This window comes from Anaerolineales bacterium (assembly GCA_030583885.1).
Taxonomy (GTDB): domain Bacteria; phylum Chloroflexota; class Anaerolineae; order Anaerolineales; family Villigracilaceae; genus Villigracilis.
Genome location: CP129480.1, coordinates 1,147,352 through 1,378,037, shown reverse-complemented (window position 1 = coordinate 1,378,037; position 230,686 = coordinate 1,147,352). Strand labels below are relative to the sequence as shown.

The 230,686-nt window shown below is 53.5% G+C and carries 229 protein-coding genes, 2 tRNA genes and 1 pseudogene (2 of these 232 cut by a window edge); 87 read left to right on the top strand and 145 right to left on the bottom strand.

Annotated features, from left to right (window positions below; translation table 11 throughout):
• On the top strand, positions 1–67 hold the end of the coding sequence (locus QY332_06900; GenBank protein WKZ37659.1) for an NBR1-Ig-like domain-containing protein. The gene continues 905 nt to the left of window position 1, outside the view; 67 of the gene's 972 nt are visible here — the last part of the coding sequence; its start codon lies off the left edge, out of view; it ends in the stop codon at positions 65–67.
• Between the two features lie 45 nt (positions 68–112).
• Here QY332_06900 and QY332_06895 read toward each other — a convergent pair whose 3' ends face one another.
• The 8 genes from QY332_06895 to QY332_06860 all read right to left on the bottom strand — a co-directional run bounded on the left by QY332_06895 (position 113) and on the right by QY332_06860 (position 7,450).
• Positions 113–1,324: a DUF1501 domain-containing protein gene (locus tag QY332_06895; protein ID WKZ37658.1), complete on the bottom strand. Its 1,212-nt coding sequence runs from the start codon at positions 1,322–1,324 to the stop codon at positions 113–115.
• A 102-nt stretch (positions 1,325–1,426) separates the two neighbouring features.
• Positions 1,427–2,908, bottom strand: coding sequence for a DUF1800 family protein (locus tag QY332_06890; GenBank protein WKZ37657.1), 1,482 nt, complete (start codon positions 2,906–2,908; stop codon positions 1,427–1,429).
• A 26-nt stretch (positions 2,909–2,934) separates the two neighbouring features.
• Positions 2,935–3,465, bottom strand: a complete 531-nt coding sequence (locus QY332_06885; GenBank protein WKZ37656.1) for a hypothetical protein — start codon at positions 3,463–3,465, stop codon at positions 2,935–2,937.
• Positions 3,466–3,620: 155 nt separating this feature from the next.
• On the bottom strand, positions 3,621–4,112 hold the full coding sequence (locus tag QY332_06880) for a hypothetical protein (protein ID WKZ37655.1): 492 nt from the start codon (positions 4,110–4,112) through the stop codon (positions 3,621–3,623).
• A gap of 53 nt (positions 4,113–4,165) precedes the next feature.
• Entirely contained in the window at positions 4,166–4,687 is a 522-nt protein-coding gene (locus tag QY332_06875) for a zf-HC2 domain-containing protein (protein ID WKZ37654.1), read from the bottom strand.
• Positions 4,674–5,210 (bottom strand): sigma-70 family RNA polymerase sigma factor, encoded by a 537-nt coding sequence (locus tag QY332_06870; GenBank protein WKZ37653.1) that lies wholly within the window; start codon positions 5,208–5,210, stop codon positions 4,674–4,676. The genes QY332_06875 and QY332_06870 overlap by 14 nt, the downstream gene beginning before the upstream one ends.
• Before the next feature lie 84 nt (positions 5,211–5,294).
• Positions 5,295–6,353 (bottom strand): DPP IV N-terminal domain-containing protein, encoded by a 1,059-nt coding sequence (locus tag QY332_06865; protein ID WKZ37652.1) that lies wholly within the window; start codon positions 6,351–6,353, stop codon positions 5,295–5,297.
• Positions 6,354–6,436: 83 nt separating this feature from the next.
• Complete coding sequence (locus QY332_06860; GenBank protein ID WKZ37651.1) at positions 6,437–7,450, bottom strand: hypothetical protein; 1,014 nt, start codon at positions 7,448–7,450, stop codon at positions 6,437–6,439.
• A 104-nt stretch (positions 7,451–7,554) separates the two neighbouring features.
• Here QY332_06860 and QY332_06855 point away from each other — a divergent pair, with 104 nt between their 5' ends.
• From QY332_06855 to folK, 3 genes are all read left to right on the top strand, one after another.
• Positions 7,555–8,334: an SDR family oxidoreductase gene (locus QY332_06855; protein ID WKZ37650.1), complete on the top strand. Its 780-nt coding sequence runs from the start codon at positions 7,555–7,557 to the stop codon at positions 8,332–8,334.
• Positions 8,335–8,408: 74 nt separating this feature from the next.
• A complete protein-coding gene (gene folB, locus QY332_06850) occupies positions 8,409–8,765 on the top strand; it encodes a dihydroneopterin aldolase (protein WKZ37649.1) in 357 nt (118 codons plus the stop codon).
• On the top strand, positions 8,758–9,237 hold the full coding sequence (gene folK, locus QY332_06845; protein WKZ37648.1) for a 2-amino-4-hydroxy-6-hydroxymethyldihydropteridine diphosphokinase: 480 nt from the start codon (positions 8,758–8,760) through the stop codon (positions 9,235–9,237). The genes folB and folK overlap by 8 nt, the downstream gene beginning before the upstream one ends.
• Here the strand turns inward: folK and folE are convergent.
• Positions 9,227–9,862, bottom strand: a complete 636-nt coding sequence (gene folE / locus QY332_06840; protein ID WKZ37647.1) for a GTP cyclohydrolase I FolE — start codon at positions 9,860–9,862, stop codon at positions 9,227–9,229. The genes folK and folE overlap by 11 nt on opposite strands.
• Before the next feature lie 161 nt (positions 9,863–10,023).
• Here folE and QY332_06835 point away from each other — a divergent pair, with 161 nt between their 5' ends.
• Positions 10,024–10,554 carry an isoprenylcysteine carboxylmethyltransferase family protein gene (locus QY332_06835; protein ID WKZ37646.1) on the top strand — a complete coding sequence of 177 codons (531 nt, stop codon included), beginning with the start codon at positions 10,024–10,026 and terminating at the stop codon, positions 10,552–10,554.
• Between the two features lie 30 nt (positions 10,555–10,584).
• Here QY332_06835 and leuS read toward each other — a convergent pair whose 3' ends face one another.
• From leuS to QY332_06820, 3 genes are all read right to left on the bottom strand, one after another.
• Positions 10,585–13,419, bottom strand: coding sequence for a leucine--tRNA ligase (gene leuS, locus QY332_06830; protein ID WKZ37645.1), 2,835 nt, complete (start codon positions 13,417–13,419; stop codon positions 10,585–10,587).
• A 594-nt stretch (positions 13,420–14,013) separates the two neighbouring features.
• A tRNA-Ala gene (locus tag QY332_06825) sits at positions 14,014–14,086 on the bottom strand.
• 22 nt (positions 14,087–14,108) lie between these two features.
• A tRNA-Ala gene (locus QY332_06820) sits at positions 14,109–14,181 on the bottom strand.
• Positions 14,182–14,333: 152 nt separating this feature from the next.
• Here QY332_06820 and coaBC point away from each other — a divergent pair.
• The 5 genes from coaBC to QY332_06795 all read left to right on the top strand — a co-directional run bounded on the left by coaBC (position 14,334) and on the right by QY332_06795 (position 18,871).
• Positions 14,334–15,563 carry a bifunctional phosphopantothenoylcysteine decarboxylase/phosphopantothenate--cysteine ligase CoaBC gene (gene coaBC, locus QY332_06815; protein WKZ37644.1) on the top strand — a complete coding sequence of 410 codons (1,230 nt, stop codon included), beginning with the start codon at positions 14,334–14,336 and terminating at the stop codon, positions 15,561–15,563.
• Positions 15,564–15,565: 2 nt separating this feature from the next.
• Positions 15,566–16,297: a metallophosphoesterase family protein gene (locus QY332_06810; GenBank protein WKZ37643.1), complete on the top strand. Its 732-nt coding sequence runs from the start codon at positions 15,566–15,568 to the stop codon at positions 16,295–16,297.
• A 72-nt stretch (positions 16,298–16,369) separates the two neighbouring features.
• Complete coding sequence (locus QY332_06805; GenBank protein WKZ37642.1) at positions 16,370–17,341, top strand: DUF4349 domain-containing protein; 972 nt, start codon at positions 16,370–16,372, stop codon at positions 17,339–17,341.
• A 72-nt stretch (positions 17,342–17,413) separates the two neighbouring features.
• Complete coding sequence (gene rsmG / locus QY332_06800; GenBank protein WKZ37641.1) at positions 17,414–18,124, top strand: 16S rRNA (guanine(527)-N(7))-methyltransferase RsmG; 711 nt, start codon at positions 17,414–17,416, stop codon at positions 18,122–18,124.
• Positions 18,125–18,505: 381 nt separating this feature from the next.
• A complete protein-coding gene (locus tag QY332_06795) occupies positions 18,506–18,871 on the top strand; it encodes a hypothetical protein (GenBank protein WKZ37640.1) in 366 nt (121 codons plus the stop codon).
• Between the two features lie 262 nt (positions 18,872–19,133).
• Here the strand turns inward: QY332_06795 and QY332_06790 are convergent, their stop codons facing one another.
• From QY332_06790 to QY332_06770, 5 genes are read right to left on the bottom strand one after another with little or no spacing between them, the layout of a single operon-like run.
• Positions 19,134–19,454: a hypothetical protein gene (locus tag QY332_06790; protein ID WKZ37639.1), complete on the bottom strand. Its 321-nt coding sequence runs from the start codon at positions 19,452–19,454 to the stop codon at positions 19,134–19,136.
• Complete coding sequence (locus tag QY332_06785) at positions 19,441–19,692, bottom strand: DUF4160 domain-containing protein (GenBank protein ID WKZ37638.1); 252 nt, start codon at positions 19,690–19,692, stop codon at positions 19,441–19,443. The genes QY332_06790 and QY332_06785 overlap by 14 nt, the downstream gene beginning before the upstream one ends.
• 54 nt (positions 19,693–19,746) lie before the next feature.
• Positions 19,747–20,109 carry a cupin domain-containing protein gene (locus tag QY332_06780; protein ID WKZ37637.1) on the bottom strand — a complete coding sequence of 121 codons (363 nt, stop codon included), beginning with the start codon at positions 20,107–20,109 and terminating at the stop codon, positions 19,747–19,749.
• 51 nt (positions 20,110–20,160) lie between these two features.
• Entirely contained in the window at positions 20,161–21,873 is a 1,713-nt protein-coding gene (locus QY332_06775) for a glycosyltransferase family 39 protein (GenBank protein WKZ37636.1), read from the bottom strand.
• An 8-nt stretch (positions 21,874–21,881) separates the two neighbouring features.
• Positions 21,882–23,597, bottom strand: coding sequence for a glycosyltransferase family 39 protein (locus QY332_06770; GenBank protein ID WKZ37635.1), 1,716 nt, complete (start codon positions 23,595–23,597; stop codon positions 21,882–21,884).
• Positions 23,598–23,674: 77 nt separating this feature from the next.
• Here QY332_06770 and QY332_06765 point away from each other — a divergent pair, with 77 nt between their 5' ends.
• From QY332_06765 to QY332_06740, 6 genes are all read left to right on the top strand, one after another.
• Complete coding sequence (locus QY332_06765) at positions 23,675–25,702, top strand: hypothetical protein (GenBank protein WKZ37634.1); 2,028 nt, start codon at positions 23,675–23,677, stop codon at positions 25,700–25,702.
• Between the two features lie 335 nt (positions 25,703–26,037).
• Positions 26,038–26,892, top strand: a complete 855-nt coding sequence (locus tag QY332_06760; protein WKZ37633.1) for a Flp family type IVb pilin — start codon at positions 26,038–26,040, stop codon at positions 26,890–26,892.
• Positions 26,893–27,272: 380 nt separating this feature from the next.
• Positions 27,273–28,610 (top strand): tRNA (N6-isopentenyl adenosine(37)-C2)-methylthiotransferase MiaB, encoded by a 1,338-nt coding sequence (miaB, locus tag QY332_06755; protein ID WKZ37632.1) that lies wholly within the window; start codon positions 27,273–27,275, stop codon positions 28,608–28,610.
• Between the two features lie 59 nt (positions 28,611–28,669).
• Complete coding sequence (locus QY332_06750) at positions 28,670–29,587, top strand: AEC family transporter (protein WKZ37631.1); 918 nt, start codon at positions 28,670–28,672, stop codon at positions 29,585–29,587.
• A gap of 4 nt (positions 29,588–29,591) precedes the next feature.
• Complete coding sequence (locus QY332_06745) at positions 29,592–30,824, top strand: peptidase MA family metallohydrolase (GenBank protein WKZ37630.1); 1,233 nt, start codon at positions 29,592–29,594, stop codon at positions 30,822–30,824.
• The gene (locus tag QY332_06740; protein ID WKZ37629.1) at positions 30,805–31,104 is read left to right on the top strand and encodes an acylphosphatase; all 300 of its coding nucleotides are present in this window, start codon (positions 30,805–30,807) and stop codon (positions 31,102–31,104) included. The genes QY332_06745 and QY332_06740 overlap by 20 nt, the downstream gene beginning before the upstream one ends.
• Before the next feature lie 20 nt (positions 31,105–31,124).
• On the opposite strand, the gene radC is transcribed toward QY332_06740, so the two are convergent.
• Positions 31,125–31,832 carry a DNA repair protein RadC gene (gene radC / locus QY332_06735; GenBank protein ID WKZ37628.1) on the bottom strand — a complete coding sequence of 236 codons (708 nt, stop codon included), beginning with the start codon at positions 31,830–31,832 and terminating at the stop codon, positions 31,125–31,127.
• A gap of 104 nt (positions 31,833–31,936) precedes the next feature.
• On the opposite strand from radC, the gene QY332_06730 reads away from it, so the two are divergent.
• Positions 31,937–33,664 (top strand): hypothetical protein, encoded by a 1,728-nt coding sequence (locus QY332_06730; GenBank protein WKZ37627.1) that lies wholly within the window; start codon positions 31,937–31,939, stop codon positions 33,662–33,664.
• A 55-nt stretch (positions 33,665–33,719) separates the two neighbouring features.
• On the opposite strand, the gene QY332_06725 is transcribed toward QY332_06730, so the two are convergent.
• The 6 genes from QY332_06725 to QY332_06700 form a co-directional block, all read right to left on the bottom strand.
• The gene (locus QY332_06725; protein WKZ37626.1) at positions 33,720–34,736 is read right to left on the bottom strand and encodes a hypothetical protein; all 1,017 of its coding nucleotides are present in this window, start codon (positions 34,734–34,736) and stop codon (positions 33,720–33,722) included.
• Entirely contained in the window at positions 34,733–36,616 is a 1,884-nt protein-coding gene (locus QY332_06720; GenBank protein ID WKZ37625.1) for an ATP-binding protein, read from the bottom strand. The genes QY332_06725 and QY332_06720 overlap by 4 nt, the downstream gene beginning before the upstream one ends.
• Before the next feature lie 176 nt (positions 36,617–36,792).
• The gene (locus QY332_06715; GenBank protein ID WKZ37624.1) at positions 36,793–37,233 is read right to left on the bottom strand and encodes a GNAT family N-acetyltransferase; all 441 of its coding nucleotides are present in this window, start codon (positions 37,231–37,233) and stop codon (positions 36,793–36,795) included.
• Between the two features lie 21 nt (positions 37,234–37,254).
• Positions 37,255–37,476, bottom strand: coding sequence for a hypothetical protein (locus QY332_06710; protein ID WKZ37623.1), 222 nt, complete (start codon positions 37,474–37,476; stop codon positions 37,255–37,257).
• A 2-nt stretch (positions 37,477–37,478) separates the two neighbouring features.
• On the bottom strand, positions 37,479–39,206 hold the full coding sequence (polX, locus tag QY332_06705; GenBank protein ID WKZ37622.1) for a DNA polymerase/3'-5' exonuclease PolX: 1,728 nt from the start codon (positions 39,204–39,206) through the stop codon (positions 37,479–37,481).
• A gap of 37 nt (positions 39,207–39,243) precedes the next feature.
• Entirely contained in the window at positions 39,244–39,678 is a 435-nt protein-coding gene (locus QY332_06700) for a DMT family transporter (GenBank protein ID WKZ37621.1), read from the bottom strand.
• 88 nt (positions 39,679–39,766) lie between these two features.
• Between QY332_06700 and QY332_06695 the strand changes: the two genes are divergently transcribed.
• Genes QY332_06695 through QY332_06680 form a run of 4 tightly spaced genes read left to right on the top strand, consistent with a single transcriptional unit; the run spans position 39,767 to position 44,911 of the window.
• Positions 39,767–40,303 carry a class I SAM-dependent methyltransferase gene (locus tag QY332_06695; GenBank protein ID WKZ37620.1) on the top strand — a complete coding sequence of 179 codons (537 nt, stop codon included), beginning with the start codon at positions 39,767–39,769 and terminating at the stop codon, positions 40,301–40,303.
• Between the two features lie 5 nt (positions 40,304–40,308).
• The gene (locus tag QY332_06690) at positions 40,309–41,811 is read left to right on the top strand and encodes a hypothetical protein (protein ID WKZ37619.1); all 1,503 of its coding nucleotides are present in this window, start codon (positions 40,309–40,311) and stop codon (positions 41,809–41,811) included.
• 52 nt (positions 41,812–41,863) lie between these two features.
• On the top strand, positions 41,864–43,021 hold the full coding sequence (locus QY332_06685) for a hypothetical protein (protein WKZ37618.1): 1,158 nt from the start codon (positions 41,864–41,866) through the stop codon (positions 43,019–43,021).
• A gap of 12 nt (positions 43,022–43,033) precedes the next feature.
• On the top strand, positions 43,034–44,911 hold the full coding sequence (locus tag QY332_06680; protein WKZ37617.1) for an ATP-binding protein: 1,878 nt from the start codon (positions 43,034–43,036) through the stop codon (positions 44,909–44,911).
• Between the two features lie 159 nt (positions 44,912–45,070).
• Here the strand turns inward: QY332_06680 and QY332_06675 are convergent, their stop codons facing one another.
• Entirely contained in the window at positions 45,071–45,736 is a 666-nt protein-coding gene (locus tag QY332_06675) for a lysoplasmalogenase (GenBank protein WKZ37616.1), read from the bottom strand.
• Positions 45,737–45,890: 154 nt separating this feature from the next.
• Here QY332_06675 and QY332_06670 point away from each other — a divergent pair, with 154 nt between their 5' ends.
• Positions 45,891–46,295, top strand: a complete 405-nt coding sequence (locus tag QY332_06670) for an OsmC family protein (GenBank protein ID WKZ37615.1) — start codon at positions 45,891–45,893, stop codon at positions 46,293–46,295.
• 30 nt (positions 46,296–46,325) lie between these two features.
• On the opposite strand, the gene QY332_06665 is transcribed toward QY332_06670, so the two are convergent.
• From QY332_06665 to QY332_06640, 6 genes are all read right to left on the bottom strand, one after another.
• Positions 46,326–46,634 carry a hypothetical protein gene (locus QY332_06665; protein WKZ37614.1) on the bottom strand — a complete coding sequence of 103 codons (309 nt, stop codon included), beginning with the start codon at positions 46,632–46,634 and terminating at the stop codon, positions 46,326–46,328.
• Positions 46,635–46,815: 181 nt separating this feature from the next.
• Positions 46,816–47,427 (bottom strand): hypothetical protein, encoded by a 612-nt coding sequence (locus QY332_06660; GenBank protein WKZ37613.1) that lies wholly within the window; start codon positions 47,425–47,427, stop codon positions 46,816–46,818.
• A 98-nt stretch (positions 47,428–47,525) separates the two neighbouring features.
• Complete coding sequence (locus QY332_06655; GenBank protein ID WKZ37612.1) at positions 47,526–47,741, bottom strand: type II toxin-antitoxin system HicA family toxin; 216 nt, start codon at positions 47,739–47,741, stop codon at positions 47,526–47,528.
• Positions 47,738–47,941 carry a type II toxin-antitoxin system HicB family antitoxin gene (locus QY332_06650; protein WKZ37611.1) on the bottom strand — a complete coding sequence of 68 codons (204 nt, stop codon included), beginning with the start codon at positions 47,939–47,941 and terminating at the stop codon, positions 47,738–47,740. The genes QY332_06655 and QY332_06650 overlap by 4 nt, the downstream gene beginning before the upstream one ends.
• A gap of 98 nt (positions 47,942–48,039) precedes the next feature.
• Complete coding sequence (locus QY332_06645; GenBank protein WKZ37610.1) at positions 48,040–48,462, bottom strand: type II toxin-antitoxin system VapC family toxin; 423 nt, start codon at positions 48,460–48,462, stop codon at positions 48,040–48,042.
• Entirely contained in the window at positions 48,434–48,733 is a 300-nt protein-coding gene (locus QY332_06640; GenBank protein ID WKZ37609.1) for a type II toxin-antitoxin system prevent-host-death family antitoxin, read from the bottom strand. Before QY332_06640 ends, QY332_06645 begins: the two co-directional genes overlap by 29 nt.
• Positions 48,734–48,921: 188 nt before the next feature.
• Between QY332_06640 and QY332_06635 the strand changes: the two genes are divergently transcribed.
• Both QY332_06635 and QY332_06630 read left to right on the top strand, forming a co-directional pair.
• Entirely contained in the window at positions 48,922–49,182 is a 261-nt protein-coding gene (locus QY332_06635; GenBank protein ID WKZ37608.1) for a hypothetical protein, read from the top strand.
• The gene (locus QY332_06630) at positions 49,169–49,504 is read left to right on the top strand and encodes a type II toxin-antitoxin system HicB family antitoxin (protein ID WKZ37607.1); all 336 of its coding nucleotides are present in this window, start codon (positions 49,169–49,171) and stop codon (positions 49,502–49,504) included. The genes QY332_06635 and QY332_06630 overlap by 14 nt, the downstream gene beginning before the upstream one ends.
• A 54-nt stretch (positions 49,505–49,558) precedes the next feature.
• On the opposite strand, the gene QY332_06625 is transcribed toward QY332_06630, so the two are convergent.
• From QY332_06625 to QY332_06615, 3 genes are read right to left on the bottom strand one after another with little or no spacing between them, the layout of a single operon-like run.
• The gene (locus tag QY332_06625) at positions 49,559–49,699 is read right to left on the bottom strand and encodes a hypothetical protein (GenBank protein WKZ37606.1); all 141 of its coding nucleotides are present in this window, start codon (positions 49,697–49,699) and stop codon (positions 49,559–49,561) included.
• Complete coding sequence (locus tag QY332_06620) at positions 49,692–49,946, bottom strand: HEPN domain-containing protein (protein WKZ37605.1); 255 nt, start codon at positions 49,944–49,946, stop codon at positions 49,692–49,694. The genes QY332_06625 and QY332_06620 overlap by 8 nt, the downstream gene beginning before the upstream one ends.
• Positions 49,943–50,281, bottom strand: a complete 339-nt coding sequence (locus QY332_06615) for a nucleotidyltransferase domain-containing protein (protein WKZ37604.1) — start codon at positions 50,279–50,281, stop codon at positions 49,943–49,945. Before QY332_06615 ends, QY332_06620 begins: the two co-directional genes overlap by 4 nt.
• Before the next feature lie 133 nt (positions 50,282–50,414).
• On the opposite strand from QY332_06615, the gene QY332_06610 reads away from it, so the two are divergent.
• Positions 50,415–50,630, top strand: coding sequence for a hypothetical protein (locus tag QY332_06610; GenBank protein WKZ37603.1), 216 nt, complete (start codon positions 50,415–50,417; stop codon positions 50,628–50,630).
• Positions 50,627–51,199, top strand: a complete 573-nt coding sequence (locus QY332_06605) for a nucleotidyltransferase (GenBank protein ID WKZ37602.1) — start codon at positions 50,627–50,629, stop codon at positions 51,197–51,199. Before QY332_06610 ends, QY332_06605 begins: the two co-directional genes overlap by 4 nt.
• A gap of 125 nt (positions 51,200–51,324) precedes the next feature.
• Here the strand turns inward: QY332_06605 and QY332_06600 are convergent, their stop codons facing one another.
• Positions 51,325–51,489, bottom strand: coding sequence for a hypothetical protein (locus QY332_06600; protein ID WKZ37601.1), 165 nt, complete (start codon positions 51,487–51,489; stop codon positions 51,325–51,327).
• Positions 51,490–51,492: 3 nt separating this feature from the next.
• Complete coding sequence (locus QY332_06595) at positions 51,493–52,260, bottom strand: DpnI domain-containing protein (protein ID WKZ37600.1); 768 nt, start codon at positions 52,258–52,260, stop codon at positions 51,493–51,495.
• A gap of 131 nt (positions 52,261–52,391) precedes the next feature.
• Between QY332_06595 and QY332_06590 the strand changes: the two genes are divergently transcribed.
• Positions 52,392–53,480, top strand: coding sequence for a hypothetical protein (locus tag QY332_06590; protein ID WKZ37599.1), 1,089 nt, complete (start codon positions 52,392–52,394; stop codon positions 53,478–53,480).
• Positions 53,481–53,485: 5 nt separating this feature from the next.
• Here QY332_06590 and QY332_06585 read toward each other — a convergent pair whose 3' ends face one another.
• The 7 genes from QY332_06585 to QY332_06555 all read right to left on the bottom strand — a co-directional run bounded on the left by QY332_06585 (position 53,486) and on the right by QY332_06555 (position 61,589).
• The gene (locus QY332_06585) at positions 53,486–54,568 is read right to left on the bottom strand and encodes a DNA adenine methylase (protein ID WKZ37598.1); all 1,083 of its coding nucleotides are present in this window, start codon (positions 54,566–54,568) and stop codon (positions 53,486–53,488) included.
• The gene (locus tag QY332_06580; GenBank protein ID WKZ37597.1) at positions 54,558–56,366 is read right to left on the bottom strand and encodes a TaqI-like C-terminal specificity domain-containing protein; all 1,809 of its coding nucleotides are present in this window, start codon (positions 56,364–56,366) and stop codon (positions 54,558–54,560) included. Before QY332_06580 ends, QY332_06585 begins: the two co-directional genes overlap by 11 nt.
• Before the next feature lie 163 nt (positions 56,367–56,529).
• Positions 56,530–58,242, bottom strand: a complete 1,713-nt coding sequence (locus QY332_06575) for an ATP-binding protein (GenBank protein ID WKZ37596.1) — start codon at positions 58,240–58,242, stop codon at positions 56,530–56,532.
• Positions 58,243–58,320: 78 nt separating this feature from the next.
• On the bottom strand, positions 58,321–58,677 hold the full coding sequence (locus QY332_06570) for a four helix bundle protein (GenBank protein WKZ37595.1): 357 nt from the start codon (positions 58,675–58,677) through the stop codon (positions 58,321–58,323).
• A gap of 232 nt (positions 58,678–58,909) precedes the next feature.
• Positions 58,910–59,650, bottom strand: coding sequence for a class I SAM-dependent methyltransferase (locus tag QY332_06565; protein WKZ37594.1), 741 nt, complete (start codon positions 59,648–59,650; stop codon positions 58,910–58,912).
• Positions 59,651–59,742: 92 nt separating this feature from the next.
• Positions 59,743–60,336 (bottom strand): hypothetical protein, encoded by a 594-nt coding sequence (locus tag QY332_06560; GenBank protein WKZ37593.1) that lies wholly within the window; start codon positions 60,334–60,336, stop codon positions 59,743–59,745.
• 86 nt (positions 60,337–60,422) lie between these two features.
• Positions 60,423–61,589: a DNA double-strand break repair nuclease NurA gene (locus tag QY332_06555; GenBank protein ID WKZ37592.1), complete on the bottom strand. Its 1,167-nt coding sequence runs from the start codon at positions 61,587–61,589 to the stop codon at positions 60,423–60,425.
• A 110-nt stretch (positions 61,590–61,699) separates the two neighbouring features.
• Here QY332_06555 and QY332_06550 point away from each other — a divergent pair, with 110 nt between their 5' ends.
• From QY332_06550 to QY332_06480, 15 genes and pseudogenes are all read left to right on the top strand, one after another.
• Complete coding sequence (locus tag QY332_06550; GenBank protein ID WKZ37591.1) at positions 61,700–62,422, top strand: SIMPL domain-containing protein; 723 nt, start codon at positions 61,700–61,702, stop codon at positions 62,420–62,422.
• 120 nt (positions 62,423–62,542) lie between these two features.
• A pseudogene (locus QY332_06545) lies at positions 62,543–63,022 on the top strand (NAD(P)-binding domain-containing protein).
• Positions 63,008–63,433: an NAD-binding protein gene (locus QY332_06540; protein ID WKZ38463.1), complete on the top strand. Its 426-nt coding sequence runs from the start codon at positions 63,008–63,010 to the stop codon at positions 63,431–63,433. The pseudogene QY332_06545 and the gene QY332_06540 overlap by 15 nt, the downstream one beginning before the upstream one ends.
• 52 nt (positions 63,434–63,485) lie before the next feature.
• Positions 63,486–63,995: a redoxin domain-containing protein gene (locus QY332_06535; protein WKZ37590.1), complete on the top strand. Its 510-nt coding sequence runs from the start codon at positions 63,486–63,488 to the stop codon at positions 63,993–63,995.
• Between the two features lie 12 nt (positions 63,996–64,007).
• A complete protein-coding gene (locus QY332_06530) occupies positions 64,008–65,807 on the top strand; it encodes a cyclic nucleotide-binding domain-containing protein (GenBank protein ID WKZ37589.1) in 1,800 nt (599 codons plus the stop codon).
• Between the two features lie 60 nt (positions 65,808–65,867).
• Positions 65,868–66,404 (top strand): peptide deformylase, encoded by a 537-nt coding sequence (def, locus tag QY332_06525; protein WKZ37588.1) that lies wholly within the window; start codon positions 65,868–65,870, stop codon positions 66,402–66,404.
• A 54-nt stretch (positions 66,405–66,458) separates the two neighbouring features.
• Positions 66,459–67,664: a DNA replication/repair protein RecF gene (gene recF, locus QY332_06520; protein ID WKZ37587.1), complete on the top strand. Its 1,206-nt coding sequence runs from the start codon at positions 66,459–66,461 to the stop codon at positions 67,662–67,664.
• Between the two features lie 2 nt (positions 67,665–67,666).
• Positions 67,667–68,722: an alpha/beta hydrolase gene (locus QY332_06515; protein ID WKZ37586.1), complete on the top strand. Its 1,056-nt coding sequence runs from the start codon at positions 67,667–67,669 to the stop codon at positions 68,720–68,722.
• Between the two features lie 30 nt (positions 68,723–68,752).
• Positions 68,753–69,673 (top strand): ribokinase, encoded by a 921-nt coding sequence (gene rbsK, locus QY332_06510; GenBank protein ID WKZ37585.1) that lies wholly within the window; start codon positions 68,753–68,755, stop codon positions 69,671–69,673.
• 49 nt (positions 69,674–69,722) lie between these two features.
• The gene (locus QY332_06505) at positions 69,723–70,679 is read left to right on the top strand and encodes a nucleoside hydrolase (protein WKZ37584.1); all 957 of its coding nucleotides are present in this window, start codon (positions 69,723–69,725) and stop codon (positions 70,677–70,679) included.
• A gap of 2 nt (positions 70,680–70,681) precedes the next feature.
• Positions 70,682–71,629, top strand: coding sequence for a nucleoside hydrolase (locus tag QY332_06500; protein ID WKZ37583.1), 948 nt, complete (start codon positions 70,682–70,684; stop codon positions 71,627–71,629).
• A gap of 64 nt (positions 71,630–71,693) precedes the next feature.
• Positions 71,694–72,383 (top strand): hypothetical protein, encoded by a 690-nt coding sequence (locus tag QY332_06495; GenBank protein WKZ37582.1) that lies wholly within the window; start codon positions 71,694–71,696, stop codon positions 72,381–72,383.
• Positions 72,384–72,461: 78 nt separating this feature from the next.
• Positions 72,462–73,241, top strand: a complete 780-nt coding sequence (locus QY332_06490) for an energy-coupling factor transporter transmembrane component T (protein ID WKZ37581.1) — start codon at positions 72,462–72,464, stop codon at positions 73,239–73,241.
• Between the two features lie 7 nt (positions 73,242–73,248).
• Positions 73,249–74,139 carry an ABC transporter ATP-binding protein gene (locus tag QY332_06485; protein WKZ37580.1) on the top strand — a complete coding sequence of 297 codons (891 nt, stop codon included), beginning with the start codon at positions 73,249–73,251 and terminating at the stop codon, positions 74,137–74,139.
• Positions 74,136–74,930, top strand: coding sequence for an ABC transporter ATP-binding protein (locus QY332_06480; GenBank protein WKZ37579.1), 795 nt, complete (start codon positions 74,136–74,138; stop codon positions 74,928–74,930). Before QY332_06485 ends, QY332_06480 begins: the two co-directional genes overlap by 4 nt.
• A gap of 52 nt (positions 74,931–74,982) precedes the next feature.
• Here the strand turns inward: QY332_06480 and QY332_06475 are convergent, their stop codons facing one another.
• Genes QY332_06475 through QY332_06455 form a run of 5 tightly spaced genes read right to left on the bottom strand, consistent with a single transcriptional unit; the run spans position 74,983 to position 80,762 of the window.
• The gene (locus QY332_06475) at positions 74,983–75,381 is read right to left on the bottom strand and encodes a DNA-binding protein (GenBank protein ID WKZ37578.1); all 399 of its coding nucleotides are present in this window, start codon (positions 75,379–75,381) and stop codon (positions 74,983–74,985) included.
• A gap of 6 nt (positions 75,382–75,387) precedes the next feature.
• Positions 75,388–75,948, bottom strand: a complete 561-nt coding sequence (locus QY332_06470) for a phosphatase PAP2 family protein (GenBank protein ID WKZ37577.1) — start codon at positions 75,946–75,948, stop codon at positions 75,388–75,390.
• Positions 75,945–76,835 (bottom strand): NTP transferase domain-containing protein, encoded by an 891-nt coding sequence (locus QY332_06465; protein ID WKZ37576.1) that lies wholly within the window; start codon positions 76,833–76,835, stop codon positions 75,945–75,947. Before QY332_06465 ends, QY332_06470 begins: the two co-directional genes overlap by 4 nt.
• A 2-nt stretch (positions 76,836–76,837) precedes the next feature.
• On the bottom strand, positions 76,838–77,743 hold the full coding sequence (locus tag QY332_06460; GenBank protein WKZ37575.1) for a hypothetical protein: 906 nt from the start codon (positions 77,741–77,743) through the stop codon (positions 76,838–76,840).
• Positions 77,744–77,789: 46 nt separating this feature from the next.
• Positions 77,790–80,762 (bottom strand): PAS domain S-box protein, encoded by a 2,973-nt coding sequence (locus tag QY332_06455; protein WKZ37574.1) that lies wholly within the window; start codon positions 80,760–80,762, stop codon positions 77,790–77,792.
• A gap of 167 nt (positions 80,763–80,929) precedes the next feature.
• On the opposite strand from QY332_06455, the gene QY332_06450 reads away from it, so the two are divergent.
• On the top strand, positions 80,930–82,414 hold the full coding sequence (locus QY332_06450) for an aspartate ammonia-lyase (GenBank protein ID WKZ37573.1): 1,485 nt from the start codon (positions 80,930–80,932) through the stop codon (positions 82,412–82,414).
• A 46-nt stretch (positions 82,415–82,460) separates the two neighbouring features.
• Here QY332_06450 and QY332_06445 read toward each other — a convergent pair whose 3' ends face one another.
• Positions 82,461–83,471 (bottom strand): GNAT family N-acetyltransferase, encoded by a 1,011-nt coding sequence (locus QY332_06445; GenBank protein WKZ37572.1) that lies wholly within the window; start codon positions 83,469–83,471, stop codon positions 82,461–82,463.
• Between the two features lie 66 nt (positions 83,472–83,537).
• Here QY332_06445 and QY332_06440 point away from each other — a divergent pair, with 66 nt between their 5' ends.
• From QY332_06440 to QY332_06430, 3 genes are read left to right on the top strand one after another with little or no spacing between them, the layout of a single operon-like run.
• Positions 83,538–85,937 (top strand): hypothetical protein, encoded by a 2,400-nt coding sequence (locus QY332_06440; protein WKZ37571.1) that lies wholly within the window; start codon positions 83,538–83,540, stop codon positions 85,935–85,937.
• Between the two features lie 15 nt (positions 85,938–85,952).
• Positions 85,953–86,942 (top strand): hypothetical protein, encoded by a 990-nt coding sequence (locus QY332_06435; GenBank protein WKZ37570.1) that lies wholly within the window; start codon positions 85,953–85,955, stop codon positions 86,940–86,942.
• Positions 86,943–86,996: 54 nt separating this feature from the next.
• Positions 86,997–90,098, top strand: a complete 3,102-nt coding sequence (locus QY332_06430) for a histidine kinase N-terminal 7TM domain-containing protein (GenBank protein ID WKZ37569.1) — start codon at positions 86,997–86,999, stop codon at positions 90,096–90,098.
• Here QY332_06430 and QY332_06425 read toward each other — a convergent pair.
• Positions 90,095–90,811 (bottom strand): class I SAM-dependent methyltransferase, encoded by a 717-nt coding sequence (locus QY332_06425; GenBank protein WKZ37568.1) that lies wholly within the window; start codon positions 90,809–90,811, stop codon positions 90,095–90,097. The genes QY332_06430 and QY332_06425 overlap by 4 nt on opposite strands.
• Positions 90,812–90,880: 69 nt before the next feature.
• Between QY332_06425 and QY332_06420 the strand changes: the two genes are divergently transcribed.
• The 3 genes from QY332_06420 (at position 90,881) to era (ending at position 94,405) form a co-directional block, all read left to right on the top strand.
• Positions 90,881–92,527, top strand: a complete 1,647-nt coding sequence (locus QY332_06420) for a tRNA uridine(34) 5-carboxymethylaminomethyl modification radical SAM/GNAT enzyme Elp3 (protein ID WKZ37567.1) — start codon at positions 90,881–90,883, stop codon at positions 92,525–92,527.
• A gap of 103 nt (positions 92,528–92,630) precedes the next feature.
• Positions 92,631–93,509, top strand: coding sequence for a DMT family transporter (locus tag QY332_06415; GenBank protein ID WKZ37566.1), 879 nt, complete (start codon positions 92,631–92,633; stop codon positions 93,507–93,509).
• On the top strand, positions 93,506–94,405 hold the full coding sequence (gene era, locus QY332_06410; GenBank protein WKZ37565.1) for a GTPase Era: 900 nt from the start codon (positions 93,506–93,508) through the stop codon (positions 94,403–94,405). Before QY332_06415 ends, era begins: the two co-directional genes overlap by 4 nt.
• A 75-nt stretch (positions 94,406–94,480) precedes the next feature.
• Here era and QY332_06405 read toward each other — a convergent pair whose 3' ends face one another.
• On the bottom strand, positions 94,481–95,371 hold the full coding sequence (locus QY332_06405) for a YitT family protein (GenBank protein ID WKZ37564.1): 891 nt from the start codon (positions 95,369–95,371) through the stop codon (positions 94,481–94,483).
• 71 nt (positions 95,372–95,442) lie between these two features.
• Here QY332_06405 and QY332_06400 point away from each other — a divergent pair, with 71 nt between their 5' ends.
• From QY332_06400 to QY332_06380, 5 genes are all read left to right on the top strand, one after another.
• Entirely contained in the window at positions 95,443–96,447 is a 1,005-nt protein-coding gene (locus tag QY332_06400; GenBank protein ID WKZ37563.1) for a lysylphosphatidylglycerol synthase transmembrane domain-containing protein, read from the top strand.
• A 47-nt stretch (positions 96,448–96,494) separates the two neighbouring features.
• A complete protein-coding gene (locus QY332_06395) occupies positions 96,495–97,772 on the top strand; it encodes an NAD(P)/FAD-dependent oxidoreductase (protein WKZ37562.1) in 1,278 nt (425 codons plus the stop codon).
• A 3-nt stretch (positions 97,773–97,775) separates the two neighbouring features.
• A complete protein-coding gene (locus tag QY332_06390; GenBank protein ID WKZ37561.1) occupies positions 97,776–99,248 on the top strand; it encodes a sulfatase in 1,473 nt (490 codons plus the stop codon).
• Positions 99,249–99,347: 99 nt separating this feature from the next.
• Positions 99,348–100,229: a hypothetical protein gene (locus QY332_06385; GenBank protein WKZ37560.1), complete on the top strand. Its 882-nt coding sequence runs from the start codon at positions 99,348–99,350 to the stop codon at positions 100,227–100,229.
• Positions 100,230–100,290: 61 nt separating this feature from the next.
• Complete coding sequence (locus tag QY332_06380) at positions 100,291–101,016, top strand: phage Gp37/Gp68 family protein (protein ID WKZ37559.1); 726 nt, start codon at positions 100,291–100,293, stop codon at positions 101,014–101,016.
• A 52-nt stretch (positions 101,017–101,068) separates the two neighbouring features.
• Here the strand turns inward: QY332_06380 and QY332_06375 are convergent, their stop codons facing one another.
• From QY332_06375 to QY332_06360, 4 genes are all read right to left on the bottom strand, one after another.
• Complete coding sequence (locus QY332_06375; protein WKZ37558.1) at positions 101,069–101,968, bottom strand: GNAT family N-acetyltransferase; 900 nt, start codon at positions 101,966–101,968, stop codon at positions 101,069–101,071.
• 184 nt (positions 101,969–102,152) lie between these two features.
• Positions 102,153–103,097, bottom strand: coding sequence for an NBR1-Ig-like domain-containing protein (locus tag QY332_06370; GenBank protein WKZ37557.1), 945 nt, complete (start codon positions 103,095–103,097; stop codon positions 102,153–102,155).
• Positions 103,098–103,245: 148 nt separating this feature from the next.
• Positions 103,246–103,611 carry a hypothetical protein gene (locus QY332_06365; GenBank protein WKZ37556.1) on the bottom strand — a complete coding sequence of 122 codons (366 nt, stop codon included), beginning with the start codon at positions 103,609–103,611 and terminating at the stop codon, positions 103,246–103,248.
• A gap of 70 nt (positions 103,612–103,681) precedes the next feature.
• Positions 103,682–104,215 (bottom strand): cytochrome b/b6 domain-containing protein, encoded by a 534-nt coding sequence (locus tag QY332_06360; protein ID WKZ37555.1) that lies wholly within the window; start codon positions 104,213–104,215, stop codon positions 103,682–103,684.
• A gap of 156 nt (positions 104,216–104,371) precedes the next feature.
• Here QY332_06360 and ssb point away from each other — a divergent pair, with 156 nt between their 5' ends.
• Genes ssb through QY332_06335 form a run of 5 tightly spaced genes read left to right on the top strand, consistent with a single transcriptional unit; the run spans position 104,372 to position 106,881 of the window.
• A complete protein-coding gene (gene ssb, locus QY332_06355) occupies positions 104,372–104,797 on the top strand; it encodes a single-stranded DNA-binding protein (GenBank protein WKZ37554.1) in 426 nt (141 codons plus the stop codon).
• Between the two features lie 26 nt (positions 104,798–104,823).
• Positions 104,824–105,159: a DUF3467 domain-containing protein gene (locus QY332_06350; protein ID WKZ37553.1), complete on the top strand. Its 336-nt coding sequence runs from the start codon at positions 104,824–104,826 to the stop codon at positions 105,157–105,159.
• 6 nt (positions 105,160–105,165) lie between these two features.
• Positions 105,166–105,849 carry a haloacid dehalogenase gene (locus QY332_06345; GenBank protein ID WKZ37552.1) on the top strand — a complete coding sequence of 228 codons (684 nt, stop codon included), beginning with the start codon at positions 105,166–105,168 and terminating at the stop codon, positions 105,847–105,849.
• 48 nt (positions 105,850–105,897) lie between these two features.
• Entirely contained in the window at positions 105,898–106,461 is a 564-nt protein-coding gene (locus tag QY332_06340; GenBank protein ID WKZ37551.1) for a hypothetical protein, read from the top strand.
• 3 nt (positions 106,462–106,464) lie between these two features.
• Positions 106,465–106,881 (top strand): nucleoside 2-deoxyribosyltransferase, encoded by a 417-nt coding sequence (locus QY332_06335; GenBank protein WKZ37550.1) that lies wholly within the window; start codon positions 106,465–106,467, stop codon positions 106,879–106,881.
• Between the two features lie 182 nt (positions 106,882–107,063).
• On the opposite strand, the gene QY332_06330 is transcribed toward QY332_06335, so the two are convergent.
• Together QY332_06330 and QY332_06325 are read right to left on the bottom strand one after the other, a co-directional pair.
• Complete coding sequence (locus QY332_06330) at positions 107,064–108,512, bottom strand: ATP-binding protein (GenBank protein ID WKZ37549.1); 1,449 nt, start codon at positions 108,510–108,512, stop codon at positions 107,064–107,066.
• Between the two features lie 17 nt (positions 108,513–108,529).
• A complete protein-coding gene (locus QY332_06325; protein ID WKZ37548.1) occupies positions 108,530–109,681 on the bottom strand; it encodes a response regulator in 1,152 nt (383 codons plus the stop codon).
• A gap of 55 nt (positions 109,682–109,736) precedes the next feature.
• Between QY332_06325 and QY332_06320 the strand changes: the two genes are divergently transcribed.
• The 4 genes from QY332_06320 to QY332_06305 are packed head-to-tail and all read left to right on the top strand — an operon-like array spanning position 109,737 to position 115,527.
• The gene (locus QY332_06320) at positions 109,737–110,705 is read left to right on the top strand and encodes a glycosyltransferase family 2 protein (protein WKZ37547.1); all 969 of its coding nucleotides are present in this window, start codon (positions 109,737–109,739) and stop codon (positions 110,703–110,705) included.
• A gap of 16 nt (positions 110,706–110,721) precedes the next feature.
• A complete protein-coding gene (locus QY332_06315) occupies positions 110,722–112,953 on the top strand; it encodes a hypothetical protein (protein ID WKZ37546.1) in 2,232 nt (743 codons plus the stop codon).
• A gap of 42 nt (positions 112,954–112,995) precedes the next feature.
• The gene (locus tag QY332_06310; protein ID WKZ37545.1) at positions 112,996–114,015 is read left to right on the top strand and encodes an NBR1-Ig-like domain-containing protein; all 1,020 of its coding nucleotides are present in this window, start codon (positions 112,996–112,998) and stop codon (positions 114,013–114,015) included.
• 42 nt (positions 114,016–114,057) lie between these two features.
• Positions 114,058–115,527 (top strand): aldehyde dehydrogenase family protein, encoded by a 1,470-nt coding sequence (locus QY332_06305; GenBank protein WKZ37544.1) that lies wholly within the window; start codon positions 114,058–114,060, stop codon positions 115,525–115,527.
• Positions 115,528–115,668: 141 nt separating this feature from the next.
• Here QY332_06305 and QY332_06300 read toward each other — a convergent pair whose 3' ends face one another.
• On the bottom strand, positions 115,669–116,067 hold the full coding sequence (locus QY332_06300) for a transposase (GenBank protein WKZ37543.1): 399 nt from the start codon (positions 116,065–116,067) through the stop codon (positions 115,669–115,671).
• Positions 116,068–116,199: 132 nt separating this feature from the next.
• Between QY332_06300 and QY332_06295 the strand changes: the two genes are divergently transcribed.
• The 5 genes from QY332_06295 (at position 116,200) to QY332_06275 (ending at position 120,835) form a co-directional block, all read left to right on the top strand.
• On the top strand, positions 116,200–117,378 hold the full coding sequence (locus tag QY332_06295) for a YibE/F family protein (GenBank protein ID WKZ37542.1): 1,179 nt from the start codon (positions 116,200–116,202) through the stop codon (positions 117,376–117,378).
• A gap of 98 nt (positions 117,379–117,476) precedes the next feature.
• On the top strand, positions 117,477–118,085 hold the full coding sequence (locus QY332_06290) for a sigma-70 family RNA polymerase sigma factor (GenBank protein WKZ37541.1): 609 nt from the start codon (positions 117,477–117,479) through the stop codon (positions 118,083–118,085).
• On the top strand, positions 118,066–118,596 hold the full coding sequence (locus tag QY332_06285) for a hypothetical protein (GenBank protein WKZ37540.1): 531 nt from the start codon (positions 118,066–118,068) through the stop codon (positions 118,594–118,596). Before QY332_06290 ends, QY332_06285 begins: the two co-directional genes overlap by 20 nt.
• Complete coding sequence (locus tag QY332_06280; protein ID WKZ37539.1) at positions 118,593–119,657, top strand: polymer-forming cytoskeletal protein; 1,065 nt, start codon at positions 118,593–118,595, stop codon at positions 119,655–119,657. Before QY332_06285 ends, QY332_06280 begins: the two co-directional genes overlap by 4 nt.
• A 68-nt stretch (positions 119,658–119,725) precedes the next feature.
• Positions 119,726–120,835 carry a C45 family autoproteolytic acyltransferase/hydrolase gene (locus tag QY332_06275; protein WKZ37538.1) on the top strand — a complete coding sequence of 370 codons (1,110 nt, stop codon included), beginning with the start codon at positions 119,726–119,728 and terminating at the stop codon, positions 120,833–120,835.
• A 45-nt stretch (positions 120,836–120,880) separates the two neighbouring features.
• Here QY332_06275 and QY332_06270 read toward each other — a convergent pair whose 3' ends face one another.
• On the bottom strand, positions 120,881–122,032 hold the full coding sequence (locus QY332_06270) for an MFS transporter (GenBank protein WKZ37537.1): 1,152 nt from the start codon (positions 122,030–122,032) through the stop codon (positions 120,881–120,883).
• Between the two features lie 40 nt (positions 122,033–122,072).
• On the bottom strand, positions 122,073–122,678 hold the full coding sequence (gene nadD, locus QY332_06265) for a nicotinate-nucleotide adenylyltransferase (GenBank protein WKZ37536.1): 606 nt from the start codon (positions 122,676–122,678) through the stop codon (positions 122,073–122,075).
• A gap of 72 nt (positions 122,679–122,750) precedes the next feature.
• Between nadD and QY332_06260 the strand changes: the two genes are divergently transcribed.
• The 4 genes from QY332_06260 to QY332_06245 all read left to right on the top strand — a co-directional run bounded on the left by QY332_06260 (position 122,751) and on the right by QY332_06245 (position 127,755).
• The gene (locus tag QY332_06260) at positions 122,751–123,641 is read left to right on the top strand and encodes a GAF domain-containing protein (GenBank protein ID WKZ37535.1); all 891 of its coding nucleotides are present in this window, start codon (positions 122,751–122,753) and stop codon (positions 123,639–123,641) included.
• 142 nt (positions 123,642–123,783) lie between these two features.
• The gene (locus tag QY332_06255; protein WKZ37534.1) at positions 123,784–124,962 is read left to right on the top strand and encodes an FAD-binding oxidoreductase; all 1,179 of its coding nucleotides are present in this window, start codon (positions 123,784–123,786) and stop codon (positions 124,960–124,962) included.
• Between the two features lie 22 nt (positions 124,963–124,984).
• Positions 124,985–126,115, top strand: coding sequence for a hypothetical protein (locus QY332_06250; protein WKZ37533.1), 1,131 nt, complete (start codon positions 124,985–124,987; stop codon positions 126,113–126,115).
• 89 nt (positions 126,116–126,204) lie between these two features.
• The gene (locus QY332_06245) at positions 126,205–127,755 is read left to right on the top strand and encodes an adenylate/guanylate cyclase domain-containing protein (GenBank protein WKZ37532.1); all 1,551 of its coding nucleotides are present in this window, start codon (positions 126,205–126,207) and stop codon (positions 127,753–127,755) included.
• A 33-nt stretch (positions 127,756–127,788) separates the two neighbouring features.
• On the opposite strand, the gene QY332_06240 is transcribed toward QY332_06245, so the two are convergent.
• From QY332_06240 to QY332_06215, 6 genes are all read right to left on the bottom strand, one after another.
• A complete protein-coding gene (locus QY332_06240; GenBank protein WKZ37531.1) occupies positions 127,789–128,163 on the bottom strand; it encodes a hypothetical protein in 375 nt (124 codons plus the stop codon).
• 17 nt (positions 128,164–128,180) lie between these two features.
• Positions 128,181–128,393 carry a hypothetical protein gene (locus tag QY332_06235; GenBank protein WKZ37530.1) on the bottom strand — a complete coding sequence of 71 codons (213 nt, stop codon included), beginning with the start codon at positions 128,391–128,393 and terminating at the stop codon, positions 128,181–128,183.
• Between the two features lie 10 nt (positions 128,394–128,403).
• On the bottom strand, positions 128,404–129,189 hold the full coding sequence (locus tag QY332_06230; GenBank protein ID WKZ37529.1) for a MinD/ParA family protein: 786 nt from the start codon (positions 129,187–129,189) through the stop codon (positions 128,404–128,406).
• Between the two features lie 23 nt (positions 129,190–129,212).
• Entirely contained in the window at positions 129,213–129,947 is a 735-nt protein-coding gene (locus QY332_06225) for a cyclic nucleotide-binding domain-containing protein (protein ID WKZ37528.1), read from the bottom strand.
• Positions 129,944–131,050 carry a PrsW family glutamic-type intramembrane protease gene (locus QY332_06220; protein ID WKZ37527.1) on the bottom strand — a complete coding sequence of 369 codons (1,107 nt, stop codon included), beginning with the start codon at positions 131,048–131,050 and terminating at the stop codon, positions 129,944–129,946. The genes QY332_06225 and QY332_06220 overlap by 4 nt, the downstream gene beginning before the upstream one ends.
• A 99-nt stretch (positions 131,051–131,149) precedes the next feature.
• On the bottom strand, positions 131,150–132,148 hold the full coding sequence (locus QY332_06215; protein WKZ37526.1) for a hypothetical protein: 999 nt from the start codon (positions 132,146–132,148) through the stop codon (positions 131,150–131,152).
• A gap of 225 nt (positions 132,149–132,373) precedes the next feature.
• Here QY332_06215 and QY332_06210 point away from each other — a divergent pair, with 225 nt between their 5' ends.
• Complete coding sequence (locus QY332_06210; protein ID WKZ37525.1) at positions 132,374–132,907, top strand: hypothetical protein; 534 nt, start codon at positions 132,374–132,376, stop codon at positions 132,905–132,907.
• 110 nt (positions 132,908–133,017) lie between these two features.
• Here QY332_06210 and QY332_06205 read toward each other — a convergent pair whose 3' ends face one another.
• Positions 133,018–133,485 (bottom strand): hypothetical protein, encoded by a 468-nt coding sequence (locus tag QY332_06205; protein WKZ37524.1) that lies wholly within the window; start codon positions 133,483–133,485, stop codon positions 133,018–133,020.
• Between the two features lies 1 nt (position 133,486).
• Entirely contained in the window at positions 133,487–134,041 is a 555-nt protein-coding gene (locus QY332_06200; GenBank protein WKZ37523.1) for an RNA polymerase sigma factor, read from the bottom strand.
• Positions 134,042–134,217: 176 nt separating this feature from the next.
• Here QY332_06200 and QY332_06195 point away from each other — a divergent pair, with 176 nt between their 5' ends.
• The 6 genes from QY332_06195 (at position 134,218) to QY332_06170 (ending at position 142,970) form a co-directional block, all read left to right on the top strand.
• Positions 134,218–134,973: a MinD/ParA family protein gene (locus QY332_06195; GenBank protein WKZ37522.1), complete on the top strand. Its 756-nt coding sequence runs from the start codon at positions 134,218–134,220 to the stop codon at positions 134,971–134,973.
• Between the two features lie 26 nt (positions 134,974–134,999).
• Positions 135,000–135,332 (top strand): hypothetical protein, encoded by a 333-nt coding sequence (locus QY332_06190; GenBank protein ID WKZ37521.1) that lies wholly within the window; start codon positions 135,000–135,002, stop codon positions 135,330–135,332.
• Positions 135,329–137,479, top strand: a complete 2,151-nt coding sequence (gene ligA / locus QY332_06185) for an NAD-dependent DNA ligase LigA (protein WKZ37520.1) — start codon at positions 135,329–135,331, stop codon at positions 137,477–137,479. The genes QY332_06190 and ligA overlap by 4 nt, the downstream gene beginning before the upstream one ends.
• Before the next feature lie 69 nt (positions 137,480–137,548).
• Positions 137,549–138,760, top strand: coding sequence for an aminotransferase class I/II-fold pyridoxal phosphate-dependent enzyme (locus QY332_06180; protein ID WKZ37519.1), 1,212 nt, complete (start codon positions 137,549–137,551; stop codon positions 138,758–138,760).
• A gap of 334 nt (positions 138,761–139,094) precedes the next feature.
• Positions 139,095–140,195, top strand: a complete 1,101-nt coding sequence (locus tag QY332_06175) for a site-2 protease family protein (protein WKZ37518.1) — start codon at positions 139,095–139,097, stop codon at positions 140,193–140,195.
• Positions 140,196–140,273: 78 nt separating this feature from the next.
• Positions 140,274–142,970 carry a cation-translocating P-type ATPase gene (locus QY332_06170; protein ID WKZ37517.1) on the top strand — a complete coding sequence of 899 codons (2,697 nt, stop codon included), beginning with the start codon at positions 140,274–140,276 and terminating at the stop codon, positions 142,968–142,970.
• Between the two features lie 37 nt (positions 142,971–143,007).
• Here QY332_06170 and QY332_06165 read toward each other — a convergent pair whose 3' ends face one another.
• Genes QY332_06165 through QY332_06150 form a run of 4 tightly spaced genes read right to left on the bottom strand, consistent with a single transcriptional unit; the run spans position 143,008 to position 147,579 of the window.
• Positions 143,008–143,613: a LysE family transporter gene (locus QY332_06165; protein ID WKZ37516.1), complete on the bottom strand. Its 606-nt coding sequence runs from the start codon at positions 143,611–143,613 to the stop codon at positions 143,008–143,010.
• Positions 143,614–143,622: 9 nt separating this feature from the next.
• Entirely contained in the window at positions 143,623–144,531 is a 909-nt protein-coding gene (locus QY332_06160) for an alpha/beta hydrolase (protein ID WKZ37515.1), read from the bottom strand.
• Between the two features lie 41 nt (positions 144,532–144,572).
• Positions 144,573–146,903, bottom strand: coding sequence for a S8 family serine peptidase (locus QY332_06155; protein ID WKZ37514.1), 2,331 nt, complete (start codon positions 146,901–146,903; stop codon positions 144,573–144,575).
• Between the two features lie 19 nt (positions 146,904–146,922).
• Entirely contained in the window at positions 146,923–147,579 is a 657-nt protein-coding gene (locus QY332_06150; GenBank protein ID WKZ37513.1) for a hypothetical protein, read from the bottom strand.
• A 59-nt stretch (positions 147,580–147,638) separates the two neighbouring features.
• On the opposite strand from QY332_06150, the gene QY332_06145 reads away from it, so the two are divergent.
• From QY332_06145 to QY332_06135, 3 genes are all read left to right on the top strand, one after another.
• Positions 147,639–148,085, top strand: a complete 447-nt coding sequence (locus QY332_06145; protein ID WKZ37512.1) for a GNAT family N-acetyltransferase — start codon at positions 147,639–147,641, stop codon at positions 148,083–148,085.
• Positions 148,082–149,263 carry a class I SAM-dependent methyltransferase gene (locus QY332_06140; GenBank protein ID WKZ37511.1) on the top strand — a complete coding sequence of 394 codons (1,182 nt, stop codon included), beginning with the start codon at positions 148,082–148,084 and terminating at the stop codon, positions 149,261–149,263. Before QY332_06145 ends, QY332_06140 begins: the two co-directional genes overlap by 4 nt.
• A gap of 203 nt (positions 149,264–149,466) precedes the next feature.
• The gene (locus tag QY332_06135) at positions 149,467–149,799 is read left to right on the top strand and encodes a DUF3597 family protein (GenBank protein ID WKZ37510.1); all 333 of its coding nucleotides are present in this window, start codon (positions 149,467–149,469) and stop codon (positions 149,797–149,799) included.
• Between the two features lie 112 nt (positions 149,800–149,911).
• Here the strand turns inward: QY332_06135 and QY332_06130 are convergent, their stop codons facing one another.
• The 22 genes from QY332_06130 to mraZ form a co-directional block, all read right to left on the bottom strand.
• Positions 149,912–150,910: a P1 family peptidase gene (locus QY332_06130; protein WKZ37509.1), complete on the bottom strand. Its 999-nt coding sequence runs from the start codon at positions 150,908–150,910 to the stop codon at positions 149,912–149,914.
• On the bottom strand, positions 150,907–152,187 hold the full coding sequence (locus QY332_06125; GenBank protein ID WKZ37508.1) for a crosslink repair DNA glycosylase YcaQ family protein: 1,281 nt from the start codon (positions 152,185–152,187) through the stop codon (positions 150,907–150,909). The genes QY332_06130 and QY332_06125 overlap by 4 nt, the downstream gene beginning before the upstream one ends.
• A 51-nt stretch (positions 152,188–152,238) precedes the next feature.
• Positions 152,239–155,829 (bottom strand): GAF domain-containing protein, encoded by a 3,591-nt coding sequence (locus QY332_06120; GenBank protein ID WKZ37507.1) that lies wholly within the window; start codon positions 155,827–155,829, stop codon positions 152,239–152,241.
• Between the two features lie 86 nt (positions 155,830–155,915).
• The gene (locus QY332_06115; protein ID WKZ37506.1) at positions 155,916–156,107 is read right to left on the bottom strand and encodes a hypothetical protein; all 192 of its coding nucleotides are present in this window, start codon (positions 156,105–156,107) and stop codon (positions 155,916–155,918) included.
• The gene (locus tag QY332_06110; GenBank protein WKZ37505.1) at positions 156,104–156,529 is read right to left on the bottom strand and encodes a hypothetical protein; all 426 of its coding nucleotides are present in this window, start codon (positions 156,527–156,529) and stop codon (positions 156,104–156,106) included. The genes QY332_06115 and QY332_06110 overlap by 4 nt, the downstream gene beginning before the upstream one ends.
• Positions 156,530–156,593: 64 nt before the next feature.
• A complete protein-coding gene (ftsZ, locus tag QY332_06105) occupies positions 156,594–157,751 on the bottom strand; it encodes a cell division protein FtsZ (protein WKZ37504.1) in 1,158 nt (385 codons plus the stop codon).
• A gap of 207 nt (positions 157,752–157,958) precedes the next feature.
• Positions 157,959–159,203: a cell division protein FtsA gene (gene ftsA / locus QY332_06100; protein WKZ37503.1), complete on the bottom strand. Its 1,245-nt coding sequence runs from the start codon at positions 159,201–159,203 to the stop codon at positions 157,959–157,961.
• Between the two features lies 1 nt (position 159,204).
• Positions 159,205–160,215, bottom strand: coding sequence for an FtsQ-type POTRA domain-containing protein (locus tag QY332_06095; protein ID WKZ37502.1), 1,011 nt, complete (start codon positions 160,213–160,215; stop codon positions 159,205–159,207).
• Positions 160,212–161,327: a D-alanine--D-alanine ligase family protein gene (locus tag QY332_06090; protein ID WKZ37501.1), complete on the bottom strand. Its 1,116-nt coding sequence runs from the start codon at positions 161,325–161,327 to the stop codon at positions 160,212–160,214. The genes QY332_06095 and QY332_06090 overlap by 4 nt, the downstream gene beginning before the upstream one ends.
• A 1-nt stretch (position 161,328) precedes the next feature.
• The gene (gene murB / locus QY332_06085; GenBank protein WKZ37500.1) at positions 161,329–162,246 is read right to left on the bottom strand and encodes a UDP-N-acetylmuramate dehydrogenase; all 918 of its coding nucleotides are present in this window, start codon (positions 162,244–162,246) and stop codon (positions 161,329–161,331) included.
• Between the two features lie 11 nt (positions 162,247–162,257).
• Positions 162,258–162,461, bottom strand: coding sequence for a hypothetical protein (locus QY332_06080; protein WKZ37499.1), 204 nt, complete (start codon positions 162,459–162,461; stop codon positions 162,258–162,260).
• A gap of 7 nt (positions 162,462–162,468) precedes the next feature.
• Positions 162,469–163,854, bottom strand: a complete 1,386-nt coding sequence (gene murC, locus QY332_06075) for a UDP-N-acetylmuramate--L-alanine ligase (GenBank protein ID WKZ37498.1) — start codon at positions 163,852–163,854, stop codon at positions 162,469–162,471.
• A gap of 6 nt (positions 163,855–163,860) precedes the next feature.
• Positions 163,861–164,388: a CvpA family protein gene (locus QY332_06070; protein ID WKZ37497.1), complete on the bottom strand. Its 528-nt coding sequence runs from the start codon at positions 164,386–164,388 to the stop codon at positions 163,861–163,863.
• The gene (gene murG, locus QY332_06065) at positions 164,385–165,482 is read right to left on the bottom strand and encodes an undecaprenyldiphospho-muramoylpentapeptide beta-N-acetylglucosaminyltransferase (protein ID WKZ37496.1); all 1,098 of its coding nucleotides are present in this window, start codon (positions 165,480–165,482) and stop codon (positions 164,385–164,387) included. The genes QY332_06070 and murG overlap by 4 nt, the downstream gene beginning before the upstream one ends.
• Complete coding sequence (locus QY332_06060; protein ID WKZ37495.1) at positions 165,400–166,632, bottom strand: putative peptidoglycan glycosyltransferase FtsW; 1,233 nt, start codon at positions 166,630–166,632, stop codon at positions 165,400–165,402. The genes murG and QY332_06060 overlap by 83 nt, the downstream gene beginning before the upstream one ends.
• Positions 166,629–168,023: a UDP-N-acetylmuramoyl-L-alanine--D-glutamate ligase gene (murD, locus tag QY332_06055; protein WKZ37494.1), complete on the bottom strand. Its 1,395-nt coding sequence runs from the start codon at positions 168,021–168,023 to the stop codon at positions 166,629–166,631. Before murD ends, QY332_06060 begins: the two co-directional genes overlap by 4 nt.
• A complete protein-coding gene (gene mraY / locus QY332_06050; protein WKZ37493.1) occupies positions 168,023–169,021 on the bottom strand; it encodes a phospho-N-acetylmuramoyl-pentapeptide-transferase in 999 nt (332 codons plus the stop codon). Before mraY ends, murD begins: the two co-directional genes overlap by 1 nt.
• Complete coding sequence (murF, locus tag QY332_06045) at positions 169,018–170,433, bottom strand: UDP-N-acetylmuramoyl-tripeptide--D-alanyl-D-alanine ligase (protein ID WKZ37492.1); 1,416 nt, start codon at positions 170,431–170,433, stop codon at positions 169,018–169,020. The genes mraY and murF overlap by 4 nt, the downstream gene beginning before the upstream one ends.
• A 1-nt stretch (position 170,434) precedes the next feature.
• Positions 170,435–172,183 (bottom strand): penicillin-binding protein 2, encoded by a 1,749-nt coding sequence (locus QY332_06040; protein ID WKZ37491.1) that lies wholly within the window; start codon positions 172,181–172,183, stop codon positions 170,435–170,437.
• Positions 172,180–172,647 carry a hypothetical protein gene (locus tag QY332_06035; protein ID WKZ37490.1) on the bottom strand — a complete coding sequence of 156 codons (468 nt, stop codon included), beginning with the start codon at positions 172,645–172,647 and terminating at the stop codon, positions 172,180–172,182. Before QY332_06035 ends, QY332_06040 begins: the two co-directional genes overlap by 4 nt.
• Entirely contained in the window at positions 172,644–173,567 is a 924-nt protein-coding gene (gene rsmH / locus QY332_06030) for a 16S rRNA (cytosine(1402)-N(4))-methyltransferase RsmH (protein WKZ37489.1), read from the bottom strand. The genes QY332_06035 and rsmH overlap by 4 nt, the downstream gene beginning before the upstream one ends.
• 37 nt (positions 173,568–173,604) lie before the next feature.
• Entirely contained in the window at positions 173,605–174,057 is a 453-nt protein-coding gene (gene mraZ, locus QY332_06025) for a division/cell wall cluster transcriptional repressor MraZ (protein ID WKZ37488.1), read from the bottom strand.
• A gap of 152 nt (positions 174,058–174,209) precedes the next feature.
• On the opposite strand from mraZ, the gene QY332_06020 reads away from it, so the two are divergent.
• Positions 174,210–175,094, top strand: coding sequence for a class I SAM-dependent methyltransferase (locus tag QY332_06020; GenBank protein ID WKZ37487.1), 885 nt, complete (start codon positions 174,210–174,212; stop codon positions 175,092–175,094).
• Positions 175,095–175,267: 173 nt separating this feature from the next.
• On the opposite strand, the gene QY332_06015 is transcribed toward QY332_06020, so the two are convergent.
• Positions 175,268–176,203: a hypothetical protein gene (locus QY332_06015; GenBank protein ID WKZ37486.1), complete on the bottom strand. Its 936-nt coding sequence runs from the start codon at positions 176,201–176,203 to the stop codon at positions 175,268–175,270.
• 24 nt (positions 176,204–176,227) lie between these two features.
• Positions 176,228–177,784 (bottom strand): hypothetical protein, encoded by a 1,557-nt coding sequence (locus QY332_06010; GenBank protein ID WKZ37485.1) that lies wholly within the window; start codon positions 177,782–177,784, stop codon positions 176,228–176,230.
• A 29-nt stretch (positions 177,785–177,813) separates the two neighbouring features.
• On the opposite strand from QY332_06010, the gene QY332_06005 reads away from it, so the two are divergent.
• Entirely contained in the window at positions 177,814–178,953 is a 1,140-nt protein-coding gene (locus QY332_06005; protein ID WKZ37484.1) for a galactokinase, read from the top strand.
• Between the two features lie 48 nt (positions 178,954–179,001).
• Here QY332_06005 and QY332_06000 read toward each other — a convergent pair whose 3' ends face one another.
• The 13 genes from QY332_06000 to QY332_05940 form a co-directional block, all read right to left on the bottom strand.
• The gene (locus QY332_06000; GenBank protein ID WKZ37483.1) at positions 179,002–180,024 is read right to left on the bottom strand and encodes an ATP-grasp domain-containing protein; all 1,023 of its coding nucleotides are present in this window, start codon (positions 180,022–180,024) and stop codon (positions 179,002–179,004) included.
• Between the two features lie 335 nt (positions 180,025–180,359).
• Positions 180,360–181,745 (bottom strand): hypothetical protein, encoded by a 1,386-nt coding sequence (locus tag QY332_05995; protein ID WKZ37482.1) that lies wholly within the window; start codon positions 181,743–181,745, stop codon positions 180,360–180,362.
• Positions 181,746–181,871: 126 nt separating this feature from the next.
• A complete protein-coding gene (locus tag QY332_05990) occupies positions 181,872–183,038 on the bottom strand; it encodes an efflux RND transporter periplasmic adaptor subunit (GenBank protein ID WKZ37481.1) in 1,167 nt (388 codons plus the stop codon).
• Between the two features lie 17 nt (positions 183,039–183,055).
• On the bottom strand, positions 183,056–183,748 hold the full coding sequence (locus QY332_05985; protein ID WKZ37480.1) for an ABC transporter ATP-binding protein: 693 nt from the start codon (positions 183,746–183,748) through the stop codon (positions 183,056–183,058).
• 12 nt (positions 183,749–183,760) lie between these two features.
• Positions 183,761–184,978 (bottom strand): ABC transporter permease, encoded by a 1,218-nt coding sequence (locus QY332_05980; protein WKZ37479.1) that lies wholly within the window; start codon positions 184,976–184,978, stop codon positions 183,761–183,763.
• Between the two features lie 10 nt (positions 184,979–184,988).
• The gene (locus QY332_05975) at positions 184,989–186,218 is read right to left on the bottom strand and encodes an FtsX-like permease family protein (GenBank protein ID WKZ37478.1); all 1,230 of its coding nucleotides are present in this window, start codon (positions 186,216–186,218) and stop codon (positions 184,989–184,991) included.
• Between the two features lie 16 nt (positions 186,219–186,234).
• Positions 186,235–186,894 carry a TetR/AcrR family transcriptional regulator gene (locus tag QY332_05970; protein WKZ37477.1) on the bottom strand — a complete coding sequence of 220 codons (660 nt, stop codon included), beginning with the start codon at positions 186,892–186,894 and terminating at the stop codon, positions 186,235–186,237.
• A 35-nt stretch (positions 186,895–186,929) separates the two neighbouring features.
• The gene (locus tag QY332_05965; GenBank protein WKZ37476.1) at positions 186,930–188,123 is read right to left on the bottom strand and encodes an alpha/beta hydrolase; all 1,194 of its coding nucleotides are present in this window, start codon (positions 188,121–188,123) and stop codon (positions 186,930–186,932) included.
• 5 nt (positions 188,124–188,128) lie between these two features.
• Positions 188,129–188,335, bottom strand: coding sequence for a hypothetical protein (locus QY332_05960; GenBank protein WKZ37475.1), 207 nt, complete (start codon positions 188,333–188,335; stop codon positions 188,129–188,131).
• A gap of 47 nt (positions 188,336–188,382) precedes the next feature.
• Entirely contained in the window at positions 188,383–189,123 is a 741-nt protein-coding gene (locus tag QY332_05955; protein WKZ37474.1) for a hypothetical protein, read from the bottom strand.
• Positions 189,120–189,830 (bottom strand): ABC transporter permease, encoded by a 711-nt coding sequence (locus QY332_05950; protein ID WKZ37473.1) that lies wholly within the window; start codon positions 189,828–189,830, stop codon positions 189,120–189,122. Before QY332_05950 ends, QY332_05955 begins: the two co-directional genes overlap by 4 nt.
• Positions 189,827–190,681 carry an ABC transporter ATP-binding protein gene (locus QY332_05945; protein WKZ37472.1) on the bottom strand — a complete coding sequence of 285 codons (855 nt, stop codon included), beginning with the start codon at positions 190,679–190,681 and terminating at the stop codon, positions 189,827–189,829. The genes QY332_05950 and QY332_05945 overlap by 4 nt, the downstream gene beginning before the upstream one ends.
• A gap of 156 nt (positions 190,682–190,837) precedes the next feature.
• Positions 190,838–191,695 (bottom strand): hypothetical protein, encoded by an 858-nt coding sequence (locus QY332_05940; protein ID WKZ37471.1) that lies wholly within the window; start codon positions 191,693–191,695, stop codon positions 190,838–190,840.
• A 173-nt stretch (positions 191,696–191,868) separates the two neighbouring features.
• On the opposite strand from QY332_05940, the gene QY332_05935 reads away from it, so the two are divergent.
• The 3 genes from QY332_05935 to QY332_05925 all read left to right on the top strand — a co-directional run bounded on the left by QY332_05935 (position 191,869) and on the right by QY332_05925 (position 197,758).
• The gene (locus QY332_05935; protein WKZ37470.1) at positions 191,869–192,297 is read left to right on the top strand and encodes a DUF3597 domain-containing protein; all 429 of its coding nucleotides are present in this window, start codon (positions 191,869–191,871) and stop codon (positions 192,295–192,297) included.
• 207 nt (positions 192,298–192,504) lie between these two features.
• Positions 192,505–196,140 (top strand): ExeM/NucH family extracellular endonuclease, encoded by a 3,636-nt coding sequence (locus QY332_05930; GenBank protein WKZ37469.1) that lies wholly within the window; start codon positions 192,505–192,507, stop codon positions 196,138–196,140.
• A gap of 85 nt (positions 196,141–196,225) precedes the next feature.
• Positions 196,226–197,758 (top strand): YifB family Mg chelatase-like AAA ATPase, encoded by a 1,533-nt coding sequence (locus QY332_05925; GenBank protein WKZ37468.1) that lies wholly within the window; start codon positions 196,226–196,228, stop codon positions 197,756–197,758.
• Between the two features lie 2 nt (positions 197,759–197,760).
• On the opposite strand, the gene QY332_05920 is transcribed toward QY332_05925, so the two are convergent.
• The 36 genes from QY332_05920 to QY332_05745 all read right to left on the bottom strand — a co-directional run.
• Positions 197,761–198,024: a hypothetical protein gene (locus tag QY332_05920; GenBank protein WKZ37467.1), complete on the bottom strand. Its 264-nt coding sequence runs from the start codon at positions 198,022–198,024 to the stop codon at positions 197,761–197,763.
• A gap of 80 nt (positions 198,025–198,104) precedes the next feature.
• Positions 198,105–198,572, bottom strand: coding sequence for a methylglyoxal synthase (locus QY332_05915; protein ID WKZ37466.1), 468 nt, complete (start codon positions 198,570–198,572; stop codon positions 198,105–198,107).
• Between the two features lie 73 nt (positions 198,573–198,645).
• Complete coding sequence (locus tag QY332_05910) at positions 198,646–200,124, bottom strand: B12-binding domain-containing radical SAM protein (GenBank protein ID WKZ37465.1); 1,479 nt, start codon at positions 200,122–200,124, stop codon at positions 198,646–198,648.
• A 50-nt stretch (positions 200,125–200,174) separates the two neighbouring features.
• Positions 200,175–200,495: a hypothetical protein gene (locus QY332_05905; protein ID WKZ37464.1), complete on the bottom strand. Its 321-nt coding sequence runs from the start codon at positions 200,493–200,495 to the stop codon at positions 200,175–200,177.
• A gap of 420 nt (positions 200,496–200,915) precedes the next feature.
• A complete protein-coding gene (locus QY332_05900) occupies positions 200,916–201,080 on the bottom strand; it encodes a hypothetical protein (protein WKZ37463.1) in 165 nt (54 codons plus the stop codon).
• 40 nt (positions 201,081–201,120) lie between these two features.
• Entirely contained in the window at positions 201,121–201,642 is a 522-nt protein-coding gene (locus QY332_05895; protein ID WKZ37462.1) for a hypothetical protein, read from the bottom strand.
• Between the two features lie 121 nt (positions 201,643–201,763).
• The gene (locus QY332_05890) at positions 201,764–202,720 is read right to left on the bottom strand and encodes a hypothetical protein (protein ID WKZ37461.1); all 957 of its coding nucleotides are present in this window, start codon (positions 202,718–202,720) and stop codon (positions 201,764–201,766) included.
• Between the two features lie 247 nt (positions 202,721–202,967).
• Complete coding sequence (locus tag QY332_05885) at positions 202,968–203,126, bottom strand: lmo0937 family membrane protein (protein ID WKZ37460.1); 159 nt, start codon at positions 203,124–203,126, stop codon at positions 202,968–202,970.
• 142 nt (positions 203,127–203,268) lie between these two features.
• Entirely contained in the window at positions 203,269–204,174 is a 906-nt protein-coding gene (locus QY332_05880; protein ID WKZ37459.1) for a YihY/virulence factor BrkB family protein, read from the bottom strand.
• Between the two features lie 26 nt (positions 204,175–204,200).
• Complete coding sequence (locus QY332_05875) at positions 204,201–205,451, bottom strand: AI-2E family transporter (protein ID WKZ37458.1); 1,251 nt, start codon at positions 205,449–205,451, stop codon at positions 204,201–204,203.
• Positions 205,448–206,728 (bottom strand): AI-2E family transporter, encoded by a 1,281-nt coding sequence (locus tag QY332_05870; protein ID WKZ37457.1) that lies wholly within the window; start codon positions 206,726–206,728, stop codon positions 205,448–205,450. The genes QY332_05875 and QY332_05870 overlap by 4 nt, the downstream gene beginning before the upstream one ends.
• 236 nt (positions 206,729–206,964) lie before the next feature.
• Positions 206,965–207,918 (bottom strand): hypothetical protein, encoded by a 954-nt coding sequence (locus QY332_05865; GenBank protein ID WKZ37456.1) that lies wholly within the window; start codon positions 207,916–207,918, stop codon positions 206,965–206,967.
• A 204-nt stretch (positions 207,919–208,122) separates the two neighbouring features.
• Positions 208,123–208,773: a rhomboid family intramembrane serine protease gene (locus QY332_05860; protein WKZ37455.1), complete on the bottom strand. Its 651-nt coding sequence runs from the start codon at positions 208,771–208,773 to the stop codon at positions 208,123–208,125.
• Positions 208,774–208,953: 180 nt separating this feature from the next.
• Complete coding sequence (locus tag QY332_05855) at positions 208,954–209,982, bottom strand: BON domain-containing protein (protein ID WKZ37454.1); 1,029 nt, start codon at positions 209,980–209,982, stop codon at positions 208,954–208,956.
• A gap of 355 nt (positions 209,983–210,337) precedes the next feature.
• Complete coding sequence (locus QY332_05850) at positions 210,338–210,490, bottom strand: hypothetical protein (protein ID WKZ37453.1); 153 nt, start codon at positions 210,488–210,490, stop codon at positions 210,338–210,340.
• A gap of 47 nt (positions 210,491–210,537) precedes the next feature.
• The gene (locus QY332_05845; GenBank protein WKZ37452.1) at positions 210,538–210,891 is read right to left on the bottom strand and encodes a YtxH domain-containing protein; all 354 of its coding nucleotides are present in this window, start codon (positions 210,889–210,891) and stop codon (positions 210,538–210,540) included.
• 72 nt (positions 210,892–210,963) lie between these two features.
• On the bottom strand, positions 210,964–211,110 hold the full coding sequence (locus tag QY332_05840) for a hypothetical protein (protein ID WKZ37451.1): 147 nt from the start codon (positions 211,108–211,110) through the stop codon (positions 210,964–210,966).
• Positions 211,111–211,125: 15 nt separating this feature from the next.
• The gene (locus QY332_05835; protein ID WKZ37450.1) at positions 211,126–211,539 is read right to left on the bottom strand and encodes a YggT family protein; all 414 of its coding nucleotides are present in this window, start codon (positions 211,537–211,539) and stop codon (positions 211,126–211,128) included.
• Between the two features lie 161 nt (positions 211,540–211,700).
• On the bottom strand, positions 211,701–211,955 hold the full coding sequence (locus QY332_05830) for a GlsB/YeaQ/YmgE family stress response membrane protein (protein WKZ37449.1): 255 nt from the start codon (positions 211,953–211,955) through the stop codon (positions 211,701–211,703).
• A gap of 87 nt (positions 211,956–212,042) precedes the next feature.
• Complete coding sequence (locus QY332_05825) at positions 212,043–212,282, bottom strand: CsbD family protein (protein ID WKZ37448.1); 240 nt, start codon at positions 212,280–212,282, stop codon at positions 212,043–212,045.
• Between the two features lie 88 nt (positions 212,283–212,370).
• Positions 212,371–212,742 carry a response regulator gene (locus QY332_05820; protein ID WKZ37447.1) on the bottom strand — a complete coding sequence of 124 codons (372 nt, stop codon included), beginning with the start codon at positions 212,740–212,742 and terminating at the stop codon, positions 212,371–212,373.
• Positions 212,743–212,819: 77 nt separating this feature from the next.
• On the bottom strand, positions 212,820–213,200 hold the full coding sequence (locus QY332_05815) for a GlsB/YeaQ/YmgE family stress response membrane protein (GenBank protein ID WKZ37446.1): 381 nt from the start codon (positions 213,198–213,200) through the stop codon (positions 212,820–212,822).
• A 48-nt stretch (positions 213,201–213,248) separates the two neighbouring features.
• Positions 213,249–213,683, bottom strand: coding sequence for a hypothetical protein (locus QY332_05810; protein ID WKZ37445.1), 435 nt, complete (start codon positions 213,681–213,683; stop codon positions 213,249–213,251).
• Entirely contained in the window at positions 213,680–214,243 is a 564-nt protein-coding gene (locus QY332_05805; GenBank protein WKZ37444.1) for a hypothetical protein, read from the bottom strand. Before QY332_05805 ends, QY332_05810 begins: the two co-directional genes overlap by 4 nt.
• Positions 214,244–214,388: 145 nt before the next feature.
• On the bottom strand, positions 214,389–214,595 hold the full coding sequence (locus QY332_05800; protein ID WKZ37443.1) for a dodecin family protein: 207 nt from the start codon (positions 214,593–214,595) through the stop codon (positions 214,389–214,391).
• Between the two features lie 45 nt (positions 214,596–214,640).
• Positions 214,641–214,973 carry a hypothetical protein gene (locus tag QY332_05795; protein ID WKZ37442.1) on the bottom strand — a complete coding sequence of 111 codons (333 nt, stop codon included), beginning with the start codon at positions 214,971–214,973 and terminating at the stop codon, positions 214,641–214,643.
• A 171-nt stretch (positions 214,974–215,144) separates the two neighbouring features.
• Positions 215,145–215,975, bottom strand: a complete 831-nt coding sequence (locus tag QY332_05790; protein ID WKZ37441.1) for a hypothetical protein — start codon at positions 215,973–215,975, stop codon at positions 215,145–215,147.
• Positions 215,944–216,273, bottom strand: a complete 330-nt coding sequence (locus QY332_05785) for an HPF/RaiA family ribosome-associated protein (protein ID WKZ37440.1) — start codon at positions 216,271–216,273, stop codon at positions 215,944–215,946. The genes QY332_05790 and QY332_05785 overlap by 32 nt, the downstream gene beginning before the upstream one ends.
• A gap of 230 nt (positions 216,274–216,503) precedes the next feature.
• A complete protein-coding gene (locus QY332_05780) occupies positions 216,504–217,661 on the bottom strand; it encodes a hypothetical protein (GenBank protein ID WKZ37439.1) in 1,158 nt (385 codons plus the stop codon).
• Positions 217,662–217,696: 35 nt separating this feature from the next.
• The gene (locus QY332_05775) at positions 217,697–218,656 is read right to left on the bottom strand and encodes a sensor domain-containing diguanylate cyclase (GenBank protein ID WKZ37438.1); all 960 of its coding nucleotides are present in this window, start codon (positions 218,654–218,656) and stop codon (positions 217,697–217,699) included.
• Positions 218,653–220,941 (bottom strand): PAS domain S-box protein, encoded by a 2,289-nt coding sequence (locus QY332_05770; protein ID WKZ37437.1) that lies wholly within the window; start codon positions 220,939–220,941, stop codon positions 218,653–218,655. The genes QY332_05775 and QY332_05770 overlap by 4 nt, the downstream gene beginning before the upstream one ends.
• 200 nt (positions 220,942–221,141) lie before the next feature.
• Positions 221,142–221,999 (bottom strand): ATP-binding protein, encoded by an 858-nt coding sequence (locus QY332_05765; GenBank protein WKZ37436.1) that lies wholly within the window; start codon positions 221,997–221,999, stop codon positions 221,142–221,144.
• Positions 222,000–222,216: 217 nt separating this feature from the next.
• On the bottom strand, positions 222,217–223,095 hold the full coding sequence (locus tag QY332_05760; protein ID WKZ37435.1) for a hypothetical protein: 879 nt from the start codon (positions 223,093–223,095) through the stop codon (positions 222,217–222,219).
• 149 nt (positions 223,096–223,244) lie between these two features.
• The gene (locus tag QY332_05755; GenBank protein ID WKZ37434.1) at positions 223,245–223,883 is read right to left on the bottom strand and encodes a response regulator transcription factor; all 639 of its coding nucleotides are present in this window, start codon (positions 223,881–223,883) and stop codon (positions 223,245–223,247) included.
• On the bottom strand, positions 223,873–225,447 hold the full coding sequence (locus QY332_05750) for a PAS domain S-box protein (GenBank protein WKZ37433.1): 1,575 nt from the start codon (positions 225,445–225,447) through the stop codon (positions 223,873–223,875). The genes QY332_05755 and QY332_05750 overlap by 11 nt, the downstream gene beginning before the upstream one ends.
• A gap of 131 nt (positions 225,448–225,578) precedes the next feature.
• Positions 225,579–230,686, bottom strand: the 3' portion of a protein-coding gene (locus QY332_05745; protein ID WKZ37432.1) for a glucoamylase family protein. 3,436 nt of this gene lie beyond the right edge of the window; only the last 5,108 of its 8,544 coding nucleotides appear in the window; the start codon falls outside the window, past its right edge — the gene reads right to left on this strand; the stop codon is at positions 225,579–225,581.

Below are 230,686 nucleotides of genomic sequence, written 5' to 3'. Positions count from 1 at the left end.
GATCGGTGTGGGGTATTCCTATTTCAACAACTTCGGCTACTACGTGGTTGTATTCGTAAGCCCATGAAAATTGAGTTACGGGATGGATAAAATTTATCCATCCCGTAACTGGCTAGCCTGCAATCAAATTGGGCATGACTGGCTGGTGTTGAGGGAAGATTTCATCCGTAGAGGGGTTATTTAATCGCTTTGTCAAAATTTCGGAGAGCACGTCGCGATAGTCGGTGGTGACGGCCAGATCGCCTGGTCCAATCAATTGACCTTCCGCCAGGCCCGGCCACTGTCCGTGGACTTTACCGCCATCCACATTCCCGCCCAGCACCATCATCATGCTTCCATGACCGTGATCTGTTCCAAAGCTTCCATTCTCGGAGGCTCGTCGTCCAAACTCGGACATGGTGACCATGGTAAGATGATCCATGTGGTCAAACATATCGGCGTGGAAAGCGGCAAGACCCCCAGCCAGGTCTCTCATCAGATTCGGCATGAGTCCGCTGGCTGAGCCTTGCGCGAAATGCGTATCCCAGCCGCCAAGGTCAATGGCAGAGACTTCGAGGCCCACTTCCGCTTTGATGAGCATGGCTGTTTGTTTGAGTGCCATGCCAAATTCAGAGTCGGGGTACATTGCATTACCTGAGGCGGTGTATTTCAATGGATCCAATGTTTCCAGCGTATCCATGATGGACAGGGTGTCCTGTCCCATCGCATCCTGCTGATAGACCGTGTTCAACGCGGCGCGCATTTGCTGCAAGGCACGCTGGTCACCGCCGAGGTGAAAGTCTGCAATCGAACGCAGGGCGGAGACTGGGACAGAACCGCTCAAACTTCTTTGCGGGCGTGTGCCCATTCCCACGGCGCGCAATGGGGAGGAATTGCCCGTGTTCAATGTGGCCAGATGACGTCCGATCCACCCGGAGGCCGGGCCGCGTTCATCGTCCACACCGCGCTCCATCAATTCCATCGCCTTGAAGTGACTGCGCGATTCGTCAGGTGCGCCGCAGGCATGAAGCATGGCAAGCTGTTCGCTTTGCCATGCTTCGAGCAAGGGCTGCATGTTCGGATGAAGGCCGAAGAATCCATCGAGGTCCACCACACGTTCCTCCCTTTTGGCGTTCGAGTCATCGGGGCGCGGAATGCCAAGCGTGGGGCGCAGCTGATAATACGCTTCTTCGCCGTGAGGGATGACCATGTTCAGCACATCCGCTGCGCCGCGCAGGAAGACGACGACCAGCGTATCGCCGCGCGGCGCGGTATTTTGCGGCGCGAATGCGAGGCGCGGCATCCAGGTCTTTTTTTGTTGAAACATCGGTAAAGTTTGTAACATCGTCATCTCCTAAAATTACACGTCATTGCGGGCCGCAAAGCGGCGAAGTAATCCCTGATTTAATTTGTGGCTTGCCTCGGGCTTCCCCTCGCAATGACATGTTCATCTCCATTGAAATGCCGGCGAAGCGAGCAAACTCGCGGCGGTGATCTGCAACGTCTCTTCCTCGGTGGCGCCCGCTCCTCGGACGGAATCAATCAACCCGTCGCGGAGGAGGCGCTCCAAAGGCGCACCCAATAATAAACACGCCAGCGCATCCACATCGTCCTGTAAAATGCCGGTGGATGAGACCTCCAATAAGGAATGGAGATCGTGTTTGGTGCCTGGCATTTCGTTGCGAATAAATTCAAACGCGAATTGCCAGCGCGGCATGAGGCTGCCCTGCCAGGCTTCGCTGAAATCGGGATAACCGTCTGGCGTGGGCCAGTTGAAATATAGTTGCCCCATGCGCAGCAGATGTTCATTGACCGCGATGGCATCGGTCTCGCCGTTGAGCATGCGCAGCGACGAGAGCACGAAATTTGCGGGGCGTTTATATTTTGGCTGCGCAAGCGGCAGGCCTTCAAAAAGGATGACGCGCAGGACGGATTGGATGTCGCCTTTTGTATCGAGGAAAGTTTGGGCGGCTTTTTCGATCACATCTTGAGGGGGGTCATCGGCGATGAAACGGCGCGCAAGTTTGGTGGAAATGAATCGCGCCGTAGCGGGATGGGCGACAAGCAGTTCGATGACCTGCTCCGCTTCTGCCTGCCCCGACGGCTGGATCAAATGGCCCAGAACATGTTTCACGCCCGTGTCATGCAGGTCCTCCTTGAAGACAAAATCGCCGAGCCAGAAATGGTCCTTCACATTCCAACCGGTGAGACAGCGGGCGAGTTCCATGACATCCTGTTGGGTGTAGCCCCCGTCCACGCCGAGGGTATGCAGCTCCATGAGCTCACGCGCATAATTTTCGTTGGGATGGCTTTTCTCGTTGGCTTGATTATCGAGATAGACCAGCATGGCAGGCGAATGCGCGGACGCCCAAACCAGGTCGCGGAAGTTGCCGAGCGCGTGTTTGCGGATCACTTCGCGGTCATCCACCGTTTTGAGATAAAAGTTGTTCCCCTTTTCGATGAAGATGTTGAAATGGTCGCTCCAAAACTCGACCATGATCTCGTAGAGCTGACGTTTGCTGTACAACTGGCGGATGAGCGCAGCCCGGCGAAGTTCATCCGGTACAGAGTCGCGGTCATAGCCATCGAAGAGCCGGTTGCTGATGCCTTCGAGTTCGTTGGCCTCCATCTTGAGGGTCTTGAACGGGTTGAGCAGCAGCCCGCAATCGAAATCGTTGATCGTTTCAAAATCGAGCTGTTCCTCGATCCAGGCCTGCAAACCGATCTCGATAAAACGGGCACGTTCCTCCACACGCGGACCGAAGGTGAGGCGGTTCAACGCAAGGAAGTCGCCGGCGTCGAGCGCAGTCCACGGGATAACGGGCAGGCCGCCTGCGAGTTTGCGGTAGACCGGGGCGCAGGAAGTCAGTGCCGCGCTGGCGGAGACAAGGGCGCCAAGCTTGAGGAAGTCGCGTCGGGAGAGGGTCATGTTGGTTAATGAGAATGGTGGCTGGGTCAGTGCGCAGGGGTGATGGGGGTTGGGACAGCCACAGAGGATGGGCCTGTTTGCTCTCTTGGATTCCAGTTAAGCAGAGCGAAGCCCGTGGCGCCGAAGGCGATGATCAGGGCGGGGATCCAGACGAAGAGCCAGCCAAGGATGGGAAAGAAGGCGGCAAGTTCGAGGATGACGGCACTGCGGATGAATCCGCTCAACGGGGTGACATTGCTGTGTTTGGAGAGTCGCGCGGCGAGGTGGGCGGCGATCCCAGCCGAGCCGATGGAGGAAATGGCAAGCGCTGCGCCGAGCAGGATCCAACCGATGAATTTGGCGGGTCCGAAGGGAAGCGCGAGCAGGATGATGATGGGGATGGTCAGGGCGATCACAACGATCAGTCCCAACCAGAAGGTGCCCCAGGGAGTTCTTTCCACACGCGTTTGCGCGCGCAAAATCAAAGCCGGGAACAACAGCCACCATGCAGTCAGCATGGCAGGGAAGGCGGTGCCGATGATCAACAGGATGAAGAAGAAGGCGGAGATGTCAGCCATGGGTGAAGTCCTTTCGTATTTGGTTGATGTAAGGGATACAGGAGGAAAGGCGGAAAAGTTGCAACTTAATCCATGAAGGACATGAAAAAGCACGAAGGTTTAAATAAAAAGACGCGGGTGAGCGCGTCTTGGATGAATATTCGGTGATTGGGGGTTTAACTTTTCTGAAAGAATCCCAGAATGGTCGCGCCAATTCCAACGAAGCCGACATAAGGCAGCAGCAAAAACCATCCAAGGAACGGGAGCGCGCAGGCAGTGCCCAGGATGAGCGCTCCAAGGGCCGTCTGCCTCCATGTGTCCTGTCCTGTGAAAATTCGTTCCCCGATGACCTGAGCCACCCCAGCCAGGCCAACGCTGAGCAGGATGCCAAGCAAAGCCAAAACCGCCATCGTCGGGAGGAACAAGACAACGCGCAGCAGATCCGGGACGCGGTTGCCGTCCAGCAAAGTCAGCAAAATAATGGCAAGCGTGCCAAAGAATGCAAAGTTGACCATGCCCACCCAAAAGGCGCGTGTTTGCATGGAGGTTGCCGCCGATTTTGTCCGCGCAAGGCGGTTGGGGAAGAGCACGGCGATGACAAGGAAACTGGCGGCGAGCGTGATGGTCAACAAGAGGATGATGAGGGTAATACGAAGGATGTCGGTCATGTGGGTCTCCTATTCAACGGGTGGTTTCGACGAAGTCTCAACCAGCGTGTATGTTATTTCGTTTGATTTCTCAACAACAATCCGTTTCCGAAAATCCAAAAGATGGCAACGACAGCCAGGACGAGGAGAAGAGTGGACATTTCCATCACGGGCAGAGGCAATGGTTGAATGGCTGGGAGTTGGAAAGTGGAAAGTCCGTCGAGCCAGGATGTCCAAAGGGATTGGAGTTCGAAGAGCACTGTCGTGAAGGACGGCGGTTCGATCCGCGGCAGCATGACCGAGACGAAGGGGATGGCGGCGGCCAATGCCGTCAGCGCGAAGGCGGCTTGCAGGGAGGCTGTCAGCGTGAGCCAGCGCGGGAGTTGGGGAGTCCGGCTCCGGTCAGGGATGAAGCGGGCGGCAATATTGCGCGTCAATGCCACTTCGGGCAGAGAATCCAGTTCGATGAAGAGCGCCTGGAGGGCGGCGAGCCTCGCCGCGCATTCGCCGCACGCGTCGAGATGCATTTCAATTTCCGCTCGGTCCGCGGTTTCATAGTCAAGATATTCGTTGAGCTGGTCTTCAGTCAGATGCATGGAGTTTCTCCGCGAGAAGTTTGCGGGCGCGGAAGAGATGGCTCTTCACGTCGCTGAGGGGGATATCCAGTTCGTGCGCAATCTCGTCGTAGGATAGTTCTTGATAATGCCGCAGTTCGACGACGATGCGATAATGCGGCGGCAGGGACGCGAGTGCGCTGCGGATCTGTTCGCTTCTTTCCTTGACCTCGGTCTGCTTCTCGGGTCGTTGACTTTCATCGGCATCCCGTTCCTCGTCCAATGCGGCGGCGGGCTTGAGTGACTCGATGAAATTCAGGCACAAGTTGGCGGCGACGCGGCGGATCCACGGGCTGAATTCGCGTTCGAGGTCGAAGGTGTGCAGGCGGTCGAGGGCGCGGATAAAGGTCTCCTGGGCGAGGTCTTCGGCGTCGCTGCGGTTGTGCAGGATACGGTAGCAGACGTTGAACACGCCCGTTTGGTGGCGTGCCACGAGGTCGCCGTAGGCATCCGCTTCGCCGCGACGGGCGCGCAGGATCAGGTCGCGGTCGGTGGGCGGAGTCATGGCTATAGTGTAATACAGGCGGGGAAGGGGAAAAGTTGCAGGATGGTTTATGAGAAACTGTAAAGGGCCGGACCGCTTTCGCGCTTACCGCCCCCACCTCGGCTGCCAATCGGAGATGGGACTGTTGGTCAGGCGGGTAACGCCCGAGCCGTCGGGGCGCATGACGTAGATCTCGTTGTTCTCGTCACGAAAGGATGTGAAGGCGATCCACTCCCCATCGGGCGACCAGGAGGGGGCGAGATTATCGCCGCCATTCGTCAGCTTGACCAGGCCTGTGCCGTCAATGTTGATGATGTAGATGTCCCGGTCGCCCTGCGATCCGCGGTAGAAGGCAAGCTGGGTGCCATCGGGGGACCAGGTGTTGCGTCCGCCCATGTTATTGAGGTCGGTCACCTGCTGAATGTTCGTCCCGTCCGCGTTCATGACAAATAACTGGCGCGCGCCGGCTCGTGAGGAGGCAAAGGCGATCATCGAACCGTCGGGCGACCAGGACGGGTCGATATCATCCCTTGTGGTCAACGCATGCGGGTTTTTGCCGTCCGGTCTCATCAGCCACAGTCCCTTGCCGTGGTTGGTAAAGACGATCCATTCGCCATTCGGGGACATTTCAGGCGCATACAGTGCGCCGATATCGTCCGTCAGTTTTTTTAGATCATTCCCGTTGATGTCAATCGAATAGATCTCAAATGTCCCGCTATCGCGTGAGGAGAAGTAGATAGTCTGCCCATCAGGGGATACAGACGGATAGAAAGCGGTGGCTTTGAGATTGGTGAGTTGTTTGCGGCCGCTGCCATCCGCGTTGAGCAGGCAGATCTGGTCGATCTGTTTGACATAACAGGCGAAGGCGATCTTTCCGGCCGGAGGCGGGGCGTCGTTGTAAATCGGCTGGGGTGCGGGGATCTGTTCGGAGGTTTGAATCAGTTCAAGTGTGGGGGGAGGCGTCGCAGAGTCGGTTGGGGAATCAGGGATTTGAAGCGTGGGAGTCTCCAAAACAAATAAGGCCATCGCAGGGGTCGGCGTTCCCACAGGTTCCTGTGCCACGATAAGAATTGCCCAGCCGATCAGCGCGCAAAGGCTGAGAAAGGCGAAGCCCAGGCCGGCGATGAGAAGTTTTTGGATGGAGGGGAGATTTCGGAATGTCATTACAGAATGGTGGTTGAGCAGGCGGCGGGTCCCGAAAAAAGGCAGACCACCGTCCGCCGCCGGCGGTCTGCTGGCTCTTGATGTTACGCTCGATCTGCGATCGGTTTCAGGTACGAATCGAGCAATTCGTCCATTCGATCGAGCGATTCACAAACGAAAAGCATGGGATTGAAGGCATAGACCGTTTTCGGGATGCGGGCGATGGTCTCGATATCGAACGGCGCAATGATGACTTCGCCGCCGAACATGCCCTCCTGCTTGATGTTCAAACTCTTATACAGCCCGAGGACGACATTCCAGCCTTCATCCGCGGAGGACATCTGTCCCTTTGTGTGAAGCGCGTTCACCCCGTCGATGATGCGGTGCAGGTTGGCCTTGCTGGCGAGGAAATGCGCCTGCAATTGCGCGAAGACCGGGCGTGAGAAATCGATCACATTGTCGCGCCCAAGGCGGTAGAACTCCATGATCGTGCGGGTAAGTTCCTTGCGCCCCGAAATAATGCCCGCGCCAAAGACCTTGAAGCGGTTGTCCTGCACGATCAGGCCGAACTCGGTGCTGTACCAGGCCAGACGCTTGATCACCTCCCGCTCTTCCGCGGTCGCCTTCATGTAGGCCGGCGCGAATTTGTCCTCGATGCGCGCATAGAACTCCTGCGTGAGAAACGGCAGGTGACCAAAGATGTCATGGAACATATCCGGTTCCGGCGTGAACTCCATCTGGTCGCGGGTGCGCAGATAATCGGTGATCAGGAACACGCGCTGGGCGAATTTCTTATACCAGTCATCTGCAAGCGTGTAGCGGACGACCGTCCGCTCGATGTGCCAGCCCGTGCGCGGTGTGATGCGTTCATTAAGATGCGCCACCGTCGAGATGCCCGACGGGTCGAGCTGCAGCAAATCCATCCCCGTATTCCATTCCTGGCAGATATGTTCCAGCAGGTAGGGTTGATAAACCCCGTCATACAAGTCCGCCCAGATCGCATGCTGCTCGCCGGAAAAAACGATCTCCTGGTTTTCAGCGGAATATTCCCGGGACGGGTCGATATGCTGTTCGGCGATATCACCCGTATAGATTGGCGGGGTTTGGCTTTTGGTCATACGATTGCACCTTTCTCTACAGAGGCTTGGGAAACGCAAAACATCGGTGAGGCCTGCAACGATGCAGGGGGATATTATCACCTCCAAAAAGGGAAGTCAAGAATATGATAAACACGGTCAAAATTGATAATGATACAATCAAAAAGATGAACGACCTGAATGGAAAAACCATCCTCATCACCGGCGCCGCCCGCCGTGTGGGACGTCTCTTCGCGCTTGCCTGCGCCCGCGCCGGCGCCGATCTCATCCTCCATTACGCTCATTCGGAGGAAGAGGCAAAACAAGTGCGGGATGAGATCCAATCCCTTGGGCGCAAGGCCCACATCCTCGCCTCAGACTTCGGGACACCTGATTCTGTTTCGAGACTCATTTCCCAGGCGAATGAATTTTCCCCGCTCTACGCGCTGGTCAACAGTGCCGCCATCTTCGAACCGCTCTCCTTCAACAGCACAACGCTCACAGACTGGCAGCATCACATGAACATCAACCTGACCGCGCCGTTTCTATTAAGCCGGGAATTTTCCAGGCATGCGAATGAGGGCCGCATCGTGAACATATTGGATTGGCGCGCCTTGCGCCCCGGCGCGGACCACTTCCCCTACACCGTCAGCAAAGCCGCACTCGCCGCAATGACCAAATCGCTCGCGGTTGCATTAGCCCCGCGCATCACCGTCAACGGACTTGCGCTTGGTGCGATCCTCCCTCCGGCAGATACCAACCCTGCAGGCAATCCCTCAGCGGGGGAAGGGATCATCGAACATGTCCCAGCCAAACGGTGGAGCGAGGCGGGCGAGGCCGGTCATGCATTAATCTTCCTGTTGGCCGGTCCCGCCTACATCACCGGCGAGATCATCCACGTGGATGGCGGAAGGCACTTGGTTTAATTCTGGAGTTCGTCAGCTTGTGGATGGATAACCGAGCAGCAAGCTGCCCAACCCAGAGCATTTCAGGAGAATCCATGGATAAAACCTTCATCAAAGACCTGCTCGTGCGCGGGATTATCGGCGTGAATGATTGGGAGCGCAAGAAGCCGCAGGATATTTTGATCAATGTCACCGTTTTTTCGGATACGGCCTGCGCCGCCGAAAGTGACGATATCAAAGACTGCGTGGATTACAGCACGCTGGCAAAAAAGATACAGGCACATGCAGAAACAGCCGCACGGCTGACCGTGGAGGCGCTGGCAAATGACCTGATAAAAATCTGCCTGGAACAAAACGGGGTGCGAAAAGCCATCGTGCGCGTGGAAAAACCCGGCGCGGTGCGCTTTGCCCGATCCGTCGGTGTGGAAATCGAACGCAAGCGGGATGACTGACCTGCATCGCGCCTATCTCAGCCTTGGCTCCAATATTCAAGCAGAAAGCAACCTTCCGAAGGCAATGCACCTGCTGCGGCAGGCCGGCCGGGTCGAATCTGTATCCAGCGTTTGGGAATCTGAGTCGGTTGGTTTCGACGGACCGAATTTCCTGAACGCCTGTGTATTATTCCTTACTGATCTAGGGCCTGTTGAATTGAAGGAACAGATCATCCGCCCGATCGAAGCCAAGCTGGCGCGCATCCGCAGTGCGGAGAAGAACGCCCCGCGCACCATTGACATCGATATCGAACTGTATGATGAAACGCCGCTCAACACGGATTTCTGGGAGTATGCCTTCGTGATCATACCACTGGCAGAATTGTTGCCGGACTTCCAGCACCCGGCTAGAGGCCTGTCTCTTGCCAAAGTGGCGCAACAGTTTCAAAGCCGCGTGTGGATCAAGAAGCGGGAAGATGTGGCTATATCTTAAGCGGACCCGCTCCACGCGAGATATTGTCCAAAAATTCCTCGCGCGTGGCAATCTTGGTGCGAAAACTCCCGAGCATGGTGGATGTGGTCATGCGCGCATCGTGTTTCTTCACGCCGCGCATCATGGAGCACAAATGCAGGGCTTCCACCACAACCGCAACGCCTTGCGGCTTTAGCAGGTTGTTGATGAAATCCGCGATCTGACGGGTCATGCGTTCCTGCACCTGCAGGCGGCGGGCGTACACATCCACGATGCGGGGAATCTTGGAAAGACCGATCACCTGTCCGCGGGGGATGTAGGCGACATGGGCGCGTCCGAGGAAAGGCAGCATGTGATGCTCGCACAGGCTGTAAAATTCAATGTCACGCACAATAACCATGTCATCATAATCAACAGTGAAAAGCGCACTATTGACCAGCTTTATCGGGTCTGCACGATAGCCGCTCAATAGTTCAGGATACATGCGGGCCACACGGTTGGGCGTATTTTTCAAGCCCTCCCGCTGCGGGTCTTCACCAAACGCGGTCAGCATGGAATGAACGGCTTTTTCAACAGCCTCGATGTCTATCTCCGTATCGAAGGACGGCGGCACATCGAAATCTGCGTTTGTTTCAGGATCACGCATAGCATCTCCAATCGACAATGAAATAACCCGATTGTATCTGAATTTGCATGAAGTGCATCAAGGAAAATGGAGAAAATTTAAAATCAGGCAGTTCAAAATCCTGCAAAAAACGCCCGGACGTATGAAGCGGGGAAGGTTCATTCCTGCTATACTTCTGCATCATGCTCAATACCCTGAGACACACCCTGTCTGTTCTATTACTGCCGTTCATGGTGGTGATCGTAATTCCTGCGTGGCTGTTTAATGGCTTTGCAGGGTATGATACCCGCTGGGTTGGGATGACATCCATGACCTGGACAGGTTTCATCGCGGGAGCCTTCTCCGTCTGGATCGGTCTACTGCTGCTCCTGTGGTGCACAAGTCTGTTCACTATTGTGGGACAGGGGACCCTGGCTCCCTGGGATCCGACGCAAAAACTTGTCATCGTCGGTCCGTACCGCCATGTCCGCAACCCAATGATCAGCGGGGTGGCGATGATGTTGATCGGCCAGGCGTTATTCTGGGGATCGTGGATCATGGCTCTCTGGGCGGGGGTTTTCCTGCTGGTCAACCACGTCTACTTTATATTTTCAGAGGAGCCGGGGTTGGAAAAACGATTTGGGGAAAGGTACCTCGAATACAAAGCCAGTGTTCCCAGATGGATACCACGCTTGAAGCCGTGGAGAGGATCGAACAAAAAGGAGCGGACATAAATGTCCGCTCCTGCTCATTACTTTCCACTCCTAAATCACAATACTCACCAATTTCCCCTTCGCCACAATCACTTTTCTCGGCTCTTTGCCCTCCAGATATTTCTGGATGACTTCGGAAGCCAGTGCAGAGGATTTGATCTCCTCTTCGCTCGCGTCAGCCGCGACGATGATGCGGTCGCGCACTTTGCCGTTGATCTGGATGGGGATTTCCATGGAGTCTTCCTTCGCAGCGGATTCCTCGAATTTGGGCCACGGTTGCTGATGGATCGAATATGGCTTGCCCAGCTGATTACTCCACAGTTCTTCGGCGATGTGCGGCGCGACAGGAGCCATCATCTTCAAATAGATTTCCCGGGCTTCCTTCCATTCCTCTGTGCCAGCCGCGCCTGATTCATGCGCCTTGTACATTTCGTTCATCAATTCCATCAATGACGAAATGATCGTATTGAACTCGAAGTTCTCGAAGTCGCCTGTTACTTTGCGCAGGGTCTGGTGAACGCGTCGGCGTAGATTCTTCCTCGTTTCGTCGGAAGCAGACCCGGGCGGAGTTGGATCGGTGAACAAGGTCCACACGCGGCGCATCCAGCGCGCTGTCCCTTCGATGCCCTGAGAATCCCACGGCGCGCCCATCTCCCAACGCGCGAAGAACATGATGTAGGCGCGCACCGTGTCCGCGCCGTACTTATTCACCAGCATGTCGGGTGCGACCACGTTGCCGCGGCTCTTGGACATCTTGCTATTGTCCTCGGCCAGCACCATGCCCTGGTTGCGCAGTTGCATCATCGGCTCGTTGCCCTCGGTGATGCCCATGTCGCGCAATGCCTTGTGGAAGAAACGTGTGTACAGCAGATGCATGGTGGCGTGTTCGATGCCGCCAGTGTAGGTATCGACGGGCATCCAGTAGTTGTATTCAGCTTCGTCGAACGGACCCTTATCGTAGTTCGGCGACAGGTAACGCAGGTGATACCACGACGAGCACATGAAGGTATCCATTGTGTCGGTTTCGCGCGTGGCGAGTCCGCCGCACACGGGACAGGTTGTATCCTTCCACGTCGGGTGTAATTTCAGCGGGCTTTCACCCGTCGGCTTCCAAGCCACATCTTCGGGCAGGGTCACAGGCAGTTGATCGTCGGGGACGGGGTTCCAGCCATGCACGTCACAATGGATCATCGGAATTGGCGCGCCCCAATAACGTTGGCGGCTGATCAACCAATCACGATAACGATAATTCACCGACTCTTTGCCGATGCCCTTTTCCTCCAGCCAGTCAATCACCGCGCTGATGCCAGGATTCTTCCGACCCTTTTCATTGTTGACTTTCGTGCCGTTGAATTGATCGGAGTTGACCATGACGCCCTCGCCGATGTATGCGGCTTGTAAGGGCGACTCATGAGTCGCCCCTTCGCCCTCGGGCTTGATCACCTCGACGATGGGCAGGTCATACTTTCGGGCAAATGCGAAATCGCGTTCATCGTGCGCAGGTACAGCCATGATCGCGCCCGTGCCATAACTCATCAAGACATAATCCGCGATCCAGATCGGGATACGTTCGTTATTGACGGGATTGATGGCATAGCCGCCTGTAAAGACACCCGTCTTTTCCCTGTCCACGGCTTCGCGCTCTATATCCGATTGACGCGCGGCCAGCACCTTGTATTCTTCGAGGGCGGCTTTATGCTCCGGCGTGGTGATCTTATCCACCAACGGATGCTCAGGCGAGAAGACCATGAAGGTCGCGCCCCACAGAGTGTCGGGACGGGTGGTGAATATTTCGATGTCTTCGCCGGCTTCAGTTTTGAAAATTACAGACGCGCCTTCGCTTCGTCCGATCCAATTCGTTTGCAGGGTCTTGACACGCTCGGGCCAGTCCAAACCATCAAAGTTTAACAGTTCATCGGCATATTTCGTGGCTTTGAAGAACCATTGCTCCAGCGCCTTTTTGATGACAGGCGTGCCGCAGCGTTCGCAGACGCGGTTCTCGCCCCAAACCTGCTCGCGTGCCAAAGTCGTATTGCAGTTTGGGCAAAAATCCACGGGCGACATCTTGCGGTACGCCAGCCCTGCCTTGTACAACTGGATGAAGAACCATTCCGTCCATTTGTAGTAACTGGGGTCGGCAGAGACCGCTTCGCGCCCCCAATCGAACATCGCACCCATGGATCTCATCTGTTTACGCATCCGTTCGATGTTCGCGAAGGTACGCTTCATCGGGTGGATGCCGTCCTTGATGGCGGCATTCTCCGCATTCAAACCGAACGCGTCGAATCCCATTGGGAATAGAACGTTGTATCCCTGCATCCGTTTGAAACGCGCGCGTGAATCGGACGGCGTTATTGCATACCAGTGGCCGATATGCAGGTCGCCGCTGGGATAAGGCAGCATGGTCAGCGCATAATGCTTGGGCTTGTTGTTGTCCACGACAGAGCGGTACAGCCCATCCGCCTCCCATTTCGTCTGCCATTTCTTCTCAAAGGCCTGCGGATTGAAGGATTTGTCCTTTGAGGTTTTTTCTGCCTTCACCACAGGCTGGATCGCGCTTGGCTTCTTTTCCAGCGGGACGACCGCTTTCGGCTTCTCGGTCACAGGCATGATGGCTCCGCTCGGCGCAGGGATGATCGCCTTCGAGATAACGGTTTTCCTCGTCGTCTTCTTTACCGCCTTTGATTTGGCGGGGGCACTCTTCTTCACTGCCTTTGATTTGACCGCCCTGCTCTTTTTCTCAATGGGCTTCTTGACAGTCTTCGCCTTCGGCGCGGATTTTTTCGTTGTCTTTGTCTTCGGAGCCGTCTTTGCCTTTGTCGTTTTCACAGCCTTTTTGGTCGCGGTTTTCGTTTTTGTTTCGGTTTTCTTTTTTGCAGCAGCCATTCTTGCCTCTCAATTCGTAGGGCGGGTTTTCAAGCCGCCATGTATTTGTTGTTGAAAATCTGTCAGGCTAAAAGCCTGACCTACAAGACAGCGGAATCAAAAAGAAGACCTGCAAGGAGCGGACCCTGCTTCCAGAAATTTCTTTTGATGTTCATGCGTGCCTCCTTCCAATTGACCATGGACCGAGGACAAGGGACCATCGCCCACAGTCTGTCGTCCTCCGTCCAAACAAAAAAACCCTTCATCCACATCAGGGACGAAGAGTTCTCCTTCGACATGCTCAGGACAGGTCTCCGCGGTACCACCCGGATTACGTTTTCAAGCTGGAACGTTCAAACGTTTCAACGTTCAAACCTGCTAACGTCACTTTGGTTGCTGTAACGGGCATTCCCGGCGCTGACTACTATGGTTCACCAGCGCAGTCCTCTTTCGAGATAACAGGCGAGTTCAGCCTTATCATCCCCTGTAGGGGAGATGCGTTCCCGTGGACACTGGCGTTGGGCTTTCACCTCACTCTCCCAACTCGCTGACGGGATGACCTACTACTCCTGTTGTGACCTTTAGCTATTCGCTTTTGGCTGTCAGCTAAGAAGGTGGACCCAGAGGGATTCGAACCCTCGACCTTCTCAATGCCATTGAGACGCGCTCCCAACTGCGCTATGGGCCCTGATTATTTTTCCGCCTTATAGTGGACCTGAGGGGATTCGAACCCCTGACCTCCTCAGTGCGATTGAGGCGCGCTCCCAACTGCGCTACAGGCCCAGATTTTTTATCCCGCGCCATGCGGGACAAGGCGAACCGTATTCTACCTGAGGGGATTTGGAATGTCAATGAAGAATACTGCAAAATTAACTCGATTGATCATCCCGTCCTTGTCTTCTTCTCCATCAGTCCAATTCCATGATGGATTCTGTATGTGGCAGTATAATCACCCCGATATGCCCATCCTTTCCGACAAACACATCCTTCTTGGCGTCACAGGGTCCATTGCCGCGTACAAGGCGGCAGACCTGGCTTCCAGGCTCGCCCAGGCGGGGACACGGGTGGATGTACTTCTGACAGGTGCGGGGGAAAAATTCGTCACACCACTCACCTTTCAATCCGTTACGGGGCGGCGTGCCTACACCGATCAAGACCTTTGGGGCAACGAAGCACATGTCCTGCATGTCAGTTTTGGCAAGACAGCAGATATGCTCGTCATCGCGCCCTGCACGGCGGATACGATGGCAAAACTCGCGCACGGCATTGCAGATAATCTATTAACCGTCACTGCACTCGCGGCGAGTTGTCCGATCCTGATCGCGCCTGCCATGGACGGCGGGATGTTCGAGCACCCCGCCACGCAGGAGAATCTCGCCACGCTTCGCTCCCGCGGCGTGCTGGTTGCTGGACCCGCGGCAGGGCACCTCGCTTCGGGGCTTTCAGGCGTGGGACGCATGATCGAACCTGCGGAAGTGCTCGGTCATATCCGGGCGGCCCTTGGGAAGAATGGAAAACTCGCAGGCAAAAAAATCATCGTCACCGCGGGTGGGACACAGGAAGCCATTGACCCGGTCCGCGTGATCACGAATCATTCCTCGGGAAAACAAGGCTACGCGCTCGCCCAGGCCGCCATGGATGCAGGCGCGGAGGTATGCCTGATCACCACGCCCACCGCGTTGACTCCGCCTGTCGGCACGCGCGTCGTCCGCGTGAAAAGCGTGCAGGAGATGTTGGATGCCCTGTTGAACGAATCCGCGGATGCGCTCATCATGACGGCGGCGGCGGCGGACTTCCGCCCGAAGACCATTGCCAAAGACAAACTAAAAAAACGGGATGGCATTCCGCGGATCGAACTTGAGGCGGCGCCGGATATTCTTAAAACAGTATCAGGTGTCGGGTCAGGCAAGAAGCGTTTCAAAGTCATGGTGGGGTTCGCGGCGGAGAGTCAAGCCCTGCTCGAAAACGCATCTGAAAAGTTACAATCCAAGGGTTTGGATCTCATCGCCGCCAACGACATCTCTGCAAACGACTCGGGCTTTGCCGTTGAAACAAACCGCATTACCCTGTTGTTTGCGGATGGGACGAAGGAAAGCCTGCCGTTGATGAGCAAGGCCGAAGCGGCTGAAAAAATCATCGAACATACAGCAAGGCTGTTGGAGTAAACATGCGCGTTTTGGTCATGTCGGATATTCATGCGAATTACACGGCGCTTCAAGCGGTCTTGAAGGAGGCCGGCGCCGTGGATGAAACCTGGTGTTTGGGCGATCTGGTCGGCTATGGTCCCGACCCGAATGCCGTTGTGGAGGAGGTGCGGGACATTCCAAACCTCACCTGCCTGCTTGGCAACCATGACGTGGCAGTGACCGGCAAGATGCCGCTTGAAACCTTCAATGGCGAGGCGCGCCGCTCGCTCGAATATCATGAAAAGGTTTTGACCGCCAGCAACATGGATTTCATGCGCGCGCTTCCCTCCAAAATAAAAGTCCGCGGTGAAGCGACCATGGCGCATGGAAGTCCGCGCGACCCGTTGTGGGAATATATTTTGAATTCACTATCCGCGCGGCTCAACTTCGATCATTTCGATACACCCTGGTGTTTTGTAGGACATTCACACATCCAGTGTATGTTTGCCAGGGATGAAAACAATGACCGTGTGACGTTGGAACATGTTAAACCCGATAAGACGATCACACTCCGCCCGAAGCTGATTCTGAACCCCGGTTCCGTGGGGCAGCCCCGCGACCGCGACCCGCGCGCTGCCTTCGCCATCTACGACAGCGAGGCTCAAACATGGACACCACGCCGCGCGGTATATAACATCGCCGAAGTACAGGAACGCATCCGCGAGGTGGGCCTGCCTGAAAAACACGCTGTCAGGATTGCCGAGGGATGGTAGTGGCGGAACTATTTCTCTAGTATGCTCGTCCTTTGGTAAGAGAAATCATCAAAGGTAAAAAAGGAGAAGAAGATGAAACACATTTTGCCATTCAGTTTGATCGTTATTGCCGCCGTCATCCTTGCCGCATGTGGAGCGGCGTCTGCGCCGCAACGCTCTGCGGAGGGCGGCGCCGAGCCGTATTACGACTACGCGCAGCCCGCTGCCGAGCCGATGTACGCAGAAGCCCCTGCCCAGGAATTTGCCGGTGACTCATCCAACATAGCCCCAGGCGGAGGCGTGGAAGCCGCAAGCGTCGAGCGGCTTATCATCCAAAACGCGGACATTGCCATTGTCGTTTCGGATGTGGAAGCCCGCATGAAGGATATCCAGGTCATGGCGGAGCAACTGGGCGGATTCGTGGTCTCATCCAACCTGTATCAGAGCTATACAAACAATTACACGCTCGTGCCCGAAGCCACAGTGACCATCCGTGTGCCTGCTGAAAAACTGGACCAGGCGCTTAACCAGATCAAGGAGGCTGTTGTGGAAGTGCAGAGCGAGACGCGCTCCGGGCAGGATGTCACCGCGCAATATGTCGACTTGAAATCACGCCTGAAAAACCTCGAAGCCGCCGAAGCCCAGTTGAATGAAATCCTGCAGACCGCCACCGAGACCGAGGATGTCGTCAACATCTTCAACCAACTGGTCTATTACCGCGAGCAGATCGAGTTGGTCAAGGGACAGATGAAATACTACGAGGAAGCCGCCGCGCTCTCCGCTGTCAGCATCCGCATCAAGGCGGAGGCGACCATCCAGCCGATCCAGATCGGCAAATGGGAACCACAGGGGGTTGCGCGGGATGCCATCCAGGACTTGATCTACTTCTTCCAGGATTTTGTTAACTTCCTGATCCGCTTCGTCATCTACACCCTGCCTGTTTGGATCATGGTTGGCGTACCGCTCTACCTGGTCTTCCTCGGCATCCGCGCCATCGTCCGCAAGGTACGCGGCAGCAGGAAGCCCGTGGAACCAAAGGTCGAAGTGGAAGTGAAGAAAAAATAATCAGTAAACAGTCACCAGCATCCAATGAGGATGGCAGCGCTGCCGTCCTCATTTGCTTTATAATGACCCCTCATGGATTCATTAATCAACGACGCGATTTCGCTCTTCCATGTTCACCTCACGGCGCGGCAGGTGATGGCGCTCATCAACTACGAGCGCGAACTGGTGGAGTGGAATCAAAAATTTAACCTGACCGCCATTCGGGATGTGGAATCCATCCGCACCAAGCACTTTCTGGATTCATATTCCTGCGTGCTGGCATGGAAGGGGACTCCCCCGCATCGCCTCGTGGACGTGGGAACCGGCGCCGGTTTCCCGGGCATTCCCCTGAAAATAATCTATCCCACCATGCGCGTCACGCTGGTGGAATCGGTCGGCAAGAAAGCCATGTTCTGCCAGCACATCGTCAGCAAGCTCGGCCTGGAGGATGTGGATGTCATCCACGCCCGCGCCGAAACCCTGGGACAGGACCCCAACCACCGCGAAACGTATGATTATGCCGTGGCCCGCGCGGTCGCCAACCTCAACATCCTGAGCGAGTACCTGCTCCCGCTCGTCAAGGTCGGCGGGAGCGTGCTCGCCCAAAAAGGCGAAAGCGGACCCGCGGAGGCGCAGTCCGCTGAAAAAGCGATGAAATTATTGGGGGGAAAATTGAAGCAGTTGATCCCCGTTCATTTGCCCGGTGTCGCCGATGACCGCTACCTTGTGCTGGTGGACAAGGTCGCCGCCACCCCGCCGAAATATCCACGCAAGGCGGGCATTCCGATGAAGACGCCGTTGTAGGAGCAGTGAACAGCAGCCAATTGCCGTCACCCCGCACTCACAACTACTATTTACCCGTTGATATCCCGCCAGGCAAGGCGCACCCCGCACGTCCCACCAACAGTATAAGAATTGCAATTCACCTCGTAGCTATCTGTAATGACACCAGGATCATTCCTTTGGACACAAGTATACATCCCACAGCACATTACTGCCTGCGCGCGCTCCTGCCATAATCTGTATTATCATATGAACAAATACCCGTCCACCAAGGATGGCGACGTGCATGGAACTATTTGCCAAAGGCGGCTACATGATCCGCACGATTGCCAGCGTGCTACGTGTATATTCAAAAAAATGACTATGTTTAAGCACCATGCCAAAAGGAAAGGAGCAGTCAGCATGGACAAGCTGATTGCATTGTTGAAGTTCATGTGGGTCTGGGTCGTAAGCGTGGCACTGGGTGCGTGGGTTTTCTTGAACTTGCCACTAGATGAGGTCACGTGGGTCGGAAAGACGGTCGGTTTTGTCATCTGCATTATTGTCCTGCCGATCGTGGCGCAGGAGCTTTATAGGAGCTTTCTTGAGGAGGTGGGAGTCAAACTCCAACCTGTGAAACATGGATGTATTACCTTCCTGCTAGGACTGGTATTGTGGAATAACTTGCCTCTTGAAGGGGCGGTTTGGTGGGCGAAGTTCCTGCTTGGAGTAATTCTGTTTGTAGCTTTCCCCCTTATGGTTCAGATGGCGGTTAAGCCTCCAGATTAGAAGATCGGTTAACGACAATTAGAAATGCCCACCAATAAGGCAAACGAGGCGATAGTCTCCCGCAGGGCAATAAACTCGGGATGCAGGGTCAGCGTGGGGATGGGGGTCTCCATAGGCGGCGGGGTCGAGGTGACGGTCACCTGCGGCTGGGCGGAATCGAGCAGGCAGTCAAAAAAATCAAGATGAGCAGGGCAACTTTCTTCATCACAACCTCCCAAATTATCAGACCTCGGAAGTCTTAAAGACTTCCGAGGTCTCTGAATCACTTAACAATCCCCCGGTCATCCAAAAACTCAGCGGGCTCTTTATCTTTGCCACCCTCCCACATCAATGAGAAGAACCAAATACCGCTTTCGCCGATCCAGAAATCGGCAGGGGTAAACGTCATGGCGGAGTCAAGGGGTTTCTCATCGCTTTGTGGCGTGTATTCCGCCTGCCAGCCAAAGAGTTCCCCCCGCCAGGGTTTGCCAATCGAATGCAGATGATTTGCAAACGCCTTGACTTCCTTCAATTCTGGCACCGCCAGCGGGAGGATGGGTTCATAATCCGCATGAGCGGGAATTTTTGCCTTAACCGTTAACATGCCTGCCTTTCTCCTTTTCCCATGCGCTCAAGAGGAAATCGAGATTCTCCTCGATGATCCGCTCGATATCCCGCAAGTCGCCTGCTCGAAATCTGCCTTCACGCGCAATCCTGACAGGGGTAAGCCAGAATTTGGCCTCTTTTCCTTCCTTTGTGACATGAACATGGGGCGGTTCATTTGCCACATCCGCCTGGTAGAAGAAAAACTTAAAGCCATGTACGCGAAGGACAACGGGCATGGGATTCTCCGATGACGAACAGCGAAAGCATTATAGCATCTTCCCAATGCCTTCTTAACAACCCTCTTCCACGATCTTGATCACATCCTCCTTGTTGGGGACAATGCACAGGAACTCGAACGGCTCCCCGCCCGTATTCTCATACGAATGGATCGCGCCGGCAGGGATGAAGACTGCATCCCCTGTTTTGACAAGATGCGTTTCATCGCCGATGGTGATGGCCGCTTCGCCGCGCAGGACGTACTGTTCATGCTCCACCTCGTTGGTGTGGCGCGGCATCCCGCCGCCGGGCAGCATCGAGAACTTCCGCAGGGCGAAGTTCGGTCCCTCCTGGGAAGAGATCAACACCTGAATGGTCGTATCCTTCCCCGCAGCGACGTTTTTGGCTTCGACTTCGTGCGTATGTTTGACGGTCATTTTTACCTCTCAACCTAACGACATCCGTGCGGGTGCGGCTTGCCCAATTCATTATTGCCCTTGTTTTTGCAGGGCTTCATACACTGCTTCGGGAATATCCGTGGTCCGATAGATGTAAATGTATTCAATGCCATTAATGAAAATTATTTTTTCAGGGACAATCCCCTGCAAGGGACCTAGGATCTTTTCCATCTCCGGTTGTCCTCCCCGCATCACCGGATAAAGGACCAAATAGTTGGATTTCCGCATTTCCTTTTCAATTGTAGCAAAGTCATCCTCGATCAGGTGTATTCTCTTTAAGACGATGGTCTCTCCGGGGAAGAAGAATGAAAACGTGCCCATGCCGTTGTACACATATGCCCGCATCTGCTCAGCATCCGGCTTGCCCGCCAGATAATCCGCCGCTTCCGCCAGCCCTTCACCATATCCAAGAGTAGCCGCCCTGCCAGAAAATGGATTTTTATATGTGAAATAATAAGGCGCATAGGGAAGCCCAAATGAAATCTGTGTCCCGATCAAAACGACAATAAACAAAATCGAGGCGTAAACGGTTTTCAACCCTGCCCAGCGGCGTTGCATCCACATCCACAAATACCCCCACCCGATGCCCGCCATTACATCAAAACAGACGTAACTGCTGAGAATATAGTGCTGGGAATCGCGTCCCTGTGCCACGCCGAACATGAGGATGAAGAGCCCGCTGGTTACAGCCAGGTATACAAGCGTGGATTTCAGCGGTGCAGGCACTCCTTCCTTATCTTTCGAGACCAGCGCAAACAGGGCCAAAATCAATCCAAGCCAGGTAACAGGTGTGGAAGAATTCGTCCAACTTCGCAAAAATTTAAAGATTTCACCAAAACCGGTTATAAGGCTGAAACTGGCGGGCTGTAATTCCTGGGTCACATCCAGACGCGCACCCTGAAAGGCGTAGCTAAACGCATTGCCATAGACTTCATAAAACATTTTTCCCGGCGCCACCCACATGCCAGGCCATAAAATCACATAGACAAGCACAGCCGCCACTAGCCAGACGGCTAGGACCTTCCCTGCATCCGCAAGCTTCGAGACAAACAATTGGCCATTTTTTTTAAAAAATCCGACAAACAGGATCAAACCCAATAATCCAACAAGGATTATTGACGATGATTTTGTCAATTGCGCAAGGCCAAACGCCGCGCCTGAAATGAGCAGGTAAATGAATTTACGGTCCTTGTTCAGATACACCTGCATCCCCAATAACGAAATCAAAACGAACATGGCAAGCATGCCTTCATGGTTAATCAAACGTGAATGCCCAAGGAAAAACGGTCCGCTCATCGCAAGCGCAATAGCCGCAAGGGCTGCCGTTTGGTCAACAAGTAATTGCAGAAGGAAAAACCCCAAAACCGCAACTGCAATCAACAACATGGATTGGATCAACCTGCTGTGGCGGACAAGGTCAATGGCATCTTTTCCGTTCTCGCGCATGAATTCTTCAAAATTTGGCTTGCGGACGTCAAAGTACCCCTGTCCAAACCCGCGATATTCAGGGAAATAACTAAGCATCCCCGCCGCCACGATCCATGTAGTGGTTACAGCCGGGTGATAATCGTAAATCGTGTTCGCAAAATCCCTATGCGTGAGCGCGTAATAGAAGTTGGATCCCGAAATCACCCACCACGGCTCATCAATAGTCACCACCCTGTCAATGCCAATGACATGAGAGGGAACAATCAGCATGAGCAGAACAAGGATTATAAGTATAAACTCCCATTTTTTATTCATGTCGGTTCTCATAGGTTTGCAAGCGCATCAAGGATTTCGACGGGAAGGGAGTCGACCTTGTATATTCGGACATATTCATAGCCGTCCAGCCATATCACATGGAGAGGCTCCACTCTGGCAAGAATCTCAAGATATTCCCGGTATTTTTCCAAGCCCCCCTGATTTGCATAATATATGACAATATAATCTGCAGTCCGGATGTGATGCATCAGGTCTTCATTGTGGTACCCATCCGTGTAATACGGCCGAAAGGCAGTTGTTGTGCCGGGATAAAAATAGGAGAAGCACCCGCGATGGTAATAGGAAAATGCGGTTTCTTTTTGAGCATCCGGCATTTCTGCAAGATATCGGGCGGCAAGTTCCAGCCCTTCACCATATGGAAATTGAGGAAAATCCCTGTTCCAGCCCAATGACTGCGTGATTGGATTGCGATAAGTGTAATAGTATGGAAAGAACGAAAAAGCGCTCCACACTTGTAAAATTAACACAATGGAAAGCCCTGCGTATTGCAAATACGCCCACGAAAACCTGCGCCCCAACCATTGAATGAGATTGATCCAGCCTAAACCTGCCAGCAGATTCAATGCAAGGTAACTGGAAAGGACGTAATGGGGCGAGTTACGCCCCTGCGCGATGCCGATCATGAAGATGAAAGCAAGAGCAGTGACCAGCAACAGCGTGAACAACCGCCGGTATGAGCGAACCAGCTCAGGATCCCGCGTGAACGGAATGGCAAACCCAAACAGGACGCCAAGCCAGGCCAGGGTAGTGATTCTAGAAATCAAAACTTTGACTATCCACAAAACCTCAGACAAATTATTATTGATGCTGAAAGTGGAAATATCCAATTCCTGGGTCACTTTTAATCTTGCACCCTGGAAGGCATAACTGAAAGCATTGCCGTACACTTCAAAGAGCATTTTTCCAGGTGCAACCCACATACCGGGCCAGAAGACAAAATACATGAGGACCAGAATCGCAAACCAGATGATAAGGATTTTTGAATTGCCCAGGAATGCCTTTATAAAACCTTGCCGGCGCTCATACACTATTTGCAGCAACAATAAAATACCGACGGGCGCAAGCATGGCAATGGAGGAGGATTTTGTCAGTTGGGCAAACCCTGCCGCAGTTCCAGAAATCAGAAGAAAGACCAGCTTGCGGTCTTTTGAAAGATAAACGACAAGGGATATCAGTGAAACCAAAACAAAAAGCGAAACCATCGCTTCATGATCCATCATGCGGGAATGACCCAAAGAAAATGGATCGAACGATGCAAAGCACACCAAAAATGCGGCGGTTAATTTGGGGAGGATGCGCTGAAACAGGAAATAGAGTAAAAGAAATAGAACGAGTAAAACAAAGGTCTGAATTACCCTCGAATACGTTAACAATACCAACGGATCGTAACCATGCTGATACATGAAGGGATCAAGCCGCCCTTTTTCATAATCAAGATAGCCCTGTCCAAAACCGCGGAATTCCGGGAAATACAGGTGCATGGCCGCAGCGATGATCCACATGGTGGTGACAGCCGGCTGGTATTCGTAGACCGTGTTTTCAAATTCCCTCTGCCCAAGCGCATAATAAAAATTCGCCCCCTGACTCAACCAGGCCGGCTCATCGAGTGTGACAAATGAGTCGATCTTTGGGAGGCGCGGCAGCAGGAATACAACGATCAGCGCAATGTAGATTGCAACATCCGTTACTTTATAACGAGACATGAATCGGATTATATCAGGCATTTTGCGCAGATTTTTCGGGTTACAGTGATGGTAAAATCATTTCCTGGGTTTCAAATATGAAAAATACATTCAACAAGCTGCTTCAAAAGGAGCACATCGTTGTTCCTGCCAGCCTGCTCCTGCTGGTCGTACTGGCGTACGGACTGCTTACCCCCAGGATGGGTTTCTATTGGGACGACCTGCCCTTTGCCTGGTTCCTGAATTTTTTTGGCCCCGTTGAATTTATTGAAGCGTTCCGTCCGTTTCGCCCCTTACTCGGACCCATCTTCACGGTAACAACAACCCTGTTCGGCGGACATCCCTTCACATGGCAGGTCATTGGATTAATAATCCGCTTCCTGCTCTCCCTCGAACTCTGGTTCGTGCTTCGGTTGATATGGCCCACCCAAAAACGGAACCTGATATGGGTGGTCTTTTTTTTCACCGTGTATCCAGGCTACGGACAACAATGGGTTTCATTGACCCATGTGAATCAGGAGCTGCTCCCGCTTCTCTTTCTGCTTTCATCCTTCCTCATAACCGCCTGGATTCTTCGGAATGGACGCCATGCCAAACGCCTGACCGCACTGGCAATCCTTCTGCAGGTATTGGGGCTTTTTTCCACTGAATATTTTTTTGGCCTCGAAATTTTACGTTTCTTCTTCCTGCTGGCAATCTTCACAGAAACCGCATCTCATCGAAAGGAATTGTTCCAAAAGGCGGGCAAACAATGGCTCCCATATTTTGTTGTATGGATACTGAACGCAGCATGGACCTATTCGTATCACCAATCCGCAGCATACACTTCGTATGATGTCAGTGTCCTGTCAAGTTCCACCCTTTCGCCGCTTGCGCTTGTCAACGAGTTCCTGACAACGCTTTCCCTTTCCGGGTTCGGCGCTTGGATCGGAGCGTTCGATATGTTTTCTGTAATTGACGGGTCTGTTGCACAGACGCTTGCCTTCGGTATTCTGATCGTTTCCGCCGGCATTGTCTTCCTTGTAACCAAGTCATGGACAAAAGACACAGAACACAGCGCACCTCCCGCCGCAGACTCTTGGGGCTGGTGGGCTGTGGGGACTGGGTTGGTTGCCATCTTCGCCGGCAGGCTCCCCTCGTGGGCAGCGGGCTTGCCTCTGAAACTCGAATTCGATTACGACCGCTTCTTTGTCTCGATCATGCTGGGGGCGAGTCTATTCATCATCGGGCTGGCAGATCTGACGTTAAGAGAAGGAATGCGCAAGTCCGTCATCCTGAGTCTCCTGATCGGGTTATGCGTCTCGCATCAATTCTCAGTCGCCAACACCTTCCGCCGTGATTGGGTGAATCAACAAAACCTGTTTTGGGAACTTGCCTGGCGCATGCCCGCCCTGCAGGAAAATACGGCGCTGCTGACGTATGAACTGCCCATCCAATATGCATCGGACTGGCAAATGACCGCGCCGCTTAACTGGGCTTATGCACCTTCCCTGGATAACCGCGACATTCCATTTTTTCTATTGTATATCAAAACCAGGCTCAACTCTTCCCTGCCTTCCCTGCAGGCAGATACACCGATTACGATCCAGTATCGAACCGTCAACTTTAATGGCAACACAGCGAACAGCATCGTGATCTACAAGGAGGCGGGTGGATGCCTGCGGGTGCTGGACCCGATTTACGGCAGCGCGGAAACGGTTCCAAATGCAAATCCCCTCCTGATCCATGCCATCCGCCTTTCCGATCCGGGCCAAATCAACGCAGATGCTCCCACACCTGCGCTGGATAAAACGTTGTTCGGCGCGGAGCCTGCACACGGCTGGTGCTATACCTACGCAAAGGCGGAACTTGCCCGCCAGCAGGGAGAGTGGGGAAAAATCGTAAGGTTATACCAGCAGGCGCAAAGGGAGGGATGGAGCGCATCCATGCCGGTGGAGAATTTGCCGTTCATCGAAGCCTTCGCTATAACAGGGGACATGGACATGGCGATCAAATTAACCGAGCGCACAATCAAGGTACAGCAAATATTGTGCCCCGCGCTCGAAACTCTTTGGGACCGCGTTTCGCAATTGGAGGACGGCGTTGCTAATATTGAACATGTTCTTCAGGATGGGTGCAAGCCATAGTTTTTGGCAAAGCAGACCAGTCTACGCCGGGCATAAAGTGCCCGATTCCCAACCCCCGAATCCCCCCTGTTCTTGCAGGAAAATATCCCCAGGTTCATAAAGAACCTGGGTCTGTTATTCCCCGCCTAACATCCCTGCAAAGAATTTGAAAGTCCGGACTTCCCCACCTTTCATTCCTGTAATGAGAATGAAAATCTAACCGTATTGTAAAGAATAAACATGGATTAATCCCTGTACGGATAGTAACATCAAATTAGATAATTTTTTCGGGCTAAACTGTCATGTAGGAAAAATAGTTATATATTCTCATTTCGTCAAACAAAAAGCAGGAGAAAATGAATCTGAAATATTCAACCAAAAAGAACGAAAAGGGGCAGGGGCTTGTGGAGTATGTACTTATCTTGGTTTTCGTTGGGATCGTACTCATAGGTGCATTGGCGGTCTTCGGTGATGAAGTTAAAAATACGACATCCATTTTCATGGGCTCGTTTGGGTACAGCCTTCATGAAGGGGTATTAATAATTCCAGGTCTAGGACCCTCACTCACTCCAATTGTCTCATCCACTCCGCTCGCCACATCCACTCCAACTCCGCTCCACGGATCCACCACAATTGCCACATCCACCCCGCTCGCCACATCCACTCCAACCGCCACGTCCACTCCAACTGTGATCCCGATCGGCACATGGATTACTTGCGCAAACGAAAATGGGTTCTGCAGCTTTAGCGGAACAGCTCAGGTTCGATATGGAGCGAACGACATTTGGGTCATCCAAACCCATACAGATGGTGTCGCTTGCACAAATGCGGTCTTTGGCGATCCTGTTTGGGGAGTTGTGAAAACCTGCCAGGTTTATCAAATCGCCACATCCACTCCAACTGCCACATCCACTCCAACTGCCTCACCCACTCCAACCGCCACATCCACTCCAACCGCCACGTCCACTCCAACTGCCACCCCAACTTCAACTGTGACCCCTGTCGGCACATGGATTACTTGCGCAAACGAAAATGGATTCTGCAGCTTTAGCGGAACAGCTCAGGTTCGATATGGAGCGAACGACATTTGGGTCACCCAAACCCGTACAGATGGTGTCGCTTGCACGAACGCGGTCTTTGGCGATCCTGTTGTTGGGGTTGTAAAAACCTGCCAGATTTATCAAATCGCCTCGCCCACTCCAACCCCTTAACCCTCTTCAAGTGCATTCGCCTGTACTTCAGGAAGCGCTATTGTTGAAAATCCGAACACATGCTCCACGTTAAGCGCAGGAAACAATTGCACAACGTTCACCTTCCACGCACCGAGCAAACTATGTACCTGGCCCTAGGGATAAATTTATAATTGCCTGCGCTCGGCACGGGACTCTTTTCCGGCCAGGATTAAACCGAAAATTCTGCCCACTGCTCAAGCCGCTGATTCGTCCAGCGGCTTGATTTTTATCTTCAAATCCCGATTCCTGCCAAAACACCCAGGGTGAAAACGAATCCCGACCACTCTTGGTATAATTCCCGCCTACCTCCCAGCCTGCTCCCCATGGAGAAGGCTGGGTGAAGGATTTTAGGAGTACGCATGAAATACCACATCTGGACCGAAGGCTGCCAAATGAACGTCGCCGACTCACAGCGGGTTGGCTCGTCACTCGAGCATCTTGGCTATACCCTTACCGAAACCATCGAAGAAGCCGATGTGATCGTTCTAAATACCTGTGTCGTGCGGCAGTCCGCCGAAGACAAGGCGATCGGGCGTGTCTCGTCGCTTGCACCTTTGAAGAAGAAAAACCCCAACCTTGTCATCAACTTGATGGGCTGTCTCGTCGGCGTGCGCGGTGCAGAAAAATTGAGGGAAAAACTCCCGTATGTGGATGTCTTCTCTCCGCCCTCCGACCCCTCGCCTTTGATCTCGCATCTCACCCAGGGCGAGATCCAATCCATGGAAGATGCTGAAACCACCCGCCGCTTCCTGATGATGGACGATGAGTTGATCCTCCCCGTGGCAGAGCAGGGCAGGCTGGTCAGCGCGCATGTGCCCATCGTGTACGGGTGCTCGCACGCCTGTACCTTCTGTATCATCCCCTACAAACGCGGCGGTGAGCGTTCACGTCCCGTCGGGGACATAGTCAGCGACATCCGCTCGCTGGCGCGGCAGGGCGTAAAGGAAATCACCCTGCTCGGTCAGATCGTGGACCGCTACGGCAAGGACATTCCGGATGGTCCAAATCTTGCGGCGCTCCTGCGCATCATTCATGATGTCGAGGGCATTGAACGCATCCGCTTCCTGACCTCGCATCCCAATTACTTCGACGACGACCTTATCCATGCCATTGCCGAATTACCACGCGTGATGCCGCACATCGAACTTCCCATTCAGGCCGGCGATGATGAAGTACTGCTCAATATGAAGCGTGGATACACCCAAGGACAATACCGCGACCTGATCGCAAAGATCCGCGCCCACATCCCAAACTGTTCCATCGCGACAGACATCATCGTCGGATTCCCCGGCGAGACCGACGAACAATTCATGGAAACCCACCGCGTCTTATCGGACCTGAAACTGGATGTTGCCCATCTGGCACGCTATTCCGTTCGAGGGGGTACCGTTGCCACCCGCCGCATGGAAGACAACATTACCGACGAGGAGAAGATGCGCCGCTTCCGCATGTTGGAGGATTTGCAGGAACAGATCGTTGCCGGGATTAACATGAAATACCTAGGCGAAACCGTGGACGTTTTGTTTGAAGAAAAAGTAAAGGGCCGCTGGCGCGGACGCACCCCCACCAACAAACTCGTCTTTGCAGAGTCGGACGAAGACCTGCGCGGCAAACTATGCTCCGTCACCGTCACCTGGACGGGACCGTGGTCGATGCAGGCCGTGTTGCAAAAGCAGCCGGAATTGATTTCAATCTAGCTTATCAGGGTGTCCCTTGCGGCCGCCCCTTTCATTCGCGGGGTTATAATTTCACCGTCATGCCCATCAACGAACTCATCACGACCTTTGCCGACAATCTGCTCCCCATCCTGCTTGTTGCCGGCTCGGGATTTGCGCTTGGAAAACTTCTGACCATAGATTCGCGTTCGCTTGGGCGCGTGGTGTTCTATGTCTTCAGCCCATTGCTGGTCTTTGACCTGATGATAAAAAGCGAACTCGACCTGCGGCAAGCCCTGACAACCGTCGGCTATACAACTTCCGTGATCCTTGCCATGGGACTGCTTGCCTTTTTGCTGGGGAAGTTATTCCGACTTGAAAGAACATATCTGCTGGCTGTCATCCTTACCGTTGCATTTGGAAACACAGGCAATTACGGTCTCCCTCTCGTCAAGTTCGCCTTTGGCACTGACGCACTGGCAGTGGCCTCCCTTTTCTATGTGACCACGACCATCCTATTCAACACGATTGGCGTGGTGATCGCATCCCTTGGCCACATGGATTTGAAATCATCGATCCTTGGCCTCTTTAAAGTACCGGTTGTATACGGCGTGGTATTGGCGCTTCTTATCAAGGGGATAGGCATGCAATTGCCGCTGCCCCTTTCGCGCACGATTGAGATTGCGGCACACGGGGCAATTCCGCTCATGCTTGTTTTGCTCGGTCTCGAATTGACCCGCATCGAATGGTCGCACAGTTTCCGCGCCGCAGGCCTGGGTGTTCTTGCAAAATTGGTGCTCGGGCCGCTCGTTGGCATCCTGTTGGCCGGCTGGTTCGGCTTGCAGGGACCTGCCCGGCAGGGCAGTGTGATCGAAGCCGCCATGCCGGCCGCAGTGGCAACGACCGTGATCGCAACCGAATACAAACTGGAGCCATCGCTTGTCACGGCAATCGTTTTTCTTGGCACGGCGCTCAGCCCGCTTACGTTGACACCATTGCTGGTTTATCTGGCGAGGTAGCGAAATGCCGTTTCCGCACAAGGGTATTCCAAAGATCATCATGGCCGTCATGCTGCTCGCGGCAGCCCTGCCCCTGAAACCCGAACAGGCAAAAGCCCAGACTGGAATCGAGGTGGAAGATCCCGACGTGACAGTCGACTTTGGGCGGACGATCACATTTCAGGCGAAGATAAAATCCCCGATCCCCATCCAGCAGGTGTCGCTTCTCTATCGCGCTGTCCACGAAGAGGTGACCCGTGTGGAGGCTTTGCAGGTTGCGGAGGATGGCTCGGTGAGTTTTACGTATGATGCTTCGCTGAACGCCTTTCCGCCGTTCAGCTGGGTCGTGTTTTGGTTTCAAGCCACATTGAACGACAATCAAACCTATACGAGTGACCCGATCCGGTTTCAATACCGGGATGACCGCTTTCCGTGGCGGGATACATCCCGTGCCAACGTAACCGTGTACTGGTATGCCGGCGATGATGCATTTGGCGCTGCCGCGCTGGATGCGGCCGCCGCGGGCATGATGGCCATGAACGAGTTCATCCCCATCTCCCTCAGCGACCCGATCGAGATCTATATTTACTCGAATATCTCCGACTTGCAGGATACATTATTTCTTGGCGGCGAGCCGTGGGCAGGCGGACATGCCAGCCCCAGTTTTGGCATGGTACTGGTTGCCATTGCGCCCGCTGCCGGGCAATCCATCGAAATGGAAACAAAGATCCCGCATGAACTCGCGCATATCCTGTTGTACCGCGCGCTTGGAGATACATACAACCGCCAGCCTGCGTGGCTGCTTGAAGGCATCGCCGCGATGGTCGAACTTTATCCAAATCCGGAATATGCCCGCGCATTGGATATTGCAGGCAAAAGCAACTCGTTGATTGCATTTGAGGACTTGTGCATCTCCTTCCCCGCGGACGCAGGTTCGGCGTTTCTGGCATATGCACAATCCCAGTCATTTGTCACCTACATCCGCAACTCATTCGGCACTTCCGGGTTGGCAAGGTTAACCAATTCATACGGCGAGGGCTTCAGTTGTGAGTTGGGCGCAACGAATGCACTCGGTGCGCCGCTCAGTCAACTGGATGCGCGCTGGCGGGAAACCGTGCTGGGACAAAATGTGACGGGCGTCGCGATGCGCAATCTCGCCCCGTTTTTATTGCTCCTGGCATTGGTGCTGGTTGTGCCGATATGGGGCGCAATCGATATGATCCGTCAAAGGAGAAAAAGTGGAAACCGACCCAAATAAGAAAATTCGTGTACACATCTGGGTAAAGGGACGCGTACAGGGCGTGGGCTTCCGCGCGCATGTGGAATATAACGCCCTGCAGATCGGCGTATTGGGTTGGGTGCGCAATCTGGGACAGGATACGGTGGAAACCGTCGCCGAGGGGACACGCGCGCAAATTGACGAATTCATCGAGATGGTAAAGCAGGGTTCGCTCGTTTCACGCGTGGATGAAGCCCGCGTGGAATATGAGCAACCGACCGGTCATTTGGAGGGATTCACTTCCAAAAGCAGCATGTAAACAGACGGGCTCCCATCTTTTTATCCAAACCCCAACCCTCTTTCCTTCATCGAAATCCAGCTCCCCTGCCCGATCACCAAATGATCGAGGATCTCCACATCCAGTAATTTCCCCGCCTGCACAATGGCGCGGGTCACTGCCACGTCATCGGGGCTGGGTGTTGGATCACCGCTTGGATGGTTATGCACCACGATCAGCCCCGAGGCGTTGGTGCGGATTGCATCCTTGAACAATTCCCCCACCCTGACCTGCGATGAATTGACAGACCCTTTATATACTTCCACCGTCTCAAGAACCCGGTTTCGTCTGTCCAGCAAAATTACCCGCAAATGCTCCTGCTCCAATGCCGACATTTCATACTGCACAAGCGAAGCCGCATCCGCCGGGCTGTTAATGGACGGACGCTCCTCGGGCGATTCGAGGGTAAGCCTTCTCCCAAGTTCAATCGCAGCTTTGATCTGTGCAGCCTTGGCTTCACCAATTCCATGCTGGTCGGTCAATTCATTTAACGGCGCGCGATGCAAACCACGCAACCCGCCAAACTTTTGCAGCAAACGCTGCCCGACTTCCACAGCGTTCTCTCCCTGCACACCCACACGCAATAGAATGGCAATCAACTCCGCGTTGGTCAACGCCTGCGGGCCAAGGGAGGACAGTCTCTCCCGCGGGCGGTCTGATTCGTGCAAATCCGAGATTCGATAGGTGGGTTTGGAGACAGGGTCGGTCATGGCTTTCTCCCTGATAAGAGATACATCCAATTTTACAGCCTTTTTATTCCATTCGGGCATCTGTTAGAATTGTTTGCAATTCCACAGTTGGAGTCCTTTCATCGATGAGAAAAGCATCACTTCCCAATCTTACCATCCCTGCCCTATTGCTTGCAGATGGGCTGATATGTGTCGTTACAGCCGTTTTCGCCCATACGATCGGTCTTGATCCTGACATCACTTGGGGACGCTTTCGCACCATTTTATTTTTCTCCGGGATATTACTGATCTTGATTTGCCTGCCTTTTTTATTTCCCAAAAGACCCAACCTTCCATTTGTAAACACCATCCAAAAAGCCGAAAACTTGAAAACCGTTTTCCTGCTCGGCCATCTCTGGGCGGTCATTTTTGTGATCTACGCATGGTTCATCACCTTTGGCAACTTCACAACGTGGAGGAACACCACCCGTTACTATACACAGCTGGCGGACGCGTTTCGTAACGGACAGCTTCACGTTGATGCAGATCCGGGCGAAGCCCTGCTGGCCGCAGAGGATCCGTACAGCACCACAAGCAGACCTGCATTCAACGATGAGATCTGGGACATGTCCCTTTACAAGGGAAAACTTTATTTATACTGGGGTCCTGTGCCTGCTCTTTTGATAACCCCCATCCAATTTATTACGAACGTCAAGATCACGGATATGTATCTGGTCTATTTCTTTTATTGTGGATTACTGGTCTTCAACTCACTCATCATCCTTAAGCTATGGCGGCTCTTCTTTGCAAACATCCCGATATGGAATGTGATCCTCAGTATTTTTGTCATTGGGTTTATCCTGCCGGTGCTGTGGTCACTCAACAGGCCCGAAGTGTATCAAGCTGCGATCGGGGCTGGTCAATTCTTTTTAATGGGGGGGATCTATTTCATTGTTTCAGCCTTTGAAGACAGCTCAACCATCAAGAAGGGAAATCTATTTTGGGCTGGATTATTCTGGGCATGTTCGGCGGGCTCAAGAGCGATGAATGTGCTGCCCATTGTTTTCATGGTGCTATTGATCATGCTTTGGATTCTCAAAAGAACGGCAAAGCCGATTAAATGGACAAGGCATGTTCAGACATTGACCGCCCTGTTTATTCCATTGGTTGCAGGCGCCTTCGCCATTGGATGGTACAACTGGGCCAGGTTCGATTCCCCATTTGAATTCGGCCTGCGGTATCAGATCACCATTCACAACCTCAACCAACTCATGGGCCAGACGTTTCAAGCGGATTATTTTCTGCCGAATTTATATGCTTATGTTTTCCAGCCGTTTGGGTTTATATCGAAGTTCCCGTTTATTCAGCCAACCACAATTGCAGTCTTCTTTGAAAAGCTGAATATGACCGCGCCCAAAATTTATTTTAGCGGCAGGATGACCGGATTTTTAATCTATGGCCCGTTTCTAGCCTTGGCACTCCTTCCCTTTTTCTCCAAGACTGAGAGCGCGATACACAAGGATAATACATCTCCCAAACCTCAATTAATCCTTTTTATGTATCTACTTGCCGTATCATTTACTGTTAATTTCATCAGCCTTTTATTCTTTTTTTTCGGGCAATTACGCTATTCTGTCGACATTATTTCCCAGCTGACGCTCCTGGCAATCCTTGGATATTGGGGGATCGTCTGCTTGTACAAAAGCAAAAAATGCCTGTGGTCAAAAATTTTCGTGCATCTGGCACACCTTCTTCTTGTTATTACCATTGCGGCAAGTATTCTGCTCGCTTTTTCCAGCGAAACGAACCGCATGGAAAAATTGAACCCCCTGCTCATGGAAAAGTTGGATTCATTTTTCACCTTAAAAAAATGAGGGTGGCATTCTCCTATAACAAAAGAGACCGATCTCTCGGTCTCTTTTCTCTGGACTATGGTGTTGGAATCGGCACTTCCGTCACGACGATCGCATCGATCTGGGCCGGATCCCCTCCGCTGCTGGGGGAAATGATGACAATATAATCGTATGTGTCCGCGGGAGGTTCGCTGGAGGCGGTATCCACATCGATCAGGATGCCGCCATGGATGGGTGCAGCCGGCGGATCCGGGTAGGGATGCAAGTCAGCGATTGGGATGGATGCATTGTCCACCTCCGGCACAGATGCCACGTTGGTATTTGTATCGGGTACGCCATCGCCCCAGTTAAATACTTCATAATACAGGCTACCATCGGCGTTCTTAGAAATGCCGATAATGATATAGTCCAGTAATATGCCGCTCCCAGTATAGTATTCGTAAAATACCATGTCATAATATTCGTCGGGAGTGGACAAAACAATGACAGGGTTATACAGGATTGTATAACTTCCACTTGGCAGGTCGGAATGAGCGCGATTCGGCGCATCCGTATTGATCTGGGCCGGGGCCGGGGAGATTAGCACCAAGGAAGGATCCAGTGTGGATGGATATCCGGTAGGGGTGGCAGTGGGTGTCGGCGCAGGCGGCGAAGGATCATCATCATCGTCTGCGGGTTTCTTTGTTGGAGTGGCGGATGGAGGAACAACAGGAATTGTTGAGGTCGGCGAGGGAACGGGTGTCTCTGTAACCGTCGCAGGCGGTTCTGTGCCGGTCGTTGGAAGGATGGGGGACTGCGTAGCGTTTGGGTTGATAACAACCAGAGGAGGATAGGATATACCATCGCCTGATGGCGTAAGGAAGGTGCCCAGCCACGGGAATGGAGTAAGGATTTGGGGATTAAATATGGGCAATGAGCCATTTCTGCCGCCCTCGGTTTCGGGATTCAAATTAGATCCCATGCCGGCATTCAAGCTCCATTGCGGTCTAATCTGCATGGCAACCTGCCCGGCAATGATCATCAACAAAATGCCGAGAGGCACAATAAAGATGAGCAGGCTCCAGTCCCAGCGGTCGCGTTTTGTCATTCTCATGATTCTGTCTCCGGTGCCTTTTCAACAGGCAGGGTAACTACAAATGTACTGCCCGGATTTGTCTCCTCATTGTACCCCGGACTCTCCGCCCGAATACGCCCTCCATGTGCCTCCACAATTCCACGCGCGATGGCAAGCCCCAGCCCCGGACCACCGCCTTTAAATTTCGTCTTTCCGGAGGAATGCAAAAGCACCTCGCCTGTTTGACTGAACCTTTCAAAGATCAATGGAAGCGAAGAGGCGTCGATCCCAATCCCTGTATCAGAAACGGTCATTTCGACCTGCGGCACTGCATCCCCGTTGAGATGCCTGCCCGAGACCGTAACCGAACCTCCATCCGGCGTGAATTTGATGGCGTTCATGACAAGGTGATAAAAAACCTTCTGGATCAGATCGGGGTCGGCAAAAACAGGAGGCAGTTCTTCCAGTCCATTTGTGTCGAGTTGGATATTTCGCTCATTAAGCGCTTCAGCAAACCCTTTGCTGACTTTCCCAATAATCAAATCCATGCGTACAGAGGTTTTCCTCAAGACAAGCGCCTTGTTGTCAATCCGTGAAACATCCAGCATGCTATCCACAATGCCGGACATGCGCTCCGAACCTTCCAGAATTCCGCGGACAAGTTTTAATAACCCGGGATTGTCCTGCGTATCCTGCTCCAGCATTTGTGAATACCCCATGATAACGGTCAGGGGAGTGCGCAATTCATGGGCGGAAATCTGAATAAAGTTCGTTTTTGTTTTGTCAATCCGCCGCAAACGTTCGTTGATCTGCTCCAACTCATGCGTGCGTTCCTGAAGTTTCCCGGTCATATTGTCGAACGTGGCGGCAAGTTCCCCGATCTCATCCTTCGCGCGGATGTTCGTCCGTTGTTCAAGATCGCCGCCTGCGATCGCCTGCGAAGTGGTTACAAGCGAATACAATGGCCTGGTGATCATACGGGAGACCAAAAACCCGATCGCGATCACAATCAGCATTACCGTTGCAAACAGGTTTATATAGGTGCTTCGGCTTTCCTCGCCGGACTGCAGCACATAGTCTGACGGCAAAACCACGGCGTACACACCGATACGATCATTCCCCACCTGTAAAGGGCCATAGGCCAGCGTATAGTTGCGCCCATCCAGTTCAAGATTTTTACCCGTCACAACATCTTCCGCAAGCAGGATCTCGCGGTAATCATCCTCTGAAATCGAAACCGCCTGCAAGGTTTCCGAACCTGTCGTCCCCAGCGTGGTTGCGATGGCCTGCCCATTGCCGCCATAAATAATAATATCTGCAAGCACAATGCTTTTTAGAAAAGATTGGAAACTACGCATGGATGTGCCCACTACAACCACGCCGGCAAACCGGTCTCCCGAGCGCAAGGGCAGGGAGGTATAGTAATAGGTCTCACCGTTCACCAGATTGATTCCCAGCGCACGCAGCGGTGGTTCATCAACATCCCTGCTGTTCAGGAGAGGAACAACGATGGGCAAATTTGCCGAACCGGCGTCCTGGCCCACCCGTTTCACTTCGCCATTTTCATCCACATAGATCTGGAGCATTTCAGTTCCGCGCGGCGAAATCAGGATTAAATTTTGCGCGCCCCCCTCACCCAACAAGGTGGAGCCTGCCAAAAGATACGCCTCGTCCCCATTTTCATCGATAACCGCCCGGGCAATCCCCTCATAGTAAACCACCCCTCTGGCTAAATTTATATGATTCGATTCAAGCCGCACAAAACTATCAGAGACCACACGCCCCGCCTCCAACAATTGATTTGTCAGGCGATCGCTCATGCTGTTGGCCACCAGGCGCGTGACAACATATACCCCAATCACAGCGACAACGACTGTCAACAACAAATAAGGCAGGATGACTTTTAAACGTATGCTCATAAAAGTCCTCCGCGCCGCGGCGCAAAGGTTAATAAAACCACTATCGAACAATCCTCCAGTTTTAACTGCTGCGAGACGAAAAATGCGGGTATTTCAGGTTGACTATACCCAATTTCACAATCAAACCGATGCACAGCAACCATTAATATGATACCTCCCTGCAGGGCCATCCTCACCTACAAACGCTTTACAAAATGGACCAGCCGCTCCGCCTCGTGATACCCCAGTTTTTTGTGCGCGCGAATGCTGACCTCGTTATCCAACCAGGTATCCGAAGCCATTTCGGTACAGCCGTTTTCCCGCGCCCAGTCCTCCGCCGCCCGGGTGAGAGCCCCTGCCGCACCCGTACCGCGGAATTCCGCATAGACAAACCAGCCCTCGATATATCCGACGGGACTGGTCTCACATCCCTCCGCATACTCCCGCAGGCGGACTTCGATCATGCCGGCCGGGCGGCTGTCCGCCACGGCAAAAAAGACCGCGTCCCTGCCGCTCGCAAGAATCTCATCCATGTCATAGTTCAAATCCTCAGCGGGCGCTTCAGGCCAGATACCTTTACGCATCCTAAACCACTCATGTCTGTCCTGCGCTGTGATACCGCGAATTTCAATATTCATAGTCTCCCGACCAAATTTCCTTTACCCGGATACATCTGTTTTTGAAAAATAATACGTGAAGATGGCAATTCCTGAAAAGAACAGCCCGGCGCCGACCAGTCCAAGCACCCAGCGCGGGATGCCCCAGCCTGCCATATCGAACGGCGGGACGTCAAAATAGATCAACAGCCCGATCGCGCCAAGCAGGCTGTCCATTGCGCCGGAGATCATCAATACAGTACGTTTTCCGCTTTGGTTCTCCATTCCTATCCTCTCTTCTTCAACCAATCCAATAACTTCCTTGCCGTCCACGTATTGATGACATCCTTCGGTTCCAGCCAGGCGCGGCGCGCAATCGCAACACCATAATGAAGCATATCCAGATCGCCTTCGGAGTGCGCATCGGTGTTAATGCTGATGCGTACGCCCAACTCCTTGGCGCGGCGGACAAACATATCGTCAAGGTCGAGGCGGGAGGGGTGGGCGTTGATCTCCATCGCCACACCGGATTCCGCCGCAGCCTTGAGAATCACTTCCATATCCAAATCCGCCCCTTCCCGGTCCGGGATTTCACGTCCCGTGGGATGACCGATAATGTCCACATGCGGGTTGCGAACAGCGTTCAACAACCGCTGTGTGATTCTCTCGCGCGGCTGGCGCAGGCTGGTGTGCAATGACGCGACTACGATATCGAGCGTGGCGAGAAATTCATCGGGATAATCAAGCGTGCCGTCGGCTTTGATCTCCACCTCGGTGGAATGCAAAACCAGAATTTCATCGCCGAGTTCTTTTTGAATTTTCTTGATCTCGGCAGCCTGCTTTTTATGGTCTTCCATTTTCATGCCGCCCGCAACGCCCAGCCCAACCGAATGATCGGTAAACGCAATCACCTTGATGCCGCGCTTTGCCGCCGCGCGTGCCATCTCCAGCATGCTCAACCTGCCGTCGCTCCATGTGGAGTGCGTTTGCAAATTGGACTTGATATCCTTCACCTGAATCAACTTCGGAAGTTTGTTCGCTTTCGCCGCTTCCACCTCGCCGCGGTCTTCGCGCAGTTCGGGCGGTATCCACGGCAAGCCCAGTGTTTTATAAACGTCCTCTTCGGTGGAACATAAAATTTCTCCCTGGCCTTTAACGTTCGTCAACGCGTGCTCTGATAACGACAAGCCCTTATCCAGTGCGATCTGCCGCAGCTTTACATTATGATCCTTCGAACCTGTTGCATATTGCAAGGCGGTGCCAAACTTCTGCGGCGGATGCACCCACACCTGCGCGCGCACGCCGTCTGTGAATTCGATGCTGGCTTTCGTTTCGCCTTTCCCCAGCACGCGGCTGACACCTTTCAGGTTGACAAAGGCTTCCATGACTGCGGCGGAATCGTTTGCCGCAACAAGAATATCCAGGTCACCGACGGTGGAACGCATCCTTCTTAAACTGCCGGCGGATTCTGCTGCGGTGACCCCCTTCACACCTTTGAGGACCTGGATGATCTCCTGCGCGAGCGGATAGGCCCGCCCCAATGGAATCCGCCCGGACCTGCGGGCGAGGGACGCGATGCCTTCCAGAATGGCGCTCTCGGACTTGGCGCCCATGCCCGGAATGTCGCGAAGCTGTCCATTTTTCGCGGCAGTTTCCAGTTCCGAAAGAGCCGTGATGTTCAACGTCTTCCAGATGAGCGCGATCTTCTTCGGTCCCAAGCCCGGCACCTGCAGCCATCCCGCCAATTCTTCAGGGATCTCCTTTTTCAGGTTTTCCAGAAATCCAAGTGTGCCGCGGGAAAGCAGCTCGTCAATCTTTTCGGCAATGGCTTTGCCCACGCCGGGGATCTCGCGCAGCTTCCCCTCCTTCCAATATTCGCCGGCTTCGCGGCCGAGCGACATTAGATTTTCAGACGCTTTGCGATAGGCAAGAATGACGTAGATCACCTCGCCCTTGATCTCCAGGAGATTGGCGATCAGCGTAAACGTATCCGCAAGTTGACGATTGTTCATCATACCGGTAATCCTTTCCATGGAGCAGAGGCTGGGCTTCTTATTTCACCGTCAGCCAGACGCCGGCCAGCACCACGGACAGTCCCAGCAAACGCGTCAGTTCGAACGGGCGTTGCACCGCGCCGAGCCAGCCAAAATGATCCATGACCGAGCCCATCAACAGCTGCCCGGCCAGCAGGATGATCAACGCGGGCGCCACCCCGACACGCGGGATCATATAACTCATGGCAAATATCACCACCAATCCAAACGCGCCCGCGCCAAAGGCATACCACGGCAGGCTGCGCCATTGGTTGAATTTACTTCCAAAGATCAGAAGCGGAACAAGCGCCACAAGCGCACCGCCAAGGTGAACAAGGAACACGCTTTCCAATACGCCCAACCGCTGGCTGATCATGCTGGCAAGCGGGCTTTGAATGCCGATCGCAACCCCGCCCATGACGCCGATAAGAATGATGATGATAAGTGCCTGCATTTTATATCCTTTTTGTTTTCGGCTGATTATAAATTGCATCCGCCCTTTGCGCCGCGGAGGTTTCCCCATCTATGATACGATTCGCCGCATGGACCACAACGAGCATGTCAATTTACTGCACCCCGCAAATCTTGGGCCAGGCGGTTCGTGGGCGGACCTTGGGGCCGGCTCCGGTGCCTTTACATGTGCCCTGCGCGAACTGATCGGGGCGACTGCGGACATCCATGCCGTGGACACAGACCGGACCAGCCTGCGTCAATTGGAACGGGAACATCAAGGCCGCTTCGGAAGCTCAAAACACCTTCATACAATTGAAGGGGATTTTTCACGGACATTAGATCTACCCCCGCTTGACGGCATCCTGACAGCAAACTCCCTGCATTATTTCGAGGATACCGGGAAAATATTAAAACATGTCAGGTCCCTGCTGAAAACAAACGGCATGCTGCTCGTGATCGAATACAACGTGGATTTGGGCAACCAATGGGTTCCGCATCCATTTTCATTCGACACATTCCGCACACTCGCCATGCAGACTGGCTTTGGCGAGCCGCGTCTGCTGGCCACCCATCCATCCAGATTTCTGCGCGAGTTCTACTCCGCATTGACAACGAAGACCGATTGAATAGTATGCAACTCCACCGCTCACATTATCTCCTCGCACTTTTCATCACCATCAGCGCCATTCTGGGACTGCTGCGCTTCAACTCGCTGCAGCTCGGCACATCCTACGACGACGCGCATTACATCATCCTGGCCGAAAGCCTCTCCAGCGGACAGGGGTACCAGTTGATCAACTTCCCGCGCCCGCAGATCGAACGCGCCTTCCCGCCGGGCTGGCCGCTTTTGCTCACGCCGTTGACCTTCGTGTTTCCGGGCAATTATGCCATCCTCAAATTCCTTTCCCTGCTCCTTTCGCTGGCATCCATTGTTTTGACGTACAACCTGTTCGCGAAGCGGCTTTCATCCCCATATCCTGAGATACTGACGGGCCTGGTGGCACTGAATCCGCTGCTGGTCGGCACCTCCGTGACGGTGATGTCGGAATCCGCATATCTGTTCTTCTCGCTCCTCGCGCTGTACCTGTTCGACAAATGGAGGGATGCGACGGACAGCCGCAGGAACTGGCTCATCCTTTTCGTCTGCATGCTTGCATTTTATACACAACTGATTCGCACCATCGGAATTTCATTGTTTGTCGCGCTGGTTCTCTATCTGCTTTTCACGCGGCGTTTCCGCGAAACGGTCATTGCAACCGCCGTCTTTGTTGCAGGCACGCTGCTGCAGGGCTGGCTGAGCGGTTCGTTGATCTCCAGCGGGTATCAAACACAAGTGTTCAACAGCGCCATTATTGAAAAAACAAGCCAGATGCTTGCGAATGCGCTCGGCTATTTCAATGAAACCGCGGCTGGGTCGCTCCTGCCCGTCTTTGGGGCAAGGCTGACTTCCATGCTGGGGAGTTACGGCCTGCAATGGCTTCCATTCATTCTCAATCTTGTTATTCTTCTCCCCGTCATGTTGGGGATGTTCCGCCGGCGCAACGATATTCAGTTGGCGGATGTTTATTTCATTATCTATATCATCGGCATGCTCGCATTCTGGAATCCCAGGGTGGGAAGCGTGAAGGCACGTTTTCTCATTCCCATTCTGCCCTTCCTTTATTTTTATTTTCTGCGGGGTTTGTCGCTGCTGACAAAGAACAATGCCCGCATTGCGTATGCCGTTTCCATCGTCATCGCCTGCACACTGCTGGCGCGCAACCTGCAGGACTGGCGCAGCCCTTTCATGAACCAGATGACCGATCTCTCCATGGGTGCGGCCTGGGTTGCGGAAAACGCGCCGCGCGATGCCATCGTCATGGTCAATGAACCCGTCCCCGCATATGTGCATGTGCGGCGCAAGACCATCAACTTCCCGAAGCAGGGACAGGAACTGAACAAATATCTCGATAATCAGGGCATTGATTTCATCATCATCGCGCCGCCGCTGCAATCCCCGCGCAGTACGGAACTGGAACCCGCCATCCGCAGCCGCATCCTGCCCATACTCGAAGCAGACCCCGATACATTCAGCATTGTCTACTCCAACCCCGAATATAATGTGATGGTATATCGATATAACGGCGGTCAATAAAACGACCTTGTTATAATGGAGCCATCACAATCCATGCGAAGGCAATACACTCATGACACCTGACGAATCTGCTGAACCGACCCTCATGCCCAACATCACACAGGAAATGTACGCCTCCCTCCCGACCGGGGAACTGGTCCTGTTCGCCGTTCAGCATCTCCACGCAGACGGCGTTCCCGCCACTTTGGAAGAGATCGTTTCCACCTGTTTCAAGTTATTCCCGCACCGCTTCTCGTTGAAGAATTATTTCTACTGGCCCGATTCAGCCCATGTGACCCAGGCGTTGAAGTACGCCAGGGAAAAAGGCCATGTGAAAGACACCCCTACGGAAGGGTTTATCCTGCGTCCCGCAGGCAGGCAGATGGCAAGGCAGGCGGCAAAAGCAATGGGAATTCGCTTCCCCATGCCGCCCAAAGTGGAAAAGAAGACCAGGGACGATGGACCGCAGAAGGTGGTCATTCCAGAACCGCCAAAGAAAGCCGCCGCACCTGCGAAAAAGAAAAAGCAGGCAAGGAAGGTCGGGAAGAAAGCCAAACCAAAGCAAAAACCGAAACAGACGAAACCTGCGAAGAAGACAGTCACCAAACAAAAACCGACGGTTGAAAAGGCAGGTACCCCTGCAAGGAAAAAATCAGCGTCGAAGGTCAAAGCACAATCGCAGAAACCCGTCTCCAAACCCGTGACGACAACGTCCCTGAAAGGGGAAAAGAAAGCACCCATTCGAAAAAAGGAAAAAGCCCCGGCAAAGCCGGCGGTGAAAAAGCCACAGGCGGCGAAACAACTTCCGTTGCCGGCTCCAGCCGTCCCGAAGAAAGAGGCGAAGCCCGTCGTCCGCAAGAAGCCGGCCAAGAAGAAAATCCAGCCGAAGGTCAAAAAGGAAGCGAAGGCCGCCGCCGCAAAAGCACCCGTTGTATCGAGGGAGGAAAAGGTGAAGGCGGGCAAGGTCGTGCGCTTGATGGAGCGGTCGGATGTTTATCGTCAATACAGGAGGAACGGAAAACATTCCAAGATCAGCGAGTTCGATTTCAGGAACATGCTCTTCGCCACCATGGAGTCTTCGGCGGAGACGCTCCGAAGAAACCTCGAACTGTTCAAACGGTATGCCGGCATCCACAACCGGGCAGACCTGATCGATTTTCTTGAATTTTGCGAAGGCAGGTCTGCGCATTTATTGAAACCGCAGGCAAAACCGGCGATGAAGAAGAGATAACGAAAGGTTTATATGGTAAGCAGTAGAAAGTTGCAATACGCCGACCGCGTGGCGATCCAGCAGGCGGACCAGGCGATTCGCAAGGACGTCATGCGCGCGCTGGTGGAGATCATCACCAACGCAAATGACAGTTACTCGCGTCTGGAACAGTCGGGCGGGATATCCAGCGGCGAGATGATCATCGAAGTACAAAGAAAGCGCAAGAATTCGGTCATCCGCGTGAGGGACTTTGCCGAAGGCATGACCGACAAACGCATGGACCGCGTGGTCGGCACGTACGGCGAGGCCACCAGTGGATTGAAGGAGGACCAGCATGTGCGCGGCATGTGGGGACGCGGCTTGAAGGATTCCGTTTTTGGGCTGGGCTACGGGCATGTACGCTCGTTCAAGGGGACGCGCTTTTATTCGTGTTCCCTGCTTTTGAAAAACGGAGTCCCCACCTTCGAGCTGGATGATCCCGTGCCCGCCACGCTGGCATTGCGGAAAAAATACGGCATTCCCGAAGGGAACGGAACATTGATCGAGATCGTCGTCTCGCGCGACGACGTGAAGATGCCGCAGTACAACAACCTGCGCAACTACCTGCAAAGGCATTTTGAACTGCGCCCGATCATGAGCAGTCCGGACCGCAGGATCGTTCTGCGGGATATGGCATCGGGTGTAAAAAGCCGTCAGGAATACGAACTCAGCTACAAGTCGCCGCGCGGCGAAAAAGTGCTGGAGGCAAGCCTGCCGATCGAAGGCTATCCAGCCGAGGCACAGTTGGAGGTCCATCGCTCAGGCATCCAGTTGTCCACACGCGGCGAGGAGGGCGATTATGCCGACGGCGGCCTGCTGGTCATCAGCAGGGACATCGTCATTTCGCTGACCATGCTCAAGTTCGAGAACGACCCGTATGCGGCGTATTTTTACGGCTCGATCCAGTGCGACTACCTGCACGACCTGTTGAAGAACGACGAACCCGTGTTGACCGCGACGCGCGACGGCATCAACTGGACGCATCCGTTCGCGAGGGCCCTGAAGCTGGCGGTGGAGGCAAAACTCGAGCCGTTGATCCAGGAGGAGCGCGAACACGCCATCCACGACGAGCAGACCAAACTGGATAAAAAACTGCGCCGCAAACTGGACCGCGCCCTGCATGAACTGAACACCATTGCCGTGACGGAACTGCGTGAGCAAAAGGACAGTGAAAAAAAGAAAATCGAACTGCCCGAATCGGGCATGGGATTTTTCCCCGAACGCATGTATGTGCAAACAGGTCAGACCGCCACACTGGTATTGCGCGCTGCAGTGAATGAACATGTGAAAATAAACAAAACCGCCACCATCATTTCAAGCAGTTCCGAAGTGATCGTGGCAACACCGCTGGTGCAGCTTAAGCCGCACAAGAACGACCCAACCATCCTCGAAGCGCGCGTGAAAGTGGAAGGCCGGCAGGTGGGCGGGGAAGGCATGGTGACGGCCTATCTCGGCCGGAACCGCGCACAGGCCATGGTGCAGGTGCATTCCAAAAAGGAGGCCATCCCCTCGCCGCCGACGCGCGGCAGCAACGCCCTGTTCACGGACATCCGCTTCGACGACCGCACCGACCCGCGCCAGCGCGTGTATTTCGACCGCGTCAACTCGAGCATCGTCATCGCCACCGCCGCCCCGTCGGTGAAAATCTACCTGGATATAAAAAACCGCCTCGACACGACCGTACAGGGGCAGGTGCTGCTGGCGGAACTCATCACGGAAGCCGTGTGCCGCGAGATCGCGCGCGAAGGCGTGGAAAAGGGGCGTTTCCTTGTGCTCGAAGGCTCCGAGGCGGATGCCATCCAGAACCATTTCATCCGCCTGCAGAACCGATACGCGCACCTGATCCATGAATATATCGTGACCATGGAATAGTTCATGTCATTGCGGGGGCTGGTGGTTGAGCAGGGCGGTTGTTCTTCCCGCCCGTACACTTGCACTGAACGCGAGTGCGGTGTCGAAACCACAGCCCGAAGCAATCACCCACTTAACCGGGAGATTGCTTCGTCGCCCGTCGGGCTCCTCGCAATGACATTAAGAATACTGCGCAATCACCCCTGCGATCAACGCGATCTGACCGAGGTGATAGGCGGCAATGTTGTAGATGCGTCCGTTCGGGATGGGGGCGACGAATTTATTCCAGGCAAGAATGACATCGGAGATATAGAAGAGGAATGCGCCCAGACTGACGAGGAGCGCGGCCCCTGCATCCCACGCGACGTCGGTCAGCTTCAACATGGCGGACAGGAGCATGATCGAGATGACGACCCCGTAGACGGCGATGGGCATGCGCATGCGCCCCCGTCCTTTTGACTCAAGGGGGGCGAGGATCCTGCGGATGACCCGCGCGCCGCCGATGCCGATCATGACCGCCAGCGCGATGCCCCACACCGACATCTGCGGCACAGGGATGTTGAACCCGATAATATAGGCGGCATGCGCCATCAGAAAAGCAACCAGCCCCGCGAGGAAGAGGCGGTCGAGCGAGATCATCAGGAGCACGTCCCCCGCAAGGGACAGAAGAATCCCCAGCCCGAACCAGAGCAGCGCCCCCTCCAACCCGGCGGAGGTGAACAGCCAGAGGAACAGGACGAGCATCACGCCGGGCTTGGCGATGACCTCGAGCCTGAACCAGTTGCGGTGCAGCGCCAGGGCTTCGAGCGCGGCAAGGACGAACGCGGCGATCAAAAAGATGTTCATGAGAGCCTCCCGCCGTTATCGTACCATAGACATTTCAGGATGAATAATGTCGCTGTGAGGCGCCAGCCAAAGCAGCCCCCCTCTTCTACAGGGAGATTGCTTCGCGACGCCAAAGCGCCGCTCGCAATGACATGGAAGATGCTATACTGCAATCATGGCAGCCAAACAGGTTCATCTACAGTGGGACCCCGTGGAACAGTTCATCCTTCAGGATAACGACGGGTACCAGATCATCATGAAGAAGCCGATGGGGGTCAGCCCCGCGGACTTATTGCCGATGGCGTTGATCGGTTGCACGTCGCATGACGTGGTGGAAATTCTTAAGAAACAGCGCCAGGAAGTGCAGCAGCTCAAGGTCACGGCGGAGGCGGTGCAGGACGAAGACCCGCCCTGGCGGTTTCGCAAAATCCACGTCCTGTATCGGGCGGTCGGCAGGGGCATTGAGTTGGAGAAATTAAAGAAGGCGATCGAGATCAGCGAGGAGAAGTATTGCGCGGTGTACGCCACGTTGAAGGATGCGGTCGAGATCACACATGAGGTCGAGGTGACGGAGGCGTGAATTGGGGGTATTTTTTCGCATCACCATCCTCTACCCTTCCAATAAATTCCTGCCTTTGAAATAATCCGAGACCGCCATGTCGAAGGGACGTTTGCCTTTTTTGGCGGCGATCTTTTGATATTTGGCGCGGACGGTTTCATCCGCCATGGCGGCGCGGGCGTATGCCACCGCCTTCTTGAAGCGCTGGCGATGCGCCTTCTGCGCCCTGCTCCATTTGACGTTGGACATGTCGGGGAGTTTGACGAGGGTCATTTCGCCCGTGTGCGAACGGCGAAAGACGGCGCCGCCCAGTTTTCCCTGTATCCTGCGCACCATGGGGTGAAGGGTGATCTTTGCCATGCCTGCTCCTGCCTTCCCGTTGTGTGGATGCGACAAACATCCTGTACTTATCCTGTACTGGTTCTGTATTGGACCTGGGGTTTTCGACCGTTTCCGCATCATTATAGCGCCGATCCAGGCGGGATGGAAGCCTGTATCCTCCAAAATGAGAAAACACTGGGATGGATGTCCCAGTGTTTTCTCATTTCTTCCTATTGACAAGGTTCTCGTCGTCTTCACCCCACAACAGCGGATTTGCCTCAATGTAATCGGTTTTGTTTTGCAGGTCTTTCCCGTCGCGGATGATGTGTTCGTAGTAATTACGCTGCCAGAATTTTGTAACCACCCCGGCATTCTCCACCTTGTTCATTTCCTTCGTGGATTGATATTTGAAATACGCAATTATTTGTCCCAATGTCGGCGTTCCATTGAATACCCGTAGCGGGGTTTTCCCGCCCAAGTTCTGACCAGACATATCGTTATTCTCTGAAATTGAATTTTCACCATCATCCTTGGGCACGGAGACCGTGCCCCTGCGTTCCCCAACAATAAAAATAATCCCATGAATATGATTCGGCATAATCACAAATGCCCCTGTTTCCACATTCGGAAAATGGGCAGGTATCTCCCCCCACCATTTCTGAACAATCTCCCCATACGGACTCAACATCATTTCGCCATTCACAATGTTTCCAAACAGAAATTCTCTCCGCCACGTCACAATGGTGACGAAATACGCGCCTTCTTGCGAATAATCGTATCCCTGTAAACGAATGGAACGACGATGGTGTTTTTGCGGGTCAAATTTGGTCATGGATAAATTTGTCGCAATGCGATTTCCACCATCCCCTCATCAGGCGGACATTCCCCACGCATCAAAAACACCGGGACATCCATCCCAGTGTTTTCTTGTTATTGCAAGTCCTCGGGCTTTAACCCAGTGACCTTGGCCATGCGCGCCAGCATTTGGGGGCCGATTTCTTCCTTGTCGTGAAACGCGAAAACAACATCCGCCCAACCAGCGCGTTCCAATATTTTATGCGAGCCTGCCTGCCGTTTGACCCGCCAGCCGATTCTCTCCAATGCCGCAAGCAGACGTTTCGCTTTGATACTTTTCCAGCCGCTCATGCCATCGAGAAGGAGAACATCAATGCAGGGACGGCCTCCCCGTTTTCAAGGCGATCTGCGACCACACGCAATGCCAATGCTTGAGCGCGCGCCACCGCATCATCAGGGTCTTTGCCATAGACCATCACCCCTGGCAATTCCTTGACCTCAGCCAGCCAGCGGCCATCTTCTTCCTGTTCATATTCAACAGTAAAATTCATTTCGACCTGCCTTTCATACCCTTATTCTACCTGTTTTCCCGACTCTCCATTCCACCACAAACCAAAAACACTGGGACATCCATCCCAGTGTTCTCGCGTTACTCAATCCCTTTGACCCATTTCACCTTGAAAGGTTTCAGCGAATTGACCAGCCTCATATCTGCTGTCCATAAATCGATTTCCATCCACTCTGCCAAAGCCAGGTAGTGGGCATCATACGTAGCAGGGAGGTTGTACCGCATGGCAATTTCCTTGGCACGTGGATGCAAATCAGAAACAGTGACCAGTTCAATGGGAAGCGCAAGAGCCGCTCTTAACGTCGTTTCAACAGCCTCGGGTGGGTAAATCCCCGCCTTGTAATATCGATACAGCCCATTGGTTACTTCGTAAAATAACAATGATGGCGCAACGATTTTTACTTCATCTGTCATCCAACTTTCCCAAAGATCGGTAGTTGCGTCCGAAGTGACAAGCCTTGTGACGACACTCGCATCAATGCAAAGCGCTGAGGAGTTGTTCATCTCTTTCCTCCCTGCCCTGGCGTATAATTTCTGCTGGATCTGGCAACTTGCGACCCTTCAGTGCCGCGCGGACTGTCTTACGGGACTCTTCCAGCAACCTGCGCCAGTCTGTTTGACTTTTTGCCGCGACCAATTGGTCGTATGCCTTCTTGGAAAGGACAACGACCTCTGCTTTGCCGCCGCGCTCCACAATGACAGGGGCGATCTTGGCTTGTTTCATCACATCGCCAAAGTTGATTCGGGCTTTTGTGGCGCTGATTGTCTTGAGCATGGTTACCTCTTGATTGATTAATCGATTAATCAATCGAAAATATACTCTCAGACTGACCTTTTGTCAATTCCACCTCAAATCAAAAACACTGGGACATTCATCCCAGTGTTCTCTCGTTATTTCTGAAACGCTCGCTTTGGATGCAATTTTCCCTTGCAGTGCAGTATCAATAGTGGTATCATCAGCGCATGCCCAAAATCGCAGACATCATTACGGAAATGAAGCGCAACCCGAAGGGAATCCGCTTTCAGGACCTCTGTAAAGTTTGCGACCATTATTTTGGAGAAGCGCGTCAGTCAGGGAGCAGTCATAGAGTGTACAAAACTCCCTGGCAGGGCGACCCGCGTGTGAACATTCAAAATGACAAAGGCGTGGCGAAGGCATACCAAGTGAAACAGGTATTAAAGACGATCGAACGACTGGAGGCAGAAGGATATGTTGAAAAATGACCGTTATACCTACCGCATTACCTGGTCGGAAGACGATCAGGAATATGTGGGACTGTGCATTGAATTCCCCAGCCTGAGTTGGTTGGACGAAAACCCCGAAGCCGCGCTATCTGGCATTCGTCAGGTCGTTGCGGATGTGGTGAAGGATATGAAATCAAACGGCGAGACTCCGCCTGAACCGCTTGCCAGCAAACACTTTAGCGGAAAGTTCATGGTGCGCATTCCGCCTGAATTACATCGTAAACTCGCCATTGAAGCGCAGGAGGAAGGCATCAGCCTCAACCGCCTTGCCGCGGATAAGCTTAGAAAGCAAGACGTATAACCAAAAACACTGGGACATTCATCCCAGTGTTCTCGCGTTATTTCGAAATTCAATCTATTCCTTCTCTTTCAAATACTTTTGTGCCGCCAACATGAACTCACGTGCTTGATGGATCATGGTGGCCACAATATCATCTTCGATGTCCGTATCCACACCATAATCACCTGTGATGCGCCTGTCGAACCCGTCACGCATCCAGCGGTGAAATTTTGGGTCGAGCGCTTTGGTTTTCGCAAAATTCTTTCCATACGCCGCAATGACCTGACCGTGCTCGGCTGAATTTCAAATCGAACTCGTTATACAGCAACGCCTCAGCGACATAAAACATTGCATAATAAGCGCGACCTGCCGCAAACTCTGCTTTGTTGATATTCAACAAGGCTTCAGCGGCTTCGATGGCATCCAACGCTTTACTGAACAGTTTACTGGAATAGTCCTTCATGCAGGCAGTCCCTCTTTGCGGATGTTGTAGATGAGCGGTCTTTCATCGCTGGCTGTATTCCATTGGATTTCTTTGACGAAGATACAGCTCACCGTGACGTCATACTCTAAAGAAACATCGCTTGCCAACTGGCTGATCTTGCTTTGCTCTTTCCAGTAATTTTTGTAGTTCTCCAGCAAAATCATCACGTCCACATCCGAACCCTCGCGGTAATCCCCGCGCGCATAGGACCCGTACAAGTAGACGGCTTTGAGCTTATCCCCATAAATGCGGACAAGCCCTTCCTTGAACTCTTTCATGAGTCTGCGTATCTTTGCAGGGACTTTGGCTTTCATGTCCCTATTTTACCTGTTTTCCCAACTCTTTATCCTAAGCGTGACAGCCCCCTTCCCTTTAGGGAAGGGCGGGGGGATAGATCCCTTCCCAGTGTTCGCTCGTTTATTCCTTTTCCAATGCTATAATTAACTTATGGACGCAGGATTTGACATCAAGTTCTACCGCGAACGCTGGAAAGCCGTCGAAGAAATCGAACGGCAGGAACTCCGCGCCATGACACCGGAACAACATTGGAAACAGATCAACAATCTTATTCGTTTCGCCCTTGAAAACAGTTTAACCCGCAATGACAACGATGGCGAAATGGAAGTCTTTCAGCGTTGGACAAAGTTGAGGGGAGCCGCATGAAGTTGGATAAAGGTATCGAGCCGTTTCGTGCAACAATCGAAGCCCTGCAAAGGCTTCTTGAAAAATTTGGCAATCGCGGCGTGATCATTGGCGGCATTGCTGTCGGCTTTTTGGGCAGACCCCGCCTCACCGAAGACGTGGATGCGATGTTTTTACTTTCCATTCAGGATATTTCCAAATTTCTTGAAGCGGCAAAGAATGAAAATATCGAGCCAAGAATCCAAAATGCAGATGAGTTTGCGCAAAAGAACCGCGTTCTTTTACTTCGGCACACTCCCACTGAAACGAACGTTGATATTTCTCTCGGCATCATGCCCTTTGAAGAAGAGATGGTCGAAAGAGGCGTCGTTCGATCAACCGCCACGCTTTCGGTGCGCCTTCCCACTCCCGAAGATTTGATTATCATGAAAGCCGTCGCACATCGACCTAAAGACCTGGAGGATATCCGCACGATCATTGATAAACATCCAACACTCGACGTTGACCGTATCGGCAAGTGGACAAAATCCTTTGCGGACATTCTCGACATGCCCGCCTTGTGGACCGACATCGAAGGGATGTTCAAATAGAAACTCGGAAGCCAAAACTTCCGAGTTTTCGTTTACCTGCTTTTCCGCATCCATTCCGCAAGCGGACCAGCCCCCTTCCCTTCAGGGAAGGGCGGGGGGATAGGTCCCGCCCCAGTGTTCTCTCGTTACTCTGAAACGCTCGCGTTGAGCAAAATCGCTATGTTCTCGGCTCGTTCTCTTGCATCTTCGCGCTCGTCATGTTCCGAGCAAACGCAGATTTCACGCTTTTCCGTCTGGTCAATGACCACAAATGTACTTCCATCAAACTGACTGACAATATACCTTTGCATGACTTATCTCCCTTTCAATTTCATCCGATATCGACCGCGCCCAACAAAATCAAGAATATTTTTGTCCCTCAAAAACTGCAATTGTTGACGTATCTTCGCTTTCACGTTGTTGTTTGCTGGATGTTTGGCTTTCAAATATCCTTCAAATGCATAAACATCATCGAGCGAAAATTCCTCTTTTCCGATTTTTTCAACACATACCAAAACATCCAAAAGCCAGCCTTTTGATTCGATGTTGTGTGTGGTTTTGACGAATTCGGTTTTGCTCCACTTTTCCAGAACTTCATCCTTGCTTTTCACAATGCCATTTTGAACAAAGAAGATTTTTCCCAATTCAGGGATATTGCTGACATCAATATTACAGCCAACCCAGCCAGCCCTTCGTGCAGTATGCGCGAGTGCCTTTCTTTTTTCGATAATTGAAGGAACAAAGAAGTACTTTGGAATGGTCAGGAAGTTCCGCACATCCAGCGTGGACTTGTCATATGTGAGAAAAAAGAAATTCGGGTTGTTGTCTGCTTGCAGACGTTGAATCATGGTGGCGTATGCCCCATCCACGATTTTCTTGCCCATTGCCCCGCTTTTTGATTTCAATTCGTATTCTTCCGAGCAGTGACCGCAATAAAAATCAGCGACGGGAGTATTATTCTCAAAGCGACTTAACCCGCCCCCGCAACACGGACAAAACGCAGACCGATTCACCCACCCTTCCGTCATCACGCGGATTTTCTGAACTGGACTCGAATACAGTTTTGTGACATTAATAAGCATATTCAATCTGAAACTCATAATCAACGCTTAATAGCCAAACCTTTCGAAGCAATTTTTGCATTTACAACCTGCGCTTTTTCTTTCAAACTGATAGTCAAATTTGATACAATTGGCTTACTTGGAGTATTTTTATGATAAAAGCTTCGTATGTAATATTTCGATATCTAACGTTTGCAGATTATTATAATATCTATAAGCCCTCTGGCTCTGAAGCAAGGGGTGGTGGGCAAACATATATTGATTTTGGAATCGGATCTGTTACACGGGAGAACTGGCAAGATTTTTTCAACAATGCAAGAAACGTTGTATCTAATCTTGAAGGCACAGCATTAAGGTGGGAATTTACCATAAAAAGTATCGGAATAAACAGGAATCAGACAATAACAATATATCAGCGGAGAGAGCAAACTTTTTCAATTGCAGCCCAAAGAATAGGTAGTGACCATTCGAATAGAGTATGGGCTTGGCATCCTGATTATGGTTTTCCATCACCAAGTAACCCTGCTGATAGACAATCAAGACCTGATGATTTAGCTGTTTATCTTGTTCGATGTAATAATGGAACAATTTGGGCAGGGTGGTTTCAAGGCAGGCTCCCCTGCCAAGATGCCAATACCAATGAAATTTTAAGCACCATGACAAATGCAGACTCCCGTAATGGATACTCGGGTTTTTTGGATTTGACTGAACAAAACATATTTATCAATGAACAAAATATCCAAACTACATTTGTCTCACAAACTACTGAAGTTTATAGACCCGCAATTAACAGGAATACTCGCAGACAAGTACAACTCGCTGAAGAGATTACTACTGACGAATTACTTGATAACGATTTTGAAACAGGCGGTCAGCAGAATCGAAGAGTTCAATTAGTTCTTCAAAGGAATAAAAGAGCCGTTAGAGATTTAAAAAGGCTATACAATGGGGAATGTCAAATATCTGGCAGTCAGTTTACATTTACGAAACTTGATGGGAGTCTGTACTCCGAAGCACATCACTTAATTCCCCTTGGTTTACAAGGCGCAGATTCTCCCTTTAATATCATCATAGTTAGCCCACTTATTCATAGAATGTTGCACTATGCTTCAGTAGAAGGGTTAGATCTTTCTAGGATTTCTGAAGATAACACTTTGGAATTCCAAATAAACGGGCAATCTTATGTACTGCGCTGGCATCCATCACACGCCGCTTTAGTCAGGAGACATCAACAAGAATAACAGCTCTATTTATGTCTTCGTAAATCAATTAGATATTCTGTAATTTCAGGACGGCTTTCTTCAGCGCGACTTTTAAATCTTTTGTACGCAAACTTAGAAAGAGTTACCCGACCAAATTTACTGAGATAATCAAATAACTCATCAATGGTCAGTAGCCCTTCATCACTATAACTTATCAAATAACGATCACAACGCATATTATTGATTATGGAAGAAAAAGCATCTCTAATCTTAACTTTTGAGCAAAAGTTAGAATACTGATCTCGCCAAGGACGCAAACCGCTTACACCAACTGCTTCTGGCTCATCTTCGCGAGCTAACGTCTCCAAAATATGATAATTTGCAGCGTACTGCCTTTTCATATAAGGAGGATCGATGTAACACAAATCACCTTGCAAATCAGGAGCAAGTTCTTCTGCGTATCCTTGGAGGACTTTATGATTTCCTTTATCAGGTAAAATCATCAATTGTGTGGTTGACAACTTAATGTCTGTTAGAGAGCGCCCTCGTAGAACAGAAAGAAAATGTCCATAAGTGCCCGCAATGTTTGCAACATCGTTTGCTGCCATTATTAAGTCGTGTAAAAGCAAAGAACGTTCAAGGTCATCAATAAGTCCGTTTAAGAAAAGGGTTTTTATTTCTTTACGAATAGCATCAATTCGTTTTGCATTACTTGGGGAAAAGTAATTTCGTGGACTACACCCATTAGTAGGACTTCCCTCGCTACTAAATTCTCTCCAAAAATACCCTTCAATTGGCTTAGTATTATTTAGGTGATCAATAACAGCCTCATAATTTGAAGTTTGAAAGAGGCTTAACTGCTTTGTAAAATTTTTTGACAAGATTTTTTTAGCTGACTGAAATTGGGGTTCTTGAGTAAATAATAGTGCAGTGCGACAATGATGATACGAGAAAGTCATAAGATCGCAGGCTGTTACAAAAAAACCATTTTTCCGAAACTCAGTACTTACAGCACCTGTACCTGCCATTAAATCAATAACTTGACCACCATTAGGCAATATTGAATTAGCCTTAGCTAGGATACGTGGAAGTATCTTCGTTTTTGCTCCTATATACCTATACCCCATTAGATTTCCTCATCTTTTGGTCAAATATGTCACTTTGACTTATATTCAATAACACTCGAACTGGGCGCAATTTTTCAATCGATGACAAAGTAGAATAAATCAAATTGTAATCAGACTTATGCAATCCATATAGTTTGGCGACCAAGTTTTCAACTTTCGCATCTAATGAATCGGAAATTTTTTTTCCTGCTTTTAGCGAATTGCGCAACTCACTAATTACAATTTTGCTGTTAGATATTTTATTCATTTTCTCATACAGATTGTCTGGAATAGGCAATTCTCTAATATGTTTGAGCGTCAAGTAAGGATGAGATCTCCATTCAATTTCGCCAAACCTTTTTATTATGTAGTAATACATTACTCTTGAATTTAATATTGCAAGGTACAGCTCAAGGGGTAATTGAGCAAAATCATTTTTGGGTCTTAATACAAAACTATAAACGACTTGATTTGTAAGCGCCCCAGAATAATCAATCGAAGCAGTAAGACCAACACCAGTCTTTCTAACAAGAATTTTTGGACAATTATATTTACTCAAGTTTTTATAATTAACCCCTTTTCTAGATGGATCTATGAAATAATACTTATCAATCTGATATCTAGAAATAGACTCTCCAACAACAATAGGTAAATACCCTTCCAGTTGCTCATGATTTATTATGCGAGTTGTTTTCGCAACATCAATATCAATTGAAGCTCCACATTTTTGGCATTTTTTTTCGATATGAGTTGGGGTAGGTGACCATCTTAAACAATTGGTGCACTGAGTTACAGAACCTCGTTTAGAAAGTTCGACACCGCGGGAAGAATCAAGAGCATCACTTATAGAATTCTTTGACTTACCAATGGTTTTTATAAGATTTTCTTCTTTAACCGTTGTGTCAATATCAAATAAATATTGCCCATCTTGAACAAAACGAGATTGGGGAACAAAATGATTGACTTGCTTCTCCACGTCCTTAAACGGAATACTGAAATTTAACAGATCACTTCTTAATTGAGGAGTTAAACGCATACATTCAACTTTTGAACCTTCAGACGGAAGCGCATTCTTAACAATTAGCAATGCACAACCTCTAAAAACATCTGGGAAGAATCCTTCTCCTAATCTTGCAAGATAAAGAATTTTCGTATGTGTCGATATTAGCTTTCGTAAAGAACGGCGTTCAATCGCAAAAAGCGAATCTGGAATGATGAAAGCCAAAACGCCACCAGGCTTAACTAGCTTCAATGAAAGTTCAAAAAACAAGTCAGATGTGTCGAACTGACCTTGTAAAAGAGAAAATACTGACGTTACAAGATTGTTTCGGAAAGACGATATATCAGCTCCCCAAGGCGGATTTGCAATCACAATATCAAACCCATCTGGCGCACCAAACCGCTTCTTAATAGAAGCCATAGATTTTTCTGAAGAAAGTAGAAGCGAATTGAATGTAAATGTCTTTGGTGGCTTTTGAATTTTTTCATAAGCCACCATTTTTTGAATCTCGGCACTAGAGTAAGAAACCGAATTTTTATCAATGTCGATTCCACATAGCATTTCTGTCGGGTCTAGTTTAGAAACGTCAATTGACCTTCCAACATTATTTTTATCACTAACTGCACGCCAAAAAGCAGTTAAAAGCTCCCCTTTTCCACAAGCTGGGTCAAGCACTCTTAACTGAGAAAGTGACCTTCTTTTGGATGCCTTTTCTTCAAGAAGGTAGTAGTGAAGCGTCTTGCGCGCCACATGATCAGCTAACAATCTCGGTGTATAAACAACACCATTGCGTTTAACAAGTATGTCTGATGTTTTCATTTTCTGTTATGTATTTGGCAAAATATATTCAGGTAAGTATGACGAGAATTATTTTATAAATATTTGCCTTTATGTATCTTGAATAGATTTTTTGAAGTAGTTATTATAACCACAAGCTAAAGCAAGAAGCATTGTTCGTTTTCAAATTAGTCATTATTCAGCTCTACCCACCAAACCCCAACTCCCTCAAATTCTCCTCGCGGGATTTCTTCCCACCGCCCCCCATCTCTTTCCAAAACGCCTCATCATACCTTCTCGACCGTACAGGCAAAGGCATCGGCACACCCCAGCCGAGCAGCAGCACCTCTTCCTTGGGCTGCAAACGCGCCAGCATCCCGCGCAGCGAGTCGCGCCCTGAAAGACCCGAAAGTACCGCCTGAATATCCAGGTCATCGCCCAGCCAGCCGCTGATGCGCGTGCCCAACTGACTCATCACCTCATCATAGATCTGCGACGGACGCTGGTCCACGATCAACAGCGTCACATAATATTTGCGCAGCTCGCGCGCGATGGTCGCAAAGGTCGTCTGCGCCGCCATCTCGCGGTTGAGCAGTTTATGCGCCTCCTCTACCACAATGATCAACGGCTTCGGCTCCGCTTTGCCGTGCGTGCGGAACTCATTCGTCTTCTTCTCCCACGCCGCGCGGATCTTTCTCGTCAACAAATTCGACACCAGCAGATAATCCAGGTCACTCTCATGCTCGCCGAACGACAGCACCACATGCTTGCCCGCCTCCAACGACTGGATGATCTGCGCCACCGAATCCGCCGCGGCTTGGTCCACGATATAGGGCTTGCCGAACAGTCTGCGCAGTTTGTCATGAAGCGCTTCCGCCGCCATCACATTCACGCCGTTCTCCATCGCCCACTTCGCCACGCTCCCCTCCGCTGGCACTTCCTTCGTCTTGCCCCTTTCATCTTCGATCATCACCGTCTCACGGCTCATCGCACGAAACGCCGCAAACCACTTATCCTTGAACGTGCCATACAACGCATTCAGGATCGTCGGCGTGGTCTCGCGCAGATTCAACTCGCGTGAAAGCGTCTCAATATCAGATGTGGAAATGTCTCCCGTGGAGATTTCCAAATTAAAGTCGACTTGATTGCCTCTGATAGTGCTTCCTGCTCCCAAGCCAACGCATCGGACTCCGCCCTTGAACAGGGTCTTCAATCCCTTCACGGCTTTTTTCGTGTCCGAAGCCACATCGTCAAACCCATACTCGTTGTGCATATCCAGCACCAGCACCGCCGCCTGATCCCGCTTCATCAAGCCCGCCAGCACCAAGCGCGTCAGGAACGACTTGCCCGTGCCCGTCGCCCCGAAGACTCCCGACGAGCGCTGCACAAACTTATCGAGATTCACGCAGACGGGATGTCCCTGCTCGCGGGTATACCCGATGACGAAGTTGCCGTCCTTGTTCGGGTCACCGAAAATCTCGGCGATATCGCCCTCATTCGCCAGCGACACAACCGCATGGTGCGGCGGGATATTTTTGACGGGCAAAATGCGCGGCGCATCTTTCAAGCCCGCATCGATTTTCGCCTGCCAATCTTTATACTCAGGCGTGCCCAATTCGGGACCCACCTCCAGCATCAAATTCGGCAGCACCTCAAGGTTCGCATACAATGTTTGTCCATGCAGCGCCTTGGCGATCTGCGCGGGGAAACGCACCTCCGTCTGCTCATCCGCAAAACGCGGGTCGGTTGCGCCGAGGTTGATGTCGGTCACGATGCCGTAGTAATTCCAATGTCCGCTCTGGATGACGACAAACGCCCCCTCCTGAATCTCCTGCGGAGAAACCGTGAGCCGCACGCGGAAATTCTCCTTCAATCCGCCACCGACCAGGTAGCCAATTTTTACGCGCTGATTTTGCATAAGAACTCCGTTCTTGAATTTTTGATTTTAGAAGTTTGATTTTAGATTACTGGTAAGTCGTGTCCGCTTTCCATGTTTTTATTTGAGGTTTGCTCTGGCTGTTTTAATGGAGGCGGTAAAGATGGCGACCAACTCGTCGGCTTCTTTCATCAGGTCTTTCAGTTTATCCGCAGGGATAATGCCTGCTTCTTGCAGCATTTCCATCCAATACAAACATTCATCGGCTTCTTCGAGTGAAATGCCAGCCTTGGCAACAAAATCCGCTTTGGAGCGCCCGCGGCACGCCGCCCGATAATTCGCTCCCACCGACATCCCTGAACGCAGCAACTGATTGCCAATTGTCCGCGCCGTTTGCGTGCTCGGCAAAGACTCCACCAATCGAATCACACGCAACCCAAACTGCTTTGTCCGCTTTTTCAAGTCACTCTCGTTCATTGCAAACTCCTGCGCCATTCACCAATCTAAAATCTACACTCAAAAATCAAAAATGCACCAACTCGTTTTCGTTCATCACCGACTCCAACGTCAACAATCAATCTAGAACTTGTCTCAAAAACACCTGAGCATGGAAAAAACCCTAATCTATGAAGGGAAATCGAAGATTTGGGACGCTTTTTTCATTTTTGAGATAACTTCTAAAATCATCAATCTCCAATCTAAAATCCAATCACCCCTTCTGCATCACATAAAACTCATACCCAAAATAATCCGAATACCTGTGAAAGAATTCCATCTCCAGATCCTGCTCATCCAGTACGCGCCGCGCTTCGGGGTCTTGCGGATACTTCCCACGCAGCATGGCGATCCGTTCCTTCAGCGGGTTGAAATAAGGGTCCCACCAACTTGAGTCAGGCAGAGAGAAATGTCCCACCGCACGATAACCCGCCCGCTCCACTGCAAGCAGGTTGCCCTCCACCGAGTCCATGCCGGGATACCCCTCCTGCCAAAAGCGCAAAACTTCCTCCGGCGGGTTCGGCTTGAACCATGAAAGTTCCGTCATTGCCGCATACCCACCCGCCTTCAACAACGGATGCACCTTCTTCAACCCCGCCTCGAAGCCCATGATGTAGATCGCACCTTCCGACCAGATGACATCGAAACTGTTTTCGGGGAATCCCAACTCAAACATCGATTCATTCTGGACGGTGATCTGCTCTGCCAGCCCGGCCCGTTCCGCCCGCCTTTGCAGTTCGTCGAGAAATGGCTGGTGCGTATCAACTGCCAGAATGCTTGCGCCAGTGTGTTTTGCCAGATCAATGGTTTGCATCCCCGGACCACAGCCCACATCCAACATGCGCGGATTGGACCGCAACCCCTCCATCATCCCAAACGCCTTAAGCGTCGAAGCCTCATCGCCAGGACCTTCACGCGGCAGGTCTTTGTGCAGTTCAAAGAAAATGTCGGTCATTGAGTTCCTTTCAAGATCACAAATTACTCTCATCCTTTGGAGTACTCGCTCAGCCGGGAACCAATCTAAAATCACCAATCACAAATCTAAAATCAAGAAACATCCGCCAAAGCGCCCAATACACTCACCAGCGTCGGGTAATCATCCCGCAATAACGTAATCACTTCCTGCGTCGCGGACTCGATCCATCGCGCACCCTCCGCACCCCTAGCTTTCCCTGCCTGCAAAATATGCGCCGCGAGCACTTCACCCACAGGCACATCCTTGCCATTCAAGATATGACGGAAATACCCGAACCGCTCTGTAAACCGTGCCAAATCCTTATCCTCGCACAAATAGATCACATCCAAACTCAGCGGCGGACGCGGCGGCAGCAGGTGATGGATTCTTCCATCCTGCTCATACCCCACCGCCAGCACGGACATCTCCACGGGCACAATGCGCCGTTCGCGGTTGTCCTTCATCACTTCCTCGCTGACGTTATCCGCCGTCACCAACTGGCGCACCAGCCCATCATCGTCGATGTGGATATCGTGGATCAGTCCATAGACCTGATACCCATCCCCCAACGGCGCGCGCACCAGCGCCCCGAACGAAGGCATGCTCAACTGGTTCACGCGGCAGCCCGCGATGAAGCCCGTTGTCCCTGCGCGAAGTAAGCGTCCGATCTCGATTGGTTGTGTCATGAATTACATTCTCCGTAGGGGCGGGGTTTCCCCGCCCAATGTGTGTGGCAATCATAAAAGGGCGCGGGGACCGCGCCCCTACGACATTATCTTCTTGTTCTGCCCTGCAAATCCTTTGCCGACTGCTTGCCGGACTTTTCGCCAAGCTCGCCGCCATTTGCAAGGATCTCCCTTGCAAGCATCCTGTCGATCTCCTCTTTTTCACGGTGGGTGACCACGGCAATTTCATGGGCGCGGTGCAATAAATATGGGAACGGCGCGTTGCCCATGATTCGTGATTGTTCGACCAGGACTGCATGCAAGCCATTCAACATGGACGGGTTTTCCGCCACCCAAAGCGGTATATCCACGCGCGCGATCTTGGGATGTTTTTTATCGCCAACGTTGAGATAAAAGAAATGAATGGCAAGCGCACCTTTGTATTTCTCGGCGGATTTGGCTTGCAGCGCAAAGACCGCCGACCGTTCATGCCCGCCGAGGATCTGGCTGAACAGCCACAGGTCGGTCACACCTGCCAATAAACGATTTTTTCGGACGTTCTTCAATTCATCGGGCGGGGTGCCTGCGATTTCAAGCAGTTTCACGAACCAGTTGGCCCCGGGTTTGTCCACATATCCGCCTGCGATGATCTTCTTTTTCTGCAATTGTTCGAGAACGTTCAAGTAGTCCTGCAAACTTTTCTCGAACTCCCTCGCATTTTCATGATCCACGGAACCCCATAATTCCAATTGACCTTCTGTCAACGCAATGATCGTACCTGAATAATTTTCCGCCATTTCCAGCAGTTTCCTGCGTTCGGCGACATCGCGCTGCAAGGCGATCTGTCCCTCGCTGAAAAAAGTATCGTCGAACTCATCCAGAATACGCAATTCGGTGTCGGTTTTTACCTCGGGCGTATTTCCAGAACCGATCTGCATGGCAATTGCGCCGACATTGATGACATAATATTGCAGCGCATCGTGACGGTTCGGGACGATCTGCGAGCCGTCCGCGGCGATGAGCGTGGCCGGGGACGATGCAGACACGGGGTGGGAGGATGCGAGCGCCTCATTCAGCGGCACCGCGCAGCGGATGTGGGAGTCCGCTCCCCTGGCGGCATCCGCTTTGGAGCGCAGGGCGTCCAATTCAGAACTGAAGCCGGCGAGCAAATTCCGCGCAAGGGCACGGCGCTCTTCGAGGGTCTTTTTCCGCTCGAGGGCGCCCCTGCCGATCTCCTGTATCGTTTCGTGGATCTGCTGATAATCTATGGGCATGGGATTAGAACATTTGTGCAAAATTTTACCCCAAAGGGGATAAAATGGTAAGGAACTTTTTGGAACCTGCAGCGTCTTGAAATGGACAAACACTACTCAAGGAGATTAAAATGCGTACCAAATTTATTGCCTTTGTAATTCTGGCCCTGGCCCTCGTCCTGAGCGCCTGCGGGCCCACCACCATCAACCAGGCCGCCCCTGAAAACCTGCGCACGTTGAACGTAAGCGGACTCGGTGTGGTGTACCTGACCCCCGATATCGCCTACATCAACGTCGGTGTGAACACCCAGCGCGACAATGCCGCCGAGGCGGTCGATGTCAACAAGACGCAGACCACTGCGGTGATCGAAGCCATCAAGGACTTCGGCGTGGACGCGAAGGACATCCGCACCACCAACTTCAGCATCTGGTCGAACCAGCAGTATGACCCAATGGGTCAGATCATCGGCACGAACTATGTGGTGGATAACACGGTCAACGTGACCGTGCGCGACCTCGACAAACTGGGCGACCTGCTGGATGCGGCCATCAGCGCTGGCGCGAACAGCATTTACAGCATCCAGTTCGATGTGGAGGACAAGGCGGAAGCAACCGAGGAAGCCCGCACCAAGGCTGTGGAGGATGCGAAGAATGAAGCGAACGGGTTGGCGGAAGCCGCTGGACTGAGCCTCGCCGACATCCAAACCATCAGCTACTACGATGCCAGCCCGTATCCCTACTTTGAAGGCAAGGGCGGCGGCGGCGGTGCAGCGATGGAAACCGCGGCAGTGCCGATCCAGCCCGGACAACTGGCGATCAGTGTGACCGTCAACATGACCTACACGATCAAGTAAGTCAATTCCCTGCCCCCATCCAGCTCCCCCAAATGCGACTGAAGTTCGTCGCATTTGGGGGAGCTGTCGCGTTAGCGACGGAGGGGGCGGTTATAATCCCATCATTCTCACTCAAGGAGTCTCTTCATGTTAAGAGTCGGATATATCGGTCTGGGATTGATGGGCAAGTCCATTGCGCGGAATATCCTCAAAGCGGGTTTTCCCATCGTCGTCCACAACCGCTCACAGGCGGCAGTGGATGAGCTCGTCGCGGAAGGGGCGACTCGCGCCTCATCCCCCGCCGAAGTTGCCCAGCAAGTGGACGTGGTTTTCACCAACCTGCCTGATTCGCCTGACGTGGAAAAGGTGGCCCTCGATGAAAACGGAATCATGGCAGGCGCACACGACGGGCTGGTCTTCGTGGATAACTCCACCATCAAGCCGGCCTCCGCCCGTATGATCGCGGAGAAGCTGAAGACACAAGGCATATTTTCGCTCGATGCGCCGGTCTCCGGCGGGGATATTGGCGCAAAGAACGCCACGCTGACCATCATGGTCGGCGGCGAGACGGAAGCCTTGGAAAAAGTAATGCCTGTTTTTCAAGCCATGGGCAAGACCATCACCCACGTCGGCGAGGCCGGCGCGGGGCAGGTGGCAAAAGCCGCCAACCAGATCATGGTCGCCGCGCAGATGGTGGCGATGGGCGAACTGCTGGTCTTCTCGAAGAAGGCGGGCGTGGACCCGCGCAAGGTGGTGGAGGCCATCAAGGGCGGCGCTGCCCAGTGCTGGACGCTGGACGTCAAACCGCCTCGTCTATTTGAAGGAAATCGTAACCCCGGCTTCAAGGCATACATGCAATTGAAAGACATGGGCATCGTACTGGACACCGCGAAGGAGTACGACATTCCGATTTCGGCGGCCGAGGAGAATACCAAATTCTTCCAGCAGATGATTCAGCAGGGCATGGGCGAACTGGATAATTCCGCCGTGGTGGGAATCATCGAGAAATTGGCGGGAGTGGAGATCGTTTGAACGTTTGAACGTTTGCATGTTGGAACGTTGAACCTTCAAACCTGCCAACCTTATGACTTTACAACTGGGTTTTCCCGTCCCCGACTTCGAACTGCCCGATCTCGACGGCAGCCTCCACCGCCTGTCCGACCAGCGCGGCAGGATCGTCATCGTCAACTTTTGGTCGTGCGAATGTCCGCATTCGGAGCGGGCGGATAACGCCATCCTCGAAAAACTAACCAAATGGGGGAGCGCTGTCGTGCTGCTGTCGATTGCATCGAACCGAAACGAAAAACTCGAAGATGTGAAGAAAACATCCGAAGCGCGCCGCCTGCCCACGGTCCTGCTGGATGCGGATTGCCGCGTCGCAGATCTTTTCGACGCACAGACCACTCCGCATGTCTTTGTGATCGACCGCGACGGCATCCTGCGTTACCGCGGCGCTGTGGATGATGTCACGTTTCATCAGCGGACTCCCACCCGCTTCTTTCTGGACGAGGCGGTTGAATCGCTCCTCGAAGGGCATTTGCCCGCGCTGGCGGAATCCCCCGCCTACGGCTGCGCGATTGTGCGTGAAGTTTGATAGAATAAAACCGTGATAGAAAACAAACACCGCGCCGGATTTTTGGACAGGATTCATCTCTTCCACAGTCTGAAGGATGAAGAACTTGAAAGTATTGCCCTGAAGCTGGAGGAGCGCACGCTTCCCGCGGATACGGTGGTTTTCGAAATCGGCGCAAAGCCTGACGGTTTTTACATGATCTATAAGGGCAAGATCAAAGTGACGCGCCCGCGCGAAAAAGGCGAGGACTTTCTGGCCTGGCTGACGGCGGGGGACTATTTCGGCGAAGAGGCCCTGTTCGAACACCGCAACCGTTCCGCAACGATCCGAACCGTGGAAGAGACGACTCTCCTGTTTCTCTCGCGCCAGGATTTTGAAATCCTGCTTGCAAGGTATGAAAGGCTGAAGCCGAACTTCCAGGTGGCCATCAAGAGCCGCAAACTGGCGCGCGCCACCATGTTCAAATGGCTGGGTCCCAAGGAGGTCATTTATTTCCTTGCACGCCGGCACAGGATCCGGCTGTATCAGGTGCTGCTGGCACCGTTTTTTGCGCTTTTCCTCCCCATTGCACTTTTTGCATGGGCGTTTGTATCCAATGCGGTCACGCCGGTTGCCGTCGGCGGGCTGCTTTTGATCGCCATTCTGTTATGGGCGGTCTGGGTGGCCATTGACTGGAGCAACGATTATTACATTGTGACCAACCAGCGCGTGGTCTGGGTGGAGCGTGTGATCGGCATCTACGACAGCCGTCAGGAGGCGCCGCTCAGCACCATCCTCTCGGTCAATGTGGAAACGGACATCATTGGCCGCACGCTGGATTACGGCAATGTGGCGGTGCGCACCTTCGTTGGCAACATCAAGTTCGATTATGTGGACCACCCCAATCAGGCGGCGGATATGATCCGCGAACTCTGGGAGCGCACGAAATCAAAGGGTACCCAGGCGCAAAAGGATGCGATGAAGAACGCCATCCGTGCGAAACTGGGCATGACCGTGCAAAAGACGATGGAGGATGAACTGCCCCCCGTCATCGTAACCGAAGACAAGGAAATACAAAAAAAGGGCCTGCTCAGCATTGTGCTGGGCAACCTGTTCAAACTGCGCACGGAGGACGGCGGGACGGTGATCTACCATAAACACTGGATCGTATTGCTGCAGCAGCTGGCGCGCCCTCTGATCTTCTTCCTGATCCTGCTTGGGTTGATGATCTCACGCATCTGGAATCTGGCAGTCGACCCGACCCGGGCAGTTGTGGAATTCCTCGAAACGGGCGGCTTCCGCCCCGATACGGTCGTCGTCGCGATCCCGCTCCTGATGCTGCCCTTCATCGGCTGGATGGTTTGGGAATACATAGACTGGAACAACGACACCTTTATGGTGACGCCCGAAGAGATCATGGATATCGATAAAACACCGCTCGGCACGGAGGAACGCCGCACCGCCCAGATCGAGAACATCCTCAGCACCGAATACAAACGCATTGGCATCGTGGGCTATTTATTTAACTACGGCACGGTATATATCGTCGTGGGCGGCACAAAACTTTCCTTCCAGGATGTGCTCGACCCGGCCGGTGTGCAGGCGGACATCAACCGCCGCCGCATGGCGCGCATCGCCAAAAAGAACGAGGAGGCTGCCGCTGTGGAACGCGAGCGCATGGCGACATGGCTGGTGTCCTATCATCAAAACCGCAATGATTTCAACGTGCCGGAAGAGGCGGATATAGATGAGCTGACCAGACTCAGAAAGGCGGCGGGGCAGGATTTAAGCGAAGACCTTGACGGGCTGGACGACATACTGGATGACCAATCCATGGACGGCATGGAAGGATAGATGGCGCCGGCTGGGACGGCAACCTCAGAGGCAGCACAAAACAAAGAGGACATAGGAAGTATGGCATTAAGAAAAATCGTACATCTGCCGGATCCCATTTTAAGGCGCAAGGCAAAACCGGTAAAAAATATCGATAAAGACCTGCAGACCCTGATAGACGACATGATCGAGACCATGCGTGACGCCCCGGGCGTTGGGCTTGCCGCACCGCAGGTGAACATCCCCCTGCAGCTGACGGTCATCGAATATACAGAAGACGAGGATGACGACGACGAAGAAGAGAATGAGGATGCGCCGCCCAAGCCCAGGAAATTGTACGTCTTGATCAACCCTGAGATCACCAGGGTTTCGGAGGAAAAAGTAGTGGGCGTGGAGGGCTGTCTCTCCATCCCCGGCTTGATCGGGGAGGTGGAACGGCATGAGTCGCTTCAGGTCAGGGCGCTCAACCGCCATGGTCAGCCCGTGAAACATAAAGTCAGCGGCTGGATGGCACGCATCTTCCAGCATGAGATCGACCATTTGAACGGCGTGCTCTTCACCGACCACGCCACCCGCGTTTGGAAACCAAGTGAAGAGGATGAAACCCCGCTGGACTAAAATCGGTCGAAGGTCAAAAGTCGAACTTGCGACCGATACCCTTCGACTTTCGACATGCATCTAAACCATCTTTCCCTCACCAACTTTCGCAGCCTCACCCGCCTGGATGCAGAACTTCCACGGCGGGCTGTTGTGCTGGCAGGCAGGAATGCACAGGGAAAGACTTCCGTGCTGGAAGCCATCTATTTTCTGGCGGCGTTCACCTCCTTTCAAACGCATGCGGACCGGCAGATTGTAAATATCCACGAGGCAAAGAATCCGCTGGCGGTGACGCGCCTTGTGGCGGATTATCAACGCGGCAAAACGAAGCACCGCCTCGAAGCGCGGCTTATTCTGGAACCAACAGGCGTGAACGGTCAGCGTTTGCGAAAGGAAATTCTGCTGGACGGCGCCAAGCGTCATGTCAATGACGTCATCGGTCATTTCAATGCGGTCATCTTCGTGCCGCAGATGTCACAGATCATCGAAGGCGGGCCCGACGAGCGCCGCCGCTACCTAAACCTTGCCCTTGCGCAGGCGGTCCCCGCGTATGCGCGCGTGCTGGGCGAATATAACCAGGCGCTCACACAGCGCAATGCACTGCTCAAGGCGTTGAATGAAGGCATGGGGAACAGGGACCAGCTTGAAGTCTGGGATGAGGCGCTGGTCAGGTTCGGGGCGCAGATCATTTTGTGGCGCATCCAGGCGGTGCGGGAGCTCGAGCGACTCGCTGCGCGCATCCATCACGAACTGACCCGCGGGACCGAGATCCTGCGCCTTGCCTATGAACCGGCCTACGATCCATTGCCAAAGCCGGATGGACAGCTGGGCTTGAAACTGGATACTGCGATTGACCGTTCAGCCATTGAACTGGATGAAATTCAAAGCGGTTTTCTGGCGCGCCTGGAACAGATTCGCGGCGAGGAGATCGCACGCGGCGTGACGACCATTGGACCGCACCGCGACGATCTGCGTTTCGTCATCAACAAGGCGGACGTGAGTAATTACGGCTCACGCGGTCAAATGCGGACAACGCTGCTGGTGTTGAAACTCGCCGAAGTGGAATGGATGAAGGAACGCACGGGCGAATGGCCCGTCATTTTGCTGGATGAAGTGATGGCCGAGCTGGATGCAAACCGCCGCGCCGATTTATTAAAATATGTAAATGAAGACCAGCAGGTCCTGTTTACGACGACAGACCTGACGTTGTTCTCGCCGGAGTTTGTACTTAATACTCAGGTCTGGGATGTGCAAGGCGGGGTGGTCACACCGAGGAGATAAGCGTGAATATCTATTATTACTGGGTGATTGGCGAACTGGCAGTCATTTTTCTGTTCTTTTCTTTCATCATTTACAAATTATGGCGCACGGCAAAGGCAAAGGAAAAAGCAGGGAAACCTAATCTTCCTGAAACCCTGAACGGCAAAATCTCCCATTACACAAAATATATTCTTCGTATTCTTGGTGTGGGGCTTGGAGCATTTGTCGGAGTGGCGCTTTTCATCACCATCGAACGCACCCTGCTGTCTGTGTATATGGAAACTGCGCCCACGCCCAGCGAAGTGACCATCCCCCCCGATTTGGGCTTTGAGGTGGAGGAAATCACATTTTCAAGCGAAGATGGCATCACGCTTGCCGGCTGGCTTGTCCCTTCACAAAATGATGCGACCATTATTCTGCTCCACGGCTATGGCGGCAATCGCATGGGGATGATCTGGCACGCGGAAAAACTTGTGAACGCAGGCTATGGCGTCCTGATGTATGACGAGCGCGCCAGCGGCGAAAGCACGGGGGAATACCGCTCCTACGGCTGGGAGGATACGCGGGATGTGAGGGCGGCGATTCGGTTCATCCAGTCGCGCAAGGCAGGCGAGAAAATCGGTGCGGCGGGATGCTCTACCGGCGCGGACATCGTTGTGTACAGTGCCGCGCTTTATCCTGAACTTGGCGCAATTTGGGGTGATGGCAATTCCACCGTCCGCGCACAGGATTTACCCTTACCGAAGAATCCTATCATGGCGCTGCTAATTGCTGGAAATTATCTGCTGGATTGGATGTACACCGTCAAACTCGGCATCGAAGCGCCCCCGCCCATGATTGAAGTACTTCCTGACATCGCACCACGCCCGGTGGTGTTCGTCGGCGGTGGGAGAGAACGTCCCGTCGTTGGCAGTGAAGCGGAGTTATTCACCCTGCGCTTTGCAGAACTGGCCGGCTCCAATGCGCAGGCCTGGATCATCCACGAAGCCACGCACTGCGATGGTCCCTTTGTGAGAACGGAAGAATATACGGCACGCATGGTCAAATTTTTTGACACGGCATTTGGCGTGACAAGATAACGATGGGGTAAAATTGCCCGCATGCCAGACATGCCAAACCACAATGTCCTCGTCATCGGTTCGCTCAATGCAGATCTGGTCGTCCGTGTGCCCCGCTTTCCCCAGCCCGGCGAAACCATCAGCGGGGGAGACCTGCTGACCATCCCCGGCGGCAAGGGCGCCAATCAGGCCGTCGCCGCCGCGAGACAGGGCGCAAGCGTCGCCATGGTCGGGCGGGTCGGGCGGGATAATTTCGGCCCCCTTTTGGCGGATAATCTCAGATCGAATCGCGTGGACACCTCGCATGTCAGCGCTGCAGATTCAGCCACGGGCACTGCCATCATCCTCGTGGAGGAGAGCGGGCAGAACAGCATCGTTCTTTCGCCGGGCGCAAACGGCAAGGTGACAGCGCAGGATGCGGCTTCTGCACCGGATGCAAGGATTTTACTTTTACAATTCGAGATTCCAATGGACGCGGTTTTGCACGCCGCAAAGCGATACAAAGCCAAAGGCACGACGGTCATTCTTAATCCCGCGCCTGCCCGCCAGATTCCCGGTGAATTGCTCGCCAGCGTGGATATTCTCGTCCCAAACGAAAGCGAGCTGGCTTTACTGACAGACATGCCGGTCACGGACCAAAAATCCGCTGAACTTGCCGCGCAGGAATTATTGAAGCGCGGGGTAAAAACGGTCATTGTGACACTGGGCAGCAAAGGCGCCTTGCTTGTGACAGACTCACAGGCGGCACATGTGGATGCGTTCAAAGTGGATGTGGTGGATACCACCGCCGCCGGCGACGCCTTCATCGGCGGGTTTGCCGCAAAACTCCTGGAGTCAGACAGCCCTGTGCCGCAAAGTGACATGCAGGCGGCTGTCCGTTACGGATGCGCGTGCGGCGCGCTCGCCGCAACCAAACCCGGTGCACAACCCTCCCTGCCGACAAAGGAAGAAGTGGAAAGATTCATCGCGTAGGGGCGGGGTTATCCCTCCCAGCAGGGAAAGCCTGCCCCTACAGGATCTTATGACGCCAACCCGAATCATCATCGACACCGACCCCGGCGTGGACGACGCGCTTATGTTCCTGCTTGCGCTTGCGTCGCCTGAAATCCAACTCGAAGCCCTCACCACCGTGCAGGGCAATGTGCCCATCGAGAAGGCCACACGCAACGCGCTGTCTGTGCTGGAACTTGCACATGCCAGCCATATTCCTGTTGTGCAGGGATACTCACACCCCATGATCAAATCTCCGCACAATTCGGGGGAGGCCGTGCACGGCACCAGCGGAATTGGCAGGGCGGATTTGCCGCAGCCAAAGTCCAGGCCCATTGAGGGGCATGCGGTTGACTATTTGATCGAACGTGTGCTTGCCGAGCCAAATGAACTGAACATCTTCCCCATCGGCCCTTTGACCAATATCGCCCTCGCCATTCGCAAGGAACCTCATTTTGCAAAAGCCGTGAAGGAATTGGTCATCATGGGCGGGGCGATCCGCTCGGGCGGAAACATCACGCCGCTGGCGGAGTTCAACATCCACGAAGACCCGCACGCCGCGCATGTTGTTTTTCATGCGGACATTCCCATCACGCTGATCCCGTTGGATGTCACCTACAAATGCCTGCTCACATCGGAGGATGTGGAACGGTTGAACAAAATCGACTCCCCCATTGCAAGATTTGTCTGCGAGGCGACGGCGCAATACATGGAATTCTATATGAAATATGAAGGCTTTAGCGGCTGCGCCATGCACGATCCGCTCACGCTCGCGGCGGTCATCGCACCGGAACTGCTCTCCATTGAAGAACATTATGTGGATGTGGATATTTCGGGCGGCATCTCGACCGGCAAGACCTTCGCGGACTTCATGAAGGTCTCGAAGAAGCCCGCCAATATGAAAGTTGCACTGGATGTACGCGGTCGAGATTTTGTTGAATTATTCGTCGGGAGGATGGAAACGCTCAGCCGTTCCATTTCAGACTGACCATGCCGAAGCACATCATTTTCGACACCGACCCCGGCATCGACGACGCGCTGGCGATCCTGCTCGCTCTTGCCTCGCCCGAGGTTGTCCTCGATGGAATCAGCACGATCCACGGGAACGCATCCAGCGCACAGGTGACGCGGAATGCGCTGGCAATTTTGGAACTCGCCAATGCCAGCCATGTCCCTGTATATAAAGGCTGCGACCTGCCGCTGGTGAAAGAATCCCTGCTCAGCCCGGAGACGCACGGGAACACAGGCTTGGGCTACGCAAATCTCCCGGATCCACAGACCAGGCCTCAAGTCCAGCAAGGCAGCGATTTCCTGATTGACAGTATCATGTCGAAGCCGGGAGAAGTTACAGTAGTTGCGATTGGTCCGCTGACGAACGTCGCAATGGCGATACGCAAGGAACCGCGCATTGTCGAAAATGTTAAAGATGCCTTCGTGATGGGCGGGGCGATCCAGCATGCGGGCAATACCACTGCCCTGGCGGAGTACAATACTTTCGTGGACCCGCATGCCACACACATCGTTTTTCATTCAGGGATGCCGATCACGCTTACACCGCTGGATGTGACCTACCAGTGCATCTTTACGAAGGACGATCTGAACCGCTTGTTGAAGATCGACTCGCCGATCACGAAGTTCATCGCGGATGCAACCCGCTTTTACATGGAATTTCATGATGAGTATCAAAAGATCGACGGCTGTGTGATCAACGACCCGATGACCCTGGCACTGACCTTCATGCCGGAGATCTGTGATTATCAGGAGTTGTACGTGGACGTGGACATCTCGACCGGCGTGGGGCTTGGCAACACATTTGCCGATTTTTATAATTACGGGAAGAAACCCGCGAACATGAGGGTGGCAATGGGCGTGCGCCCGCGCATGTTCATGGAACTGTTTCTGGAAAGGATGGAAAAACTGGCAAAATCCATTGCGTGACATTTTCAAATAAGCAGTGTTATTACAATCAGGTCGTCATTCAATTTATCCTCCGGAGGAAACCATGCTTGAAAAGATCAAGAACAATTTCAATACCCAGGCCTGGGTACTCATCCCCATCGCCGTGGCCATCAACATCGCCGTGGGGCAGATCGTTCTCGTGCTCAAACTGCCTGTCTACCTCGACTCCATTGGCACTGTCCTGGTTGCTGTCTTATGCGGGCCCTGGGCCGGCGCATTGACCGGGGCGCTCTCCAATATCATTTGGGGCATCGCAATTGACCCGGGTGCCTTCCCCTGGTGGCCCGTCGCCGCAATGATCGGCTATATGGCTGGACGCATGGCACAATGGGGCTTTTTCAAGTCCTGGTGGAAAGTGGTTGTGACTGGTTTTGTCGTCGCACTCACCGCTGCCATTGTTTCCACCCCCATTGGCGTATACCTGTTCGGAGGCATTACAGCCAGCGGTTCATCCTTCATCACCGCCTATCTGCTCCAGACCGGCACAGGCGTGTGGGAGGCAGTCTTCAGCACGAACTTCCTGGTTGAACCTGTGGACAAGATCACCACTGCCATGATCGCCTTTGCCATCGTTCTGGGCCTGCCCAAGCGCACCATTGGCGGTTATCCAAAACCCGAGCAGGTGGAGGTTGAAGGCGGCGCAAACAAGAACCAGTTGTACATCGCCATTGGCGTTGTCGTCCTGCTTGTCCTGTTCGCAGCCTTTATGCTCCAGCGAATCCTCGGCGGATAAAAGCAGGTTTTGTACGTCTTATTGAAAGGAGAGCGGGACATACGTCCCGCTCTCCTTTGTCGTTTATAATCTACCCCTATGCATGAGAGACTTTCCTTCCACATAAAACGGGAAAGCACGCTTCACAACCTGAACCCGCTTACGAAATTAACACTGGTTTTTTCACTCCTCCTGACCGGCTTCCTAAGCAAATGGTATTGGATGCCCCATCTTCTGACCCTCCTGGCCATCCTCCCCTTAAGTTTCGTCGGCAAAGTATCGCGTGAATTTTTCTGGACCGCCCTGCGGCTCATCCTGCCTGCCGCGGGATTCCTGTTCATCATGCAGGCTTTCTTCCAGCCGGTCGGGGATACCATCATCTTCGAGTTCCATTTTTTGAACATCACACAGGAAAGCCTGATGTTCGCATTCAGGAACGCCACGCGCATCATTGTCATGGTTTCTGCCTTCACGCTTTTCCTTCTCACCACCCATCCCAGCGAATTGATGTCCGACCTTTCACGGCGCGGTCTGCCCGGTCAATTTTCGTATGTGATCATTTCGACCCTGCAGATCCTGCCTCAAATTATCGCCAAGGCGCAGACCATCATTGCCGCACAGCGTTCCCGCGGGTTGGATACCGAAAGCAGTTTTCTTAAGCGGGCAGGCTCGGTGGTTCCGCTCGTCGGTCCGCTTGTCTTCGGCTCGCTCGCCGAGGTGGAGGAACGCGCCATCGCCATCGAAGCGCGCGGCTTCACCTCCAAAAAAGAAAAGACATCCCTGTCTGAAATTCCAGATGAACCCTTTGATAAAGCCGCCCGCTGGGTGTTCATTACCCTGGCCATCATTTCCATTTCGTTTAACTTCTGGCTCCCTTAATAAACCCATGGCATTTGTAAACCTGCAAAACGTCACGTACAAATACCCGCTCACGAAAAAGCCCGTTCTGCAGGATATCAATTTGCAGATCAAGGAAGGCGAATTCGTCGCCATCGTCGGACCGAACGGAGCGGGCAAGTCCACACTGTGCTATGCGCTGGCGGGGTTCGTGCCGCACTTTTTCAAAGGTGAACTGACCGGCGAGATCGAAGTGGGCGGTAAAAAATCATCCGAGTCCACGCTGGATGAATGGGTGTTGAACGTTGGTCTCGCGTTCCAGAATCCCTTCAACCAGATCAGCGGCGCGAAGTACACCGTCTTCGAAGAGATCGCCTTCGGGTTGGAAAATATCGGTGTCCCGCGCGAGGAAATGAAACCGCGCGTGGAGCACGCCTTGAAACTGACAGGCATCCTCGATCTGGCGGACCGCTCCCCCTATTCCCTTTCCGGCGGGCAGCAGCAACGCGTCGCACTGACCTCGATCCTGGTCATGCAGCCCAAACTGCTCGTTCTTGACGAACCGACCTCGCAAATGGATCCCATCGGCACCCGCGAAGTCTTCGGCGTCGTCCGCAGGATGGCGCAGGAAGGCATGACGGTTGTGATGGTGGAACATAAAATGGAATGGATCGCGCACTTCGCAGACCGCGTGATTGCATTGAAGGATGGAAAAATTTTTCTCGAAGGCAGCCCCGGTAAGGTGCTGACCTCAGACCTGTTGATCGAAAACGGCTTCGGTGTTTCGCGCTATACGTCCGTTGCAAGGGAGGCGAAAAAACAGGGCTTGTGGAAGAGGGAAACATTACCCGTCACTCTGGATGAGGCGGCGGAAGGGTTTAAATCTTCTCCCGGCGGCGTCCCCGCCGCCGAGGAAGGCGGCTTGAGCAGCCCATCATGAAACTATCCATCAACGACCTCCGTTTCACCTACCCCGCTGGTGTGGAAGCCCTGCGCGGAATCTCACTCTCGATCAACCCCGGCGAGCAGGTTGCCATTGTGGGGCAGAACGGTGCAGGGAAAACGACCCTGGTGAGGCACTTCAACGGGTTGTTACAACCAACCTCGGGCTCCATTTTGATCGGGGATTGGGATACAAAAAAATATTCAGTGGCGAAACTCGCTTCGCGGGTTGGCTATGTCTTTCAAAACCCTGATGAACAATTGTTTTCAAGGGATGTTTTAACCGAGGTTACATTTGGTCCGCGCAATTTGAGGTATGCAAAGGAAAAGATTGACGAGCTGGTCCAACGCGCATTGGCACTGACCGAATTGAACGACCAGACCGAGACGAATCCCTATGACCTGTCCCCTACATGGAGAAAAATGGTGGCACTGGCATCCATCATCGCCATGGACACACCCATCGTCATCTTCGACGAACCGACCACAGGACAGGATGCGGTCAATGTTGCGCGCATCGCCAATGTCATTGCCGAGCTGCGAAAGGAAGGCAAGACGGTCATTACCATCACACATGATATCGATTTCTGCGCGGAAAATTTCGAGCGCGTTATCGCGTTATCAAACGGGCAGGTTTTGCTGGATGGTCACGCCCGCGAAGTGTTGGGCGAAGAAGAGATTTTGGCGCTCACCTACGTCGATCCCCCGCAGTTGACGAGGCTGGGCAAAATGCTTGGGTTAAAAGATACGGTGATAAATCAGGAAGAATTTTTGAACGCATTAAAGTAAGGGCGACCCTTCAATGACAATTGAACAATCGTATTGTAAGGGCGGGTCGCCCCTACCGTTTGTAAACCGTCAATTCCTCATGCCCCGAATCGTTTTCATATAATTCACGTTTGTAAATTACATCATCAAGCTCGGCAATGACAATCTCGGCCGTGGTATAGATTTTGCACCCGCTGACAAGATGCCCGCCGATGGTCATGCCATCGCCGTCCGAGATGGCGACATGCAGGTGCGAACCATGAATCGAGACCGTCCCCGTCATGGAAACGATCTCGAAATATCCTTCATATTCGTTGTAAGAATCACGGTTGGCAAACCGCAAAGTGGCGTGCGTCAGGCTTCCCACGCTGGAAAGGACGCAGCCTGCTTCGATGTTATTCTGTCTGGCATACCCTGCGATGGAGTCGAACAGGTCTTGCTGGGGTTTGAGGCGGAAGGTGTGGGTTTTCATCGCCATCTACCAGAACATAAAACCCGTTAGGGATGTGAACCAGTCAATCATTGGCTGGTAGAACTGCAAGCCGAGCAGTGCGACAATAACCCCCAGCACTGCACCTGCAACAATATCAGAAAGATAATGCACACCCATGGCAACCCGGGCAAGCGCCACCAGCGGCGCCCAAAGCCAAAGTAGGGAGGCAAGCCAGGGCGGGGCAAGAGCCGTTCCGATTACGGCAATCAGAAAGGCGCGGGCGGCATGCCCGGACGGGAAGGAGTGCGGGTCCGTGTTGCGATAGATCCGTCCCCATTCACCTTCAGGTCTCTTGCGTTTGACGAGAAATTTGACGGCAAGCACAACGCCGGCCAGACCTGCCATTCCGAAGAATTCAACAGTCTCCCATTTCCGCCATGTGGAATCGCTAAAGAACCAGGCGAGGATGAGCGCCAGCGCCCAAAACCAGGAGTCGCCGGAATGAGCGAAGAAAATGGCAAGATTGCGTAAAAAACCCGGCTTTTCAGCCACACGGAAGCGGCTGGAGAGTCGGGCATCGAGCTCAAGGATGGAGTGCAGGTTCATTTCTTGCTTGCTTTGACCTTCCCTTTTGTTTTTGAAGAAACCGCTTTTCGGACGGGTTTCGCCTTCTGGATTTTCTTTTTGAATGCCGGTTTTTTGACGGCCGCCGCCTTGCGCTGCTGACGCGCGAGGTCCTCGCGCATCAATTCCAGCTGGTGCGGTTTGTCCACATCCATGCACGGTTCGGCACGCTCCCAGATGATGGCGCGCGCCTTGATGCCGATCCTCTCTGAGGCACGCTCCACCAGGCCCTGCAGGGTGAACTGGCGTGTTGCCAATTGAAAAAAGGTATCCAGACCAACCACCATGGCCTGCCGCAGCGGACTCTTGCGGTTGCCGATCAACTGTTCCCAGGTATCGAGATGGTCTGTCACCATGCGCACATGGGTCACATTGATATCCGCGCCGCAAAGTTCCATGTCCTTCAATCTGGTGTAGGTGCGGTTGGAGGTCGGGAAGCGCGCCTCCATCACCTCACGCGGACAGACGCCGTAGTACAGGTCGTCCTTTGTTTGCATGGTGGTCTTCACCAGCCAGTCCACCATGTCACTTTTGAGCGCGGGGGTGTCGGAGGATGCGACCAGGACATATTCACCTTTCGGCTTCAACTCCAGCGATTTATTCACACCCGCAACGATGTTCGCCAGCATGCGTCCCTGATTGGAGATGTAATGAAGCGGCTTTTTGCAGGTCAGCCCGCTTTTTGGCGTAAGCCCAATCACAATGACCTGGTCCACCAGGTTTGCATCGCCGAGCGCATCCAGGATCCATTGCACCATGGGCTTGCCAGCGACATCGATCAGCGCCTTGGAATCACCATTGGAATAGGCATACAACGGGTCGCCGGGCTGGGGAATCCCCCCGGCGGTGACGATTGCGTTCATCTTCATGGTTAGTTCAACTCCTGCAATTGCGGCTCGAAGCCGAGTTTGTTGAGCATTTCATCCAGTTCAGGCCAGGTCAAAGGGCGGTTTTTTCCCGAAACAGCCACCAGTGCGGCTTCCATCATGTTCGTGCCGAAGGAGCGGCCTTCAAGCACGGGGGTGGTCGTGACAAGATATTTTACGCCCGCCTTGCGGAAGGTTTCCACATCTTCCGCTGTGGTGGTGTTCGTGACAATGACTTTGCCAGTCAGATCATCAGGCATAAAACGTTTGATGTAATGACAGTCGCCTGCGATCACAGTTGCCCATGCATAATATTTTCCCCACTTGGGGGTGCGTTTCTCCTGTTTTTCGCCCGTGGGATAGATCCACTCGAAGGGCAGGCGGCTTGCAATGGGCATCAGCAGTGCCGCCGCGGTCTTAAGATGTTTGACCTTGTGGATGGCAATCGGAATATCCAACCCAAACATCAGGTCGCCATAGATGGTTTCATAACCAGCCTCCGCAAAGGCCCGGGAGAGTCCCCAGCGGTCGATCCCCAACGTGACCAGCACTTTGCGTCCGCGGGAGTTTATATAATCGCCGATTTTTTGATCTAAAAATGCAGGGGCTTTGTTTTCAAGGGTGTTCTTTAACCCGCCGCCATCCACCAGAGGGGTTTTTTTGACAAACCGCACCATGGGGGTCACGGAATGCAGGGTGTACCATTTTCCATCGACAATCGCCCCCAAATCCGCGCCGCCAACGCCGAAGGCGTCCACTGTCCCGTCCAATTCCTGAAACTTTTTCGCGGCGGATTCCATATCACCGTCGGTGCCGATTCGTTCGATGCGGACCTTTTCGCCAAGCAAAGTCACTTCCACAGCCTTGTTACGTTTGGATGAACCAATACTGATGCTGACTGCACGTTTCATATAAGTGAATCCTCCACAGGTGAGATGAAGCCAGTTATATCATAAATCAGGAATCGGATTTGGTCTGAAGCGTGAAGAAAAAAGTCGCTCCTTTTCCCGCTTCGCTGCGGACCCAGATCCTGCCTCCGTGAATCTCGACAATTCTCTTCACGAGGGCGAGGCCAACGCCCGTCCCTTCGGAGTTCGCATCCAGTTTGTTGAACAGCCCGAAGATCCTCTCATGGTGAGCAGGGTCAATGCCCACGCCATTATCCCTGATAAAGAAGATCGGCCTGCCGTCTTCATGTCCATCCTGCCCGATCTCAATCAGAGGATTCGGGTGGGAGCCGGCAAATTTTGCGGCGTTATCAATTAAATTTTGCAGGATCTCGATCAGCCGCCGACGGTCTCCATGGACGGTCGGCAGGTTTTCCTGTACACACACCTGAACGGAGTTTGCATGCACTCTGCCATGCACAAGCTCCAGCGCCTCACGGACGATCTCCTCGAAGGGGACCTCCTGGTGCGGGTTCACCAAACGCCCAACGCGTGAAAGTTCAAGCAGTTCATTGAGCAGGGCCTGCATATTATCGGTGGCGTCTGCAATCCGTTTTGTATCGGCTTTCAGGCGGGCGATGTTCCCGCTGGCTGCGTCCTGTTCCAGAAATCCGAGAAAGCCCTTGATGGTGATCAGCGGGGATTTTAGATCGTGCGAGACGGTGTAGGTGAAGCGTTCCAGTTCACTATTCTTGCCTTCCAGTTCCTGGATCAATTTCTCGCGCTCGGTCTCCACCCATTTCCGCTGGCTGATATCGCGCACCATAATGATGGCGGATTCGGAGGTGACCGCGGTAACCCGCGCTTCAAAGAACTGGGTCTCATCCCCGGGCGGCACCCCATATTCAAACGCATGCAGCTGGCTTGTGGCAAGTACACGCTCAAGCGCAAACATGGTTTGCCCGGCAATCGCCGGCGGGAATAATTCCCTGATGTTCCTGCCGATAAATTCATCGGGCGGCATCAGAGGTGAAATTTCAGCCGACGCCATGAAATCCAAAAACACCCCCTCCTTCGATATCTCAAAGATCATATCTGGAATGGACTCGAGGATGGCGCGCGTTCGTGCCTCTGTGCTTTGCAGGGCGTCCTGCGCCAGCTTTTGTTCCGTGACATCATAGAACATGGATAGAAGACAGGTCTGTTCCCGGATATCCATTAATTCATATATGGCGATGGCATAACGGGGCGCCCTGGTTATGTAGTCCTCGAATTCATAATTCGGATTTAGAATGGAGCGTTTTTCCATGAGCTCGTTTGTAAAGGCTTTCCGTTCCTCCTCGGAGGACCACGCCTCCAATTCCATCATTGTCCTGCCAATGGATGCCTGCGGGTTGTAGCCGGTAAGCTTCCAGTATGCAGCGTTCGCGTCGAGCAGGCGTCCTTCTTCGAGGGTGGTGAGGCAGATCGCCACCGGGCTGGTGTGGAATACCTTGCGGAAGCGTTCCTCGCTTTCCTTGAGTGCGCGTTCCGCCTGGCGCTGTTCCGAGATGTCATAGAACATACAAAGGATGCAACGCTGATCCTTGATGTTTATCAATTCATAATAGGCAATGGACGGTTTTTGGTTGTGTCCCTTGCCTGGAAATTCAACTTCAACGTTTTGCAAGGAGCCTTTTTCGAGCAGGTCCCGCACAAACCTGGCGCGGTCTGCAGGGGTTTTCCATAGATTGAATGCCAATGAGGAACGCCCAAGCGCCTGCCCCGGGGAAAGCCCGGTCAATTGCCAGAAGGCTTCGTTTGCCTCCAGGAATATGCCCTCTTCAAGGGTGACGATCGAAATGGCGATATTGTTATTATTAAAAACCTTGCGGAAACGCTCCTCGCTGGAACGCAGGTCCTGCTCGATTATCTTTCGCTCATTGATCTCTTTTTGCGCCTTTTCATAAAGGCGGGCATTATCAATGGCAAGCGACGCCAGCGCGGCAAGCCGTTCCAGCAGGATGATCTGTTCGGACGTGAATTTCTTTTTTTTATCCGTGGATGCAACGAGCAGTGTACCGACAACTTTTGGGCCGGATTTCAGCGGCACCCCGATCACGGCAGCAAACCCAAGACTCAGCGCTTCGGGGTTTTTTCCGTGCCATGCTTCGTAGTTTTGGGTAAGGATGGTTTTTCCCTGCTCCCAAACTTTACCGTTCAAGCCAAGACCCTTTTGAGTGAGCGCACCGTTGTAGTCTGTAAAAATGCCGTATCCCAGTTCCTGCCTTAATGCGGACTCGTCCGGCAGGAGCAGGTCTATCCCGACATGGGGGGTGTTTAACAAGTCGCTCGCATAGGTGAGGACAGACTCAAGGAGAGGATTAAGTTCAAGGCGGTTGACCAGGCCAAGGGCGGTCTCGTGAAGCGCGGTCAGATATCTCGCCTGGACCTGCAATTTTTCATCCGCCCGCAGGCGTTCTTTCAATTCCAGGCGCGCGTCCGTGAGCGAACGATTCAGTTTATGAATCAGGAGATAAACAAGAACTCCGGTGGCGATGAAAACGGCGGTCAGGTCGCGCGCAAAGCTGAGGGGAGGGTCTGCCCGAAACTGGTAAATTCCGTGCTGTTCTTGAATAGCGAAATACCATATCATTGCCAGGCTGACCATGCCCGTTAACAAACCTTCCCGCCAGCCAAGCAGGAGACCCGCCAGCAGGATGATGGCGAGATAGGACATGGTCGCGACATCGCGAAGCCCAGTCGATTGCGAGGCTTGATAGGTGAGTCCCAACCAGGTGAACGCCACCAAAAAAACGCCCGCACCGCGCACATACCCGCGGTGGAGCATGAACAGCGACACGAGTACGATCAGAATGAGGATCGGAAAAACATAACGGGAGGAATAACTCAGCCATTCCCCGCTCACCCAGCGCCAAATATAAAGGATGAGCAGGACGGTGATGACCACCCATCCAAAAGCATTAATAATTTGCGAATTGTGCGTTTTCTCCTCATCGGAGAAAATGGGAGCGTTAAACAGGCGGCGGAAGCGCTCAAACATGCAATCATTATATAACATGTCCATGACGGAAACCGAGTGTGATGTGTCCTATTTTCCGCCCGGTGTTTCGGGAAAACCCCGCTCCTGTTGCTTCCCTGAAACTGGTTTGTGTTCCTTCATTTGGAAAGGTGTAAAATAATAAAAAAACGATTGTTTCGGGAGGCAGCATGGCTCAGGATTTTCGCAAGGAAAAGGATTCTCTGGGGGAATTGCAGGTGCCGGCAACAGCCCTATACGGCGTGCAGACCCAGCGCGCAGTGGACAACTTCCCCATCAGCGGCTTGAAACCCTGGCGCGCGTTCGTTTGGTCGATTGCGGCGGTGAAACGCGCCGCGGCGCTGGTTAACCATGATCTCGGCTTGTTCAACGACCGCGAAGTGGACGGAAAACACTTCACTGCCAAACAACTGGCGGAAACCATTGCCCAAGCCGCCGCCGAAGTGATGGACGGACAGTGGAACGACCAGTTCGTCGTCGATCCCTTTCAGGCTGGCGCGGGGACGAGTCACAACATGAACTCGAATGAGGTGATCGCCAACCGCGCTACATTGATACTCGGCGGGGAGATCGGCAAGTACTACGCCCACCCGAACGACCATATCAACATGGCGCAATCCACCAATGACGTGATTCCCACCTGCATTCGTCTTGGCGCGTTGTGGCGGCTGGAGGAACTGCTGACTTCGCTCAAAAATCTGCAATCCACGCTCGAAGCGAAGGCGGGTGAATTCGATGACATCGTCAAATCGGGGCGCACACATTTGCAGGATGCCGTCCCCGTGCGGCTCGGTCAGGAGTTCGGCGCGTATGCCAAAGCGGTCGAACGCGACATCGAACGCATCGAACGCTCTGCCAAGGGTTTGCGTCGGCTTGGTATCGGCGGGACAGCCGTCGGCTCCGGCTTGAACGCGCATCCCGAATATCATGCGCGCATGGTGAAGAAACTGTCCGAGATCAGCGGACTGGAACTGCGCACATCCGACAACCTGTTCGAGTCCATGCAATCCATGGCGGATGCAGTGGACTTTTCCGCCTCGCTGCGCACACTGGCATTGACTCTCATCCGCATTGCAAACGACTTCCGCCTCCTTTCATCCGGACCATCGACTGGTCTCGACGAAATCAGATTACCCGCCGTTCAGCCGGGTTCGTCCATCATGCCGGGCAAGGTGAATCCCGTGCTGGCGGAGATGCTTAACCAGGCCATGTTCCACGTCATCGGGTGTGACACAACGGTGGCGCTTGCGGCACAGGCAGGGCAGCTGGAATTGAACGTGATGATGCCGATCATCGCGCACAACCTGTTCGAGATGATGCAGGTGATGATCGGCTCGGTCAATGCATTTACCGAACGCGCCGTAAAAGGTGTGACCGCCAACCGCGAAAAAGCGGAGGGCTGGCTGGGGAAGAACGCGATCATTGTGACGGCCCTGAATCCCGTAATCGGATATTCACAGGGAGCCGCACTGGTAAAAGAGGCACTGGCATCCAATGCCTCCATCAAAGAGCTGGCGATGGAAAAGGCGAAGTCCGGCAAGCTAAAACACCGCGATGAAGACCGGCCCGTGTCAGTGGAAGAGATTGAATCCGCGCTGGGTGACCTGCACAAGTTGACGGAAGGCGGGATTGTCGGCGGAGCCGGCGGCGGCTAGGTCTGGATAAATAAAAACAGGACTCGGCGCTGCCGAGTCCCTGTTTTTATTTTTTTGTGACCCTCGCCCGCATCACGTGCCTTTTCACCGCTCCAAAGCGGTATTTATATTCCTCATCGCCGCGCATGAAATCGAATTCGCGGCGTCCGTTTTCGCAGCACCACTGAATAACGTTCCCAAGCAGAACCCAGCCGGGGGAGAGTTCCATGTGGTCGCGGCTGACACCGGAGTTATACCCCCAGAGTTTATTGTTGTAATCAAAATTAAGCGCTGCCGCGGCTTTCACGCCGTCCACGTCCAGGAAGGCAAGCCAGAGATAGCCGCTTTTGTGCGCGCCGCGAATGACCTCGGACATCTGGTGGCGCATCACATCCTTGAGAAAAAGGGCCTTGTTGGGATCCTGGACCATCAAGTGGAAAAAGGATTCCAACTCGGGTTCGATGTCGGCATCCTTGCCCACCACAGAAAAACGCACCCGCCCGGACTCAGCGGCACGGCGCATCTTGCGTTTGATCTCATGGCGTTGTTTCTTGTCAATGCTTGCAAGATAGTCTTCAAAAGAACCGTTTAACACGATGCGCGGAGTGGGACGATAGACCTCTTCATGATGCTCCCAGCCGCGCGCAGTGGATTCCGCCTGGAGCACGGCAAGCGTGGGAGAGTCATCGGGCAGGTTGTACCAATCGAGGGCAGACCAGTTGTCGACTGCGCTGGAAGCGAGGAAATCCAATACCCCGGTGACGAATCGCGCATGGTCATCCGTCCGCACGATCACGTCCAGATAATCGGAAATTTCAATGCTTCCGTTCAAAAGCAGGGCTTGCCGGCCGTCGTATTCCGCCATGAAAAGCGGCGCAATGCCGATGAGTTTGTCACCTTCACGGGCAGTGATGAGCAGAAGTTCAGCAACCGGCCATTCGCCGCCGCCACGATGCTCCCACCAGGCATGTTGGTATTCATAACGCAAAAATGGAAAATCGCCTGCCGCTTCCTTTAACAGTGCGTTCCATTCTTGCGCGTCGAGTTGGGAAAAATCCTTATGGAGTGTATAGTTCATGGCCGCCAAATTTTACCAGTATAATCAAAGCGTAACCTTTGACAGGCAATAAGGACTTATTCTTACATGGGCATTGATCTTACTCTCACACCGCTCTATCGCAATAATGGACGGGAAATCACCAGCCTGCCCGGTTTGCTCGCATTAACACCGCCGGCCAATGCGACGCGTGTTCGATCCCAGGAACGCCTGGTGGTGTATTTGCTGCTGGCGGGCAATGCCGTCTTTTCAACGTCTGAATATTTGCAGGTGGCGCAGGGTGCGGCTGATGTTTTTTACCAGACATCCGGGTCGCTGACCAGCGCACTGCGCGCCGCAACGGAAACTGTCAATAAAAACCTGCTCGAAAGAAACATGACCACCAGCGGGATCGGACAATATGTAAACGGCTGGCTCACGCTCGCGGCACTGCGCGAGGCGCAATTAACCCTTTCCATGAGCGGTCTCATGCATGTGTATTGGTTTGGAAAAAATGAAACCCGTCACATCCATGAACCCAGTTCATCGGGCAAGGGGCTTGGCATCAGCCAAAACACAACCATGTATTACGCGCAGGCCAAGTTGAGCGCGGGAGACCGCATGCTCTTTTTTGGGAGGGCGCCCAGCGCGTGGGACGGCACACTGAACGACCCGCGTCCCTCCTCGCTGGAGGCCATGCGCCGCCGGCTGTCCACGCTCACCCATGATGACTTGAATGCCGTTCTCCTGCAAGCGACGGACGGCACAGGAGGCTTGAATCTATTAAAGGGGTCTGCCGAAATCCAGGAAGGAAAAAAAGAAGACGAAACACCGCATCTTGATCCGACCTCGAGCCTGCCTCGCCGCGCAGGAACAGAACCCACGCCTGAGTCGCCTGTCACCTCGCCGGCACATGTCCTGCAACCCTCTGCATATGCCATCCCGCCGCAGCAGGAGGAGCCACTCCCACCGGGACAGCCAACATCCATGAGGCATCTCCCGGGCAACACGGTACCGCGCGAATTTCCCGCATCCATTCCGAGGGCGGCACCAAAGCCACAGACAATCAGCGATGACCCTGCTCAGAATGAATCGCCTGAATCCAACGGCGCAGAGAATGTTGACGCGGAAAAGATGGAAGAGCCCGAAGCGCCGCGGGAACCCTCCGCACGGACTCGTCAGACTGCCAAAATGATCGCGGGTGGAATCCAGGCTAGCCGTCGTCTGGGCGACACGGCCGGCGAAAGACTCCGCAACTTCCTTCCGCGTCTCCTGCCAAATACAAATGAGGGCGGGACGTCCTCCATGCCATCCTCAGCACTGATGATGTTCCTGGCGATCCTGATCCCGTTGGTCGTGGTCACGATCGCGAGCGTGGTCTATCTGCGCTACGGACGCAGCGAGCAATACGATACCTATCTGCGGCAGGCACAACAGACACGCGACCAGGCTGTCCTGCTCGGCAACCCTGTTGAACAGCGGATTGCATGGGAAAATGTCCTGCAAAACGTGGATCGTGCCGAGGCACACCGTCAGACTTCAGATACGATCAACCTCCGCAAGGAAGCGAACGAGAATCGCGATACACTGCTGGGCATCGTACGCATCCAATTCAACCCTGCGTTCAGCACCAAACTCAATATTAACGCGAGCCGCATGGCGGCGGGTGAAACGGACCTGTTCCTGCTCAACCCGGCCAACGGGGAAGTGCTGCGCGCCTTCCCCGCCTCCGGCGGGCGCGGTTTCCAACTGGATGCAACCTTCAATTGCAGGCCCGGTGCGTATGGCAACATCACTGTCGGCCCACTTGTGGACATCCTTGCATTGCCGGGCTTAACATCCAATAGAGCCGTCGTGCTGGGCATCGACGCAAGCGGCAACCTGCTCTATTGCACGCCGGGCGAGGTGGCACAAGCCGTTCGCCTGCCGACACCGGACACAAACTGGGGGCGCGTCACAGCCTTTCGAATGGAAAACGGAAATCTCTATGTACTGGATGCGCCGTCACGCGCGGTATGGGTCTATAACGGGAAAGACGGCAGCTACGTTGACCGTCCCACCTTCTTCTTCAGCAAACAGACCCCAACCCAGGATGTGATTGATTTCGTCATCGCCGGGGATGAACTCTACATGCTGCATGCCGACGGGCGCGTCTCCAATTGCACCTACAGCCGTGTCGACACAAATTCGTCCCAATGCCAGGACCCACTGCCGATGGTCAATCCGTTCAAAGCCTATGAAGGGATCGACCTGTTTGGAAATGCGCACTTCATAAAAGTAATGCGCGCGGTATTACCGGATCAATCCATCCTGCTGTTGGATGCGGATTCGCAAAGTGTGATGCGGTTTTCGCCCCGACTGCTGGAACTGCAAAACCTGATCCAGCCGACATTGGGAGAGAACAATCCAATCCCTTTGAGACCCGCCAGTGCGGTGGCGGTCAGCCCCAATCATGTGTTATATCTTGCAGTGGATGGTCAGGTTTATTTTGCATTAAACATGCCTTGACTTCAAGGAGAACCGATGTTAAGAACTTTTGATTTTTTCTCCAATCTTTTCAAACCTGCCCGCCAAAAATTTCCCGCGGATAGCGCAACCGAGCCGGCGCAGATCACACGCAGCAAGGTGTTCCTGATCGTATATGACCCCGTCATGGACAGGTCCACGGGAATGACGCTTTCACAACAGCAAAAGTGGTTCAACGTTTCAGACCTGGTCACCGGTTTCATGGCAGACCTGCTCGAGGTCAGCGGCGGAATGGCGCGGTATGAGATCGTCCAGCGTGTGGATGTGGATGAATTTCCCGCCAAGACCGACGGCTTTCGATATACCCCGCAAACGTATCTGGATATCCTGAACCGTACAGCCCCGCCGCACACTCCGCAGCAAGCGGACTATAACGCCATCCTTAAAAAATACAACATCCTGCAGCGCGTGGCGAGGAACGAAATAGACGAAGTGTGGATCTTTGGCTACCCCCATGCAGGTTTTTACGAATCCAGCATGGGCGGGCCGGGCGCATTCTGGTGCAATTCCCCCCCGCTGGCAAACACCTCCGCCAGTAAACGCCGTTTTGTTGTGATGGGATTTTCCTACGAAAGGCAAATCGGTGAAATGCTGGAGGCCTACGGTCACCGCGCCGAATCCATCATGGAAAAGACCTTCAGCAAACTGGCGGGCGAAGCGAATTTGTGGAGGCGCTTCACACTGTATGAAAAGATCGCACCAGGCAGGGCGGCCTGCGGAAACATCCACTTTGCGCCCAACAGCCAGAGCGACTATGACTGGAACAACCCCACCCCGGTCAAAAGCGAGTGCGACGACTGGTTTTTGAACTTCCCGAATTTCAAAGGGAACGTACGCATTGTCAATTCATCTGCATGGGGCAGGGGTGACGGACGAGCGCATCATAAATGGTGGTTCAACCACTTTCCCCGCGTGGCGGGACGCAGAAATGGGATCCACAACAACTGGTGGCAATACGTTGTTGCTCCTCAACTGCTAATTGTATAAAAGGGTTTTTACTTCGCTCCTGAATAAGGCGCGAAGTATTTTTTATAGTGCGTCATGTTAACTAATCTTGATCTGAATGTTCCATTGGTATTTCTCCTTGCCGCAGTCCCCTATGCGTGGCTGGGATTATTCGCATGGCGCAAACGCCCGGCCGTGGCCGTCACGCCGTTTGCATGGACAATGCTGGGGCTTTCCATCTGGGCCTTTGCATACAGCCTGGAGATATACTTTCCGCAGCTGCATTTAAAATTGTTCTTTACCAGTGTTGAATACATTGGCATCGTGTCCATCCCTGTTTTCATGCTGTTCTTTGCCGTTGAATTCATTGGCAAACGAAGCCTGCTCACGCCGCGCACAAGGCTTTTGATCTGGGTCATTCCAACTCTGATCCTGCTTCTCGTGTGGACAAATCCATTCCACCACCTGATGTGGGACATGGAAACCATTACCGAGTTCGCGGGGATCACATTGCTGAATGTCCGCTTTGGGGTTTTCTTTTGGATCCATGCCGTTTTCTCCTATGGATTGCTGATCCTTGCAAGCACCCTGCTTATTATCGAACTGCTTCAGAGACCGGGCATCTACCGCATCCAAATCAGTCTCGTGGTGCTGAGCATCCTCATCCCGCTGGGCGGCAGTCTGGTCTTCGTCAGCGGAACCGGCCCCGTCAAAAACCTGGACCTTGCGCCCCTGTTCTTTTTGCCGATGGCACTGGGGCTTGCGTGGGCGATTGCGAGATACCATCTATTTGACGTGCTGCCGCTTGAGCATTTAACCGTGTTGAAAAACATGAGGGATGGGGTGATCGTGCTGAACCCGCATCAACGCATCGTATACATCAACCCGGTTACGGAGGGCCTGTTCAATTGCATGGAAAATGAAGCGGTCGGCCAGCCGCTTGGCGATGTTTCGGAAACCTTTGGGGCAAAACTGGCACACTACCTGACAGGCGGTGAACATCGGGCCGAGATCGTGATCGGGCAGGGCAGCCAGGCCAGGGTGTATGATGTGACCGTCTCTCCCCTGCACCAGTTAAACATCTTTCAAGATCGAGCCCCATCCGACAGCATGATTATCCTGCACGATATCACGGAACGCAAAAACACGGAAATGGCAATCAGCCGCCGTGAATCGATCATGTCTTCCATCAACCTTGCCGCCGAACAATTCCTGAAAGAATCCGCATGGGAACATAATATCCCCGCGGTTTTGGAAAAGATCGGGCGGGCCGCGGACGTGAGTCGCATCCACGTGGTAATGAATTACATCGATAAAAACGGCGGGGCACATTCGAGCCTGTGTTATGAATGGGCGGCACCCGGCGTCTCTTCACAGATCAATAACCCGGCCTTACAGCATGTGTCGCTCCACAGATCCGGATTCGGCAGATGGGAAAACACCCTTTCGCAGGGGCATCCCATTTATGGCATGGTACGTGATTTTCCCGAGGATGAAAAAAATTTCCTGCAAAGACAGGGGAGCATTTCCATCGCGGTGATGCCGATCTTCGTCGACAACCAGTGGTGGGGGTTCATCATGTTCGATGAATGCCGTCATGAACGGCGCTGGACAACCACGGAGCTGGAGGCGCTCCATATTGCCGCCAATATTTTCGGCTCGGCGGAGACGCGCGCCCGTACCGAACAGAAGCTGGTGCGCCGCCAGCACACATTAAACCTTCTGCACGAGATCGTACTTGCAGCCCTGCAATCCGACGACCTTGACTCCATGGCGCAAATCGTCGTGGACCGTCTGGGGGAATTGATAAAAGCGGATGGATGTTTCCTCTCCCGCTGGGATGAAGAACAGGAACAACCCGTGCCGCTGTCAGCGTATGGTCCATACCGTGATACGTACCTTTCGCTTCGCGCCACTCCCGGTGAGGGCACGTTTACCGAACTGGCTTTCAGGGAAAATCACACCCTCGTGATTGAAGATGCAAACATCCCGCCATATAACCAATACCGGCTGAAAAAGGTCTTCCCGTTCCAGTCCATCCTTGTCCTGCCCCTGGTCTCCGGCGGGAAAAGGATGGGCGCGATCATGCTTACCTTTGAACAGCCGCATAATTTCCAACCCGAGGAGATCGCCATCAGTGAACAGGCAGCAGGTTTGATCGCCCTTGCGATGGAAAAATACCAGGCGGTGGAAAAAGCCCAGCGCCGCGCTGATGCATCCGAAACCTTGCGAAAGGCCAGCGCAACGGTCGCCGAAACGCTTGCCACCAATGAGACGGTGAATCGCATCCTCGAGCAGCTCAACCAGGTCATCCCGTGCGATAGTGCATCGGTGCAACTGCTGGATGGGAATGAACTGGTGATCGTCGGCGGGCGGGGCTTTGCGGATCCAAAATCCATACTGGGCATACGCTTCCCAATTACGGGTGAACCCAACAGCATTGTGATGGGAACTGGAAAGCCGCATTATATTCCCGAAACAGATGATCAATATCCCAATTTCAACGAAATTGGCAACCTCCACATCCGCTCGTGGCTGGGGGTGCCGCTTATCTTTCAGGGGAAAATAATTGGCTTGCTTACCATTGACAGCACCAAATCGAACCATTTCAAGGAAGAAGACATCAAAAGCGCATCTGAATTTTCAAACCAGGTTGCCATTGCACTGGAAAATGCACGCATCTTTGAAGAGGCGCAAAGCCAGGCGGTCACCGACGCATTGACCGGTCTGCTCAACCGCCGCGGGTTGTTCCAATTCGGCGAATTCGAATTGCAGCGCGCACACCGCATCCAACGGCCTCTCTGCGCGGTCATCTTCGACATTGACCACTTCAAAACGGTCAACGACCAATTTAGTCACACAATAGGGGATCAGATCCTGCATAAACTTGCAGACCGCTGCAGGAACAACTCACGCGCCATCGACCTGATCGGCAGATATGGCGGCGAGGAGTTTGTGATCATTCTGCCTGAAACAAATCTTGAATCCGCAAGGCGTTTTGCGGAACGCCTGCGCCTGTCCATTATGAACGGATCTTTCACCACCGATGCAGGGCCGCTGTCCATCACCGTCAGCATCGGGGTTACCGAGGCAAACGCCGCGGAGACACTGCAAACGCTGATCGAGCGGGCGGATGGCGCGCTCTACAACGCAAAACATGCGGGACGCAATTGCGTCATGGTGAACGAAACGGTTTAAAGATTTGACCAGACCTGATAAAGCCCAAGCCGGCCGTTTTCCCCGTCAGATAAAAAGGACGCGCTCACGCGCATCCCAGCCTGTTCAGCCAGCCCAAGCAGTTCCTCCGCTGAAAAATGGTGCGTGTACCGCAGTCCCTCACCCCCGCTTCGCCAGTCCAGCAAATAATCCCCTTCGTCCACATCGTCATCCGAAAGCCCGACCCTGCCCCAGGGTTGGATTCTGGATTTCAATTTATCGCTGTTCATGAACTGCCAGTTGGACAGGATAAATCTTCCATCCGGTCTCAAGCATGATCTCACACACCGCAAAATATCCAGGCGGATTTCATGCGCAGGAATATGATGAAGGACGGCGAACATCGTTATGACCGACCATCCGCCATCTGTTGAAATGTGATGCAGTAATGCTGAAAGTTTCGTCAGATCAAGCTCGCGGAACTCAACCCCGGGACTGGATTCTGCGTCTCGCAGCAGGGGCAGGCTGAAGTCCACGCCGAGAAGCGCCGCCTTATGACCACGCCTGCCCAACTCGCGCAGGAAATGCCCGTTCCCACATCCCAGATCCAAAACGGATTCAGCATCCTGAATGGAGGCAAGCATTTTCTTTACACCGGGCTGCAGACGCCGGCGCGTGGCGGAAAAGGAATCGCCGAAGCGGTTGTAAAATTCACGGTTTATCGCAAGGAGGCGGTCGGTTATATCTGGATTCATGACGGGATTATACCCATTCGGGCATACCATGACGGTATAATCCCGTCATGGTATCGGCAGAAGCAAGGAATGGATAAGCTGTTTATGGAAATTTCAGAAAAACGGCAACGCTGGAGGAAGATCAACGCTCTGACACCGCAGAAACTTGCGCTGGCACATCACGTGTTGGACGAGATCCGTGAAGGCAATGATGTGATGCGCGCGCTTCGCAGCCACCCACTGGACGAGGGCGGGTATCTCACCAAAGCTGCACTGGTGGCCGCCTATAACCAGATGGTGGAGGCCGGCACCATCGAACCTGACAGGGTTTTGTTGGAACGCATCCGCATGAAGCCCATGAGGACCCTCTCCGGCGTGACAACGGTCACGGTTCTGACCAAGCCGTATCCCTGCCCGGGCAAATGTATTTTTTGTCCAACCGATGTACGCATGCCCAAGAGCTATCTGCCTGATGAGCCCGGTGCGATGCGCGCGCTGGAGCATGAATTCAACCCGTTCACACAGGTGGAGGCGCGCATCCGCGCGCTGAAGAATTTGGGCCACCCCACCGACAAGATTGAGTTGCTCATCCTTGGCGGGACATGGTCGTCCTACCGTCGTGATTATCAGGAGTGGTTTATCAAGCGCAATTTCGACGCAATGAACGGCATCCCCCACCTCGAAGCTGCGGAAGGGAAAATCGGCGAGGGCGAACTCGCAAATGCGCAGACGATTAACGAAACAGCCTCCCACCGCAACGTGGGGCTGGTGATCGAAACGCGCCCCGACGAGATCAATCCTGATGAATTGCGCTGGCTGCGCCACCTCGGCGTGACAAAAGTGCAGATGGGCGCGCAGAGTTTCAACGACCACATTCTCGAAATCAACAAACGCGGCCATGATGTGGAATGCACGCGAAACGCGGCAGCACTGCTCCGCGCGGCGGGATTCAAGATCGTGCTGCATTGGATGCCCAACCTGCTCGGCGCAACGCCCGAATCAGACCGCGAAGATTTCGCGCGCATGTGGGAGGGTTTCTGTCCTGATGAAATCAAAATCTATCCAAATCAATTGCTGGCCAATGCGGAGTTGTACGAATACTGGCAGCGCGGCGAATTCCAGCCTTATACCACCGAGGCATTGATGGAACTGCTCGTCGCCATCAAACCCACCATCCCGCGCTACTGCCGCGTCAACCGCGTCATCCGTGACATTCCCTCGAACAACGTCGTGGAGGGCAACCGCCGCACCAGCCTGCGGCAGGATGTCCATGAAGAGATGAAGCGGCGCGGCACACGTTGTCAATGTGTGCGCTGTCGTGAAGTGAAAGGGAAGACCGTTGACCTATCGTCCCTAAAACTGAATGACCAAATCTATCAGGCTGGCAAAGCGGAGGAGCATTTCATTTCCTTCGACACAACGGATGACAAACTGGCGGGCTTCATCCGCCTCTCGCTCCCTTCGGCAGAATCCCCTGCCACGGGCATTTCCGACCTCGATGGCGTTGCGCTCATCCGTGAAGTGCATGTCTATGGGCAGTCACTCGCTGTCGGCGCGGAAAAAACAGGCGCGGCACAGCATGCTGGCCTGGGCACGCGCCTGCTCGAAGAAGCGGAACGGATCGCAAAGCAAAAAGGATTTGGGAAACTGGCCGTAATATCCGCTGTAGGAACGCGTCAATACTATATCGACCGCGGCTTCGAACGCGGGGAATATTATCTGGTGAAAAACATTTGACCACCAAGCATCACGAAGGGTCACGAGGGTTTTCCTTCGTGTACGTGTGCTTGCACTGTGCGCAAGCACACGTGTGACCCTTTGTGGTTTTAAAAAGGAGAACATGAAACCAAAACACTGGGTCGTCTTCATTACTTTAGGAATCATCTGGAGTTCATCCTTCCTGTGGATCAAGATCGGCGTGCAGGAGATCGGACCGATGGCGCTGACCGCCTTTCGCATGCTATTCGGCGTGCTGACCGCGATCGCCATCTCAGTCCATCAACGCCTGTCCATCCCCCGTGACCTGAAAACCTGGGGCATCTTCGCCATCCTTGGTCCTGCCAGCCTTGCCATTCCCATCTTCCTCATCTCGTGGGGCGAGCAGACCATCGACTCGGCTGTCGCATCCATCCTCAACGCCACCGTCCCGTTGTTCACCCTGCTCATGGCACACTTCTGGATTCAGGATGACAAAATCACATTCCAAAAAACGCTTGGTTTGCTTATCGGTTTTACAGGTGTGATGGTCTTGATGAGCAAAGACCTGCTGGCCAGCGAACATGTCTCGGTCGTTGGGCAATCCGCCGTCATCCTTGCATCGCTCTTTTATGCAGGCAGCGCCGTCGCCATACGAAAGTACACCCAGAACATAAACAATACCATGCGCGGCGTCGGCCTGCTGATGACATCCACAATCCTGATGTGGGTCGTCGGACCCATCGCCGAACGTCCGTTTGAAATCCCAGCGCTGCCCATCACATGGATCGCCATACTTTGGCTGGGCATTTTCGGTTCCGGGCTGGCGATGATCATGCTTTACTATTTGATCCACGAGATCGGTCCCACCCGCACAACATTGGTTACCTATCTGTTCCCGGTCGGCGGTGTCATCCTCGGCGTGCTCTTCCTCAAGGAACAATTATCCTGGCAACTGATTGCAGGGACAGTCCTCATCATTGCCAGCCTTGCCGTCGTCAACTACAAGAAGAAAACCGCATGACCCATCGTTCAGGCTTCATCGCCATCATCGGACGCCCCAACGTCGGCAAGTCCACTTTATTGAATGCATTGCTGGGTCAAAAGATCGCGGCGGTCTCTCCCCGTCCACAGACCACGCGCAAAAAACAGCTGGGCATTCTCACACTCGAAAACGCACAGCTCATTTTTGTGGATACGCCCGGCCTGCACAACGCCAAACACAAACTCGGCGAATTTCTGAATCAGGAGGCGCAGGAGGCCCTGGACGGCGTGGATCTGATCCTCTGGCTGGTGGACGCTTCGACTCAGCCCACCGAGGAGGACACGAACATCTCCTCCCTGCTCAAAGGCGTTTCGCGTCGGACCCCGCTCATGCTGGTTCTGAACAAAATGGACATGCTCAAACCCGACGACGAATCCGCGCGGGTGGAGGCATATGCCCAACTGGCTGGAGATGCAATCGTACTGAAGATCTCCGCGGCAAAACGCCTGGGAATTGGCGAACTGCTCGAAACGTTGATTCAAGCCGTCCCTGAGAGAGAGGCGGATTATCCCGGGGAGCAGATCACCGATCTATATGAACGCGAGATCGCAGGGGATTTGATCCGCGAAGCCTGTCTCATCCAGTTGCGCGATGAAGTGCCGCATGGCATGGCAGTCCGCATCGACGAGTTCAAGGAGCGTGAGAACGGCATGGTGTACATCGCCGCGACGGTTTTTGTGGAGCGTGAATCGCAAAAGGGAATCGTGATCGGCGAAAGCGGGAAGATGTTGAAATCCATTGGTTCCGCGGCGCGCAAAGAGATCGAAGCGATGGGCGGGCGCAGGGCCTTTTTGGAACTGCGCGTAAAGGCATCAAAGGATTGGCGCAACGACCCAAATGCGTTGAGGCTGCTTGGGTACGGGAGGAAGAAATAATGTGATTTGTCTCGATACGGCGGCGCGGGTTGAGACGCAAGCAGTCGAAACCCGCCACCTATTCGACCAGCATAATCATCTTCCCTTCAACGGCATGAACCCCTCCCCCAGGGCTTCATGTGCAACCCCGATGACCATAAAGGCTTCGGGGTCGATCTCATTAACGATGGTTTTCAATGTTACAACCTCGGAGCGCGAGATCACGCAATATAGCACGGGGCGCGGGGTGCCGGTGTAGGCGCCTGTGCCCTGTAGAAAGGTCACGCCGCGCTGCATATCTTCCAACACGCGCATTGAGATTTCCCTTGCCTGATTGGTCACGATCATCACTGTGCGGCTGGTCGTCCCGCCTTCGAGAACCGTCTCCGCCACCAGCCCACTGACGTAAAGCGTGATCATGGCATACAGGGCCTGTTTCCAGCCAAAGATAAATCCCGCCGAAAGGATGACGAGCGTATCCACCATGAGATAACTCTGCGTCATCGATACGCCGCGCCAGTGATTGAGGATGCGCGCCAGGATATCCGAACCGCCGCTCGTGCCGCGCGCACGATAGACCAGTCCATACCCGATGCCGCTGACAATGGCACCATACAAGGAGTTAAGGAAAATATCGCCCTTCAAGTCGTCGATCAATGCGGTCGCCGCGCCGTCGGGGGCGAACAAGGGCGTGCGCAGGATCAGGTCCGTAAGCAGGGAATAGGCAAGGATCGCGAACGCAGTCCGCAGGATAAAACGGCGTCCGCCGAGGAAACGCCAGCCGAGCAGGAAGAGCGGCACGTTGCCGATCAAGACCATCAAGCCGATGGGCCAGCCCGTAAAGTGGTTGATCAACTGCGCGATGCCGCTCACGCCTCCCGACGCCAGGTTGGCAGGGACGTAGAAGATCCGCAGGCTGGTCGCCTGTATCAACGCCGCGATGGCAATCAGAATAAAATCCCGGCTGGCTTTCCAGTATTGTTTCATTTTTGTTACCTTTCCATGACATGGGTTCAAACGAACGCGGAATTATAGCCGATGGTGTAAAATCATTGCCTATGAAAAAATGGCATTTATGGCTTGGGGTGTTCATCAGCATCGTTTTCCTGTGGGTCGCCCTGCGCGGGCTTCATCTTGAAGATTTCTGGAAGGCGGTTCGTCAGGCAGATTATATCTGGCTCCTGCCAGGTATTTTTGTGTATTTCATCGGCGTGTGGATCCGGGCGTGGCGCTGGCATTACCTGCTGGGACCGATCAAGAAAATCCCCACGAAGACCATGTTTCCTGTCACTGTCATCGGCTACATGGGCAACAATATTTATCCCGCCCGCGCGGGGGAGGTGCTGCGGGCCGTCATCCTGAAGCGCAGGGAGGGCGTGCCCGTGTCCGCTTCGCTGGCAACCATCATCGTCGAACGCATCTTCGATGGCGTGGTCATGCTGGCGTTCATCTTCGTCAACCTGACCGAGCTGGCAAAACTCACGGGCGCATCCGGCTTCGTGGGCAACATCCAGGAAGTGGCGCTCTACGGCACAGGGATTTTCATCGGCGCGCTGGCTGTCTTTTTGCTGGCGGCGATGTTCCCGCAAGTGACTGCAAAATTCGGCTTGGGGATGATCGAGCGGCTTACTCCAAAACGCCTGCATGAAAAGATAACGGGCATCATGCACAAATTTCTGGACGGACTCGCCTCGCTGCGCTCCCCCTTCAACGTGTTGATGGTCTTTTTCACATCGGTCATCATCTGGCTGTTGGAGACGGTCAAATACTGGTTCGTGATGCATGCCTTTGATTTCGAGGTATCGTTTTTCGCATTAATGCTTCTGAACGGCATCGTCAACCTCGCCACCACCATCCCATCCGCGCCGGGCTACATCGGCACATGGGAAGCCGTGACAAAAGCGGTTCTGGTTGCCTATCTGGTCCAACCGGATGTTGCGCTTGCCTATGCAGTGGTGTTGCACGTGGCGCTCTGGCTGCCGGTCACCGGTTTGGGAGGGTATTATCTGGCGCGCGAGGGCATCAAGTGGAGTGATACACTCAGAACGGAAATGGAGAAATAAATGGTTGTAGGGGCACAGCGACGCTGTGCCCCTACAAGGAAGATGAAATGAAAATCGCAATCATTGGAGCAGGATATGGCGGCATGGCAGCCGCGTGGGATTTGAAAAAGGCGGGACATGACGTGACCATTTTCGAGTCCGCGAATTATGCGGGCGGGCTGGCGAGCGGATTCAAAGAACCGCATTGGGACTGGTCGGTGGAGAAGTTCTATCATCACTGGTTCCAGTCGGACAGCGAAATGCTTGGGTTGATCCGCGAGTTGGGCTTGGAGGACAAGGTCATCTTTCCGCGCCCGTACACGGTGATGCTGTACAAAGGGAGGTGGCATCCGTTCGATTCGATATTGCACGCGCTTCTCTTTCCCGGACTTGGATTTGGTCTGAACAAGATCAGGTTTGGATTCGTCGGGTTGTTTCTGCGCCTGACGAAGAACTGGCGCGCACTGGAAAAGGTCACCGCCCACGAGTGGATGATGAAATATGCGGGCAGGCAGGTCTACGAGCAGATGTGGCAGCCGCTGTTGATCGGGAAGTTCGCTTCGTATTATAAGGACGTCAACATGGCGTGGTTGTGGGCGCGGATGCACGCGCGGACGACGCGTCTCGGTACGTTCGAGGGCGGCTTCCAAAAGTTCGCGGATCTGTTCGCGGAGAAACTGCGCGGGCAGGGTGCCGAGATTCGGCTGGGGGCGGGGATCAAGTCCATTAAGCAGGATCAGGCGTCCCGAAGTCTGAGTGTGGACGGAGAATCCTTCGACAAGGTTCTGGTCACCACGTCGCCGAATCTGCTGGCGAAGTTATGTCCGAGTCTGCCCGAATCCTATTTGAAGGGACTGCTCGAGTTGAAGTCGATGGGTGCGGTGGTGATGACGCTTTCGCTCAAGCATCAACTTTCGAAGGAGAAGTATTACTGGTTCAACGTGCCGAAGGAGCAGGGCTACCCGTTTTTGGCGCTGGTGGAGCATACGAATTTTGTGTCGAGCGAACATTTCGGCGGCGACCATATCGTGTACGCGGGCGATTATCTGGAATTGGGGCACGAGTATTTTTCGATGAGCGACGAGGAACTGCTCGAACGCTTCATCCCCGCCTTTCAAAAGTTCAACCCCGAGTTCAAGCGCGAGTGGATAAAAAAGGTGTGGGTGCATAGGACCAATTACGCCCAGCCCGTGCCGCTGGTGGGACATTCGAAGAACATCCCCGCCATCCAGACGCCGATCGAGGGGTTGTACTTCGCTTCGATGAGCCAGGTCTACCCGTGGGACCGCGGGACGAATTTCGCGGTGGAGATCGGGAGACGTGCGGCACGATTAATACAAGGATGAATTATGAAAAATAATACTATGCGGTTTCTCGGTGTCGTTATTATTCCACTTCTCATTGTCTTGGGTGGATTTTCCTGCAGTGGGCAGCAGATCGACCCGGATAACCCGCCGCCCAATATCATTTTCATCCTGACCGATGACATGGATTATCCCCTGCTGCCGTATATGGAACAAACGAACCGCTTGATCGCACAGGAAGGGGCCGCCTTTACAAATTATTTTGTGACATCATCTGCATGCTGTCCTTCACGCGCGTCCACGTTCCGCGGACAGTATCCCCACAACACGGGTGTGCTTGAGAATTCCCCCGGGTTCGAACAGTTCCATGAAAACGGAAACAATAAAAGCACCATCGCAACCTGGCTGAAAAGTGCGGGATACCGCACATCGTTCATGGGGAAATTCATGAACCTGTACCCTGCCGGGGTCAAGCGGACCTACGTCCCGCCCGGCTGGACCGACTGGCATGCCTTTGTGACCAGTGAAAGGAAAGCCGCTGATTTTTACACAAGTTACATCTTGAGCGAGAATGGAAAACTGGTCGATTATAACGAGGATGAGGATGATTACAGTACGGATGTACTAAAGAACAGAGCCGTCGAGTTCATCAACAAAAGCGTAGAGGCGCACGCGCCGTTTTTTCTATTCATTGCCCCCTATGCGCCGCACGGACCGAGCACCCCGGCGGCCCGCCACGCGAACCTTTACCTTGACCTGAAATACCCTCAAAGCGCATCATTCCATGAAGAGGACATTTCCGACAAACCGCAGATCATCCAGGATATAAGACGAACGGGCGGGTTGTTTGAGGTCAAGGAGGCGGACGAGTTTTTTATCAAACGGGTGCAAACCATGCTGGCAGTGGATGAAATGGTGGCGGAGCTGGTTCAACTACTGGATGACAACGGGCAATTGGACAATACGTATATTTTCTTTACTTCAGACAATGGATATCACATGGGCGAGCACAGCCTGCCATCCGGAAAGATGCTGCCCTACGAGGAGGATATTCTCGTCCCGTTTCTGGTCCGCGGACCGGGCATCCCTTCGAATACCACCATCACACAGATGACCGCGAACATTGATATCGCGCCGACGATCGCCGAACTGGCCGGCGCACAGTCCGCTGACTTCGTGGACGGGCGTTCCTTTGTCCACTTTTTGAACGGCCAGCCAGCCGATGACCTGCAATGGCGCAGCGCTCTGCTGATCGAAACCGGTGACCTGGACAGGGAATCCCCGGTGGTCGCCTATCGGGGGATCCGGGCTGAAAATTTCATCTATTTGGAATATGAAAATGGCGAGATCGAATTTTACGACCTTATCGCCGATCCGCACCAACTGGAGAATAGTGCCAACGATCTCGATGCGGAAACGCTTGCGATCCTGCATTCGTGGCTGGAGGAGTTGAAAGCCTGCCAAGCGGATTCATGCAGGAACGCTGAAATGACCGTGCCGGACAATATCAAGTATTAACGCGCTGGAGAGTCGGGAGACGCGCGGCGAGGTTGATGGGGTAGAAAAATTGTGCAAAATTAGAAAACCGCTGATACGAATTTCCCAAAGGAGGAAAATATGCCAAAAGTTGATGATGTTGGTCATAGTGATTCGACAGTACCAAAAATAGAGGTTTTATCAAGTATTTTTGACATGCACTTTATGATTACTCAAGCTGTCATAAAGAAATACCCATCATTTAGGCAAAAATATCGATATGTTGATTTGACTTCTGGAAAGGGGCATGTGCCATATTCTGATACAGTTTCAAAGGTGAACAAAATTCATACATTAGAATGGTCTGGGAAAAGTCTAGTGTACGAAGGGAAGTTGTTAGGTAGCCCATTGGTTTTTCTAACAGTGGCAGAATCGGAAAAGGCGCAAATTCCTTATCATGCTGATTTTATAGAGACCAATTTTGATAACTTTCAAGAGTTACAGAATGCTGTAAACATTCATTTTGACCTAAATAAGTGGACAGACGTCAATCGCAAGGTCTTTTTGCACAATAAAAATTATGAACAAGCTATTCCTGAATTGTTCTCTTCACGTAATGAAAAAGAGTTTGGTTTATTTTTTATCGATCCTTCTGGAAACAAACCAGACTTAGATGCTCTTAAGTTCATAACAAAAGCAAGGCCAAAAATGGAGCTGTTATTATATATTTCAGCTACGAATGTTAAGCGAGAATTTGGATATACAAAGAAATATCTTTCAGATTACATGAGAGAAATCGGAAAAGAATACTGGTTAATAAAGAAACCTATTAAGGGTGACAAGTTTCAGTGGACCTTCTTGCTTGGTAGCAATTCAGATATTTTCAAAGACTACAGAAAAATAGATTTCTTGCGGCTCGACTCTGTCGATGCGCAAAAGTTTTTTCCAAAACTAGAACTCAGTACAAAGCAAAGGCAAGATATGCTTCAGTTCAAGTTTCCCAATATGGACGACGAAAAATAAATAAAACAAAAGTTCTATTTTGGTGATAAAATCGAATTGTCTTTATTTCTCGGAGGAGAAAATGGCTCAATCTAAAATCGAGTGGACCGAATCGACGTGGAATCCGCTCACGGGCTGTACGAAGATCAGCCCTGGTTGCAAGCATTGTTATGCAGAACGCATGGCAAAACGTCTGCACGCCATGGGGCAGCCGAATTATGCAAACGGCTTCAAATTAACCATGCATCCGCAGGCGCTCGAAAAGCCTTTGGAATGGAAAACTCCGCAGGTTATCTTTGTCAATTCCATGAGCGACTTGTTCCACAAGGATGTGCCGCTGGAATTCGTCCAGAGCGTGTTCGATGTGATGAAACGCGCACACTGGCATCAATTTCAGGTCTTAACCAAACGTTCCGAGCGGTTGCTGGAACTCAGTCCGCAACTGGAGTGGACGGAAAATATCTGGATGGGTGTCAGCGTTGAAAACGCCGATTACACATTCCGAATTGACCATCTGCGAAAAACGGGCGCGAAAATCAAGTTTTTATCGGTCGAGCCGCTTTTGGGTCCCATTCCAAAAATGAATTTGAAGGGAATCAACTGGGTCATTGTCGGCGGCGAATCGGGTCCTGGGGCGCGTCCGCTCGAAAGGGAATGGGTGGTGGATATAAAGAATCAATGTGTAAGAGCAAAAGTCCCATTTTTCTTCAAGCAATGGGGCGGCGTTCAAAAGAAGAAAGCGGGCAGACTGTTGGATGGCAAAACGTGGGATCAAATGCCAAAGAAGATGAGCTTGGCAAGAGCGTAAAAAAAGAAGGCGGCAAATTGCCGCCTTCTTTTTTTACGCAAGTTGAAAGAGTTTATAAAAAGAACTCCGGCGCAAAGTTCAAATAATTCTCGAACTTCCCGAACGGGACGTTGCTCATCAGGATCGCGGAGAACGAGTCGATCTTGTATTTCCGCGCGACGAGATGGTCAACCGCCTTCTTATTGACCAGCGGGACGGAAACGCCGAACTCTGCGCCCTTCTCCGCCATCAGGCTTTCGGCGTGCGCCAGGGCAGCGGGGAAATCGTCATCGTCCAGCACGGCGAACGGTCCGTTCCCATCGCCGAGGTAGCCGTATCCCGCCACGTCCCCATCCCGCGTGTACACGAATCCATCGCGCGCGCCCGCCAGCCACTCGTGGATGCTTCCGCGCGCGTGACCGATGATCTCCCTATCGATGCGGTTCAGCGCTTCGAGATGCAGGGTCAAATCCAGCGGCTCGGCGCGCAGGTCGGTGTCCATGGTCACTGTTTCGGCTTGGCGGGAAAAATACTTGAGTATGAAACGTCCGTACACGCCCATCGTCATATAGCGATGCAGCGCGCGTTCGTCCAGCGTGGCGATGATGGTGCGATACCTTGCGCCGTTATTTGCAAAGGCGCGGGATAACAATCCGCTTCCGACTCCCGCCGACTGCTGGTTCGGTGAGACGAAGAACTCGGTCAACTCCTGAAGCCCGTCGTGCTCGATCGTGCGGGCATAGCCGAGGACTTCGCCGTCCCGTTCCGCCACCCAGAACTGGGACGCGTCCCTGGCGAGGAACTCGAACAACGGCTTGCGTCTCTCCCAAATGGACGCGAGTTTGGCGGGGTCGTTCCCGCCCGTGATGGCTTGCACGTTCATGCGCTCGCTGTAGTCCATGATGGATTTGAGAAAGACTTTGAAGACCGGAAATGAGTCTTCGATGGTGGCTTCGCGGTAGGTGATGGTCACTGGATGATTCCTTTTGAACTATCGAATACTCGTTTTTTCACCGCGAAGGCGCGATGGACGCAAAGATTTTTTACCCTTCGCGCTCTTCGTCTCTTCGCGGTAAATGACTTGGCGGATTATAGCACCCGCGCACAAACAGCAACGTCCCCCGAATTGGCGATTCGGGGGACGTTGTTTCTTTCAACTACTCGCCGCGCGCGTGCGGATTTGGGCTCCAGTCGCACAGGTTGATGAAGGGGGTGGTCGAGCCGCCCTCCACGAAAAAGGACTTCATCAAGCCGCTCGAGTGGGTGTACGCGCCTTCAAGGTTGTAACCGGGCGCCCAGGCATAGGCATAGTATCTGCCCGCAGGGACCAGCACGCTGTAGGTGATCTGGTTCTCCACGATGGCGAACTGGATGCGCTGACCCGTGTGAGCATTCTCCAAATAGAGCGTCATGGGCGGGTTGAATTCGCTCGGGTAGCACAGGTTACCTCCGACGGTTCCATGCGTGACCGTTTCCTGCTTTTTGACCTTGATATCCACATAAAACGGGACGTTCGCCTTGTCCCCTGTCCCGAACAATGTACCGGCGGCGTTGCGGAGCATCCAATAGCCGCTGTAGGAGCCGGCGGTGGAGGGCGCGGTCAGCGTCACGGAGACATCCACCGTCTGGCCGGGCGCCACATGGCCCGGCAGCCGCACGGCGGTGGTGCCGCCCATTTGCGAGCCGCTGTTGAAGACCAGCATGTAATCCGTCGTCCATGCGCATGTTCCGCGGTTCTTCAAGCGCCAGGTCTTGATGAAGACCTCGCCCGGCGCCAAGGTCGTGCCGTCGGCCACGGTCACGTCCTTGACGAAGGCAACCCAGTCACAGTAGGTCACTGCGGTGGGAGCGGGAGATGTCACAGTGGCGGTCGGTGCCTGGGTGGCAGGATCAAGCGTCGGCGTGGGCGGAGGCGGGGTCTGCGTCGGCGCGTTGAGCGTCAGCGCGATCACCGTCTGCGTCACCATCGCCTGCACCGTGGCCTGCGGGTCCGCTTTGGGCTGGCCGGATTGAAATGCCAGAACACTGATCGGGAACATGGCAAGCACGCATAATGCCAGGATGCCGAATATGATAATAATGCTGTTGGTTGTAAGTTTCATGTTGTACCTCGTTTCTTTCAGCCCCTATGAAACGATAACCGCTTCAAAAAAGTTCCCGTACCTTGGTACTATTCGGGCGGACAAATGCTCCGCCCGGGGCTTCTCCGAAAACTGGTCCAAAAAAATGAAGGCTTTCAGCCTTCATTTTTTACCCGCTCAACAGCCACGCCCGGGCTTCTTCCAGATCGTCAAACTGGCAAAAGTTGTATCCTCGATTCCTGAAAACGGTCTCCATGAAATGCGTATCCTGGGTTAACTCCTTGAAGACCATGGCGATCCTCCAGCGGCGGGAGATCCCGATCCTGACGTTGACTTCAGGGCGCTCGTAATATTCAAAAAGGCTCAATGCAAAGGTCGTTTCGCGGTGGTCGACGATCTGCCGGTCACAGCGATGGGCCGCCGCAACCTCAACGATCTCCCTGACCATGGTATTCGCGTCCCGCGCGGTTAACACCCCCCTTGTTTTCACATAAAGAGTGTGTTCACTGGCTATATATTCGATGGTCCATTCCATGGCGATTAAAACAAAAAAGGGCGGATGGGATTTCTTTGATTATCATCCCATCCGCCCCGGGAGTCAAACATTATTTGCCAAACCACATGCGGGCGAGCAGGTTATCCTTCCTGATAAACTGATGAAACAGCGCAGCGCCAACATGAAGCCCAACCAGCGCAAGCAGCAGCCAGGAGAGAAGTCCGTGCCCCATGCGCGGCAGGTAATCAAAGAAATTCGATGGATAGGCTTGGGCCCCGCTGAACACCGCGGGCAGGTTTGCCAGTTGATACATCCCCAATCCGCTGACCGCCATGCCGATCACAAGCAGGTAAAGCAGGACATGCACCGCCTTCCCAACGAGATTCAGGAAGGCATTGCCCGCATCGGCCGGCGCAGGGGACTTGACCGTAAACCGCAGGATCAAGCGGATGATGAGCAATAGCGCGATCCCACCGCCAATATAGGTGTGGCTTTGCAGCATCATTGCCTTCTGCGGGTCTTCAGGGGATATCCCCGGCATCGCAAACTTGCCTATGCCGAGCATCATAAAGACAAGCAAAGCCATCAGCCAGTGAATGGCGGCGTGCGCAGGATGGTAGCGTTTCGGTGTGGATTCAGACATGGTTTTCTCCTCCGGTTATTTGGTCCGAACTATTTAAATGAGACAATCCTGCAATATATTTTCTTACATAACACGGGGGGGATTGGTGTAAAATTGAAACGCCCTATTCCCCCGCCGCCTTTCGACGGGTACCTCAACTCTAAGGAGACTTCCCCCATGTATCACACCATTATTATCGTCGGCAATGTAGGCAAGGACCCGGAAATGCGCTACACACCATCCGGTCAGGCCGTTACATCTTTTTCGGTTGCCACCAATCGCCAATACACGGCCGGCAATGGCGAACAGGTCAAGGAGACCATCTGGTTCCGCATATCCACCTGGGGCAAAACAGCGGAGGTATGCAACCAGTATGTCAAAAAAGGGTCAAAGGTTTTGATCGAAGGACGCCTCACGCCGGACAAAGCCACAGGCGGACCGCGCATCTGGACAAAGCAGGACGGCACCGCCGGCACATCCTTTGAAGTGACAGCTTCCACCGTGCGCTTCCTCTCCTCGCGCGGGGAAACTGATGCGGGTCCCACGGCAGGCGGCGGCATGGAAATGGCGGAACTGCCCCCGGAAGACGATATCCCGTTCTAACCATTCGATGGATACAGGCCAAATACATGACCACGCCTCAAACCCCTCCCAGACCTGCCAGCCCCACGCTTGTGCTTCCCGCAGACCTTGAACTTGTCTACGCCAACCTTGCGCGCATCGCCCACTCGCCTGCCGACATTGTGATTGACTTTGCCCACCTCCTGCCCGGTGAACCGCAGGCAAAAATCCGCTCACGCGTGGTCATGACCCCGCTTAGCGCAAAATTACTGGTCAAGGCACTCACTGAAAATATCGGGCGGTACGAGGCCGCTTTCGGAGAGATCCCCGTCCCCACCAACACCACCCTCGCAGATAACCTCTTCCGCCCATTCCAACAACCGCCCGACCCGCCCAAAGAGTAAAACCGCATGGAAAAACTGGAACACATTGCCGAACAGATCCGCAAAAAGTTCGATGCGCGTACATCCGCGCGTGACCAGGCGCTTTCCCAGGCACGCCAGCTCACGCGCGCCTGTTCCCTCGCCATTCGCGCCGTCCATCGCGATGACACACAGGCGATGAACACGCAATTACAGGAGGCGCGTCAGCTGGCGGATACGCTCCGAAATTCCCTTGCATCCCACCCCGACCTGTTCTATGCGGGATACACACAGGATGCCTTGAAGGAATTTGTGGAGGCGAACGTCACCTGCGCCTTGATAAAGAACGAACCGCTTCAGACTCCCGAGGAGCTGGTCGTTGAACCCGCAACCTATCTCAACGGGCTGGCAGAGGTCGTCGGCGAACTGCGCCGCCGCACGCTGGATATTCTGCGTCACGGATATTCAACGGAAGTGGAGCGCCTGCTCGGCTACATGGACGAGATCTACTCCGTCATGGTCACCATGGATTATCCCGACGCGATCACCAACGGACTGCGCCGACAGACCGACCTCGCGCGCGGCATCATCGAAAAGACCCGCGGCGACATCACCTTCAGCCTGCGCGGTGAGCATCTCGAACAGGCCATCGGGAAGTTAATTGTTCAATTGAACAGCGAACCGGCTCAGGGCGGAGTCCCGAGCGCTGTCAAGCCAAAAGAGGCTAAATAGGATATGGCAAGAGGCGGGCGTCGTTACCCCCTGGTGATTTACACCCACATGATCAACCGCTGGTGGCCCGCAATCCTTGTACTTGGATTCGCATTGCTGGGCGTTTCGTGGGGAATTTACAATCTCGGGTTCGAACAATGGCGCTGGCTGGGGATGGCAAGCGTTGGCGGGCTGAACATCTTCATCGGGCTTGCCTTGCTGTTCCTGCGAAAAGGCGCCTATGTGCGGGCTTTCAACGATCACTTGCGGCTTGCCACGCCGCTCCTGCGTCTCGATATTTCGTATAAAAGGATCAGGCGCACGTCGTCTGCAAACATGGGCGTTTTGTTCCCGCCCAGCAGCGTTTCAAAATGGCAGGCGGAGATCGTCCAGCCGATCGCAAAAATGACGGTGATCGTGCTTGAACTGAATGCCTTTCCGATGTCCCAATCCGCCTTGCGGCTGTTCCTGTCACCGCTTTTCTTCAAGGACAAGACACCGCATTTTGTGATCCTTGTGGAGGACTGGATGCGCTTCAGCTCGGAACTGGAAAGCATGAGGACGGGTCTCACAACAGAGACCGTGCAAAAAAAACGGGACGCTTCGATCCTCTCCCGCCTGCCGCGTAAATAACAAATGAACATTTATTTTGCATGTTCCATTACAGGCGGGCGCGGGCTTGAAAACGTGTATCAACAGCTTGTCGCCGCGCTTTCAATGGATGGGCATGAAATTCCGACCTCCCACCTAGCCCGATCGGAAGCAATCGAAAATGAGCATATGCTCACGCCACAGGATGTCTATGCGCGTGATGTGAACTGGATAAAGGGTTGCGATGTGCTGATCGCGGAGATCAGTGTGCCTTCGCACGGAGTGGGGTATGAAATTGGATTTGCCTTGAATATCGGCAAACCCGTTTTATGCCTGCATCAAAGGGAACGAACAATATCCAAAATGATCACCGGGAATTCCGACCCCGGACTGACGATAAAATCGTATGTTCATGTGGAAGATGCCATTTTACAGGCACGGGATTTCCTTTTAAACCCATAAACCCTTGTGAAGATTATCACTTTCAATCAGTGACATTTGGCTATGGCGGAAAACGGGGAATCGATTAATATTAATGCGGAGACGGAACCAAGACACCTCCAACAAACTCCTCTCTGTCTCCTCCTTTGGCGAAAGTTGCCGCCGGGTGTTCAACCCGGCGGCAACATTTTAAGTCATAGTATCTATTCCTGTGCGGGGAGAAGCACGAAAAAGGTCGAACCCACCCCCAGCGTCGACTCAACCCAGATGCGTCCCTGATGGCTTTCCACAATTGAATTAACGATGGCCAGGCCCAGTCCGGAGCCTTCCACCCCTTCGGTCGCATTTGTGGCACGGTAGAATTTCTCGAAGACGCGGTTTTGCTCCTCGTGTGGAATTCCCGGGCCATTATCTTCAATCTTGAGAACGATCTGGTTTTCCTGCATCGACATACTGACCTTAATCTGTCCGCCATCCTGTGTATATTTAATGGCATTTCCGACAAGATTATCCAGCATTTGGCGGATGCGGATCGGATTCGCGCGCAAAGGCTGCAAATTTGGCGCAGTATCCGCAGTCAGCGTGATCTTCTTTTTCTTCATCTGGGAATCGAACATGTCGAGTGTATATTTTAGGACGCCTTCAAGCTGGACAGCCTCGCGGCGCGTATCAAACCCGGCTTCAAGGCGCCCCAGATCAAGCAGTTCATTGACCAGGGATGTAATATGTTGAACACTGCCCTGCAGGCGGTGTAAAAATTCCTGCTGGTTTTGGTTTAACGATCCCGTACGCTCGATCAATTCCGTATACCCAAGGATGGCGGTCAGGGGAGAGCGCAGGTCATGCGAAACGGTGTGGATGAAATCGCTTTTTAGGCGGTCGAGCTCCTTGAGATAGGAAATATCCTGCATGGTAATTGCCGCGCCGATTTTTGGAATGGGTGTATATTGTGCATTGAAAACCCGCCCATCGTCAAAATTGATCTCGTGATATTTCAACGGTCCCTCGCCCGAACGAATCAACATGGCTCTCAAATCGGCATTTGTAATCATATCCTTGAGGGACTTGCCCGTCAGTTCCCCATCACCCAGGTTGAAGATATCGCGTATGGCCCGATTAAGGAGCAGGACGGCTTGCTTCTCGTCCGTCACGATGACACCGTCCTGAATGTTCCCGATGATCGCCTCCAACTTGATGCGTTCGGCTTCTGAAATTTTAGCTTTTTTCTCCAGAGATGCCGTCGTGCGCTTTACCTCGCGTCTCAGCCAGTCTCCCAGGCTGCGCGCGCGGCCAAGGCTCCGCTGGACTTCATCAACAATATCCGCCATTTTTAATGGGGGATACAGATACCCGCTTAACCCCATGCGCAGGACAGATTTGGCGACCCCGCTGGTATCCTTTTCGGCATAATAAATGATCGGCATCGTGGGGAAACGTGCAAGCATATCATTTGAGACCGACAAACCCTCCTGATCTGAAACCTTCTCGCCAATGATCATCAAGGCCGGGATGGCTTCCTGTATCGATTTATCCACCCCGGGACGGTCGTGTGCAATCGCCACCTCAAAACCCGCCGCATGCAAAGCCCGCTCCATTAGATCCAGAATCGGGGATGGGTTTAGCGCCAGTAAAATAAGGTCGTTTTTTGCCATGTGATCAAATTATTTCATTATTCCGAGGTAACCACTGTCTTTTCAGAGGAACGCGACAGGCGCTGTAATGCTGCCTGAACGGATTCAAGCGCCTTCCTTTGATCCGGGTTAAGTGTTCCGGGCATCTCTGTCAGCACCAGGTTAAGCGGGTAACCCGCGGCTTGCAATTCGCTGTGGATGGCTTCGCGGATCATCTCAAGCGCGGCATGACGCTGTTTCTCACCCGCTCGCGCATTTTCGGCCGTCTGCTCCAGGGCGCGGAATAAACGTGCATTCACCAGTGAAATCGAGGCGAAATCGGCCATTGCTTCAAGCATGGTCTGTGCATCGCGGGAAAGTTCACGATCATTCCTGCGCACGACAATCAACAGCCCGATCACTTCGTTTTTGATCTTAATCGGGATCACGCCCACCGCTTTCCCCAACACAGCCAGCTTAAACTTTTGCAACGGCGCGCCGTTCATCAGCAAACTTTCCCCCGAGAGCGCCACGAGGGAACTAAGGCCGTCATCCACCGGCTGGTTCATCTTCTTTGCCCATGCATCTGGCAGGTTGCGCTGGGCACGGAGCAAATAGACATTGCTTTTTTCCTCGCGCAACATCAGCCAGCACATATCCGCCTCTGCCACCTGCATGGCGCTTTCTAGGATGCGGTCAAACAACATGCGCTGGTCTGTCATCAAGACCACGGCCTTTGCAGTGGCAAGGATGGTGGTCAGGTCGCGCAATCTGTGCTGAAGTTCTTCATTTGCGGCTTTTAACTGGCGGTCCAATTTTTGTCGTTCGCGGGTCTCCTGCGTCTGACGCAGGGCACGCTCGACGATGGAAACAACCTCAGCATCCCGCAGGGGCCAGAAAAGCACATCCGTTGCGCCGAGGCGGAAGGCCTGAATGGCATCCGCTTCCTGCCCCTTTTCGGCGATGACGATCAGCGGTGATTTCACGCCTTGCGAATTCAATGCGGCAAGCAGGTCTTTTCCGCTTAAGCCGGGTAAATTTAAATTGGCGAGGATCAGGTCCGGGGGAGTCTGAGCCGCGCGTTTAAGTGCGGAAGCGGCATCGCCCACCACAGTCACCTGATAGCCAAGCGGCTGAAGCGACTGCCTTCCGATCAAATCAGAAATATCTGGATCGCTCTCAACAATGAGAATTTGTACCCCGGTTGCCATGTTTTATGATTTTCCTAAACAGGATTCTATCACCTTTTCGAGTACAATTTTACCCATGCGTTTTGAAAAGTTTAAGATCGCTGCGGTAATTCCGGCGTATCGCGTGGAGCGGGATATTGAATCCGTTCTGCGCGGATTGCCGCGCTTCATAAAATATATCATCGTCGTGGACGACGCTTCGCCCGATTCGAGCGCAGACCTGATCTCCGCCGCCGCAAAAAAGGACAGACGCATCACCCTGATCCGCCATGAGAAAAACCAGGGCGTGGGCGGAGCAATGATCTCCGGCTTCAAGAAGGCACTGGAACTTGGCGCGCAAACCATCATCAAACTGGACGGCGACGGACAAATGGATCCAGTCCATATCCCGGCTCTCATTACGCCGCTCATCGAAGGCAGGGCGGATTATGCAAAAGGCAACCGCTTTCGCGATTTTCAATCACTTCAACAAATGCCCTTTATTCGGCGTGTTGGAAATCTTGGATTGAGTTTCCTCACCAAAGCCGCCACCGGGTATTGGAACATCTTCGACCCTACCAACGGATATTTCGCCATCCGCGCCGAGATTCTCGCACAGCTTCCGCTTGAAAAAATAGACCACCGTTATTATTTTGAGACGTCCATGCTTTCGCACCTATACATGCTCAACGCCTTCGTGCTGGATGTAACCGTCCCTGCGCGGTATGGAAATGAGAAATCGCACCTCTCCATCCGCCGCGCCTTGTTTGAATTCCCCGTAAAACTGATCGGCACCTTTCTACGGCGAATCGCATTGAAGTATTATATTTATGATTTCTCAATGATGTCGCTTTATATCGTGACCGGTATTCCATTACTCCTGTTCGGTCTCATCTTCGGCAGCATCAAATGGATCGAATATGCAGGCCGCAACATCCCTGCCCCGACCGGCACAGTGATGCTGCCCACACTTTCCGTCATCCTGGGCATACAGATCATGCTCTCCGCAATCGAGATAGACATAAACGCCGCCCCCCGCTCGCCGCTCAGTCATCCCCTGGGATAAAATCCTTTAGGATAAAATGCAACACCAGCCATATATCCCAGGCTTCAAGCCTGCAGACTCGGGACCGCTCGCGCGCTTCCTCCCGGCACTGGAGGAGGGCGTCATCTCTGCCTGGCTTGCGCGCCTTGACAAATCCTCCGACGCGCCTCAGGACAAACCCTACGCCTGGCTGCTGGACCCCTTCGGATTCTCACCGCAACTCGCCCTCGAAGCCGCACGCAGCGGATATCGCGTGCTGGTGACGGCGAACAATCCCATTACACGCTTTCTGCTGGAGATTTTTGCGAACCCGCCGCCTGAATCGGAATTCATCGCCGCGCTCGCGGATTTAGGCACGGCCAAAAAGGGGGACGAGCGGCTCGAAATCCATCTACAATCCCTATATTCCACCACATGTGAAAAATGCAGCCAGAATACCCGGGCACACGCTTTTTTGTGGCACAAAGGTGAGGACGTGCCATACGCGCGGATTTATGAATGCAGGCACTGCGGAGACGCCGGCGAACGACCTGCCACCGAGGAAGACAGGGAACGCGCCAGGAAAATCGCCTCCACAGACGGCTTGCATCGTTCGCGCGCCTTTGAACGCGTGGTTTCACTCAAGGACGAAGACCGCTTTTATGCGGAGGAGGCCATCGAACATTATCTGCCTCGTCCTCTGTATGTATTGACGACCATCATCAACCGTCTCGACAGCTTGAGTTTATCTCCCGAACGAAGACGTGCATTGACCGCCCTCATCCTGCTTGCATGTGACGCGGGCAATACACTCTGGGCGCATCCTGCAGAACGACCAAGACCGAAACAATTATCCACACCAAGTCAATTTCGCGAGAACAATGTGTGGACCCTGCTGGAGCATGGCATCAGCCTGTTCGCCGGATCAGGCTCTCCCGTCCCGTATGAGACGTGGCCTCGCAAAATCCCGGAGAGCGGCGGGATATGCATCTACGAAGGCCGCCTCAGGGATCTGGCACATGAAGTGAAACGTGAGATTCCCATTGCGGCAGTCATCGGCTCGGTGCCGCGTCCCAATCAGGCGTTCTGGACTTTTTCTGCACTATGGGCAGGCTGGTTATGGGGAAAAGATGCGGTGGAACCATACAAAAATGCATTGCGCCGCAGACGCTACGACTGGGCATGGAATGCGACGGCACTGTTCGCGATGTTCAGCCACTTGAACGAACTCCTGGCGGACGATGTGCCTGTGCTTGGATTATTGCCCGAACCCGAACCCCTGTTCTTAACATCGGCATTTACCGCCGCGCACACAGCAGGCTTTTCACTGGAAAGTGTGGCATTACGAACGGAATATGATGCCATCCAAATCATATGGAAGAGCGCACAAAAAATGGATTCTAGCAATGCGGATATAAAGTCCGTGCGAAGCGCAATGCGTGAGTTTTTATCCGAGCGCGGTGAACCTGCAGGGTACCTGCATTTACATACGGCAGGCTTGATCGTCCTGGCAGAAGCAAATGCGCTGAAACAAGCCGGGGATGAATACGATGCAGCCATGCGCAAAACAAATACATTGCTGGAATCCGCATTGAAGGATGATAAAAGTTTCATCCATTATTCAACGGGGGAAGGCGTGGATACGGGGATCTGGGACTCTGCCCTGCGGGGAGGCGACACAAGCGGGTCCTTTTCAGATCGCGTGGAAGTTGCGGTGGTAACCTATTTGCAAAAAAATCCAAATGCAATCTTTCTGGAAGTGGAGGAGGATTTATATTCGCAGTTCACCGGTTTGATGACGCCGTCGAAGGGATTGATCTACGCCGTATTGAATTCGTATGCAGAAAAGGATGGCGGCAGTTGGAGGCTGCGCACAGAGGATGGGGCAGCCGCGCGGCGCGAGGAAATGAAAAATATATTTACCCTGCTCGAAAAAATCGGCGGACGGCTTAACTACCTTTCATCCAGGGATGATAAAGTATTGACATGGCTCGAACATGGAAAGCCGGAAAAAAAGTTTTACATCCTGGCTTCGGCACTGGTGCATCGCGCATTGGAGCTTGCCGGTGAGCAGACCGTGATCGTCATCCCCGGCGGACGCGCGGCATTGGTCGCTTATAAACAGGAGCGCGACCCATCTCTGAAGGAAAAGCTGAAAAGGCATCGGTTGGTGAAATATCGTTTATTGCGCAGCCTGTTCGAGGTCCCAATATTGACGCGCGAAACGTTCGATGAGCAAATTGCCGGTGACCCGGTGGAAAAGTCCACGGGACAGATGATCATGTTTTAATCAATTACAGCAAAACCATCCATACCTTGCATGACAATTAAAATGAAATATATAATTTCAATTACACTCGTTCTTGTTCTTTTCCTATCCTCCTGCATTTCTGTCGAAGTCGGTGAGACTCCAGCCCCCACACAAGCCGATTTCGTCACCGCCACACTGGCCCCCACGAAATCAGGCTATGTGCCGCCTACGCTCACTCCGTCGCCTGAGATCACGCTGGCACCCACACTCGCGGTCACCATCCCGCCGAACTGCACCAACAGTGCGGTGCTTTTACGCGACGTGACCATCCAAGATGGAACGCGCGTGAACGCAGGTGAAAAATTTACGAAGACGTGGGAATTCATGAACACGGGAACCTGCCCGTGGATCGGATACACGCTCAAGTATGCTGCAGGCGATCAGATGAGCGCGCCTCTTTCCGCGCCGATAACGGATACGCTTGCGAAGGACAAGGTGCAGGTCTCGGTGGAGTTGACTGCGCCTGTGGCAAACGGCTCATATACGGGTTATTTCACCCTGAACGACCCGAACGGAAAAGATGTAACGATCGGGATCGAGAAAACATTTTGGGTGAAGATCACCGTGGGGAGCGGCTCGACACCAGCCGCCAGCGCGAACAGTGTCAACACACCGTCCGCTTCGACAGGCGGGAATTGTAATTACAGCCGGAACGCGGGCTATGTTGATCAGGTCGCATCCCTGATCAACGCAGAGCGTGTGAAGGCAGGCCTGCCCGGGTTGACGATCAACCCGTTGTTGGCTAACGCCGCCCAGGCGCACGCCGCGGACATGGCCTGTAACAGCATGATCAGCCACACTGGCTCGAATGGCTCATCCGCATATTCACGCATCCTTGCATCAGGATACTCGCCTTCCTATTCGGAGGAGATCATTTATGCCGGCGGCGGTCCGCAGGCGGCGATGACATGGTGGCTGAATGACAAAATCCACCGCGATGCAATTCTGAACCAGAAATCATCCGAAATGGGTATGGGCCATGCCTTTTTTTCAAACGGTTCGTACGGCGATTATATAGTGGTGGATTTTGGCAGTCCGTAGGCAGAGTGGCAGGCTTTATTAAATTCTTAGAAGGAGAATCTCATGCGACCAATGTATATCAACGGCACGTTCATGACTGGAAATGCGAGGGAGGAAATTCAGGTCCAGAATCCTGCCACGGAGGAGGTAGTGGACAGTGTTCCGCGCGGGACACCGGAAGATGTCGAAGCGGCGGTGCAAGCCGCAAAGTCCGCGTATGAGGCGTGGCGGAAGAAGGGCGCGAACGAACGGGCGAGTCTCCTGCATGAGGTCGCGGAGAAAGTCCATGCCCATCGTGAAGAGATCGCCCGTCTGCTGACGCTGGAGGAGGGCAAGCCGCTCCCTGAAAACGAAGAGGAAGTTGAATGGGTATTGAATACCTTTCGTTATTATGCCGAGTTGGGACGGCATCATCGCGGAAGCGTGCTGGCGGCAGGATCATCATCACAATTCAATTTCATCATCAAGGAACCATATGGCGTGGTGGGCTGTATTGTGCCGTGGAATTATCCGCTTCTGTTGCTGGCCTGGAAGGTCGCGCCTGCACTCGCGGCGGGAAACACGGTGGTGATCAAACCCTCTGAAATGACACCACTGTCTGCACTGTACCTTGCCGAACATTGTTTTGATGGATTGCCCGCTGGAGTCGTCAATGTGGTGACGGGGTACGGTGTCGAAACAGGCGAGCCGCTGGTCAAGCACCCTGATGTGCCTGTGATCGCGTTCACGGGAAGCTTGGGGACGGGGCAAAGAATTGCGTCCATCGCCGCACCGATGATGAAGAAGCTGCATCTCGAGCTCGGCGGCAAGGATGCGACGGTCATTGCAGAGGATGCCGACCCCGAAATTGCCGCGAAGGCTGTAGCGTATGCGGCGCTTCTGAACGCAGGGCAGGTCTGCACCAGCACCGAACGCGTGTACCTGCCGGGACGCGGTGCGGCGAAGTTCACCGAAGCCATCGTGGAGCATGTCAAATCCCTGCGGCTGGGTTCGGGGCTTGAGTCAACGACAGACATGGGACCGATGATCGGCGATACCTATCGCGCGAAATTTGAAAGTCATATTGCGGATGCGCAGGAACACGGCGCGAAGATTTTGGTTGGCGGCGGGAGACCGAAGAATATCTCGAAAGGCTTCTTCCATGAACCGACCGTGCTGACGGGTGTGGACCATTCCATGGTCATCATGCGCGAGGAGACGTTCGGTCCCGCCGTGCCGTTGATGGAATACACCACCTTCGACGAAGCGATTAAACTGACGAACGACTGTCAATACGGCTTGGGCGCGGTGCTGATCTCGAACGACCCGAAGAAGATCAAGCAGTTCTTTGATGACGTGAAGGCAGGCACGATCTGGATCAATGACCCGCTGACCGACCATTACGCAGGTCCATTCGGCGGGATGAAATATTCGGGTGGCGCGCGCGAACTTGGCGAAGTCGGTCTGGATGAGTTCCGCGAGGTGAAGCACGTCCACTGGGATTTCAATCTGGAGGATAAGGATTATTGGTATCCGTATGGACGAGAGTCGTAGGTCACGCTACGTACCCAGATACGGGTATTCAGCGTGACGGTGTAATTAATGGACAATGTCACGTTACAAACGTGACCTACTCACCCCAATCAACGCCTTTCGGCTCATCCCACTCAAAAGCGGGCGGATGCAATCAGTGACTTAACCATGCTTGACAGGGTTGTAATGGATGGAATGCAGGTGATTTTCAAAATCGCGGTCATCGCGGATGACGTGATCCCAAAAACGCTTTTGCCAGAATTTCATGGAATCAGACGGTGAAAGTCCAAGCATTTGTTTATACGCTTTGGTGAAATTCGGCTTCAGGGAGTGCAGGATGACGATGAAAGTGCTCTCGCCTGTAAGTCGAATCAACAGATGGTAGTGATCAGGCAGGAAAACATTTCCCAACATGGTGAAGGGGTGAAGTTGTTTCACATTTCGCAGAGTGGCGAGGAGAAGTTCGAGTAATTTCCAATCTCGAAATACAGGCGTACGCGATTCAACGACCTGTGCAAGGAACACCGCCGAACCTGGGATGTAATATCCTCGAAAGTTCATATGGAAATTATAAGGCACACAATGTAGGTCACGCTACGTACCCAGATACGGGTATTGAGCATGACATGTGTGAAATTAACGAAAATCGTCACGTTGAAAACGTGACCTACGGAACTGGTTATAATCCAAGCCATGAAAAACAGATCATGGCTCTTTCCTTTTCTACTGCTCATCGGGGTTCTAGCATATACTCTGCTCACGCGGGTGCAACTGCCCGGCGACGGGTTCGCCACCTTTGGTGCTGACACCGTCCGTGCGGAAGTGCTGCAGATCATCGAAGAAGGTCAAATTGATTTGGGCGGGAATTTCCAAACCTATCAGATCGCACGCGTGAATATTTTGGAGGGACCGTACGAGGGCATCCCCATGGAGATCGATTACGGCAGGCGGCAGGTGCGCCCGGATGATTACCTTCTGGAACCCGGCGACAAAATTTTGGTCTCCATCAGTAAGACGCCGGACAATGTGGTCAACGCCTACTTTGCGGATTACGTCCGCACGACGCCGATCCTGTGGCTGGCGTTCATTTTTGCGGCCGCCATCGTGATCATCAGCCAGTGGAAGGGCATCCGCGCACTGATCAGCATGGCATTCAGTCTGTACATCATCATCAGCCACATCATCCCGCAGATTCTGACGGGACAGGATCCCCTGCGCGTGAGCATCATTGGCTCGGTGCTTCTGCTCGGCGTCACGCTGTACCTCACCTACGGCTGGACGTTGAAAACGCATGCGGCGGTGCTCAGCATGGTGTTGGTGTTGCTGCTTACCGGGGCGCTCTCCGGTCTGTTCGTAATCTTTGCAAAACTCAACGGTTCGGGCGACGAGAACGTCATGTTCCTGATGCAGTTAATGGAAAGCCCGATCAACCTGCGCGGACTTTTGCTCGGCGGCATGATCATCGGCGCACTCGGCGTGCTGGATGACCTCGTGACGACGCAGGCTTCGGCGGTCTTTGAACTGCACCATGCAAATCCGAACCTCGGTTTTCGCGGACTGTACAACGCCGCCATGCGCATCGGCCAGGACCATGTGGCTGCCACGGTCAACACGTTGGTTTTAGCCTACGCTGGAGCATCCCTGCCGATGATGTTGATGTTCTCGCTTGGGCAGGGAGATTACGGCTATCTCGTTAATTTTTCCTTCATTGCCGAAGAGATCGTGCGGACGCTGGTCGGGTCGCTGGGGCTGGTCGCCGCCGTGCCGATCACGACCACGATTGCCATTTTCCTCGCCCGAAGGGCTGAGTCGCTTGGGAAATGGGAGCAGGTTCTCGGTCCGGTGGGAAGCGGGGAGGGGCATCATCATTAATTTTTGGAGTCGACCAGCAAGCTGGTCGACTCCAAAACCGTGCAACCTTTCCCCCGTCTCCTGCGTAAAGAAAGGTAGAAAGTCATCATAGGAGCAACGTGAACGAAGAACAGACCTGGGTTCTCCAGGCACAGCAAGGCGATGACGAGGCATTTACCAGGCTCGTCGAGACCTACCAGACCCCCGTTTTCAACCTGTGTTACCGCATGTTGGGCGAGCCTGAATCGGCGGAGGATGCCGCACAGGAAACGTTTTTGCGCGCCTACCAGCACCTGTACCGCTACGACCAAAAACGCCGGTTCGCAACCTGGCTGCTTTCGATTGCGGCCCATTACTGCATTGATCGACTACGCCGCAGAAAATTCTCGATGTTTTCGATGGACGCAGAGGATGACGAAGGGAACACCTTTGAATACCCCGATGTGGATGCCCCCAACCCCGAAGCAGAATCCATCAAAGGACAGACACAGGATCGCGTCCATGCCCTTCTGCAGGATCTCGATAACACCGACCGCGCCGCAATCATCATGAGATATTGGTACGACTATTCAGAAAAGGAAATCGCCGAATCGTTGCGGCTGACGGTCAGCGCGGTGAAAAGCCGCCTGCATCGCGCCCGCAAGGAACTGGCAGGGGCATGGCAGGATCAGGAAGACGACCTGCTCGCCGAAATGGAAAGGAGACATCATGAATCACCAGCCTTTTGAAACCTGGCTGTTGGACGATAAACACCTGGGCAAAACGGAGAAGCGCGAACTGGATGTGCATCTGCGGACGTGCCGCGCCTGCTCGGCTCTGGCTGAGACCGGGTTTGCCCTGCGTTCTGCAAAATTGGTGACCCCTGCAGCCGGGTTTGCGATTCGTTTTCAAGGGCGGCTTGCCGTCCAAAAGATCGCCGAACGCCGCCGCAGATTGTGGGGCTTGTTCGTGCTGATATTCAGCGGGGTTGGATTGCTTGGTTGGTTTGCGGCTCCGTATGTGTATGCGTTCATCTCCGCACCTGTGGAATGGCTCACGGCGGCTATCGGTTATTTTCTATTCGTGTTCACATCGGCGCAGGCATTTAGCGAAATCCTAAGAGTCATGGCACGAATCCTGCCGAGTTTCATCCCGCCGTATGTTTGGATGGTGATGTTCTCTGCAATGGCGGGGGTGGGGCTTTTGTGGATCATATCAATATGGCGGTTTGCACGCAAACCGCAAGGAGCAACTGCATGAAAATAAAAAAATATTTGGTTCGCGCCATCCTCCTGCTGACAGTGCTGATGGTACCCACCAGCGCTGTGTCTGCGCAAGGCCCGGGCGGGGATGTATTCCTGTTTGGGCAGAACTACACGCTGGCAGGCGGTGACACGCTCACCGGCAGCCTGGCGGTCATTGGCGGAAATGCCATGATCGAGGAAGATGCCTCCGTGGATGGAGACATCGCATTGATCGGCGGGAATCTCACAATCAATGGAGATGTGGACGGCGATGTGGCTTTGGTCGGCGGGAATATGACCATCAGCGGTACGATAGACGGTGATATTGTCATCGTCGGCGGCCAGGCTTTGTTGACCGAGACCGCTGTGGTTAGAGGCGACATATCCACCATCGGCGGAAATGTGCAAAGGGAGCCCGGTGCGGAAGTAAGTGGCAATATCACGACCAATGCTCCTCCTGTGATCAATGTACCGGATGTCCCCAATGTGCCGAATGTCCCTAACGTGCCCAATGTGCCCGGCGTACCTGATGTGAGGGTGAACGTAAATCCGCTTTGGGAGATCGCAGGTGTGTTTGGCAGAGCTCTGGCAGTTGCAGCCATCGGCATGTTACTGGCACTCTTCCTGCAGCCCCAATTGGACCGCGTTGGGAGCGCAATCGTGAGTCAGCCTTTGATGGCGGGCGGCTATGGACTGCTCGCAGTCATTATCGTACCGATGGCGGTCGTCATCATGGCGGTCACCATCCTCCTCATTCCCATTGCCCTGCTGGCAGCATTGGTGCTTCCGCTGGCATGGCTGCTGGGCATGGTTGCCCTTGGTCAGGAGGTCGGCGACCGCTTCACCAAAGCCATCAACCAGACCTGGGCGCCGGTACTCTCCATCGGTTTTGGCACGTTCATGCTTGTGTTGGTGGTCGGATTGGTTGGCATGATCCCCTGTGTGGGCTGGCTGGCATCCTTCCTCGTGACACTGGCTGTCCTTGGCGGCGTGGCAATGACCTGGTTCGGCACGCGAGGCGTACCCGGCAGGAATATGCAATCGGTGCAGGTGGAAGAAATCCCGCCTACTTCGTAAGACACCATCCCGTGATATAATCCCACTGCCCCGGAGAAAATCCGGGGCGGTTTTATTTTGGAGAAAACATGTTCAAGCACGAAACCCCAAACACCACCGTTCACAACACCCCACCGCCCCTTATTGAAGTCTCCGGCACACACCTCGAGATGGGGCGCCAGATCGGCGAAGCCGCCCGCCCGCAAATCCAGCACAGTCTCGAAAATGCACGCATCCTGATCAACGCCGCCTACGACACCCTCGAACTCACCTGGGACGGCGCAAAAATCCAGGGACGAAAATACCTGCCGTTCGCTGAGGAACGCTACCCGCAATATGTGGATGAACTGCGCGGCATTGCCGAAGGCGCAAATGTCCCATTCGATGACATCGTCGTGCTGAACGCGATGGAAGCCGTCACCATGGATGCGCTGCACCTCACCCGCTGTACCAGCATGGCCGTCAATGACGAGCGCACGGCGGATGGTCATGTCCTTGCTGCGCATAACGAGGATTGGATCCCCGAAGACGAAGGCGATGTACTCATCATCTCCGCCAAACCCGACAAGGAACCCCCGTATCTTGCCATGACCTATGGCGGGCTCCTGCCCAATGTCGGATTCAACGCCTATGGCATTGCCCAACTCATTGACTCCGTGTACCCAGGCGACTCGCGCATCGGAATCCCGCGTCTTGTGGTTGCCCGCGCCGTGCTTGCCTCCCGCCGCATCTCCGGCGCCATCGGTCGGACTCTCGTTCCGCACCGCGCGGCGGGCTATAACCATTTACTCATCCACGAAAGCGGTGAGATTTATTCCATTGAAGTATCAGCGCGCAAATTCGAGATCCTGTATGCTCATGATGGTTACATGATTCATACAAATCATTACCTCGACCCGCACATGAAACAAATGGAAAAAGACCCGGAGGAACTGCTTTCCTCACGCGTACGCTACTTCCGCGCCTCGCGCCTGATCCGCCAAAAGGAAAAACATACCATAAAAAGTTTGCAAGCCATCCAGAAGGATCACGTCAATATCCCCAATTCGATCTGCAACCACAATATCGAGGGTCTCGACCCGCTGGACCGCGAAAAGACCATCAGCGCCATGGTAATGGACCTGACATCACGCGAGATGCATCTTGCATGGGGAAATCCCTGTAAGAATCTGTATCATACGTATCATTTGAATGCATAAACAAAAAGACCCCGAGGACTTTCAATTCCCCCAGGGTCTGGCCTTTTATATACCTGGTTTTGCAGGTTCCTTCAAGAGCAAAGCGAGGGGAGATGCAAGCAGGGCCATGCCGGTTGTCAACGTCAACACAAAGGGAAAACCATATAATTCCGCCAGATGACCGGTGTAAAGCAATCCTAACGCACCCGATGAAAAGATGAATCCCAGGATCAGCCCGGAGGCAAGCGCCATCCCGCCGGGGATGATGCGCTGGGCGAAGACCACCATGATGCTGTGCACCGCCCCGGTACATGTGCCTGCAAGGGGTATCAAAAGATAAAGCCATCCCGACCATCCGATCATGCTGATCCAGTAAATTGGGAAAGCGGCAAGGAATAATACGCTTGAGGCCACAAACCGCTTGGAGTAGCGATCGCCCAAATAGCCGCCCATCACATTGCCAAGAGCGGAGCCTCCCATGAACAAACCAGCCATGCTTCCATAAACTGTCGCGCCCTGCCCCAAATCCTTCAGATATTTGGGAAGCAGATTGATCATATTTGCCTGCGCCCAGGATTGCAACGCCGCCACCATTGCGAGAATAAGGATGAAGGCAATCCCCGCCCGCGTGCGATTCATTCCCGCCCTTTGTTCCTGCTTCGGGTGCGGATGGTTGGCGCGCAGTTGATGAAGCAGGGCAAATCCAATTGGCAGGGAAACCAGCGGGACAATGAACAAACCGGGAACTTTGTACGAAGCGAGAATCAATCCTGTAATGATCGGTCCAACAAAATGACCGAGCTGCCCCGCCATAAAAAACAACGACGCGGCGGTGGTTTCGCGTCCTTTCAGGAGGTCGCGTCCGCGCAGGGTGGCTTGGACGGTGCCGACCGGATGGAAAGCGGACGATCCCAGCGCAGCGATGATGAGAGCGCCCAGCCCAAGTGCGCCGGGGAATAGCAATGCCGCAGAATAGAAAACAGCCATCCATAGCACGCCGCCAGCCGCCAGCCAGCGCGGACCCATGCGGTCTGATACCCAGCCAAAGAATGGCTGTGTGAGCGCGGATGTCCAGATATAAATGGTGGAAAACAGGGCGATTTCCCACTCACTTAAACCGAGGTAGGTCAACAGGACGGGGCGGCTGGCATTAAATACGTCCACTATGAAGTGGCTGAGGGCGATGGATGAAAAAATGGAGTCGAGGAAGATGGACATGGGATAACAGTTAATGGAGGCTGGCAAATGGCATCTTGTATCAACGATATAGATGATTTGCTTCGATGTATTCGTACACGGATGGCGGAACGTAATAGCGGTACATTTCCCCTGCGGCGATGCGGCGGCGTAATTCGCTCGAGGAGACGGGTTGCAGGAGCGCATCTAGGAACTGGATCTTTTCCGTCACACCGGGGAGTTTCGCTTCAAGCGCGGAAATGTCGCTGAAGTCGCCGGGGCGGCGCATCACGCCGATTTTGGAAACAACAGCTACGAGGTCCGTGCTGAAGCGCCAGGTGGGCAGTTCCCAAAGCGAGTCACCGCCGATCAAAAGGAGGATGTCCGCATTCGGCTCCCGGCTGGCAAGCAGTCGGAGGGTATCAATCGTGTAATGCGGACCGGGGCGGTCGAATTCGAGGCCGGATAATTCAAAGGCTGGGTTATCCACGATCACGCCCTGCAGCATGGCAAGGCGATGCTCGAGCGGCGTGATGGGATTTTCCTGTTTATGCGGAGGGTTCGGTGTCAGCACCCAGAGCAGGCGTGAGAGTTCAAATTGGCGGGCGGCTTCAGCGGCAAGGATGAGGTGCCCAATATGGGGCGGGTCGAATGTGCCTCCCAAAAAACCAATTGTGTTGTTGGACATGTGCAAAGTATATCGCAAAGTTTTTCATACCCCCCCATCCCTTGGTGGTATACTCTTTTTTACAGGCAAAAAATGTCAGATCGCACAGTCATTAGCTCCTCTTCTCCACTTAAACGGATCATCCAGGCTGTCCGTGCAGTGGAAACCGGGGAATACAGGTCGGATCTCCTAAGCGATCTGGTCAGGGATTCCAGCGACCTGGGTCAACTGGCGCGCATGCTGGATGCAATGGCGCGCGGCGTGACATTTCGCGATAATCAATTGCGCCTGATGCAAAAGGTGATTCCCATCGGTGTTGCGCTTTCGGCGGAAAAGGACTTTAACCGCCTGCTCGAAACGCTGGTTGTGGAAGCGCAGTCTGTCACGCATGCCGACGCAGGCACATTGTATCTGCTGGAGGATGACGCGCTTAAGTTTGTGATTTTGCGGAACACATCACTCAACCTGGCCATGGGCGGGACAAGCGGAAACGCAATCTCTTTTAAACCGGTGCGGCTGCACAATGATGACGGCAGTGAGAACCGCTCGAACGTGGCTTCCCATGCCGCATTAACCCATCAACGCGTCAGCATTGCGGATGCATACCGGGCGGATGGGTTTGATTTTTCCGGCACAAAAGCGTTCGATGAAAACACCAGGTATCGCTCCAAATCATTCCTCACCGTACCACTTAAAAACAAGGGTGGACAGGTAATGGGCGTCCTGCAACTGATTAACGCAAAGGATATTGAGAGCGGTGAAATCATTCCGTTTTCAGATGATGATGTGCTGGAAGCCCTGATCCTGCTTGCCACCGCGGCGCTGGACGGTTATATCCGCGAGGCCTCCCTGCGTCAGGAGATTGCCAAACTGAAAATCGAAATTGACGAATCGCGCCGGGCGCGCCAGGTGGCGGAGATCACAGATACAAAATACTTTCAGGAACTGAAGGACAAGGCAAAAAAAATGAGATCCAGGGATTAATTAGGGCGTCCATTTCCACGGAACTTTCAGAACTGCAAACCCGGCCTGTCAAACAACCCCTTTTATCATGGATGCACCACTAATGACACGAAGGCTGGGTTAAAAAACCGCATGCAGGGACCCATTCATTCGAGGAACAAACATGTCACAAAATTTTGATGCAATCGTAATCGGGGCTGGTGTCATAGGCACGAGTATAGCCTTCCATCTCGCGGAACGCGGATTAAAACCCGTCATCCTGGAACGCAGGCAGGTGGGGTTTGGCGCCACCGGCAGTTCCAGCGGACTGGTGCGAATGCACTACGACCTGGAAGTGGAATCCAGACTCGCATGGCAAAGTTTTCAATACTTCCACAATTGGAGCGAACGGGTTGGCGGCGAATGCGGTTTCCGGCGCACAGGCTTCCTTCATATCGAGCCGCCCAGCCATATCAAAAAACTGCGCGCCAACGTGGAGATGCACAAAAGAATCGGCATTCCCACCGAAGTGATAACAGGGGATGATGTGAAGAAACTGTCTCCATCCTTTAAAACAGACGATATCGAGTTCGCGGCGTATGAGCCCGAGTCAGGATATGCAGACGCAACGCTCACTGCAAATTCTTTTTTGTCAGCCGCAAAAGAGCGGGGTGCTGTCTACACGCAGGACTGTGAAGTGACGGGGATTGATGTTGCAGCGGGAAAAGTCACTGGGATAAAATCCACTCGCGGCACTTTCTCCGCCCCTGTCATCATCAACGCGGCCGGTGCATGGGCGGGCAAAGTCAGTGAAATGGCCGGCGTACACATCCCGCTTGACACATGGACACATGACGTTGTCCACGTCCGCCGGCCCTCCCATATTGAAGAACATCCCACCGTGATCGATAGTTCACTCAACATGTACTTTCGGCCTGATTCTGGTGACCTGACCTTGATCGCCCTTGAAGACGACAGCCGCATTGGAGAATCCCCCGAAGCAGATCCTGGCTATGTCGCCAGGGATTTCGTGGAACGCGCCATAGACCGCATCTGCATGCGCATCCCCGCCATGGAGGAAGGCTCACTGCATTCCTCCCATGCTGGCAGGGACGGCTTAACTCCGGACCAGCGTGCAATTATCGGCGCGGCAGGACCGGAAGGGTATTACCTTGCCAGCGGCTTTAGCGGCACCGGCTTCAAACTCTCCCCCGCCGTCGGCTTGTGTGTCAGTGAACTCATCATGGATGGAACGTCAAAAAGCATTGATATCAGCGGATTCGATCCCTTGCGGTTCGAACGCGGTGAATTGCTCAAAGGCGAACATCATTACGGCTTCATCTGGCGCAATACATCCTCGTGATCATTGAATTGAAACGAAACAGATGAACCCTTATTTCAAAATATACCGAACGCTGCGCCCAGTCTTATTGCTTGCAATATCCGTCTGGCTGTTAAGTGCATGTACAAGCACAGGCTCTGGCAACAACCTCCTCGTTGGTGTGGCTGGTCAGGAAACAGAAACCCCCTCCACCGTTCCCAGCGACCTTCCTGAAGAACTCCCCACCAGCACACCCATCCCTGAAGCCTTTGGGCATATCATCTTTGTCTCCAACCGCGATGGACATATGAACCTTTATATGGCCACACCGGACGGCATCGAAGTGATACGCCTTACAAACGCGAGTTCGGAGGATGCCAATCCGCGCATTTCACCGGATGGAACGCGGGTCGCCTTTGTTTCCACGGTCAACGGCAACATGGATGTTTATATCTTTGACCTGCTTTCCGGCAACATCACACGAGTGACCGATGCTCCGGAAAAAGATTCCGCTCCATCCTGGTCTCCCAATGGGGTGCAGCTGGCATTCGAATCCTTCCGCGATGGAAACTTTGAAATATACATCACCAATGCAGACGGCTCGAACCAATACCGCCTCACCAACGACCCCGCCGGCGACAGCAGCCCCGTCTGGTCGCCGGTCAGCAACCAGATTGCATTTGTCAGCAACCGTTTTGGCAATGCCGATATCCTCCTGATCACGCCAAACGGATCAGTCTCCACTTTAACGACGAACTCGGCTCCAGACTCCGCCCCGGCCTGGTCACCGGACGGAAACTGGATCGCATTCAAAATATCTTCCGGCGAGCTCTCGAACATCTGCCTGATCAACCAGAACGGACTGGGGCAGCGCTGCCTGACCTCCGCTCCGTCCGAATATGGTGCACCGGTCTGGTCTCCGGACGGAAACTGGCTGGCAGTCAGTGCACGGCAAAGCGGCGGATATGGCATTAATGTTTTCAATATAACCGATGGCACAGTCCTGGAATTGTTCTCCAGCGGAATTGAACCGCGCGGCAATCCAGCCTGGTCACCGGACGGATTGCGGCTGGTCTTTCAGGCGCAGGTGGGCGGCGACATGGAACTATATACTGTTCTCATTCCAACCAATGAATTCACACGGATCACATCCATCAGCTCCTTTGATGGAAACCCGGTCTGGACCGGAAAATAAAGGGAAATATCCAAAGCATTCAATTCCCTGATAATCTGTTTGATTGAAAATATGTCTACCTTACTCTTATTTACAGTATAATTTGATTCATGCTCCCCGAGTCGCCCCTCACCTCAATCGAAAGCCGTCTGCGTTATTTGCTCCCTGCTGAAATGTACGCTTCGATGTGGGGCAATCCGTCCGTGGATATTATGATCAATGTCCACAAACACCTGCGGACGCTGCAGCGCACTCTGCATGACTACACCTCGCGGCAGATCGCGCTTAACAAACTGAAGCCCGGCGACGTGAAAACCGAATGGCAGCATGGCACGATGATGTTCACCGATCTGGCGGGTTTCACCAAGCTCATGGAGGCAAATTCCAGCAAGGGGCGTGAAGGTGCGGAAGACCTTTTGAAGCAATTAACAAAATATTTTTCGACCATGATCTCGGTGATCAGCAAATCAGGCGGGGAACTGGTTGAGTTTACAGGCGATGCCATGCTGGTCGTATTCCCAAAGAGCGAAAAGAATGACGACGGCGTGCGCGCGGTACGCGCCGGATTGCGGATGCAAAGAGCGATGAAGGAATTTGCCGAGATCGAAACGCCCTCCGGCACCGTTAACCTGCAAATGCGCATCGGCATTCACAGCGGAAGGTTTCTCACAGCAGAGATTGGCACGCCGCGCCGCATGGAACACGTATTGTTCGGCAGGGATGTGCAACAAGCCAAACTGACGGAAAGCAGGGGCCGAAACGAGCGGGTCAACCTCTCCAAAAGTGCGTACGAGCGGGTGGCGGATCAATTCAATTTTGAAGAGGGCAGTCCGGATTATTATCTGGTGGTGGACGATCTTTCGGAGAAGGCACTCGGGGAATACGAGATCACACCGGTCGGGCGGCGCATGGCCAGCAATGTCCTTCTCACCCGTGACAAAAATGAAGTCATGCTCCAGATTATCGAACTGCTTGACAGCATCGAGCCGATGGCGAGTTATATTCCATCGCCCGTCCTTTCCCTGCTCGTAGAAAGCGCGGCCGACCGAAAAATACCGCCTGATTTTCCACAACCCACCATTATGTTTGTAAATTTCATCGGCCTGCCCGAATCTGCGGACCGGGCATTGCCCGGCGAAGAGATCAAACTAGCCCATAGTTTCTCACGGGCATTTTCACTGATCAACGCCGCAGTGGAATCGCGCGGCGGCGTGTTAAAGAAAGTCACCTATCACCTGGCAGGGTCGGATATTGTCATCTATTTCGGCGTGCCGAACGCACATACAAATGACGAATTACGCGCCGCTTCCGCGGCGATTGCAATACGCGAGGTCATAAAAAACCTCAGCCTTAAGGCGCCCACCATCGGCGGCATCCAGCCGGAAATATACTGCCAGATCGGCATTAATGCTGGACCAGCCTTTGTCGCCGAAATTGGCGAACCGCGCGGACGCCGTGAATACAACGTGTTGGGAGACACAGTGAACACAGCAGCGCGGTTGATGAACCGCGCGCAAAAGAATCAGATCATCATCTCCGAACGTGTGAAGAAAGCCATCGAGGCAAAATACAAGTGCATGTCCATTGGCGAGGTTTCGCTAAAAGGCAAACATGCGCCCATGCAGTTGTATGAACTAATGCAGGAAGAAGATAAAAAATAAAAAAACGACGGTTTTTCTCCCGTCGTTTTCTTTTCAGGTATCCTTCGGCTTCCCTTTCAACTTTTCATCCAGCGCAGACCATATGCCATCAATAAGCTTGCTGCCCTCTTTTCGGCGCAGGTTCACCTTGTATATGGCTTTCCGCCCTTCCCCAATCCGAACCAGCCAGAACTGCTCGGTTAATGTTGAAAGCGCGGCGGACAAATCGTCACGGGTGAGACGCTCTGCCTCGGGCATGGCGTCCATGGCCTCACACAGTCTGGGGTAATCCATCTGCAGTTCGCGCAGCATCAGACGCATGATCTTTCGCAGGGCGGGCGGCAGTGCAGCCAGGTCCAGAGGCGTGATGCCTCCCTCCTGCTGTTTATCCTCTATCTCTTTATTCAACCGATCAAAGACTCCGGGCATGGCAACCTCTTTCAGTATCAATAAAGTTCGGGCATGCTGATCGGTTCGGGCTGCGGTTCACATTCGCCGCACCAGATGACATTCGCAACTGCCAAACCTTTGGGGGTATTGTTCGCGCCGACGAACATGGTTAAAAAAGTGGACATGGTAGCGGCGTGGTCTTTGCACACAAACCGTCCACAAAAGGAACAGGAGGCGCGGGCGGCTTCCTCACAATGCCAGCATTTCATGTTTCAGCTCCTATTTCACAGCGAGAACTACCTGCGCCACTTCACGCAACGCCTTCGACCATTCATGCTCCGGAAAGCTCAGGGAGAACAGGTCGTTACTGGCATTGTCCGCAAGGTCAAAGGAGAGCGGCAAAATGCCCGCCACCGGCGCATTGAATTTGCTTTGGATCTCATTCTTGAGTTCGACAAAATCATATTTGGGCAGGGCCTTATTGACCATCAGAATCAGGTTCGGCACATCGAGGCTGCGGGCAATGTCAACGGTCACGGAGGTTCCCTGTAAATCCTGGTTATCGGGCCGCAGGATGATGATCAAAATATCCGACGTGGCGATGGAAAGCAGGGTCTCTTCGTTCAAACCGGGATGTGTATCAATAAAAAGATAATCCAGGTCAAATTCCGTGATCGTAGTTTGCAAGCCTTCGTTCAGACGGTTGAAATCGATCCCCTCCTTCAATATCTGGCTGATCTCACGGCCGCGAATGCTGGACGGAAAAAGCCAGAGATTCTTGCCGGCCAATTTATCGCGTCCCGCTCCACCGCCGGTGTTTTCCCCGATCGAAAAACCGATTTCACGAATGGTGGCTTTTCCATGCAGGAAATCATTCATGGTCTTTCCCATTTTATTCTCATCCAGGCCAAATAGAACGTGAATGCCGGGAGACTGGATATCCGTATCCACCACGCCCACACGCTTGCCCGCCATGGCAACCTGCGCCGCCAGGTTGGCAGTGGTATTCGATTTTCCCGTACCGCCTCGAAAGGAATGGATGGAAACGATTTTACCTTTGTTCATAATGCCTCCGCATAGATAAGTGGTTACTGCTGGGCGCGCTTCTTGCGCAAAGCCTGTGCCTGTTCCTTTAGCTGCGCATAAAACTCCGTGCCGGTAATCTCTTCAAACTCCTGTTTTCGGCGTGCCTGGTCGATCTCAAAAGTAAGCTTTTCAAGCTGTTGTTTCAAACCGTCTTCACGCTCTTTCACCTTGTGCACCATGGCAAAGAACGCGGAGAGCAGCTGCGCAGCCTTGTCATCATCGGAATTGGTGTTCACCGCCGACGGCTGCGTCTGTTCAATGAAGGAGTAATCGCCTTCAGCAATCTTTTGCGACCAGTCAATGGCCTTTTCAATATACGTGGTGGAAAAACGCAGGCGGTCCGAATAACTGCGAATGATCGAAAGGGAAACATCCGGGCGCTGGTTAAGTATCCTTTCAAAAACATCCTGCTTCAATTCCAAAACTTGCGCGTCTTCCAGGGCGATCACAGTGGCGGAGCGCGTACTGCGGTCAAGCAGAGCCATTTCACCGATCGTCTCCCCGGGACCGCATTTGTTGATGATCAACTCATCCCCCTTCGAATCCTCGGTCACGATCTTCACCCAGCCGTGTTGGATAAGAAAAAGAGAATCACCCACATCCCCTTTTTTCATCAGAATATCACCTCTCGCCAGCATGCGCGTGGATGCCTTTTGGGCGACATCGGCAAGCACGTCATCCGTAAGTCCGCTAAATATACTCGTCTTTTTCAAGTGTTCAAGGATATCTTTGCTCAACCTTCATCCTCCTCTGACCTGGATGATTGTACACGACTGGAGGCGCGGTCCCACAATCCGCCACCTTTTTGACCTGTACTTGACTCGGCAACCCGGAGATTGATCGCGTTCCAAATCTTTACATCCGCGGAAAGATACACGCTTCTCACAAACATCATGCAGTAAAAACCGACCTCGTTCCGCAGAACATCCACTTCCTTTTCGAGGGCATCGATGATCTTCCCGATCTCGGCTCTTTTACTTTCATTCGGTGTCGACTCAAGTAATTTTCGCTTTATGCCCATCTCGGCCTGATTAAGGATGATTTTCTCAACCATTGGGACCTTGTCCGCACCAAACTGTTTCCCCACGGGAATGAGCAATTCCCTCAACTCCTCGATATTCTGAATGGCTTTCACTTCCTGCCGGGTAACGCGGTCGTCACCGGTGGCCAGTTTTTCCTGCATCCAGTCCTTCTGAACGTTAAGTCCGCGCTTGATCACAAACCAGATCAAGCCAAACCCCACGGCGCCAAAAATGACCGCAAATACCAGGAAGGTGCCCGCACTGACCATTGTATTGAATGCCATATGAATGGATATTGAAAAGATATAACCAAATAGAACAACCAGCCAGCCCCGCGAACCGGAATCACCCCGCCGGTAGGCCAGCGCCGTGCCGATCAACCCGCTTGCCGTGGCATGGACCAGGTTGGTGGAGAATACACGCGCCACAGCAACCGTCAGCGCGATCTCGGGGTTTCCCATCACATATTCGTAGTTTTCAATAATGGCAAAACCTATTCCCGCCCCAAACCCATAGAGTGCGCCATCCACGACATAATTAAAGTCAGCGCGCTGAACGAGGTAGATCAGGATCAGGGCCTTCAGCAGTTCTTCCACAATGGGCGCGGTGATGCGTACAACCTGGTCCCAGGTGACCCAGCCGGCATTGACCATGGCAGGGTTGATCTGCGCTGCAAAATAATAGGCAACCAGACCCCAGATCAACGTAAGGAAATTAATGTAATATTTGCCCGTGCGATACAGGTTCAGCCTGCGCAGGACCAGCAAAAAAAGGGGGGGGACAAGAAATGCAATACCCAGCGAAATGGCAATCATCATGGGGGAATAATACCGTATCTATAAATGACCTGCAAGGAAGCTAAATAATAAAATGGAAGCGGCAACAAGTCTGGCTGTTGCCGCTTCCATCACATCAAATTAATAACCGCGAGAGCCTGGCTCCTTAGACGGCGACCATTGCGACCACTTGTCAGTGGATGGATGGCTGGTGATCTCGTAAATATCACTGCCGCCCTGCCACCAGGTTGAATAGATGTTCGGATCACCATTGCGTGTGGAGGTGAAAGAGACATCCGTACCGCCGCAATTCCATGAAGGGGACGAGTCCGCGCCACCGAAATCGGTCAATTGATATTCAGTGTTGGTCTTCAAGTCGTAGGTGAATATGTCGGTGTTGCCGCCAATTGTCAACTGATATGCGATGCGGTTTCCTTCCGGCGACCATGTCGCATTCCCGGCATTTCCGCCAATGGAGATTTGTTTGAAGGCTTTGCCCTGCAGGTCTGAAACGTACAGATCCCAAGTGCCGGTAACATTGACGAAGAAAGCCAGCTGCTTGCCGTTCGGCGACCAGCTTGGGAACAATACATCGTTCGAGAAGGATGTTACCTGGTATTCCGTACCAGTGGAAACATTAAATATGTACACATTCCAGGAGCCTGTACGATTTGACTGGAATGTGATCCAATTCCTGTCCGGAGACCAGAAGGGATTGACATCATCTGCCGCATCCGAGGTCAACTGCACTTCCTGGCCGGTATCCTTGTTCAACAGGAAGATGTCCCAATTTCCGTTGCGGTCACTCTGGTAGATTATGGACTGGTTGTCCGGACCAAACATTGCATTGATATTATTCGAATTGGTTTGGGTCAGGCGATTTTGTGATTTGCCCTGGCTGTCTGTCAGATACAACTCAACATTGCCGTCACGGTCGCTCTGGAATACCACCCATTCATTGTTCAGTGAACGGCTGGGACGCGAGTCCATTGAATTGCCTTTGCTCAGGTTGATCGCCTCAATACTTCCCAATCCTTCGATGCCGTCAAGACGAAAGACATCCAGAGTGCCCGAGCGGAAGGAGTGGAAAACGATCCAGTTCGGGCAGGCGGGAACATCCACGCCTTGCTGATTCTTCACATACTCCACCGGGGGTGCCGGGGGGACTTGTACAATCGGAGGAGGAGGCAGAATGGGAGGATCAATTGTAGGAGGATCAACCACTGGGGGGTCACCGGGAGGAGGATTGACCGGCGGGTCATTTGGAGGCGGGAGAATATCCTTCGGAGTACAAACCGGATCTACTTCACCTTGGGCGGCCCGACAATTGGCATGCAGACTGCCCTTTACAGGATTGCCCCTGCCATGATCCCCTTGACCGCAGGGGAGTTGGTTTTCATCCAAACACGGGTCGGAGGGATCTTGTTTCGAGCCGCGTACATCCACTCCACCGGGGTTTTGGGTATTTGGATCACCGGTGCCGGGTTGACTGGGTCCGGATCCGCCGCCCTGATTGCCGCCGCCGCCGCCCTGGTTGCCACCGCCACCACTGCCCTGACTGCCGCCACCGCCGCCGCCCTGGTTGCCGCCACCGCCGCCGCCCTGGTTGCCGCCACCGCCGCCGCCCTGGTTGCCGCCACTGCCCTGGTTGCCGCCACCGCCGCCGCCCTGGTTGCCGCCACCGCCGCCGCCCTGGTTGCCGCCTCCCCCGCCCTGATTGCCACCGCCGCCTTGGTTGCCGCCTCCCCCGCCCTGATTGCCACCGCCGCCTTGGTTGCCACCACCACTGCCTTCAAGACCCTGCGCAGGCGCACAGGCAGAAAGCACAAGCGACAAAATAGCCACCAGCGCAACAATGACGAAAAGGCCTCGCATCCTGTTATTCTTTTTCTTTTTTGAAATGTTCATTTTTTTTCCTTTCATTCATTAAAATTGTCGGGTTATTCAAAATTTTCAGAGCTCAATCCGAATAATCCAGACATGATTAACGCCGTGAAATAGGGATACCTTTATTTGCGGCGTATGATCCAAAAAATGACGAGAAGCATGCCTGCCAGCCCAACCGCTATAAAGTAATTAACTGGATTGGATGCCGCCCCTGTTGTGGACGAGCCGGAAGGGGTGATCGACGGGGTGCTGACAACCAGCACAACTAAAACGACGAGAACGGCAAACGCCAGCCCAAGTTTTTGGGGGAATTCCCTGCCAAACCATTTCTTCCAAACAGATGGTTTCTCCAACAATTCCTCACGGCGAACGCGGGCTTTGAGGCGCACGTACATTTGTTTGACAGAGGCATCCTCCAGCGGGGCAGGGGGGGTGGCCCGGCTCAAACGGAGGACCGTTTCCTTGAGATGAAACAGTTCATCGTCCAGGCTTGAGGCGGTTTTCTCCACGTTCCCTGCCAGCACGTGATCGGTAAAATCCGCCAGGCGCTCATCTTGCATCGAATAGGGATGTTTTTCAGGTTGTTGCATATTATTTTTCCAGATGAGTGCGAAGCGCGGCAATGGCTCTGCGAAAGAGGGATTTGGTTGCTTCAAGGTTCTGGTTTGTAAATTCGGCAATTTCATTGAACTGCATGTCTTCCGCAAAGCGAAGGAGGATGACTTCCCTGTAATTCTCAGGCAGGACCTGGAGCGCCCGGTGAAAGGAGATCCTCTCGTCCATTGCCATGGATGTGTTACCCGCCGTTGCACCGGATGCTTCAGAGAGCGAGGCCAGCGGCGGCTCCTGCTTGCGCGTGCGTTTTCGATAAAACTCGGCCACCTTATGGTTCGTCAGCGTGCGAAGCCACGTTCCAAATTTCGAATCTCCGCGGAACGATGTGATCGATTTCAAGGCGGCGATGAATATCTCCTGGGTCACATCTTCCACGTCATTTTCAGGGACCACATAGCGCACCCGCTTGTAAACGTTCGGAAGATGGCGGTAATACAGCAGGTCGAAGGCTTCCACTCTGCCAGCCTTGAAGTGCTGGATCAGAATTTCATCGCTGGCGTCCGGGGGTATTGGGCTGGATGTGTGTTCCATAAAATTAGTGGTTGAAAGGCATAAAATAGGGTTGTTCTGGGTGTTCCTAAAAAGGTTCCGATGAATATATCATAAAGGGCGAAGGAAAAGTAGGGAATTGACTTTCAGGTTAGTTAGGCTATAATCACCCCAATATCTCTGTTTTGGCAAGCCTATCACAAACTTGGAGAGGGAAGATGTCCAAAATCATATCGATTCACTCGTTTCGTGGAGGAACCGGGAAATCCAACACCACGGCCAATATCGCAGCGCTCCTGGCGATGGATGGGGCACGCGTCGGGGTTGTGGATACAGACATTGCATCCCCGGGTATTCACGTGTTGTTCAATCTGGACGAATCAGAAATGGTTCACTCCCTGAACGATTACCTGTGGGGAAAATGCACTATTGAAGATGCGGCGCACGATGTCACGGGGCATGTCGGCGGCGAGATCAAGGGACAGATTTTCCTGATCCCATCCAGCATTAAAGCCGGCGAGATCGCGCGCATCCTGCGGGAAGGATATGATGTCGGCCTGCTCAATGACGGCTTCCGTGATGTCGTTGAAAAACTTAAGCTCGACTATCTCCTGATCGACACACACCCGGGTCTTAACGAGGAAACCCTGCTTTCCATCGCCATTTCCAACGCCCTGGTCATCATCCTGCGCCCGGACTCGCAGGACTACCAAGGCACCGCCGTCACGGTGGATGTTGCCAAGAAACTCGATGTGCCGAACATGCTCATGCTGGTCAACAAAGTCCCCACCACGTTTGATTTTGATGATGTGCGCACCCGCGTGGAACAGACGTATGGCGCGAAAGTCGGTGCCGTGCTGCCGCATTCCGATGAAATGATGACACTTGCCAGCTCCGGCATTTTCTCCATCCGCTTCCCGGACAACATTGTGACCAAGGGTTTGCGCAGTCTCGTTGACCAGATTAAGGATTAAGGCAGTTCCGGCTGAAAGAGGTCGCCATGAGCGAATCGCTTTTCAGAGTTGCGATCAAGGAACTCAAGGAACGCAAGGAGGATATTCGACCGTCGGATGTCGTTCTCTTCTCCGAGCCTCTTCGTTCAGCCCTGAACCATGTCGTTCGCCTTGGGCGCTTCAGCCTGTCAGAGTTTACTGAAAAACTTGAGTTTACGCGAGACCAGGCCAAACAGGTCGCCGACCTGCTGGTAGCCCGCAACCTGTTTGAAGTCTCAAGGTTTTCAAATGCAGAAGAGACCTTTTTCGAAGCGCGCCTCTCAGCTCTGACACGTCCACTCAAACGACCCTCCCTCGATATCTGGAAAAAAATAGATTGAACTTCACCCGCCCAAACAGGGCGGGTTTTCATTTCGGCTATAATGCGGTCATGGCAGAAAAACCATCCACCCGTTATGAAGAACTCAAGGCGCAGGTCAACTTTCACAATTATCGGTATCACGTACTGGATGCGCCCGTCATCAGCGATCTGGAATACGACCGCCTGCTCAATGAATTAAAAAAAATCGAGACAGAACACCCGGACTGGATCACTCCAGACAGCCCCACGCAGCGCGCCGGTGCCAGGCCTGCTGACCGTTTCGATAAGGTCCGCCACCCCGCCCCTATTTTAAGCCTGGCGAATGCGTTTGGTGCAGAGGATGCCCACGCCTGGCTGGAACGCGTCAAAAAATTGGACGACCGTGTCGAGAAGGCCAATTTCGTGGTCGAGCCCAAAATCGATGGGTTGTCTGTTGTCCTGCATTATCGCGACGGCATGTTTGTACAGGGCGCAACCCGCGGCGATGGAGAGGTGGGCGAGGACATCACCTCCAATTTGAGAACCGTTCGCGCTATTCCATTGAAAATTCCCATACAGACCGAAAAACAATCCTCGCTCCCCGATCCTCCTTCTTATTTGGTGGTGCGCGGCGAAGCGTTCATTCCGATCAAGGAATTTGATGCATTAAATAAAAAGCTCGAAGAATCTGGTGAGAAGACCTATCTCAACCCGCGCAACACAGCGGCGGGCTCGCTGCGCCAGCTTGACCCCGTCCTAACCGCTTCACGCCCGATCACCCTGCTCGTTTATCAGATCATATATTCCCAGGGCGGAAAGATTCCCGCTTCGCAATGGGAGATCCTCGAATATCTCAAATCACTGGGCTTCCCGGTGACGGACATTGCCAAACGCTTCAACGACCTCGACTCAGCGCTTGCCTATACTGAAACTTTCAATGAGGGACGCGACCGGCTCCCTTATGAAGCCGATGGTATGGTCATTAAGCTTGACGATTTGACCCTCGCCGCAGACTTGGGGTTCGTGGGCAAGGATCCGCGCGGTGCGATTGCATTCAAGTTCCCCGCGCGCGAGGTGACCACGACCCTTGTGGATATTGAAGTGGAAGTGGGACGCACGGGCGTTCTCACTCCGAAAGCGGTGTTGGAAGCGGTGGAGATCGGCGGTGTGGTTATCCGCAACGCCACCCTGCATAACTTTGATTTCATCGCAGAGAAGGACATCCGCGTGGGAGACCGCGTGCTGGTCAAACGCGCAGGCGAGGTGATTCCGTATGTGATCGGTCCCGTGGCGGCTGTACGTTCCGGCAAGGAGAAGACCTACAAGCCACCGGCAAATTGTCCCGCGTGTGGGGAGACAGTGGAACACTTCGAAGGCGAAGTGGCCTGGTACTGTGTCAATGCGGCATGCCCGGCGCAGCTCGTCCGCAATGTGGAGCATTTCGTCTCACGCGGCGCAATGGATATAGAAGGTCTGGGAACGGAACTTGTAAAGATATTGATCGAAACCAATTCGATCAGTGATGTCGCTGATCTATTTACACTCACCATCGAAGATCTGGCAGTTATCAATGAAGAGTTGAATAAAAAACGAAAAGCCAAAAATCCGCCCAAGACTTCAGCGAAATCAAACACTAAGAAAATACCTGACAAGCGTCCTGAAAAACTGTTTAATGCCATTTCGGATGCCAAAAAACAGCCCTTGCATCGCTTAATAATCGGGGTGGGGATTCATGGCGTTGGTGAAGTTATGGCAAAGGACCTGGCTGCAACCTTTGGGGACCTGGACAATCTGTCAAGCGCGACCAAAGAAAGCCTGATGGAAATTGAAGGCGTTGGCCCGAATATTGCCGAATCAATTGTAGATTGGTTCTCGACGGCAACAAACAAGAAACTGCTCAAGAAACTAAAAGAAGCAAATGTATGGCCCTCCGAGAAGAAAAAAGCATCTTCCAGCGCAGGAAAACTTTCAGGAATGACATTTGTGGTGACAGGCACACTGCCTACATTATCACGCGACGGCGTGAAGGAATTCATCGAGAGCAACGGCGGCAAGGTGACAGACAGCGTGAGTAAGAAAACGAGTTATCTTGTGCTGGGTGAAACCCCCGGTTCCAAATTTGAAAAGGCAAAATCGCTGGGTGTAAAAATCATTGACGAGAACGGGTTGAGGAAATTGACCGGATAATTTTTTCTTCAACTGGACAGAAACTTTCCCCTCGACTACACTTACGCCATTCTGTTTCGGAGGACTTAAATGGATATTCATAACACGGACAATGCCGCGACACGGCGCATCGCCGCCCTTAAGACGCGCGTAAGCACCATGAAAGACCACGATTATTATTTTTACAACCAGCCCGTTGAAGAGCTTTTGGATGGGATGAAGGTACGTGTCAATGGACGGGTGATGGGAATGTACGCTTCATATTCCTATCTGGGCCTGGTCGGCCACCCGCGCATTAACGAAGCTGCCAAAAAAGCCGTGGACCAGTGGGGCACCGGCACGAACGGCGTCCGCACCCTGGCCGGAACGCTGACCCTGCACAATGAACTGGAAGAGACAATTGCAAATTTCAAGCATACGGAAACTGCGATCACCTATACATCGGGGTATGTGACCAATCTCACTGTGATCTCCACTTTAATGGGACGCGGCGATTATATCTTCTCGGACAAGATCAACCACGCCTCCATCGTGGACGGCTGTCTCATGTCCGGTGCGGAATTCCGCCGCTTCCGCCACAACGACATGGCGCATCTCGAAGGCCTGCTAAAGAACGCGCCGGCGGATATCGCCAAACTGGTCATCGCGGACTCGGTCTTCAGCATGGACGGCGACGTCATTGACCTGCCAACCATGGTGGACCTTTGTAAAAAATACAGCGCCTGGCTTATGATCGATGAAGCCCATTCCGTCGGTGTGCTGGGGGAACGCGGCACGGGCATCGAGGAACACTTCGGCATGGGCGACGTGATCGACATCAAAATGGGCACGCTCAGCAAAACGATCCCCTCCGTGGGAGGCTATGTGGCAGGCAAAAAGGATCTGATCGATTACCTGCGCCACGGAAGCCGCGCTTATATCTTCTCTGCAGCACTGCCTCCCGCGCAAGCCGCCGCCGCGAATGAAGCCTTCAAGGTCATTTTGGACGAACCCTGGCGCATTGAAAGACTCAACGAAAATACCAAGCAATTCATCGGCGGATTGAAAAGCATGGGTTTCGACACCCTGCTAACCGAAACAGCCATCGTCCCTGTGTTGTGCGGAACAGACGAACGCGCCTTCGAACTCACCAAACAATGCCAGGAGAATGATGTCTTCGTTTTGCCTGTGGTTTCCCCCGCGGTGCAGGAGGGCATGGCCCGCCTGAGGGCCACGGTCACCGCCGCGCATGACCCAAGCGAAATCGAACGCGCCATGGACGTCATCTACGAAGCAGGCAAGAGAATCGGGATGGTCAAGTAAGCCGGCGGGCGGTCCAGAGCAATCAGTTACCATTTAAAGTTGCCTGCATCCCTGCAGGCAACTTTTATTTTAGGATGGCACGGTCTTTTTCGAAGATCTCCATATCCCCGTCATTATTTCGCCTTTTTGGCAAATTCACGCGGCTTGCAGATCAACATCAGGTGCAGCAGGTATGGGATTCTCCTCCAAAAAAGAAAATGCCAGTCAAGGAGAAGCAGGCACCCGTTGGGAAAGAAACGGCGGTTTTCATCCTGATAGGTCCTGATAGAATATTTATAACGCACTTCTAACACAGGCTGTGTACAATGACGGTATTGCAAAAAAGGAGCACGCTATGAAATGGCAGTTCAAATTAGGCACGTTCGCAGGGATCGATGTTTTCATCCACACAACCTTCCTGCTTCTCATCGGCTGGGTAGGGTACAGTCACTGGCTGGAACACCAGAATTGGGGCGAGGTGGTGAAGGGCGTCGGTTTCATCCTCACGCTTTTCCTGTGTGTCATTTTACATGAATATGGCCACGCACTCACGGCCCGCAGGTATGGGATTAAGACACGTGACATAACGATCTACCCCATTGGGGGCGTGGCCCGCTTGGAACGCATGCCTGAGAAACCAATGCAGGAACTGCTGGTCGCAGTAATGGGACCCGCTGTGAACCTGGTCATCGCACTGGGATTGTTTGCGTATCTTTTCGTGACGTCGAACCTGGTGCCCCTTAACCAGTTAACCGTTGCCTCCGGCAGTTTTCTCGAGCGCGTGTTGATCATAAACATCATTCTCGTGCTGTTCAACCTGTTACCTGCCTTCCCCATGGACGGCGGGCGTGCCCTGCGCGCCATTCTCGCGATGAACATGGACTACGTCCGCGCGACGCAGATCGCCGCAAACATTGGGCAGGGCATGGCGTTCCTGTTCGGGTTCATAGGCCTGTTCTCCAACCCGTTCCTGCTCTTCATCGCTTTCTTTGTGTGGATCGGCGCCTCCCAAGAGGCCAGCATGGTGCAGATGAAGAACGCCATCAGCGGAATCCCCGTCGGGCGCGCCATGCTGACGGATTACAAATTCCTCTCGCCGCGGGACCCGCTTTCACGCATGTCACAATTGATCCTGGCCGGCTCGCAGCACGATTTCCCAGTCATTGACGATGACCGCGTGGTCGGCATCGTTACGCGTGACGATTTCCTCGCAGCCCTCACACAGCACGGTCAGAATATCGCCGTCTCTGCTGTGATGAAAAGCAGTTTGCCTGAAGTGGATTCCTACGAAATGGTGGAGACCGCGCTGCAAAGAATCCAGGAGGCAGGCGTGCCCGCGTTGCCTGTCACCCATGCGGGACAGCTGGTCGGCATCATCACTGCCGAGAACATCACCGAGTATTTGATGATCCGCTCCGCGCTGAGAAATGCGGCGAGTGGTATAAATGGGATATAAAATTCCCCGGATCCTAAAGGCTTTCCCCTATCGGGGACTTTGCAAATCTTTAGGATCTTGTAATTAATTCAGGAAACAATGAACTGGCATACCCTTGAAACCAAACCTGTGCTGGATGAACTGGCTTCATCTCAAAGTACCGGCCTGACTTCGCAACAAATAAGTGAGCGCGCCGAAAAATACGGCGGGAACGAACTCATCGAACGCGGCGGGCGCGGCCCGCTGCAAATTTTATGGGAACAGATCACCGCCACGATGGTATTGATCCTCATCGCCGCGGCGTTGGTGGCCGGCTTGCTTGGCGACACAAAGAACACGGTTGCCATCCTTGCCATTGTGGTGCTTTATGCCGTGCTTGGTTTCGTTCAGGAATACCGCGCCGAACAGGCAATTGCCGCGCTCAAGAAAATGTCCGTGCCGCATGTGCGTGTGCTGCGCGACGGGCAATACCAGGAACTCTCCGCGCGGGAGCTTGTGCCCGGCGACATCCTCCATCTGGAAACGGGCAACGTCATCCCAGCGGATCTGCGCCTGCTCGAAGCGGTCAACCTGCGGATCCAGGAAGCCGCGCTTACGGGTGAATCTGAACCCATCGGAAAACATACCGCCGCATTATCCAATGAAGAACTCCCCCTCGGTGACCGTCGCAACATGGCATACATGGGGACCACCATCACCAAGGGGCGTGGGCTGGGCATCGTCGTTACCACGGGCATGCAGACCGAACTTGGCAGGATCGCCGATCTCATTCAACAGGTAAAACAGGAACAAACCCCTCTTCAACGCAGGTTGGATGGGCTTGGAAAAACGCTGGCAATCCTCGGTGTCATCATTGCGGCACTCATATTTGGTCTTGGCGTGTGGCAGGGCAACGAAGTCCGTGACATGCTGTTGACGGCGGTCAGCGTGGCGGTTGCCATCGTGCCGGAAGGGCTGCCTGCGGTCGTCACCATCACGCTCGCGCTCGGCGCGCAACGCATGCTGGGGCGCGAAGCCTTGATCCGCAAATTACCCGCCGTGGAAACGCTGGGTTCGGTCACCGTCATCTGCTCCGACAAAACCGGCACGCTCACAGAAAACAGGATGACGGTGGTCATGCTGGATGTGGCGGAACACGCCATTGACCTGACCGAAAAAATAGGACGCGATGGTTCGCTTCGTGCCACGGGAGGGCTGGGTGCGCCGGTCCAATCATCCCTTTCGCTGGCGGCAATTGGCGGCGCGTTATGCAATGATGCGAAACTGATCGACACCGGCGATGACCGCTTCCACACACTCGGTGACCCAACCGAAGGTGCATTGGTCGCCGCCGGCGCGAAGATGGGCTATTGGAAATCAACGCTTGATTTGTCATTCCCGCGTGCGGCGGAACTTCCATTTGACTCAGAACGCAAACGCATGACCACTGTCCATCATTTGGGGAAATATGATCCCACCGTGCTTTCAGGCCTGGAGATCGGCGACAAGCGGTACATCGCCTTTACCAAGGGCAGTGTGGATGGACTGCTCGACATCGCGAGCCATGTCTGGGTGGAGGGAAAGTCTCTAAAACTGGACTCGGGTTGGAGATCAAGAATTGAAGCGGCGAACGAACGTCTCGCCAAAAAAGGGATGCGAGTCCTGGCTGTCGGATTCCGTCTGCTGAATTCCATCCCCGAGATCATCCAAACCGACCTCGAACAAAACCTGACGATCGTCGGCATGTTCGGCATGATCGACCCGCCGCGCCCGGAAGTGCGGGAGGCGGTGGCGACCTGCCGCGCCGCGGGTATTCGGCCTGTGATGATCACGGGTGACCATCCCTTGACGGCCATTGAGATCGCGCGTCAACTGGGCATCACGGAAAGCGGGCGCGCATTGGCTGGCGTGGAGATCGAAAATTTAAGTTTCGATGAATTAAAAAATGCCGTCGAGGAAGTAAGTGTGTTTGCGCGCGTTGCGCCGGAACATAAGCTGAAGATCGTCGAGGCTTTACAAGCGAATGGACACATCGTTTCGATGACAGGCGACGGCGTAAACGACGCACCCGCGCTGCGCAAGGCGGATATCGGCGTGGCGATGGGCATCACCGGCACGGACGTTTCAAAGGAAGCATCCGACATGGTCCTGCTCAACGATAATTTTGCGACCATCGTTGCCGCGGTGCAGGAGGGACGCACGATCTACGATAACATCCGCAAGTTCGTGCGATTCAGCGTGGCGGGGAACATCGGCAAGGTATTGGTGATGCTGCTCTCGCCGTTTTTGGGAAAACCTTTGCCGCTGCTGCCGCTGCAATTATTATGGCTCAACCTGCTGACCGACGGCCTGCTCGGCTTGGGCATGGGTGTGGAGAATCCTGAGCCCGATACAATGAAGCGCAAACCATACTCCCCCACCGAAGGCGTGTTCTCGCGCGGCGCGGGCGCGCAGACGATTTGGGTTGGAGTGATGATCGGCACGCTCGCGCTCGGTCTCGGCGCATGGTATTTCTTCACCGGCCGGCCCGAATGGCAGACGATGATCTTCACCTCGCTGGCGTTCATGCAGGTCTTTCAGGCGCTGGCTTCGCGTTCGGAGAAAACATCCGCGCTGAAAATGGGATTGTTGGGCAATCCACTTTTGGCAGGGATGATGGCGCTGGTCGTCGTTTTGCAGATGCTGGTCATCTACGTCCCCGCGTTTGCCAATTTCTTTGAAGTCATCCCGCTCGGTGCAGTGGACCTGGTCATTGCGCTGGGGGCGGGCGTGGTGGTGCTGATTGCGATGGAGCTCATGAAACTGGCAAGAGAGTAGAACGAGAAACCCCGCCTTGTGAAAGGCGGGGTATTGATTAACCGATTATCCCCCGCCATAACTGATACAAACCAAACCCGAACAGCGCAAGGGACGAAGCGCCCAGCAAGCCGCGGTTGAATTTGGGACCGAGTTTCGAGGCGGTGCCAAAGGTGATGATGATCGCTGCCAACGTTCCGACCATGGCGATATAAAAACCTGCCAGGAATCCGATTCCATACATCGGAGTTTCGCGCCAGCCCGCCACCAAAATGGGACCGGTGACCAGCGTCCAAAAAATATACGCGCCGGGCGCCAATGCATTGACCATCGCCGCCCTGGGCAAGCCCGATATCTTCGATTCGGGCTGTGGGGCATTCACATCGAAGTCGCGCCATGATTTGAACGTGCCGTATGCCAGGTACAGGATGAACGTCCCGCCGCCGAGATATAAAAACCGCTGAAACCAATCAGGAACCTGGCTGAGAATCAACACGCACAACAAAATGATGGGGCCATCGCTCACCAGCGGCGCCAGCGCATTGACCAGCGATTTCTTCCAGCCGCAGGTCAGGGCTTGTGTGATGAGATACGTCTGCAACGGTCCGGGCTGGGAGGCGGCGGCGAGACCGAAGCCGAGACCCTGGATCAGGTAAATCCACATAGTAAGCCGCTATTCCCCCAGTACATATTGATCGAAGAACGCAACGACCCGCGCTTCGTATTCCCCGGCGCGTTCGGTATCAAATTTGACATGGCCGAGGACATCGTCGTACCACAATTCCTTCGGCTCATTCGCTGCTTCATACAGGAGGTGTCCGCTGTTCGGCGAAATGACGGTATCCTGCCCGCCCTGCATGAGGAAGACGGGACGCGGGCTGATAAGCGGAATCCAGCGCGTGGCATCGATCTCCTCCATTTTGATGCCCGTCTCCGCCTCCGCCCAATAGACGATCAGCGGCACGAACAGAAATTCCGGCAAGCCCGTGAAGTGTTTTACGCTGGTCGCCACCGTATCCGGCATGGACGAAAACGCGCAGTTCGCAACCACCGCTTTGATGTTCTCGTTCTGCGCGGCATACTGGATGGCAAGCATCCCGCCGTAGGAATTACCAAGGATGCCGATCTTTTCATGGTCGATATCATCCCGCGTGAGCAGGTACTGATACCACGCCTCCATATCCGACATTTCGTATACGCCGAGAGTGATGAGTTCGCCATCGCTGTAGTCGTGCGCACGGACGGAAGTGATCAGCGCGCCGTAGCCATGGCGGTGCACCATCTCCGCTTCGTTGAGCAATTCCCTGCGCGTGGATTTGTATCCATGCTGCATGATGATGACAGCGCCATTCTCAGATGGGATGAACCAGCCGTGCAAGTCCAGGCCTTCGGAATTTTCGACGATGACATCTTCGAACGGCAGGTCGTAGTCTTCGGGTGATTCACCCGGCAAATTGCGCGTCTCCATCGGCGCATGGAGCAGGTTGCGCGCTTCGGCGCGAGTCTGCCAGAGCACGCCCACAGTGACAATCAGAAGGATCTCTGCGAGTACGCCTAAAATGATTTTTGTGGTTCGGTTCATGCATCTCTCCGCAAATAAAATTTCGTCCTCATCTAGGTTCGTTATTTTTCCAAGGCCTTCTTCACTGCTTCATACACATCCACAACGCCAAAACCATAAGCATTGCTGGGATAATCGCCAGTAAAACAACCCAGGGATGTATCACCCGAATAAGGCTGGGCAGTATCAATGATGAGCTGCTCCGTCGCTTCGATATCGCCGATCAGGGCTGGTTGGGCGGACCAGATCAATGCCACCCCGCCGACGACATGCGGTCCCGCCATGGATGTGCCGCTGGTGGAGGCATACGTACCGTTCGGGAACGCGGAAAGGATATCCACGCCGGGCGCGACAATATCAGGTTTGATGCGTCCCGAGCCGTCAACGGTGACCGGGCCGCGGCTGCTGAAATCCGCCAGGTTGCCAAATTGATCGAGTGCGCCGACGGAAAAAACGGATTCATACAACGAAAGTGGCGACGCCACAGTTTCACAACTCGGACCGTCATTGCCCGTGGAAACCACCACGAAGATACCCGCGTGGCGCAAATTATCTGCCGCAACCAGCAGGGCATTCGGGTCACAACCTTCAATGGAGGGACAGCCCCACGAGTTATTCAGCACATGCGCGGCTTTGGTCGGGTCGCCATCCGAAAACGGATCACCATCCAATGGAAAGGGCGCAAGCATGAACTGCATGCAATCCAGGTACAGGGCGGGGTTGGCAAGGTTGCGATCTAAATTCACACAACCCATCCATTGCGCCTTGGGTGCAATGCCGATTCCATTCGCACCCAAAATCGTGCCCAGCGTGTGGGTGCCGTGCCCGCCTTCGTCATTCGGGGACGTTGTGCCATCCCACGGATCGAACCAGTTGTAATCGCCGCCTGAATTCACCCCACGATATTGCCTTGCGACCGCGGGGTGGTTTCCATCCACCCCTGAATCAGACTGCCCCACAATGATCCCTTCGCCGCGCACATTGAATTCATCCCAAACTTTATCCGCGCCGATCATAGAAATATTCCACTGGACACCAGCGGGCACCTCAGAGAAAGGCCCGGAGACGGGTTCATCGTCAGGGGCAGCACGCAGGCGCGGGCTTGGAATGATGCGCTCCACTTCGTGGCGGGTCATCAAGAAGAGCCGCATTAATGTCCCGCCGTGCACCTCCATCGAGTTTTGTAAATAATACGGCGTGTACTTAACGCCGATTCGATCAAAGATGGTTCGCAATTCAGCCTGCGAGCTGCCGGCGTGTTCGGTCAATTGTTCGTATGCATAAGCCAGGCGCGCATCGCGGTCTTTTATCTTCACCGCATCCGAAATATCCGCCTGATCTTTGAAGATGATAAAAAGCCGGTCACTGTAATTTCCCGGATTACCAAAGAGGAGGAAGAGCGCGATAACAAGCATCCATACAACGCCGCTCCCCGCCCACCCAACCGCCCGCTTCGTTTTCGACCCCGAGCCTGCCGAGGCAAACTGGCGCACGATCAACGCGACGATACTGGTTCCCCAACCGATCACCAGCGCAATCCCAACCGCCTTGGATGCCGCGCTGAGAATATCGCCCAGCAGGATCGTCAACTCGGTGGGGTCGAACATCGCCAGCCCGGCAAACGCAAGGATGCCCGCTGATGCTGTGACGGCAATCCGAGAAGGCAGGATTGCTGCAAGTGCAAACGAAAACGCAGGCAGGAGAATAAGCAGGATGAGTTGTGAACCGTCATACCCAAGCGCGGAGGCAAGCAACGCCAGCACCGGCCCCACGCCCACGCCGTTCAGTAAAACATTTTCTGTCGAGTCGGTAATCAAGACTGCCGCAAAAAAACCGAACGCCAGTCCCGCCAGCAGGCTGAGAAACGCATCCGCGAATGAGCCGAATGAGCCGTACATCATCAGCGGCGCAATGCCAATGCCCGCGATCAACAACCCGAACGGAAGCGCGCCTCGATCCCAAGCCGATTGCGTTTTACGAAACCGTATCACGACGAATGCCGCAATCACTGCAAGCAGGAACTGTATGATCGAACCGAGTTGGTCGTTATTGGGACCCAGCGCCCGCAACAACAGGGCGGGGAATCCCATCAATGCAGCACCGAACAGCCCGGCATAGATGGGTTTGAAGCGGTCATCTGCGGTAAAACGCCACAGCAAGCCCGTAATCCCCGTCATCACAACCGCCTGCGCCGCCAGGCCGATCGGTCCCGCCCAGGCAAGGTTCTTCAAACTCAATGAGATGATCGCACTTTGTTCCATCGACCACAATATGAAATGATAGATGAACAGACAGAATGGCATGGGCAATGCAACCAACAAAAAGATGACCAATGCGGTTACACTTTTATTTTCTGGTCGATCCAGCGGGGTGTTATCAAATGTTTCGGTCATGGTTTCTCCTGGTTCAATTTTATTCCACTCCGCCCTCAACTGCTGCGATCACTTCCTCCTCCGTCGTTTTGTGCGGCTGGACTTTGAAGATCTTGAATCCCCATTGCACAGAAACGCCCACCAGCAGGGCATAGACCAGCGTGCCGATCCCCAGGGGACCTCCCAACAGCCAGCCAATGGTCACCACTGTTACTTCGATCATGGCCCGCGCCGCACGGATGCTGATCCCTGTTGTGCGCTTGATCGCCAGCATCAAACTATCGCGCGGACCCGCACCCGCATCCACACCAATATAGATCGCGCTTCCAAGCCCCATTAAAAAGATGGCAAACAGCAGCATACCGACCTGCAAAGGCAGGTTCTCCGTTACCGAAGGAATAAGCGAAAGCCATAGATCCACCCACGGTCCTATGGACAGGATATTCGCCAGCGTGCCCCATCCCATTTTTTCGCGCATCAGCACGGCACTGGTCAACACCAGAAAGCCCATGATGACTGTCATCGTCCCAACCGAAACACCGATTTTATACGCCAGCGCCACCTCCAAGACCGCCCACGCGCTCGTACCGATATTCCCGCGAATCATGAGCGTGATCGCCAGACCAAACAAGATAAACCCGAACTGAATGCGGATGAAATCCCGCACAAATGTATTCCAGCGAATTGGTTTCAACATACAACTCCTTTGACCCGCCGATGATACCATGTACAAGTATGCTGTGATACACTCGCCTCATGCCGCAGATCATCGAAAACCGACGCGATCCATTCCTCATCAGCAACGACCCCGCCCGCTTGGACATGGACGCCATCCACAATTTTCTCTCACGCGCCTATTGGGCGAAGACGCGTCCGCGCGAGAGCACGGAGATCGCATTCGTGCATTCGCTCGCCTTTGGCATCTACGAAGGTCAAAGGCAGATCGGTGTGGCACGCATTGTCACCGATCACAGCGTCTTTGCCTATCTTTGCGATTTTTTCATCCATGAGGATTACCGTGCACACGGTCTTGGCAAGTGGGCGCTCGAAACCATCCTCGATCATCCCGACCTCAAACACGTCCGCCGCTGGCTGCTCGTCACCGACGACGCGCAGGGGTTATATCAAAAATTCGATTTCGAACTCATCCCCGATCCCGAAAAATGGATGCAGCGTTTGCGTTCCTTCCCCAACGAATCATGAAGCTGACCCTTAAACCCGGACGTGAGAAAAGCCTGCTGAGACGCCACCCCTGGACGTTCGCCAGCGCACTCCAATCATTTGACGAGCCAATCGCCTCCGGCTCCACCGTTGACCTGCTCTCGTCCGAGGGACATTTTCTTGCGCGGGCATCCTACTCCCCTATTTCGCAAATCCGCGCGCGAGTGTGGACGTTTGCGGACGAACCCGTGGACAAGGAATTTTTTCGTAAAAAAATCAAAACGGGGATCGAATTACGTCGCAGGTTACAGGTCGAAGGCCAGGGTGATGCGTATCGACTCATCCACTCCGAATCGGACGGCATCGCCGGTCTGATCGTTGACCGCTATGATAATGTCATCGTCCTGCAATCCTCCACGGCTGGCGCGGAATTCTGGAAGGACACCATCGCGGATATTCTTGTCGAAGAGACAGGCATCCGGACCATCTACGAACGCTCCGACGCCGATGTGCGAGAACTCGAAGGCTTGAAACCAATCAATGGAATACTTCGCGGCACAGTCCCCGATTCTCAAATTACGATCCACGAACACAGCCTAACCTTCAAAGTGGACATCCAGCACGGACACAAGACCGGCTTCTACCTCGACCAGCGCGAGAACCGCCGCCGCGCCGGCGAATTCGCCAAAGACCGCGATGTGCTAAATTGCTTTTGCTACACGGGCGGATTTTCAATTCATGCCCTAGCCAACGGCGCGAAGTCCGTTTTATCGGTTGATTCATCCGCCGAAGTGCTCGGCTTGCTCGAAGATAATATCACCGTCAACCACCTCCCCGCGGACCGTCACATTGCCATCGAAGGTGACGTCTTCCAACTGTTGAGAAAATTCCGCGATGAAGCGCGCTCCTTCGACATGATCATCCTCGACCCGCCCAAGTTCGCGCCGACCGCCGCCCATGCGGAAAAAGCCGCCCGCGCCTACAAGGACATCAACCTGCTGGCGTTCAAGTTACTTCGGTCAGGTGGGATCCTTGTCACCTTCTCCTGCTCCGGCGGCGTGGACGCAGCCCTCTTCCAAAAGATCGTTGCCTCCGCTGCATTGGATGCAGGTACGGAAGCAACGATCATCGAGCACATGTCACAGGGCAACGATCATCCCGTCAGTTTGCACTTCCCTGAAGGGATGTATTTGAAGGGCTTGATTTGTGTAAAGGGGTGATGCGCGATGAGGATCTCCATCACGAAAATATCCGAAGGACTCTCCCCTTCTGACACCATAAATTCCATCGAATCAACCCGCTCACTGATCCTGACGATCTCCCCCAAGTGGGGGAGATCAACACACCCTGGTCGATGGATGCGGCCGGGATGTGTTAATCGTATGATGATTACGATGCACAAAACACCCAAAAGGAGAGTACCATGAGCATATTTACTGAAATCTTTGCTAAAATTCTTGGAAAGGTCAAAAATCTGGTTCCCGGAGCGAATGCCTTGTCAGATGTAGACCTCACCGTCGAACTTGATAAACTGGCCAAGGGCAAAGGACTTGAATGGAAAACGTCCGTGGTCGATTTTTTGAAACTTATCGGCGCGAACAGCAGCAGAGACAACCGTGACGCGCTTGCAACAGAGCTGGGAGTTGACCCCAGCTTTGAGAGCGGAAGCGCGAAGAAGAACGAGGCGCTCCGAAAGGCCCTCTTCAAGAAAATCGCTGCAAATGGCGGGAAGATTCCCGCTTCTCTTCTGGATTGAAAACCCGGGATTTTCCATCCTTCAAAATAAAGTTTCCGCCCTGCGAATTTTGGTTCTCAGGGCGGACATCGTTTTAAGTTCAATCAAAGTAGTAGTCCCGCAAATAAGGGTTCTATTGCATTTTATTCAAGCCCGGCAATCCTCCAGCCGCTTTTGCCATTTTTACCGCGCGCAGGATCGCCTCGGCCATCACTTCCGCCGCGAATGCGCCAATGATGGAGACATCCGCTTTTTTCGTGCCGGTGGATAATGCAAAGGTCACGTCACCATCCAGCAGGGTGTGCGCCGGCCGGATGGTGCGTGCAATACCATCCTGAGCCATCTGTGCAACCTTCGTTGCCTGGGCTTTGGTCAACTTTGCGTTTGTCGCCACGGCTCCGATCACCGTGTTGCCGCGACTTGCCAGACCGAGAACTCCGCGCCCGATCGGAGTTTTCATCATTACAAGCGTATCCGCAAACGAATCCTTTTTACCGATCGACAGCGGACCGACTTTCCCGGAGCGAAGACCGGCGATGATCCCATTAGTATTTGGATCAACCACATCTCCCCATGCATTGACCACGACGATGGCACCGACGATCACGCCTCCGCCAATGTCCATGCTTGCGGTTCCCAGCCCGGACTTCATCGCCAGCGAAGTGCCGAACATCTTGCCAACGGATGCGCCTGTGCCTGCACCGACATTTCCCTCCGCAGGCGGGTCGGATGCTGCCGAGGCGGCGGCTACTGCCCCCATCGCAGAATCAGGCCGAACGTCCGCGCGACCGAGATTCAAGTCATACAAAATCGCGGAAGGGACAATCGGGACTTTCGCAACACCGGTGTTGAAACCGATCTTTCTTTCTTCGAGATAACGCATGACACCGCTGGCTGCATCCAAACCAAATGCGGAGCCGCCGGCCAAAACGATGGCATGGACTTTCTCAACGAGATTAACGGGATTCAAAAGATCGGTCTCACGCGTACCGGGCGCACCGCCGCGCACATCCACGCCAGCGACTGCACCTTTACGGCAAAGGATAACCGTGCAGCCGGTCAATGCTTCTTCATTCTGCGCATGTCCAACTTCAATGCCGCGCACATCGGTAATGGATTTTCCTGGTTTCATGGTTTCAATTTCCTCTTCAAATGGGAACGTAACTTAACCTGCCTGATTCCGCTCAGATCGATCTTCTGCGCACCGATCATGCCGGCAAATCGTTCCAGTCCGCTGGCCAGCGCGTCGGCGAAGGCGCCATCCTTGGGTGTATCGTCCTCCAGCCAAAAGCCAAGGATGTGAAGCGTGTTCGTCGTGCGGTCCAGTTTGGGATCCAGCCGCGCCACAAGGTCATCGCCGTACAGGATCGGCAGCGTGTAATAGCCCCACTTGCGCTGGTGCACGGGCTTGTACACCTCCCATACATATTCAAAATCAAACACCTTCTTCGCCCGCCCGCGTGCACTGACGATTTCCAGCGGAGCCAGCAGTGTGACTTCCTCTTCCGTGGTGGGACCTTTCGGCTTCCAAATTTTGGGGATGCGCCCCGCCTCCAATGCGGACAGGTGGGCTTGGTCGCTGCTTCGGATGAGGAAGTTTTCCTTGAAGCCTTCCACCCGCACGCAGGAGACAATGCCCTGCTCAATGAATTGATGAATTAATTGTTTTGCATCTTCACGCGACACGTCCTTATGAATGTAGTAGGAAAGTTCCGTTCCCAGGCGGTTTTCACCAATCATCCCTAAAAAGGAAATTATCTTCCTGCTCATAAATTCGATGGTTTCTTTTTCGGTTACTGAATAATCATATTCAGATGGTAAAACGCGCTCGCGCAGGTCATAGATACGGTCGAAGCCTTTGCGATTGGTGATCATCACTTCGCCGACCAGCCAGAGATAGAACAAGGTAACCGAGGTTTCCTTGCGCCCGCGATAGCTCCAGACCTTGATGGCATCGCCTTCGATATCGCGGCTGCTCAGCGGGCCTTTCCCACGCAGTTCGTTCAGCACAAATTTGACGACCTCCTTTGGCGGATGTGCAAAGTGTTCCCAGCGCAAGCCCCTTTCCTTGCGGTGTTTCATGTGCAACCGCCAGTAGGGAAATTCGTGCATGGGGTACATCATCAGCCAGCCGCCGTAGTCGAAGGCTTTGCGCTTTTCGTACGCCATTTTGTAGAGCAGGTCTGGTTTGTAATCGAGGACACGCCCGTACATGGCGATATCCTGACTGCGGGCGACCATGACCAGCGGGTCGAGCTGCAGCGCTTCCATCTGGCACAAAGCAGCTTCGGTGCCGCTCAAGCCTGAGAAACGGCGACCAGGCCAAAGTCCCTGTGAAGCGAGCAGAAAACGGCGATAGGTTTGTTTGGAAATGGAATCCATAAGCGGCAATTGGTCCGTGAATTTCATTAATGCTATTGGTTGGAATGGGGACGATTTTAGAACTTATGTTCCAGCTTGTCAAGCACTGGATTGGCTTATAAGCCTCAGGAAGGTTTCCACTATTTGCGGATCAAAGTGTTGACCGCTTTGCCGTTTAATATAAGCGAGCGCCTTCCTTTTTGTCCAAGCTCTGCGGTAGGGACGCGGACTGGTAAGGGCATCCCAAACATCCGCCACGGCAAAGACGCGTGCGGCCAGCGGGATTTGCCCTCCTTTGAGTCCGCGCGGATATCCCGTGCCGTCCCATTTTTCGTGATGGCAATAGGGAATATCCAGGGCAGGGTGTAAATAGCTGATCGGCTGAAGCATTTGAAAAGCAAGGGCGGGATGCCTGCGCATTTCCTTCCATTCCTTTTGGGTTAGTTTGCCTTTCTTTAGCAGGATACTGTCAGAGATGCCCATTTTTCCGATGTCATGCAGGAGCGCCCCGCGGCGGATGTGTTGAATTTCGCTGTCTGGTATGCCCACGGCTTTTGCAAGAGACATGGTGAGCTCCGTGACGCGCCGCGTGTGGCCCTCGGTTTCCTTGTCGCGCAAGTCCAATGCGCGCGACCAGCCTTCAATCGTCGCTTCGTAGGCGATGGCAAGTTCCATGTTGACGCGCTGGATATCTTCGAACATTTGGGCATTGTCAAGTGTGATGGCGGCCTGCCCCGCAAGTGTCTCCAAAAATTCAACCCATTCCTCGGTGGGTGTGAATTGCGAACGGCGATACACCTCCAACACGCCTTTTACCTCGCCCTTCGCAATGAGAGGCACACAGATATAGACGGAAAATTCCTCTTCAGACCACAGGCGCTGGAACGGCGGATTCCCGGCCACCTGTTGATGATCGAAGACTTGAATGATGCGGCGCTCCATGACACTACGTCCGGCAAAGCCGTCATACAAATGGACATCTGCGCCTTCGATCATCCGTGTATGGAATCCGCGCCCCGCAGAATACTGCAGGGTTTGTTCCTGCGGGTGGAGCAGGAGCACGTCGGCGGCATCCACGTCCAATTGGGCAATAACATGGTCAAGCAGAATGTTGAGTGTGATCTGCCGGTCCAGGCTGGATGCGATGGCCTTGTCCACCGTGCGCAGGGTTTGCAAATGCTGAAGACGATGAATGGCATCTTCATGCAACCGCGCAGAATGGATGGCTCCTGCGGCTTGTGAAGCGAATAGCGAGAGCAGGCGTTCATCCGCTTCGGTAAATCTGCGTTCAGACTCGCCGATCTCATCCACAGTGAGGACGCCGATCAATTCGCCACCATAGAGCATCGGAACCCCAAGGGTCGCGCGGAGGGGAATCCCTTCGTATTGGGGGGAGCGTCCCTCCCACTTTGAATAATCATCGATTCGCAATGACTTGCGGGTTTGCGCCACCTGTCCTGCCGCCCCTTCTCCCATCTCCATGCGAGACCCGATGTTGATGTAAGGCTCTGTATCCACCGCCAGTTCCAGTCCGCTGCCGGATGGAAGGAGCAGATAAATTCCGCTGGACGCGGCATTAAACAGTTTTTTGGCATCGTTCACAATGACCTGCAACATGGAGTTCAGGTCATATTCCGCAGAGACCGCCTTGCTCGTTTCATATAGCGAGGCAAATTCACGGGCGCGGCGCGCCGTTTCATCGTATAGGCGGATGCGGTGCAATGTGGCTCCCGCTATTCCCACAAGCGAGGTGAGGAGTTTCATTTGCTCTGCAGTGATCCGGCGCGGCAACTGGACGGAAACAAACAGCACGCCCACAATCTCAACATCAGCACGAATGGGAAGGCACGCCCCGCCCCAACCCGGAGGGATTCTATTGCGGGTGGAGCGGCGCGGCAAGGCATCCTGCAAAAACTCGCCGGAAAGATAGGGCACTCCGCTGGCGAAGACCGTCCCGGCGACACCTTCGCCAGGTTTAATGGGAACACCCTGAATATCCTTGAACCAGCCCCGCGGAGAAATATCCCTTAATTCATCCTGCTCCGCATCGTAGAGCAGGATGGAACCCGTTTCTGTGCCAAAGGCAGCCAGGGTTTGATCCAACAGAATGGACATGGCTTCTTTAAAAGATTGAACGGTTCGCAGGGAGGCAGATATGTTGTGCAGGGCCTCCAACTCCAGCAGGCGCTGGCGAAGGGCATCCTCGGTCTGCCTGTGTTCAGTGACATCCTGTATGCTGCCCTTCATCTTCAAAGGATGCCCCCGGGCATCCATCTGCAATTCACCCATGCCATGCACCCAGCGTTCGGTCTTGTCGTTATAACGAATGATTTTATATTCCTTGTCAAAACGATTGCGCCTGCCAACAACTTCATCAACAAAGTAATGAACCATTTCCTCCCGCTGATCGGGATGGATCAGCGCCACCCAGCCTTCCACCGAATGGTCGTAGGTTTCGTCTATTCCAAAGATCCCGTCGAGGACGTCCGAACCCTTCCAAACACCGGAGGATATATCCAGCACATAACTGCCCAAGCCGGCAATGATCTGGGATTCCTTTAGAAAGGCTTCGCTTTCACGGAGCGCCTCCTCCACCTTGATCCTTTCGGTCACATCGCGCAACATGCCTTCATGGTAGATGATGTTTCCCTGGTCATCATGCACATAAAATCCGTGATCCTCCACCCAGATCTCTGAACCGTCCTTGCGGCGCATGCGGTAAATTTCCACCTCCTCCTGGCCTGTATCCAGAATATGACTGCCCCGTTCCTCCGGCGAAAAATAAAGTTCATTCTTAATGTCAATCTTCAGCATTTCCTCCTTCGAGGAATAGCCAAACAACCTCACCATGGCAGGGTTTACATCCACAAATCTGCCTTCGTGTGTACTGCGATAGATGCCGTCCATCATCTGGTCGAACAGCGAACGGTAGCGGTCTTCGGATTCACGCAGGGCATGTTCCCCCAGTTTCTGCTCGGTGACGTCAAGCATAATACCTTCGATATATTCGGTCTCACCATGCTCATTGACAACACCTGTCCCCCATTCATCCACCCAGCGCCATTCCCCTGATTTATGGCGGATGCGGTAGGTAATATGGAAATCCCCTGTAAAGGGCGCACTGGCGACGGAAATATCATCCGGATGATAAAGGTCCAAAAAACTAAGGGTCTGCTCCAGAAACGCCTTTGATGGATAGCCCGTCAATTGAAGAACGGCATCGTTAAGATACGTGAACGTAAATTTCTTGTCGGTACGGCATTGATAGACGACGACTGTAACATAGTCTGCAAGCGCGCGAAGCCTCGACTCGTCCCTGGACAAGGTCTCATGCATCTGTATTTGCTCATTTATTTCATGAATAATACAGAAAAGCGCGGATTTTCCATTCAAGGCAACGGGGGAGATATGTGCTTCAACTGTTCGGACTCTGCCGTCGGCAAGTTTATGGATAAGGACGGACCTGTCGCTTCCCCACCCCGCCGCTGCCTGCCCGGGCAACGGGACATTGATCTCCCCAATATTCATTCGCTTGAATTGTTCAAGGGAATATCCATAGAATTTCTCGGCCGCCGCATTGGCATCCAGAATCCCCCCTGTGCCTGCTTCGATCAGAAGCATGACCGCAGCATGGTTCCTGAAAACATCAAGAAATGCATCGTCCCTCTGGGCGGGCAATCCCTCTGACATCAAATTCTCCTCTTCCTCCTCCGTCCATCATAAAGACAAAAAGACCGACAATCCATTCAGATCATCGGTCTTTTCAACATCATCGGTTAATCGTCATTCAAAGAAGCGATCGCCCGCAACAGACCGAAGACCAGCACGCCGAGTTTCAACCCCTCCCCGGTGGTAATGGCGGTTTCACGCTCGTTCCGTTCGGCGCGGCGCGCAAGGAGCAAGGCGGCGATCAGACCGGTGAATGCCCCGATCAAGACACCGCTGAATATGACTCTGCTTTTGTTCATGGTGTTATCCTTCCAAAGAATGCCTTTATGGTTTCAAGCCAGCCGTTCAGAACGAGGATCGGTTTCACGGACAGATCCGCCCCGCGGACGATGTATCCACGCGCCTTGTACACATACGCCTGCGCGATGTTAGTATAGTGCGGCAGCGCGCCCAACGCGCGCGCCATCAGGTACACCAGACCGGCGAGAACGGCAAGAAATATCAGCCCTGCGATCAGGGCCGGGATGATGATCCAGATCGTGGAGATCGCCGCCCAGCGGCCGACGTCGCCATTTTGTTTGAAGGTGGCAAGGCTAATCAGCACGATCATGCCAATGAACAACAACGCACTCAGAATCACAGGCAAAATGATTTGCACATTGCGCTGTTTGCGGTGCTGGAGATAGGAGTAGTGTTCAGGTTGTGGAAGTTTGGCTTTCATTGACTCTATTTTAGCATGAATCAAAAGACCCCAAAGGATTTGGAGCCTTTAGGGTCTTTGTTGATTATCGCCTGTTTCTCAAAAACGTTGGCACATCGAGATCGTCCGCGTTAATGCTGGATGGCGCGGATTTTGCATCTGTTGAAGAGCGGGTCTCCGCATCAACACTGACGGATTCGCTGGGACGTGTGAAAAGCGTATTGGAAGCGGAGGCAGGTTTCTCGGTCCGCGGGAGGCGTTCGAGGGCGCGGCGCGGGACTCCGCTCCGTTCGAATCCAGTTGCAATGACGGTGACGCGAATCTCATCGCCCATCTCAGGATCAATGACTGCGCCGAAGATCATGTTGACATCCGGATGTGCCGTTTCGCGGATGATCGCGGCGGCCTGGTTGACCTCAAAGAGGGTCATGTTGGAGCCCCCGGTAACATTGAAGAGCACGCCACGCGCGCCGTCAATGGTAATGTCAAGCAGTTGGCTGGAGATGGCCTGTTCTGCGGCTGTCTTTGCACGATCTTCGCCGGCACCGCGGCCCACCGCCATGAGCGCCGCACCGCCTTCGGACATGATGGTACGGACATCTGCAAAATCGAGATTGATCAACCCGGGAATAGTAATCAACTCGGAGATGCCCTGAATACCCTGATGCAGGACTTCATCCGCCATGCGGAAGGCGTCCTGCAACGATGATTTTTTATCAGCCAGTTGGAGCAAACGATCGTTCGGAATTGAGATAAGGGTGTGGGCATGTTCCTTCATTTTGCCGACACCGGTTTCAGCGGATTGCGCGCGTTTCCCTCCTTCAAACGTAAAGGGACGTGTGACCACGCCGATGGTAAGCGCACCGCACTCCTTGGCGACCTGGGCCACAACGGGAGCCGCGCCGGTGCCGGTGCCGCCACCCATGCCCGCAGTAACGAAGACCATGTCCGCGCCTTTAAGCACGTTATACAATTCGTCAGATGATTCTTCCGCAGCTTTGCGGCCGATGTCAGGATCGCCACCCGCACCGAGTCCGCGGGTGATCTTGTCACCAAGGCGCACACGGACGGGCGCGCGTGAAAGTGTCAGCGCCTGCGCATCTGAATTGGCGGCGATGAATTCAACACCCTGAATGCCTTCCTCCATCATGCGGTTGACAGCATTCTGTCCGGCTCCGCCAACCCCAATCACCTTTATGCGGGCGAAGGTTTCGGTCTGCAAGTTTCTTTTGTTCGAGTCCATTTGTTCCTCCTGGCAAGGAATATGCCATATCTTAAGCGAGAATACGGGATTTCAATAGTGGCAAAAAGTATACAATTTGTAAATGGTGTTAAGTGGAGTGTAAAGTGATCTATACGCATTGCATTTCGTGATAAATCGCCTTTTTATTACACCCATCGAAACACACTCCTCACTCCGTTCACATCCTCTGTCGAGAGGATGATTCAACTAGGGCAGCAACCGTTTTATCCAGTTTTTTATTGCGTCAAAATTCATGTTCTTTTCTCCTCGTAATTTGCGGCGGTTTTTATTACCTCTTGAAACTACAATATCGTGCTCACGCATGGTGGTCGCCCAGCGCAGCAACCCCACACTTGTGGAATATGCAGGCGAATCCAGTTTATCAACAAGACCTGTCAGGTTCTGCGGTTGCGCGGTGCGCACAGGAATTCCCAGCACCTGGCTGGCAACATGTTTGATGCCGGGCAGGGCGGATGTTCCACCCGTCAACACCATGCCTGCCGGAAGCAGGCCATCATAGCCGGAGCGTTTTATTTCCTGCAGGATCAATCCAAAGGTCTCTTCGATGCGGGCTTCGATGATATGTGCCAGATCCTGGCGGTTGATCTTGACATCCCGGTCTTCGCCGAAGGGACGGATGGAGAAATATTCCTCGCTTCCAACTTCGGATCGAATGGCATAGCCCTGCTGCTTCTTCACTTCCTCCGCCTGGGAGAGAGCCAGACGCAAGCCATGGGCAATATCCTGCGTGATGTGATTCCCGCCGACGGCAAGCACCATCGTATGCCAGACATCGCCGTCCACATAAATCGCCAGGTCGGTTGTCCCGCCGCCGATGTCACAGACTGCAACACCCATCTGACGTTCCTGTTCGGTCAGCACCACTTCCGCAGAGGCAAGCGGGTTTAGAACGAACTGCTGAATATCCACACCTGCCGTACCCACACATTGACGCAGGTTATCCACGGTAGCGGCGGCGGCGGTGATAATGTGCGTTTCCACTTCGAGTTTGTACCCATGCATGCCGACGGGGGTCCGTACGCCTTCCTGCCCATCCACGGTGATGCCGCGCTGGATAATATGCACGACCTCGCGGTCATGCGGGATGGCAACTGCCTGCGCCTGATCAAGGGCATGGATAATATCCATTGCATCAATGATCCCGCCGGGGATGCCCGTTGCACCACGGCTGTTGACCGATGAAACATGCGCACCTGCAAGGCTGACCAGCGCGGTGGTAATTTCCAAACCGGAGGTCCGCTCGGCCTTTTCCACCGAGCGCTTGATGGCCTGTGATGCGGCGGCAAGGTCCACGATAATGCCCTTGCGGATGCCTTCCGAAGGTTCGATACCCACACCAAGGATGCGAATGGTCTCTGCATCCTCCATGCGCGCAACGAGGGTGCAAACCTTGGTCGTGCCTACGTCAAGGCCAACTACAATCTCTTCCATCTTATTGTCCACTGCTCACTGAGAGTTCATCAAATTCTTCTTCAAAACCTGTTTCAGCCATACGGTAAAAAGGCGCATCCGGGTAGACGACACTGATAAATTCAGGAATAATGCGGCGTGTCATCAGTGAATCGACCAGGGATTGATATACGCGCACCTTCAAAGGCATATCCTGCGAGCTTGTGCCAAACACCGCCTGCCAGCCGCGGGGGTCCACCCAGCCCAAGCCCTGGGTGGAGTCGAACGTCATCGTTGAGCCATCCGGCACGAGCGGAGCAAGAGCGAGGATCGCATCCACCAGTTCCTGTTTCACATATGGCGGCGGACCAAACTGGCCGTCCACAGGTGCAACACCAGCAGGAGGCTCATCCAACGCCTGGATGAGCACAAGCCCTGCCTCTAATCCGCGCGGACGAAATGCCACGCCGGTTCCATCAACCCATGTATAGCCCTCGCCCTGCTGCCATAGAATGACAGGCTGACGCTCGGCGACCTTGACAAACACATGGTTCGGCAAATAGACATCCACTTTCGCTGATAGCAGTTCCGGATAGTTCACCAGCAGACGGGTTTCCACCTCACCTGGCTTCATGGTGAAGATGGAATGCCCGCTAACACCGAGTACGGCATTGATCTCCTCCTTGCTCAAACGATCATTACCCAGCACCGTGGCGGCAGGGACAAAGAAGTATGGAAGCGTGAGCGCCAGATAAACGGCAATGCCAAGTAAAAGCGCAATTCCAATGGAGACCAGCCTCCAATTTGTGCGGATACGGGATATTGCAATACCCGATATACCTGCATGCATTTCAGGCATACTCAGTGCAACGTTGAAACGGCGGCTTTTTTCCTCATGTCTGGGCATGGGGGCGGGGGGCGTCAACATGCGCGAGGTAACCGGTACAACCGGCCTGACAGCGTGCTTCGTGGTCTGCTCCAGTTCCTTTGCAGCGCGTTCGGCGCGGCGGCGGCGGACGAGTTCGGCGCGGGTAAACTCGCGTTTATTGCTCATGTGCTCCTCCGACGCTCGGTGTGGTCACGCTGCGCCTTGCGCTCCAGCGCAAGTTCGATCAAACGGTCCACAAGCTGGGGATAGGTCAAGCCGCTTGCCTGCCACAATTTCGGATACATGCTGATGGATGTAAAACCGGGCAAGGTGTTCAACTCATTCAAGTAAATATTGTGCGTGCCGTTCTCAACGAAGAAATCTGCGCGCGCCATGCCTGCGCAGTCAATGGCTGTGTATGCGCGAACGGCATACTCGCGGACCCTGTCTGTGACTTCTCGCGGCAATTGTGAAGGGATGACCAATCCCGATGTGCCATCCATATATTTTGATTCATAAGAGTAGAACTCGCGGCTTGGCACGACCTCCCCGCAAACAGAGGCCTGCGGGGATTCATTTCCAAGCACGCTCACTTCCACTTCACGCACGTCGCCCGCACCGCGTTCGACAATGATACGGCGGTCGTACCGCGCGGCTTCCATCAAGCCCTCAGCGAGGTCGGAGCGCGAATTGCATTTGCTGATTCCCACCGAGGATCCCAGATTGGCAGGTTTCGCAAAGAATGGATATGCGCCCAGCCTCTCCGCTTTTTCGATGACAGCGTTCATGTCGGTTTCGACCTCACTCCGCAGGACAAGAATCGAATCCACAATCGGGATGCCGTTCGCGCGCATGACATCCTTGAAGATGCCCTTGTCCATGCCCACCGAGGAACCTGCCACGCCCGCGCCCACATAGGCCGCATCCGCCAGTTCGAACACGCCTTGAATCGTGCCATCCTCGCCAAAGGGACCATGCAGGACCGGGAAGAAAACATCCACTGCGGCAAGGGTCTCAAGTTTATTGCCCGTCTTCGTCGAGCGGACAACATATAGGGATTGATGCTGTGCGGGTTCCGTGGGCGGGATGACCGAGTCCAAACCTGACACATCCTTCCCTTCAAATGCTTCAAGGACATGCGCGCCGGTCAGCCAGTTGCCATCCGGCGTGATGCCGATCTGGATGACTTCATATCGCTCCGCATCCAATGCAGACAGCACGGAACGTGCGGACATGAGCGACACCTCATGTTCGCCGGAACGGCCTCCGAATAAAACTGCAATGCGAAGTTTCTTCAAACTACCATTCTCCTACGAGTTCAATTTCCAATTCAAGGTCAACGCCGAGTTCTCGTTTCACTGTTTTACAAGTTAAATCTATCAACTCACGGATATCACTGGCGCGAGTCTCGCCATGATTGATAAAAAAGTTTCCGTGCAGCGTGCTGATTTCAGCGTTGCCGATACGCATGCCTTTCAATCCCGCGGCTTCGATCAATCGCCCCGCATGGTCGCCCTCGGGGTTTTTGAACATGGAACCCATGCTCGCACCGGGCGGCTGCGCGGCTTTTCGGCGTTCACTGAACTGCCTGATTCTAACAGAGACCTCCTCTTTCGTTGCATTTTTTAATCCCAACAACACCGCAAGTACGATTGCTTTGATTTCACCGCATTTCAACACGCTCGTACGATACCCATATCCCATTTGATCAACGGAAAATTTCTCGCGCCCATTGCGCGTTAACATCTCAGCCCAGATCAAATTGCCGGACATATCGCCCCCGAACGCGCCGGCGTTCCCATAAACCGCACCGCCAACCGTGCCGGGCACTGTTGCCGCCCATTCCAGTCCGGACAAGCCCATGGCGGCACAGCGGTTCGCAAGGTTGCTAAAGATCACCCCCGCCTCACACCAGACCGTTGGGCTGTCGCCTGTTTCAAAACGCACTTCCTTGGCCTTGTTCAAGACCACCACCCCGCGCACGCCTTTATCGCTGACCAGGACATTCGAGCCCCCGCCAAGTACGTAGTATGGAAATTCGTGTTCCCAGAGAAATTGCATGACGTCGGCAAACTCAGCCGCAGATTTGACCGTGGCCAGCACATCCGCAGGTCCGCCGATGCGCGCAGAGGTATACGGCGCAAGAGGCACATTCTCCTGCACAGCACTGCCAAACTGCCGGCGTAGCATATCAACGGAATACGTTGAGCTGGTCATAATCATCTCGCTTAAGCTTTCTGCTCCAAATGCTCAATTAGTTTCTTCACGGTCTGCACTTCCACATGCACCCGGGGCGCTACCGACGCAGGCACAGCGGACGGGAAGGGTTTGCTCCCGCCTTCGCCCTTTTTATGGGCGAGAACCATCTTCAACGGAGGCAGGGCGATCACATCGGTCAGGTCTTGAAGCGTTTGTATTTTTTCGTCAGACATGGCTACCTCACATTTCCTCTAAAAGATCGGCGCTGATCCGGTCCGCATCGCCTGCTGAAAGCACGATCACCACGTCACCCGAACGGAGTTTTTTCAACAGATGCTTCTTCGTTTCATCCAGCGAGCCGCTATACCGCGCCGAGGGATGAGGCATGGCGCCGACCACCTCCACGGAAGAGAAGCCCTGCTTCGCCTCTCGCGAGGCATAAATTTCAGTGACCAGCACTTCGTCCGCATCGTCAAAGGCGCGGGAAAACTCATAAAACAAGGCCTGTGTACGCGAATAGGTATGAGGCTGCCAGACTGCCCAAATGCGGCGACTTGGATAACGGGACTTTGCTCCCGATAATGTTGCCCGGATCTCAGTGGGATGATGGGCATAATCGTCAATCACGAGTACGCCGTTCCTTTCGCCTCGTATTTCAAAGCGGCGACCTGTGCCGGTAAATTGACCCAGCGCATCCGCTGCGGCCTGTAATGACAGACCAAGGGTCAGGATAACCGAAAGCGCGGCAAGCGCATTGCGCACATTGTGCCTGCCCGGCACCTGCAAAGAGACCTTGAACGATGAAGAAGCCGTTACGTCCATATTCGTCATCACGGAAAAATCATATCCGCCGCGATCATTGGTCTTGAGTTCGCGCGCCTGCACCCATTGCGGGCTGTTGATGGTCATCTCATCCTGCACACCGTACGAAACAACATTCAATCCCTTTCCGCGCGCATGGGCCAGCAGGGTTACGGCGCTTTCGTCCTCCGCCGAGACGATCAACGTACCGTCGGAAGGCAGTAAATCCACAAAACTCCGAAAAGCAGAATACATGTCATTGAACGTCGGGTAGCAATCCGGATGATCGTGTTCGAGGTTGGTGATCACCTCGATGCGAGGCTTAAGTCCAAGGAACATGCGGTCATATTCATCCGCTTCGATCACAAAGAGTTCACCCTGCCCTGCATGGGCATTGACCTTCAGGTTGGTGAGCGTGCCGCCCACGATAAAGGAAGGGTCGCGTTTCATTTCATACAGCGTCCATGCAATCATGGCGGTGGTGGTGGTCTTTCCATGTGTGCCGGCAACGGCAATCCCGGTTTTCTCAGACATCAGGCGGCCGAGAAAATCCGCGCGTTTGTAAACGGGGACTCCCATGCGCATCGCGGCTTCGACCTCGGGGTTGTCCTCCGCAATTGCGGAGGAACGTACCACCCAATCCGCTCCCGATACGTTGCGTGGATGATGTCCAACATAGATGGTGACACCGGCATTCTGCAAATCCGTTGCAAACGGCGAAAGCGCCTGATCGGAGCCCGTCACCTCGTACCCGCTCTCTTTAAGCAGACGCGCGATGGCAGAAAGCCCTGAACCTCCGATGCCGATGAAATGGACACGTGTCATAATGGTTTAGACATACACCACAATAATAAAGATCAGGATGATGATGACCGCAAAATAAATGCCGGGCTCTCCCAGGAAACGGGGGGGCATGTAGTTCATCATCCGCTCAATGATCTCAACAGTCGCGGGGTCTGTTGCACGGCTGATAACATTGCTGTATGGATAGTTTCCGGCATGGTTATAGTACAGGATGGTGCCTGCGATCAAATAACCATTCACGCCTCCCAGCACCGCGCCAAAAAGGCTGTCCTGTAAACGCTCACGCGCCGCCTTGGAAGCCAGCCGGGCAATGGACACGGTCTGGTATCCAAAATATACAAGCGAGATCAAAATGAGGCTGCGGATCCAAAACACGGAACTGCTGGTTTTATCCAAATCACGCACGAGAGGGATGTATCTCTCCAAAAGCAGATTGACTGCCAGCGCAGTAATCACGCTGAAGGCGACCAGCAATTCCTTTGCCCAGCCGCGCATCATGCCGATCACTGCAAAAAGGATGACGTACATCCAGAAGATGTAAACGATACTCATCATAGGCCTTGTTCTCCTGCCAGTTCAACCAACTGGCTGGCAATGACATCCGCCGCATTGGGATGGGATAAATGTTTCATCGCGGCTCGCATGGCTTCACGTTTATTCTCATTCATCAATATATCCTTGATCACAGGCAGAAGTTTATCCTCCAACAGCTCATCCTGCAAAATGACTGCCGCATTTTGCGCGGTGAGATAATCCGCATTGACTTTTTGATACCGCCACGCATGAGGATATGGCACAAGCACAGCCGGCAGACCGAAGAAGGGATATTCACCCAGTGTGGATGCACCTGCACGCGAGACCACCAGGTCCGCCGCCGCGAGCGCTGCCCCCATCTCATGCGAATAGGGCATGGCATGATAACGGGGCTTAAGCTGCGGCGCCAATCCCTTCATGCTCTTTTCGACAACCTGCCAATCCAATGAGCCTGTCAAATGAATGACTTGTGCGATTTCGAGCAGCTCATTCAGATGTTTCATGACGGTCATATTGAGCGAATGCGCACCCTTGCTTCCGCCAGTGACCAGCAGGACGGGCAGCCCGGGGTAAAGCCCAAGGTGTTTCATCCCTTTTTCGCGGGACCAGTTTGACAGGTCAACGCGAAGCGGATAGCCCGAGACGGCAAGTCTCTGCGAACGGGGAAAATATTTGTTCGAGTCATCAGCGGTCATAGTGACAACATCCGCAAAACGAGCCAGAAATTTGAGCGCAAGGCCCGGCTCGATGTCCGGTACATACAATACGGTTGGCACGCTGCGTCCCGCAAACGCCATGGGCGCGGCAACATATCCGCCGGTGAAGAAGAGCACATGCGGTTTGAACTCGCGCAGGATGCGGCGCGATTCAAAAACTCCGCGCGCGAGTTTGGCAATATTGCCGGGCAGTGCATGCAAGCCAACGCCATGTACGCCGGCAGCAGGAATGGAACGGTAGGAAATTCCCTCACGTTTCACGAGCTGCTCTTCCATGCCGCCTTCACCACCGACCCAGAGAACCTGCAGGGTCCGGTTACCGGCTTTCAACGCTTCGAGAACGGCGAGTGCGGGATACACCCCGCCGCCCGTTCCACCAGCGCAAATTAACAACCGCACTATACGACCTCCATTCTTCATCTGTGGTTGTCCCGTCACCGGCCTGACGGGAGATATTGAAAATAATACCCAGTGCAGCCAGCAAGGCAACCAGGTTGGACCCGCCCGCGCTGACGAAAGGCAGGGCATTGCCTGCAAACGGCATGAGACCGACCATGACCGCCATGTTGAGCAAAGCCTCAAAAGCGAGCCAGATCACCAGCCCCGAGGCAAGCAATGTACCAAGCATATCCGGCGCGCGGCGCGCAATAACCAACCCGCGCCAGACGACAAATCCGTACAAACAGATCAATGCAACCGAACCCAACCAGCCGAGTTCTTCAATGACCACCGCAAAAATGCTGTCCGTTGGCGGCACAGGCAGGCCCGTCACCTTGGATTGTGATTTCCCCAACCCCACCCCGAACCAGCCGCCATTTACAATGGCTTCAAAGGAACGGCGCACATGATAGGACGCGCCCAGGGGATCTTTAATGCCGGCAATAAAATCGTTCACACGCGTACTTCCCGTCAAACTAATGGAAGCGACCAGCCATGCAGCAATGGATGCGATCACAAGCAACACGCCGATCTGTTTCAGGTCACCGCCGGCGAGGAAGAAGAGCAGCCCGCCCAAAATCAAAACCGTCGCGGCGGCGCTCAGATCCGGTTGCTGGTAGATCAAACCGCCCACCACTCCGAGGATGACGCCCAATGGGATCAGCCCAAGGGAAATATCCTGCAAATACTGCCGTTTCGCATATAACCAGACGCTGATGTAAAGGATCGATACCAGCTTCGCCAATTCTGAAGGCTGGGCCGAGCCGTCGAACAAGGCGCGTTTTGCTCCAAAGCGGATCTCGTTCATCAACAGGATGGCGGTCAACAAAAGAACTGTAAATGCCATGGCAGGCACAACCAGCCTGCGCCAGTGGTGATAATCAAAGAAGGCCAGAACGACCGCAATCGCCAGCCCAAGCCCAAGCCAGGTCAACTGGCGGTGGAACATGAACATCGGGTCGTCGTATGCGGCCCGCGAGAAATCCCATGAGGCGGAATACAACATCACCAGGCCAAACACAAGCAGGGTGACAACACCGACCAGCAACGGCATGTCAAAGCCGCGTAAAAAGCCGGCTGGGTTGATCGGCGAATATGATCGTTCTTTCATGACAGTTCCAGCACCCATCTCTTAAAGGCCTCTCCTCGTTCTGCAAAATCCTTAAACTCATCGAAACTCGTCCCGCCTGGCGAAAGCAGGACGATGTCTCCGTCACTGGCAATTTCCGCGGCAATCTGCACAGCCTGCTTAAGTGTTTCTGCACGGTGGATATCCACGCTTCGCTCCCCGCCGCCGCCTGCCACCGTTTTCTGGATCATCTCCGCCGACTCGCCAAACACCACCAGATGATCCACACGTTCACAGATCAATTTTGCAATGTCATGCCACGGCAGGTCCTTGTCCCGTCCGCCAAGCATCAAGACAATCGGCTCATCAAAGGCATGGATCGCCGCCATGCTTCGCTCGGGCGCCGTGGCAATCGAGTCGTTGTACCAGCACACGCCGCGCAGCTCACGGACAAATTCCAACCGATGCGGCACGCCGCGAAATTCCTCTGCAGCTTCGAGCATATTATCCAGATTGAAGCCTGCGGCATGACCAATCGTAAACGCAGCAAGGACATTGCCTACATTATGGTCGCCGCGCAGCTGGATTTTCTCACGCAGCAACAAAGGCAGATAGGCGTTTCCATCGCGCAGGTTCAACAATCCATCATGCAGGTATGCGCCGTCCAGACCTTCATCCAGTTCATGCAGGCTGAAAGTAAACAGCCGGCCTTTTACCCTGTCGCGTAATTTCCATGCGCCCTTGTCATCGCAACCGAGCACCGCAATATCGTTCTCCGTTTGAAACTCCAGAATGCGCGCCTTGGCATTTGTATACGCCTCCAGCGTGCCATGGCGGTCGAGATGATTGGGCGTAATGTTCAAGATCACGGAAATATTCGGCGATTTGGTCATTTGCTCCAATTGAAAGGATGAAACCTCAAGGATGGCAAGGTCATCGGTTTTCATTTCGTCCACATAATTAATGAGCGGATCACCAATATTCCCACCAACATAGGCGGTTGAGGATTTATGGCCTGCAGTCTGGTCCAACTTTGCCATCTCACCCACCAGCATCGTCGTGGTTGTTTTACCGGCCGAGCCGGTGATGCCGATCGTTTTACACGGTGCAACTTCCATGAAAATCTGCGTGTCATTCGAAAGCGAAATCCCGCGTTTGACAGCTTCCTGCACGATGGGCAGGGTCAATGGCACACCGCCGGATAGACAGAGCACATCCGTATCATCCAGCAATTCCAGTGGATGCCCGCCAACTGCCCAGTCCACATTCGCGTCCGCCAGGGAGGCCCGGGCGAAGGCAAGTTCATCCGCATGGCGCGAGTCGCTCACGGTCACGTTTGAAGCGTGACGGGAGAGCCAGCGGGCAAGAGCCATTCCTTGTCTCGCCGCACCGAGGATAAGTACGTGTTTGCCGGTCCAGTCCGTCATCATCATCACACCTGGGATAAACCAATCCCGATCAGAGCCGCCATCAAACCAATAAGCCAGAAACGCTGCACAACCTGTGTTTCACTCCAGCCGAGCAACTCAAAATGCAAATGGATGGGCGCCATTTTGAAAAAACGCCTGCCTTTTGTCCATTTGAAGTAACCGATCTGAATCACCACGCTCAGCATTTCCGCCAACGGAATGATGCCGATGACCAGCAGCATCGGCCATTGACCGGTCATCAGCGCGATCACAGCCAGCACAGAGCCCAGGGAAAGTGAGCCTGTATCGCCCATGATGAGTTCGGCTGGGTGGACGTTGAACCACAAAAAGCCGAAGAGCGCGCCGACCAGAATAAAACAAAAACGCGCGAGATAAACCTGTTCCTGCATAAGCGCAATACCGCCAAATGCGGCGATGGCTGTAGCGGCGATCAAACCCGCCAGCCCATCGAGACCGTCTGTAAAATTGATCGCGTTCGATTCTGCGACAATGATAAAGGCGGCTATCGGCACATAGAACCAGCCGAGTTCGATCTGAAAGTAAAAGCCGGGGATGTATACATCCGGCACGTCAATAACGTATTTCAAGGCATAGGCCGTGATGAGGGCAAGAAGCACCTGGATCATAAATTTGGTGCGTGCCCGCATCCCGTCGCCGCGGCGCCTGCCATGAATGCCCTCCCAGTCGTCCACCGCACCAAGGATGGCATACGCGACCATGACCGCCAAGGGCAGCAGTACGGAACGCCCCACACCGCTTGTGGTCACGCCGATCAATGCCACTGCATTGAGCAGGCCGGTCAACAACAGCACCGGCAAAATAAACATCACGCCGCCCATTGTTGGCGTACCCATTTTGATGCGGTGCGAATCCGGCTCCTCCACGCGGATGATCTTGCCGATCTTAAAATGACGCAGGATGCGCAACAGCGGTCCGCCCCAAATGGCGGTCATCATGAAGGCAAGCCCGGCGAGGCTTAGGGATAGCGCGATCTGTCTCATGACCGCACCTCCAAGGAGGCGGTGATGCGGTCCATGCGCAGTCCATGAGAACCTTTGACCAGGGCGGTATCCTTCGCTGTCAGGTTTTTTTTCAGCCAGTCCACTATCGGTTCCGGTTTTTCGAACTCTAGAATCTGTGCGGGTTTCATACCCGCACGCCTTGCGGCATCTGCAATCATGTGAGCGCGGTCACCCAAGGTCAGCAAAACCTTTGCCACTTGTGCGGCGCGCATCCCCACGATCTCATGTCCCTGTCTTTCATAGGGACCCAGTTCCAGCATATCGCCAAGGACGGCGATCTTGCGCCCATCCATCTCATCCAGCAGGTTCAGTGCGGCAAGCATGGATTCCGGCGAAGCATTGTAGGTATCATCAAGGATCAATGCGCCGTTCCCGCTGCGCACAGCCACAAGACGCAATTGTGTGTGTCCGTGTGAAAGACCCTCAAAGATTTCCTGCCAGGTCAAGCCATCGTTCAAACCGACGGAGGCGGCGCGCAGGACGGTATGAACGGAGTGCCGCCCAATCATGGGAACGCGCGAATGCAGGGTCTCCTTTTTGTAATGTAACCGGAAACGGATGCCGTCAAGACCCAGCCCTTCAATCTGGTCTGCCCACAGGTCGGCTTCAGGTGAAAGCCCATAAAAGAAGACACGCGCTTTTGACTTCTCCTCCATTTTGCGGACCCAGGGATCGTCAAAGTTCAGGATGGCAACGCCATCGGATGGAAGGGATTGCACCAATTCACTCTTGCCGCGGGCAATCGCTTCCTGTGTACCGGCGCGTTCGGCGTGGACCGTACCGACGTTGGTCACCACCCCAATTTGGGGCAGTGCAATATCGCAAAGGAATTGGATTTCGCCGGGGACGTAAAATCCCATCTCCAGCACGGCGCGCTCATATCCTCTGCCGAGTTTCAGGATGGTGAGCGGCAAACCAATCTCATTGTTCAAATTGCCGGGGCTGCGCAGCGTGCGGTAGCGCGTGCCGAGCACCTGGGCAACCATTTCCTTTGTGGTGGATTTTCCAACGCTTCCGGTGATGCCGATGACGCGCAAATCCAATATGCGGCGCCAGAAGCGCGCGATCTGCTGCAGGGCGGAGAGGGTATTTTCCACACGCAGGCAGAGAGGCGCATCAAAGCTCCGGGTGTCATCTGACGATAGACCGCCTCGCAGATCGAGGGTCTGGAAGGAGGCGGGAACGTCTTTTTGAATTAAAGCAAAAGACGCCCCCCTCTTGAATGCATCTGGGATGAAGTCATGACCATCCATATTCTCACCGGGCATGGCCACAAAGAGCGAGCCGGGAATCACCTGGCGCGAGTCGACTGCCGCTTCGGTAATGACTGTGGCTGCGTTCGGGATGCGGACCGAGGTGAGGGCTTCGAGGGCGTCTGCGAGTGTTAGCATGTTATTTACTGGCCAGCTGCCGGCGAATGAAATCGGGGGGAATATCCAAAAGGATGACGGTTTTCTTGGCCATATCAGAAAAGACCGGGGCCGCAGTTTCGGAACCCCAGATGGACAGGGACGGCCGTTCCAGCCAGACGTAGATCATGAACTGCGGATCATCCACAGGACCCCAGCCGATGAATGAGACATTCGTTTGTGAGCTGTCATAAAACCCATTCACCGGGATTTCCGCTGTGCCGGTCTTGCCGGCAACCCGATAGCCAGGCACCAGCGCAAGCGAGGATTCCGATTCAAGGGAAATGGCGAGCATTTCGCTTAACGTAGCGGCCGTTTGTTCGGAGACGGGCGAACCGGCAAATTGCGCCGGGACCGTGTACTGGCGTCCATCGCGCACCATGGCATACAAGGCGTGGGGTGTCACCATGCGCCCGTTGTTCGCAATGGCGGAGGCGGCCGCCATGATCTGGATCGGTGTGGCGCTCACCCCCTGACCGAATGAATTGGTGCCGAGATCAACCGGATACCAGTCCGAATCGCCAGGGATCTTGAGCCTGCCGGCAGCCTCCCCGGCCAGGTCGACACCTGTGAGATGACCAAAACCAAAATCATCCATGTAGCTGTAAAAAGTTCCTGCACCCATTTTCACGGCAATGTTGACCATGCAAACGTTGAGCGAGTGCTGCAAACAACCGAGCATGTTCTGCACACCCCAGGGATTTCGATCCCAGTTCTGAATGGTAACGCCGCCAATTAACACAGAGCCGGTATCCAGATAGGTGGTACCCGGCGTAACCGTGGCGCTGTCCAATGCGGCAGCCATGGTGAGGATTTTCGTGACGGAACCCGGTTCATACGCCATGGATATGGCCGGGTTGAATTGGGTGGCGTTGGTATAGACCGAGCCGTAGTTCCAGAATTGATTCAAGTTCATGCGGCGGGCGGCGGCGATGGCAAGCAGTTCCCCATTGCGCGGGTCCATCACAACAATGGTGCCATCCAGTGCGCCGTATTCAACCAGCGCTTGATCCAGTATCTGTTCGGCAGCAGCTTGCAGGTCACGGTTGATGGTCAGGATAAGCGTTGTGCCATCCGGCACACGCGGGATTTCGAAAGCCTTGTTCGGGTCTGTGGGCACAACCACCTGCACGGCATTGCCGGCCAGCAACGTATCATATTTTTCTTCAATGCCAAAGTAACCGCGCCCTTCGCGGCTGACAAAACCGATGATATTCGCGGCAAGGGAATTTTCAGGATAGCTGCGCTGTGGGTGGGACTTAAACTGCAGCCCGGTCAAACCTCCATACGTGCCTTGTGGGGCGCGCTCCTGAAGGGCTTTTTTCAATTCCTGAAGATTCAAGACCGGCTGCGCCTCAATGTAATCCGCAATGACAAGATATGAAATTCCCTCCGGCGGGTTTTGGATCACACCCAGCATTTTGTCATAGTCCATGCCAAGTTCCGTGCTGACCGCGAACGCAATCGCATGAGGATCCTTCACGATGTTCAAATCCACACCGATCTCATACACGGTCTGATTGCCGGCCAGCAAACGTCCATTGCGGTCATAGATCTCGCCGCGGTTGGGATGGAAGGTGCGCAGTTCATAGGCATAGTTCTTTGCCTGCTGGCGGAACGCATCCGCCTCCGGGCTGTTTTGAATGCGGGTCATTTGTACAATAATGGCAAGCGCAATCAGCCCCATTGCACCGACCAGGACCAGGATGCGGCGTGCGTATTGTTGTCTCATTGCATTCCCCGTGAAGATAAAATCTTTTCGTCCATCCAGTCGAGCAGGGACTGGGTGTACTCCCGTGGAAGGACCGGCGCACTCCATTGCGGGGTTATGACCGAAGCCAGATTGATCGGCTCGGGCGCGGAATAGCCGGGGACGATCAGGTATTCCACCTCCTCGTGCTGCATCGGACGGAAGCCAAGCGCGTGCGCGCGGCGCTGCATGACGCTGACCGAGGTCAGTGAGGCAAGTTGCGTTTGCAGATCACTGCTGACCTGCTGGCTGAAGGTGATCGAATAATTCAGTTCCTGGATCTCGCGCCCGGCAATCGAGGTGCGCGAGGTAATATTAAGATAAAGTGCCGCGACCATTGCAGATGCAACCACCAACAGCAATGCGTTGCCGATCCACTGGCGCTGTACGCGCCAGGGAGCGACCTTGTATGCATGGATGTAGTGATGGACATTCGGTATGTTCATAATTTCTCGACGACTCTTAACTTTGCACTGCGCGCCCTCGGGTTTTCCTTTACTTCCTCATCCGAGGGTACGATCGGTCTTTTGTTGACCAGCTTCAAAACTGCCCTGTGTTCCTCTTCATAAACTCTCTCGTAGGGCGGATTGATGAGATCCCTGCCCTGCGCCCGGAAATATTCCTTGACGATGCGGTCCTCCAGCGAATGGAAGGAGATCACCGCGCATCGCCCCCCGGACCGCAACCCTGCCACTGCCTGCGGAAGTGTTTTCTCCACTGCAGCCAATTCGTCATTGACGGCGATGCGCAGGGCCTGAAAGGTCTGCGTGGCGGGGTGGATGCGGTCCCCTCTGCGGGGGGATGCTTTTTCGATGACGGCGACCAGCTCGCGGGTCGTGTGAAGCGGCCGGTTCATGACGATCGCTTTTGCGATTCTCCTTGAGTCTCTATCTTCGCCGTAGCGGAAGATGATGTCAGCCAGTTCCTGCTGGTCAAAGGTGTTGACGATCTCCTCCGCGCTCATCGCCGCATGGGGGCCAAAGCGCATGTCGAGCGGACCGTCCTGCATGAAGGAGAAGCCGCGTTCGGTATTATCGAACTGCATGGATGACGCGCCCAGGTCGAGAAGGATCCCGTCCACCGCGTCCCAGTTTGCGACGGCAAGTTGTTCCCTGAGCGTCATGTAGGAGGCTTGCACGAGACGAACGCGCCCCTCATAAGGAGCCAAGGTCTCACGAGCAAGCGCCAGCGCCTGCGGGTCCACATCGAGACCCAGCAGATGCCCGTCCGGCGTGCAAGCCTCCAGGATGCCGCGGGCGTGACCGCCCGCGCCCAAAGTGCCATCCACATAACGCCCGCCCCTGCGGGGTTGCAGAGCGTGTATAATCTCTTGGTAAAGTACAGGTTTGTGTTGCATCATGTTCATACGGGCAGACTCTGCCACTGGCGACAAAGCCTCACCGTTACGTATGCTTCGAAAGATCCAACGTGGAGAAGCGGGCGTTGTTGGCTTCGGTATCCTGCAAGAGAGCCGTCTGTTCGTTCCACATGGCAGGAGTCCATACTTCAAAGTACCCGCCCTGCCCTGCCACGATCAGTTCTCCGCTCGTTCCGTTCACAACTCCGAGGAAGGCGCGCAGGTTTTGCGGCATGAGAATGCGCCCGACCTTGTCCACCTCGACCGGATACGCATTCGAGAGGATCAAACGGCGCAGGAGACGGGCGGTCGGATCGGCCAGGTTCATGGACTCGAGGCGCTCATACACCTGTTTGAAATAGGCCTCGTTCATTACCATCAGGCATTTGTCGAAGCCTTGTGTAATGAAGGCGCCGCCTTCCAACAACTCACGGAAGCGCGCCGGGATCATCAGGCGGCCCTTGTCATCGAGGTTGTGTTGGAAGTGACCTAAGAACATTTGTGCTACTTATCCTTTTAATACGACGAACGCCGGGCATCCGGCGTCCTTCCACTTTCTACCACTTCTTCCCACATTATACGGGATTAAGGGAAAAAAGCAAGGAGCCTATTAATATTGTTAACTTTTTCCCACATTAAAACTGGTCATTAATGTCATTCCTCCCCTTTTCCCTGCTTGAATCCGCTCACTGGACAGATTATGAGTTGCTTGACTCAGGTGACGGCTTGAAACTCGAGCGTTTCGGAAAATATATCTTTGTGCGCCCCGAATCCCAGGCAATCTGGAAGCGCGCACTGCCGGCCTCGGAATGGGAGAATGCCCATGCCGTGTTTCAACCTACAGGCGAGGAAAGCGGCGGTCATTGGGAGTTCAGGAAGAAAGTCGATGAGAAATGGATAATGAAGTATGGGGACTTAACGTTCTGGGCAATGACGACGCCGGGCCGGCATCTCGGTGTTTTTCCCGAAGTCGCCTCGCATTGGGACTTTATGGCTGATTCCATCCGAAGGACAGATACACGCCCCAACATTCTCAACCTGTTTGGCTACACCGGCCTGGCCTCTCTCGCAGCGGCGGCGGCTGGCGCAGGCGTTACCCACGTGGACGCCTCAAAAAAATCGGTCAGCTGGGCGCGTGAGAATCAGGAACTCTGCGGCCTGGGCGATAAGCCCATCCGTTGGATCGTGGAGGACGCCGTGAAATACGTTCAGCGCGAAGCGAAGCGCGGCGTGAAGTACGACGGCATCATTCTCGATCCTCCCAAGTTCGGGCGCGGACCGAAAGGCGAAGTATGGGAAGTGTACAAGTCCCTGCCGAATTTACTGGAAACCTGCCGGCGGTGTTTGAGTGAGCATCCCCTCTTTGTGATCGTTACGATCTATGCGGTACGCGCCTCCGCCATTCATGTGGCGCAGGCGCTGGACGAAATGATGAAAAAATACAGGGGCGATATTGACAGCGGCGAGCTGGTGACGCGCGAAACAAGCGCAAACCGCCTGCTTTCACAGGCGGTCTATGCGAGGTGGTCGGGATAACATTCCCTCTTCAACAGGTCGTCGGTCACCTGATCGAGCCGCTGGTTTACAGCGAGTAATTTGAGTGCAGGACAGCGCTCTGCGGGAGGCTCTCCCGAAGGACCTTGGAACGATATGCACAGGGTCGGTAAAAAATTCCGAGGCGAGGAGCCTCGGAATTTTTCATACCGCAGCTAACCGCTGCTGCTTGAACTGCTGCTGCTGCCCCCACCAGTGCTGGTACTGCTGCTGGTACTTGTGGCAGGCGTTGCGATTTTTTTCAACAGGTCATACCAGAAGGACGATCCTTGAGATACTGCCGCCATCGTCAAACCCAGTCCCAATACTTTTAAAGCCACGAACAAGGCCCAGCCTGCCGCATCCGTAGTTGCAGCGGGAAGTTCCGTCCGCCACCAGCCAAACTTAAGGGTCAAGTCGCTTAATTCCTGAAGCAGATCGTCAATGGGGATCTCCACCCCCTCCTGCTGAACCGCCATCTCCGCCTTTGCCACGGCAAGCGTGCGCAATTCCGCATTCGTCCATAACGCCTGCGCAAGCTGGATGCTGTCGACACCCAGGAGCAGGGTAATCAAAATGGATAACATGATCACAAAACTGCGCGCATTCGAACGGAAGGTCGCCGCGGCCTGCTCCAGCATACCTGAGAAATAGGCGGTTGTACGCTTGCGCAGGTCCTCCATATTGGTCACGCCCTGATTGATCCATCGAATGAAGGCCTGTTTGCCATCCGACTCGGGCAATTTATCGACCAGTTCCGCCAATTGCAGCAAACTCAATTCCTTGTTTGCCGTCAATCCGGCGATGTCAAAATACGCATCCACCAGCGTTGCAACGGGGATCTTTTCAACCATTTTGGGTTCCGTTGCCGAATTCAGCACACTGAGAAAGTTTTTATAGCGGATGGGGCGGAGCGCCTGTACCTGTGGAAGTCTCACCAGGTCGCCGACCGTTTTATCGCCCACGATCTTGATCAAATATTTCTCGAGCGCCTTGCCGCGTGTCTCCAACGACTCATTGATCCATTGCGTGATCAGGGAAACAATGGAGCCGAGGACATAGTAAATAAAGATCAAACCGATGACGACTTCGAGAATCTGGGGAATGGACATACGAACTTCTCCTTTTTTACTGCTTTAATGTTTGTGTTTTTCCAGTTCTGCGAGCCAGTCCAGCGGTTTTTCCCAGCGGAGACGCTCACGTACACCGGAGTGGTTTTTTTCTGGTCTTTCCCATTTCGGTCCCGGCGGACCCGATTCATCGTTCAGCAAGCTTCTTACGCCCCACAATCCCTTATATTGTACCCATTTCAGCTTGGAATTCAATAGCACACAGCGCCATTCCCTTACTGCAGGATGGGTCGTCCTGCGCTCAGACATGACATCCTTTAGAAACCGGCTCGACCTCAAAAACATCTCCCGGATATTGCCATCCCGAAACCCGATCCGAAACCCATCCCCCGAAGCGATCTCCATCGGCAGGCTGACCACATAATGGTCCATTTCATCGCGCATCTCATCGAAGGCATCCTCCGTAAAAAGGTTGACATCTTTGGCATGAAGTTCGTCCAGCGCGATCTGGCGCGCCTTTTGATCCGGGTTGGTCAATAAGAACAGATAGTGCACCAACCCGTCAAGCCAAAAAAGGAAGCGCTGCAGCCTGCCCGTTTTGTACATGCTTGGCGAGCGGATCACATCCGGCCTGCTGTAATTGGCGTGCGACCCAAGCGCCGCATAGACAATGGGATGCGTGGTCTCGTTCCCTTGTTTATCCACCGCCTTCACGGTTGTCGCCCATTTTTCAAGATTCCCTGCGCCGTGCTGGGAGAGCAGGAGCGCATACGGCACATCATTCTTGAGATAGACCGCCACCATCTCCCAATCCCCTTCGTGATGGTTCATGCCGTTGGCGGCCAGCCGCCAGTCATTGAAGGCATAGAAAAAATGATATTGCAGGATGGTCCAGTTGTTGTTCCCCCCATCCCGCTCGCGCAGGACACGCCCGTAGTAAACAGGGTGGGGATGCTTCTCCAATATCTCTGCATACTGGAAATAGGATTCGCGCGCGATCTTTTCCGTGGCCTGCGAAAGCATATCCATGATCAGGCCGGGTCCCTCGGGCAAAATCCGTTCGAGGATAAATTTCAAGGTGCGGATCGAAAGATAAAACAGAAACAATAAATAGAGCGGAAATAAAATAAAATATTCCACCTCCAGGCTGATGGTTCTGCCTGAATACAGGAAAAACCAGATCGGCGCAATACCGAGCAAAAAAAAGAAGATCACAACGAGTACGGCGGGGATGGTTCGCAATCGAATTGGCGATGCAAGCATAAAGAGCACCAGGGCCGCACTAAGGGATGCGCCAATCGCAAACTCAACACCTGCCCATCCCATCATGAACCACCCCGCCATAATGCCGATCAGGGAGATGCCCCCCCACCAAATCCACACGTCAAAGGCAGTGAGCGCTTTGTTCACAAAGCGCAGAAAATACTGCTCGCTCTCCAGGTTGCCGATCTTATCGATCAGCGGCTCGTTCAAATGTGAAAATAACTCGGCCGCCCCATGGGGCCCGCTTGGAAAGATCGAGCACGCTTCCAGATACGGCTCGACGGCCATTGGAAAAAACCGCTCGCTTTTCGCAAAGCGCAGGACAGGTTCATATTTCCTGAGCAGTTCAAGATCGGTCACATTGCCTCTGTTATGGTATAACAACGACCATGGATATTCAAATCCTCCGTCGATCCTTCTCCGCCCATTTTAACGCCAAACCGGTTTTTATCGCACGCGCACCGGGACGGGTAAACCTGATCGGCGAACATACGGACTACAACGACGGCTTTGTCCTGCCAATGGCAATCGACCGAGCCGTCTGGCTCGCATTTCGGCCTCGAAGGGATAAGACCGTACGCCTCTTTTCCCTGGACCTTCAAGTTGAATCAGCCTTCGAGTTGGATTCCCTTACAAAGGGCAAGGGCTGGATCGAATACGCCAAAGGGATTGCATATGAACTCATGAAAGCCGGCCATGAATTAAACGGGTTTGAGGCCGTGATGACAGGCAACGTCCCTCGCGGCGCAGGGCTTTCCTCCTCGGCGGCAGTGGAACTGTCGATTGCCCGCGCGTTTGCGGCGGTCTCGGACATGGAGTGGGATGCCGTAAACATGGCGAAACTCGCGCAAAAAGCCGAGAACGAATGGGTCGGGGTCCATTGCGGGATCATGGATCAAATGGCAAGTGCGGCATGCAGGGAAGGGCATGCTTTATTCCTGGATTGCCGCTCGCTGGAAATCCAACATGCTCCCCTGCCAGCGCGGGTTTCCATCATCATACTTGACACCTCCACAAGACGGGGGTTGGTGGAGTCTGCCTACAACCAGAGACGCAGTCAATGCGAGGAAGCGGCACGCTGGTTTGGCGTAAAAGCCCTGCGCGATGTGAGTGCAGGCGAATTTGCAGAAAAAACGAAAAGGAAGGGGAAATTAAGCGAGGTTGTACTCAAGCGCGCCAGGCATATCATCACAGAAAATGCGCGGGTGCTCGAAGCCCTCGATGCAATGAGAGATGGAAATGTGAAACGCCTGGGGGCACTATTCAACGCCAGTCACGTCAGTCTGCGCGATGATTTCGAAGTCACCAATGATGCACTGAACATCATGGTTGAATGTGCACAGGAACAAGCCGGTTGTTACGGCGCACGCATGACAGGCGCAGGGTTCGGCGGCTGCGCAGTTGCATTGGTTGAACAGGAAAATGTTCGGGAGTTTGAAACCGCTGTTTCAGGGGCGTACAGGCAAAGGTCGGGGCTGGAAGCAGGTGCGTACGTATGCAAGGCAAGCGATGGAGCAGGCCTTCTTTAAGAAAAGAAAAACGGGACGCAACGTTGCGTCCCGTTATATATTTGTTTGTTAGCTATATGCCATCTGTTCGACTTCCAGCATGCGTTTGCGGCGCTGGCGTTTGATGATCTTCTCCGCGGCAATGCGCGTCTGGCGTTTTTGCGCATTGCGGATGATCAAATTCATGAAGCGGGTATGGTCCGTCGTCGGGTCGTTGAGAAGCGAAAAGTCGGCGGAACCAGGCTCATGCGGCGGATAGAAGATGCCGCAATTCGGGTTGATCTCAAGCATGTGGACCACCCCATCCGCGTCCATGCGATAATCACAGCGCGCATACCCATTACCGCCCAGTTCCTTAAAGACACGCATGGTTTGTTCGCGCAGGGTCTTGTCAACCCGCGGGTCATTGACCACCGCCACAGACATCTTTTCGTATTCGACCCATTTCATATCATAATGCTTGAAGGATTCGCCGTCAGGGAAAATGAACTCAACGGGAGTGAAGGTAAGCGGTTTTTTGGGGTTATCGGGATTCTCCGCGATGAGACAGGTGAACTCGCGTCCCTCGATGAACTCTTCGATCAACGCACGACCAAACTCGTCGATCTCAAATTTCAACTGTTCGCGCAACTGATCCAGCGTTTCAACCCGCGAACTGCGGCGGATGCCAACACTTGCATAGCCGTGCGGCGGCTTGACCAGCATGGGGAATTTCAAGCGCCTGGCAACCTTCTCGACATCCTCGACGCGGTTGACAAAGATCCAGTTCGGTGTGGGGACGGATACGCGGCGCGCGGCATTCTTCATTTCATCGCGGGTGGGATCAAAGAATTTTGAATCCGCACCCGAGAAGGCGGCATTGTATTTTTCCAGCGCATTGACGAGCGCAATGCCCGAAAGCGCGTCATCGGGGGTGCCGTCGCACAAATTGATGAATGTATCGACCCCCTCTTCGATGAGTTGTTTTATTTGCAGTTCAACGCTTGTTGGTTGAACCATGTGCTGCTTCCATCGGTACCCGTTCATATACGGCGATGGATCGTACGGCAAATCATTTTCATCCGGCAGACTTGTCAATACGCAAATATACATGTTGTTTCCTCTGTGTGTTGTTCGCTTGAGATGAAAACCTGTTATCGATACGGCAACAATCAATCATCTTTTATCGATCTTACCTGTCATTCATCACATCATAATGATTAAATAACCATAACTATACATTTATTGTATACAACTATTGATTTATGTAAAGGTTTTTGAGCATACAATTATCTTAAAATATTATAAGCAAAAAAGCCTTTATTTTGACGTTGGAAACAATAAATCTTTAAGGTTTTTAACGTTTTTAAGGTCTTTAAGATTCAAGGGACGGGTATTCAACCCGTCCCTGCAGGCAGAGGGATATCCTTTTTCTTTATACCAGCTGTCTATTCATGGAATTGCGGCAGATGCTTCTTGTACGTCATCAAATAGTCATCGAGGATCAGCCTTGCAGTTTCCATATCCGTCACAATAGGATCGAGCAACAAACAGTGCAATGCCTTTTCGTAACCGCCTTCCACGGCAGAGTCAACGCACAATTGGGCAACGGTCAATTCACGGCGGCATAATTCTGCAATCGGTTCCGGCAGATCACCGATATGCACGGGATGAATCCCCGCCCCATCGACATGGACGGGGGTTTCAACGATTGCGCCAAAAGGCAGATTGGATATTTGACCGACATTGGGCAGATTCGCAGCAAGATGGTAATGACTGCCGCCAAGCGCAATAGTTTCGATCATTTCCAGTGCGCCCTCGGAATCAGTTTCCAGCAGGCTATCTATTGTCATTTTGCCGTTTGCCATTTCATTTAACCTGTCGAGGCTGAAATCGCGCAAGCCAGCCATCAATTCCCAGTCGTACAAGCGGATATTGAACTTCTCCCACGGCCTGGTGACGGGGTCGCTCATCCAGGGGAGGTATTCGCAAAGATGGGTATCGCCGGGGACGGGGAACCAGCCAAAGTCATGAAAGACGCGGTGCGTCAGCGGTTCAAACGATTCATCGAGTTCGAAGAAGCGTCTCCGCAACAGGGGATATAAATCCTCGCCTGTGCGTTTATCGTGAATGGAAACGATCCATGTAAAGTGATTCGTGCCGGCGGCGCGGATGTCCACGAGCGGGACGGTCTGATGCACGACTTGTTGTTGAAGCGGATGCTGCATCACATCTGCATGCATGCCTTCAAGACCTTCAGGGAGTTGGATGCCGAGGTCATTGGCAAGCGCCACGCCGACCATGCCATAGCCGACATAGATCTGATGACATAGACCCACGACTTTTATTTTGCTGTAACGATGGACAAGATCGCAGATGCGCACCATTGGATTTGTAAAATTTATGAACCATGCAGCAGGGCAGGCCTGCTCCATGTCGCGGACAATTTCCAGCACGGGCTTGACATTGCGTGCCGCATGGATGAAACCGCCGGGTCCTCCGTTTTCGCCGTAGGGTTGGCGCACGCCATATTTGATGGGGATTTCAAAATCGGATTTCCACAATTCCTCGCGCGGACCGACTTCAATGGCAGAGACGACAAAATTCGTTCCATCAAGCGCATCCTTATGATGCGCATGCGCGGTGATGGTGAATTTGGAATCCCATTCTTTATTCAAACGATTTGCAAGGCGGTGGACAATGTCGAGACTTTGCACGTTGCGGTCCACAAGGCGCAGGGTGGAGCCTCTTAATTTTTTGGAGCGAAGCAATGCAGAGAGGGTATTCTCTCCGAAGGATGCGCTGCCTGCGCCGATGACGGTAATGGTGGGCATGTGTGTCTCCTTGATATGTGAGTGCATTTTCAGCCTTCCAGGCTTGCTCACAATGAAATGATTTAAAAATCAAACCACGCTGGATATCTCCAACGTGGTTATTTTACTGCGATAATGCAGACCGACTCACCTGGTTAGTATATCCACATCCACACTCATGCCGCTTAACACACCTTCGGGGTTTTCATTAAAGACAATGGTCACCTTGTAAACGACATCGCCGCCAAGTGTATTTGCCATGGGCGAGATGCTCGTGACTGTGCCTTCAAACTGCTGATTCAATGCACCTATCCTGATAATGGCTTCATCTCCGTTCTTCACGTCCGCGATCTGGCGCTCGCCAAGGTCAGTGGTCTCGACCTGGAAGCGCTCCGTATCCATGACAACGACTATCGTCTGCCCGGGGGAGGCAAACTCGCCAGCCCGTATATGAATGGCAGCAATGGCACCGGAGAAAGGTGCCACCAAACGGGTATGATCGAGCCTGTCCTGCGTGGCTTTGAGATTATCTTTTGCCTGTTGCAGCTGCGTTAGTTGAGGGCCTGTAGCCTCAGGTGGCACCGGTTCTCCCTTTAATGCAGAGAGATACCAACCCGCCTCTTCAAACATGGCTCGGGCGGCATCGAGGTTGGCACGCACAATCGCGGCATCCGTTTCCGTCGGCTTTCCGGTATACCAGTCATATTCAGCCTGCAATTTCCTCACTTGAAATTCTGCAGCGTTTAGGGCATTCAACGCCCTGGCCTTTGCGCTGCTGCCGTCAGGCAGGTTGGCTACCTGACGATACGCATCCGAGGCAAGCGTCAGCCGTTCTTTTGCCACGGCAAGGTCGGATTTGACCTCGTCAAGTTTGGTTTTCGAGGCGCGCGGATAGTCCAGCGCATAGACCTTGTTCTGCGCATCCTCCATATCTTTCTGCGCGGCTGCAACCGCCCGCTCCGCAGCGGCAACGGAGGCCGGAGAGGTCAATTCCCTCAGCACACGCCTCGCCTGCTCGACGTCCAATTGGGCGAGGGTGTTATCCAATTCGATCAACATGGTTCCAGCTTGAACCTTGTCACCGACAGATACATGTACGGTTTTTACATTACCGCCCACGATAAACGCCAGGTGAGCCTCCTGGGCGGGCACAACCACGCCGGAAGCAGTGACACTTCCACGGGGGACGGGAGCTGCATCACCCGCACTGATATCATCCAGCATGATCGTGGGGATGGGAGTCGGTGTCGAGGACGAACTGCAAGCAGACAGTCCAAGTGCCAGAATGGTGAAAACCCAGACAATTTTATTCATTCGTTGCTCTCCAGCACTTATTTTTTGGTTGCCTTGCCGTCTTTTGTGATCAGACCATCCTGCAGGGTGACCACGCGTGTTGCATATTTGATCACGCGGGGATCATGCGTGGCAAAGACAAATGTGGTGCCGGTCTCTTTATTGAGTTTCTTCATGATCTCCATGACCTGCTCGCCGTTTTCGGTATCAAGATTGGCGGTGGGTTCGTCAGCGAGAATCATTTTGGGATTTGTAGCAAGCGCCCGGGCAACCGCGACGCGTTGTTGTTGTCCGCCACTTAACTGGTCGGGGCGGTGATGTTCGCGGTCGTTCATATCGACGGCATCCAGCAATTCCATCACACGCTGTCTGCGTTCGGCGGGAGCCTTGCCGTTCAAGAGCAGCGGCATTTCGACGTTTTCGTAAGCGGTCAGCGTTGGGATGAGGGCGAAGAATTGGAACACAAACCCAATCGTCCCTTTGCGAAGATCCGCGCGCTGGTTGCGGTTCAGGTTGGTGGTTTCCATCCCGTTGATGATCACACTGCCGGAGGTCGGCTGATCAAGACACCCAATAAGTTGCAGGAGAGTGGTCTTGCCGGAACCGGAAGGGCCAACCAGGGATGTGAATTCCCCATCCTTGATGCTCATGCTGACGCCATTTAAGGCGCGGGTTTCCACTTCACCGATTTTGTAAATACGGGTGACATCGGTTAATTTTGCGACTTCCATGATATTTCTCCTTTATTGTGCGCTGTGCAGGGCTTCGACCGGCTCCATGCGGGAAGCCATCCGCGCGGGGTAGAGCGAAGCAAGTACGGTAATAATGAATGCCGTGACGATCAGGTTGATGGCAGATTCAAGCGTCAGAATGGGATAGATGCGGTCTTCCAAAAGCATTTCTCCACTAATGCCGAGATCGCCAAAGAACACGCCGACTTTGGCAAGATACGCCGAAACCGCCCAACCCACCAGCGACCCGAACGTAATTCCTGCTGTGCCCAATAACGTGGCTTCGACAAGGAACAGGGTGATGATCTGACTGCCCTTCATGCCGATGGCGGAAAGGATGCCGATCTCGCGTGTGCGTTCAAACACAGACATGAGCAATGTATTGACGATTACGGTGGCGGTCACGCCCAGCACGATCAAGTTGATGACCGTGAGATAGGCGTTCGAAAAATCGTTGACCAGCACAAGCAGCTGATTCATCTCCGTCCATGTGCGGATGCGATAGTTCTGTCCCTGAATGGCTGCGGCAACAGCATCCGCCTGTTCACGATCATTGAGCATGACGAAGATGTAACTGGCACGTTCCATGGCGCCCGAGAATACCTGCGCCTTGGCAAGCGGCAGGAACACGATGCCCTTGTCATACGCCGACGTGCCTGTGGTAAAAATTCCGCGTATGGTGAACGGCTGTTCATCCACAATCCCATCGGATGTGTTGACCAGCAGTTGCAGTGAGTCGCCGACCTGCAGCCCAAGACTCTCCGCCAGCGGCAAGCCGATGAGAATGCCGGATCGATCCTCTGCAGCCAGGAATTCACCCGCTACCAGGGTTCGATATGGGTCATTCGCCGGGGAGGCCGGGTCAATGCCCATGATCTGGACTCCGGCCGATTCGTCCCGTACCGAGACGATCCCGCTTGTGACCAGCCGCGGCGTTGCGGCTTTGACCTGTTCCAACGCTTCGATCTTCGCCGCGGATTGACTCGGGTTCTCGATCAGATACTCCCATGCAACGCTGAGCTTATCGGGGTCATAGGATGCATTCGTGACCTGCAGATGCCCCGTATTTAAGCGCAGGGTGGTCTCCATGGAGCCGCGCATCTCGCCTTCGAAGAACGCGGCAATGAACATCAACAGGGCTGTGCCCAAGCCGAGCGCCAATGCGGATAGAACAGAGCGGCGGCGATGCCTGCCCAGGTTGCGATATGCCATTTTGAGATAATTCATCATGTTGGTGCTCCTACACGTAATGCAGTGCCTCAGCCGGTTCACGGCGTGACGCTTCAATTGCCGGGTACAACGCTGCCAGCGCAGAAATGATCGCAACCGTCAGCGCGTGTTGAAGCACCTTCATCGGGACGAGTTGAGTATAGATGCTTCCACTGATCAACGCGGTATATTCGGTCAAGTCGGCGAACTGGCTGTAATCAAAGCCGACCACGCTAAAGATGCCATTGAAAACCGTCCCCAACACCGCACCCAGGACGGCACCCATCAAACCGATCAGGATTCCTTCCAGGAGGAACAGGATGGTAATCTCGCGCGGTTTGAGACCCAGCGCGCCAACAATGCCAATCTCACGTGTGCGTTCAAAGACCGCCATCATCAACAGGTTGAGAATTCCGATGGCGACAATGCCGATCATGAACACACCGAACACACCCATCACGCCGGTTTTCATATCCATCGTCTGTTTCAGGTCGGGGATGCCCGTCTCCCAGCTTTCCACTTCATACCCAGGCACAGTCTTATTGATGGCGGTGATCACGCTTGCTTCCTGACCGATCTGTTTCAGCGAAACGACCACTTCGGTCGCCTGCCCGTTTAAACCGTACAGTTGTTGTGCTTCCGCAAGCGACATGTAGATCATGCCTTTTTCCACCGACGGTACACCCACATCGTAGATGCCGACAACCGTCATGGTGCGTTGACGCGATTGTTCGTTCTTCGAGTTGCCGACCAGTGTGATGCGGTCACCCACTTTCACGTCCATCGCAGTTGCCAATCCCTGCCCAATGACGATCATATCGCCGTCATCCGCGTTGAGATAGCGTCCCTCTGTGATCGTTTCCGACACAGGCGTGATCCTGGATTCCTTCTCCACTTCCACGCCGATGATCGAGACCGCAAACGCACCTTCGCGGTTGGTCACCATTCCGCCGGTGACGATGCGCTTCGAAGCCACCACAACATCGGGATGCGCTTCCGCCGCATTCACAACGGCATCTGGGTCGGCCAGCGGGAGCAGGGGTTTCCGCCCGGCTTTTTCACCGTACCCCGGCGCATGGACCTGTATATTGCCGCCCAATAACTGGATGGCATTTCCATAGATCGCCTGCTCGAAACCGCCGATCAATCCATCGTAGAACACCAGCAGAGACATGGTGATGCCCATACCGATGGCGATCAGGAATGTTCTGCGGCGTTGTCTCCACACGTTGCGCCATGCAAGGCGCAGAAATAAATTCATGGCAAATTCCTTTCTCCTATGCCGCGGTTGTGAACTCTGATTCGGTCTTACGCAGACCATACTCCATCACATACAGCATTTTGTCGATTCTTTCCTGCGTTTTCGCGGAGCGCACCCACTTCATGATGTCCTTCTGCTTCACACCTTCGTTCATAATGTAGGAGCTGATGGCATTGCTCCACGTCTCCATGATCATGATCGCAAGTTCCACATCCACGCTGGGATCCACTTCGCTGTTCTGGATGGCTTGCATGATCATCGCCCGCAACCCCTGCGTGGAACGCTCACGGACATGATTGAAGTTTTGGTAATACAAGCCCTCGCCGAACATCACGCGGCTGATAGCTTGCACCAAACTCGGATAAGCGGAATTGAACGCCATGCCTTCCTTGATCATCCATCGAAAATACCCAAAAGTATCCATATTCATACTCGGCGGATGCTTCCCCTTGAAGTATTCCACCTTTTCCTGCTCCAGCACAGTGAGCAAATACATGAAAACATCCTGTTTATCCTCAAAGTATTGGTAGAAACTCCCCTTCGAGATGCCGCTGTTTGCCACAATGCGGTTTGTGGAGGCGTTCTCCAAACCATATTCTGCAAACTCGTTAATGGCGGCATTGATGATCGTATTGCGTTTCTCGTCGGGAAGGTTGAAAAACGTTTGTTTTGGCATGGGTCGCTATTTCCTTCATTCAATGCAAACTTCGGCTATTTCAGCACTTCATCCAGCCAATCGAACATGGTCGCGTTCGGCAATGCCAAATTATTGACCTGACAATGCGCCTCCCCGCCCTGTTCCTTGGTGAAGATGACCATCTTCTTCTTCGGGTTGGGTAACTGCTCAAAGCATTCACGCGTGATCTTGAGCGTGATCTCCGCTTCGCCTTCGCCAGCAATTAACAAGGCTGGGATTTTAATCTGCTTAACATCCACCTTCCCGTTGGTCAGGTAATCCCAGATTTTCCCGAAGCGCGCCGCGATATCCTTCGGGTTGAAGCTGATCTTCAAACCAAAGCGCCATACGATCTGGTCGAACGCCGTGCGGCTGACAGGGTCACTGCGGTCGTGTCCCTTTTGCTGTGCCAGTGCTGCGCGGAAGACATCCGGCATGGGCGGGTTGGCGATCATCGCCTTGAGGCGCGGGTCGAAGCGCGCGGCTTTGAAGGCGATATGTCCGCCCCAGCTAAAGCCGAAGAGCGCAAGCAGGTTCGGGTCCACTTCAGGACGCGTCAGCGTATAATCCACCAACGCTTTGGCAGTGATTTCCATCCGCGCGCCGAAATGCAATCCTTTATCTGGATTCATTCCCTGCCCCGCTAGATCAGCGGTGATGACGTTATAACCGCGCGCCGCCGCAGACGTGCCGATCATGAAGTAGCAGTCCTCCGCCCATGTCTCCACGCCTCCGACCACGACCAGAGTTGGCCTTGCTGTTTTGCTGTTATCCACGCCCCAAAAGTATCCCGACAACGTCTGCCCGTTGAACGGGACCTCGACAGGTTCGATGATGGGATTGGAAAGCTGCGCAGCTTTGCGGAAGCAGGCTTGCATGTTCTGCCAATGCTTATAGAAATCGGGATGTTTCCGCCCCATAATGAAAAGCGGACCGCGGTGATACGTGCAGGCGCGCAGGAACAACTTGCGGGCGGAATCTTTATCTCCTTTTTGAAGCGCCTCTTCCGCCTGCGCTTCGAGGCGCCGCGCCAGTGCAGACCATTCGGTGTACCAGGCTTGCACGTCGGCATTGGGAATTCGTTTGGCGGTTTCCAATAATTCCGTGCGGTCACTGCCATCATAAATTTCACGTCCCATCATCCAGGACAGGTAGTAGTCCATATCCTTGTGGTCAAAGTGTATTTTTTCCAGACTGCGCTGGGCGAAACCAGTTTGTTCGTTGCTCATTCAAGTTACCTCACAAGTAGATAGATGCCGCCGCCGATGGTAGCGATGCCGACGATGCTGAAAAAGATGACTGTCCCTTTTTCGGAGAGCAGTTGCACAAAACCCTGAATCTTACCGAGATTCCAAATCGACTGGGGTTTGAAATACGCCACATACAATACGGCAATGCCGTAAAGAATTAATATGTACGCGATGATGGTGAGTGTGTCCATGATGGATTCTCCTGAATAATTTACTTAAGCCGCCGAGCGCGAATTGATCATTGATGCAAAACTTTGTAAAACCTTCTCGCAAAAAAGGCGGCGACGAGCAGTTGGTACACAACCGCAATGACCACATACAGCCATACGTTCGTCTCGCCTGCGTACAACAGCCAGTAGACTTTCATGGGCCAGTAGGTGGGGACGATGCCGAATAACAGTTCCCAGCCCCTGGGCGCGAAGTAGGCGACGACAGGGGCGATGAAGATGAAACCCGTCAGTTTCATCAGCGCGAAGCCCTGTACCTTGTTCTGCGCGACGGAGCCGAAGAGCAGGGCAAGCATCGGCGCCATGGGCGCGGCGGCAATCGCCGAGAGCAGGACCGTTCGCAGGTCGAAAGGCGTCAGGTCCGCTAAGGGAAAGAGGACGAACATCAGCCCAAGGGTGAGGAAGATCGGAACCGTCACCCGATAGAGGACGTATCCGCTGATGGGTAAAGGAGTCACCTGAAGGGCGGTCAAGGTTCGGTCGTCCTTTTCATCCAATAAAAGAAAACCGATCAACGCGCCGAAGACCATTGGGCACATGCCGATAAAAAAGTACGCCAGCAAAACAGGATAGTATTGGACGAGATCGAAGTTGTATTGCTCCATCAACCGCGCGGTGAGCGGAGGCACGCCCCAGCGCAAGACCAGTGCCAGCATGATCGGCAGGAAGATCATCCACGAGGTCAGGCTGTCGCGGCGGACATTGCGAATGTCAATGGGACCGAGCGAACGGAAGACCGTGTTGAGGTTCATTTTTTACGCGCTCCTTCTTTTGCCACCACGAAGCGGTGGAACGTGCGCAGGCTGAGCCATAGAACGATGCCTGTCCATAAGATCGAATAAGCGATTCCGTAAACGATCTGCCAGGCAGGCACGGACGCGAACGCCGATTGAAGCAGGATGATGATCGCTTGTAACGGATGCAGAAACATCACCCAACTGCGCCAGATGTCGAAGTAATACAACAGCGGCAGGGAAAAGCCCATCGTCCACACGGCGGAGGGCAGGAGGAAATCACTGATCGAGTCGTAACGGGCGACGACGATGAAGCCGTACAGCGAAAGCATCGCAATGTAGAACACGATGCCCGTCACCAGCAGAAGCCAGTTGAAATTCACGCCTTGGATGATGACGATCATGGTGAGCGTCTCGAACAGCGAGAGCAGACCGAGAGTCAGCACCTTCGAGCCGAGGATCTCCCACGGGCGCAAGGGCGTGACGATCTGTGCCTCAAGCGTGCCTTCGCCTTTTTCAAGCAGGACAATGCCCGCCATGAAATAGAAGGAATTGATCGTCAGGTTGCCCGTGATGATGGCGGGCCACCAGTAACCAAAGTCGGTGACATCGAATTGTTTGAGCAGGACGATCATAACGACCGCGGTGAACGCCGACACATAATAGAAACCGTTACGGAATTGCAGACTCACATCCCAGCGGGCGAGGGAGAGCAGGCGCGTCATTCGAGCCTCCGTCCCGTCATCTGGATGAAGATGTTTTCCAGTGTTGCTTCCTGCGTGTGCAGGGTGCGGACGCTGCCTTCACGAAGCAATTTCAAGAACCCGGTATTATCTGCGAGACCCGCCAGTGCGAAATCACGTTGTTCATGTACCCCGTTCAAGCCGAATTCCACGCGCACGTCGGCTTTGCCGTAGCGCAATTTCAATTCACGCGGCGAATCGATCAGGCTGAGTTTGCCATCTACGATAAATGCGACGCGGTCGCACAGTTCATCGGCGATGTGCATATCGTGCGTGGTGAGAAAGACCGTCTTGCCCGCGTCCTTTTGGGCTTTGATCAGGTCCTTGATCTTGCGGGCGTTGACGGGGTCAAGCCCCGCGGTCGGTTCGTCCAAGAAGAGCAGTTTGGGCTTGTTCACCAGCGAACGCGCCACGCTCAGGCGGTTCTTCATCCCTTTGGAATATTGCGAGACGAGCATATCGGCATCGTCCAGCAAGCCGACCTTTTCGAGCAATTCTTCGGGCTTTGCCACCGATCCCTGATACAGCGCGCCGAAGTAACGCAGGTTCTCGCGCGCGGTCAATTTGCTGTAATGGTTGGGCAATTCAAAACTTACACCGACCTGTTCGAAATATTCATAACCCCACTCGCGCAGGTCGCGGTCGAACACGCTGACCGACCCTTGAAAGCCTTGCAGGAGCCGAAATAAAATCTTCTGCGTGGTCGATTTGCCCGCACCGCTTGGTCCGAGAAAGCCGAAGATCTCGCCGGGCTGGACGTTGAAACTGATGTCCTTGATGGCGGGCTTGGTCGTGCCAGTATATGTAAAAGTAAGATTCTCAACGCGGATCATAGTTGTTCCTTTATTTGATTACCCCGCTGTGGTCGGCGGCGGGTGAATAGATATGACCTTGTGGTCATGTGACCACAAGGTCATATTCTACGACGATTCGCCCCCGAGTCAAGGGCAAAATGTCACATTCGCCTCATCCCCCGCCTTTATCTGATTCTATTTTCTCCAGCCTTTTCCACCGCTGAAAAAAATCCGCGAGACGTTCATCTTACGGATTCTCAAACTGGTCACTGGCTTACTTTTCAATCCAATCAACTTCTCCCCTACCATCTTCATCACCAACCCCGCCCGCCAAAAAGCGACCGCTGCCATGCCATGCGCAAGGACAGCAAACAACGGCGGCGTTTCATAGGTGTAGTACGTCCAGCATTCGCGGGTGGTACCCCACAATTCAAGGAAATAGCCCAGCCCCGCGCCTGCGATAAAGGTCAGCAAGGCAAAGCGATGGTCCGCAGGAGTGAGGATGAGCAGAATGCACAGGATCGTCGCCAGCCATGTATAGGACTTGTCAAATGTCGGGGAGACAAAGACCAGCATCAAGGTTAGGAAGGAGGCGAAGGTGATCCAATAGAGATGAAAGAATAGAGCATGGTGAATGGTCGTCTTGCGTTCGATGATCCAATTGAAGTATCGTGCAATCCGATCAATGGACAAACTCGCAATCGGCCAGGCGGGGATGATCCACAAGGGCGGACGTTCGTTGGTGTAGTAATGCCAGAGTTCCGTTTGGGTGCCCCAGCTTTCGATTGCCAGCCCGCCACAGATGCCAACGAAGACGATCAGCACATCCGTTTTGAGATTTGCGCGCGCCACAATCGTAATGGACATAAACAGGAAAACACCGAGCAAAAGCCAGTCCATATACAGCCACCATTTTCCGTTCCAATCCACATAGGCGAGGTACTCCTCCGCAAGGGGCCACCAAATGTACATAATGAGGAAGATGGTCACAAAGAACCCGCCCAGCAATATGGACGAGTCACGGGTCCAGAAGGGTTGTTTTTGGTTTTCCATGCGCGGATTATATTGCATGGCAGGGTAAAAGAAAACAACTCCCCGTATCGGTTTTCTTTTTTTAAGGTTACACAGGCTGCAACAGGATATAATGACCTGGTTGATTATGTACGATCTGTAATCAATCATATTTATCAACCCACATAGCACATATATCGAAAGGAAATAACATCATGGGATTCTTCAGTAAAATTCTCGAAAAACTTGGCATCAAAAAGGATAAGGGTGCTGCCGCATCCAAGGGGGCTGCCACTCCTTCCGCATCCAGCGGCGCGGGTGCAAAACCCGCGGTCATGGGCAAGGGTGAGAGGGATGACATGGCTGCCGCCACTCGGGCGCCTATTTCAGAGGTGGACGTGGTCAAACAACTGGAGCAGCTTTCCGCCGGGAAAGACCTGAACTGGAAAGTCTCCATTGTGGACCTGCTGAAGCTGCTCGATATCGACAGCAGCCGCGAGGCACGCAATGAATTGGCGACCGAACTTGGCTGTCCCGCTGAACTGATGAGCGACTCGGCAAAGATGAACACCTGGCTTCACAAGGAAGTTTTAAGGAAGATCGCTGCGAACGGCGGCAATATTCCGAAGGAACTTTTGGACTAGAGAGTCGATAATACATCAACAGTGTGGGCAGATGCCCACACTGTTTTATTTTATAAAGAAGGGAAACATTTTAATGCAGGAAAATTCCATATATAATTTACATGTCTGGCGACTTGCATTTTTGCAAGGCCTCACCTACAATAGGGTTGCTTGCGCTTGCATCTTTTTTATGACCTAGTTCAGTTTCGACGTAAAAAGGAGAAAGCAATGCCAAAGTTTCCAAATAAGTTGTCCGCCAGTATCATTATCTTGACGATGATCTTAGCTCTGATGCCATTGCAGTTCGCAAGCGCTGCTACGCCAACAGAGCTATTTTTTTCTGAGTATATCGAGGGCTCCAGCAATAACAAGGCGCTCGAGATCTACAATGGCACTGGCGCGGCAATCAACCTGTTGGCTGGTGGTTATAACATCCAGGTGTACTTCAATGGTTCTTCGGCAGCAGGATTGACGATCAACCTGACAGGCACAGTTGCAAATAGTGATGTGTATGTTATCGCCCAGTCCGCTGCCACTCCAACAATTCTTGCCCAAGCCGACCAGACCAATGGATCTGGCTGGTTCAATGGCGATGATGCAGTTGTACTTCGCAAAGGCACAACGGTCATTGATGTGATTGGTCAAATCGGATTTGACCCCGGTACTGAATGGGGTTCGGGACTTATCAGTACAGCCGATAACACCCTGCGCCGTAAAACGGAGGTCTGCGCCGGCGACCCGGACGGGTCAAATGCCTTCGACCCCGCTGCGGAATGGGATGGATTCGCCACCGATGCAGTTGATGGATTGGGGAGTCATATTGCGAATTGCGACGACCCCCAACCCACGGTGATCAACGAGGTGTTGGCGAGCACCACTGGGACAGATGTGGAATATGTTGAACTCTATGGTGAGCCTGGCGCATCACTGGCAGGCTTGAGCCTGATCTATATAGAGAGCAACAATGGCACGTCCCTTGGCAACATTGACTTCCGCTATGATTTTGCACTCACTGACACCATCGGGGTCAACAGTTTCTTCTTGATCGGCACAACATCGAGCCTGCAATCGGTCTACGGTGTAACACCAAACATTAACATTGCCACTAACAGTCTGGAGAATAGTAGCGCAACTGTGGCATTGGTTGATACAGCCAGCCTGAGCGGTATCAGTGTAAATGGCAGCGAGATCGTGCTTGATAGCGTTGGCATCACTGACGCGACTGCCAGTACCTTCTTCTTTGGCGCCCCGGTGGTCGGCCCCGATGGAAGTTTCTTTCCTGCTGGTATCCGTCGTCTTACAGACGGCGTGGATACCGACACCGCAGCCGACTGGGTGATCAGTGACTTCAACCTCGGATCAGCAAACACGCCCACAGCCGGTGCATCTGCCGACCTTGCCCCGACAGTGACTGAAACGAATCCTGCTGCTGGCACCACCAACGTGCCGGTGGGCAGCAATGTCAGCGTGACATTCAGCGAGAGTGTGGATGTGGCTGCTGGAGCAATCGGTGTTGAGTGCCCGGCTGGTACTCAGGTCGCTAGCAACAGTGCCACTAATGACGTCACGAATGTGATAATCGACCCGTCCAGCGATTTGCCCTCAAACACCACTTGCGTGATTGTAATCAATGCAAATGGTGTGACCGATAATGACGGCACGCCCAATTCCTTGACGGGCACTACCAGTTTTAGCTTCACTACTGGTGCTGGCATTGCGATTACGCCAATCCATATCATCCAAGGCAGCGGCAGCACCGCCGCTGCTGGCACCTTCACGGTTGAGGCAATCGTAGTGGGCGATTACCAAACTCAGGGCAGCGGTCAGATGCGCGGTTTCTTCATCCAGGAAGAGGATGCCGACACCGATGCCGACCCAGCCACTTCGGAAGGCATCTTTGTCTTCTGCAGCAATTGCCCCACACCGGTTAGTGTCGGTGATAAGGTACGGGTCACCGGCGCCTCCAGCGAATTCTTTGGGATGAGCCAGCTCACGGCTTCCACCGCAGCCAGTGTCAACGTGATCAGCCCGGGCAACCCGTTGCCCACCCCAGCCAGCGTCCAACTGCCTGTGCCCGGTGTGCCCAGCGATGACATCACTCTCGCCACAGCCGCCATCAATGCCTACTTCGAGGCGTTTGAGGGGATGCTAGTGACCTTCCCAGACGTCCTCTCGGTCAGTGAATACTTTGAACTGGCTCGCTACGGCCAGGTGATCCTCACCGAAGGCGGACGCCCGCACACATTCACCGCAGTCAACATGCCCAGTGTGCTTGGCTTGATCAATCATGAGATCGATCTGGCAAGCCGTACGATCATCCTCGACGATACCGATAACCGCCAGAACCGCCCTGTGGATGTTCCGAACACAGCCTACTACCACCCCGTGCCGGGACTCAGCATAAGCAACTACTTCCGCGGCGGCGACACGATTACGGACCTCACCGGCGTGCTCCACTGGTCGTTTGCCGGTCAGACCGGCACGGACGCCTGGCGCATTCGCCCGGTGACAGAAGCCTATAACTATGCCTTCACCCCGGTCAACCTGCGCCCGGATGTACCTAATGTCGATGGTAACCTAAAAGTTGCCAGTTTCAATGTCCTTAACTACTTCTTGACCATCGATACCAGTGACATCTGCGCCCCAACCCAGAATCAGGACTGTCGAGGTGCCGATAGCACCCAGGAACTGGAACGCCAACGCACCAAACTGCTGGCAGCCTTGTCTGCTCTGGACGCCGATGTGGTTGGCTTGATGGAGATGGAAAACACTCCTGGTGTCGAACCGCTGGCTGATATTGTGGCCGGCCTACCGGGATATGCCTACATCGATACTGGCGTGGTCGGTACCGATGCCATCCGCGTTGGGATCATTTACAAGACATCCACTGTTCAGCCGTTCGGTCCGTACGCCATCCTTGATAGCAGCGTTGATCCGAATTTCATTGATACCCGAAACCGCCCGGCGCTGGCTCAGACATTTGAGGAAACCGCCACTGGCGCGCGTTTCACTGTGGTCGTCAACCATCTGAAGAGCAAAGGTTCGGGCTGTGGCGCCGGTGATGACGATACCACCACCGGTCAAGGCAATTGCAATGGCACACGCACACTGGCGGCTCAAGCCCTGGCAGACTGGCTTGCCACCGACCCGACCGGCAGCGGTGACCCCGACGTACTGATCATCGGTGACCTGAATTCCTATGCCAGGGAAGACCCGATCGTCGCTCTGCAAAATGCCGGATATACCGATTTAGTGGCGGCCTTCGGTGGTCCCAGCGCCTACGGTTACGTATTCGACGGCCAGCTTGGCTACCTCGACCACGCTCTCGCCAATTCCAACCTGAGTTCTCAAATCATTGGTCTGGCGGAGTGGCACATCAACGCCGACGAGATTCCGCTCTTCGATTATAACGATGACGAACGGACTGCCAACGAAGCCACATTCGAAGAAGAGTCTGATAGGCTTCCGCTCTACGAACCCAACGCGGTCCGCACCTCTGATCACGACCCGGTGGTGGTTGGCTTATGCCTGGCTCCGATGGCAACCGTCAGCGCCACACCATCGGTCTTGTGGCCTGCCAACCACAAATACGTGGACGTGAACGCCACGGTTCTCGCCTCAGGCAATACGACTTCGATCACGCTGCTCTCTGTCACGTCCAATGAACCCGATGACGGCGACGATGATGGCAACACCGTGGACGATATCGTCATCGTGGAAGACTTTAATTTTAAACTGCGCGCCGAACGTTCGGGCTTGGGAACGGGCCGCATCTACACCATCACCTACCTGGTGACCAACACCTGTGGCACGACGACAACCGCCACAACAACAGTAACAGTGCCACTTAACCAGGGCAATTAGTTAAACAAAGTAAGCGGGAGGCTCGTCGAACGACGAGCCTCCTTTGTTTTAAAACCATGCCATCGAAGTCTGATAAAATCGCCCCATGTTATCCCGCGTATATTCCTGCGCTGTAGTGGGGCTGGAAGGTGTCATCGTCGAAGTCGAAGTGGATTACACCAACGGTCTGCCCGGCGTCACCATCGTCGGTCTGCCCGATGCCGCCGTGCAGGAAAGCCGCGAGCGCGTTCAAACCGCCGTCAAGAACGCGGGCCTGCACTTCCCCCGTCATCGTATCGTCGTCAATCTCGCGCCCGCCGTCGTCCGCAAGGAAGGTCCCGCCTACGACCTGCCCATTGCACTCGGTGTCATCCTCCTTGCGGATTATCTCCCCCATGATGTTGTGGATGATACCCTGGTGATCGGGGAACTCTCGCTGGACGGAGTCGTACGCCATACACGCGGTGTATTGCCAATGGCGGCCACAGCGCGGGCCAATGGATACAAGCGGATGTTCGTCCCCGAAGCGGATGCAGGCGAAGCGGCCTTGATCCCGGACCTTGAAATTATCCCGGTCAAATCGCTTGCGGATCTGTACGACCATTTGGCTGGCCGGCGTTTCATTGAGCCTTACCAGCGCTCCACCAGCGATGAACTCGAACCGCTCTTTACCCCCACAGATTTCTCGGAAATCAAAGGACAGGAGCACGTCAAACGCGCACTCGAGGTCGCGGCGGCTGGGGGGCACAATGTTCTGATGGCTGGGTCACCAGGCAGCGGCAAAACGCTTTTAGCCAGAGCCATGCCCGGTATCCTACCAGAAATGTCCATTGAAGAATCATTGGATGTCACGCGCATCTACTCGGTTGCAGACCAACTCCCCGCTGGCACACCGCTCATCAAGCATCGTCCGTTCCGCGCGCCGCACCACACCATCAGTCACGCGGGACTCGTCGGTGGCGGCAACATCCCCAAGCCCGGCGAAATCTCGCTGGCACACAGAGGCGTGCTCTTCCTTGACGAATTCCCAGAATTCGGCACGCGCGTCCTTGAAGTGATGCGCCAGCCGATGGAGGACAAAGTCGTCACCATCAGCCGTGCCAAAGGCTCGCTTACATTTTCTGCAAACTTTCAATTAATTGCCGCGATGAACCCCTGCCCATGTGGACATTTTGGAGACTCTCAAAAAGCCTGCACCTGCGCCCCTGCCGTAGTGACTAAATATCAAAAACGAATCTCCGGTCCCATCCTTGACCGAATTGACATCCACATCGAAGTCCCGCGCGTGGACTACGAAAAACTCAGCGGGGATCGATTAGGCGAAACATCCGAAACCATCCGCAAGCGCGTTCAAGCGGCACGAGATATTCAAAATAAACGTTTCTCGATCAATGGTTCATCTGACATCGTCTGCAACGCCGACATGCGCATCGGGGAGGTACGGCAATTTTGTCAGTTGCAACCCGAAGGTCAAAGCCTGATGCGGGCGGCGATGAGTCAACTCAATTTGTCCGCGCGTGCTTATCATCGCATCCTCAAACTGGCACGTACGATCGCAGACTTGGCAGGGAGCGAAGAGATCCAGTCACCGCATTTGGCGGAGGCGTTACAATACAGGCCAAAAATTTTGGTGGGATAACTCTACACTTTGGATTCCGCCTCGGATTCCATCTTATCCAGCCTTGTGTAATAGTCTCGAATCTCTTTCAGGTGCGCCCATGCAATTTTTCCTGTAAGAAGCAGGTCGTCACCGGTCACATCGGTCTGCGGGTCAGACGCACCATGCTCAAGTTCCACTTCAAGCCCGCGCCGAAATTGCTCCTGGTCTATTTGCGACCAGTCAATTTTTAACAGGGCTCCAACGGAACGTGCTTCCCGGATTGAGAATTCTCGTCGATTATTCATATTGTTTTCCTCTTTCTTCAGCATGGCTGAAACCTTGTTCTGTATGTTTGTCATTTATTTTTTACAGGGAGTGTTTCTCATTACCCATTTTCCATCTTCGACCGATTCCTATATACATCATATTCAGGAAGCAAACGAGAATATTCCTCATCCATCAGAGGGGACGAAACCATAAAATCGGCGGTTGCCCGGTTGCAGGCCATGGGAATGTTCCACACAACAGCCATCCGCAAAAGAGCCTTCACATCCGGATCGTGGGACAAGGACTCCAGCGGATCCCAAAAGAAAATCAGGAAGTCAATATCGCCATCGACGATTTTTGCACCAATCTGCTGATCCCCGCCTAGCGGTCCGCTCTCAAGTTTGTAAATCGGAAATCCAAGTTCCTTTTCCAGGAATGCCCCTGTTGTACCCGTGGCGTAAATTTTGTGGTGCGCGAGAAGGTCCCTATTGAACTTTGCCCACTCAACCAGATCCCGCTTTTTATTATCATGCGCCACAAGCGCAACCTTTTTATCTCGTTCGATCATAATTTTATTTTGTTCCATAAACACTCCTTGGTCGATTCTACATTACACAGGAAGCCGAACCAACGGGATGGCTGCATCCACATGCCCACCTTCAGTCGATATGCAACTCAGCCACACGACGAAAATGAAAGCCGTATATGGCAAACGTGATCGCCAGCGGAAACAGGCGCGGCCGATGATACAGCGTCCAGAAAAAGAGCCGCCAGTATTGGATGCGCTCAACCCCGCTGACACCCAGCTGGTACATGGATCGCAACAGTGCCATGATATATTGCGGCTCAAAATGGACTTTAATGTTGGGTGGCTGGTATTCGCGGAGAAACGTCAAAACACGCTCGTAATAATGCCTGGGTGCGTAGATATGGCGTAGTATCTCGCGGTAGCCTTTTCTCAGGGGTCCCAATCCCATCTTGGGAATGATGTTGGTCGAACCATCCACATTATCGCCCGAAAACTCTTTTACCAAACGGTCTTCCTTTTGCATGCGTTCGTAGAGGCGTGTTCCCAATGGAGCTTGCAGCAACCCGACCATGGCTGTCACGATGCCGCTTTTCTGAATGAAATCAATTTGCTGCTGGAAAATCAAGGGGGAATCATTGTCGAACCCAACGATGAATCCGCCCTGCACCTGAAGGCCTGCGCGCTGGAGTTGTTTGACGCTTTCCACCAGATCGCGCCCTTTGTTTTGGCTTTTGCTGCATTCCGTCAGGCTGTCTTCATTGGGTGTTTCGATCCCGACAAAGACCGTGGCGAAACCTGCGGCAACCATTAACTTCACCAACTCTGGATCGTCAGCCAGATTGATGGATGCCTCTGTACTGAACGACATGCCGGTTTTGCCTTTTCGCCATTCGATCAAGGCTGGCAACACCTCGGTCTTGATGTGCTTCTTGTTGCCGATAAAGTTGTCGTCCACAAAGAAGATGCTCTTACGCCAGCCCAGTGCGTAGAGACTGTCCAGTTCGGCGATGATCTGTGCGGCGGTCTTGGTGCGCGGACGATGCCCCAGCAAGGCGGTCACATTGCAAAAATCACAATTGAAGGGACAGCCTCGTGAGAACTGAATGCTAATCGTGTCATAATGCTTGAGGCTTGCGAGTTCCCAAAGCGGGATGGGAGTTTGGTGGATATCCGGGAATTTATCGGACGAGTAAACGCGTCGAGCCTGACCCTGTTCCAGGTCCCGCAAGAACGGCAGGAGCGTCTCTTCAGCCTCGTTCAGAATAAAATGGTCCACATCCAGGAATTGCTCATGTTCCATCGTGAAGAGCGGACCTCCTGCCACCATCTTTGCTCCAACAGCTTTACAGCGCCTGACAACGGTTCGGACCGATTCACGCTGCACAATCATGGCACTGATGAAGACGTAATCTGCCCATTTCAGGTCCTCATCTTTGAGGTCAATTACATTGAGATCGACCAGCCGCTTGTCCCACTCGGAAGGCAGCATGGCCGCGACAGTCAACAGACCCAGTGGGGGGGCGCCCGCCTTCTTGCGAACAAATTTAAGTGCGTGCTTGAAACTCCAAAAGGTGTCGGGAAATTCGGGGTAGATCAAAAGGATGTTCACAGCTGTCTCCTCTCACGGGTTGTCATCTATCAGCTTGACATCGTTTTATTTTACGCAAGCGGCACTTCGTGCAGGAATCCGATAAAAACCAGTTCATCCACGGCGCGGATGGTATGCTGTTCGCCTGTGTCAAACACAAGGAGTGTATTCGGCCCGCAGGTATGCTCAACGCCATCGCCGCCCGTGAAGACGCCCTTTCCTTTTAGTACCACCACGAAAAACGGTGAACTGGGTGCATGATGTTCACGAATGGATTGATCGGACTTGAGGGTGAAAAGGATCGCCCGGCCCTGCCTGTCGACGTGCAGCGGCTCAGCATGGGGATCGTTGCTTCCAAACTCCAGGTTTTCCAATAAGTTTGCGAGTTTCATGTAAATTTCCTCTGGCGATCAAATCAATATGATGTGCTGATTTTTGCTTGGGACATTACGCTTCTTTCCCTGACCGATAACGCTGTTTCCACAACCTCAATAATCCGCTGTGCTGAATCCGCCTGGGCCACGATGATCAATTTGTGACGGTGCGGCTGCTCGGCCAATTCGCCTGCGAGTCGCCCCGTACGCCTCAAGGCGATGACCGGACGGTCTTCCGAGGATGGCCGTTTGTTTTCCTCCGATCTCGCCGCCGATTAGTACGGTAACTGGCAGCCACCTTTCAACTGTAATGCAGAGACAGCCTGCGCCAAATCCAAACGTTTGTCAGAGAAAACGAAAGCGGTTGCTGATTTGGAAAAGAAATCTTCTGACTGCACATGGTTAACCAGCTGCCCTGTACCTTTTATTTCCAGCCTGCTATTTCTCGGTGGCCGGCACAACAACGCTGATTGTCGACACGGGCACCAGGGCAATATTGTCTCCTGCTTTTGAAAACAAACGCAGCCGGCCATGCACATAAACAAACGGATATGCCAGCAAGATCATCACATCTATAACGATAAAAAGCAAATTCAACTTCATCAGGCTATCTCCTCGAAAACACCCACATGCAGCAGGTATCCTATACGGTTTTCTGATCAAAATGATCCTTGATACGTTTGACCTTTTGGCGGTTGATCTCATGTTCCGCCACCCGCTTGTTGAATTCGACATCATCGATGATCGCAATATCAGGCGGGTTTTGAGCGGAAAGCAACAGGGCCGCATCGTCCCTGAGTTTGATATCCTCAAAGACCTTCAAGAAAGCCCCCGCAACCTGGCGTACGAATCTGTGGTCATCGATCATTTCGGCATCTTCCACGGGCGGGGCCGGCACGGGTTGCGGAGGTTCGCGGTATACGACCCTGAGCATAAGCTTGCCGTGATCAACGAAGGGATAGTCTATGTGTGACGGTAATTCGCCAAGTTCGCCGCGGTCCAGGATGAAGGCATAGCGGAGCCCATCGCTATGGCAGGACACCACCTGAATTTGAAGTTCATTTGCAAGATCATGCAACAAGCGCGGGTCGAAGTAATTACCAAAGGGGATTGAGGTGTGCGTGGCAATATAGTTGTCATTAAGGATGCCGAACAATACAACCATGCCAGAATCCGGGTCCTGGGTCAATCGCCAGCGTTTAAATCTCGGAATTAATCCCCATTTTTTCAGGACCGCCGATACCTGGGATCTGATGCGCCGGGTTTTCTGATCAAAATGACGTGGATTAATTGTCTGCGGCATCATCTGTATCCTTCTCATCACTGCGTTGCAACTCATCTTTAACTTCATCAAGCCACTGGTGCACTTGATCATCCGGCGTTGTGACCTGATAGCCGCCCTCGAGAACGTCACTTTCAAGATATGGCGGCGTGGTCGTATGTATATGCGGCGGAATCACAGTCACCGATGCCTGTACCTTCTCAACAGGCTCATCAAGGATTTGTTGGTTGGCTTGTTGAATCTTCAGCCAGCGCCAGAATCCCCAGATGATCAAACCCGCCAGCAGCACAAGAAAGATCGGCAGGCACCACATCCAGAGAAAAGCTATCGGGCCCTGTCTTTGTTCCTCGCGCTGGCGTTCCTGATCGGTATACCAGTAAGATGTCGCAACGGCGGACTGGGTTTGGGTGGCGATATGATTGGCAACAGCTGTCTGGGTGTCGGCAGCAAGATCATCTCGAAACTGTTGAATCGCCACGGCTTCTGCACTTGTTGTCGCCAGGTCCGCCATTTGTGTTTGTTGGATCGAATCCTGGATCAGTGCGGCGTTCTGTGTCGATCCGGCTGAATGTATGGTTGCCTGCGCATTTGCGCGCACAATTGCGGCAGTACCTGCTATCTGAGCCGCAATGACGTTGGCATTGTTTTGGCTCTGGGTTTGTGCCGCACTCAATGTTGCATCGGCGGACTGTACGGTCGCCTGCGCGTTGGCGCGCATTATCTCGGCGGTGGCCGCCGCCTGATTATCGGCGCTACTCTTCTGCTGGGTCAATGCGGCTGCGAGAGTTGCCTGGGCGCAGGCCTGACACGGTTCACCCATTTGTGTTGACAGGGGCAACAGGAATTCATCCCCTGCTGCAACGGGTGTGACTGTCATATCACCACATGCAGTGAGGGTCAGCAATAATAAGATCAACCCCCAGCCCATGGCAATATGCAGATCGTGACGCATAGCATTCATGTTAATTTTCCAATCCGTCAAAACTACCGTAAAGAAACCATTTACCTCCCATCCGCCTGCATAAATCCATCAAGTGGTTCAACAGTTTTTTTACGGCAGGTGGACACGCGTGCTAGCGCAGGTAGCCAATTATGAACAATACTAATAAAACGATAATAATCGTGTATACCATTGGAATCTCCTTTCTTGTATTGCGTACCGTGAGGCATGGCCTAGCAGCCTCTCCCTTTTTCAACGAAGGTCCACCCTAGATGATCCCCAGCAAACTCAAAATGATGAGGATAACCGCGATGACAAGCAAAACGTGCAGGGTGTTGCCCGAGCGGGGAATGCCGGAGAAGACATTCGGTCCGAAATATCCGAGCAGCCAGAGTATGAGCAGAATTACGATGATCCAGGTAAGCATGAGATTTCTCCTTTTGGGTGATTGATCCTACAAGTTCATCATACGATCAAAACTCCCCAGCCGCATCCATCGGCTGGGGAATGTTGTTCTCCGCCATTTGGGGGAGACCCTGGTACCGCCACCACGTCCATTCGATGGAAGTTTACTGATGTATTTTGCCTGGCAATCCTTTTTGCTCTTGTTTGAGTTGGAAATAAGAAACGCTTAAGTAAGCGCCAAAGTGAAAGATAAGGCCGCTCAGATATGACCAGACAAGGAAGGCAATAATGGTCGCTACTGACCCATAGACCAGATTCGTTACAGAGATGTAGGTGGAAATAAATGCCAGGAAGACTTTCTTGGCCAGCTCCCACAGGAGACCGGCTCCGATCGCGCCGGCTAAAATCCCGCGCCAGGTGGCAGTTCCATGCGGGAGCAGCATGTAGAGCACCATAAACAAGGCAACATCAAGCAGGATCGCCAGCACCACACCACCCCCAGCCTCCAGTGAAATGATCGGCTCGGGTAACAAGGGGCGTAGGTGGGCGATCAAACTACCGGTAAATGAAGCCAGGAAAAGCGCCGGCCCGACGAAGATCAGGACAAATAGGATAGCCAGGCCACGCCGCTTCCAGAATGCCCGGTGTTGTCTCATGCCCCAAATTTGATTCAGTGTATGAGTGAAGGTATAAAAAACCGTGGAGGCAGACCATATCAGACCAACCAAAGCAAGGCCGCTTACGGGTCCGCGCGCCTCGACAATTTCATCAATATTTTGTCCCAATAAACGGCCCATGGCCGGCGCAACAAACTCCAGCCTTTGAATGATGAGCTGCCGGTCCATGGACCCGCCAAGGCTGAAGCTTGCAATGGAAATGCTTAAGAGCACAGTGGGAAAGATGGAAAAGAGGGCAAAGTAGGCGATCGCCGCGGCAGTAATTGCTGTCTCAGGCTTTAGGGTTTCCTTTGCAGCATCCGCCAGCATCCATAACCAGCCGCGCGTCAGTTCATTAATTTTGTTTACGCTGCGAATACTTTTTTGCTTTACCTGTTCAATATAGGTAGCCATTTTGAATGCAGACATTCTCTGGTAGGTCAGGATTTGGATAGAGACGATCCATCTTCGCTCTTGAAGGACCGGGGCGGGTAGAATGGATCGGATGGTTCAGCCGGGAGAGCCGCCTGTAGAATTGGCTCAGCCTTCCCCATCAGATCAGTAAGGCGCTCCATACTGCTGATCACCAATGGTGGAGGCAGTTCATCCATCTCCTTGATGACAGCCGACAGGCGGGCTTGCCGTTCTTTCAGATCTGAAACCTGGGAGGCAGCACCTGAAGCGAGGCGGTCACTGACCAGACGTCTCCACAGGATTTGGCATACCACGGATAAAGGCGGTGCAATAATAATGCCGACTATGCCAAAAGCATCTGCCAGTGCCAAAAGTATGACCAAAGTCAAAACAGGATTTTCCCAATCGCGATTGTAAAGGCGCGGCTTGACCCATACTTTCAGGATGATCACAACAATAAGCGTATAGAAAACCGTTAACAGGCCAAGCTGAACACTTGTCAGCAATCCAATTAAAAGCGGCAGAATCACCGCCAAGAAAGCCCCCACGACGGGGATCAGCCATGCCAGCATGCCGATCAGCGCCAGCAGTGTCGGGTATTGGGATCCGAGCAGCCAATAACCAACCACTAACAGTAATCCCACCAGCAGGCTCTGGGCCACCTCGCCGCGAATGTAGGCGCCGAGGACAGGTTCGATCGTCTTCCAAATGTCTCGAGCTTGTTTGCGAAGTTCAGATGGAAGCAGCGAAAGCCAGAGTCGTTCAAAATGAATTTGATTGATGCTCCAATAGATGCTTAGAAACAGAATGACGATCACACCGCTCACAACCCCGCCAATGCCCTGCGTGAAGCCGAGTATGGCCGGCAGAACAAACTGCCCGTGGTCGCCGGTAACTGCTTCGAAGAGTTTACTTGGCGGCGGCAACCGCGCAACCAGTGCCTGATCGAACAAGCTGCCCTCCAGCCACGGCGGCATCCTCCAGGCATCCTGCGCCGACAGCATTTGGGCTAATTGTTGAATATCGCCGATTACCAGCCTGCCAACAAGCGAGATCAAATATCCGAAACCGCCCAGGCTTATCAGATAGAGCAAGATCAGTAGCAGACGCATCACGATGCTGCGCCTTGACCAGTCGATAATTAATGGGCGGACTGTTGCCGCAAGTGCAAATGAGACAATAAGGTAAATAACCACGATACGGAATTGCCACAACAGCACCAGCGCCAGCAAGGTCGTCATCACTGCTGTAGCAAACACCACCAGTTTCTTTGTCATGCTTCGTCCTGAGTACCGACCTGAGCTAGTAGTGCATCCAAGTCAGTTGTGATCGTCTCGATCTCATCCATCACTTGATCGATCTGCTTGATCCTCAGATCTGAGCCCCCTTTCCCGAGCCGCGCCTGCTTACGCAGGTCTTGAGCCAAATCCTGTGCTTCATAGCGCAGCCGGCTCGCATAATCACGTCCGGATGAGACATCCGGTTCCATCGTCGCTGGATGAAAGACGAAGCGATTAAGCAGAAGCTGAATAATGGCTGCCATGGGAATCGCCATCAGCGCGCCGGCAATGCCGAACAAAGTGCTAAAGGCAAAAAGCGCCAGTAACGTGACAAATGGGTTGACCCCGACCGCCTTGCGCATGACGCGCGGCACCAGCAGGCTGTTTTCCAATTGCTGAATAAGAGCTGTTGCAACAATGACCCATACCATCTTTTCCGGCGCAATGGACAGCGCAACCAGCGCTGCGGGAATGGCACCCAGCAGCGGACCCACCATCGGTACAGCTTCCAACACTCCCGCGACAAGCGCCAATACCAGGGCATTGGGCAAGCCAATGATCACATAGGCAAGAAATGCCAGGATGCCGATGATCAAGCAAAGGAATCCTTGTCCGGCGATGAAGAAACCAACCTTGGTTTCCATGGCTAAAATCAGTTCACTGATGCTCTCGCGCTGGTCTTGTGGGACAAGCAATAGGAATGACTGAATGGTTCGTGGTCCTTCAAGCGTCCAGTAAAAAGCCAGCACCAGAATCACTATGACTAGGAAGACAACCCAGACCGCCGATGTTACATACCCCAGCGCCTGCCCTGCTGAAGTCATTACCTCCTCTCCCGTTTGCTGCGATGCGCGCGGCATCAGGCTCGGCAATTCAGCCGGGAGGAATTCACTTAGGCGCACAATTAATAGGTTGGGATAATTGACCATCCACTCACGCAGGTTTTGATAATAGCCCGGCATGGCAGCGACGATCGTTGTGCCTTGCTCGACAATCAATGGAAATAACAACAGCACGAAGCTGATCAGCAGGGTGAACAGCAGGATATAGACAAGAATGACTCCCGCTATTTTAGGGAGCCCATGCTGATAAAGCCAGGTTACGACTGGCCGTATCACTGTGCCCATCACGATCGCGATAAACAGAATGAAGACCACCTGATTAAAACGATAGAGAAGCCAGAAGCCGAGCAGGACAGAAACCAGTACCAGAGTCGCCCACACGACCCGACGGAAGGTCCAATCATACGGCTGCGAAGGGGGGGAAAGCGCCATCCTACCCTACTTTTCGAAGATGCTTGAGATAGGTCGTACCATTGATTTATTACACTTCTTCATAATGCTTCTCCTTCCAAGCTGCAGTGAAACGCAGATCCAGATGACGCCCAAAAGGTTCAAAACGACACTGGCTTGTTCTGCAACTTATCATACATACATCATCCCCAGCCGCATCCATCGGCTGGGGAATGTTGTTCTCCGCCAGTTGGGGGAGATGGTACATGGGACTGAACCTAATCCTCCAGCACAACAAAGGCGGCTGGAACACAGGTAAAGCCCAGGCCTATCGAATACGAGTCTTTCACGCCGTCCTGGCCTGGATTGAACTTGCCGGACGAGTCCAACAGGTCCATGTCAGGGGAGACCGCAAGCATCAACAAGGGATTCTTCTCAAGTTCCTGGGCAGTAATGATCCCATCCTTGTCCAAGTCGAAGGCCTGCAGGAGCGGGCTTGCCGCAGGGTTGTTTGCCGTGATCATTTGGTTGAGCCCATCAGCAATTGCCGGAAGCAGTCTGCTTTGGAATTCTTCGGCGGTCACGCCGCCGCCCAGTTTGCCATCAACACACCCATCTGCGCTGAAGGTTGCTTCAAGACGTACTCCGATCAAACCCACCTCAACCTGCTGGCCCAGCAAAAGCATGCGGACATATGCCGAGCCCGGTCCGCCTACAAAGCGGCCGTTCGCAAGCGAACCAATGATCGGCGAGTTGGGAGGCGTGTCTGAATCGAGGACAAACTGGTCAGAGCCATCAAAGCCGGGGGGAGACTGGGCGGCCTGTCCCAGGAATACCGACCACGATACGCTTGGGTCATTCAGGATATCATCCGTCTTCACCATGTGAAGCGTGACCAAGTGACCAGAGTCCACGGCCTGATCGAGGGTCGACTGTAATTCAAGGATTGGGGCTGCGGAAGTCAGCAATGTAAGCAGTTCCCCGAATTTGTTATCAGGTTTCTGTTGCGAATCCTCATCCACGTCCAGCGCAAAAGCCTGTGTTTGTTCGCGGGTTGCCGGCAGCAGAAGTTTGTTGGTTACAAATTGATACTGCACGCCTGTAGCCGGTGTTTCCACAACGGTCGGCGGCGGGGCAGGCTGTGCAGGTGTTGGTTTTACAGCGCTGCAAGCTGTCAGCAACAATAAAATTGCCAGGCCGGCATGTAGAGAAAAAACTTTTTTAGTATTCATGATCGATCTCCTTTTTATTCGTACCTATTCAACTTATCATACATGGAAGCGCTCCATGGCTGCACCCATCGGACGGGGAGTATCGATCTCCGTCAATTGGGGGAGGCTGCAGAAACATTAAACGGGAGGCCGGCAGAGGAACCTGCCAGCACCGCAAGAATGCGCAAGGCCAGTCCAGGCACCTCGATCCACCTTCGCGGCGATTTAACCCGTCAGACGCGGTGCCGTATTTCCCCTAAATAAGAAGGTCAGGATAAATCCCGCCACAAAGCCGCCAATGTGCGCCATGTAAGCCACACCGCCCGTGTCCGCTGTGCTGGCAATGGACCCGATGCCGCTGAAAAGCTGCAAAACGAACCAGAATCCAATCACGATCAGTGCCGGCAAGGGAACCACTCGTTGACCCTGCATTACGCTGACCCTTCCTTGCGGGAACATTACAAGATACGCGCCAAGTACACCGGCAATCGCTCCAGAGGCTCCCAAGTTTGGAATATTTGATTCCATACTAAAAACCAGCTGTGCAAACGTTGCCCCAAGCCCGCAAAGCAGGTAGAAGATTGTGAACTTGCCATGCCCAAAACGGTCCTCCACATTGTCACCGAAGATCCATAAGTAAAGCATGTTGCTTCCCAGGTGAAGCAGACCGGCATGCATGAACATGGAAGTGAACAGTGTGGGAAAATCCCCGATGGGATCGGCGAGGAAGCGACTGGGAACAAAAGCCCACTTCATAATGAAGGCATCACCGCCGCCCAACTCTACAAGAAAAAACAGGACATTCAGAACGATCAACGCATACGTCACCAGTGGCACCGTTTTGCGCGAGGAATTATCATCACCGATTGGTAGCATAAGCTTTATCTCCTTTTACTCAATTGGATTTACAGTATCATGATCAGCAAACTATATGGTTTTGCTTAAAATTGAAATTGACTATCATTATCCTCCCGGCGGAGAACGTCCTGTATTTCAAGCTTTATGCTATCCACAACAGGCAGGCTGGCTGGAGTGTATGTACGCCGGCCGGGTTCCTCATCCACCCAGGCTATCATTCGCCAGAAGTTCTTCACTGTACACCCGCTCCTTCGTCACAGGGTTGGACGACGTGCTGCGGCCCGCCGAATTTTCCATTTTTTCACCTGCCGGCGGAGACTTAACCGTAAATACCACGTCATCCGGACAATAAGGATAAGGGGGAACCCAGTCTTCGTTGGGAGCAATAAAGTAAGCGGGGTCAAAATCCATATAGTGATCCCTGTCGTTGCTGCGGATATACAGAAACCCCGATATCCTGGTAAGATGACGAACCGCTTCCATGCGCACAATGACTAGCCGCTCTGCGGGCCGGGCTTTGCCATCCTTCTGTGAATTGAGCCCGGAGTGCTGATCGATGAAGTTTCCCTGAATGACCATCGCAATCACGCGCCGGTTATTCGGATTAATAATGACCTGCTTTACAACGGCGGAGACCCAGTCAAGAAAATAAATGGTTCCCCCAATGATGGGCTGCAGGAATGGCTGACCTTTCAATTTCAACCTGGCCCCGGAGACTTCAATATTATTGACGACGCCGCGGACATTTGGGTTGCCAGCCGCACATTTCTCTGCCAACAATCTGATATTCTCGTCCCTGACCGTCCCGTTTATCGAAACCACCCCATAGGATGCACCCGTAAAAAACTTACAGTGATATGCCTGCTCCAAACTTCCCAATTCAGCAGCCACATCAAGCGTAAGCTGGTCATCCAGAATGAGGTCGTTTTTTATTTCCACGTCACCCGCAGTGGCACGAATGGCGTTTTCGATTCGGCTCCAACTGCTTTGACCCAGGATATGACCGCTCAAGGTAACGATCTCATTTTTTACACGAAGATCAATTTCGTAATAATCCAACGCCCGCAGGACATCATCCTTCCAGAGAGCATTGGCAATATTTTCCCTCAGCGCTGCATCCTTTTTTTCGAGCGTGCTCAGGTTATTTCCACGATCCGTTGCTGTGCCTCGCTCATCACAGCGCGTGGTCTGATGAGGGCTGTGGTTTGATATCTGTACGCTACCCATAGTATTTTCCTTCTGTTCAAAGCGGCGGGCGGCATGGGCCCAAAATTCTTCAAGCAAAGCGCCACCGACTTAAAATAACGATAAGGGTCAGAAACAGGACCGCGGGGTTGCGGCTACAATAAAAATCCAATCATGATCAAGACCACTATAATGACGGCCAAACTATTGATGAAACCGTTTGTGTGATGGAGTGCGGAGGAATCGGAACGGCCAAAGAAGCTGTGCAGCCATTGCATGGTCAACACCAGGATCGCAAGCTTAAGCAAGGAAACCCGCCATTATTAAATAATCGGAGATATGCTTCAATCCGGGGTAGAGCCTCGGCCAGAAGGCCATACTCCGGATTGATGTGCACTCAGCGATTGATGATGAACAAAACACCGGCAATCAGCGCGCAAATTCCTGCAATGATGCTTAATACGCCGCCCATACCCAGGCCGAGAAGGCTCAAGCCCATGATGACCAGGAAGATGCCAAGCAGGATCCATTTCATGTTACTCGTATTCATATTGTTTCTCCTTTGAGGTTGGATCAAATTATTCGTGACGTGAAACGTTAGGAACCTTGAATCGCCTTCTTGCCGGCTTGTGCGGCTTCGGAAACATGGTCCAATTGCTCGGCCACCAGCTCCTGGCCCTGTTGTTTTAATTCCCTGATCTTCTCGCGTCCGCCGACCGTGATCTTGTTTGCGTTCAAACGTACCTGCGCCATGGTATCTTCGACCATGTCGGCGGTGCGGTCGCGCAGTTGGATGCCTTTTTTCTGGATCTGCTCGCGGGTCTCTTTTCCAGATTGCGGGGCCAGCAGCAGCATCGTCACAGCGCCAGCCAATCCGCCGACCAGCATCCCAACAAAAACGCTCATGAAATTACTTGTGGGGTGCTTGTATTCCTGATATTCGTTGTTCATCGTATTCTCCTTAATTGATACATCATGACCGCAGGCCATGCTGCATGCTCTAAATCCGCAGGTCAGCCGCTCCTAGTTTTCCGGATGGCCAATATAAATACCTGCATCCTCTTGCTCTTCCTCCGTCAACTGAAGCAAACTCACCAGCCAACGCAGGAAGATGAAAAAGCCACCCCGCTGCTGTGTAACGGACTCTTGCTGACGAAGGGAGTTATGCATTCAAGTTTCCTGGGTTTAGCGGGGAGTATGGCTCTCGCTGGTGCTGGTTTCGGTCACTGCCACCACGGGTCCGCGCGGACGGTAAAGGATCAACCAGACCACCCTCTCAACAGCCCAGGCGATCAGCGCGTAGATCAGCATGGCAAACAGGGAGGAAAGCTCAAGCACCATATTGCCGGCCGTGGGGGAGGCGACCAGACCTTCAAAGGGGAACAGGAACAGGAAGGTTAATCCATAGATCAGGGCGACGATCGGGCTTTCCGGGTTGGCGCCGATCAACTTAAGTCCGATGCGGAGCGCGATCATAGCCTCGAGGATCCCAAACAGCAGCCAGACCAATTGATTCAGCTTAAAGCTTAAGATGCGCTGTTCCCGTTCCGGCTCGCTTTGGGTCGTCCTGGTTTCCGATACTCTATTTTCATTTGACATTTTGACGCTTCCTTCCGAGCATGGGCCTGGTTCAAAAAATAAAGAGGCTCATGCTCACTGACACAAATATGTTTTCCACTTAACAGTAATTTTTGTGAGCAGGGATGCGGCACATCCCTGCTCACCCAATTTCAATGCGGATCACTAGATCAGCACTGCCTTTAGCGGCGGACCTGCTTGAAAATCCATAACAGAACGACGGAACCAAGCAGGGTCACCAGCATGGTCGGCAGGGTGATGGCGTCATTGATCGTTCCAACGCCCAACAGAGGGCTGATGAAGTAACCAGCCAGGAAGGCGCCAATGACACCTACAACGATGTCGAGCAGCAAGCCTTGTTGTGAATCCGTTCGCATGATCCTGCTGGCAACATAGCCAACGATCGCACCCGCAATAAGATAGATGATCAGGTTCATATTTTTCTCCTTTTTATATACATGGTCTCCCATGTCTGTTATCCGCATTCCTCCCCCAGGCAGGGAGGAATTGCGGCACTGCACCAACTATTTGGCGGAGGTGGGTTCGGTTTTACCTTTCAGACCAGCCTCGTATTCCGTCACACGCTTGTCGATCTCATCGGCGGCGGCTTCACGGGTATAGCCGTACTTCTCCTGAAGTATGCCGGCCAGGATTTCAAACTTGCCGGCCGCGCGGTCAAGGTCGTCATCGGTGAGTTTGCCCCACCATGCTTTCGCCTCGCCTCGCATTTGTTTCCACTTGCCTTCTACAATATCTTTGTTCATAATTTGATCCTCCAGATCAGTTTGAAACGCTGCCCAGTTGACGCCGGCGCTCGGGACAGCGGTTATGCGCCGGTTTTCAAAACTCTCATCAGATGGAACGAACGCCTGCTGCGATGGAACGCAGACGTCCCGCCACACGCTCCGGCGTCTCTTCTTTGCTGATAAACGCATCGGCGCCGGCAGAGAGCGCGGCTTGCTGACGGGCATCCAAATGACTGATGAGAATAATGACCAGCGCGGCCGGGCAAGCCCTGCGGAGTTCATTCAAAGCCGTCGTAGGCGAGTCGGGGAGCAAATCCCAATCGATCAACAACATATCCGTACGATGGATCGGGGCTTGCGCCAGCGTGGTTGTCCAGTCAGCAGCTTCGCCAACGACATCCATATTCAGATCCTGGAGTACCAGACGCAGGGCGGATCGTTCCTTGGCTTTTGCATCGGCAATATATACGCGGGTCATACATTCATCGTATGATATAAACTCCCCAACCGCATCCTGCGGTTGGGGAGTTTGTATCTACGCCACTTGGGGGAGGGCTATGGCAGAAATGGCAGGAGCCTGATGGAGGCGCAAAACAGGGAGTTCGATTCCATCTGCCAGCAGCTGAAATAGATGTAGACCAGCAGCACCAGGATCACGACCACCAGGAACCCGGCCACATTGCGAAACAGCTTGGAGATCGCCAGCAGGATGACCGCCCCGCCCAGCGACACCAGCAAGGCAGGCAGGCTGAAGTCACCTTCGTTGATCGTGCCAACGTTGAAGAATGGGCTTAGAAAGAGTCCCGCCACGAACGCGCCCACGATGCCGACGATAATATCGGCGATCAGTCCCTGGCGGCTGTTGGTCTTCATGATCAGGCTGGCGACCCAGCCGAGCGCAGCCCCTACCATGATCCATATAAGGAAGTTGATCATTTTCTTCTCCTGAACAGGATGAATTGCTTTCGTTTACCGCTTCTGCATTCAAACTACCAGACGATTGAAGAAGGAGCGGTAATGTTGCAGAGCCTGGCGGAGATCTTCAGTAGAGACATCGTTACCCTCTTTCCACTGCTCCTCCAGCGCACCATGTTCATTGGCAAACATCTCGGTGATCTTATCGATTACCTCAGATACCAGCGTATCTGCCTGCTGAACAGCCGAACGTGGTTCGTCTACAAACCTGCCTTGAATCTCGTTCCAGCGCGTTCGCAAATGTTCTGATTCAGCGTGATCAAGCAAGGCATCTGCCGATCCGACATTCGTGACGATAGCGGCTTCGTGGATGATCTCATCCGCCTCCAAGATGTTTGAGACGATCTTTTCCTTGTCCAATGAATCTTCTGCCGGGCTGTCTGTAGCCGGATCCTCAACACTGTCTGGCGTATTTATGCGTTCTCTCAAATTTTGTTCATTCATTTCATTTCTCCTTCTACAACAACTGCATCTGTTACGAGAAGTTCGTCGAACAACGATCGGTAATAGATCATCGCCTGTCTTAGTTCTTCCGTATCAGCTAGGTGTTCCTGGTTTTTGAGTGCGATCACCCGCGCGGCGCGGTAATTACTCACCAAAGCCGGATAAGAGACCGAGACATCGGCCGCCCGCTGCTCAAAATCAGATATGGGATAGGCACGTATCTGCATGACTTCCATGATGAGGCGGTCAGCATCTACGATGGCTTGGCCCGGTTCGTCGACAAATTTGGACTGGACCGCAGCCCAATCAGCCGTATAGCGGTCGTGTTCGATCATGGAGAGCGGGCGAATATTAAATGCTTCAACGTGCTTCTGACGCTGCTCCAGCTCTGTTTGGGCTTGCTCCTCGTCCCCCAGGGTTTCCACAGCGTGATCATATTCAGATCCGAACTGATCGTGGAGCCGCTCCGAGCGTTTACGGCGGGCAATCCTCGGCCATAAAACAGCGCTCACAATCACTAATATCAGAACAACCGTGATAATAATATATGTAGTATCCATGGGAAATCTCCTTCTTCAAGCATGCAAATGCTAATTGGAAAAACTGCCCGCCTGCAGCAATCGTACTGATGAATATCAAACTTACAAGATTTCCCCGCATTAATGAAATTCTCTTCGAATGGATCCAGGCAGGGATATTTCTCAATCAGTCGTCAATAATAAACGTGACCTTCAACTGGACGCGGTATTCCGTGATATTTCCCTTGTCGTCCAACTTGATCTGCTGACCCTCAACCCAGGCGGACTTAAGATTGCGGAGTGTTTTTTGAGCGCGCGCCACACCGATCTTTATTGCATCGTCAAAACTCTTTGGGGAAGATACGATGATCTCACTTACTTTTGCAACTGACATGGTGGGACTCCTTTTTTTATTGGCTTGCAATGGATTTCAGTCTTGTTATGACTTGAGGAAAAAGTATACTCCAACTGCCATGAACGGCAGGAGCAGCATAAACACCTTCGGCAGGCAGCCGTCCTTTGATTTCTTGCCGCCGGCTAATTTCTCAATACCGTCAAAGGCATTATCATTACCGCTTGAGGGTTTTATTTCACGAGCCTTTTTCTGCCGACCACCCGCCTTGTCAGGGCGTTCTCCGCGACCCGGTTTTTGAGTGCGGCCACCCGCCTTGTCAGGACGCTCTCCCCGGCTCGGTTTTTGAGTGCGACCTTGCTTTGAAGAATGAGCTTTATGTGACTTGTTTGCCTTGGCGGCATCTGATTTTTTTGCCATTTTTGCTCCTGATTCATGTTCTATATCATTATAGGATGCAAATTTACCTGCCACATCCATCGGCTGGGGAATGTTCGTCTCCGCCACTTGGGGGAGATTGGGGACATTTTCTTTTAGGCTGCGCAGTTTCCCGGCATAATAAAGTTATCTATTGAACCCGAAATGGGCCCGTCATCTCACGGCAATATAGACGAAGCAATCATACAGCAATATGGATATTAGACTCAAATAGTCCCGCGGGTCGATATGATTTCGACCCTGTCTGATGTCTTTTATCAATCTTTGCTCCTTTGGTGTATGCAGAACTTTGAGATAATTTTCCAGCATTTGGTCACCCAACAGGAACAGCTTTTCATTGTCATATGTTTCAGACTGGTTTGTCTCAAATTTGTCCTTGATCACATTCCAGAGCATTTTGCCTTTTAGTACGCCATCGACTCTTCTTTTACCCGGTTCCAATATGCCATAATTTATTTCACGTCTATATGAAAGGGTATTCCTTGCTGCGTTTGCCGGCAGGAGGCCAATTGCCCCTGGCGACCAAAATGTGGAATTGTTCAAGAGAGCCTTTTGCATCAGGGATTCGTACAATCCACTGCAGGTATGAAATTCCGGGGCGATGTAATACACCAGGTTGTTCGCTTCCTCCAGGTGTAGCAATAATTCGTGCCGTTTGCTCCTGTTTTTTGGATGGATCAGGAAACGGTAATAGGGAATTCCCCAGTCAACTTTCAATGATGAGGCGGTGCCAACAATATGCTCGCTCAATTTATACTGCATGAACAGCAGCACTCCCCTGGTATTCGGATCGAACCTGTAAATTGCCTCCTTTTGCAACGAAGGAAATGTTGGCGCACCCAGTGTCAGTAAATCGTATTGGGTTACCAATTCGTATGTGAGGGCTGTCATGTAGGCAAGATCGGTGATTTCCGGTTTCATCCTTTCTCCTTTCGACCAACAAATTAATATTTTAGTAGTTTCGCTGTTGTTTACGCCGTTCACGAACCTGCCGTTCAACCGCATCCAGGGCGCCATCCAGTGTGGATTTAAACTGCTCTCCCATTTCGGTGGCTGCGATATGATCCGATCCCATATAGACGACAATCGTCACTTCGTATACATGCGCTGTCTGACGTCCCTGGGCAGGTTGCTTCAAGTTAACAGCCGCACCTGAAATATCGTTGTACCCCTCCGCCAATGTACTAAGCCGGTCCACGGCCAGGCTGTAATATTCGTTCTCGCTTTTTTTCACATCATCAATTTCATTATTAAACTCGATGGGGAAATTATCCTTGTCCATTTTCTCTTCCATTTCCTTGTTTTTTGGAATAGCGGATGCTTATCCTGGGAACATATCTTTTAGGAGTGGCTAATTTCGTGGGCTAACCACAAAGGCACGGAAACACAAACGATGTCGTTGCGAGCTGCCACTCTTGCTTTTTTGCGGCGAAGCAATCTCCGTCTCAGCGCGGGGATTGCTTCGGGCGAAGAGCAGGAGCGCCCTCGCAAAGACATGCCCGGCTGCCAACTTTAATGGCGGAAAACAGCCGCGACGGGTGAGTCTGTTGGCATTTCATCCCGCGAAAGGGCATAGACAGACCCGCCATTTTGAAGGGTCTGCATGGCTGCGAAGTCCAACAGCGCGAGGTTGTCCTGTTTGCCCTGCCCCTCTGAATCAAGAATCACTTTCCCAGTGTCGGGATCGAAACTGCCCCAAACCTGATCCTCGACGGACAGGATAAGTTTATCCACGCGCCCATAAAACGCGGCAGCGACAATCTCCTCAACAGTATCTGTTGACTGATCTGTATCGGCAAACTGCTGATATTGCTCCAGGGCCTTTTCCGTCCCCTGACGGAAATAGGGCTCCACAATGGCCCAGGCTTGTTCCTGTAATTCTTCGGGCCGCAAATGCTCAGGACCTCCTGTGATCCCTTCCTGCAGGATATTCGCATATTCGCTGATCTTGCGATAGATCGGCAGCAGATAATCAACACCAGCCAGGACGAGCGGCGGTCCCTGGTCAAGAAAGATTTCCTTGAGCCCGGCATCCACCAGATTAAGATACTGCGCAATGCGGACCTTCTGTTCCTCCTCGCCGGGATCCTGTCCATGGAACATGCCATCCCCTGTTCCGCCTGGCGACGACCCTGTGTGCATCTGCAATTGTTTTTCCCGCCCGTCGAGCCTGAGGGCTTCATCCAGATTCCCAGGCAGCCCATGCGGCAGGTCAATTTGACCCACACTATGACGTGTTCCTTCAAACAGACGAACCTCATTCTGGCTGATTGCCAGGATGTAATAATGGCCATTGTTCGTGAACAGCGGTAAAACAGGTGTAACGTAATAAGATCGGGCGATGATGAGCAGTTCTTCGACCCTGAATGGAAGACGATAGGAATGGAAATCTTCCGCGGTCATAAATACAGCCAGTCCCTCATACTGATGACTCCAGAAACGGGACTCACCCAATAATGCCTGAGCCGGTTGGAGTAACATGTTCACTTCGCGAGGTCCCATCCCGCTGTCCAGAAACTGTTTTTCAGCTTCGCGAAGAAGATTTTTGAAACGAATGGGATCCTGTTTAGTATCCTGACCGGCGCGATGTGTCGGCAAAAAAATCGATATGCTTGGGCTGGCCGTTTGTCCTGCCAGATTCTTGAGTTGATCTAAAGTCAAGCTCTTCATTGGTTACTCCTCATTTTTTCTCCATGGTTTATCCGTTATTTTTCTAGCCTGCCAAGACCACTTGCGCGCGCCCCTCGTGCTTGGTGCTTGGCATGGTAAAGGGCATTGTCAGCCGCCCGCAGGATGGCGGTATTGCTGGAACCGTGTTCAGGGAAGACCGCAACGCCAATCGAGAGCGTGACTGCATTAATAGTTATTCCCTCGAAGGTATGGCGGAATTGTTTGGCATGCTCGCAGATAAATTGGGCGCGCTCATATGTCACTTTCTGCGAGGCGTCGGGCAGGATCATGACGAATTCATCGCCGCCATAACGGCAGGGGACATCCTCCCCGCGGAATTTCCCCAGCAGCAAGCTGCCCAACTCACGTAAAACCGCGTCGCCGGCGGCATGTCCCCAGGTATCGTTGCATCGTTTGAGGCCATCCACATCCAGCATGATCACGCCCAGGGACAGCCCCTTGCGTGAGGCGCGCAGCAGTTCGCGTTCCAGGGTCTCCTCCATGTAACGGCGGTTGAACAAACCGGTCAGGTGGTCGCGCACCGACTGCTCGCGCAGGGTTGATTGGCTTTCGATCAGGGCATCCTGAGCCTGTTTGCGTTCCGTGATGTCGCGGATATTACATTGGATGACCCTCCTGTCACCTTCCCAATACACGTTGCTGACGAACTCCACCTGGATCAGCCGCCCGTCCTTCGCCTTGAGCGGCAGGTCCTTATAGCGGATGTATTCATTCTTCTGCAAGGCTTGGAAGGCCCCCTTGCTGGCATCCATATCCTGGAATGCGCCCACCTCCCAGAGCTTCTTTTGTATAAATTCTTCGCGCGAGTAACCCAGCATCTCCACCAAGAACGGGTTGACATCTGTGATCGCGCCCGTCCCGGCATTCAGAAGCAAGATGCCATCCTGCGCCGCTTCGAACAGGCGGCGGTACCGGATTTCCGAATCCTTCAGAGACAGTTCGAGCAGGGTCTCTTTCTCCTGTTTCACACTCATGCTGTCATGGATCTCCTTTCGTTAAGCTGCATGAACGCCACCACCACCTGCGGGTCAAAGTGTGCTCCGGCGGAGGTGCGGATATATTCAAGCGCTTTCTCCTCCGTCCAGGCGAGGCGGTAGGGACGGTCGGAGATCAGCGCGTCCCAGACGTCCACCACGGCAAAGATGCGCGCGGTCAGGGGGATCTGCTCGCCTGTTAATCCGCGTGGATACCCGCTGCCGTCCCATTTTTCATGGTGGCAATACGGAATATCCAGCGCCAGCCGCAGGTAGTGGATGGGGGCAAGCATCTCAAAGGCAAAGGTGGGATGCTTCTTCATCGCCGCCCATTCCTCCTCTGTCAGAGCGCTAGGCTTGAGCAGGATCCCATCTGGAACACCCATCTTGCCGATATCATGCAGCAGCGATCCCCAGCGGACCTGCACCAGTTCCGCATCGCTCAAGCCGAAGGTGCGCGCGAGCTCCACCGTCATCTCGGTTACCCGCAGGCTGTGCCCTTCGGTTTCCTTGTCGCGCAAATCCAGCGCGCGCGACCAGCCTTCGATGGTGGCGTTATAGGCCTGGGCCAGTTCACTGTTGGACTGCTGCAGGCTTTCAAAAAGCTGGGCATTACTGATCGCAATGGCAGCCTGTCCTGCCAGGGCATTGAGGAAATCGAGCCATTCCTGGTCGCGTTTGATCAGTGAACGTTGGAACACCTCGAACACGCCGATCACCCTGCCCTTGATGACCAAAGGCACACCGTAGTAGCCGGTAAAGTCCTCCCCTTTGAGGTAGCCTGTCATGAATGCAACCTCTGCTTCACTCTTCGGGTCTGGGATTTTTACAATTTGATGTTCCAATGCCACTCTGCCGGCATGCGTCTCATCCGCTCTTACCATGGAGCCGCGTGCTGTATTCGTCTGAAAACCACTCCCGGCGGCAAATTCGAAGGCGTTCCTGCTGTAATCGATCAATAAAACCGCCGCAGCATCCACGGCAAGCAGGGAGCGGGCTTTTGCGATCAGGGCATTCAAACTTAAGTGCATGTCAAACGCGGATGCAATCGTACGGTCGCTATCCTGCAGCGCGGTCAGATAATCGATCTGGCGGCGGATCTTGTTCTCCGTCTGTTTGCGCTCGGTTATATCGAGCATGATGCCCTGCCAGTATTGCGGCTTGCCTTCCAGATCATTCACAAGGGAGAGCTGATCATGCACCCAAACCAGGCTGCCATCGCGGGCGGTCATCCGATAGTCCATATTAAATGGTTCCCTGCGTTGATCGGTATAGGCGGCTTGTTTCAATACATCAGGATGGTCTTCAGGATGGATGGTTTTCGACCACAATTTGGGATCAGCCAGCCATTCCTCGGGGGTGTATCCCAATAGGTTTTCGATCTGCGGACTGACATACAGCGTGGTACTGGCGTCGTCCACGGGGTTCATATAAACGACGGTGGGCAGGTGTGCGATCAGGCTGCGGAATTTTGTCTCCGATTGCCGCAGGGCAGCTTCCGCCCGTTTGCGCGGGGAGATGTCACGCGCGATCCCTTGAAACCCGATAATATCCTTGCCGCTGTAGCGCGGAGCGGATAGAACTTCCACATAAACAACCTTTCCATCCTTTCCCCCGACTTCATATTCCACTGCCTCCTTCAGACTCTCCCCTGCAAGGATTTTCGTCAGCCTTTCCCTGTACTGATCCAAAAAATGGTCCGGGATAATCTCCCAAATGTTCATGGAAAGGAATTCTTCCTCGCTAAACTCCAGTTCCTTGCACATGGCTTCATTGACGGTTAATATGCGGCCCGACAGTTCAATGATGAAATAACCGTCCGGGCTTTGATTGAGCAGGTCGTAATATTTCTTCTCGTTCGCCTGCAACGCGGCGATGATCCGCTTGTGTTCCGCGTTGTCACGGATGTTGCACTGGATCACCTTTTCGTCGCCCACCCAGTAGACGTTGCTGATGAATTCAACCTGAACCAGCCGCCCGTCCTTCGCTTTGAGCGGCAGGTCTTCGTAGCGGATGTATTCTTTTTCCTGTAATTCTTCGAAGGCTTCCTCGCTGGCTTTTATATCCTTGAATGCGCCCACCTCCCACAACTTTTTTTTCACAAACTCCTCGCGCGAATAGCCCAGCATTTTTATCAGATACGGGTTGACGTCCTCGATCATGCCTGTCCCGGCATCCAGGATTAAAATGCCGTCCTGCGCGGCTTCGAACAGGCGGCGGTAGCGTAGCTCTGAAGCCTCTAAGGATGGTTCGGAGAAAGGTTTTTTCTCCCTTTTTGCCTTCATAATGAAGTGGATGCCTTTCTGGTATCGAACGCGCGACTCCGACACTTAATTTTATTATGCAAACTCCCCAACCGCATCCATCGGCTGGGGAGTTTATGTCTAGTCCATTTGGGGGAGACAACAAGATTGCAGGGATGACGTGCTTTTCAGGCGGAGATCAGGGTTTGGCATGGTTGGACAAACATTACTCGCGTGTTCTGTTAGCAGGAGGATAAATCAGCCTGCAGCGTAAAGAAAAATAAGCTGCCTCTGCCGGGTTGGCTCTCGCAACCTGTCTGACCGCCCAATTTCTCAATGATACGGCGCACAATCGAGAGTCCCAATCCATTCCCTGAATTCGGTGCAGGGGCGATCTGACTGAACGGGGTAAATAATCGCGACTGGTCGCCAACTGAAAGACCTGGACCATTGTCACGCATCCAGTAACGGACCATTCGACCCGATTGGAGTGAAGCGCCCAATTCTATATGCGGCGGGGTGCCGCCATACTTGATGGCATTGCTGAAGTAATTAGCCCATACTTCTTCGATCCAGGGTCCATATCCGATGGCAACGGGCCAGGATTCGGGGATGTCAATCTGCGCGTGGTGCTCCTCGATGAGATGGTTCAAACGATCCAACACATTTGCTATAACCCATCTCATATCCACACACTCGACCGGCGCCTCGGCGCTGCTCACTTTGGCGAAAAGTAATAAATTATTGATGATCGTGTCCATTTTGTTTGCGGTGACAGAAATCTCCCGCGTATAATCCTTCAGTTCCGCATCGGTCAGGTCCGGTTTTTCAGTGATCAAATGTGAAGCCCAGAGAATGACATTCAATGGCATCTTGAGGTCGTGGGCGACTGTGTGGGCGTATGCCTTCAGTTCCTTGTTTTGCGATTGGAGGGTAGCCACGTAATCGGACAACTCTGTCTTGGAGTGTTCAAGGTTATCAAAAGCCTCCTGTATTAAGGATTCCAGATTCTCCGGCGCTTCAGAAAACCATTGTGAACTCATACTGATCTTTCTGGATAGAAAGTCCAGAACGGGCACATGTTTTTCGTAGGATTCCATATGGCAATTCCCTTTTAATATCGATGAGGTTCTCGAACACTAATGAATCAATATTAATAATATTATTACAAATACCTCCCGTCCAAATCCACCGATTAGGGGGTATGTAACTAGGCCACTTGGGGGAGGCATTTTAGGACATAAAGACAAACTCACCCCGAAATCGATTTGTTGGAGTGAGTTTGTCTTTGCTCAAGCTCAAATTCTGCGAACAGAGCTAAGGCCTTGTTGTTGGACAACCGCCCGCTGGCGCCGGGATGATGTCGCCATTGTGCCTGTCGTGTCCATTGAGACCGTTCACGCTCACTGTGATCTGAACATAAGGATTCTTTGCACTGCCAGTAGCATGGCAGATCGTGACCTTCCCTTCGCTGGCAGTGACCACACTTGCGGGGCAGCCTTCTTCCTCTGAAATCGGGAAGACATCGTCTTCATGGTCGCCGTGACCGTCCAATCCATTCACACTCACTGTGATCTCTTCATAAGATCCGGATGCATCATTGGCATGGCAGAATGTGACCTTGCCATCCTCAACCTCGATCAGGTAGGCCGGGCAGCCAGATACAGGCATGGGATTGATATCGGTGGGATTCGCGAGCAGGTACTCATCCAATTCAGCGCTGGGAACCATTACCACTTCGTATGGATCTGCCGCGTCACCAGTGGCATGGCAGACTGCAATCTCATCAGTGTCGGTCACAATTGGGGCGGCTGGGCAACCTTCCGCCGGCATTGGAATAATATCGCCTTCATGCGTGCCGTGACCGTTCAAGCCGTTGATACTCACTGTGATCTCTTCATAGGGATTGGTTTCGCTGTTTGTAGCATGACAAATGGTGATAGTGCCATTAACGACTTCGACCAGGCTTGCAGGGCAGCCCCCCACAGGCACCGGGAAGATGTCGTTGGCATGGAGTCGGTGCTCGTTGGCCAGCTCAACGCTCTCCATGACGATCTCCTCATACGGTTTTGCTGCGTCCCCAGTGGCATGGCAGACGGTTGCGGAAACGCCCGCTGCAGAGCAGGCGGCGAGGATCAGCGCAAGGATCTGGGCAAGCGCCACCAGTTTGATCGTTGTTTTACTACATTTGTTCACGTGATACTCCTTTATATTGGTCGTTAAAGTATATCTTTACGGAAGACACCCGGCATAAGCCAGTCATAGAACTCATCGTACAACGTACCTTCCCCAGCCGCATCCATCGGCTGGGGAATTTCTCACTAGTCCACTTGGGGGATAAAGGATCAGGGAACGATCTTATTCCGCAGCGCGAGGGTCACCGCCTCGGTGCGGCTGGCAACGCCTAATTTCGAAAGGATATTACTAACATGCGATTTTACGGTGGAGGGACTGACGGTCAACCTGCCGGCGATCTGCACATTGTTCAGCCCCTCGATCATCAGCGCGAGCACTTCGCGTTCGCGCTCGGTCAGGTCGAGACCGGGCGCCGGCGGCAGGTTGGCACTCTCCACCAGTGACTGGGCAGCTTCGGGGGAGAGTGTGGCGCGTCCGGCGTGCGCAGAGCGGATGGCTTTGGCAAGTTCATCGGCGGAAACATCCTTGAGCAGATACCCGATCGCCCCGGCCTCCAGCGCATTCTTGATCAGATCCCCTTCTTTAAAACTGGTCAATACAATGACCTGTACTTGTGGAAATTGCTGGCGGATGATGCGTGTTGCGGCTGCGCCATCCATGTCCGGCATGACCATATCCATCAGCACCACGTCCGGCTGGATCTCGCCGCACAGCCTGATCGCATTCGCGCCGCTTTCGGCCTCGCCCGCCAGCAACAGGTCATCAAACACCTGCAGAAAGGTCCCCAATCCTTTGCGAACCATGGTGTGATCGTCAACCAGCAAGACGCGAATCGGGTTAGTCATCATGCCTCCTTCTTTTCACAACTTCCTTCCAGCGGATGGTCAGGTCCGTCCCCTGCCCGGGCTGGCTCGTGATCGACAATTGCGCGCCCACTCCTTCGGCGCGTTCGCGCATCATGCTCAAGCCATAGTGACCGGATTCGATCTGTTCAGGGTCGAACCCTTTGCCGTCATCGCGGATGGTCAATTCGATGCCGGTCTCTTCATGTTCCAGGCTTATTTCCACGCCCCGGGCTTCGGCATGTTTTGCGACATTATTCAACGCCTCCTGACTTATACGGTAGATTGCCACCTGCACATCGGCAGGTAACACGCCCTCGCCTTTCACGTTCACTGTGGACGGGATGTTTGTGCGCCCGGTGAAGGCATTGCCCAACAGGCGCAGCAGGTCGCCCAGTTCGGCATCGGTCAGGGTGGATGGACGGAGTTCCGCCAGCAGGGCGCGCATTTCGGCCATGGCGCCGCGCGTCAACTTGCGCAAGTCTTCGAGCGAACTGCGCGCCTGCTCCTGATCGCGGTCCCATAGGCGCGGCAGGACTTCGGCGATCAGTCCCGCCGAAAAAAGGGATTGGTTGACGGCATCATGCAGGTTGCGCGCCAAACGCTGACGCTCTTCCAATACTGCCAGTTCCTGCGCGTGCCCATACAGTTCCGCGTTGACCATCGTGATGGCAGCCTGGTTGGCGACACTCAGCGCTAAATCTGCGTGATGAGGCGTGAAATGATCCTGTTTTTCGTGCGCCACGCCCACGCCGCCGATAATGCGGCTTTTCACCGCCAGCGGCACCCACATCCACGAGCGCATCCCTTCGAGCAGGACCGCCGCCCCGTCATCCAATAGCAAACGCAGGAATTGCGCCTGCGGGTCAGCGCTCCACACATTCGCGATGCGGATGGGACGGTGTTCATTAAATAATGCCGCCAGCGTTTCGGGTCCATTCAAGCGGATACGAATCGGCACGGACTCTTCCAGTCGAGGCGTTCCGCGCATCGCCAGTGTGATCAGGCTCGATTCTTCCAGGGAGAACAAGCCGGCATGGTCATATTCGATGATCTCGCGCAGTTGATCGAGGATCAAGCCCGGCTGGAGTTCGAGCGTGGATGCCAGCGTATGTGAGATCCCCAACAGCGCGGCTTGCTCATGCGTGCGGGTCGCGACACGCTGACTGAGGCTCTGTTCCGCTTCAATCCGTTTGCTGACGTCACGAACAATGCCCAGCAGGCATGACCGCCCCTGATACTCGAATGTCGTCACGCGCCATTCGGCATGGAAGGTCGAGCCTTCCCGCCGTACATGCAAGGTGCGTGTATCGAACCCGCCGCCCGCCTGGAATGCGCGGGCATATTCATTGAATACCTGCTGGCTGTCGGGGTGGATAAAGGCTGACATTGGCAGCCCGGTGAACTCTTCGCGCGCATAGCCGTGCATCGCACATGCCACAGGGTTTGCCTCCACCACAAGACCCCATTCCAGATCGGCGATGATCAACCCGTCATTGGCAGCATCGAAAATATTTCGATACTGCCGGTCTCCTGCTTCAGACGGCGGTCGGTTCGAGCCTTTCTTCATACGGGCTGCCTCTTGCTTGAAAACGGCGGATTCTCAGCCAATACACCCTTTGGCTTGGATTCCGAGTAAATTTTATTCATTATGATACTCATTTTACTGTGCGGATTCAAGGGCAATTTCGTTATTTTTTTTCATCCCATCACAACCCGCACTTTATGCAGATGACCATCCTCCGCCAGCGGAATCAGGCTGTCGGGCAGCAAAATTCCATCCAAGCTGACCTCTTGGATTCCCCGATTGACGTTAGACGGGTTCTCCACACTGATTCTGTAATGCGTCGTCCCAAAACGATATTCCGCTTTAAATCCGTGCCAATCACGGGGGATGCACGGGTTGATGTTAAGCGCATTCCCCACTCTGGTGATTCCCAGAATAGCTTCGATTCCCAGACGATACATCCAGCCGGATGAGCCGGTGTACCACGTCCAGCCGCCGCGGCCGATATGCGGGCTGACACTGTAGATGTCTGCGGCGATCACATACGGTTCCACTTTATAGCGGATAACTTTCTCAGGCGTATCCGCATGGCTGACAGGGTTCAACATGCGGAACAACTCCATGGCGCGATCTCCCTGCCCAAGGTTGGCAAAGGCCCAGGCCGTCCAAATGGCTGCGTGGGTGTACTGTCCGCCGTTTTCCCGCACACCCGGTAAATACCCTTTGATGTAACCGGGGTCACGCGCCGATTTGTTGAAGGGAGGAGTGAACAACAGGATCAACCGCTCGGACCGCTTAACCAGTTTGCTATTAACAGAGTCCATTGCCTGTAACGCGCGTGCCGAATCCCCTGCGCCCGATAAGACCGCCCATGATTGTGCGATCGAATCGATCTGACATTCACTATTTTTTTGCGAGCCCAGCCGCGAGCCGTCATCATAAAAGGCGCGCAGATACCACTCGCCATCCCATGCCTGAGCTTCGAGCGCCTGGGATAATTTATCAGCTTGTTCTACATATGGCGCAGGATCGTTTTTGGTAAACACAGCCAATGAAGCAAAGCGCTTGAGTGTGGCATGCAGGAACCAGCCCAGCCAGATGCTCTCGCCGCGTCCATCCAACCCGACGCGGTTCATGCCGTCGTTCCAGTCACCGCCGCCCATTAATGGCAGGCCATGTGCGCCAGATGTGTTTCCTTTTTCAATTGCGCGGCGGCAGTGTTCGTACAGCGGAAAATCCTTGTCTGCTGTTTCAAACTGGGCGTAGCGTTCCATTTCACCAGGCTCGAGCACTTCGCCTTTCAGGAACGGGATGCCCTCGCTCAAAATGGATTCGTCACCGGTTGCGGAAACATACTCGGCAACCACATACGGCAGCCACAGCAGGTCATCCGAAAAACGCGTGCGCACCCCTCGTCCGGCGGGCGGGTTCCACCAGTGCAGCACATCGCCCTCTTCGAATTGATGCCGTGCCGCTTCCAAAATTTGCGCGCGCGCAATATCAGGCCGTGAATGCAAAAGCGCCATCACATCCTGAAGCTGGTCGCGGAACCCGAATGCTCCGCTGGATTGATACAACCCGCTACGTCCCCATAAACGGCAAGCCAGAGTCTGATACAACATCCAGCGATTGAGGATCAGATTCATTCCAGCGTCAGGAGTTTCCACCGTGATGGTGCTTAGGATGTCATCCCAATGCCCCTGGACAGCCTGCCAAATCGCTTCAACCTGCGCCCCTGCCTGGATCTGTCCGATCAGTGACAGACTCTCAGCCCGGTCTTTTCCCTCCCCAATCAGGAAGAAGACCTCCTCTGTCCCGCCAGGCGCAAGGTCAACATGCAGTTGGATAACGGCGCATGGATCGACACCAGCATGGACGGAGCTTTCCAATCCGATGCGCCCAAGAGCGGCGGGAGCGCGCAGACTTCCCATGCGCCCTAAAAATTCCGTGCGATCCGTGGTTATGTTATGCGGTTTTTTATTGGATGCCAAAAACGCCACGCGTTCGCCGAACTCGCTGTTGAAATGATTGCTGGCGAGTAATGCATTTTTATCGGAGTCGAACTCCGGCATGATGTGGGCCTGGTTGGTATCACGTGTTGTGCCGAGCACCCATTCCGTATAATAGGTGACGGTGATTCGGCGCGGCCGCTTCCATAGATTTTGCAAACGTATTTTCACGATCTTGAGCGGGGCATCGGGCGATGCGAACATGCGAAGATTCTGATTCAAGCCGTGACTCTGACTCTCAAAAGTCGAATATCCCGCACCATGACGAATCACATGCGCAGTATCCGCGCCGGCAGGCATCGGCGTGGGCGACCAGACCAGGCCAGTTTCTTCATCACGTATGTAAACCGCTTCGCCGGGCATATCCGTCACCGGGTCGTTCCGCCAGGGAGTTAATCGATTCTCGCCGCTGTTCACCGCCCACGTGCAGCCTGAACCCGATTCGGAAACCAGAAAACCAAACTGCGGATTGGCGATCACATTCACCCACGGGTGGGGCGTGCGCTCTCCCGGTTTAAGATGGATAACGTATTCCCTGCCATCGCGGCTGAATCCGCCGAGGCCGTTGTCCATTTGCAGGTCCGTTGGCAGCGTAAGCAAGGCTGTCGGTTCCGGATCAAGCAACGGGGAGAGGGAAGCGGTGAACTGCGGCAATCGGGTGGATGGAATCATTAATCGCAATGCGTGTTCGGCAAGCGTCCCGCCACTTTCATCCAAAATAACACCCGCCGCGGTTTCAAATAAAATCTCATCGGCTGGTTGAAGCTGGTCGGTACGCTGCACAAAAATCCCATCACGCTGATTCAACGAAGCCTCCGCGCCCATGCGGCGGATCTGACGTTGGATGGCATTGTGCAGGTCGAGGGCATAGCCAGTATCCTGATCGTTCAGGATAATCAGGTTGACCGTGACATGATGACTGCGCCAATACATGAAGGCCTGCAGGGCTTCATGCAAAAGAGGGGATGCATCATCGCGAACACGCACCATCAAAATCGGAAAGTCACCCGAGATGCCGAAAGCCCATAAGCCGGATTGTCCCTTTTCATTTTGAGCAAGGATATGCGGCGCGGCGCGTAATCGCCCGCTCGGATAGATCAGGGCGGAGTACAGGCGCTGGATATTTTCAACAGCATAAGCATTCAGCCCGAGTTCGAGCAGTTCTCTTTCGCTGCGAGCGCGGGCATCCTCGAAGGCGCGATGGATGGATTGTCCAGTTTGATAATGAGACAGTTTTTCCAATGCGTCCGCACGCGTGGATGCCGCCACGGTCAGGAACGTGACCCTGGTTTTCGCATGCGGCTTCAAATCAATGTTCTGCGCCAGCGAGAGGATCGGGTCAAGCGTCCCGCCGCTGGTGCCAGAGAGGTGGCGGTTTCCTTTTTGCAGCCTCTGAGGCTTGTGCATGGTCTGTGACCTGCCGATGAATTTTGCGCGGTCCGTTTCGTATTCAGCGGTCACTGTACGAACAGATTCGATGATCATTGCATGAACCAGCACAACCGGTGTTTCATCCGCTGAACGCGGGCGGCGCTCAAAGACCAGCGCATTCTGTTTTGGAAGATATTCACTCTCGATAAATAGTTTATTGAAGGCCGGGTGGCGCCGATCCGCAGCCTGGGCAGCCAGGACCACTTCGCCATAACTGGTCAGTTTCAGCTTGCGCGGCTGATCACTGTCATTTAAGATATTTACCCGCCGGATCTCAACCCCATCGGCACTGATGGTGACGCCGGTGCGCAGGGAAATCCCGTTATCTGCACGCTGAAACTCAACCTTGTGCGGAGAAAACAAAACATCAAGGTGTTCAGGCGCACATCCAATGGGCTGACAGGTGGCAGACCAAAGCGCTCCGCTCTCGCGGTCCTGCACATAGATCCACGTGCCCCACTGGTCAAGGGTGGTATCGGCATGCCAGCGCGTCAACGCAAACTCGCGCCACTGACTGAAGCCACCGCCGGCGTTGGTGATGAGCAGGCTGGTGTCGCCTTGTGAAAGTACATGCACCTGTGGAATGGGACTGTCGATCGGCACGCGCCACGGCTCACTGCTGACGGGGCGAATCCCCTCGGGCACGTCCATAGGTTCATCAGGGTGAGGATATTCGATCGGCGGGTTCTGCGGGATCTTTTCCTGAAGCAAAAGCTCCACGCTCTGGATATATTCATCCGCATGGAAACGCTTTATCATCACATCATCCAACAGGTAGTTGCATACCGCCATCAGGATCATGCCCTGATGGTGCGCCATATAGGATTTCACAATGGCGGATTTCTTGTCAACCGATCCATCATCGCCGTACTTTTCCGGCAGACGTGCTTCCGTGTAATCAAGCGCTTCATAAAAGCCAAAACGCCCGAGCATGTCAAGTTGCTCCAGGTCTGCCATGTTCTTCAAGACTGCCTGCGGCTGTAATGAAAGTCCCAGCAACGATGCATACGGCGTGATCACCAGATCGTTATTCGGTTCGCGTTTATAACCAAGATCAGGCACGCCAAAAGCTCGATACTGATAATTCAAATTAAGATCGAAGGCGTAATACCCCGATTCCGAGATGCCCCAGGGAACTTGCTGCTCACGCCCATACTTGATCTGCGCTTCCAGTGCGGCATAACAGCTATCCGAGATAAATGTTCCGTCATAGTTTCTGGTGAACAAGGTCGGCATGAGATATTCGAACATGGTGCCGCTCCACGAGAGCAGTACCTGCTTGCCATTCACTTTTGTCACCGGCCGGCCAAGATGCTGCCAGTGGCTTTGCGGCGCATCGCCCTTGGCGATCGCGATCAGGCTGGCAGTCCGTGCTTCAGATGCCAGCAGGTCATAATAGCTTGGGTCAAGCCGTTCGGTGGCGGCATTGTATCCGATGTGAAATACCTGTCGACGCTGGTCGAACAGGAAACGAAAATCCATTCCGGTCACAGCAGCATTTGCCTGCTCTGCCAGACGTTGAAATCCGATCAAGAGCGGCGTTGCTCTCATGTGCGCTGTTGACAGATCATCAGTCAACTTTTGGCACCATTCACGCTCCGCATCATCCTGTACCTGCGCTTTGAAGTGATCCAATTCTGTTTGGATGCGCTCATAGACAACGCCTGATTCTTTTAATGCGGGAAGTTCAACGGGCAGATTGTCACGAAAATTCTGCCATGCCGGTATTTTCATGAAAGACTCGGGCGGCGCATCCAGGCGGCTGAGCCAGGGCGCGAACAAATCCAGGCTGCGCCGCATATCCTGCAGGTGATGCTGCATCAGGTCAAGATAGAGCTGGAGTTCGGTCAGGGATTCAGCCT

Bases quoted from the DNA above. Each gene is read 5' to 3' on its own strand.
- QY332_05985 (WKZ37480.1), bottom strand. From the start codon at position 183,748: ATGGAAGTCGCAAAATTAACCGATGTCACCCGTATTTACAAAATCGGT.
- QY332_06640 (WKZ37609.1), bottom strand. From the start codon at position 48,733: ATGCTCAAGACAATCAGCGCCACAAAAGCCCGAATCAACTTTGGCGAT.
- QY332_05860 (WKZ37455.1), bottom strand. From the start codon at position 208,773: ATGCTACCAATCGGTGATGATAATTCCTCGCGCAAAACGGTGCCACTG.
- QY332_05945 (WKZ37472.1), bottom strand. From the start codon at position 190,681: ATGATCCGCGTTGAGAATCTTACTTTTACATATACTGGCACGACCAAG.
- QY332_05895 (WKZ37462.1), bottom strand. From the start codon at position 201,642: ATGGTTGTATTGTTCGGCATCCTTAATGACAACTATATTGCCACGCAC.
- QY332_06335 (WKZ37550.1), top strand. From the start codon at position 106,465: ATGAACATTTATTTTGCATGTTCCATTACAGGCGGGCGCGGGCTTGAA.
- QY332_05850 (WKZ37453.1), bottom strand. From the start codon at position 210,490: ATGAATACGAGTAACATGAAATGGATCCTGCTTGGCATCTTCCTGGTC.
- QY332_06490 (WKZ37581.1), top strand. From the start codon at position 72,462: ATGCATGAGAGACTTTCCTTCCACATAAAACGGGAAAGCACGCTTCAC.
- QY332_06745 (WKZ37630.1), top strand. From the start codon at position 29,592: ATGCCGTTTCCGCACAAGGGTATTCCAAAGATCATCATGGCCGTCATG.
- QY332_05765 (WKZ37436.1), bottom strand. From the start codon at position 221,999: ATGGAATCCTACGAAAAACATGTGCCCGTTCTGGACTTTCTATCCAGA.
- QY332_06660 (WKZ37613.1), bottom strand. From the start codon at position 47,427: ATGACCAAATTTGACCCGCAAAAACACCATCGTCGTTCCATTCGTTTA.
- QY332_06810 (WKZ37643.1), top strand. From the start codon at position 15,566: ATGCGCGTTTTGGTCATGTCGGATATTCATGCGAATTACACGGCGCTT.
- QY332_05880 (WKZ37459.1), bottom strand. From the start codon at position 204,174: ATGGCTACCTATATTGAACAGGTAAAGCAAAAAAGTATTCGCAGCGTA.
- QY332_05840 (WKZ37451.1), bottom strand. From the start codon at position 211,110: ATGCATAACTCCCTTCGTCAGCAAGAGTCCGTTACACAGCAGCGGGGT.
- QY332_06585 (WKZ37598.1), bottom strand. From the start codon at position 54,568: ATGGGGTATAGGTATATAGGAGCAAAAACGAAGATACTTCCACGTATC.
- QY332_06460 (WKZ37575.1), bottom strand. From the start codon at position 77,743: ATGAAACGTGCAGTCAGCATCAGTATTGGTTCATCCAAACGTAACAAG.
- QY332_06035 (WKZ37490.1), bottom strand. From the start codon at position 172,647: ATGAACATACCGAATGTCCATCACTACATCCATGCATACAAGGTCGCT.
- QY332_06275 (WKZ37538.1), top strand. From the start codon at position 119,726: ATGTTCAAGCACGAAACCCCAAACACCACCGTTCACAACACCCCACCG.
- QY332_06610 (WKZ37603.1), top strand. From the start codon at position 50,415: ATGGACGCAGGATTTGACATCAAGTTCTACCGCGAACGCTGGAAAGCC.
- QY332_06770 (WKZ37635.1), bottom strand. From the start codon at position 23,597: ATGTCTCGTTATAAAGTAACGGATGTTGCAATCTACATTGCGCTGATC.
- QY332_06140 (WKZ37511.1), top strand. From the start codon at position 148,082: ATGAAGCTGACCCTTAAACCCGGACGTGAGAAAAGCCTGCTGAGACGC.
- QY332_06875 (WKZ37654.1), bottom strand. From the start codon at position 4,687: ATGCATCTGACTGAAGACCAGCTCAACGAATATCTTGACTATGAAACC.
- QY332_05950 (WKZ37473.1), bottom strand. From the start codon at position 189,830: ATGACGCGCCTGCTCTCCCTCGCCCGCTGGGATGTGAGTCTGCAATTC.
- QY332_05905 (WKZ37464.1), bottom strand. From the start codon at position 200,495: ATGAAACTCGCAAACTTATTGGAAAACCTGGAGTTTGGAAGCAACGAT.
- QY332_06760 (WKZ37633.1), top strand. From the start codon at position 26,038: ATGAATCTGAAATATTCAACCAAAAAGAACGAAAAGGGGCAGGGGCTT.
- QY332_06125 (WKZ37508.1), bottom strand. From the start codon at position 152,187: ATGAAATTCACGGACCAATTGCCGCTTATGGATTCCATTTCCAAACAA.
- QY332_06060 (WKZ37495.1), bottom strand. From the start codon at position 166,632: ATGAAAGAACGATCATATTCGCCGATCAACCCAGCCGGCTTTTTACGC.
- QY332_06775 (WKZ37636.1), bottom strand. From the start codon at position 21,873: ATGAATAAAAAATGGGAGTTTATACTTATAATCCTTGTTCTGCTCATG.
- QY332_06155 (WKZ37514.1), bottom strand. From the start codon at position 146,903: ATGACCGAAACATTTGATAACACCCCGCTGGATCGACCAGAAAATAAA.
- folE (WKZ37647.1), bottom strand. From the start codon at position 9,862: ATGCGTGATCCTGAAACAAACGCAGATTTCGATGTGCCGCCGTCCTTC.
- QY332_06860 (WKZ37651.1), bottom strand. From the start codon at position 7,450: ATGACCAAAAGCCAAACCCCGCCAATCTATACGGGTGATATCGCCGAA.
- QY332_06295 (WKZ37542.1), top strand. From the start codon at position 116,200: ATGAAAAACAGATCATGGCTCTTTCCTTTTCTACTGCTCATCGGGGTT.
- QY332_05755 (WKZ37434.1), bottom strand. From the start codon at position 223,883: ATGATGACTAACCCGATTCGCGTCTTGCTGGTTGACGATCACACCATG.
- murB (WKZ37500.1), bottom strand. From the start codon at position 162,246: ATGACCAGCTCAACGTATTCCGTTGATATGCTACGCCGGCAGTTTGGC.
- QY332_06180 (WKZ37519.1), top strand. From the start codon at position 137,549: ATGGATATTCATAACACGGACAATGCCGCGACACGGCGCATCGCCGCC.
- QY332_06440 (WKZ37571.1), top strand. From the start codon at position 83,538: ATGGGCATTGATCTTACTCTCACACCGCTCTATCGCAATAATGGACGG.
- QY332_06260 (WKZ37535.1), top strand. From the start codon at position 122,751: ATGTCAGATCGCACAGTCATTAGCTCCTCTTCTCCACTTAAACGGATC.
- QY332_06130 (WKZ37509.1), bottom strand. From the start codon at position 150,910: ATGAAACCAGGAAAATCCATTACCGATGTGCGCGGCATTGAAGTTGGA.
- QY332_06220 (WKZ37527.1), bottom strand. From the start codon at position 131,050: ATGATGATTGCCATTTCGCTGGGTATTGCATTTCTTGTCCCCCCCCTT.
- QY332_05825 (WKZ37448.1), bottom strand. From the start codon at position 212,282: ATGAACAAAGATATTGTAGAAGGCAAGTGGAAACAAATGCGAGGCGAG.
- QY332_06670 (WKZ37615.1), top strand. From the start codon at position 45,891: ATGGCAGCCAAACAGGTTCATCTACAGTGGGACCCCGTGGAACAGTTC.
- QY332_06210 (WKZ37525.1), top strand. From the start codon at position 132,374: ATGATCCCCTTGACCGCAGGGGAGTTGGTTTTCATCCAAACACGGGTC.
- mraY (WKZ37493.1), bottom strand. From the start codon at position 169,021: ATGAGACAGATCGCGCTATCCCTAAGCCTCGCCGGGCTTGCCTTCATG.
- QY332_06370 (WKZ37557.1), bottom strand. From the start codon at position 103,097: ATGAAACTTACAACCAACAGCATTATTATCATATTCGGCATCCTGGCA.
- QY332_06620 (WKZ37605.1), bottom strand. From the start codon at position 49,946: ATGAAGGACTATTCCAGTAAACTGTTCAGTAAAGCGTTGGATGCCATC.
- QY332_06795 (WKZ37640.1), top strand. From the start codon at position 18,506: ATGGACAAGCTGATTGCATTGTTGAAGTTCATGTGGGTCTGGGTCGTA.
- QY332_06070 (WKZ37497.1), bottom strand. From the start codon at position 164,388: ATGATGAGTATCGTTTACATCTTCTGGATGTACGTCATCCTTTTTGCA.
- QY332_06020 (WKZ37487.1), top strand. From the start codon at position 174,210: ATGTCATTCCTCCCCTTTTCCCTGCTTGAATCCGCTCACTGGACAGAT.
- QY332_05820 (WKZ37447.1), bottom strand. From the start codon at position 212,742: ATGACCCGCGTATATATTGCCGATGCAAAAGCCAAGGAACGATCCGCC.
- QY332_06630 (WKZ37607.1), top strand. From the start codon at position 49,169: ATGTTGAAAAATGACCGTTATACCTACCGCATTACCTGGTCGGAAGAC.
- QY332_06665 (WKZ37614.1), bottom strand. From the start codon at position 46,634: ATGGCAAAGATCACCCTTCACCCCATGGTGCGCAGGATACAGGGAAAA.
- QY332_06635 (WKZ37608.1), top strand. From the start codon at position 48,922: ATGCCCAAAATCGCAGACATCATTACGGAAATGAAGCGCAACCCGAAG.
- QY332_05835 (WKZ37450.1), bottom strand. From the start codon at position 211,539: ATGTCAAATGAAAATAGAGTATCGGAAACCAGGACGACCCAAAGCGAG.
- QY332_06750 (WKZ37631.1), top strand. From the start codon at position 28,670: ATGCCCATCAACGAACTCATCACGACCTTTGCCGACAATCTGCTCCCC.
- QY332_06245 (WKZ37532.1), top strand. From the start codon at position 126,205: ATGCTCCCCGAGTCGCCCCTCACCTCAATCGAAAGCCGTCTGCGTTAT.
- QY332_06590 (WKZ37599.1), top strand. From the start codon at position 52,392: ATGATAAAAGCTTCGTATGTAATATTTCGATATCTAACGTTTGCAGAT.
- murF (WKZ37492.1), bottom strand. From the start codon at position 170,433: ATGCTAACACTCGCAGACGCCCTCGAAGCCCTCACCTCGGTCCGCATC.
- QY332_06455 (WKZ37574.1), bottom strand. From the start codon at position 80,762: ATGTTTGAGCGCTTCCGCCGCCTGTTTAACGCTCCCATTTTCTCCGAT.
- QY332_06205 (WKZ37524.1), bottom strand. From the start codon at position 133,485: ATGCAACAACCTGAAAAACATCCCTATTCGATGCAAGATGAGCGCCTG.
- QY332_06325 (WKZ37548.1), bottom strand. From the start codon at position 109,681: ATGGCAACCGGGGTACAAATTCTCATTGTTGAGAGCGATCCAGATATT.
- QY332_06500 (WKZ37583.1), top strand. From the start codon at position 70,682: ATGCCGAAGCACATCATTTTCGACACCGACCCCGGCATCGACGACGCG.
- QY332_06835 (WKZ37646.1), top strand. From the start codon at position 10,024: ATGCTCAATACCCTGAGACACACCCTGTCTGTTCTATTACTGCCGTTC.
- QY332_05810 (WKZ37445.1), bottom strand. From the start codon at position 213,683: ATGAATGAACAAAATTTGAGAGAACGCATAAATACGCCAGACAGTGTT.
- QY332_06175 (WKZ37518.1), top strand. From the start codon at position 139,095: ATGAAATGGCAGTTCAAATTAGGCACGTTCGCAGGGATCGATGTTTTC.
- rsmG (WKZ37641.1), top strand. From the start codon at position 17,414: ATGGATTCATTAATCAACGACGCGATTTCGCTCTTCCATGTTCACCTC.
- rsmH (WKZ37489.1), bottom strand. From the start codon at position 173,567: ATGAACATGATGCAACACAAACCTGTACTTTACCAAGAGATTATACAC.
- QY332_06685 (WKZ37618.1), top strand. From the start codon at position 41,864: ATGACACCTGACGAATCTGCTGAACCGACCCTCATGCCCAACATCACA.
- QY332_05960 (WKZ37475.1), bottom strand. From the start codon at position 188,335: ATGGACACACTCACCATCATCGCGTACATATTAATTCTTTACGGCATT.
- QY332_06495 (WKZ37582.1), top strand. From the start codon at position 71,694: ATGCTTGAAAAGATCAAGAACAATTTCAATACCCAGGCCTGGGTACTC.
- folB (WKZ37649.1), top strand. From the start codon at position 8,409: ATGGATAAAACCTTCATCAAAGACCTGCTCGTGCGCGGGATTATCGGC.
- QY332_06465 (WKZ37576.1), bottom strand. From the start codon at position 76,835: ATGAAGATGAACGCAATCGTCACCGCCGGGGGGATTCCCCAGCCCGGC.
- QY332_06730 (WKZ37627.1), top strand. From the start codon at position 31,937: ATGAGAAAAGCATCACTTCCCAATCTTACCATCCCTGCCCTATTGCTT.
- QY332_06420 (WKZ37567.1), top strand. From the start codon at position 90,881: ATGGATAAGCTGTTTATGGAAATTTCAGAAAAACGGCAACGCTGGAGG.
- QY332_05770 (WKZ37437.1), bottom strand. From the start codon at position 220,941: ATGAAGGCAAAAAGGGAGAAAAAACCTTTCTCCGAACCATCCTTAGAG.
- QY332_05750 (WKZ37433.1), bottom strand. From the start codon at position 225,447: ATGAAGAAAGGCTCGAACCGACCGCCGTCTGAAGCAGGAGACCGGCAG.
- QY332_06150 (WKZ37513.1), bottom strand. From the start codon at position 147,579: ATGTTGAAACCAATTCGCTGGAATACATTTGTGCGGGATTTCATCCGC.
- QY332_06425 (WKZ37568.1), bottom strand. From the start codon at position 90,811: ATGAATCCAGATATAACCGACCGCCTCCTTGCGATAAACCGTGAATTT.
- QY332_05990 (WKZ37481.1), bottom strand. From the start codon at position 183,038: ATGAATAAAATTGTCTGGGTTTTCACCATTCTGGCACTTGGACTGTCT.
- QY332_06605 (WKZ37602.1), top strand. From the start codon at position 50,627: ATGAAGTTGGATAAAGGTATCGAGCCGTTTCGTGCAACAATCGAAGCC.
- QY332_06315 (WKZ37546.1), top strand. From the start codon at position 110,722: ATGCAACACCAGCCATATATCCCAGGCTTCAAGCCTGCAGACTCGGGA.
- QY332_05795 (WKZ37442.1), bottom strand. From the start codon at position 214,973: ATGGCAAAAAAATCAGATGCCGCCAAGGCAAACAAGTCACATAAAGCT.
- def (WKZ37588.1), top strand. From the start codon at position 65,868: ATGGCATTAAGAAAAATCGTACATCTGCCGGATCCCATTTTAAGGCGC.
- QY332_05775 (WKZ37438.1), bottom strand. From the start codon at position 218,656: ATGAGTGTGAAACAGGAGAAAGAGACCCTGCTCGAACTGTCTCTGAAG.
- rbsK (WKZ37585.1), top strand. From the start codon at position 68,753: ATGCCAAACCACAATGTCCTCGTCATCGGTTCGCTCAATGCAGATCTG.
- QY332_06680 (WKZ37617.1), top strand. From the start codon at position 43,034: ATGGTAAGCAGTAGAAAGTTGCAATACGCCGACCGCGTGGCGATCCAG.
- QY332_06765 (WKZ37634.1), top strand. From the start codon at position 23,675: ATGAAAAATACATTCAACAAGCTGCTTCAAAAGGAGCACATCGTTGTT.
- ftsA (WKZ37503.1), bottom strand. From the start codon at position 159,203: ATGGAAGAGATTGTAGTTGGCCTTGACGTAGGCACGACCAAGGTTTGC.
- QY332_06005 (WKZ37484.1), top strand. From the start codon at position 177,814: ATGGATATTCAAATCCTCCGTCGATCCTTCTCCGCCCATTTTAACGCC.
- QY332_05975 (WKZ37478.1), bottom strand. From the start codon at position 186,218: ATGAATTTATTTCTGCGCCTTGCATGGCGCAACGTGTGGAGACAACGC.
- QY332_05815 (WKZ37446.1), bottom strand. From the start codon at position 213,200: ATGATCAACTTCCTTATATGGATCATGGTAGGGGCTGCGCTCGGCTGG.
- QY332_05855 (WKZ37454.1), bottom strand. From the start codon at position 209,982: ATGGGTAGCGTACAGATATCAAACCACAGCCCTCATCAGACCACGCGC.
- QY332_06350 (WKZ37553.1), top strand. From the start codon at position 104,824: ATGACCACGCCTCAAACCCCTCCCAGACCTGCCAGCCCCACGCTTGTG.
- QY332_05875 (WKZ37458.1), bottom strand. From the start codon at position 205,451: ATGACAAAGAAACTGGTGGTGTTTGCTACAGCAGTGATGACGACCTTG.
- QY332_06570 (WKZ37595.1), bottom strand. From the start codon at position 58,677: ATGAACGAGAGTGACTTGAAAAAGCGGACAAAGCAGTTTGGGTTGCGT.
- radC (WKZ37628.1), bottom strand. From the start codon at position 31,832: ATGACCGACCCTGTCTCCAAACCCACCTATCGAATCTCGGATTTGCAC.
- QY332_06655 (WKZ37612.1), bottom strand. From the start codon at position 47,741: ATGAGCGGCTGGAAAAGTATCAAAGCGAAACGTCTGCTTGCGGCATTG.
- QY332_05955 (WKZ37474.1), bottom strand. From the start codon at position 189,123: ATGAACCTCAACACGGTCTTCCGTTCGCTCGGTCCCATTGACATTCGC.
- QY332_06535 (WKZ37590.1), top strand. From the start codon at position 63,486: ATGACTTTACAACTGGGTTTTCCCGTCCCCGACTTCGAACTGCCCGAT.
- QY332_06385 (WKZ37560.1), top strand. From the start codon at position 99,348: ATGCCAAAAGTTGATGATGTTGGTCATAGTGATTCGACAGTACCAAAA.
- QY332_06390 (WKZ37561.1), top strand. From the start codon at position 97,776: ATGAAAAATAATACTATGCGGTTTCTCGGTGTCGTTATTATTCCACTT.
- QY332_06000 (WKZ37483.1), bottom strand. From the start codon at position 180,024: ATGTATATTTGCGTATTGACAAGTCTGCCGGATGAAAATGATTTGCCG.
- QY332_06890 (WKZ37657.1), bottom strand. From the start codon at position 2,908: ATGACCCTCTCCCGACGCGACTTCCTCAAGCTTGGCGCCCTTGTCTCC.
- nadD (WKZ37536.1), bottom strand. From the start codon at position 122,678: ATGTCCAACAACACAATTGGTTTTTTGGGAGGCACATTCGACCCGCCC.
- QY332_06645 (WKZ37610.1), bottom strand. From the start codon at position 48,462: ATGAACAACTCCTCAGCGCTTTGCATTGATGCGAGTGTCGTCACAAGG.
- QY332_06715 (WKZ37624.1), bottom strand. From the start codon at position 37,233: ATGAATATTGAAATTCGCGGTATCACAGCGCAGGACAGACATGAGTGG.
- QY332_06165 (WKZ37516.1), bottom strand. From the start codon at position 143,613: ATGTGGATTTACCTGATCCAGGGTCTCGGCTTCGGTCTCGCCGCCGCC.
- mraZ (WKZ37488.1), bottom strand. From the start codon at position 174,057: ATGTTCTTAGGTCACTTCCAACACAACCTCGATGACAAGGGCCGCCTG.
- QY332_06725 (WKZ37626.1), bottom strand. From the start codon at position 34,736: ATGAGAATGACAAAACGCGACCGCTGGGACTGGAGCCTGCTCATCTTT.
- QY332_06200 (WKZ37523.1), bottom strand. From the start codon at position 134,041: ATGGAACACACATCCAGCCCAATACCCCCGGACGCCAGCGATGAAATT.
- QY332_05935 (WKZ37470.1), top strand. From the start codon at position 191,869: ATGGGATTCTTCAGTAAAATTCTCGAAAAACTTGGCATCAAAAAGGAT.
- QY332_06080 (WKZ37499.1), bottom strand. From the start codon at position 162,461: ATGTCTGACGAAAAAATACAAACGCTTCAAGACCTGACCGATGTGATC.
- QY332_06340 (WKZ37551.1), top strand. From the start codon at position 105,898: ATGATCAACCGCTGGTGGCCCGCAATCCTTGTACTTGGATTCGCATTG.
- QY332_06145 (WKZ37512.1), top strand. From the start codon at position 147,639: ATGCCGCAGATCATCGAAAACCGACGCGATCCATTCCTCATCAGCAAC.
- QY332_05890 (WKZ37461.1), bottom strand. From the start codon at position 202,720: ATGAATGCTATGCGTCACGATCTGCATATTGCCATGGGCTGGGGGTTG.
- QY332_06110 (WKZ37505.1), bottom strand. From the start codon at position 156,529: ATGAAAGCCAAACTTCCACAACCTGAACACTACTCCTATCTCCAGCAC.
- QY332_06560 (WKZ37593.1), bottom strand. From the start codon at position 60,336: ATGACACAACCAATCGAGATCGGACGCTTACTTCGCGCAGGGACAACG.
- QY332_06040 (WKZ37491.1), bottom strand. From the start codon at position 172,183: ATGAGACAACAATACGCACGCCGCATCCTGGTCCTGGTCGGTGCAATG.
- QY332_06700 (WKZ37621.1), bottom strand. From the start codon at position 39,678: ATGCAGGCACTTATCATCATCATTCTTATCGGCGTCATGGGCGGGGTT.
- QY332_05980 (WKZ37479.1), bottom strand. From the start codon at position 184,978: ATGATGAATTATCTCAAAATGGCATATCGCAACCTGGGCAGGCATCGC.
- leuS (WKZ37645.1), bottom strand. From the start codon at position 13,419: ATGGCTGCTGCAAAAAAGAAAACCGAAACAAAAACGAAAACCGCGACC.
- QY332_06870 (WKZ37653.1), bottom strand. From the start codon at position 5,210: ATGACTCCGCCCACCGACCGCGACCTGATCCTGCGCGCCCGTCGCGGC.
- QY332_06880 (WKZ37655.1), bottom strand. From the start codon at position 4,112: ATGACCGACATCCTTCGTATTACCCTCATCATCCTCTTGTTGACCATC.
- QY332_06300 (WKZ37543.1), bottom strand. From the start codon at position 116,067: ATGAACTTTCGAGGATATTACATCCCAGGTTCGGCGGTGTTCCTTGCA.
- QY332_06365 (WKZ37556.1), bottom strand. From the start codon at position 103,611: ATGGAATGGACCATCGAATATATAGCCAGTGAACACACTCTTTATGTG.
- QY332_05805 (WKZ37444.1), bottom strand. From the start codon at position 214,243: ATGGATACTACATATATTATTATCACGGTTGTTCTGATATTAGTGATT.
- QY332_06360 (WKZ37555.1), bottom strand. From the start codon at position 104,215: ATGTCTGAATCCACACCGAAACGCTACCATCCTGCGCACGCCGCCATT.
- QY332_06690 (WKZ37619.1), top strand. From the start codon at position 40,309: ATGCAACTCCACCGCTCACATTATCTCCTCGCACTTTTCATCACCATC.
- QY332_06710 (WKZ37623.1), bottom strand. From the start codon at position 37,476: ATGGAGAACCAAAGCGGAAAACGTACTGTATTGATGATCTCCGGCGCA.
- miaB (WKZ37632.1), top strand. From the start codon at position 27,273: ATGAAATACCACATCTGGACCGAAGGCTGCCAAATGAACGTCGCCGAC.
- QY332_06480 (WKZ37579.1), top strand. From the start codon at position 74,136: ATGAAACTATCCATCAACGACCTCCGTTTCACCTACCCCGCTGGTGTG.
- QY332_06405 (WKZ37564.1), bottom strand. From the start codon at position 95,371: ATGAAACAATACTGGAAAGCCAGCCGGGATTTTATTCTGATTGCCATC.
- QY332_06895 (WKZ37658.1), bottom strand. From the start codon at position 1,324: ATGTTACAAACTTTACCGATGTTTCAACAAAAAAAGACCTGGATGCCG.
- QY332_06595 (WKZ37600.1), bottom strand. From the start codon at position 52,260: ATGCTTATTAATGTCACAAAACTGTATTCGAGTCCAGTTCAGAAAATC.
- QY332_06675 (WKZ37616.1), bottom strand. From the start codon at position 45,736: ATGAACATCTTTTTGATCGCCGCGTTCGTCCTTGCCGCGCTCGAAGCC.
- murD (WKZ37494.1), bottom strand. From the start codon at position 168,023: ATGATGATGACGGACTGGACCGGCAAACACGTACTTATCCTCGGTGCG.
- QY332_06380 (WKZ37559.1), top strand. From the start codon at position 100,291: ATGGCTCAATCTAAAATCGAGTGGACCGAATCGACGTGGAATCCGCTC.
- QY332_05925 (WKZ37468.1), top strand. From the start codon at position 196,226: ATGTTATCCCGCGTATATTCCTGCGCTGTAGTGGGGCTGGAAGGTGTC.
- QY332_05940 (WKZ37471.1), bottom strand. From the start codon at position 191,695: ATGGAAAACCAAAAACAACCCTTCTGGACCCGTGACTCGTCCATATTG.
- QY332_06555 (WKZ37592.1), bottom strand. From the start codon at position 61,589: ATGCCCATAGATTATCAGCAGATCCACGAAACGATACAGGAGATCGGC.
- QY332_06115 (WKZ37506.1), bottom strand. From the start codon at position 156,107: ATGAACAAAAGCAGAGTCATATTCAGCGGTGTCTTGATCGGGGCATTC.
- era (WKZ37565.1), top strand. From the start codon at position 93,506: ATGACCCATCGTTCAGGCTTCATCGCCATCATCGGACGCCCCAACGTC.
- QY332_06415 (WKZ37566.1), top strand. From the start codon at position 92,631: ATGAAACCAAAACACTGGGTCGTCTTCATTACTTTAGGAATCATCTGG.
- QY332_05800 (WKZ37443.1), bottom strand. From the start codon at position 214,595: ATGTCAGTTGCAAAAGTAAGTGAGATCATCGTATCTTCCCCAAAGAGT.
- QY332_05965 (WKZ37476.1), bottom strand. From the start codon at position 188,123: ATGAGCAACGAACAAACTGGTTTCGCCCAGCGCAGTCTGGAAAAAATA.
- QY332_06720 (WKZ37625.1), bottom strand. From the start codon at position 36,616: ATGAGCATACGTTTAAAAGTCATCCTGCCTTATTTGTTGTTGACAGTC.
- coaBC (WKZ37644.1), top strand. From the start codon at position 14,334: ATGTGGCAGTATAATCACCCCGATATGCCCATCCTTTCCGACAAACAC.
- QY332_06805 (WKZ37642.1), top strand. From the start codon at position 16,370: ATGAAACACATTTTGCCATTCAGTTTGATCGTTATTGCCGCCGTCATC.
- QY332_06695 (WKZ37620.1), top strand. From the start codon at position 39,767: ATGGACCACAACGAGCATGTCAATTTACTGCACCCCGCAAATCTTGGG.
- QY332_06615 (WKZ37604.1), bottom strand. From the start codon at position 50,281: ATGAAAGCCAAAGTCCCTGCAAAGATACGCAGACTCATGAAAGAGTTC.
- folK (WKZ37648.1), top strand. From the start codon at position 8,758: ATGACTGACCTGCATCGCGCCTATCTCAGCCTTGGCTCCAATATTCAA.
- QY332_06395 (WKZ37562.1), top strand. From the start codon at position 96,495: ATGAAAATCGCAATCATTGGAGCAGGATATGGCGGCATGGCAGCCGCG.
- QY332_05885 (WKZ37460.1), bottom strand. From the start codon at position 203,126: ATGCTTACCTGGATCATCGTAATTCTGCTCATACTCTGGCTGCTCGGA.
- QY332_05780 (WKZ37439.1), bottom strand. From the start codon at position 217,661: ATGAAGAGCTTGACTTTAGATCAACTCAAGAATCTGGCAGGACAAACG.
- QY332_05915 (WKZ37466.1), bottom strand. From the start codon at position 198,572: ATGGAACAAAATAAAATTATGATCGAACGAGATAAAAAGGTTGCGCTT.
- QY332_05865 (WKZ37456.1), bottom strand. From the start codon at position 207,918: ATGAATACTAAAAAAGTTTTTTCTCTACATGCCGGCCTGGCAATTTTA.
- QY332_06235 (WKZ37530.1), bottom strand. From the start codon at position 128,393: ATGAAATGCTGGCATTGTGAGGAAGCCGCCCGCGCCTCCTGTTCCTTT.
- QY332_06540 (WKZ38463.1), top strand. From the start codon at position 63,008: ATGGGCAAGACCATCACCCACGTCGGCGAGGCCGGCGCGGGGCAGGTG.
- QY332_06195 (WKZ37522.1), top strand. From the start codon at position 134,218: ATGTCCAAAATCATATCGATTCACTCGTTTCGTGGAGGAACCGGGAAA.
- recF (WKZ37587.1), top strand. From the start codon at position 66,459: ATGCATCTAAACCATCTTTCCCTCACCAACTTTCGCAGCCTCACCCGC.
- QY332_05930 (WKZ37469.1), top strand. From the start codon at position 192,505: ATGCCAAAGTTTCCAAATAAGTTGTCCGCCAGTATCATTATCTTGACG.
- QY332_06435 (WKZ37570.1), top strand. From the start codon at position 85,953: ATGTTAAGAACTTTTGATTTTTTCTCCAATCTTTTCAAACCTGCCCGC.
- QY332_06255 (WKZ37534.1), top strand. From the start codon at position 123,784: ATGTCACAAAATTTTGATGCAATCGTAATCGGGGCTGGTGTCATAGGC.
- QY332_05995 (WKZ37482.1), bottom strand. From the start codon at position 181,745: ATGCCCACCATTACCGTCATCGGCGCAGGCAGCGCATCCTTCGGAGAG.
- QY332_06790 (WKZ37639.1), bottom strand. From the start codon at position 19,454: ATGTTAACGGTTAAGGCAAAAATTCCCGCTCATGCGGATTATGAACCC.
- QY332_05785 (WKZ37440.1), bottom strand. From the start codon at position 216,273: ATGGACAAGGATAATTTCCCCATCGAGTTTAATAATGAAATTGATGAT.
- QY332_06160 (WKZ37515.1), bottom strand. From the start codon at position 144,531: ATGAACCGAACCACAAAAATCATTTTAGGCGTACTCGCAGAGATCCTT.
- ftsZ (WKZ37504.1), bottom strand. From the start codon at position 157,751: ATGGACTCGAACAAAAGAAACTTGCAGACCGAAACCTTCGCCCGCATA.
- QY332_06505 (WKZ37584.1), top strand. From the start codon at position 69,723: ATGACGCCAACCCGAATCATCATCGACACCGACCCCGGCGTGGACGAC.
- QY332_06280 (WKZ37539.1), top strand. From the start codon at position 118,593: ATGAAAATAAAAAAATATTTGGTTCGCGCCATCCTCCTGCTGACAGTG.
- QY332_06270 (WKZ37537.1), bottom strand. From the start codon at position 122,032: ATGTCCATCTTCCTCGACTCCATTTTTTCATCCATCGCCCTCAGCCAC.
- QY332_06855 (WKZ37650.1), top strand. From the start codon at position 7,555: ATGATAAACACGGTCAAAATTGATAATGATACAATCAAAAAGATGAAC.
- QY332_06565 (WKZ37594.1), bottom strand. From the start codon at position 59,650: ATGACCGACATTTTCTTTGAACTGCACAAAGACCTGCCGCGTGAAGGT.
- QY332_05845 (WKZ37452.1), bottom strand. From the start codon at position 210,891: ATGAACAACGAATATCAGGAATACAAGCACCCCACAAGTAATTTCATG.
- QY332_06485 (WKZ37580.1), top strand. From the start codon at position 73,249: ATGGCATTTGTAAACCTGCAAAACGTCACGTACAAATACCCGCTCACG.
- QY332_06470 (WKZ37577.1), bottom strand. From the start codon at position 75,948: ATGAACCTGCACTCCATCCTTGAGCTCGATGCCCGACTCTCCAGCCGC.
- QY332_06285 (WKZ37540.1), top strand. From the start codon at position 118,066: ATGAATCACCAGCCTTTTGAAACCTGGCTGTTGGACGATAAACACCTG.
- QY332_06310 (WKZ37545.1), top strand. From the start codon at position 112,996: ATGAAATATATAATTTCAATTACACTCGTTCTTGTTCTTTTCCTATCC.
- QY332_06780 (WKZ37637.1), bottom strand. From the start codon at position 20,109: ATGACCGTCAAACATACGCACGAAGTCGAAGCCAAAAACGTCGCTGCG.
- ssb (WKZ37554.1), top strand. From the start codon at position 104,372: ATGTATCACACCATTATTATCGTCGGCAATGTAGGCAAGGACCCGGAA.
- QY332_06230 (WKZ37529.1), bottom strand. From the start codon at position 129,189: ATGAACAAAGGTAAAATCGTTTCCATCCATTCCTTTCGAGGCGGTACG.
- QY332_06865 (WKZ37652.1), bottom strand. From the start codon at position 6,353: ATGACATTCCGAAATCTCCCCTCCATCCAAAAACTTCTCATCGCCGGC.
- QY332_06170 (WKZ37517.1), top strand. From the start codon at position 140,274: ATGAACTGGCATACCCTTGAAACCAAACCTGTGCTGGATGAACTGGCT.
- QY332_06475 (WKZ37578.1), bottom strand. From the start codon at position 75,381: ATGAAAACCCACACCTTCCGCCTCAAACCCCAGCAAGACCTGTTCGAC.
- QY332_06550 (WKZ37591.1), top strand. From the start codon at position 61,700: ATGCGTACCAAATTTATTGCCTTTGTAATTCTGGCCCTGGCCCTCGTC.
- QY332_06785 (WKZ37638.1), bottom strand. From the start codon at position 19,692: ATGCCCGTTGTCCTTCGCGTACATGGCTTTAAGTTTTTCTTCTACCAG.
- QY332_06400 (WKZ37563.1), top strand. From the start codon at position 95,443: ATGAAAAAATGGCATTTATGGCTTGGGGTGTTCATCAGCATCGTTTTC.
- QY332_06450 (WKZ37573.1), top strand. From the start codon at position 80,930: ATGGCTCAGGATTTTCGCAAGGAAAAGGATTCTCTGGGGGAATTGCAG.
- QY332_05920 (WKZ37467.1), bottom strand. From the start codon at position 198,024: ATGAATAATCGACGAGAATTCTCAATCCGGGAAGCACGTTCCGTTGGA.
- QY332_06575 (WKZ37596.1), bottom strand. From the start codon at position 58,242: ATGCAAAATCAGCGCGTAAAAATTGGCTACCTGGTCGGTGGCGGATTG.
- murC (WKZ37498.1), bottom strand. From the start codon at position 163,854: ATGACACGTGTCCATTTCATCGGCATCGGAGGTTCAGGGCTTTCTGCC.
- QY332_06650 (WKZ37611.1), bottom strand. From the start codon at position 47,941: ATGAATTTTACTGTTGAATATGAACAGGAAGAAGATGGCCGCTGGCTG.
- QY332_06305 (WKZ37544.1), top strand. From the start codon at position 114,058: ATGCGACCAATGTATATCAACGGCACGTTCATGACTGGAAATGCGAGG.
- QY332_06250 (WKZ37533.1), top strand. From the start codon at position 124,985: ATGAACCCTTATTTCAAAATATACCGAACGCTGCGCCCAGTCTTATTG.
- QY332_05900 (WKZ37463.1), bottom strand. From the start codon at position 201,080: ATGAAGTTGAATTTGCTTTTTATCGTTATAGATGTGATGATCTTGCTG.
- QY332_06330 (WKZ37549.1), bottom strand. From the start codon at position 108,512: ATGGCAAAAAACGACCTTATTTTACTGGCGCTAAACCCATCCCCGATT.
- QY332_05970 (WKZ37477.1), bottom strand. From the start codon at position 186,894: ATGCCAAAACAAACGTTTTTCAACCTTCCCGACGAGAAACGCAATACG.
- QY332_05870 (WKZ37457.1), bottom strand. From the start codon at position 206,728: ATGGCGCTTTCCCCCCCTTCGCAGCCGTATGATTGGACCTTCCGTCGG.
- QY332_06240 (WKZ37531.1), bottom strand. From the start codon at position 128,163: ATGCCCGGAGTCTTTGATCGGTTGAATAAAGAGATAGAGGATAAACAG.
- QY332_06580 (WKZ37597.1), bottom strand. From the start codon at position 56,366: ATGAAAACATCAGACATACTTGTTAAACGCAATGGTGTTGTTTATACA.
- QY332_06430 (WKZ37569.1), top strand. From the start codon at position 86,997: ATGTTAACTAATCTTGATCTGAATGTTCCATTGGTATTTCTCCTTGCC.
- QY332_06190 (WKZ37521.1), top strand. From the start codon at position 135,000: ATGAGCGAATCGCTTTTCAGAGTTGCGATCAAGGAACTCAAGGAACGC.
- QY332_06885 (WKZ37656.1), bottom strand. From the start codon at position 3,465: ATGGCTGACATCTCCGCCTTCTTCTTCATCCTGTTGATCATCGGCACC.
- QY332_06135 (WKZ37510.1), top strand. From the start codon at position 149,467: ATGAGCATATTTACTGAAATCTTTGCTAAAATTCTTGGAAAGGTCAAA.
- polX (WKZ37622.1), bottom strand. From the start codon at position 39,206: ATGATGAACAATCGTCAACTTGCGGATACGTTTACGCTGATCGCCAAT.
- QY332_06015 (WKZ37486.1), bottom strand. From the start codon at position 176,203: ATGTCCATTCCCCAGATTCTCGAAGTCGTCATCGGTTTGATCTTTATT.
- QY332_06345 (WKZ37552.1), top strand. From the start codon at position 105,166: ATGGAAAAACTGGAACACATTGCCGAACAGATCCGCAAAAAGTTCGAT.
- QY332_05830 (WKZ37449.1), bottom strand. From the start codon at position 211,955: ATGAACCTGATCATCTATCTTATTGCGGGTGCGATCGTTGGCTATGTT.
- QY332_06320 (WKZ37547.1), top strand. From the start codon at position 109,737: ATGCGTTTTGAAAAGTTTAAGATCGCTGCGGTAATTCCGGCGTATCGC.
- QY332_06625 (WKZ37606.1), bottom strand. From the start codon at position 49,699: ATGCGTGACGGGTTCGACAGGCGCATCACAGGTGATTATGGTGTGGAT.
- QY332_06095 (WKZ37502.1), bottom strand. From the start codon at position 160,215: ATGAGCAATAAACGCGAGTTTACCCGCGCCGAACTCGTCCGCCGCCGC.
- QY332_06600 (WKZ37601.1), bottom strand. From the start codon at position 51,489: ATGCAAAGGTATATTGTCAGTCAGTTTGATGGAAGTACATTTGTGGTC.
- QY332_06120 (WKZ37507.1), bottom strand. From the start codon at position 155,829: ATGTCAGAGGGATTGCCCGCCCAGAGGGACGATGCATTTCTTGATGTT.
- QY332_06445 (WKZ37572.1), bottom strand. From the start codon at position 83,471: ATGAACTATACACTCCATAAGGATTTTTCCCAACTCGACGCGCAAGAA.